A 228,105-nucleotide genomic window follows, 5' to 3' on the forward strand; every position below is an offset into this window, starting at 1 on the left:
CTACATCACCGGCCGGGCCTCGGACATGTACATTTCCGGCGGCTCGAACGTCTATCCGCGCGAGGTGGAGGAGAAGCTCCTCCAGCATCCCGCGCTGGTGGAGGTGGCCATTCTGGGCGTGCCCGACCCCATGTGGGGCGAGGTGGGCGTCGCCGTCTGCGTCACCCGCGACGGGGCGCCGGTCAACGAGGCCGAGATCATCGCCTTTCTGGACGGCAAGGTCTCCCGCTACAAGCTGCCGAAGCGTGTCTTCTTCTGGGAGGCGCTGCCCAAGTCGGCCTATGGCAAGATCACCAAGAAGATGGTGCGCGAGGCGCTGGAGGAGCGCGGCCTGCTGCCCCTCGACAAGCCGCTGGAGCGCAGCGCATGAGCCCGCCCGGCGAGGTACCGGTCCGACTTCTCCGCCACCCCGGACCCATGGCGGCCCGGCGGTGGGACAGCCTCTCCTGCGAGAAGGCCCGCGCCTTCCGCTTCTCGCTCATCCCCGGCCGCTCCCTCTATGAGGGCATCGTCAACGCCATGACGGCGGCCAAGGTCTCTGCGGCGGCGCTGACCCTCACCGGCGGCACCTTCGCGCGGGTGGACTACTGCCTCGCCGCCCCGCGCCCGGGCAGGCCGCAGGTGGCGGGCTATACGGACCCCGAGCGCATGGGCGGGCCCATCGGCCTCATCGGCGCCAGCGCGACGCTGGGGCTCGATGTGAACGGCGCCCCCATGGTGCATTGCCATGCCCTGCTGTCGGATGCCGAGGGCCAGCTCTTCGGCGGCCACATCATCCCGGACGCCAGCATGGTGGGCGCGGTGCCGCCCGTGGTCTTCGCCCGCGCCTTCGAGGGCGAAGCCATCCGCCAGCGCTATGACCCCGAGACCATCATGTCGCTCTTCCATCCGGCCGACGACGGCCCCCATGCGGGAGACATCCATGCCGGCTGATCCTCAGGACACCCCCGCCTCAGATCCCCTCCTTCCCGAGAGCGGGCGCACCGGGCGCATCCTCTATGCCCGCGTGCGGCCGAACGAGGATCTCGTCCACACCATCGAGAAGCTCTGCCTCCAGCACGGCTTTTCGGACGCGGTGGTGCGGGGCAGCCTCGGCAGCCTGAGCCAGTGCTGCCTCGAAACCCATACCGGTGCCCGCATCGAGGTGCCCGGCCCGGCGGTGGAGATGCTCACCCTCATGGGCGAGGTGCGCAGCACCGGCGGGGCTTTGGAGGCCCGACTCAGCGGCACGGTGGCGGACCCGCAGGGCCGCATCTTCGCCGGCCGCTTCGCGGCGGGGCGCAATCCCGTGTGCATCACCTTCGAAATCACCCTCGAGGAATGGCTGGCGGACGCCCGCGCCGCCTGATCCGTCACGGCCCACCGACCAAGAAACGCGGCGAATGCCGCAGCGGGCTTCAGGCCCAAAGGGAGCAGACATGTCCAAGGAAAATGGCAGCGTGATCGTCACCGGCGGTGCGTCGGGCATCGGCCTCGCGCTCGTGGAGGCGCTTCTGACCGAAGGCTGGCGCGTGGTGGCTGCGGACGTGGTGGCCGAGAACATCGCCAGCGCACGCGAGAGCCTCGCCCGCTTCGGCAACCAGGTGCGCTTCGCGCAGATCGACGTGTCGGACGAAGCCGGCGTCAGCCACATGGTGCAGGAGATCGACGCCGAGTTCGGCCCGCTCTGGGGCGTCGTCAACTCCGCCGGCATCGGCAAGGACGTGCCGGTGTTCGAGACGTCCGTGGACTATTTCCGCAAGATCCTCGACGTGAACCTCATCGGCACCTTCCTCGTCGCCCGCGAAGGCGCGAAGGCCATGAAGGCGCACGGGGGCGGATCCATCGTGAACATCGCCTCGGTCTCCGGCCTGCGCGGCAATCTCGGGCGCGCGGCCTATGGCTCGTCCAAGGCGGGCGTCGTCATGCTCACCCAGATCATGGCGGTGGAGCTGGCGCCGGAGAAGATCCGCGTCAATGCCATCGCCCCCGGCCCCATCGAGACGCCGCTGGTGAAGCGCATGCACACGGACGAGGCGCGCGCCGGCTGGATGAAGGAAGTGCCCATGCGCCGCTATGCGGACCCGAGCGAGGTCTCCGGCGCCATCTCCTTCCTGCTGGACGAACAGAAGTCGAGCTTCGTTACCGGCCAGACGCTGGCGGTGGACGGCGGCTTCATGGCCGGCGGCCTCATCGGGCTGTAAGTCACGCTGCGGGGACGGGGGGGGGCGATGCTCCCCCTCACGCCGGATCGAGGGCGCGCAGACGCTCCGCGATCACCGCATCGCTCTCCGCCGCGAGAAAATCCGCCATGTGCTCGGCGGACATGGGGTGGGCGTAGAGGAAGCCCTGCGCCACCTCGCAGCCCCGCGCCGCGAGGAAGCGGGCCTGGCCGATGGTCTCCACGCCTTCGGCCACCACCTGGAGACCGAGATTGCGCCCCAGCTCGATCACCGAGCAGACGATGGCGGCATCGAAGCGGTCCGCCTCCACGTCCAGCACGAAGCTCTGGTCGATCTTCAGCGTGTCGATGGGCAATTGCTTGAGATGGCTCAGCGCCGCATAGCCGGTGCCGAAATCGTCGAGCGCGATATGCATGCCGGCGCCGCAGATCTCGTCGAGGATCGGGCGCACATGGTCGGCCCGGCGCCCGAGGAACACGGTCTCCGTGACCTCCACGTCGAAATGCTCGGCGCCCACCCGCGCCTCGTCGAACCGCTCGAGCAGGTGGCGGCCGACATCGGTGTGCGTGAACTGCGCCGGGGACAGGTTGAGGGCGATGCGCCCGAGCACCACCCCGCGATCCAGAAGCTGGCGCACATCCGCTGCCACGCGCTGGATCATGGCATCTCCCACCAGCACCGCCAGTTCCGGGTCCTGAAAGGCCGAGGCGAAGGCGGCGGGCGCGAGGAAGGCCTGCGGGCCGCGCCGCCAGCGCATGAGCGCCTCGAAGCCCACCACGCGCCCCGTCACCAGCGACACCTTGGGCTGGTAGAAGGGCACGATGGCGCGGCTGGAGGCGGCTTCCGTGAGCGCGGAATGCAGCGCCACGCGCTCCTGCATCGCCCAGCGCATCTGCGGCGCGTAGACCACCGCCCGGTTCCGCCCCTGACTCTTGGCGGCATAAAGGGCGAGATCGGCGTTCTTCATCAGTTCGCCGGAGGTCTGCGTCTCGCCCATGCGCTCGGCAACCCCGACGCTGGCGCGGGCGATCAGCGAGCGGCCGCCGTACCAAATCGGCGCCCGCAGCCCGGCGATGAGCGTCTCGGCCATGTCGATGGCTTCGGGCAGCCGCACGCCGGCGAGGAGGACCACGAATTCGTCGCCGCCGAGCCGCGCGACGAAGCCGCGTCCGCCCACACGCTCCTCCACCTGCTGGCCGAGGCGCCGGGCGGTCTCCACCAGCAGCGCGTCGCCTGCATCATGGCCATAGGTGTCGTTGACGTCCTTCAGGCTGTCGAGGTCCACCAGCAGCAGGCAGACGCTGTTGAAGGCGGCGCAGGCAGCCTCCAGGGAGAGCTGGAAGGCCGCGCGATTCGACAGGCCGGTGAGGGCGTCATGCAGCGCCGCCTGCCGCACCTTGTCCTCGGCCATGAGGCGGTCGGTGATGTCCATGAGGCCGGCGACCACCGCCGGCCGGCCGTTCACCTCCAGCATGGAGCCGCCGATGAGCGCGGTGCGGGCCGGTGCGTCGCCCTGCCCGATGCGCGCCTCGAAATTGGAGATTTCCCCCGTCCGGCGCAGGTTCTCCATCATCTGCTTCTGGACGTCGGGCTCCAGATGCAGGTCGCCGAGGGTCGTCGGGGCGTCCTCCGGACCCTGCTGGAAATAACGCTGGCCCGCCTCGTTCATCCGCAGGATGCGGCCGCTCTCGATGTCCGCCACCACCATGGGGATGGGCGCCGCAAGGAAGGTCTTCTCCACCATCTCGTGGCTGCGGGCGGTGCTTGCGAGGGCGGCGCGCTCCGCCTCGATGGCACACCAGCTCAGGCGTGCCATCCGGTTGTCGCGAAGCACCAGCAGGATCAGCACCGCATTGAGCACCAGCACCCAGATGCCCATGGACAGCAGGCTGAGGGGATCGTCGGGATCGGTGGCGTAGGCGAGCAGCAGCAGCAGGCTGCCGACGAAGCCGTTGAGCACGCGCCAGCGGAACGAGACGGGCACCGCCAGATAGAAGATCACCGGCAGCACGAGGCTGATGGGCAGCGAGATGTTGCTTTTCAGATAGACGATCAGCGCGATGATGCTGCCCGTGAGCCATTGCCAGGCGACGATGAGCCGCTCCAGCCGCGGGAAGTCGACCATGCGTGCGGCCCAGCGGAAGCTGGCCACGGTATAGGCGAGGAGGCTCAGGCGCAGCGCCAGCACAACCGGGAAGATCGGTTCGCCGATGATGCGCAGGTCATTGAGGAGCAGAAGAACGCCGGCGCCGAAGGCAACACCGAGCACCAGGCGGGCGTGGCGGACGGTTTCGGGGAAGCGCTGCCGCTGGAAGGCGGCTTCGTCCTCGACCCGTATGAACTCGCCGGTCATCGGCCGCAACCGAGACGCGCTCATCCCGACCCCTCATTCCATCCCGGGGCCCTCCGGCCGCCCCCTGTCTCCCTTCTATAGCGGTATTTGAGAAATGTCGCAGATTTCAGCGCCCTTGCGGACGCTTCGTCAGGTGGGCCTCAGCGCAGCTTTAGCGTGGCGAGGCCGAGGAGCGCGAGCACAACCGCGATGATCCAGAAACGGATCACCACCTGGCTCTCCGTCCAGCCCAGTTGCTCGAAATGGTGGTGGATGGGCGCCATCCGGAACACGCGCTTGCCGGTGAGGCGGAAGGAGATGACCTGCACGATCACCGACACCGCCTCCAGCACGAACAGGCCGCCGATGACGGCCAGCACGATCTCGTGCTTGGTGGCGACCGCGATGCTGCCGAGCAGGCCGCCCAGCGCCAGCGACCCTGTGTCGCCCATGAAGATCTGCGCCGGCGGGGCGTTGAACCACAGGAAGCCGAGGCCGGCGCCGATGATGGCGCCGCAGATCACCGCCAGTTCGCCCACGCCCGCCACATAGTGGATCTGCAGATAATCCGCGAAGACCACGTTGCCGGAGAGATACGAGATCATGCCGAAGGAGGCGGCGGCGATCATCACCGGCACGATGGCGAGGCCGTCGAGGCCGTCGGTGAGGTTCACCGCATTGCCCGCCGCAACGATGACGAAGGCTCCGAACACCACGAAGAACCAGCCGAGATCGAGCAGCAGGTCCTTGAAGAAGGGGAAGGCGACGGAGCTCGAAAGTCCCGCGCGGCCGGCATTGATCATGAGCACGACGGCGATGCCGGCGATCAGCGCCTCGATGGCGAGGCGCGCCTTGCCCGAGAAGCCGGCATGCGACTGGCGGGTCACCTTCAGATAGTCGTCATAGAAACCGATGAGCCCGAAGCCGGTGGTGACGAAGAGCACCACCCAGACATAGAGGTTCGACAGGTTCGCCCACAGCAGCGTCGCGACGATGAGGCCCGAGAAGATCATCAGCCCGCCCATGGTGGGCGTGCCCTTCTTGGTCAGCAGGTGCGACTGCGGCCCATCGGCGCGGATCGGCTGTCCCTTGCCCTGCTTCAGGCGCAGCGTGGAAATGATGCCCGGCCCGAACAGGAACACGAACAGCACGGCGGTGACGATGGCGCCGCCGGTGCGGAAGGTGATGTAACGGAAAACGTTGAAAGCCGGAAACGTATCGTGCAGCTGCGCGAGCCACTGGAGCATAGATCTATCCTTCGAGCAGCGCGTCGCCGGGCAAGCGGAAGCGTTCGGCGAGCGCCTTGACCAGCGGCCCCATGCGGCTGCCGTTCGAGCCTTTCACCATGAGGGTGTCGCCGGCCCGGATGGCCGCGGAAATCAGCGGTTCGAGGTGCGAGGCGTGCACCGCATAGCCGCCCTTGCGCGAGGAGGGCAAGACCTCCCACAGCGCATGCATCAGCGGGCCGGCACAGAACACCCGGTCGATCTTGCCCGCTTCCAGCGCCTCGGCCAGTTCGCGGTGATGCTGCGCGCCCTCGGTGCCCAGTTCCAGCATGTCGCCCAGAACGGCGATGCGCCGCCCGCGCGGGCCGACCGGAGTCCGGCTCAGCACGTCGATGGCGGCGCGCATGGAGGCCGGATTGGCGTTGTAGCTCTCGTCCAGCAGGGTCGCGGTGCCGCCGGACACCGACAGCGAGACCGGCACGCCACGGCCCGGCGGCGGGCGAAGCCGGGCCAGCGCGACGGCGGCCAGTGCCAGATCCCCGCCCAGCAGGCGGACGGCGGCGAGCACGGCGAGCGCGTTCTGCACGATGTGGCGGCCCGGCATGCCGAGCTTGAAGGTGACCGGCGTCCCCAGCACGTCCGCCACCACCGTGGAGCAGGCCGGATGGAGCACCACGTCTTTCAGCCGCACCTCGCAGGCCGGGTCGGCGCCGAAGGAGACGATATTCTTGACGCCCTTGGCACGGGCCGAGGCGACGAGGCGGTCGAACAGCGGATTGTCGCGGTTGAGCACCGCCGTGCCGCCTGGCTCAAGACCGTCGAAGATCTCCGCCTTGGCGTCGGCGATCTCCTCGATGCCGGAGAACTGGGCGATGTGCACCGCCTCCACCGTGGTGATGACCGCCACATGGGGCCGGACCATGCGCACCAGCGGCGTGATCTCGCCCGGATGGTTCATGCCCACCTCGAACACGCCGTAGCGGGCCGAGCGGGGGAAGCGCGCCAGCGACAGCGGGACGCCCCAGTGATTGTTGTAGGACGCCGCCGAGGCATGGGTCTCGCCATCGGCGGACAGCGCGAGACGCAGCGCCTCCTTGGTGGTGGTCTTCCCCACCGAGCCCGTGACCGCGACGATGCGTGCCTCCGAGCGGGCACGGGCCGCCTTGCCGAGATCGGTCAGCGCGCCAAGCACGTCGGGCACCACCACGAGCGGACCGTCCGGCAGGCCCTGTACGCGGTCGGCCGCCACCACGGCGAGCGACGCGCCGTTCTCCAGCGCCTTGGCGACATAGGCATGGCCGTCGCTGTTCTCGCCGGTGATGGCGAAGAAGGCGTCGCCCGGCTCCAGCGTGCGGGTGTCGATGGAGATGCCGGTCACGTCCGCAAGAGTGCCGCGCGCGGTCCCGCCGGTGGCGGCAAGGATCTCTTCCGGCGTGTACAAAGCGCGGGTCGTCATGCGCCCACCTCTCCCAAGGCGGCGAGAACGGCCGCGGTGTCCGAGAACGGATACGTCCGGTCGCCTATGATTTGGCCCGTTTCGTGGCCTTTGCCGGCAACAAGCAGCACATCCCCAGCCCCCATCATGGCAACACCGGCCCGGATGGCCTCCTCGCGCGCACCAATCTCCAGCGCGCCGGGGGCGGCGGCGAGGATCTCGGCGCGGATGGCGGCGGGGTCTTCCGAGCGCGGATTGTCGTCCGTCACGATGACGACATCGGCCTTGGCGGCGGCAATGGCGCCCATCAGCGGCCGCTTGCCCCGGTCGCGGTCGCCGCCGCAGCCGAACAGCGCGATCAGCCGGCTGGAGGTCGCCGCCCGCAGCGTGTCGAGCACGGTCTCCAGGGCTTCGGGCTTGTGGGCATAGTCCACGAAGACGGGACGGGCAGGATCATGGCCGATCCGCTCCAACCGCCCCGGCACGCCTTTGAGATGCGGCAAGGCGGAGAGCGCGTCATCGAGCGGCACGCCACCTGCGGCAACGAGGCTTGCGGCGAGCAGCGCATTGTCCGCCTGGAAACGCCCGACCAGCGGCAGCAGGATCTCCGGGCGATCGGCGAAGCGGATACGCTGGCTGGTTCCCTCTGCCACCACCTCGGTCACCTTGAGGTCGCCTGTCGCGCCGATGGCGAAGGTGGGCAGGCCGCGCGTGCGGGCGAAGGCGAGCGTCGTCGCGCCATAGGGCGCATCGAGCGCCGCGATGGCGGGCGCCCCGTCCGGCATCAGTTCGGTAAAGAGCCGCAGCTTGGCGTGGAAATAGGCCTCCACCGTCGGGTGATAGTCGAGATGGTCTCGGCCGAGATTGGTGAAGCCGCCGGCGGCCAGACGCACGCCCTCGAGCCGGCGCTGGTCGAGGCCGTGGGACGAGGCCTCCAGCGCCATGTGGGTGATGCCCGCCCCGGCGAGGCGATCGAGCGTCGCGTGCAGGTCCACCGGATCGGGGGAAGTGAGTCCTCCGTAACTGCTCTCGCCCGGCGCGATGAGGCCGAGCGTGCCCATGTAGGCGGCCGGAATACCGAGGTGGGTCCAGATCTGGCGGACGAACTCGGCCACCGAGGTCTTTCCCGCCGTGCCGGTCACCGCGACGATGGTCGCCGGCTGGCGGGGGTGCAGGCGGGCCGCGACAAGTGCCAGCGAGCGGCGCACGTCGAGGGAGAAGACCAGCGGCACGTCCATGTCCGGCGGCGCGCCGGTGGGCTCCATCAGCACGGCGGCGGCGCCCTTGGCGAGCGCATCGGGAATGAAGCGGGCGCCGTCGGCCTTCGTTCCGGGCACGGCCACGAACAGCGTCCCCGGCGCCACCTTGCGGCTGTCGCTGGTGATCGCGGCAATGGGAACGCTGCCGCCCCGTTCAAGGCGCGCGTGCCCGGCGATCAGTGCGAGGAGATCCGCCATGGTGCCAGCCTCAAGCTCCCTCATGCGCACACCCGCCCCGAGGCGGGTGCCTGTCAGCGGCGATCCGCCACCTTCTGCCCGATGTCCCGCAGGAGCTGGTCCGCCGAGAGCGGCGCGCGGGGCGCCACGTTCAGCATCGGCGCGATGCGCTCCACGATCTTTCCGGCCACCGGTGCGGCATTCCAGCCGGAGGTGGCATAGCCATGGGTTTCCGGCGTCGGCTGCGGCTCGTCCAGCATCACCAGCAGGAGATACTGCGGCCGGTCCATGGGGAAGACGGCGGTGAAGGAGGTGAGCAGCTTGTTCTTGGCATAGCGCCCGCCCACCACCTTCTCGGCGGTGCCCGTCTTGGCGCCCACGTTGTAGCCCACCATGTCGGCCTTCTTGCCCGAGCCCTTCTCCACGTTGAGGCGCAGCAGGTAGCGCATCTTGTCGGAGGTCTCGGGCTTCAGCACGCGGGTCGCCACCTTCATGGCGTCGTCTTCCGTGCGCTTCAGGAAGGTGGGCGGGATGAGATAGCCGCCGTTCACCATGGAATTCACCGCCATCACCGCCTGGAGCGGGGCGACCGCGATGCCGTGGCCGAAGGCGATGGTGGCCGAGTTCAGCTCGCCCCAGCGCTTGGGCACGATGGGCTCGGCGCTCTCCGGCAGCTCGGTGCGCAGGCGGTCCATCTGGCCCATCTTCTTGAGAAAGGCCTTGTGGGCGTCCACGCCGAGGCTCAGCACCATCTTCGCCGTGCCGATGTTGGACGAATAGATGAAGATCTCGGGCAGGCTCAGCACCCGGCCTTCCGGATGGAAATCATGGATGGCGAAGCGGCCGAAGGAGAGCGGCGCGCGGGCGTCGAAGGAGTTGCTGAGGGAGATCTTCCCCGAATCCAGCGCCATGGCGAAGGACAGGGACTTGAAGGTGGAGCCCATCTCGAACACGCCCGTGGTCAGGCGGTTGAGGTAGGCGTCGCTGCGCGGATCGCCATTGAGGTTGGGGTCGAAGTCCGGCAGCGAGACCATGGCCACGATCTCGCCCGTGCGGACATTGGTGACGAGCCCCATGGCCGCCTTGGCCTTGAACTTCTCGCGGGCCTTCAGCAGTTCGTCGCGCAGCGTGTGCTGGACGCGCACGTCCATGGACAGCGCCACCGGCTCCTGCTGCCGGTCGGTGGCAAGGCCCGCCAGATGCAGCTCGGCGAGGCCGCGGCCGTCGATATACTTCTCGAGGCCGGCGATGCCCTGGTTGTCCACGTTCACGTTGCCGACCACGTGGGAGAAGGACGGGCCGTCCGGATAGATGCGCCGGTTCTCGCGCACGAAGCCGATGCCCGGGAAGCCGAGACGATAGATGGCCCGCTGCTGGGCCGGCGTGATCTCGCGCTTCAGCCAGGCGAAGCCCTTCTTGGAGTTGAGACGGTTGCGCACCTCGTTCACGTCGAGGTCGGGCAGCACCTTCAGCAGGCCTTCCAGCGTCTCGTCGGGATCGATGAGGCGCTTGGGCTCGGCGAAGAGCGAGGGGGACTTCACGTCGATGGCGATGATCTCGCCATTGCGGTCCACGATGTCCGGCCGGGCGGAAGCGACCGCCTCCGAGCCGCCGCCGCGCACGCCGTTCGGGTCGGACGTGACACCGAGGAAGGCGAGGCGCAGGGCGATGGCGAGGAAGACAAAGGAGAAAGCGGCGATGATGAGCTTGAGGCGCGCCCGCGTCACTGTTTCCTGATCGGCCCGGTCGAGGCCCAGCATGCCGCGCACGATGATGATCGAGGCGCGGTAGGTGAAGCGCACGAGCCCGATGATCCGCATCACGAACCAGCGGCACAGGCGGTAGATGCGCAGCACCACCCAGCGGATCATGCCGTAGATGGTCATGAGGATGAAGCGCACCACCTGCCACAGCAGGTTGAGGACGAAGCGCCCCACCGAGCCGCCGGCGCGGCCCAGCACGCTGCCCGTGGCGCTGCCGGCCCGGCCGAGGCCCTGCGCGGAGGTCTTGAGGAAAGCCGGCACCTTGAACGAGGGGATCATGTCTCAGGCCTCGTCAGTGCGTGCCAAGGAAGCCGGGCGGCAGGAGCGCGCCCAGCGCGGCGAAGGGGTTCTGCGGCTGCTGCGGCGGCGCGGCGGGCGCCTGCTGCGGCATCGCCTGCGCCACCGGCAGCGGGGCGGGTGCCTGCCGGGCGGCGGAGGGCACGCCAGAGCGGGGTGCGGCGGGCTTGGGCGTCGCGTTCGGAGCGGGATTGGAGGGCGAACGCAGCGCCGAGGCGGCGGGCGGGGCGGAGCTGCCCTGCGTCGCACGCTCGCCGGACGCGGGCTTCGGCGGAACGGACGAGGTGGTCAGCGGGGCATCCACCAGCGCCTCGATCATGCCGCCGATGCCGTCCGTGTTGCGGGCGGGCTTCTCGGGCAGATCGTCCAGCATGGAGATGTTGTCAGGGGCGAGCGGCTGCATGTCGAGGTGCCGCTGCACCAGCCCCTGCACATAGATAGGCGCCGTGCGGCGCGCCCATTCGGCGCGCAGGATCGAGATCTGATCCCGTTCGGTGCGAATCGCGGCACGCAGATGGGCGAGGCGTTCCGCCTCCGCCGTGGAAGCGTACTTGACCTTGTAAACCACACCAGCGGTCACGAGCAGCGCCAGAACCATCAACAGGTTGGCGATGCGAAACATCAGCTGCGTCTCCGCCCTCGGCGTTGTGACAGGTCGGCGGGCAGCAGGCCCGCCAGGTCCCCATCCGGATGCGCCGGGGCGTCCGTGCGTTCGGCCGCGCGAAGCTTCGCGGACCTTGCGCGCGGATTGCCTGCCACTTCGTCGGAGCCGGGCTCCACCGCCCCCTTGGCGACCAGCCGGAAGGAGGGAGCCGGCCCCTCCGCTTGCGGCATGTGACGCGAGGCGGATGGTGCCTTGCTTCGGTGTGACAGAAAATTCTTAACGATCCTGTCCTCCAGCGAGTGAAAGGTGACGACCACCAGCCGGCCACCCGGCTTCAGCACCCGCTCGGCGGCCGCGAGGGCCCCGACAAGCTCTTGCAATTCCTCATTCACCGCGATGCGCAGCGCTTGGAAGGTGCGGGTCGCGGGATGCATTTCGCCGGGCTTCGCCCACACCACTTTCGAGACGATGTCGGCAAGTTGGGTCGTGCGGGTAATGGGCGATTCAGCACGTGCATTAACGATGGCGCGGGCGATCTGGCGCGAGAAACGCTCCTCGCCGAGCGTCCAGATGACGTGGGCGAGTTCCACCTCGTCGAGGTCCGCCACGAGATCGGCGGCGGAGGGCCCATCATTGGCCATGCGCATGTCGAGCGGGCCGTCGCGGCGGAAGGAGAAGCCCCGGTCCGCCTCGTCGAGCTGCATGGAGGAGACGCCGATGTCGAGCACCACGCCGTCGAGCGGCGCGGCACCGAGGTCCTGCGCCACCTGATCGAGATGGGAGAAGCGCTCGTGCACGAGCGTCAGCCGGCCGCCGGCCTCCTCGACCAGCGCCTGACCGCCGGCAATGGCGGTGGGGTCGCGGTCGATGGCGATGACGCGGCCATGCGCCGCTTCAAGAATGGCGCGGGTGTAACCGCCCGCGCCGAAGGTGCCGTCCAGACAGGTGCCGGCATCCTTCGGCGCGAGGTGAGCGAGAACCTCGGTGAGCATCACCGGAAGATGACGGGCCGGTCCGCCAGCGGCGTCGGTGGGCCCGACCCCGCGGCCCGTCTTCATCCCGAGATGCTCCCCTCGTTCCCGGAGCCGGATCCGAGGGAGCGGCGGAGCTGCCGCACCTTCTCGCGGGCCTCTGCGAGATGGGCGCGGAACCGCTCCGGCTCCCAGATCCGGAACTTGTGGCCAAGACCCACGAACGTCACCTGATCTGCGATGGCCGCGTGGGTCTTGAGGCTTTCCGTCAGGACGACCCGGCCCTCCGGATCGATCCGCAACATTTCCGTCGTGCCATAGAGCGCCGCCGCCAGTTCCTCCCGCGCTTCCGAATAGGGCGGATAACGGGCGATGAGGGCTTCGATCTCGGCCATCAGGCTGGTGCCGCCCGCGTCCAGCGCCGGTTCGGCGAGGCTCGGATGGCAGTGCAGAAGGTCGGTGCCATCCTTGGCCAGAACGGTGCGGTAAGGCGCGGGGATGGAAACCCGGCCCTTGGCGTCCAGGCGCATCGTGTAGGTGGACACGAAGCGGTCCATGTCGCCCGCAACCCCCAGCGATCGGATGACGCCCCATCCGCGGATTTGATCCGCTGCCTCGACACGGCCGGAGGCGTGGCGGAACACGCCGGCCTCCGGATGGGCTGATTTGGGTTAACATGGGAGGATATGGGCGTCAATGGAATCGCGCGGGCAAAGCCTGTCTGCACGCGGGTTCGCGCCCGGTGATGCCGGTGAAAACGGGTTGGGGACAGGTCGCGGGCGTGGCCGCATTCTTTAAGGATGCATTAACCTTAATCGCGGCTTAATTTTCAGCACATGATCGGTGCTGATTGCACCGCGCGAGGCGCAAGCCTCGGCTTTCCTCGCACGGCGCACGCAAGCCCCGCGCAGGGATGGTGGTTCGGGATCATGGTTAAAGCGTTGTTGCGTACCGCGTTGTTGCCCTGTGGCGTTTCCGGACGTCCGAGGGTCTTGGGGACGGGGGTTCCGTGTCGTTGGTAGGGATGATCGGCGGTGCCGGGCTGGGCTTTGCCCTCGGCGGCCCGCTCGGAGGTCTGCTCGGTGGCCTCGCCGGCCACGTGGTGCAGCGCCTTCTCGCCCCCGCTCCGAAACCGGCCGCCTTCTCCATCGCCCTCATCGCACTCTGCGCCAAGATGGCGAAAGCCGATGGCGTGGTGGTGCCGCTGGAAGTCGCCGCGTTCCGTGAAGTCTTCGACATTCCTCCCGAGGAACTTGCAGGAGTGGCTCGCGTGTTCGACCTTGCCAGCCAGGATACCGCAGGCTTCGAAGCCTACGCCCGCCAGATCGGCGTCCTCTTCGCCGACGAACCGCAGACCCGCGAGGATCTGCTGGATGCCCTCTTCCACGTGGCCAAGGCCGACCATGCGCTGCATCCGAGCGAGCTCGGCTTCATGCACAAGGTGGCCGGGCTGCTCGGCTTCGATGATGTGGCCTATGCCCGCATAGAGGCCCGCCACGTCCACCGGCCGGACGACCCTTATGCCGTGCTCGACCTGCCCCATGACGCCTCGAACGCGGCAGTGAAGACGCGCTATCGGCTGCTGGTGCGCGAGCATCATCCGGACCGCCTCCAGGCCCGCGGCCTGCCGCCGGCGGCGATCAAGCTCGCCAATGACCGGGTGGCTGCGCTAAATGCGGCCTACGCCCGGATCATGGAACAACGGGAGACACGGTGAGCCCCGAGCCCCTGCCCTTCGCCCCCGACAGCGAACTCGTCAGCCTTCTTGCCCCCTCCCCCAACCACGGGGAGCGCCGCGCCGCCATCGACATGCTGGTGCTGCACTATACCGGCATGCAGAGCGCGCAGGCCGCCATCGACCTCCTGCGCAGCGCCACCGCCGAGGTCTCCTGCCACTATGTGGTGCTGGAGGACGGCGGCATCGTGCAGATGGTACCCGAGGCCCGGCGCGCCTGGCACGCGGGCGTCTCGTCCTGGGAAGGGCAGGCCGACACCAATTCCCGCTCCATCGGCATCGAAATCGTCAATCCCGGCCACGGGCAGGGCTATCCGGACTTCCCCGACCGCCAGATGCGTTCCGTGGCCGCGCTCTGCCGCGAGATCGTCGAGCGGCACGGCATCCGGGCCGACCGCGTACTCGCCCATTCCGACGTCGCTCCCGGCCGCAAACAGGACCCCGGCGAGAAATTCCCATGGGAGTTCCTCCACCACGCTGGCGTCGGCCATTACGTGCACGAGGCGCCCAAGGGCGGCGGCCGCTTCCTGATGATGGGCGACAGCGGCCAACCCATTGCCGCGCTTCAGGCCATGCTCGCCCTCTATGGCTACGGCATCGAGGTGACGGGCCTCTATGACGAGGCCACCCGCGACGTGGTGATGGCCTTCCAGCGCCACTTCCGCCGCTCGCAGGTGGACGGGGTGGCCGACGGCTCCACCATTCTCACCCTGCGCAATCTCATCGGCGCCCGCCCGGCGGACGGGGATGCCGGGCACGACCACCATCATGATCATGACCATGATCACGGCGGCTGCGCCCACAGCTGAAGCCGACTCTCATCGCCTCAAGGCTTGAGCGCGACGGCCTCGCCGTCTTCCTTCGTGAAGCTGTCGGGCTTGCGCTCCAGAAGATCGAGCACCCGCTCGGATGGCCGGCACAGGCGCGTGGCGAGCGGTGTGACCACGATGGGCCGGTTGACCAGGATCGGATGCGCCACCATGGCCGCGAGCAGATCCGCCTCGCTCACCTCCGGCACCAGCAGCCCGAGTTCGGCGGCGGGCGTGCCCTTCTGCCGCAGGATGTCGCGGGCGGTCCCGCCCATGGCGGTGATGAGGCCCTTGAGCTGGTCCTGCGTCCAGCCGGTCTTCAGATACTCAACTACGGTCGGCGCATAGCCGGCGGCCTTGATCATCGCCAGCGCGTTGCGGGACGTCCCGCAGGCGGGGTTGTGATAGATGGTGACGGGAAAATCGCTCATGGTGCTGCCAACCTCCCAGGCATCCTGCATCCCCTGACGCACAGCCGAAATCTCATCGAGCGTGACCTATGGCACAGCCGGCCCGATCCTGCTGAACCTACCCTCATCCTTGCGCCAGAAAACGGCGCGTTCCGGCGAGGAGCAAGGACCGATGATTGCCTCATATCGCAAGGCGCTGGCCGTTGCCGCATTGGCGGCGGCCGCGATCTGCACGGCCGCGGCATCCGCCGAGGCCGCCTGCCTGAATCCCGACACCCTCAACATCAGCAGCGCATGGCGGCGGCGCACCGCCAACGCCGACAACCAGACGCTGCGCGACGCTTATGCCAACGGCACCTGCACCTGGATCGCCGCGCCCCATGAGGGCGGTCACAGGCCGGCCTGTGCCGCGGGCACGCTGCACGTCACGGTGTCGAACGGCGTGCGGACCTGCCATGTGTTCCGCAAGCAGAACACGCCCGCCTGCCGGGACATGGATTATTTCCCGGCGACCTGCCTCTAGGCCGACGGCCCACCGGTATTCACCCTCCAAGCCTTGACGCCCGGCCCGCGAACGCCCATTGGGAGGCGACCAGCCGGCCGGGCGGCCGCGGTGCCTTGTGCATCGAGGAAAGTCCGGGCTCCACGGAGACACGGTGCCGGATAACGTCCGGCGGGGGCGACCCTAGGGAAAGTGCCACAGAAATCAGACCGCCCGCGCGTGCGCGGGTAAGGGTGAAACGGTGGGGTAAGAGCCCACCGCGCGACCGGCAACGGAAGCGGCACGGCAAACCCCACCGGGAGCAAGGTCGAATAGGGACGGCACGGGCGCGCAAGCGCCCAATCCGGTCTTCGGATCGTCGTCCGGGTTGACTGCCAGAGGCGCCGGGTAACCGGCGTCCCAGAGGAATGGCCGCCACGTGGGAGAAATCCCGCCATACAGAACCCGGCTTACAGGCCGGCTGGTGCTCACCCCTTAACCCTGCCTGCATTCCGTGCATGGAAACGGCCCGCTTTCGCCAAGGCGGCGCTTCCCTCCGCCGGCGCGGCCGCTATCTTCCCCAGCGTGGTGGGTGCCGTCGCCCAGTTTCCCGCAGGGGTCTTCCCATGATTTCTCGTCGCTCGTGCCTGGCCGGCCTCGCCGGGCTCGCCCTTCCTGCCGTGTCGCGCACCGGATGGGCGCAGACCGCTCCGGCGCCGGCCGCAGCGTCCGCAGGCCTGCCCATGAACGGCCGCCTGACCCATCTCGCCTATTCCGACCAGGGCGGGCATCCCGACGGCGTGCAGGTCATGGTGAGCCGCAAGACGCTCTATGTGGGCCACATGTTCTCGAACGGCTTCACCGTCATGGACGTGGCGGACCCCACCAAGCCCACGCCGATCCAGTTCGTGGCCGCGCCGGCCAACACGCGCACCCATCACCTTCAGACCAATGGCGACCTGATGCTGCTCGCCTGCGGCGCGGACATCCCGACCATCGGCAAGTACAATCCGGGCCTGTCCTATTACCAGCAGTCCTTCGGCGGCAGCATGGCCGGCAAGGCGGACTTCGCCGCCGGCGTGAAGATCTATGACATCTCCAAGCCCGCCGCCCCGCGCGAGATCGGCTTCCTCAACATCCCCGGCATCGGCGTGAACCGCCTGTGGTATGCGGGCGGGCGCTACGCTTATATCGCCGCCCATATGGACGGCTTCACCGACCATTTCCTGGTCATTGCCGACATCAACGATCCCACCAAGCCTGAGATCATCGGCAAGTGGTGGATCCCCGGCATGTGGAAGGAAGGTGGCGAGACCCCGAGCTGGAGCGGCAAGCGCGTCGCCCTGCATCACATGATCGTCGCTGGCGATACGGGTTACGCGGCCTGGCGCGACGGCGGCTTCACCATTCTCGACCTGACGGACAAGACCAAGCCCAAGCTCGTCTCGCACGTGAACACCGCCCCGCCCTATCCGGGCGGCACGCACACCCCGCTGCCCTTGCCCGGCCGCAAGCTCGCGGTGATCGCGGACGAAAGCTCCAGCCTCAACTGCGCCAAGGGCCTCAGCTACACGTGGATCTATGACGTGCGGGCGCCGCAGAACCCGGTGTCCATCTCCTCCCTGCCGACGCCGAAAGAGGAGAATTTCTGCCGGACGGGCGAGAATTTCGGCCCGCACAACCTGCATGAGAACCGGCCAGAGACCTTCCAGAGCGAGGAGCTGATCTTCGCCACCTATCACAATGCGGGCCTGCGGGTGTTCGACATCCGCGATGCCTATGCCCCGCGCGAGGTTGCCCGCTTCGTGCCCCCGCCGCCCAAGCGCATCCTCGATCCGCGCCCCGGCAATGCACTGGCGCCGCAGACCTGCGATGTGAACGTGCAGACCGATGGCATCATCTATCTCAGCGACTGGAACGCCGGCCTGCACGTCCTGCGCTACGAGGGCTGAAGACTGCGGGGCGGTCGAGCCGCCCCGCTTGCCGCTTCAGATGAAACTCAGCGCCAGCCGAGCGCCGGCGCCACATGCTTCAGGATCGCCTCGATCACATGGGCGTTGTAGTCGACGCCCAGTTGGTTCGGCACGGTGAGGAGCAGGGTATCGGCCTCGGCGATCGCCTCGTCCTTGCGCAGTTCCTCGATCAGCACATCCGGCGTCGCCGCATAGCTGCGGCCGAAGATGGCGCGGGTCTTCTCGTCCAGAAAGCCGATCTGGTCGGCGCTTTCATTGCCCCGGCCGAAATAGGCGCGGTCCCGCTCGTCCACCAGCGCGAAGATGCTGCGGCTCACCGACACGCGCGGCTCCCGCGCATGGCCCGCCGCCTTCCAGGCCTCCCGATAGGCGCGGATCTGCTTGGCCTGCTGGATGTGGAAGGGCTCGCCCGTCTCGTCATCCTTCAGCGTCGAGCTTTGCAGGTTCATGCCCCGCTCCGCCGCCCAGACGGCGGTGGCGTTGGAGCCCGCGCCCCACCAGATACGCTCGCGCAGGCCTTCCGAATAAGGCTCAAGGCGCAACAGACCCGGCGGATTGGGGAACATGGGGCGCGGATTGGGCTTCGCGAAGCCTTCGCCCTTCAGGACGTCCAGCAGCACCTCGGCATGGCGCCGGCCCATGTCCGCATCGCTCTGCCCCTCGGCCGGCTGGTAGCCGAAATAGCGCCAGCCATCGATCACCTGCTCCGGCGAGCCCCGGCTGATGCCGAGCTGGAGGCGGCCTCCGGCGATGAGGTCCGCCGCCCCGGCATCCTCCGCCATGTAGAGCGGGTTCTCATAGCGCATGTCGATGACGGCGGTGCCGATCTCGATGCGGCTGGTCCTGGCCCCCACCGCTGCCAGCAGCGGGAAGGGCGACGCCAGCTGGCGCGCGAAATGGTGGACACGGAAATAGGCGCCGTCCGCGCCCAGTTCCTCCGCCGCCACCGCAAGGTCGATGGATTGCAGCAGCGCATCGCCCGCGGAGCGGGTTCCGGAATTGGGCGAGGGCGTCCAGTGGCCGAACGAGAGAAAACCGATCTTCTTCAAGGGTCACACGGGGATTTCGTGAAAGTTGGCCGGACGCTACGCCCCAAAGCGCGGCAGCGCCACTCACGCGCTCGTAAAGGCTGCCATGCCGCAGGCGCGCGGTCCTTAATCCGCCGTCAACCAAGTCCGCCCCATGGTGTCCGGCAGTTTCCGCCGGAGTGTTTTCGAGATGATGTCGCGCGCCGACCGCACCGTGCTGAGCGAGTGGTGGTGGACGGTGGACCGCCTGCTGCTCGGCAGCCTGCTGGTCCTGATGATGGTGGGCATCGTCCTGTGCCTCGCCGCCTCCCCGCCGGTCGCCGCGCGCCTCGGCATCAACGATCCCTTCCACTTCGTGGACCGGCAGATCTTCTTCCTGCTGCCGGCCATCGGCGTGCTGTTCGGCACGTCCTTCCTCCAGCCGCGCACCATCCGGCGCATCTGCGTCGTGGTGTTCGCGGTCTTTCTGGTGCTGCTGTTCGCCACGCTGGTGATCGGCCCGGAAGTGAAGGGCGCCCGGCGCTGGCTGAACCTCGCCGGCATCACCGTGCAGCCCTCCGAATTCCTGAAGCCCGCTTTCGTGGTGCTGGCCGCCTGGCTGTTCTCCGAAAGCGGCAAGCGGCCGGAAATGCCGGCCCAGTTCCTCGCCGTGGTGCTGCTCGGCTCCGTGCTGCTGCCCCTCGTGATGCAGCCGGACTTCGGCCAGACCACCCTCATCTGCCTCGTCTGGGGCGCCCTGTTTTTCCTCGCGGGCCTCAGGTGGATCTGGATGGTGGGCCTCGGCGGCGTCGGCGCGGCGGGCCTCTTCCTCGCCTATAAATTCGTGCCGCACGTGACCAAGCGCATCGACCGCTTCCTCGATCCGGCGAGCGGCGACACCTATCAGGTGGATACAGCGCTGGAGAGCTTCCGCCATGGCGGGTGGCTGGGACAGGGACCGGGCGAGGGCACGGTGAAGCGCATCCTCCCCGACGGCCACACGGACTTCGTGTTTTCCGTGGCGGCGGAGGAGTTCGGCATCATCCTGTGCCTCATCCTGCTGGCCTTGTTCGCCTTCATCATCCTGCGCAGCCTGAACCGGGCCGTGAAGGAGCAGGACCCCTTCTCCCGCTTCGCCGCCACCGGCCTTGCCATGCTGTTTGGCCTTCAGGCCTGCATCAACATGGCGGTGAACGTGCACCTGATGCCCGCCAAGGGCATGACCCTGCCCTTCATCTCCTATGGCGGCTCCTCGCTGATCTCCATCGCCTTCGGCATGGGCATGCTGCTCGCCTTCTGCCGCGCCAAGCCCGGCGCTTCGGCCATGGCGGCGCTGAGCGAGCCCATGTCGCTCCCCAAGGGCGCGGTGCTCGCCACCCCCATCGACCCGACGCACGCCGAAGACCACGCCGGCGGCCCCACGGCGGTGCCGGCGTGAGCAAGCTCGTCCTCCTCGCCGCCGGCGGCACCGGCGGCCATCTCTTCCCCGCCGAGGCGCTGGCCGCCGCGCTGGCCGCACGCGGCTTCACCATCGACCTTGCGACCGATTCCCGCGCCGCCCGCTATGCCGGCCACTTCCCGGCGCGCGAACTCCACGTGCTCTCCGCCGACACGGTGCGCGGGCGCTCGCCCGTGGCGCTTGCGAAGACCGCCTTGGCACTCGGTGGCGGCTTCCTTTCGGCGTTAATGCTGCTCCGGCGTATCAAGCCTGCCGTGGTGGTGGGCTTCGGCGGTTATCCCACCGTGCCGCCGTTGATGGCCGCCAGCCTCACTGGCGTGCCGAGCCTCGTGCATGAGGCGAACGGCGTGATGGGTCGCGCCAACCGCCTGCTGGCTGGGCGGGTGAAGGCCATCGCCACCGGATTTCCCGGCATTCTGGACAACGACCCGGCCCTCAAGGCCAAGGCAGTGTGGACCGGAAATCCCCTGCGCCCCGCCGTGCTGGAAGCGACCCGCATTCCCTATGCGCCGCCCACCGCCGACGGGCCGCTGAACCTCTTGGTGTTTGGCGGCAGCCAGGGCGCGCGGGTGATGTCCGACATCGTGCCGGACGGCCTCGCAAGGCTCGATCCCACGTTGCGAGCCCGCCTCAGGGTTGTGCAGCAGGCCCGCGCGGAAGACCTCGACCGCGTGCAGGGCACCTATGCGCAGGCCGGCATCACCGCCGAGGTGGCGCCCTTCTTTAACGATCTGCCTGCCCGCATGGCGGCGGCCCAGCTTGTCATCTCGCGTTCCGGCGCCTCCACGGTGGCCGAGCTCTCCGCCCTTGGCCGGCCAAGCCTTCTCGTGCCACTGCCGGGCGCGATCGATCAGGATCAGGCCGCCAATGCCAAGGCACTTGCCGCCACCGGCGGGGCGCTGCCCATCCCGCAGGCCGAGTTCACGCCCGAGCGCGTGGCGCGGGAGATCACGCGGCTTGCCGCCGCGCCCCAGACATTGACGCAGATGGCCGATGCGGCCAGAAGCGCGGGCGTGCTCGACGCCGCCGAACGGCTGGCGGACCTCGTCGCGCGCCTCGCCGGCTCGCCCTCGGCCTGATCAGACCTTTCGCGGCACCGCGCCCGGCGGCGCCGCCCGCAAACTGGACGACACCGCCATGAAGCTTCCCGAGGCCCTCGGCTCCATTCATTTCGTCGGCATCGGCGGCATCGGCATGAGCGGCATCGCGGAGGTGCTGAACAACCTCGGCTATACGGTGCAGGGCTCGGACGTGGCAGAGAACGCCAATGTGAAGCGCCTGCGCGAGAATGGCATCGCGGTCACCGTGGGCCACAAGGCGGAGAATATCGACGGCGCCGAGGTGGTGGTGGTCTCCTCCGCCATCAAGCGCGACAATCCCGAGCTGCTCGCCGCCCGCGCGAAGCGCCTGCCGGTGGTGCGCCGGGCCGAGATGCTGGCCGAGCTGATGCGCCTCAAGAGCTGCGTCGCCATCGCCGGCACCCATGGCAAGACCACCACCACCTCACTGGTGGCGACCCTCCTGGACAAGGGCGGTTTCGACCCCACCGTCATCAATGGCGGCATCATCAATGCCTATGGCACCAACGCCCGCCTCGGCGCCGGTGACTGGATGGTGGTGGAGGCGGACGAGAGCGACGGCACCTTCCTGAAGCTGCCGGCGGAAGTCGCCATCATCACCAATATCGACCCCGAGCACCTCGACCATTTCAAGACCTTCGACAAGGTGCAGGAGGCCTTCCGCACCTTCGTGGAGAACGTGCCCTTCTACGGCTTCGCGGTGATGTGCATCGACCATCCGGTGGTGCAGGCCCTCGTTGGCCGCATCGAGGACCGGCGCATCATCACCTATGGCGAGAACCCGCAGGCGGACGTGCGCCTCGTGGACGTGGACCTGCGCGGCGGCATCACCCGCTTCGGCGTCGTGTTCCGCGACCGGGCCGGCACCGCCGAGCACCGCATCGACGGGCTGAAGCTGCCCATGCCCGGCAAGCACAATGCGCTCAACGCCACCGCCGCCATTGCGGTCGCCCGTGAGCTGCGGGTGCCGGACGACCGCATCATCGAGGCCATCGGCGGCTTCGGCGGCGTGAAGCGGCGCTTCACCCGCACCGGCGAATGGAAGGGCGTGACCGTCTTCGACGATTACGGCCACCATCCGGTGGAGATTTCCGCCGTGCTGCGCGCCGCCCGCGCCGCCACGGACGGACAGGTGATCGCCGTGGTGCAGCCCCACCGCTACACCCGCCTCGCCTCGCTGTTCGATGAATTCTGCACCTGCTTCAACGACGCCGACCATGTGATCGTCGCCCCTGTCTATGCGGCGGGCGAGAGCCCGGTGCCGGGCGCCGACAGCGAGCATCTGGTGCAGGGCCTGCGCGCCCGCGGCCACCGCTCGGTGACGCCGTTGAAAGGGCCGGAGGAACTGGCCGGCCTCGTCGCGGGTCTCGCCAAGCCCGGCGACTTCGTCATCTGCCTCGGCGCCGGCACCATCACCCAATGGGCCTATGCCCTGCCGGGCGAACTGGAGAAGCTGGGCTGAGGAGCCATCGGGCGCATTGTGCTATGATCCTCCCATGTCCCTCTCGCGCGACGAGCTGATCGAAGCCCTCATCGCCCTTGAGCCGCAGTTGCGGGCCGAGGGCGTGACCGGGCTTGCGCTGTTCGGCTCCCGCGCCCGCGGCGACCACCGCCCGGACAGCGATGTAGACGTCGCCATCGATGTTGCGGCCAATTCGCGCTTTTCGCTGATCGATCTCGTGGGTGTCGCGCACCACATCGAAGACCGGGTCGGCGTTCCAGCCAATATTTTCATGCGGCGCAGCCTGGATGACAGCTTCCGCCGCACGTTGGCGCGGGACGGCATCGAGGTCTTCTGATGGGCGAGCGAGAGATGTTCCGCCTGCGCGACATGCAGGAGAGCATCCGGGACATCCGCGCGCTGCTGGAAGGCCGTGCCTTCCAAATCCTGCTCACCGACCGGGCGGTTCGTGCCGCCTACGAACGCTTCCTTGAAATCCTGAGCGAAGCGTCTCGCCACGTGCCGGAGGCCTGGAAGGCGGAAGCACCGGAAATTCCGTGGCGCCGTATCGCGGACCTCGGCAACCACATCCGCCACGCTTACAATCGGATCGATCTGGAAATCCTTTGGGACATCTACGCCCGGCAATTGGACGAGCTGGAGCAGGCGGTCGACCGCCTGCTGGAACGTTTTGGCGGAGAGAGCCCACCCTTTGCCCGCTAAGCACAGGCGGCCTGCAAAGGGTACGGTTGCGTTGCGGGAGGGGACGGGCTAGGCATCCCCCCATCCACCGGTCGAGCCTCGGAGACGCCCATGAGCCGCAACCTTCAGGTGGCAGCCGCAAGCGTCTTGATCGGGGCCATCGTCCTGGCCCTCAAGGGCGCGGCCTATTGGGTCACCGGCTCCATCGCCCTTCTGTCCGACGCGCTGGAAAGCATCATCAATGTCGCGGCCTCGCTCGCGGCCTTCTTCGCGCTCCAGATCAGCGGCCGGCCGGCCGACGACAACCATCCCTACGGGCACCACAAGGCCGAGTATTTCTCCGCCGTGCTCGAAGGCGTGCTGATCGTCGTCGCCTCCCTCTCCATCCTGCGGGAGGCCTATTACGGCTTCCTCGATCCGCATTTCCCCGAGCAGCCGCTGAACGGCATGCTGCTGAACGGCGCCGCCACCATCATCAACGCCGTGTGGTGCGTGGTGCTGCTGCGCATCGGCAAGGCGCGCCGCTCGCCGGCCCTCATCGCCGACGGCAAGCACCTCATGACCGACGTGGTCACCTCGGTCGGCGTGCTGTGCGGCTTCATCCTCGTGCCGGTCACGGGCTGGCCGCAGCTCGATCCCATCCTCGCCGGCCTCGTCGCCATCAACATCCTCTGGACCGGCTGGGGCCTGATGCGCGAGTCGGTAGGCGGGCTCATGGACGCCGCTCCGCCGCCGGACGTGGTGGGCCGCATCCGCGAACTCGTCTCCACCCATGCCGCTGGCGCCATCGAGGCGCACGACCTGCGCACCCGCCATGCCGGCCGCATGACTTTCGTGGAATTCCACCTCGTGGTGCCCGGCGACATGACGGTCGCCGCCGCCCATGTGATCTGCGACCGCATCGAGCGGGCGCTGGAGGAGGAGATGGACGACACCATCATCACCATCCATGTGGAACCCGAAGGCGAGGCCAAGCATCGGGGCGTGGTGGTGCTCTGAAGCGGGCCGCGACCCGACGCGCGGCCACACCCCGCATTGGCAGCCGGTGCTGGAGGGGCTAAAGCCCCGCCCATGACTTCGCCTGCCGCCGCGCCCGCCTTTCCCGATCTCGTGCCCGACCTTGCCGCTGCACTTCCCGAGCTGCGCGGCAAGCTCACCGCCAATGCCCCCATCGCCGATGTGACCTGGTTCCGCGTCGGCGGACCGGCGCAGGTGCTGTTCCAGCCGGCGGACGAGGCGGACCTCGCCTATGCGCTGGCGCACCTGCCGGCGGAGATCCCGGTCACGGTCATCGGCCTCGGCTCCAACCTCATCGTGCGCGACGGCGGGGTGCCCGGCATGGTGATCCGGCTGGGGCGAGGCTTCACCGACATTGCGGTGGACGGCACCACGATCCTCGCGGGTGCGGGCGTGCCGGACGTGAAGGTGGCGCGGGCGGCGGCGGATGCAGGGCTCGCGGGCCTTGCCTTCCTGCGCGGCATTCCCGGCGCCATCGGCGGCGCCCTGCGCATGAATGGCGGCGCCTATGGCGGCGAGACCAAGGACGCCCTCGTCAGCGCCCGCGCCGTGGACCGGGCCGGGCGCATCCATGTCCTCTCGCTGGCGGACATGGGCTTCACCTATCGCCACAGCGCCGCGCCGGAGGACTTCATCTTCACGCAGGCGACCTTCCGCGGCACGCCGGGCAACGTGGCCGAAATTCAGGCGGAGATGGAGCGCATCACCTCCTCCCGCGAGGCGACCCAGCCCATCAAGAGCCGCACCGGCGGATCCACCTTCAAGAACCCGCCTGGACAGAAGGCCTGGCAGCTCGTGGACGCCGCCGGCTGCCGCGGCCTCGTCATGGGCCGCGCGCAAGTGTCGGAGATGCACACCAACTTCCTCATCAATCTCGGCGGCGCCACCGCCGCCGAGATCGAAGGCCTCGGTGAGGAAGTCCGCCGCCGGGTGCTGGAAACCAGCGGCGTAACGCTGGAGTGGGAAATCAAGCGGATCGGCCTTCCGGCCTGACACTCGCGGCTCTGCGCCCGGATCAGACACGCCGCGTCCCCGCCACGTCTCAGCCTCACGCCCGCCCTTAGGAAATTACACACCGCCCTGAGGTTAACTGTGCCGATGCGGGCGCCCGTGCGGGGTGCACCGCGGGCGTAGGTCGGGAGTTCGGGCGAGATGGCGAAGCATGTGGCTGTGCTGATGGGCGGATGGTCTCCGGAACGGGAGGTCTCGCTCCGGTCCGGCGCCGGCTGCGCCAAGGCGCTGGAAGAGGTCGGCTACCGCGTCACCCGCGTGGATGTGGACCGCAACGTCGCCGAGGTGCTCGCCCGCCTCAAGCCAGACGTGGCGCTGAACCTGCTGCACGGCTGCCCCGGCGAGGACGGGACCATCCAGGGCATCCTCGAAATCCTGCGCATTCCCTATTCCCATTCCGGCGTGCTCGCCTCCGCGCTCGCCATGGACAAGGCCCGCGCCAAGGTGGTGATGGCGGCGGCCGGCATTCCCGTGCCCGGCGGCCATCTCGTCACGCGGGCGGAAGCGGCGAAGGGCCACGTCCTGCCCCCGCCTTATGTGCTCAAGCCCAATACCGGCGGCTCCAGCGTCGGCGTCTTCATCGTCAAGGAAGACCAGCCGCATCCGCCGCAGGAGCTGTTCCGCGCCGACTGGACGTTCGGCGAATCACTGATGGCCGAGCCCTTCATCAAGGGCCTCGAACTCACCTGCGGCGTGATGGGCGACCACGCGCTGGACGTGATCGAGGTGGAAGCTGTGCACGGCTTCTACGATTATGAGTCCAAATACGCCGCCGGCGGCTCCCGCCACATCCTTCCGGCGCGCGTTTTACCCCAAATTTACCAACAGGTCCGGATGCTGGCCCTTGAAGCGCACCGCGCGCTCGGCTGCCGGGGGATCTCCCGTGCTGACTTCCGCTATGACGACACCCTTCCCGATGGAAAGGGGCTCGTGTGCCTGGAGGTCAACACACAGCCCGGCATGACCGAGACGTCTCTGGTGCCGGACATGGCGGCCCATGCGGGCATTTCCTTCGGCGAGCTTGTGACATGGATGGTCGAGGACGCGACGCTGGATCGCTGAGGCAGGAGGCCCCGATGGCCAACCCCAGCCCGGCCCGGCCGCGCCCGGCCGGCGAACCCACCCAGACCCGCCGCCCGGCCCCGCCGCAGGCGGCTGCGGCGCGGCGCCACAAGCCGCGCCCCATCAGCGACTTCCGGCCGCCCAGCCGGCTCTCCCTGCTGCTGCACCGGCTCTCGGTGCGCATGGGTGCCTCCAGCATCGGGCGGCGCAGCGGCGGTGTGCTGGCTTGGCTGGTGATCGGCGGCTTCGTCGCCTATGGCACCGTGCTCGGCGGCCATGTGGAGGAAGCCCGCTCGCTCGCCGTGGACGTGGGCGACTTGGCCGCCAATGTCGCCGGCTTCCGCATCAAGCAGGTGGACCTCTCCGGCCAGAACCACGTCACCCCCGCCGAGATCCTGGCGGCGGCCGGCATCAAGCAGACCACCTCGCTGCTGCTGGTGGACGCCGATGCCACCCGCCAGAAGCTGGAGGAGATGCCGTGGATCGCCAGCGCCACCGTGCGCAAGCTCTATCCTGACAAGATCCAGATCGCGGTGGTGGAGCGTCAGGCCTATGCCCTCTGGCAGGTGAATGGCGAGCTCAAGGTCATCGCCCGCGACGGCACGCCCATCGCCCCCTATTCGGATGATCCGCGCTACATCAGCCTGCCCATCGTGGTGGGAGAGGGCGCGCAGAAGCAGGTTCAGGACATCGTCGATGCCCTCGGCCGCGTGCCGGCGGTGCGTGACCAGGTGCGCGCCTCCATTCTGGTCGCCGGTCGGCGCTGGACGCTGAAGCTGCGAAACGGCATCGACGTGCGCCTGCCCGAGCAGGGGCTCGACGGCGCCCTCACCGAACTCGCCGATCTCGATCGCGACAAGAAACTGCTCACCCGCGACATCACCATCGTGGACCTGCGACTGCCCGACCGGGTCGTCGTCCGCCTGTCCGACGCTGCCGCAGATGCCCGGATGCAGATGCTCAAAGCCCGTGCCAAGGCCAAGAAGGTAGGCGCCACATGAGGTCTCGCCTCGCTCAGGGCTTCGCCCCGAAGATGCGCCCGCTGCCGCCCAAGAAGAGCGGCATCGTCGGCGTGCTGGATATCGGCACCAGCAAGATCGTGTGCATGATCGCCCGCCTGAAGCCGCGACCGGCCTCCGACGTGCTGCGGCGGCGCACCCACTCCATCGACGTGCTCGGCATCGGCCACACCCGCGCCCATGGCGTGAAGGGCGGCGCGGTGGTGGACATGGCCCGCGCGGAGGCCGCGATCCGGCAGGCTGTGGACATGGCCGAGCGCGCCTCGGGCGTGCAGATCGCCTCCGTCATTCTCGGCGTCTCCGGCGCCCGCCTGTCCTCGCAGCATTACGAGGCGCAGGTGCGCATCACCGCCTCGGCGGTGGAGGAGTTCGACATCCGCCGCGTGCTGGAAGCCGCCTCCACTTATGCGGTGGGCGACGGGCGCGCAGTGATGCATGCGCTTCCCGTGGGCTACACGCTCGACAGCCGGCGCGGCATCGGCGAGCCGTGCGGCATGCTGGGCAAGGAGCTCGGCGTCGACATGCATGTGGTGACGGGCGACCTCACCTCACTGAAGAATCTCGTGCTGTGCGTGGAGCGCTGCCATCTCGGCATCGAGGCCATGGTGGCCGCGCCCTATGCGGCGGCGCTCTCCTCGCTTACCGACGACGAGATGGAACTCGGCGTCACGCTCATCGACATGGGCGCCGGCACCACCACCTTCTCGGTGGTCTCGGGCGGACACTGCATCCATGTGGACGGCATCGCGGTGGGCGGCCAGCACATCACCAATGACGTGGCGCGCGGCCTGCCGGCCCGCCTCGCCGACGCCGAGCGCCTGAAGGCGCTGCACGGCGCGGTGGTCGCGGTCTCGTCCGACGAGCACGACATGCTGACCATCCCGCCGCTTTCGGGCGACGAGCGGGACCAGCCCAACCTCGTGCCGAAGTCGCGTCTGGTGACGATTGTGAAACCACGTGCGGAAGAAATCGTGGAGCTGATTCGCGATCGCCTGAAGGCCTCCGGCCACGTGGGCGATGCGGCGCGCCGCCTCGTGCTCACGGGCGGGGCCGCGCAGCTCCAGGGCCTGCCGGACCTCATGGCCCGTGTCATCGGCCCGCAGGTGCGAATCGGCCGCCCGCTTGGGGTTTCCCGCCTGCCGGAAGCGGCGCGAGGCACGGCCTTTGCCGTGGCGGCGGGCCTGCTCGTCTATCCGCAGGTGGCGGGCCTCGAACATTTCGAGCCGCGGCGGCGTCAAGCCGTCGGGGCGGAGAGCGGCTCTTATTTCGGCCGCGTTGGTCAATGGCTGCGTGACAGCTTTTAGAGATGGTTAACCGTGAGCCGCTTAACTAGGGGCAGACCACGGATTCGGAACCGTCGGGACGGCGCTTCGGGCGCAACGGAGTGAGGACATGTCGATCAACCTTCAGATGCCCGACATTCGGGAGTTGCGGCCCAGGATCACGGTGTTTGGATGCGGCGGTGCCGGTGGCAACGCGGTGAACAACATGATCAGCGCCGGCCTGTCCGGCGTGGAGTTCGTGGTTGCGAACACCGATGCCCAGGCGCTCTCGCTCTCCAAGGCCGACCGGCTCGTCCAGATGGGCGTCGCCGTCACCGAAGGCCTCGGCGCCGGTTCGCAGCCGGAAGTCGGCCGCGCCGCCGCCGAAGAAGTCATTGACGAGATCCGCGACCACCTGTCCGGCTCGCACATGGTGTTCATCACCGCCGGCATGGGCGGTGGCACCGGCACCGGCGCTGCCCCCGTGGTGGCCCGCGCCGCCCGCGAGCTCGGCATCCTGACCGTCGGCGTCGTGACCAAGCCCTTCCACTTCGAGGGCCAGCGCCGCATGCGCGTTGCCGAACACGGCATCAACGAGCTGCAGAAGACGGTCGATACGCTGATCGTCATCCCGAACCAGAACCTGTTCCGGGTGGCCAACGAGAAGACCACCTTCGCCGACGCCTTCGCGATGGCCGACCAGGTGCTCTATTCCGGCGTCGCCTGCATCACCGACCTCATGGTGAAGGAAGGCCTCATCAACCTCGACTTCGCCGACGTCCGCGCCGTGATGCGCGACATGGGCAAGGCGATGATGGGCACCGGCGAGGCTTCGGGCGACAAGCGCGCCCTCCAGGCGGCGGAAGCCGCCATCGCCAACCCGCTGCTGGACGAAATCTCCATGCGCGGCGCCGGCGGCCTGCTCATCTCCATCACCGGCGGCAACGACATGACGCTGTTCGAGGTGGACGAGGCGGCGACCCGCATCCGCGAGGAAGTGGATCCCGACGCCAACATCATCCTCGGCGCGACCTTCGACCAGTCGCTGGACGGCATCATCCGCGTGTCGGTGGTCGCCACCGGGATCGACCCGGCGGTGGTTCCCGAGCAGATCCAGACCAGCACGACGCTGGGCGAGTTCCAGGGCCGCAAGATGTCCAACGCCGGCCGCGCCGCCGTGGAGCAGGCCCGCGAGGCCCAGATCCGCAGCGCGGTGGCTTCCATCTCCGCCGAGGACCTGATGGACCTCGAGCCGGCGGCCCCGCCTGCCCCGCCGGTGGCCCAGCAGCCGCTGCCCCAGCCGACCGCCTATCGTGAGCCTGCCCCGCAGCAGGCTCCGGCGCCCCAGCCGGCGCCCCGGCAGTCCTTTCCCGAGCGCACCACCCAGCCGGCGCAGGTGGTGGACGAAGTGACCATCCGCGCCGCCACGCCGAAGCCCTCCTTCTTCGTGGAGCCCGAGCAGCCCCCGGCGCCCCCGCCGGTGGTCGAGGACGAGTTCGCGCCTTACATCCCGCCGCAGACCCAGCGTCCGCGTGCGCCCCGCATGCCCCGCGTGGATGAACTCCCCGTGCCGGCGCAGAACCAGATCCGCGCCCAGCGCGGCGAGGCTCCGGTGGAGCAGAAGCGCATGACGCTGCTCCAGCGCCTTGCCAGCGTCGGCGGCCTCGGCCGCAGCCATGACGAGCCGGAAGCTCCTCCGGCCCGCCGCGAGCAGCCGAGCATGCGGGCTCCCGAGCCCCGTGGCGCCGATCCCCGCATGGGCGGCCGTCCCGGCGATCCTGTCTCCGAATTCGCCAAGCGCCCGGCCACCCGGCCGCAGGCGGAAGTGCCCAGCCGTCAGGCGCCCCAGCAGGGCCATGACGACGACCAGCTGGACATCCCGGCCTTCCTGCGCCGTCAGGCGAACTGAGCCAAGAGACGACCCCGGCAGGCGATGGGCCCCGCTCATCGCCTCCGGAGACCACGGTACCTGAACGATTCAAGGCGCGGATGCCTGTCATCCCAGCGCCTTGGCAAGAGGTCCGCCGCGACGCCGGCTTTGTCCGAATCTGCGCCGCGACGCACCCGGGGCGAACAGCCCCGGAGGGACACGACCTTCCGAATCCGGTCCCTTCCGTTGTAACAAACCTGATGCGCCCGGCGGCAACGTCGGGCGCAACTTTTTGATAATCATAAGGAATTTGGCAACCATCCACCGTAACAGGCGGTAAGCAAGCGTGATTTGTGGCAGCGCACCCCTGCGACTAGGGTGCAGCCCATCCGAAGCGATCACGCGCCGCGCCCAGTGCAGACTGTGAGCATGGCGAAACTGGCGCCGCAGGATGTTGGTTGAGGGGCGAAGTGATGGCAGGGCGGACTGCCAGCGCCTTCGAGACGGATGGGTAGAAGATGCAGACCACTCTGGCCGATACGGTGATGCTCACGGGCGTCGGAGTTCACGGCGGCATCGAAGCCCGTCTCCAGATCCATCCCGCATCTCCCGACACCGGCATCGTCTTCCAGCGCACCTTCTCGGATCAGGCTCCCCGCAAGATTTCCGTTTCCCGCCAGTCGGTGCAGGCCACCGACCTTGCGACCGTGCTCGGTGACAAGACCGGCATCCTCGTTTCCACCGTCGAGCACATGCTCTCGGCGCTGTCGGGCCTCGGCATCGACAATGCGCTGATCGAGATCGACGGCCCCGAGGTTCCGATCCTCGACGGCAGCGCCGCCCCCATCGTCGCCGCCATCGACGCGGTCGGCACGGTGAAGCAGAAGGCCCGCCGCAAGTTCCTCAAGGTGCTGAAGCCGGTCCGGGTCGAGAACGGTTCCTCCTTCGGCGAGCTGCGTCCCTACGATGCCGGCTTCCGACTCGAAGTCGAGATCGAGTTCGATCACCAACGCATCGGCCGCCAGCGCTTCGCGGCGACCATGACGCCCTCCGTCTTCCGCCGTGAACTCGCCTTCGCCCGCACCTTCGGCTTCCTGAAGGATGTGGAACGCCTGCGGTCCGCCGGTTATGCCCGCGGCGCCTCGCTGGACAACACCGTCTGCCTCGCGGACGACGGCATCCTGAACGACGGCGGCCTGCGCGCCAGCGACGAATTCGTCCGCCACAAGGCGCTGGACGCGCTGGGCGACCTCGCCCTCGCCGGCCTGCCGCTGCTCGGCCGCTATTCGTCCTTCCGGGGCGGCCACAAGCTGAACTTCCAGGTGGTGGACGCCCTGCTCGCCGACCGCACCGCCTATGCGGTTGTGGAAGCCACCGAGATGGGCCGCCGCGACGCCGCCGAGATCGTGTTCGGCCAGCCCGTCGCCGCGTACGCGCCGGAGCGCTGAGCCTGGGTTGCCGGCCGCTCAGGCCGGCGTCAGTCGGAAGCCGTCGCCTTCCGCCGCAACCTTCTGAAATCCTGTGATGTGCCCGCCCGCGACGGTCCAGCCTTCGCGGGCGGCTTGCGTCAGCGCCTCTCGCCGGGAGGCGGCGGCCAGCGACGGATCGAGATCATAGATCACGCCCACATCGGGATCCGGCGCCTGCACTTCCCCCACATGCAGCGCGTCGCCCCATATGAGCAGCCCCTCCCCCTCGCCGGCGACGAGGTAGCCCGTATGGCCCGGCGTGTGCCCCGGCAGCGGCAGGGCCGTGATGCCCGGCAGCACGTCGCCCAAAGGGATGCCCCGCACCCGGTCGCCATAGGCCTCGAGCACCGCAGCCGTCACATCGAAGCCACCCCGGCGCGCCGGCGGCGTGCGCGCGCGTGCCGCATCGGACGTGAAGAAGGCGAGTTCCGCGTCCGGCACGAGGATCTCGGCCCGCGGAAAATAGGCGGCCCCGTCCGCAACGAGGCCGAGGGCGTGATCACCATGGAGATGCGTGATGAGCACCCGCGCGATCTCATCCGGAGCCACACCCTCGCCCGCCAGGGCCTGACGGGCATGGCCGAAGTTCGCGCCCCAGGCGGGGCCCGTGCCCGCGTCCACCAGCATGGCGCCGGAGGGGCCGCGCAGCAGGAAGCAGTTGACGTCCACCGCCACCGTGGGCTGCCCCTCGCGCAACGGGAGGCCAGCGCGTGCGCGCGCCACCGCAGCCTCGCCGCCCGGATGGGTCAGCACGTCTCCGGGGGCGGAGAAGAAGCCGTCCCGCAGCAGAGTGACGGTGTACGCGCCGAACCGGCGGGAAACGCTGGACATGGCAAACTCGGGGTAAATGGACCTCGCCCGATCATGCCCCACCGCGCTCGCCGGGCCACCGGCCCCCGGTTGCAGGCTTGCCGCCAGTCCACAGCCGCGATATTTCCACTGCCTGACACGACGTTTGCGGTCTGTTCACGACCGGCCGCCACAATGCCGGCGGAAAGCGCCTTTAGCGCCGGAAGCGGTGACCCCTTTGCGCCAGCGTAGGCGTGCGCCTTCAACGGGATCTGAACGTATGCGCCTTTTCATTGACGCGGCTGTGTTTCGCGCCGGGACGTCCCGCGCTGCGGCTCTGCTGGGAGTTGTCCTCGTTTCCGCCACGCTGGCGGGCTGCGCCAATGACAAGGATGTCATGGCGCCCGATGAGCCGGCCGAGAAGATCTATAACGAAGGCCTGACGCTGCTGAACAAGGGTGACCTCGACGGCGCCGCCAAGCGCTTCGAGGACATCGACAAGACGCACCCCTATTCCGAGTGGGCCCGCAAGGCCCTGCTTATGGACACCTATGTCTATTACGAGGCCGGCAAGTACGACGACGCCATCTCGGCCGGCAAGCGCTACCTCGCCCTGCATCCGGGCTCGCAGGACGCGCCCTACGTCTCCTATCTCGTCGCCTCCTCGCTGTATGACAGCATTCCGGACATCAGCCGCGACCAGCGCCGCACCCGCCAGGCGCTCGACGCTCTGGACGACGTGATTCGCAAGTATCCCAACACCGAGTATGCGGCCGGCGCCAAGCGCAAGGTCGAGGTGGCCCGCGACCAGCTCGCCGGCAAGGAGATGCTGATCGGCCGCTACTATCTGGAGCAGCGCAACTACACGGGCGCGATCAACCGCTTCAAGGTGGTCATCACCCAGTACCAGACGACCCGCCAGACCGAGGAAGCCCTCTTCCGCATCACGGAAGCCTATATGGCGCTCGGCATCGTCAACGAGGCGCAGACCGCCGCCGCCGTTCTGGGCTACAACTATCCAGACAGCCAGTGGTATAAGGACGCCTTCAAGCTGGTCCAGTCCAAGGGTCTCCTGCCGCAGGAGAACAAGGCGTCCTGGATCAGTCAGGCCTTCAAGAAGTTGGGCGTCGGCTGACCTGCCATGATCTCGTCCCTCTCGATCCGGGACATCGTTCTTATCGAGAGGCTTGATCTCGCCCTGAACGGCGGGCTCACCGTCCTCACGGGCGAAACGGGCGCGGGCAAATCCATCCTGCTGGATGCGCTGTCCCTCGCTCTGGGCGGGCGGGGCGACGGCTCGCTGGTCCGCCATGGCGCGGACAAGGGCCAGATCACCGCCGTCTTCGACATCGCCCTCGACCATCCCGCCCGCGCCCTGCTGCAGGGCGCCGACATCGCCGACGAGGGCGAGATCGTCGTGCGCCGGGTGCAGATGGCCGACGGGCGCACCCGCGCCACCATCAACGAACAGCCGGTCTCGGTGCAGACCCTGCGCGCGCTGGGCGCACTGCTGGTGGAACTGCACGGCCAGCATGACGACCGCGCACTGGTGGACCCCGCGACCCACCGCGCCCTTCTGGACGCCTTCGGCGGCCTTGGCGCCGACGTGCGCAAGGTCTCCGAACTCTGGCGCGCCTGGCGCGCCGTGCTGGCGGATGCCGATGCCGAGCGCGCCCGTCTGGAAGCCGCCGCGCGGGAAGCCGACTACATCCGCCACGCGGTGGACGAACTCGCCAAGCTCGCGCCCGAGGAGGGCGAGGAAACTGCACTCTCCGAGCGCCGCACCTTCATGATGCGGTCCGAGAAGATCGCCGGCGATCTTTCCGAAGCGCTGGACGCGGTGGGCGGCCATGGCTCACCCGTGCCGACACTCGCCGCCGCCGTGCGCCGTCTGGAGCGGCGGGCGGGCGAATCGCAGGATCTCGTGCAGCCGGCGGTGGAGGCCATCGACATCGCGCTCGACGCTCTGGAGACCGCCCGCGCGCATCTGGAAGCCGCGCTCTCGGCCACGGCCTTCAACCCGCGCGAACTGGAGCAGATCGAGGAGCGGCTGTTCGCTTTGCGCGCCGCCGCCCGCAAGTATGGCGGCGCGGTGGACGACCTGCCGAAGGTGCAGGCGAAGTTCGAGGCGGACCTCGCCGCGCTCGACCGGAGCGCGGCCACCCTCGCCGGCCTCGAGGAGCGCACCGCCGCCGCCGAGGCCGCCTATCGCGCCGCCGCCGCGAAGCTCGCCCAGCGCCGCGCCAAGGCCGCCGCCAGCCTCGACAAGGCGGTGGATGCCGAACTGCCGCCGCTGAAGCTGGAGCGCGCGCATTTCACCGCCCGCATCGACAGCGACCCGGCGCAGGCGGGACCAGAGGGCTACGACCGCGTGGAATTCTGGGTGCAGACCAACCCCGGCACCCGCCCCGGCCCGATGATGAAGGTGGCGTCCGGCGGCGAGCTTTCCCGCTTCCTGCTGGCGCTCAAGGTGGTACTGGCCGATCGCGGCTCGGCCCCGACCCTGATCTTCGACGAGATCGACAGTGGCGTCGGCGGCGCGGTGGCCGCGGCCATCGGCCAGCGCCTCGCGCGGTTGGCGGGCAAGGTCCAGGTGCTGGCCGTGACGCATGCCCCGCAGGTGGCCGCGCGCGCCGGCCAGCATCTGCTCATCTCCAAGGCGAGCGCGCCGGGGGCCAAGAAGGACGCGCCCGTGACCACCCGCGTCGCCCCCCTCACCGACGAGCACCGCCGCGAGGAAATCGCCCGCATGCTCGCCGGCGCCACCGTCACCGCCGAAGCCCGCGCCGCTGCCGAGCGTCTGCTGGGAGCGGAAGGGTAGGCGCCCTCAGCCGGCGATCAGGCCGTCCCAGCCCTGCATGGTGAGGCGGGCGACCGCTTCCAGATCGTCCCGCGTGGCGCCGTCCCGCGCCTGAATGGACATGCCGGCCTGCACCGACACCAGCAGGCGGGCCAGTGCAGCAAGGTCTACGGAGGCCGGAATCTCGCCCTCTGCCACGGCCCGGGCGAGCCGCACCTCCAGAAACCGACATCCGGCGGCACGCGCTTGGCGGACCATGTCTCCAAGCTCGGCATGGCCCTCGCTGCCCACCGCCGAGAGCGCCACCATGCAACCGAGCGGCTCCTGACGGCCGCAGAAGGCCGTCAGGGCGGCGGCGGAATCCATCAGATAGGCAGCGACCGCAGCGCGGGCCGTGGGCGCCGCCCGGAAATTCCCCCAGACCCAATCCTCATATCGCCTCTGGTAACAGGCCAGCGCCTCCGCATACAGCGCCTCCTTGGAGCCGAAGGCCGCGTAAAGGCTCGGCGATCCGATCCCCATGGCCTGCGTGAGGTCGGCGATGGACGTGGCGGCAAATCCCTTCTGCCAGAACAGCCGCATGGCCGCCGTCAGAGCCGCGTCGCGATCAAAGGCCCGCGGCCGGCCACGCCCCCGCCCCGGCGCGGCGGAGGTGGGTGAAGGGGTGTCGTCCGAATTCTGCATCGATCGATAAATAAATCCCTTGACCACGTGCCGCAACCGCCCTAGCCATTTATGTATCGATTGATACAAAAATGGTGGTGACATGAGTGAACTCGCCGGAAAGCGCGCCCTTGTGACGGGTGCCTCACGGGGAATCGGCGCTGCGATCGCCCTGGCGCTTGCTGAGAAGGGAGCGGATGTGGCGATCACCTACGAGCGATCCGCCGACAAGGCCGCCGAGGTGGTGCGTGCCATCGAGGCCAAGGGGCGGCGCGGCATCGCTTTGCAGGCCGACAGCGCCGATCCCGCCGCCGTGAAGCGCTCGGTGGATGATGCAGCGACCGCGCTCGGCGGGCTCGACATCCTCGTGAACAATGCGGGCATCGCCCGTGGCGGCGCGCTGGCGGACATGAGCCTTGCGGACATCGACGCCCTGCTGAACGTGAATGTGCGCGCAGTGGTGCTGGCCTCGCAGGCGGCGCTCGGCCATCTCAAGGAGGGCGGGCGCATCATCTCCATCGGCTCGTGCCTCGCGGAGCGCGTCCCCTTCGGGGGCGTCACCGTCTATTCCGCCACCAAATCCGCCCTGCTGGCCCTTACCCGCGGGCTGGCGCGCGAACTGGGGCCCAGCGGCATCACCGTGAACCTCGTGCATCCAGGCTCCACCGACACCGACATGAACCCCGCCGACGGCGAGCTGGCGGAGGGACAGCGGGCGCTCACGCCGCTCGGCCGCTTCGGCCGCCCGGAGGACGTGGCCGCCGCAGTCGCCTTCCTGGCGAGCCCCGCCGCCGGCCAGATCACCGGCACCGGTCTCGTGGTGGACGGTGGCATCAACGCCTGACCTGGCGCCTGCGGGCAGTTGCGAGGATGGGCACCCATCCTCGCCGGCCCTGCGTCACACGCTGCGCATCAGCCCGCCATCCACCTTGATGTTCTGCCCCGTGATGTATCCCGCGCCCTCGGAGGCGAGGAAGGCGATGGTGGCGGCGATTTCTTCCGACTTGCCATAGCGGCCCAGCGGCACGCTGGCGCGGCGTTCCTCCGTGGCGGGAAGGCTGTCGATCCAGCCGGGCAGCACGTTGTTCATGCGCACATTATGGGGCGCGTACTGGTCCGCGAACAGCTTGGTGTAGGCGGCGAGCCCGGCGCGGAACACTGCCGAGGTGGGAAAGTTGGCCGCCGGCTCGAACGCCCAGGCGGTGGAGATGTTGATGATCGCCCCGCCCTTCTGGTCCGCCATGATGGGGGCGATGAGGCGCGTGGGGCGGATGACGTTCATGAGATAGACGTCGAGGCCCGTGTGCCACTGCGCATCGGTGATCTCGAGGATGGGGGCGCGCGGGCCGTGGCCCGCGCTGTTCACCAGCACGTCGATGCGACCGAAGCGCGCCATGGTGGCGGAAACGAGTTGCTCAAGATCCTCCACCTTCTGGTTGGAGCCGGTGATGCCGAGCCCACCCAGCTCCTGCGCCAGCGCCTCGCCCTTGCCGGAGGACGAGAGGATGGCGACCTTGAAGCCGTCCGCCGCCAGCCGCCGGGCCGCCGCCGCACCCATGCCGCTGCCGCCCGCCGTCACCACCGCCACCCTGTCCGTCATGCCGCCGCTCCGTTGCGCCACCGCGAATCGATCGTCGCGCCAGAGTGGCCCAAGCCCGGCGCGCACGCCATAGGACGCCGCCGGCCAGCGCCCGAAGGGTTGCGCAGAGGCTTTTCCTGTCTAAATTCAGTGAAGCGGGGGCAGAGCCATTATTTCGACCTCCTATCCGGAGTTCCCGCGCCCATGCCGATTGATCATTACTATCGTAGCGCTCCGGAGTTTGGTTTTTCTGATCCACTGTCGCCGGATTTTGCGAAGACTGCCGCAGGTCCGCTCCCGGACATCTTCACCGGAAAAGCCAAGCTCAAGATTCAGCTTCGCTTCATCACAACATTCCGCTGAAGCCCGACGGCCTGATGGACATCGGCATGGATCGCCCCAACCCCGCCACCGGCGCGATGGACCGGCGCACGCTGTTGTGCGGGGCCGGCGCCGTGCTCGCCCTGTCCCTCGCCGCATGTACGGAGAAACGCGAGATGACCGACGCCCTCTGGCAGCAGTGGCAGGCCGACTGGCGGCGCATGGAGGAGATCGCCCGCCGGCGGGGCTGGGACGTGACGCCCGTGGTCATCGGCCCCCCCGCGCGGGAGGGCGAGGTACGGATGCTGGAGCAGCGCCACGGCCTGAAGGTGCCGCCGCAGCTGCGCGAGGTGCTCACCCTCTATTCGGGCCGCGTGGGCTTCGGCTGGTACATCCCCATCCACCTCCAGCCGCTGGAGCGGGAGAACCTGCCCACCATGAGCGCCAACCGCATGGCGCTCTGGGATCTCGACCATATTGCCAATTCGGCCATTCCCAACTTCCTCAACTGGAAGCGCGATCTCGCCAGCGTCGATCTCTCCGAGGCCCCGAACCGGCCGGAGATGTGGGAGCATCAGTTTCCCTTCTATGACCTCGTCAATGGCGACATGCTCACCATCGACATGTCAAAGCCAGAGGGGCCGCACCCGGTGCGCTACTTCAGCCACGAGCTGGAGATGCTGCACGGCCTCGCGCTCGCCCCCGATTTCCTCACCTTCGTGACGCAGATGTCCAAGATCGGCTTTGCCGGGACGGAGTGGGCGTCCTTCATGCCCTTCGGCACGCTCGATGAGGCGGCGGGCACCTATTATCTGCGCGCCGATGGCGCGGGGGCCAAGCGCTGGCTGGCCTATCTTGAGAAAGATCCGGCGAAGGTCGACCCCGACGAGCCACCGCCCGCCATCGTGGCGAAGACGCCGGCGGAGGAAGCCCTGCTCACCGCCGCCCGCGCCGGCAGCATCGAGGGCGTGCGCCTCGCGCTCAAGGCCGGCGCGCGCCCCGACGTTGTGCCCGATCCCGCATGGATGATGGAAACGGTCGGCTGGGACCAGGAATTCGCCACCGCCCTCACCTATGCGGTACGGGCGAACAACATCCCCCTCGCCGAGGTGCTGCTGGAGGGCGGCGCAACGCTCGACACCCGGCGCCTGCTGCTGGGAGACGCCGTTCAGGTCAGCTCATTGGAGACCATCCGCTGGCTGGTGGCGAAGGGCGTCCGCGTCAACGGCTGGAAGCAGGATCGCCACTGGCCGCTGCATCTGCTGGTGACCCGGCGCAGCGAGGTCAGCGCGCCCTCGCGCGCGGCACTGGAGGCGCGGCTGCGGGCGGAAAGCCGGCGCGCCCGCGGATCGCGCGACGACGAACTGCCGGAAATGAAGGCCTGGGAAGAGCAGCATCTGCGCGAACGCCTCGCGCTCTGGCTGGATCGCGCGACCTATCTCGCCATGCTGGACACGCTGCTGAAGGCCGGAGCAACGCCCGACGCGCGTTGGGACAACGGCATCACCATGCTCATGTGGGCGGATGCGGATGACGGCGAGGTGCTGATCAAGGCCGGCGCGGACGTGAACGCCCGCGACATCCACGGCAGCACCGCCCTCCACCGCGCCCGCACGGCGGCGAAGATCCGCATGCTGGTCGCTCACGGTGCCGACATCGACGCGCTGGAACAGCCGGCGGCGGAGGAGGATGGCGGGTATCATTCCACGCCCCTGCAAACCGCCCTGCTCCTCGCCCGCCTCGGCGGACTGGAGCTCGTGGAGACCCTGCTGGAGCTGGGCGCCGATCCGAAGAAGCGCGACTGCGCCGGGCGCAGTGCCCTGTGCTACTGCACGCTGGCCGACACCTTCCGGCTGATGATCGCGCGCGGGCTCGATCCCCATGAGCGCATGCCCGACGGTGGCACGCTGCTGCACAATCTGCAGCGCATCACCAGCGTGCGGGCGAGCTGGCCGGAGGAGGTGGCGAGCCTCGATTTCCTGCTCGGCCTCGGCCTGCCCATCAATGGCGTCGATGATGACGGCCGCACCCTGCTCCATGTGGCGGCGGAGCAGGTGCAGACGCCGGCGGACATCTCCCTTCTGCTGGAGCGTGGCGCCGACAAGACGGTCCGTGACAAGACGGGCAAGCGCCCCGTGGACCTGGTGCCCAAGTCGCTCAAGGACATCCGGGCGCTGCTCGCCTGAGGCGACCTGTCCCAAGGAGAGGACACCATGTGCGTGACGGATGATGCCGCGAACCCGGACCCGGTGACGCCGGTCCGGATCGCCCACCACGTGGACGAGATCTGGGAGGACCACCCCGGCGGCACGCTCCAGGAATTCTACAATTTCCTCATCTATGAGTTCGAGGTGGCGGGCGCCGTCTTTCGTGCCCGCGCCTATGCGGATGATTTCAACCGCGTCACCCTCTACGGCCCCTTCGCCCGCGCGGACGAAGCGCCGGCCGCCACCAATCCGGAAGCGGAAGCGCAGGTGACGGCCTATCTCGAACGCCGCTTCGGAGAGGTGCGTCGCCAGCCGCCGGTGTGAGGCGCCGTGCTCAGTCCACGTCCGGCTTGCCGCGCCTGAGGCTCTTCACGCTGCCGCGCCGCTCCTTCGCCGCGAGCCGGCGCTCCTTGGAGGCGAGCGTCGGGCGGGTGGGGCGGCGCTTGGGGGCGACGATCGTCGCTGCCCGCAGCAGTTCGACCAGCCGCTCGATGGCGTCTTCCCGGTTGCGCTCCTGCGTGCGGAAGCGCTGGGCCTGAAGCACCAGCACACCGTCCTTGGTGAGGCGGCTGCCGGCGAGTGTCGCCGCGCGCAGCTTCACGCCCTCGGGCAGCGAGGGCGAGCCCATGAGGTCGAACCGCAGTTGCACGGCGGTCGACACCTTGTTGACGTTCTGCCCGCCGGGGCCCGAGGCGCGCACGAAGGAGAGGAGGATTTCCTCCTCGGCAATGCGGATGCGGGCGGTGATCTCGATCATGTCGGGGCAGGGATCTGGCGGACGGCAGGTTCGGCGGGCGACATGCCCGCCCCCTCAATCGGCCAGTTCGAGCTTCAGGTCCAGCGTGCTCCGGGTGCCGATGTCACCCATATGCGCGGCGAGGAAGGCATCGGCGCTCTCCCGGCCAAGGTCGCGCAGGTGCTGGAGGAAGGCCCATTCGGGGTTGAGCTTGGAGGACAGGTCGAAGCCCGCAAGCTGGTCCTCGCCACCGATGCGATGCAGGCGGACGCGCCGGAAGCTGGAATCGCCCAGGAGCTTGCGCTTCAGCAGCCCGCCTTCCACCAGCCGGCCCATGTAGTCGATGGCCCGGAGCTGCGCGAGAAGCGAGGCGTTGAAGGTGATCTCGTTGATGCGGTTCTGGATCTCGGCCGCCGTGCGGGGCGTCTCCTCCCGCAGCACCGGATTGATCTGGACGAGAACGATGTCCTCCGCCTCCACCTTCTCATAGAGCGGAAAGAGCGGCGGGTTGCCCATATAGCCGCCGTCCCAATAGGGCACGCCGTCGATCTCCACCGCCTGGAAGAGCTGCGGCAGGCAGGCGGAGGCCATCACCGCCTCGGCGCTCATCTCGTCATGCCCGAAGATGCGGGCCCGCCCCGTGCGCACGTTGGTGGCCGAGACGAACACCTGCACATCCGAGGCGCGGATGGCGTCGAAATCCACGTGCGCGGTGAGGATGTCCTTGAGCGGATTGATGTTGAGCGGGTTGAAATCGTAAGGCGAGAGGAAGCGCGAGGCGACCTCGAAGGCCAGATAGGCCGGGTTCTTGGCCAGCGACCACGACCCGAGCAACCGATCGAAGGCCGAGCGCTGGATGGGCGAGAGATGGCCCTCGCGGGAGACGTCGCGCCAGAATTGAGAAAGGGCCGAACGGGCCTCCTCCGGCCCGCCCTTGGCGAGGCCGGAGGCCAGCACGACCGCATTCATCGCCCCGGCGCTGGTCCCGGAGATGCCCGAGACCACGAGCCCGTCCTCCTGCAACAGGCGGTCGAGCACACCCCAGGTGAAGGCGCCGTGGGCGCCTCCCCCCTGCAGTGCGAGGCTGATGCCCTTGGCCGTGCGGCGGGCCATGCCGGATGGCTTACTCAGCGACCCAGCCGCCGTCGATCTGGTGCATGGCGCCGGTGATGGAACGGGCGTTGTCGGAGGCCAGGAAGACCGCGAGCGCTGCCACTTCCTCGACCGTCACGAACTCCTTCGTGGGCTGGGCGGCGAGCAGCACCTCCTTCTTCACCTGCTCCTCGGTCATGCCGCGGGCCTTGGCTGTGTCGGGGATCTGCTTCTCCACCAGGGGCGTCCAGACATAGCCGGGGCAGATGGCGTTGCAGGTGATGCCGAAGGTGGCCGTCTCGAGGGCGATGGTCTTGGTGAGGCCGGCGATGCCGTGCTTGGCCGAGACGTAGGCCGACTTGAAGGGCGAGGCCACGAGAGCGTGGGCGGACGCCGTGTTGATGATGCGTCCCCACTTCTTCGCCTTCATGCCGGGGATCGCCGCCTTGGAGGCAATGAACGCGGACGTCAGGTTGATGGCGATGATCGTGTTCCAGGTGTCGATCGGGAAATCCTCGACCGGGGCCACGTGCTGGATGCCGGCGTTGTTCACGAGGATGTCGCACGCACCGAGCTCGGTCTCGGCCAGCTTCACCATGCCGGTGATTTCCTCGGCCTTGAGCATGTTGGCGTCGGAATAGAGCGCCTTCACGCCGAAGTCGGCCTCGATCTTGGCGCGCTCGGCCTCGATGGCGGCGGCATCGCCGAGACCATTGATGACCACGTTGGCGCCTTCCGCCGCAAAGGCGCGCGCATAGGCGAGACCGATGCCGCTGGTGGATCCGGTGACGACGGCAACCTTGCCCTTGATCGACATGATTGAGCTTCCCTGACTCTGCGGGACGAACGTCCCGGATCGCTTCTATAGCGAACGGGTGTGACGGGAACGTCATACCCTGCGAAGGATTTTCGCGCTCAGACCTTGCGACGGATGCGGCCATTGTGCAACGCCGTCATGGCGCAACGGCCGCGCTTTCCGGCCGCTGCCGACAGCAACGCTTGTTCCGCGAAAGAGGGCTGCGCGGAACAAGCACGTTTTCGAGAGTGGACATCAGGTTCGGGTCCAGCTCTTGAGATCGGGACCGCGGATCACTCCACGTCCGGATCGAAGGCGGGGCCCCAGTGCGGGTCGGCCGGCGCGATCAGCGAACCGGTGGCGTTGTTGGCCTGGACCTTGGGCGCGGCGGTCTTGGTGGTGGCCGGCGCCTGCTCGAGATTGAAGAAGGTCTGGAAGAAGGGCTTCTCCTGCCGCTGCACGGCATATTCCTGCTTCACTTCGCGGGTCGTGTACTCATCAGCAGAAGCGGTGACGATGCTGCCCGCCAGAACGGTGGAAGCGGCGGCGAGAGCGATGATGGTGCGCTTGATGTTCATGTCTCATCTCCTGTGTTCGAGACAAGATCATCATAGCCATGGCCTCTAAACTCGAAATCATGCCTGAAGCTCGCGCGCTCCCCACATCGTCTGAGACTCCTATACGTCAGTATGAGATCTGTATTTGGGGGAGGCGACCGTGCACGCCGCCGCGAAGAAGAGCACGGCGGCACCCGAGGACCATGGAAAGGCGGCACGCGGATCGCTACATTGGGGCCATGACGACGGATGCCTCCCACCCGGCCAGTCCGCCCGCCGCCGCTCCGGCCGCCGGACATGGACACGACCATGACCACGGCGCCTGCATCAGCGGAGCGCTGGCGCGGGTGGAGAAGATCTGCGCCGACAAGGGCCTGCGGCTCACGCCGCTGCGCCGGGGCGTGATGCAGGTGCTGGCCGAGAGCCACGCCCCGCTCGGCGCCTATGAGATCGTCGAGCGCCTCGGCCCCGAGGGCGACCGGCCCCCGCCCATGTCGGTCTATCGCGTGCTCGACTTCCTGGTCTCCGAAGGGCTCGCCCACCGCATCGAGAGCCGCAACGCCTTTCTCGCCTGCGGCCATCCCCACGAACCGGGGGACGTGGTGGTGTTCCTCATCTGCGAACAGTGCGGCGCGACGCGGGAGGTGAACTCGCACGCGGTGGGCCGTGATCTCGCCTGGGCAGCCCGCTCCGCCGGCTTCACCCCACGCCAGCGGGTATTGGAAGTGGCCGGCGTGTGCGCGAACTGCCGCGAGCCCACCTGACCCTTGATCCCGCGCCGCCGATCGGCCACCTGTGACCAGCGGATGGACGTCCGGATCATCCATCCGCCACGGACTTGGGGAGAGGACCTGCGGGCCGGTCGATGCCATCCGGCCGCGAGGCGGCTGGCCGCAGGGAACGGGTTTCGGATGCTGGAATGTTCGATCTGCGGGGGCACGCAATTCTCCTCCCGCGAGATCCTGTGGGACGAGCTGATCGCCGCCTGGGGCCTCTCCCGCGAGGAAGTGGAGTACATCAACCGGCAGCAGGGCTGCTTCTGCGTCGCCTGCCGCGCGAACCTGCGGGTGGTGGCGCTGGGCGAAGCGGTGCGGGACGCGCTGGGCGTTGAGGGTCCCATGACCGCCTGGACGGCCGATCCCCGTCTCGCCGGCCTGCGCGTGCTCGACGTCAACGGCGCGACCGCCATTTCCAACGCCCTGTCGCACCTGCCCGGCTACGTGCGAGGCAATTTTCCCGAGGTAAATATGGAGGCGCTGCCCTATCCGGCGGCGGCGTTCGATCTCGTGGTCCATTCCGACACGCTGGAGCACGTGCCCCATCCGCTGCGCGGCCTCGAGGAGTGCCGCCGGGTGCTGCGCCCCGGCGGGCACCTCTGTTTCACAATACCGGTCGTCGTGGGACGCCTGACCCGCAGCAGGGATGGCCTGCCGCCGAGCTGGCATGGTAATTCATCGCAGAACAGCGACGACTATCTGGTCCAGACCGAATACGGCGCCGATATGTGGACGCAGGTGATGCGGGCGGGTTTCACGCGCGTCACGCTCCATCAGGTATCGTACCCGGCCGCGATCGCCATAACCGCGTGGACCCCGCCCGCGCGCAACTGACAGGGCCGGCCTCTGGCCGCCTGCTTCCCTTCCCCGGCCCAAGCGGCAGCCGGAGACGGGGCGGGCGCCGGAGACGGCGGAACAGAGACACCGAGATGAGCATGGTCCCCGTGGTGCCCGACGAGCTTCTGGAAGCTGGCCCCGCCGCCCGGCGGCCGACGGTGCCGGTGCCGGTCGGCAAGGTGATCGTGGGCGGTGATGCGCCCGTCGTGGTCCAGTCCATGACCAACACCGACACTGCCGACATCGACGGCACCGTGCGCCAAGTGGCGGCGCTGGCCCGCGCCGGCTCCGAGATCGTGCGCATAACCGTGGACCGGGACGAGAGCGCTGCCGCCGTACCACGCATCAAGGAGCGCCTGCTGCGGCAGGGCATCGACGTGCCGCTGGTGGGCGATTTCCATTACATCGGCCACAAGCTGCTGGCGGACCACCCCGCCTGCGCGCAGGCGCTGGACAAATACCGCATCAATCCCGGCAATGTGGGTTTCGGCGCCAAGAAGGACCGGCAGTTCTCCGCCATCGTCGAGACCGCGGTGCGCCACGACAAGGCGGTGCGCATCGGCGCCAACTGGGGCTCGCTGGACCAGGAGCTCCTCACCGCCCTCATGGACGAGAACGCCAAGCTGCCCAAGCCCGCCGAGGCGCGGGCGGTGACGCGCGAGGCGCTCATCCGCTCGGCCCTCATGTCGGCGGCGCTGGCGGAGGAGATCGGCCTGCCCCGCAGCCGCATCATACTCTCCGCCAAGGTCTCGGCGGTGCAGGATCTCATCGCCGTCTATACCGAACTCTCCCGCCGCTCCGACTATGCGCTCCACCTCGGCCTCACCGAGGCGGGCATGGGCTCCAAGGGCATCGTCGCCTCCACCGCCGCCATGGGCTATGTGCTCCAGCAGGGCATTGGCGACACCATCCGCGTCTCTCTGACCCCCGAGCCCAATGGCGACCGCACCCGTGAGGTGCAGGTGGCGCAGGAAATCCTCCAGACCATGGGCCTGCGCACCTTCGTGCCGCTGGTGGCCGCCTGCCCCGGCTGCGGGCGCACCACCTCCACCACCTTCCAGGAGCTCGCCAAGAGCGTTCAGGACATGATCCGCGAGCGCATGCCGGAGTGGAAGAAGTCCTATCCGGGCGTCGAGGCGCTCAACGTGGCGGTGATGGGCTGCATCGTGAACGGCCCGGGCGAGAGCAAGCATGCCGATATCGGGATCTCGCTGCCTGGTACCGGCGAGATCCCGAGCGCGCCCGTCTATATGGACGGCAAGAAGGTGGGCACGCTGCGCGGGCCTAACCTTCAGGTGGAATTCCGCAAGATGGTGGAAGACTATGTGGCGAAGCGCTTCGGCGTCGGCGCCGCGGGCGAAGCTGCGGCCCCCGCGCCGGTGGACGCAGCGGAATAAGCGTGATGAATGATGCGCATGGCCCTGACGCAGCGCGAGCTGCGCCGGGGCGATGCGTTGAGGACATCACTCATGCCAGCCTTTGCTTCCCGCGCGTTCTTCCTCGCCTTTCTTGCGCTCTCAGCCACCCCGCTTGCCGCCCAGACGCCTGACACCACGGACCCCAAGGCCGTGCGCCCCGGCACCTATGCCCTTGATGCCGGCCATACGCGGGTGGTGTGGAGCCTCAGCCATCGCGGCTTTTCCACCTATAGCGGCCTCCTGCCCGCCGCCTCCGGCACGCTGGTGCTCGACCCCGAGAAGCCCGAGGCCAGCCGGGTGGAGGTGACGCTGAACAGCGCCGATGTCGCCACAGCTGATCCGCGTTTCGATCCGAGGCTGAAGGGGCCGGACTATTTCAACGCCGCAGCCTTTCCCACCCTCACCTTCGCCTCCAGCGCGGTGAAAGTGGAGGGGAGCAGGGCGCAGGTGACGGGCACCCTCACCCTTCTCGGCCAGAGCCGTCCGGTGACGTTGGACGTGACCTTCCACAAGGCGGGCATCAACCCCACGGACAAGCTCTATCACGTGGGCTTCGACGCCACCGGCACCCTCACGCGCTCCGACTTCGGCCTGAAGACCGGCTTGCCGGGCATCGGCGATGCGGTGAAGCTCCAGATCGAAGCGGAATTCACGCAGAAGGAGTGACGCCTCTCACCCCACCGGCCGGCGGTCCTCGATGGTCTTGGCGTCCGCCGGCAGCGTGCCGGGGGGAAGCGGCACCAGACGGCCGCGCAGCTTGGTGGAGGCGCGCAGATCATCCAGGAGGCGCTCCTGCGGCACGGCGGCAAGGTCCGCCGTCTCGATTTCGAGGATCATGTCGTCCTGATCGCCCGCACGCTCCACCACGAGGCGGGCACGGGTGACGGCGGGGTGCTTCTTCACCGCGCTCGTCACCTGCACCGGATGCACGAACATGCCCCGGATCTTCGTCACCTGATCCGCCCGCCCCAGCCAGCCGCGCAGCCGCGTGTTGGTGCGCCCGCAGGGGCTCACACCGGGCAGAACGGCAGAGAGATCGCCGGTGGCGAAACGCACGAGGGGGTAATCCTCCTCCAGCAGCGTCACCACCACCTCGCCGACCTCGCCCACTTCCTCCACCGGATCGCCGGTGCCGGGGCGCAGGATCTCGATGATGAGATGCTCATCGGCGATCATGCCTTCTTCGGCCTCGCTCTCATAGGCGACGAGGCCGAGGTCCGCCGTTCCGTAGCACTGGCGCGCGGCAATGCCGGCGGCGCGGAATTCCGCCCGCTGCGCCGGCAGGAAGGCCTCGCCCGAGACCAGCGCCTTGGTGAGGGAGGAGATGTCCGCCCCTTCCTCCCGCGCGCGATCCACGAGGATCTTCAGGAAAGAGGGCGTGCCGCCATAGCCTTGCGGACGGATGTCGGCGATGGCGCGCAATTGCAGGTCGGTCTGACCGACGCCGCCCGGCACCACGGCGCAGCCGAGCGCGTGGGCGCCGCTCTCCACCATCGAGCCCGCTGGGGTGAGGTGGTAGGAGAAGGAATTGTGCACGATGTCGCCGGCACGGAAGCCGGCGGCGAACAGCGCACGCGCAAAGCGCCAGTAGTCCGCCCGGCGACCCTCGGGATCATAGATGGGGCCGGGCGACATGAAGATGCGGGCGAGGCCGCCCGGCGCCGTGCCATTCAGGCCGCCGAAGGGCAGGCTTTTCGGCTGAAGTTCCAGCAGCTCGGACTTGCGGGTGACGGGCAGCTGCGCCAGCGCGGCGCGGCTGTTGACCGCCTGCGCATCCACATCCTTGAGCAGCATGCCGAAATAGGCCGAGCGCCCCTTGGCGCAGGCGATCTGCCCCGGCAGCGCCGCCATGAGCGCCGCCTCCCGCGCCTGCGGATCGCGGGTTTCCAGGCCATCGAAATAGCGGCTCTCGGTCATGGATGCTCTCTTTGCCTCGATGCTCTCATGTACAGCGGTTGTGGGGACCCCCGGCCGTTCTACCCCCCTCCCTGCCCTCCCCCGCAACGGGGGAGGGTTCCCCCGCTCAAAACCGGAGGGCGGTGCAAGCCCGCGTGACATCCCCCTTCCCCCCTTGAGGGGGAGTGCGGGTGAGGGGGTAAGGCGCCATCCGCAAAAGGCGAACCGCAGACGAGCGCCTTGCTGAAGCCTTCTCGATCAACAGCCTGCCCTACCCCCCTCACAGCCACCTTTTCCGGCGCTTGAAGGACTTCAGATTCTTGAAGGACTTCCGCTCCTCGCCACCGCCCTGCCCCAGATAGAATTCCTTCACGTCCTCGTTGGACTGGAGCTGCTCGGCCGTGCCGTCCAGCACGATCTTGCCCTGCTCCATGATGTAGCCCGTGTCCGCCACCGAGAGCGCCACGCGCGCATTCTGCTCCACCAGCAGGATGGTGACGCCGAGGTCGCGGTTGAGCTGCTTGATGATGGCGAACACCTCCTTCACCAGCAGCGGCGAGAGGCCCATGGAGGGCTCGTCCATGAGGATGAGCTTGGGGCGGGCCATGATGGCGCGGCCGATGGCCAGCATCTGCTGCTCGCCGCCGGAGAGATAGCCGGCGAGGCCCGTGCGCTCCTTGAGGCGCGGGAAATAGTGATAGACGCGCTCGATATCCTCCTTCACCCCATTGTCGCGGCGGGTGAAGGCGCCGAGGCGCAGGTTTTCGAGCACGGTCATGTCGGCGATGATGCGGCGGCCCTCCATCACCTGGAAGATGCCCCGCCGCACGATGCGGTCCGGCTCGATGCCCTTGATGTTCTGTCCCTCGAAGAAGATGTCGCCCCGCGTGACCTCGCCATCCTCCGATTTCAATAGACCGGAGATGGCCTTGAGCGTCGTGGACTTGCCGGCGCCGTTGGAGCCGAGCAGCGCCACGATTTGCCCCTTGGGCACCTTCAGCGAGAGGCCGCGCAGCACGAGGATGACGTCGTTATAGACCACCTCGATATTCTCTACCGCCAGCAGCGGCTGGGCCGCCGCAGTCGCGGGCGAGGCGTCCATCTTCAGCGCAGCTTCGGCCATGGCGGGGCTCCGATGATCGGGTGGTCAAAAGGTGGGGGCGCGCCGGGCGCGCCCCCGTGCCGGTCAGGTGGCGGGGCTCACCAACCCAGCAGCTCGGACTTGCGGGGCAGGTTGATGGTGGCAACCTTCTCCAGCTTGATGGTGCCGCTCTTCACGAGGTCGGCCAGCGGCGCATCGGTGGGTCCGCTCACCACGGAGCGATAGAGATCCACCGTCATGGTCGGCCGGTGGTCCGTGGCGGTCCAGGTGGAAGGGTTGCACACGCCCTCGGTGCCCTTCGGCACCCAGTCCTTCTTCTGGTACATGCCCTCGGCGATCTTCGGCCCGGTGACGCCGCCATTCTTGTCGGCCCAGTCCATGGCCTCCTTCATGTAGAGCACGGTGCAGACCGCCGTCATGTAATGCACGGAGCGGTAGGCATTGCCCGAAGGGTCGGACTGCTTGGAGATGTCCTTGAAGGTGGCAAGGCCGGGCGCGCTGCCCTCCCAGGTGACGGCGGTGCGCACGGGGAAGACGACGCCATTGGCGGCAGTGCCCGCGGCCTTCATGGCCTCCTCGCCCATGCCCCACACATTGCCGAGGAACTGCACCTTCACGCCCGCCGCCTCGCAGGCCTTGAGCACGGAGATGTTGGAGCCGGCGGTATTGCCGAGATAGGCGTAATTGGCGCCCGCCTGCTTCAGCGTCAGGCACTGGGCGGTGTAGTCGCCGGGCGTGAGAGCGAAGGTGATGGGCTCCAGCACCTCGAAGCCCAGTTCCTTGGCATAGGCTTCCGCCGCCGCCTTGGGCGAATTCGGATAGGGGTGGTTGGCGCCCATGTGCACCCACTTGGGCTTGCCTTGCCCACCCTTGGCCTTCCAGTCATCCGCCGCCCACTGGACCATGGCGCGCGCGGCATCCGAATAGGACGGGCCGTAGAAGAAGTTATAAGGCGCGGCGCGCTCGCTCTTGGGGCCGCCCTTGCCGGTGGGGTCGGTCAGCGTCGCCGAGTAGGAGCCGGAATAATAGGGGATCTGCTCCTTGGTCACGAGCGCCACCAGCGCCTCGGTGTCCGCCGTGCCCCAGCCCTGGATGGCCACCACCTTGTCTGAGCCGGACGTCCACTTCTTGAAGGCAGCCAGCGCGCGCGGCACCTGATAGCCATATTCATTGAAGTCGGAATTGATGGTCTTGCCGTTCACCCCGCCATTCTTGTTGATCCAGGCGATGGTGTCCTGCACGCCCTGCCCATAGGGCTGGCCCACGTCCGACGTGCCGCCGGAATAGTCCGCCAGATGGCCGATGTTGATGGTCTGCTGGGCGAGCGCTGGCGCTGCGACGGTGAGGGCCAGCGCGGAGACGAGCGATAAAGCGGCGATCCTCATGGGGTGGTTCCTCTCTGTGGCGTTTCCTCGTGCCGGCCCGGTGGTCTGTTGGCGCCCCGGTGCCGGCTCACTCTCATGATGCACGGATCAGTAGGAGAAGGGATAGAGCTTCCAGTAAGCCTTGATCTGCCGCCAGCGGTGGGCGAGCCCATCCGGCTCGAAGATCAGGAACAGGATGATGACGGCGCCGATGAGCATCTCGCGCAGATAGGTGATGCCGTCCTTGAGATGCAGCGCCTTGTCGATGGCGCTGCCCTGAAGCGCACCGGCGAGCGCACCGGTCAGCTCCGGCAGCAGCACCATGAAGATGGTGCCGAGCAGCGATCCCATCACCGAGCCCAGCCCGCCGATGATGATCATGGCCAGGAACTGGATGGAGAAGAGGATGTCGAGCCCCTCCACCGACATGTAGCCGATGTAGTGCGCATAGAGCGCGCCCGCGATGCCGGCATAGAAGGAGGAGATGCCGAAGGCCATGGTGCGGTATTTGGTGAGGTTCACGCCCATCATCTCGGCGGAGAGATAATGGTCCCGCACGGCAATGAGCGCGCGCCCGTCGCGGCTGCGCATCAGGTTCGAGGCGCCGAGATAGAGCACCACGAAAAAGACGAGCACCACGTAGAAATAGCGATGGTCGCCCGACATGTCGAAGCCGAGGATTGTGAAGGGTGCCGCCACCGCCCCGGCCGAGCCGCCGGTGAACCAGGTGGCGCGCACGAAGAAGTCCTGCAGGATGAACTGGGCCGCCAGCGTCGCGATGGCGAGATAGAGCCCCTTCACCCGCGCCGCGGGCACGCCGAACAGCAGGCCCACCACCGTGGTCCAGAGGCCCGCGAGGATGATGGCCAGCGGCACCGGCACCCCATGCTCGGCGAGGAAGGCGGAGGCAAAGCCGCCGAAGCCGTAAAAGACGGCGTGTCCGATGGAGATTTGGCCGGAAAAGCCCACCAGGATGTTGAGCCCCAGCGCGGCGATGCCAAGATAGCCGATCTGGATCAGGAGGCTCAGCAGATAGCTGGAGAGCACCAGCGGCGCGCAGGCGAGCGCCACCACGCCGGCCACGCAGAACAGCATGGAGAGGCGGGTGTCGAACAGCGTCTGGTCGGCGCGATAGCTGGAGCGGTAGTCGCCGCAGGGGCGCAGGCTTGTGGTCGCCATCAGACCCTCTCGATGTCGCGGGTGCCGAACAGGCCGTAGGGCTTGATCATGAGAATGACGATCAGCGCATAGAAGGGCGCGATCTCATAGAGATTGCCCCACTTCAGGAACTGGCTGTCGAAATAGTGGGCGATGTTCTCCAGCAGGCCGATGATGAGCCCGCCCACCACCGCGCCGAGGATGGAATCGAGCCCGCCGAGGATCACCGCCGGAAACACCTTGATGCCGAAGTAGGACAGCGCCGACGACACGCCGTTGACGATGCCCACGACGACACCCGCCACGGCCGAGACCGAGGCCGAGATGCCCCAGGAGAGCGCAAACATCTGGCGCACAGAGATACCCAGAGACTGCGCCACCTGCTGGGAGAAGGCGGTGGCCCGCATGGCAAGGCCGATGCGGGAATATTTGAAGAACCAGGCAAATCCCACCATGATCGCGAGGCTAACGCCCGTGGACATGAGATAGGCGCTCTGCACCTGCAGCCCGAGGATTTCCACTTTCGCAACCGGAAAGATGGGCGGGAAGGGCTGGGCGAAGGTGCCGAACATCCATTTCATCAGCGCCTGGAAGAAGATGGACAGGCCGATGGTGACCATGATCACCGAAATGATCGGCTCACCGATGAGCGGGCGCAGCACCAGCACCTGAAGGGCGAGGCCGAACACCATCATGAAGGCGATCGAGATGAGGAAGCCCCAGATGAAGGGGATCTGCCAGTAGGTGAGCAGCCACCAACAGGCCCAGGCGCCGATGAGCAGGAATTCACCTTGTGCGAAATTCACCACCTGCGAGGCTTTGTAGATGAGCACGAAGCACATGCCCACCACGCCATAGAGCGTGCCGATGATGAGGCCGTTGATGATGAGCTGGAGCAGCAGCGGAGACGTCATCGGGCAGGCTCCATGAAGTCGGTGTCAAGCGCGCGGAAGCGGCCAAAGACGAGGCGCGGCCGCACGGGGCGCACGAGATTCCCGCCCCCCATCATGCCGCCCTCCTCTTGCCCGCGCCCGCCGGAGGCGCGTCGGTGAGGTGGGTCACGTTCAGCACCGTGCGGATGCGCTGCTTGGTGCCATCCTGGAAGGCGATGGTGGTGTCCACGTCGATCTTGCGGTCGCCGCGATACATGGCGTCGATGATCTCGCCATAGCGCTCGTTGATGACGCCGCGTCGCACCTTGCGGGTGCGGGTCAGTTCGCCGTCGTCCGCATCCAGTTCCTTGTAGAGCAGCACGAAGCGCGAGAGGCGCTGCTTCTCCGCCAGCGTGCGGTTCACCTGCTCCACCTCGGCGCGGATCAGTTCCGTCACCTCCGGGCGGGAGGAGAGGTCGGTATAGGTGGTAAACGAGATGCGGTTCTTCTCGGCCCATTTGGAGACGATGGGGAAGCGGATGCAGATGATGGCCGCGAGGCTCTCGCGCCCATCGCCCAGCACCACCGCCTCGGCCACGTAAGGCGAGAATTTCAGCTTGTTCTCGATGTACTGCGGAGAGAAGCGGTCGCCCTGCGCCGTGCGGGCGAGATCGCGCACCCGGTCGATGACGACGAGATGCCCGCGCTTGTCGAAATAGCCGGCGTCCCCGGTGCGCAGCCAGCCTTCCGCATCGAGCGACTTAGCGGTCTCCTCATCATTGAGATAATAGCCCGCAAAGGCATTGCCGTGCCGGGTCACGATCTCGCCGAGGCCGTTGGGGTCGGGATCGTCGATGCGCAGTTCCACGCCCTCGAAGGGCTTGCCCACCGTGTCGAAATCCACGTCGTCCGCCGTGTGCAGCGTGTAGGCGCCGAGCAGCTCCGTCTGGCCATAGAGCTGGCGCATGGGCACGCCGAGGGCGAGGAAGAAGCGGAACGTATCCGGGCCCAGCGCCGCGCCCCCGGTGGCGGCGGAGGTGAGATGGGAGAAGCCGAGCCGGTCGCGCAGGGCGCGGAACAGCAGGAAGTCTGCAACCGGCGAGCGGCGCCCTTCGTCCAGTGCCTTGAGGCCGAGCTTCATGCCGTAATCGAACATGGCGCGCTTGAAGGGCGAGGCATCCATGATGCGGGCGCGCACATCGGCGGCGATCTGCTCCCACACGCGGGGGGCAAAGAGCACGAAGGTTGGGCCGATCTCCCGCATGTCGGCCATGGTGGTCTCGGGCTCCTCCACGAAGTTCACCTTCATACGGGAGATGAGCGCCTGACCAAAGGCGTAGATCTGCTCCATGATCCAGGGCATCTGGAGCACGGAGACATATTCGTCCAGCGGGCCGCGCGGGTCCGCCTTCAGATAGGCCGCGCAATGGCGCACCAGAGCCCCGCCGGTGAGCATGGCGAGCTTCGGATGGGACGTGGTGCCCGACGTGGTGCAGAGGATGGAGACGTCGGTGCCCTGCCCCGCTGCCACCAGTTCGCCGTAGCGTCCCGGCTCCCGTTTGGCGTGCTCCGCGCCGCGCGCCTCGATCTCGGAGAGCGCCACAAGGCGCGGATCGTCATATTTGCGCAGGCCGCGCGGATCGGAATAGACGATGTGCCGCACGGTCGGGATCTGCTCGCCCAGTTGGAGCAGCTTGTCCACCTGCTCCTCATCCTCGGCAAAGATCACCCGCACGCCGGCATAGGTGATGAGATAGGCCACCTCTTCGGCCAGCGCGTCGCGGTAGATGCCGAGCGACATCCCCCGCACCGCATGGGCGGCGATCTCGCCCATCAGCCATTCGGGCCGGTTGTCACCGATGAGTGCCACCACGTCGCCAGGGCCGACGCCCAGTTCCGCGAGGCCGAGTGCCATGTGGCGCACGCGCGCCTCGACTTCGGCCCAGGTGAAGGCGTTCCAGATGCCGAACTTCTTCTCCCGGAGCCACACATCACCGCCATGGCCCGCGGCATTGTGGGCGAGCAGCTTCGGAAAAGTGTCGAGAACGGAGACATCCGGATAGGCCTGTGTCAGGGCGTGTGCCGTGGTCATGGCCGGCCTCACGCGGACAGGGCCTGAGGGGTGGCGGGCTCAATCTCGGGGTCTTCCTCGCCGAGATAGGCCTTGCGCACATGCGGGTCCGCCAGCACGTCGGCGGGCTGGCCGTGGGCGATCTTGCGGCCGAAATCCAGCACCATCACGCGGTGCGAAATGTCCATCACCACCCCCATGTCGTGCTCGATCATGATGATGGTCATGCCCCATTCCTCGTTGAGGTCCACGATGTAGCGGGCCATGTCCTCCTTCTCCTCGAGATTCATGCCCGCCATGGGCTCGTCGAGGAGGATGAGTTCGGGCTCAAGAGCCACCGCGCGCGCCAGCTCCACCCGCTTGCGCAGACCGTAGGAGAGCGTGCCGGCGGTCGCCTTGCGCACATGCTGAATGTCAAGGAAATCAATGACATTCTCCACCTTGCGGCGGTGCTCCAGCTCTTCCTTCTGCGCCCCGCCAAACCAGTAGAGCGCGCCGGTGAGGAAATTGTTCTTCAGGAGGTGGTGGCGGCCGACCATGATGTTGTCGAGCACGCTCATATGGTGGAACAGGGCCAGGTTCTGGAACGTGCGGCCGATCCCGATGGCGGCCCGCCGGTTGGGCTTCAGGCGCGTAATGTCGCGTCCGCCGAAGAAGATCTTCCCCTCGCTCGGCGAATAGCGCCCGGAAATGCAGTTCAGCAGCGATGTCTTGCCGGCGCCATTGGGGCCGATGATGGAGAAGAGCTCGCCCTTCTCCACGGAAAACGAGACGTCGCTCAGCGCCCTGAGGCCGCCAAAGCGCAGCGAGACGTCACGCACGTCGAGTAGCGTGGTGCCCAAGCCGTCCTCCCTGTGTCGGAGGTGCGCCGGCCATTTTTGCCGTGCGTCTCCCCCGTTTTGGCGCCCGTTCAAGTTGGCGTTGGGCGCCTTGGCCCGGTCATGCGCCGGGCTTTGATTGAAACAATCGAACGTTCTTTTTTTGATCGGGTCAAGCCCGAAACCGCACCGTCATGTCTTGCACTGCGGCGTTCCGGCGCGCACTGTAGCATCCACCTGCGACGCTGACGCGCAGGCCTATCCAATACCCGCGCGCCTGACGCCGCAAGCAGGCGGAGCGGCGGGCCGGGGTCCAAAGCAAGGACGGACAGTCCCTTCACGGGACGAACCGCCGGGGCGAAAGGCGCGATGGCGCGGACAGTGGGTTCAAACGGGGCACGCACGGCGCAGGCCATAAGGCAGGCGGGCGTGAAGCTCATCTACCAGCATGGCTATGAGGCCATGAGCCTGCGCCAGCTCGCCGCCGAGGTGGGGCTGCAATCGGGCTCGCTCTACAAATATTTCGACAACAAGCAGAGCCTGCTGTTCGACATCGTCCGCGACCATATGGAGGATCTGCTCAGCAAGGTCTCCGAGGCGCTGGACGGCCTCAGCGATCCCATGGATCGCCTCAGGGCCTATGTGGGCTTCCACCTGCGCTACCATATGACGCGGATGGCCCACGTCTTCATTGCCAACATGGAGATCCGCAGCCTCGAGGCCGAGCACCGGGCGGAAATCGTCGCCATGCGCCGGCGCTATGAGGGCCTGCTCGACGCCATCCTGCGCGAGGGCGCGGAACGGGGCCTGTTCAAGGTCACCGATTCGCGGGTCTCCACCTATGCCATCATCTCCATGCTCACCGGCATCTGTATGTGGTACCGGCCCGACGGCCGGCTCAGCCAGGATGAGCTCGTGACCATCTATACGGACCTCGTCACCGGAGGCGTCGCCCTCACCGGCCTGCCCGCTGCCGTGCCGGACGCGCGGCGCCGGCGCGCCTGAGCCTCCGGCACACCCCTAGATGCCCCTTGCGGGGCGATGAAAAAAACGTACGATCGTTTCTCATGCCGGCGACAGATCGGCACCGGAGGAGACAGGACCCCGAGGCACCGGCAGCAACCCTGCCGGTGGCTATGTCCGTCTTCTGCGCAACGACATCAGGGCGAGGACGCGCATGGCGATCATCGAGGATGCGGTGGACCGCCGCTCGGAGGCCTATCGGCGCAATCGCGAGGCGCTCGCCGCCAGCGTCGCGGACCTGCGCGCCACGGTGGATCGCATTGCCGAGGGCGGCGGAGCGGTGGCCCGTGAGCGGCACCTGAAGCGCGGCAAGCTCCTGCCGCGCGATCGCATCCGCACCCTGCTCGACACCGGCTCGCCTTTCCTCGAACTCTCCCAGCTCGCCGCCCACGGCATGTATGAGGACGAGGTGCCCGCCGCCGGCCTCATCACCGGCATCGGCCGCGTGTCGGGGCGCGAATGCCTGATCGTCGCCAATGACGCCACGGTGAAGGGCGGCACCTACTTCCCCATGACGGTGAAGAAGCACCTGCGCGCCCAGTCCATTGCGCGGGAGAACCACCTGCCCTGCCTCTATCTGGTGGATTCCGGCGGCGCCAACCTGCCCAATCAGGACGAGGTGTTCCCGGACCGCGAGCATTTCGGCCGCATCTTCTTCAATCAGGCCAACATGTCGGCAGAAGGCATCGCCCAGATCGCCGTGGTCATGGGCTCGTGCACGGCGGGCGGCGCCTATGTGCCCGCCATGGCCGACCAGTCCATCATGGTGAAGAACCAGGCCACGATCTTCCTCGGCGGCCCGCCGCTGGTGAAGGCGGCCACCGGCGAAGTGGTGACGGCGGAGGAACTGGGCGGCGCCGACGTGCACACCCGCACCTCGGGCGTCGCCGACCACATGGCGGAGAACGATGCCCACGCGCTCGGCATCGCCCGCACCATCGTCGCCGGGCTCAACCGCCGCAAATCCCATGGGCTGGAGATCCGCCCGCCGCGCCCCCCGCTCTACGATGCGGAGGAGATCTACGGCATCGTCTCGCAGGACCCGAAGAAGCCGTTCGACGTGCGCCAGATCATCGCCCGCATCGTCGATGCCTCCGAATTCGACGAGTTCAAGCCGCTCTATGGCCAGACGCTGGTGACGGGCTTTGCCCACATCTTCGGCTATCCGGTCGGCATCATCGCCAACAACGGCATCCTCTTCTCGGAGAGCGCGCTGAAGGGGGCCCATTTTGTGGAATTGTGCTGCCAGCGGAACATCCCGCTCGTCTTCCTGCAGAACATCACCGGCTTCATGGTGGGCCGGAAATATGAAGCTGGCGGCATCGCCAAGGATGGTGCCAAGCTCGTCACCGCCGTCTCCTGCGCCAGCGTGCCGAAGTTCACGGTGGTGATCGGCAATTCCTTCGGCGCAGGCAATTACGGCATGTGCGGCCGGGCCTATGATCCCCGCTTCCTCTGGATGTGGCCCAACGCCCGCATCTCGGTGATGGGCGGCGAGCAGGCCGCCAACGTGCTGGCGCAGGTGAAGCGCGATGGCATCGAGGGACGCGGCGGCAGCTGGAGCCCGGAGGAGGAAGCCGCCTTCAAGGCCCCCATCCAGGCGCAATACGAGGTGCAGGGCCATCCCTATTATTCCTCGGCGCGCCTGTGGGACGATGGCGTCATCGACCCCGCCGACACCCGCATGGTTCTGGCGCTCGCCCTCTCCGCCTCCCTCAACGCCCCGGAGCGCGACACCCGCTTCGGCGTGTTCCGCATGTGAGGGGCAGCGTTGAACGCTCGCCCGTCCTCCGGCCTGCCGCCGGCCCCCTCCCAGCCCTCCGCCGCAAGCGGGAGAGGGCTTTTCCGGCCCGCAACCGGCGCTGTCTGTCTTCTACCCGCCGCTTCTCCCCGCTCGCGAGACAGGCTCCCTCTCCCGCTTGCGGGGGAGGGTTGGGGAGGGGGGTATGACGCTCTCCGCCTGATGAACGATCGCGGGCCATGCGGCTATGACGCTCTCCCTCCAGCCTCCCATCCATCGCCTCTCGCTCCCGCTCACGAAAGAGGCGCCCCATGAGCCTCCTCACTGCCCTCGAAGACGGCGTTGCCGTCCTCACCCTCAACCGGCCGGAGGTGCACAACGCCTTCGATGACGCGCTCATCGCCGCGCTGACGCAGGCCTATGAAAGCGCCATCGCGGACCCGGCGGTGCGCGCCATCCTGCTCGCCGCCAACGGCCCCTCCTTCTGCTCCGGCGGCGATCTCAACTGGATGCGCCGCATGGCCGGCTATTCCCATGATGAGAATCTGGCGGACGCCGAAAAGCTCGGCCGGCTCATGCAGATCATCGACACCGCGCCCAAGCCGACGCTGGCCCGCGTCCACGGCTCGGCCTTCGCCGGCGCCATCGGGCTCATTGCCTGCTCGGACATCGCGGTGGCGGTGCCCGAGGCCGAGTTTGCGGTCACGGAAGTGCGCATCGGCCTCATCCCGGCTGTCATCAGCCCCTATCTGGCGCGGGCCATGGGGGTCCGGCAGGCGCGGCGTTATTTCCTCACCGCCGAACGCTTTTCGGCCGAAGCCGCCCGCACGCTCGGTCTCATCCATGAGGTGGTGCCGGCCGCTGATCTTGATACCGCAATTGCCCGCCACCTGAAGGCACTGAAGGCGGCGAGCCCCGCCGCGCTCACCGCCACGAAGGCGCTGGTGGCGGCGGTGGATCAACCCTTGTCTGAAGCGGTCATCGCCGACACCGCCCGCCGCATCGCCGATCAGCGCGCCAGCGCGGACGGGCGCGAGGGCCTCTCCGCCTTCCTCGAAAAACGCAAGCCGAACTGGGGACAGGCATGAGCCTGCGCAAGCTTCTCATCGCCAACCGGGGCGAGATCGCCGTCCGCGTCATGCGCACCGCGCGGGCCATGGGCATCGCCACCGTGGCCGTCTATTCGGAAGCGGACGCCCACGCGCTCCATGTGGAGACGGCGGATGAGGCCTGGCCCATCGGCCCCGCCCCGGCCCGCGAGAGTTATCTGAGGATCGATGCCATCATCGCCGCCGCGCAGGCGAGCGGGGCGGATGCCATTCACCCCGGCTACGGCTTTCTCTCCGAGAACGCCGCCTTTGCGGAGGCGTGCGCTGAGGCCGGGATCACCTTCGTCGGCCCGCCCGCATCCGCCATCCGCGCCATGGGCTCCAAGAGCGCGGCCAAGGCGCTGATGGAGAAGGCCGGCGTGCCGCTGGTGCCCGGCTATCACGGTGAGGATCAGGACCCGGCCCTGCTCGCCGCCGAGGCGGCGCGCATCGGCTATCCCGTGCTCATCAAGGCCTCCGCTGGCGGTGGCGGCAAGGGCATGAAGGTGGTGGCCTCGGCGGGGGAATTCGCTGACGCCCTCGCCTCCGCCCAGCGCGAGGCCCGCAACGCCTTCGGCGACGACCGGGTGCTGATCGAGAAGTATCTCACCCGCCCCCGCCACATCGAGGTGCAGGTGTTTGCCGACAGCCATGGCAACGCCGTCTATCTCAACGAGCGCGACTGCTCCATCCAGCGCCGGCATCAGAAGGTGGTGGAGGAAGCCCCCGCCCCCGGCCTCTCGCCCGAACGGCGGGCGGCCATGGGCCAGGCGGCGGTGGATGCGGCGCGCGCCGTCGGCTACGTGGGCGCGGGCACGGTGGAGTTCATCGCCGAGGGCGAGGACTTCTTCTTCATGGAGATGAACACCCGCCTGCAGGTGGAACATCCCGTCACCGAGGCCATCACCGGGCAGGATCTCGTGGAATGGCAGTTGCGTGTGGCGCGCGGCGAAAGGCTGCCGCTCACGCAGGCGGACGTCCCGCTGGAAGGCGCCGCCATCGAGGTGCGGCTTTATGCGGAAGACCCGCAGAAGGATTTCCTGCCGCAGGTGGGCCGGCTCGATCATCTGCGCCTGCCCGATGATCTGCCCGGCGTGCGCGTCGACACCGGCGTGCGGGCGGGGGATACGGTATCCATCCATTACGATCCGATGATCGCCAAGATCATCGCCCGCGGCGCCGACCGGGCGGAGGCGGTGGGACGGCTGGCCGCCGCGCTGGCCGCGACCGAAGTGGTGGGCCTACCCACCAACCGCGCCTTCCTCGCCGCCATCGCCAATCATCCCGCCTTCGCGGCGGCGGATCTCGATACGGGCTTCATCGGCCGCTTCGGGGCTGACCTCCTGCCCGCGCCCGAGCCGGTGGACGACCGCACGCTGGCGCTCGCCGCCCTCTCCATCCTGCTGGAGGAGGCGCGCGTCTCCGCCACGGCTACGGACCCGGCCGATCCCTTCTCACCCTGGGGCCTCGCCCCCGGCTGGCGGCTCAACCGCGCGGCCTATGTGGACCTCACCTTTTCCGATGGCGGCGCCCGCCTCGTGGTGCGGGCGCATTATCGCGCGCGGGGCTTTGCGCTCGATCTGCCCGGCGGCACGCTGGAGGTGGAAGGCCGGCTCGAGGCCGACGGCACCATGGAAGCGCGCCTCGCGGGCGTGAAGCTGCGGGCGCGCGTGGTGCGCTCCGGCATGAAGCTCACGGTCTTCGCTGGCGGAACCGAGCGCCTGATCGAGTTCGTGGACCCCCGCCGCGCCTCCATCGACGCCACCGGCACCGCCGGCCGCCTCGTCGCGCCCATGCCGGGCACGGTCATCCGCGTGGCGGTGGAGCCCGGCCAGAGCGTCCAGAAGGGCGCCGCTCTGGTGGTGGTGGAGGCCATGAAGATGGAACACACCGTCACCGCCCCCCGTGACGGCACCGTCGCCCGCGTGCTGTTCGCCGCCGGCGATCTGGTGGACGAAGGCGCGGAACTGCTGGTGCTGGAAGAGGCGATCTGAGGAGACGAGACGGGCGGGAGTCTATGCGCGCTTTGCGTGGGCCCCCTCCCTATCCCTCCCCCGCAAGCGGGAGAGGGGACCTGTCCCATAGCTGACAGGTCGTGCCGGAAGATCGTTCGGCTTCCTCATGCGAGCCAGAAAAGCCCTCTCCCGCTTGCGGGGGAAGGTTAGGAGCGGGCAGGCCGGGCGTTGCGCGCTTGAACGCAGCCCGAATGCCTCACGCCCGGCCGCGACGCGCCCGTTCAGGAAGCACGAGGTGGGCGATCCAGTTGCGGATCTCGGCGGTGCGCAGTTCCTTGGAGATGACAGCCCCGTCCACGCCATGGCGCCAGATGAGCGCGGCATTGGCGGGATCGCGCTCCAGCTTTTCGAGGTCGCCGATGAAGGCGCTTTCCTCGTCCTCGTCGAGGAAGAAGCCCTCGGCCACCAGCGAGGGGCTGAGGCGGCGGAAGATGGCCGCCATTTCCCGGAAGGGATATTCGGGGTGGTACTGCACGCCCCAAGCGGTGCTGGCGCCCACCTTGAACTCGGCCGCCTGCACCTGAGAGTGGTCGTTGGTGGCGAGCAGCCGCGCGCCGTGGGGCAGCGTCTCCACCTCGTCCAGATGCACGGTCATGGCCTCGAACACCTCGGGCTTGCCGTCATACATGTGATGGTCGCGCCCGGCGTCGGTGACGCGGATGCGGCGGCCGAAGCCGACCTCGCGACCGCGCGGGTTCTTGCGCACGGCGCCGCCGGCGGCGGTGGTGATGAGCTGAAGGCCCCAGCAACTGCCGAAGACCGGCGTGCCGGTGGTGAAGGCGGCGCGCAGGAGGTCGATCTGCTTCTGGATCTCCTCGCCGCCATTGTAGATGTTCAGCGAGGAGCCGGTGATGGCGATGCCGTCATAGCCCTCGAGGCCGCCGCTGTCGGGCAGGTTGGCACCCGGATCGGCCGGATAGCAGATGTCCACCACGGCGGTGGGCAGGATTTCCCGCAGCAGCCGCGCATAGCCCTCGCTCGCCGCTTCGCCTCCGAACCGCACCTGACGGGCGCGGGCTTCGGCGACATTGCCTTCGACAACGAGCAGACGGGGAGCGGACATGATGGACAGGAACCTGTTGGAGCTTGGAAAGCGCGGCGGGAACCGGCACGCCAGTCCCTCACCATAGGCGGCATTTTGACCAAAGCGAGGTGCGCGAGGCTTGCGTGCCTCAGTCCCCCAGCGTCGCCTCCAGCGTCTCGCGCGCCCGCTCCCGCCGCTCGTTCAGGAGCAGATAGACGCCCGACGCGATGACGATGGCCGCCCCCGCCAGCGTCCAGAGGCTCGGCACCTGATGGAACAGCGCCCAGCCGAGGATGATCATGCCGATGATCTGCACATAGAGGAAAGGCGCCAGCACCGCCGCGGGCGCATGGCGGTGGGCGATGATGAGCAGCATGTGCCCGCCGCCGGCCACGAGGCCAATCAGCAGCAGCACCAAGAGAACGGCCGGCTCCTGCGGCGTCTCCCACGCGAAGGGCAGCGGCAGCGAAGCGACCACCGAGCCGACCAGCGACGTGTAGAACAGGGTGGTCGGCGTCTTGTCCGTGTCCGCCAGCATGCGGGTCAGGATGGCGTAGAGCGCATAGCAGCCGGCCGAGAAGAGCGAGAGCAGGGCGGCGGGATGGATGCCGCCCGCCCCCGGCTGGGCCACGAGGAGAATGCCGGCAAATCCCGCCGAAATGGCCGCCCAGTGCCGCGCGCCCACCCACTCCCCCAGCATCGGCCCGGCAAAGAGGGCGACGAAGAAGGGGGCGGAGAACATGATGGAGACGGTCTGGTCCAGTTGCAGGAACTGAAGCGCCGTGAAGTTGAGGATGGTGCAGCCGAAGAGGAGGGCCGAGCGGGTCACCTGAAGCACGGGTCGGCGGGTGGAGAGCAGGCCGGGCACCGTCCAGGGATTGAAGACCACCAGCGCGATGACGAAGTGCACCACATAGCGCGCCCACACCACCATGAAGACATTGATGTGGGCGCCGAGCCATTTCGCCATGGCGTCCGAGATGGCGAAGGTGGAGACCGCAAGACACATGAGCAGGATGCCGAACAGGCGGCGGCCGGCGGGCTTGGTGGCGGCTGACATGGCAGGTCTCAAGCCTCCGCCGCGAAACGGCGGGCACGCGGCTGCACCGCTGCAGCGCAGGCGAACGAACGGCGGATGTCGGGCATCGATCCCCCAGCGGCCGGCAGCTGCGGCGCAGTCTTAATCGTTTCAACAACCGATACCGGGCAGGGCGCCGGGGCAAAACCGCAAATCCTGCATGCAGATGCGCGCCCGCATGCACATGGCGCGGGTCCGGCAGGTCCGCTTCCCGCCCGGCCGTGCTATCTGGAGCGGATCCCCACCCTGTCCGGTTGTTCCATGTCCCAGGCCGCCCGTTCCGAACCGCCCGTCTCGCCGCTTGCCGCGCGCCTGCTCCATCGCGACGGCATGGTGCTGGTGCTGGACAAGCCGGCGGGCCTGCCCGTGCATCCCGGCCCCAAGGGCGGGGAGACGCTGCACGACCATCTGAACGGCCTGCGCTTCGGCCTGCCCCGCGCGCCCGAGCTGGCCCATCGGCTCGACAAGGACACCTCCGGCTGCCTCGTGCTCGGCCGCCACGGCAAGGCTCTGGCGCTGCTCAACCGCCTGTTCGCGGAGGGCCAGGCGGACAAGACCTATGTGGCTGTGACGCGCGGCGCGCCCGCCGAGGAGACGGGGCGCATCGACCAGCCGCTCGCCAAGCGCTCGCCCCACCGGGGCTGGTGGATGCAGGCGGTGCCGAAGGGCACGCCTGGTGGCCTTGAGGCGGTGACGGACTGGCGGGTGCTCGCCCGCGCGGAAGGTCTCGCGGTGATGGCGCTCTCCCCGGTGACGGGACGCACCCATCAGTTGCGCGCCCACCTCTCCCATCTCGGCTTTCCCATTCTCGGCGACAGCATCTATGGCGGCGCCTCTCGCCTGCCCGGCGGGCCGATGCTGCACCTGCATTCCCGCCGCATCGTGCTGCCGGTGGCGAAGAACGGCCCGCCCATCGACGCCCGCGCGCCCCTGCCGCCGCACATGGTCGAGACGCTGACAGCGCTGGGGCTGGAGAGCGCCGCGATCGAGGCCGCTGCCGATACGGCGTTCGACTGAAACTTATCGCGTCACCAGCCAGATGCCGGCGGCGATGGGCACGACGCCGAGGAAGTCCAGCGGCGGCACGTGTTCGCCCAGCACCACCCAGCCGAAGAACAGGCCGAGCGGCGGCATGAGGAAGTGCAGCGCCGTCGCCTCGGTGGCGCTGGAGCGGTTGAGGATGAAGTACCAGAGGCTGTAGCCGCCGATGGACACCGCCACCACCAGATAGGCGAAGGCCCAGAGGAACGGGCCGGTGACATGGATGGCGGACAGGGGCTCGGTGGCGAGGGCCACGGGGAACAGCACCACCCCGCCGGCGAGGCACTGGATGCCGCTCGCCTGCCAGAGCCCCGCCGAGGTGCGCAGCCTTTTGTAGACGAGCGTGCCGGCGGTGAGGGCGAAGAGGCCCCCGACCACGAACAGCGTGCCGACGAGGCTCTCATGCCCGCTGCCGAGCCGCGAGCGCAGCACAATGGCGACGCCCGCCATGCCGAGCAGCAGCCCCGCGAGCTTGCGAAGGGTGAGCCGCTCGCCCAGCACCGGCCCGGCGACCAGCGCGGTCAGGAGCGGGTTGGCGGAGATGATGACCGCCGTAAAGCCGGACGAGACCGTGGTCATGCCGGTGAAGCTGAGTCCCAGATACAGCCCATTGTTCAGCGCTCCGGCGAGGATCAGCGCCGCCCATTCCCGCGCCGCCAGCCGCCGGAAGCCGCCCAGCGCCGCGCACAGGCCGAGGATGATGGCCCCAGCGATCAGGAAGCGGATGCTGAGCAGCAACAGCGGCGGACATTCGGCGAGCGCGATCTTTCCGGCGGCGAAGGCCGAACTCCACAGCACGCAGAAGAGCGCGATCAGCAGCGGCGTCGCGCCGAGCGGGGATGTGGCGGCGCGGCTTGGCGTCAGTCTGGCCGTGGGCATTGGGGCGTCTCCTCGCGCCCACCAAGCCACATTGGCGATGAATTGAAAAATTCGATGTTTTCATGCCTCATAGTGGAAATCTAAATGGAGTCCACATGCTGGACCTCGACCTGCTGCATGCCTTCGTGAGCGTCGTGGATGCTGGAGGATTTACCCGCGCTGGCGAGCGGGTCCACCGCACGCAATCCACCGTCAGCCAGCAGATCCGGCGGCTGGAGCAGGCGGCCGGCAAGCCCCTGTTCGACCGCGGCGGCCGACAAGTGCGCCTCACCGAGGATGGCGAGCGGCTGCTCGGCTATGCCCGCCGCATCCTCGCACTCTCGGCGGAGGCGAAAGCGGCGCTCGCGTCCGCGCCGCCTGCGCAGGTGCTGCGACTGGGCATGCCGGACGACATTGCGGTTGCCGCCCTCACGCGCATGGTGGCGGCCTTCGCGGCGGCCCATCCGCAGGTGCGGCTCGCGGTGCGCTGCGGGCTCAGCGTCGATCTCGACGCGAGCCTGACCCAAGGCGATCTCGACGTGGCGCTGATGAAGCGCGAGCCGGGCCGGGGCGGTGCGCGCAATACCTGGCCCGAGCAATTGGTCTGGGCCGTGCGCGCCGATGCGCCGCTCCCCGTGCTGGACCCGGTGCCGCTCGCCGCCTTTCCGCAGGGTTGCCTCTATCGCAACCGCGCCATCGGCGCGCTGGAGCGGGCAGGACGCGCCTGGCGCATCGCCTATGACTGCCCGAACCTCGTCGGCATCCTTGCGGCGGTGGAGAGCGGCCTTGCGGTCTCGGTGCTGGAGCGGCGGGCCCTCACGCCGGCGCTTCGGCCGCTGCCCGAGGGCCTCCTGCCGCCGCTGGGGCCGTCGGAACTCGCCTTGTGCGTGCGGGAGGGCGCTCCACCGCTGGCGGACGCCCTCGCCGCCGTGGTGGCGGACTTCTGCGCCGACCCGGCCGCCCTGCGCACGGCAGCCTGAGGACCGCGCACCAAAGAATCGGAGGGCTCCGGCTCTAGGTGGCTGCGAGCAGGCGCTGGGCGATGGCCGCTGCCCCCGCAAGGCCGGGGGTCGGATGCACCACCACATGAGTCGGCACCGTGGCGAGGCGGGCCGTATAGGGCGGATGGTCCTCGAAGGCCGCCCGGAAGGGCGAGCCCGCGAACAGCGGTGCCAGAGCTGCGGCGACGCCGCCGGGAATGAAGACGCCGCCGCGCGCATCGAACAGCAGCGCATAATCCCCGAGGATGCGGCCGAGGATGCGCAGGAAGACGTTGCAGCTCTCAAGCTCGGCGCCGCTGCCGGTCAGCGCGGACCGGATGATGTGCTGCGAGGTGCACTGCTCGCCGGAAAGCACCGCGTGCAGCCGCACGAGGCCGGAGCCGGACAGCACCGCCTCCACGCTCACCGAGCCGAGATCGCGGACCAGATGGGCGAGGATGCGCGCCTCATCCGCCATCACCGCGCCGAAGCGGGCATGGCCGCCCTCGCTGGGCAACACGCGGTAGCCGGCCTCCTGCGGCAGCAGTAAGGCGGTGCCGAGGCCCGTGCCGGGGCCGCACACCAGAATGGGCGCGCGTTCCACGGCCTTGCCGGTGCCCACCTGCACGAGGTCGGCGCGGCCGAGGGTCGGCACACCCTCCGCCAGCGCGACGAAATCATTGAACACGGCGAGCTGGCCGAGACCCAGTGCCGCAGCAAGCGCCGGCCGCTGGAAGCGCCAGTCGCGGTTGGTCAGGCGCACGTCATCGCCATCCACCGGTCCGGCCACGGCGAAGACGCCGACATCGGGACGGGTGCCGCCGGTCTGTTCGAAATAATGCCCGAACAGGGCTTCCAGATTGGGAAAGTCCTCCCCGGCGAGCACGCGGATGTCATACGGCTGGCCGCCGGCATCGACGCGCGCGATGCGGGCCGAGGTGCCCCCGATGTCTGCAAGCAATGCGGTCGATACCATCCAGGATACTCCACCATACGGGGGCAAACTAACGCTGCCGGGCGCGATGTCCAAAGCGGGGCTCACGGCACCGACTGCGCCTTAGCCGCTGTGGTGGCAATCAAACGCTTGGTCCCGTAAGGTGAGTTCCCTCGCGTGTTTCGCAGGGCGGGGGCTGGCGTTTGCGCCCGCCGCGCGTACATATGGAGGGGCAATGCTTGCCGGCCGTGCGCGGCGGGAAAGCAACGCTGGCGGAGACAATACCGGTCGCGCGTCCGCGCAGCGGCTGGAAGGCATGGCGGAACGCAGTGCTCGACATCTATACGATTATCTTCCTGGCCCTCGCGGTCTTCATCTTCGTCCGGCTGCGCAGCGTGCTCGGCCAGCGGACCGGGAAGGAACGCCCGCCGTACGATCCCTTCACGCCGCGCCCGCCGGCCGCGCCTTCGTCTGACAATGTCGTGAGCCTGCCCGAGCGGGTTGGCGATGCCCCGCAGCGCCCCACGGCGCCGGTGTCCCAGCCCCTGCCCGGCACCTTCCGCTGGAAGGGCGTGACGGAGGAAGGCTCTCCGCTCGCCGAAGCGCTGGACCAGATCGCCGCCATCGAGCCGGACTTCGACGCCAAGCATTTCGTGGAAGGCGCCAAGTCCGCCTATGAGATGATCGTGCTCGCCTTTGCCGCCGGCGACCGCCGCACGCTGAAGGACCTGCTCTCCAAGGACGTGTTCGACGGCTTCGTCGCCGCCATCTCCGAGCGGGAAGGCCGCGGCGAGACGATGGAATCGCGCTTCGTCGCCATCGAGAAGGCGGAGATCATCGAGGCGAGCGTGCGCGGCCGCACTGGCCAGGTGACCCTGCGCTTCGTCTCCAAGATCATCTCCGCCACCCGCTCCCGCGACGGCGCGGTGGTGGACGGCAGCGCCGACACCGTGGCCGATGTGACCGACGTGTGGACCTTCGCCCGCGAGCTTGGTGCGCGCGACCCGAACTGGAAGCTCGTCGCCACCGAAGCCGCGCAGTAAAGGGCCATGGACCGGAGCGGTGCAGCCTTTCGGCGCGGCCGTCTCCGGCTGGCCCACCTTGTCCGGCTGGCCCCGGTCCTCGGCTTTTTGACGGGCGTGCCCGCCGGGGCCGCGCCCCTCGCGCCGACGCCGGTGCCGGACCTGGCCGGCGCAACCCTTCAGCCGGTGGCCTATGGCGCCCTGCCCGGCTGGTCGGCCGACGACCAGGCAGCGGCCTTTGCCACCTTCCTCGCCTCCTGCCGGGCGCTGGCCAAGGCGCCCGCGGAAGTCGGTCCCGCCTCGCGGTCCCGCCTCCAGCCCGCCTTGCGGCAGGCGTGCGCCGCCGCCCGCCGGCTCGGCACCGCAACGCCGACCCCAGCCCTCGCGCGGCTGTTCTTCGAAGCCAATTTCCGTCCCTTCGCCATCACCCCCACCGCCAGCCCGCGCGGCTTCCTCACCGGCTATTACGAGCCGGAGGTGGAAGGATCGCTCATCCCCAGCGCGGACTATGCCGTCCCCGTCTATGCCCGCCCGCCGGACCTCATCAGCGACGCGCCAGGCAGCAACAAGGGCCCGGCCTACCGGATGCAGAATGGCGCCCGCGTGCCCTACTGGAACCGCGCCGAGATCGAGGACGGGGCGCTCGCCGGGCGCGGCCTCGAAATCTGCTGGCTGAAGGATCCCGTCGATCTCTTCTTCATGCAGATCCAGGGCTCGGCCCGCGTGCGCCTGCCGGACGGGCGGGTGATCCGGCTGAATTACGACGGCCATAACGGACAGCCTTATGTGCCGGTCGGCCGCCTGCTCATCGAGCGCGGGATCGTGCCGCGCAACGAGATGTCCATGGACCGCATCCGCGCCTTCATGGAAGCCGACCCCGCCGCTGGAAAGGCGCTGCGGCGGGAGAGCCCGTCCTTCGTCTTCTTCAAGGCGGTGCCGCTCAAGGACGGCGAGGGGGCACTGGGCGCGCAGGGCATCGGCCTCACCCCTGGCCGTTCCATCGCCGTGGACCGGGCGCTGCACACCTATGGCACGCCTGTCTTCATCAGCGCCCGTCTTCCCATCGCGAGCCCGGCCCCCGAGACGCCCTTCCAGCGCCTGATGATCGCGCAGGACACGGGCTCGGCCATCGTCGGGCCGGCGCGGGCGGACCTTTTCTTCGGCGCTGGGGCGGAAGCCGGACGCATCGCCGGGCGCATCCGCGATCCGGGCGACTTCTTCCTGCTGCTGCCGCGCTTCGAGCCCCGCGAGGCGGCACCGTGACCCCGCGGCGGCGCAAGCGCGTGCTGCGCGAGGACGAACGCGCCCTGTGGGAGCATGTCTCCCGCTCGGTGGCGCCGCTGCGCCCGCGCCCGGCGCTGCCCGCCAAGCCCGAGACGCCGCCTCCCGAGGAACCGGCGCCCCCCGCCGAGACGGAGGGCCGTGCGCCCAAGGGCCTGGTGCTCCACCCGCGCAAGCGGCCGCTGGCGCCGGCGGCACCACCGCCGCCCCCGCTGACCAAGATCGAGCCCAAGGTCCGCCGCAAGCTCAACCGGGGCGCAGATGTGGATGCGCGGCTCGACCTGCACGGCCTCACCCAGGCCGCCGCCCATCGGCGGCTGCACCTCTTCATCATGGACGCGCAGGCCGCCGGCCACAGCCTCGTGCTCGTCATCACCGGCAAGGGCGACAGCGAGGGCTTGGGGCTCGGGCTGGGCCTTGGCTGGCTGCGCGGCGGGGAGGCCGGACGCGGCGTGCTGCGCCGGGCGGTGCCGCAATGGCTCTCGGACCACGCGCTGCGGCCCTATGTGGTGGGGTTCGAGAATGCCGCCCGCCACCATGGGGGCGAAGGCGCGCTCTATGTGCGCATCCGTCGGCGGCGGGAGCGGAGCTGAAGCATGACGCCGTTCGGACGCCGGATGCGGGAGCTGCGCGCCGCCCGCGGGGCGACCCTCACCGAGATGGCCACCGCCATCGGGGTTTCGCCCACCTATCTCTCCGCGCTGGAAACCGGCAAGCGCGGCAAGCCGACCTGGGCCCTCGTCCAGCGCATCATCGCCTATTTCAACGTGATCTGGGACGAGGCGGAGGACCTGCAGCGCCTCGCGGAAGTCTCCCATCCCCGCGTGACCGTGGACACGGCCGGCCTCTCCCCCGAGGCGACGGAACTCGCCAACCTGCTGGCGGTGGAGATCGCCCACCTGCCGCCCGAGGCGGTGGCCGAACTGTTGGGCCGGCTCAAGATCCTGCGCAAGCGCGCGTGAACGCACCGCGCGGGAACAGTCCGCGCCGCCCGAGGTTGACCCTTGGAGAGCCGCAAGCGGGACCCGACGTCCCGCCGCGGAGCCAGGGAGGGCCGTCATGGAACCCCACGACGAAACCAAGGCGCTGATCTCGGCCAGCACCCTCAAGGGCACCGATGTCTTCGACACCGAAGGCAACCATGTGGGCAGCCTGCAGGATGTGATGATCGACAAGCGCACGGGCGTGCTCGCGAGCGCCGTCATCACCTTCGGCGGCGTGCTCGGCATCGGCGGCGAGGATCGGCCCGTCCCCTGGAATGCCCTGCGCTATGACGCCCGGCAGGGCGGCTTCGTCATCGGCATTCCCATCCCGACTGCCGAGGAAACACCTGCTCCCGTCGTTTCCGTCGCTTTCTGACGGACCGGGAGCCCAACACCAAAGAGGAGAACGCCATGGTCGCGACCGACGAAACCCATAACCTCATTGCCGGCGACAAGGTGTCCGGCACGAACGTCTACAACACCACGGGCGACAAGATCGGCTCGATCTACGACGTGATGATCGACAAGCGCTCCGGCAAGGTGGCCTATGCCGTCATGTCCTTCGGCGGCTTCCTGGGCATGGGGGAGGACTATCATCCCTTGCCGTGGTCCACGCTGAATTACGATACCGGTATGGGCGGCTATGTGGTGCCCATGTCCCGCGAGCAGCTCGAGGGCGGCCCGCATTATGGCACCAAGGACACGCCGCAGTGGGATCGCGACTACGAGACCCGCGTGCACGATTATTACAAGACACCCTATTACTGGAGCTGACCTCCCGCGGCCCGGACCTCGACGGTCCGGGCCGCTTGGCTTGGGCCGCGTGCCCTTCTCTGGCGTTGCGGAAACGGCCTTGTGACCCGCTTCCGCAGCGCCCGCGCTGGCCTCCCGGCCGTCCCGTGCTAAACTCCCCGTCTTTGAGAGGCCCCGGGTGCGGGAGGCTGTGTGACGGCGACACCGGACGGAAAGACCCCGCGAACCGTTGAGGCTCAGGCCGCCCGCGCGCTGGAGCAGGCTCTGGTCCGCGCCCGCCATGTGGTGTTCTGGGAGCGGGCCTGGCCGCCGCTCGTGCTGGTCGCGGTTGCGGTGGCGCTGTTTCTCGTCGCCTCCTGGGCCGGCCTCTGGGTCGCCCTGCCGCCGCTCGGCCGGATCATCGGCCTCATTCTCTTTGCTCTTCTTGGCCTCGCCGCTCTGGTGCCGCTGGCTCGCATCCAGCGCCCCACGCGCGCCGAGGCGCTGGCACGCCTTGATGTGGCGAGCGGCCTGCCCCACCGGCCCGCGACCGCGCTGGGCGATGCCCTCGCGACCCGTCCCGATGATCCGGTGGGCGCCGCCCTGTGGCGGGCGCACGTCGCCCGCGCGGTGGGTGCCGCCCGGCGGCTGCGCGCCGGCCTGCCCGCGCCGCGTCTTGCGGAGCGTGATCCCTATGCCCTCCGGGCGCTGGCGCTGCTCGGTGTGGTCTCCGCCTTCTTCCTGACGCCCGGCGACCACTGGAGCCGCATCCGCACCGCCTTCGACTGGCGCGGGGCCGTGACCCCGCTCGCCTATCGGCTCGATGCCTGGATCGATCCGCCCGCTTATACGGGACGGCCGCCGGTGGTGCTGCCGGGCCTGAGGTCCGAGGACACGATCACAGCGCAGGCCGCTGCCGTGACCGTACCCGCCGGCAGCGTGCTCGTGGTGCGCAGCGCCGGCGTCCCGCTCGATGCGTTGAAGGTGGAGAGCGGCTTCGAGGAAGTGAAGCCGGCCGAGACCGCCGATGCCGCGAAGGACGGCCCCAAGACCGAAGGCGGCAAAACCGCCCCCGCGCGCGCCGATGCGCCTCAGCCGGGCGAGCGCCGCTTCACCATCGTGCGCGGCGGCGCCGTGTCCTTCAGTGGCCCCGACCAGCGCACCGCGAGCTGGCGCATTGCGGCAACGCCCGACCAGAAGCCGACCATCAGCTTCACCCGCGACCCACAGACCGGACCGCGCAACACCTTCGTTCTCTCCTACCGGGTCGAGGACGATTACGGCGTCAAGGAAGCCAGGGCGATCCTGAAGGCGCTGCCGCCCGAGCGCGGCCTCTATCCCCGGCCCGGCGCTCCCGTGCCCGTCGCCGGCCAGCCGCTGGTGCCGCCCCCGGACCTGCCCCTCTCCCTGCCGCAGGGCGGGCGCAGCGGCGCGGCGCAGACCTCCAAGGATCTCGTCACCCATCCCTGGGCTGGCGCCCGCGTGGAAGTGACGCTCGTCGCGAAGGACGAGGCCGGCAACGAGGGCACCAGCGACACCCGCGTGGTGCGCCTGCCGGCCCGGGCCTTCTCGAAGCCCGTCGCTCGGGCCCTCATCGAGGAGCGCCGCCGCCTCGCGCTGGATGTGGGCGCGCGCAGCCGGGTGCAGGACGTGCTGGCGGCACTGACGCTGGCGCCCGACAAGTTCGCGCTGCCGGCCAATGAATATCTCGGCCTCCGCACGGCCTATTACCGGCTGAAGAACGCCCGCTCCGACGACGATCTCAAGGGCGTGGTGGACTATCTGTGGGACGTGGCGGTGCTGATCGAGGACGGCACGCTGAGCGCCGCTGAGCGGGAGTTGCGCGCGGCGCAGGAGGCCCTGCGCGAAGCCCTCGAACGCGGCGCCAGCGACGAGGAGATCCAGCGCCTCGCGCAGGATTTGCGGCAGGCCATGGAAAAGATGATGCGCCAGCTCGCCGAGCAGGCGCAACGCGGTGACGGCACCGACCGGCCGCTGGACCAGAACACCCGCGTGATCCGCCCGCAGGATCTCCAGCGCATGGTGGACCGGATCGAGAATCTCGCCCGCTCCGGCTCGCGCGATGCCGCCCGCCAGCTGCTGGACGAGCTTCAGGCCATGATGGACGGGATGAAGCCCGGCAACCGTCAGGCCGGCGGCCAGCAGGGGCAGCAGCAGAGCGAACTGGGCAACATGATCCAGGAGCAGCAGCGCCTGCGCGACCGCACCTACCAGCAGGGCCGTCCCGGCCAGCGGGGGCAACAGGGCCAGCGCGGCCAGCAGGGTCAGCCCGGCCAACAGGGACAGCAGGGCCAGCCGGGAGAAGGCCAGCAGGAGGGCGACAACGGCTATGGCGGCCTGCAGCAGGGCCAGCAGGAGCTGCGCCGCCGCCTCGGCCAGATGCTGGAGCAGTTCCGCCAGCAGCAACAGCAGGGCCGCGGACAGGGGCAGGGCCAAGGACAAGGCCAGGGCCAGGGGGATCCGAGCGATCCCGCCAACCGCGCCGGTGAAGCCTTCGGCCGCGCCGAACAGGCCATGCGCGACGCGGAAGGCGCGCTCGGCGAGGGCAACGGGCAGGGCGCGCTCGACGCACAGGGCCGCGCCCTTCAGGCAATGCGGCAGGGCGCGCAGGCGCTGGCCGATGGCCAGCAGGGCGACCAGAACGGCCCCGGCCCCGGCGGCCCCTCCGGCGAGCAGGCCCAGCGCACGGACCCCCTCGGCCGGCCCATGCGCTCGCAGGATTATGGCGACGACTTCACCGTGAAGGTGCCGGACGAGGTGGACGCCCAGCGCGCCCGCCGCGTGCTGGAAGAACTGCGCCGCCGCCTCGAGCAGACCGACCGTCCCCAGCAGGAGCTGGACTATATCGAACGCCTGCTGCGGAACTTCTGACAGCGGGCGCGGGAAGGCGCGGGCACGCCTCCCATCCGGCGGCCCAGCCGAAAGCGCCGACCGGCCCGTCCATTGGGCAGGCTTAGGCCTCTGCCTAACCGGGCCCAGCGGCGCGGATGCAGCAGACGCGTGGACCCTCCGGGATGAGGGGCGAAGACCCGCTGCCCCGATCGGTCGCCGGGTCGTGCCCAGCGGTGGCGCACATGACGCAGCTTCAGGCCGGGCCCTCGGGCAAGCCCGGCAGCGGGCCGTAACCGGCCATCCGCGTGAAGGCATCCACGTGATGCAGCAGCGCCCAATAGTCACCAAACGCGAAGGTCGCCTCCAGATAAGGCGCCATCTCCGCCTCGGTCATCGGGATTTCAGTCCTCCTCGCCGGTTCGCCCTCGCGCCGATCCGTGATTTCCAACACGCCCGAACGCGACCGCAATGCGGCACACCAGGCCTCCGGCGATGATCTCTGCGGCGAGATCTCCACATTCAGGTCCCCGAGCCATCCTTGCCGATCCAAGTCCCCACGAAGCGTTGCTTGGACATGCCACCCCCGGACGTCCAGCGAGAGCCAGATGGAAAGAGACGGGAGGAAATCCGGATCTTTGGGGTCGTGGGGCGATTTGGGCCGCTTTCCCAGGTAATGGACGGTCAGCCGGCCCTTTTCCATCGGGCGCACCGTGAGCTGGTAATCCTCGCGTGCGTGATGCCGCCGCTCCGCCTCCTCACGCGTGAGGGGAAGGAGCAGCATGTTGCGGCCCGCCCGCACCCGCCGATCGTGTGAGAAGACGGGCGTGTTCGTTTCTGCCGGCTCGTCCGCGAACAGGCCCTCCGGCGTCGGCACCCAGGGACGGATGGAAAACGGCGCCTCATCGCAGCGCCTCGCGTGGCTCGCTTTCGGTTCCTCCACCGGAAAGGGCGAGGGCTCCCAGACGCTCTGCAGCTTCAGCGCGGCCACCATCTCGGCTTCACGCGCATGGGCCTCGGCACAAAGCTCGGCAATGTCGCGGTCGAGTTCGCTCCGCAGCTCCTGGATCGCCCGCAACATGTGCGGTCGGTCGGCATTGTCCCGCGCGAGATCATCAAGATAGGCCTCGGCCCGCTCCGGCGCGCCCGCGAGGATGAAGGCCCGCACGGGCGCCTTGAAAAGGGCGTTGCCCCCGCCTTGGCTCCTGAATGTTCCGGCCAAACGTTCCGCAACGGCGGACAGGGTGGTCACCTGACCGGCCGGTGCGAAGACATGTTCCGCCAGCTGGTCCAGAAGGAGCATCTGGAAATGTTGCTCCCAGACATCCCGTCCGGCGCCGCGCAACCTGTCCCGCAAGAAGATGTCGAAGTGCGCATCGTACAGAGGCACCAGGATTCGAGAGACGCTAAACGAATAGGGGTCTCCGGTCCGGTCGAAGAAGGCCCCGCGCAGCACATGGCGCACCGGGCGGATCACCAGAGCGCGGTCCGCCACGGCCAGATCCGGCCGCAGGGCGAGCAGCGGCTTCAGATAGCGCTTGATGTCGGCCGGGCGCGTGCCCGGCACCCGGCCCTTCGCCTTCTCCGCGTCCCTGCGGGCCTGGACGGCATCGAGGCTGCGACGGGCCATTTCCACGGCCCGATCGGCGGAGAATGGCCGGTCCTCTTCCTCATCCAGCACCACGGCCCCGAGCAATTTGGCGAGCGCGGCGGCGGTGCAGAGCGCCGCCAGCATCTCATCCTCGTCGCCGCCCCAGCGGAAGCTCGCCGAGCGATCGAAACCCGGATCCACCTCGCCTGCGAACTGCGCGATCATCTCCTGATCGTCGAACACGTCGAACTCGACGCCCGTTTCCTCCCGCCGCAGCTTCATGGGCAGGAAGCCCCGGTGCCCCTCCAACGTCCCCCGGCCGGAGAGGGAGAAGGGAAAGGTCAGCTCCCTGAACATGGCGTTCACAGCCGCGCGGGCCGGCAAGGCGCCGCGAAAAAAGACATGCAGCTCCATCGACATGCGCCATCCTCCCGCAAAGATCACGGCCCAAGCGGCCCGTCCGCGAGCAGTCCCGCGGGCCCGCCGCGTGCTGAAAGCGCTGCGCCGGCGCCTTGAACGGACCGACGGGCGTCAGCAGGGGCTCACTTTCACCGAGCGCCTTCGACGGCATGTCTGACGGCCGGCCGGGAAAGTGTCGTCCGGCATCCGGATGCCGCGCGCCGGCCGGGCGCGTCACCGCTCCTCAGGAGGCGAGCGGCGGCACGCCGGGCAGCGGCCCATGGCCGGCAAGGCGGGCGCAGGCCTCGATCCGGCGCAGCAGGGTCCAGTAGTCGCCGAACGGGAAAACCGGCGTGAGCCACGGCGCCATCTCCGTGTCGCTCATGGGCGTTTCCATCTCGGATTTCCCCCGCCGCTGGTCTTTGGTGACCCGCACGCCCTTCGCCGCATCGAGACGGGTCTGCCAGACGTGGATATGCCGTTCGAGGTCGTGCACTATGATCTCAAGGCGCCCCATCCGCCCTAGATCCCGCTGCTCGTCCTTGAAGGAGGCATGAAGGCCCCATCCCGGCGTGCGCAGGTTCACGAACACATCGAGCGGCGCGAGCATACCGGCATCTCTGCGGTCGCCCGGATTCGCCTGATCCCACACGCCATAATGGATGGTGAGAAGGTTCGCGGGAGACAGCCGGACCACCATGCAATAGCGGTCATGCGCCTCATGCCTCTGTTCGGCGTCCTCCCGCGACAACGGCACGAGGCGAATGAATGCGTCGCCTTGGTCCTGAAGCCGCTTCGAGAAGACGGGTACGTCCAGCTCTTCCGGTAGGGCACCATAGAGGTCGTCCGGCAGCGGCGCCCATGGCGCCAGCGGGAAGGGCGCCTCGTCGGTGCGGGCGGCACGGCTCGCCTTTGGCAATTCCACCGGAAACGGCGTCGGCTCCCAGATGGCCTTGAGCTTCAGGACCGACGCCATGTCCGCCTCGCGCCGGTGGTGGTCGGCGCACATGTCGGCGATGTCCCGGTCCAGATCGCCGCGCAGCTTACGCATGAGCTCAGCCTCATGCTCGCTCGTCACGGTGCGCTCGCCCTCCTCCACGAAGGCGGCGGCCTGTTCTGCCTCCCCGGCGAGGATGAGCGCGCGCACAAGCGCGATGATGTGCTCGCCATTGGGATGCTTGCGCACGCGCGTGACCCGAGCGAAATCGGAAAGGCTCGTCACGCTGGCGAGCGGCGTGAAAACCTGCTCGCGCAACTGGTCCAGCAGCAGCGGCTGGAAGTGCGGCTCCCAGATCTCCCATGCGCCGGGCAGTTGATCGTAGCTGGTGCAGGCCACGGTCGGGTCATACATGGGCATGAGCAGGCGATGGATGTCGACCGCGTAGCGGTCATAGCGACCGAGCGCGGCACCTCGCAGGACGTGGCGGACAGGCCGCATCACCAGGTAGCGGTCCACCAGCACCAGATCCTTCCGGGACTCCAGGAGGGGTCTGAGATACTCCCGCAGATGGATGGGGCTGGTGCCCCCCTTAAATCCAATTGCCCGCTCGCCCTCGAGCTGCGGCACGATCCATTTGAGCATGCCCCGCGCCTTCTCCACCGCCTCCTCGGCGGAGAACGGGCTCACGGCCTCGTCGTCCAGGACCACCGCACCGAGCATCGTCGCCAGCGCGGCAGCCGTGCAGAGGGCGGCCAGCCGTTCTTCGTCATCGCCACTCCAGCGAAATGTGACGGAGCGGTCGAAGGCCGGGTCCATGGCGCCGGCCATCAGCGCCAGCATCTCCGCATTGTCGAAGACGTCGAACTCGAACCCCGTGTCCACATGCTGGAGACGCATGGGCATGAAGCCCCGGTGCCCTTCCAGCGCGCCCTGCCCCGGAAGCGCGAAGGGAAAGTGCAATGCGTTGAACATCGCATTGACGGCCGTGCGCTCGGGCAACGGGCCGCTGAAAAAGACGTGGATCTCCGGAAACATGTGTCACCCCCGGCAATTGCCCATGGCCAAAAAGGCCGGCAGCCGGAGAATAGAACAAAATAGGAACAAAGCAACCAAAAGTTGAAATGGTGGCGCGGCGGCGCGGTTCCGCCCCACACGCCAATCACGCTGAACGATGGCAAGCGATAAACCGCTGCAACCTAAGCGCGGCGGAACGGCGCCGGCTCCCTCAGCCGGCGCCCGCGAGGCTCAGTCGAGCTGCTCGATATGGCCGATGAAGGGAAGCTGGCGGAACGCGTGGGCGACATCCATGCCGTAGCCGACCACGAACACGTCCGGCGTCATGAAGCCCACGTAGTCGGCGTCGATCTGCACCGCCCGCTTGCCGGGCTTCTCCAAGAGCACGCACACCTTCACCGTGCGGGCGCCGCGTGCCATCAGCAGGTCTTTCGCGAAGGCCAGCGTGCGACCGGATTCCAGAATGTCGTCCACCAGCAGCACGTCGCGGCCACGCACGTCGCTTTCCACATCCCGCAGGATGGTCACCTGGCCAGAGGAGACCTGCGCATCGCGATAGCTGGAGAGGTGCACGAACTCCATTTCCGGCGCCATGCCGGAGGCATGCATCGCCCGCAGAAGGTCGGCGGCGAACACGAACGAGCCTTTCAGCACCGCGACCACGAGCAGATTCTCGAAGCCCGCGCCGGCGATTTCGCTCGCCAGTTCCTTGTTGCGGGCGGCAATGCGGTTCTCGTCGAACAGAACTTTAACGGGTGGTAGGGACATGGTTCCTCCGTGACGGCCGAGCATGCCGCGCCGGACACCGATCGTCCAGCGCACCGCGCGCAGCCCTCCCATGGGCACGGCATGGCATGCTCATGCTTGATTCACCCTCTGGCCTTGCCGCTCTATGGTGGCGCGCGACGGCTTGGACGATTCGAGGAAGGTGCAGGGGTGGTCCGGTTCGAGAATGTGGGCCTGAGGTACGGCATGGGGCCGGAGGTGCTGAAGGACGTGACCTTCAGCATCGAGCCGAACTCGTTCCAGTTCCTCACCGGTCCCTCGGGCGCGGGCAAGACCACGCTGCTGCGCCTGCTCTTCCTCTCCATGAAGCCGACGCGTGGCCTCATCACCATGTTCGGCCGCGATGTCTCCTCGCTCGATCCGGACGAGGTGGCGGTCATCCGCCGCCGCATCGGCATCGTGTTCCAGGATTTCCGCCTGCTCGACCACTTCACGACCTATGAGAACGTGGCACTGCCGCTGCGCGTGCTCGGCAAGGAGGAGGCGAGCTACCGGGCGGAGGTGACGGAGCTCCTGCATTGGGTGGGCCTCGGCGACCGGATGCACGTGCTGCCCCCGGTGCTCTCGGGCGGCGAGAAGCAGCGCGCGGCCATCGCCCGCGCCCTCATTGGCCGGCCGGAATTCCTGCTGGCGGACGAGCCCACCGGCAATGTGGACCCGACGCTGGCCCGCCGCCTGCTGCGCCTTTTCGTGGAACTGAACCGCTCCGGCACCTCGGTTCTGCTCGCCACCCACGACATCGCGCTCATGGATCAGTTCGACGCGCGCCGGCTCGTGATCGCGGATGGACGGCTCTATGTCTATGACTGAGCCCCCCACCCCCCCGATCCCGGTGGCCGAGACGCCGCCAACCAAGGCCAAGGCCGCGCCCAAGCCCAAGGTGCCGCCGCCCACCCCCATCGTGCCCCGCGCGACCGTGGCGGGCCGTGCGCTGGTGGCGGTGGTCGCCATCATGACGTTTCTCGCCGCCATCACGGTGGGCGCGGTCATGGCCGTGCGCAGCACCGCCGAGGTCTGGCGCGCGGATGTCACGCGCGAGGTCACGATCCAGATCCGCGCCGGCGACAAGGCGGTGACGGACGCGCAGGTGAAGACCGCCGTGGACCTCGCCCGCCAGACGCCCGGCATCACCGAGGCCCATGTGCTGACCGAGCCGGAGACCGGCCGCCTGCTGGAGCCGTGGCTAGGCTCGGGCCTCGATTATTCGGACCTGCCGGTGCCGCGCATCGTGGTGCTGCGGCTCGACACCTCCTCGCCGCCTGATCTCGCGCGCCTGCGCCGCACGCTGACCGACCGCATCCCCACCGCCGCGCTGGACGACCACCGCACCTGGTCCCGCCGGCTGGGCGCCATGGCGGAAGGCGTCATGTTCACGGGCTTCGGCCTGCTGGCGCTGGTGGGCGCGGCCACCGTGCTCTCCGTGGTCTTCGCCACCCGCGCGGCGGTGGCCACGAACCGGGCGGTGGTGGAGGTGCTGCATTTCGTCGGCGCGCGGGACGGCTTCATCGCCGCCCAGTTCCAGCGCCACTTCCTCAAGGTGGGCACGCAGGGCGGCCTGCTCGGCGGGCTCTCCGCGGCGGCGCTGTTCGGCGGGCTCATGAGCCTGCCGCGCCTCGGCATCGGTGCCGATCCGGAAAGCCCCGGCATCCTCTCCTGGTTCGATCCCGGCTGGCTGGGCTTTGCCGGCATGGCCGTGGTGGTCGTGCTGATCGCGCTGGTGACGGCACTCACCTCCCGCGTCACCGTTTACCGGACGTTGAGGACGATCACCTGAGGCTTCACCGCCTCGGGCGCGGCACCGCGGCTCCTCGCGCCTGCCGCATTTATCGGGCATTCTGAACATCATGAGCGTGACGCAGCCGGCCTGTCACCAGAGCAGGCCAGACGACAAGGCCAAGGCGGGATCACGGCGCGGACCGACATTCTGGCTGCGCCGCGCGGCCCTGAGCCTTGCCTTCGTCTCCGGCACGCTGGCGCTGCTGTTCGTCGGCGGCTTCGTGGTCTTCACCACTGCCATCGCCCCGCGCGAGCCCGCCGGGCTCAAGCCGGCGGACGGCATCGTCGTGCTCACCGGCGGGGCTTCGCGCATCGCGGATGGCGTGCAACTGCTCGCTTCCGGCCACGGCCAGCGGCTTCTCATCAGCGGCGTCAACCGCACCACCTCGCAGGACGAGATCCGCCGCACCCTGCCCGACAACGAACACCTGCTGGACTGCTGCGTCGACCTCGGCCACCGGGCGCTCAACACCTTCGGCAACGCCATCGAGGCCGCCGAGTGGACGCGGGCGCAGGGCTTCCGCTCCCTCGTGGTGGTCACCTCCGCCTGGCACATGCCCCGCGCTTTGGTGGAACTCGGCCGCGCGCTGCCGGAAGTCGAGCTCGTCGCCTATCCTGTGGTGACGGACCGCATGCAGTCCGGCGGCTGGTGGACCGATCCCCAGACCGTGAAGCTCCTCCTCAAGGAGTATTTGAAGTACATGATGGCCATGGCGAAGATCCGCCCCGCCCAGGCGGTCGCGCCCAAGGCCACCGTGTCCACCTCCGCCGCCACGCCCGGCGGCCGGCAGGCGTCGGTGTCCGCACCGGTCCATGGGGGCGACGGGAAGCCCGAGTGATCCTGCTGCGTTCGCTGCTGTTCCAGTTTCTGTTCTACAGCTTCACCATCCTCTACATGCTGGTGTTCCTGCCGGCCCTGCCCTTCGTCACGCGCCGGCAGATGTGGCGCCTCGTGGTGCTGCCGTGGTCGCGCGGCACGGGCTGGCTGCTGCGGACGATCGCCGGAACGCACGTGGAGATCACGGGACGCGAGAACATCCCCGACGGGCCGCTGCTCATCGCCTCCAAGCACCAGTCGGCGTGGGAGACCATCGCCCTGCTGCCGCTGTTCTCGGACGCCACCTTCATCCTCAAACGGGAACTGATGTGGCTGCCGGTCTTCGGCTGGTACGCCGCCAAGGGCGACGTCATTCCCATCAACCGGGGCGCCCGCGCCGCCGCGCTGAAGGCCATGACCGTCCGCGCCCGCGAGGAACTCGCCAAGGGCCGGCAGATCATCATCTTTCCCGAGGGTACCCGCCGCCCGCCGGGCGCGCCGCCGGCCTACAAATTCGGCGTCGCCCATCTCTATGCGGCCTTCGGCGTGCCCTGCCTGCCGGTGGCGCTCAATTCCGGCCTTTACTGGCCGCGCAACGCCCTCGTGCGCCGGCCCGGCACCATCCGTGTCGAGATATTGCCGCCTATCCCGCCCGGCCTGAAGCGTGAAGCCTTCTTCGAGCGACTGCAGGCGGACATCGAACCCGCCAGCGACCGCCTGCTGGCGCTGGGTCGTGCCGAACTGGGCATGACCGCGCCGGAAATGCCTCCGCAGGCGGAATTATCCCCGTAACCATACCTTGTGGAAAACTCTTGCCGAGGGCCAGAGAAGCGTTCTAGTTTCGTTCTCATGAACGCCACTGATTCGCTCCTCATCCCCCTGATTGATGCCGGTCCGCTGACCGGCCTGAGCGAAGCTGCGCTTGGTGCGCGCTATCGTTTCTGGCGCGATCAGGACGGCGTCCGGCACGTGTTCTCCGTCTATCCGACCGAAGAGGCCCCCGATTATCCGGAGGCGCTGGCCATTGCCGTGCGGCGCACGCCGGCGGGTTCCATCGCGGTGTGGGCGGGCAAGCCGGGCGAGGCGGCGGTGCGCGCCGCCAAGCGCAATCTGGCGGAAGAAATCCACATCCATGTCTTCGGCGAAGGCGGCGCGGACACGCTGCGCACGCTTCTCAACCGCCGCACCCTGTCCACCGATCCGCTGGCGCTCCCGCCGCCGGTCGCCGCCCATGCCGTAGCAGCAGGACGCCGCCAGGCCGCCTGAGGCGTAACGGCGGGGGGAGGGGCTAGGCCTGACCGCCGCGCAGGTGGTGGGCGATCCAGCTCAGGCCCCGGTCCTCGATGCCCATGGTGGCAAGCGCATCCACGGTCGCCAGCACATAATCGCGGTTCGGCCCCGAACGGCCGTGCGAGCGGCGCACCAGATGCAACTGGTCCTCCAGCGAGAGGCCGCGGGCATATTGCGGATGCGCCCGGTTCGCCACATAGGCCACCGCCGAGGCGGCGAGATCCTCGTGCCCTTTCAGCCGCACGCGGCGCGACGTCTCCCGATAGACGCCGGAAATCTGTTCCCGCTCCGTGAGATAGGCATGCACCTGCGGCCAGTCCGCCGCCGCCACGCGATAGGCCACGCCCTTGCACGAGCCGCCGAGATCGAGCCCCAGCACGAGGCCGGGATGCTCCGGCGTGCCGCGATGGTGGAAGGAATAGATGCAGAGCGCGCGGTGCGCCCCGAGCAAGGTCGCCTCCACCCGCTCGGCGAAAGGAAAGCCGGGGTTCCAGATCAGCGAGCCATAGCCGAACACCCACGGATCATGCGCCGGAACCGGCACTGGGGGATGCGACATACGCGGCGAGGGCGAATCGGCGGACATGACGGGATGGAACTCGGGGCTGTTACCGCAAAGGCGAAGCAGGCTTCTCGCCTGATTGATCCGGCGATTATGCGGCGAAAGCAACGCCCGCCTGCGGAAAGTCGCGGGTTTGTCCCGTGGCAGGACGGCGCGCGCCATCAAAGGTGCGGCAACGGGGGCGGCTTGGGCCTTCAACTGGCCTTCAACATGTTCTAGAGCCTGAGTTCATCCTGCCTGCCCGTCGCCTGCCGGCAGCCCGACGCATCGACACGAAGGGAAAGCATGACTGTCTCCGAACCCGCGCCCCGGCGCCGGCGACCCTGGATCATCGCCCTCCCCCTGGTGCTGCTGCTCCTCATTGCCGCCGGCTGGTCCGGCCTGTGGGTCTATGCCGCCCGCACCGCGGACGGCGAGATCGACGCCTGGCTTGCCCGCGAGAAGCTGCTCGGCCGGGAATGGTCCTGCTCCGAGCGGGCGCTGGAGGGCTTTCCCTTCCGCTTCGAGCTGATGTGCCGCGATCCCGTTCTCGTGACCAAGGGCGGCGACAGCTTCCGCATTTCCGCCGCCGGCGCGCGCGCCGTGGCGCAGATCTGGGACCCGAGCCATATCGTCGCCGAGTTCGCCTCGCCCGCCCGGATCGAGGATCAGGTGACGGGGCAGGTCTACACGGCCTCCTGGTCGCTGCTGCAGATGAGCGGCATCGGCAATTCCACCGGGCAGCCGCAGCGGCTCGACATCGTGGTCAACAATCCGCTGGTGGAACAGGCCCCCGGAAACGCCGCCACCAACCCCATGTTCTCCGCCAAGCAGCTGGAGGCCCATGCCCGCCGCCGCCCCGGTGAGAACGGCGCGCGCGACGGCATCGACCTCGCCTTCTCCCTCGCCGGCGCGGAAAGCCCGATGATGGCGGGCGCCGGCAGCTCCGGCCCGGTGGATGTGGCGCTCCAGATGACCGTCACGGCCGCGGACGACCTGCGCCCCATGTCGGTGAAGGACCGGCTGCGGGCCTGGGCCATGTCCGGCGGCGTGGTGCAGCTCCAGGGCTTTGCGGTCACAACGCCGAAGGCCGCCGCCAACGCCACCGGCGCACTGCTGGTGGATGCGCAGGGCCGCCTCAACGGGCAGCTGGCGCTCGGCTTCTCGGGTATCGAGGAAGTGCTGCGGAACCTGAGCAAGACCGGCTTCATCTCGCCGGAGATCGTGCCCATCGTCGGCGCCCTGGCCATGGCCGGCAAGCCGGGCGAAGTCGCCGGCCGCAAGGGCGTGACCTTCAACATCAATTTCGATCAGGGCGCGCTGAAGCTCGGCAAGATCCCCGTCGGCATCGTCCCGCCGCTGTTCTGAGGTGGCGGAACGGGGGCCCGGGTGAACGCCCGGGGCCACTGAGCCGTCCCTTTAAGCATTGGACTGGCGCCCTCCCCTCACGCGTAACGCGCCCCCTCCCCCCTTGCGGGGGAGGGTGGTCGCGCGTGTGGGGAAGCGGACACCCGGAAGAAGGGCGAACGGAGAAGGAGTTGACGCTGGAGGGCGTTGCGTCGGCACCGACCGGAACGCCCCGGCCGTCCTACTTCTTCGCCGCCACCAGATGGCGGCCGAAGTCCGGCGCCGCCGTTTCCTGGCCCTGCTCGATGATGGAGCGGCGGATGGCGCGGGTGCGGGTGAAGTGGTCGAACAGCGTCTGGCCGTCGCCATAGCGGATCGCCCGCTGGAGGGCCGTGAGGTCCTCCGTGAAGCGGCCGAGCATCTCCAGCACCGCCTCGCGATTGTAGAGGAACACGTCGCGCCACATGGTCGGATCGGACGCCGCGATGCGCGTGAAGTCGCGGAAGCCGCCGGCCGAGAACTTGATGACCTCGGAGGTCAGCGTCTGTTCGAGGTCCGCCGCCGTGCCCACGATGTTGTAGGCGATGAGGTGCGGCAGGTGGGAGGTGATGGCCAGCACCAGATCATGGTGCTGCGGCGACATGGTCTCCACATTCGCGCCCATGCCGCTCCACAGCGCGGAGAGCCGCTCCACCGCCGCCGGATCGGCATCCGCCACCGGCGTCACGATGCACCAGCGGTTCTCAAACAGACTGGCAAAGCCCGCATCGGGGCCGGAGAATTCCGTGCCGGCCACCGGATGGGCGGGCACCAGATGGGCGTGGGCGGGCACGTGGGGAGCCATCTGCTCCACCACCGCCGCCTTCACCGAGCCGACGTCGGAGAGGATGGCACCCGGCTTCAGCGCCGGGCCGATCTCCGCCGCCACGGCGCCGGACGCACCGACCGGCACGCAGACGATGACGATGTCCGCATCCGCGACGGCTTCCGCCGCCGTCTCCGGCACCTCGTCCGCAAAGCCCAGTTCACGAACGCGGGCCCGCACGCCCGCATCGCGGTCGGCCACGACAACGGTGCCGGCCAGCCCCTTCTCGCGCACGGCGCGGGCGACGGACGAGCCGATCAGTCCCGCGCCGATGATCGCCAGGCGCCCGACGAGAGGTGCGCTCACCGCTCCGCCCCGGAGAGGAAGTCGGAGAGGGCCTGCACCACGAGGCGGTTGGCTTCCTCGGTGCCGATGGTCATGCGCAGGGAATCCGGCAGGCCATAGGAGGCGACCGCGCGCAGGATGAGGCCGCGCCGGGTGAGGAAGGCATCCGCCTCTGCTGCCGTGCGGCCGGGCGTCTTCGGGAAATGGATGAGCACGAAGTTGCCGACGCTGGGCGTGACCGTGAGGCCGAGCGCGGTGAGCTCGGTGGTCAGCCAGGACAGCCACTGGTCGTTGTGGGCGATGGAACGCTCCACATGCTCGGCGTCCAGAATAGCCGCCGCGCCCGCCGCAATGGCCGGGGCGTTCATGTTGAACGGGCCACGGATGCGGTTGAGGGCGTCGATCACCGCCTCGGACGCCACCGCCCAGCCGATGCGCAGCGCGGCGAGGCCGTGGATCTTGGAGAAGGTGCGGCACATGATGACGTTCTCGGCGGAGAGCGCGAGTTCAAGGCCGGTCTCGTAATCGTTGCGGCGGACGTATTCGCTATAGGCGGCGTCGAGCACCAGCAGCACGTTCGGCGGCAGCGCGGCATGCAGGCGGCGCACCTCGTTGAACGGCAGGTAGGTGCCGGTGGGGTTGTTGGGATTGGCGAGGAAGATCACGCGGGTGCGCTCGGTCACCGCACCGATGATGGCATCCACGTCCATCTGGAGATCTTCGCGGTCCGGCACGACGACCGGTACGCCGCCGGCACCCAGCGTCGCGATCTTGTAGACGAGGAAGCCGTGGGCGCAGTGGATCGCCTCGTCACCGGGGCCGACATAGGCGTGGGCGATGAGGTTCAGGATCTCGTCGGAGCCGGCACCGCAGATGATGCGGTCCGGGTCGATGCCCATGGCCTTGCCGATGGCCTCGCGCAGCGCCGTGGAGGAGCCGTCGGGATAATCCTGCAGGTTCGTGCCGGCGCTCTGGAAGGCGGCGATGGCCTTCGGGCTCGGGCCGAGCGGCGTCTCGTTGGAAGAGAGCTTGAACACCTTCTCCACACCCGCCGCATGGCTCTTGCCCGGCACATAGGCCGAAATGGCCAGCACGCCGGGGCGCGGCTCGGGACGGGCGGGGTGACGCGGGGTCTCTTTGGCGGAAACGGACATAACCTGCTCCAGATCAGGGCCGGGCGATGCCGGCGCTGTCCATGCCGAAACGATAGGGGGCGGCATGGCTCCCCACGGGAATGAAGGATCGGACGCTGGCGCCGCTCTGGCGCAGCACATCCTGCACGGTGCCGCCGTCCGTGCCCCGCACGGAGACGAGCAGGGCCGCGCCGTCGAGCGCGCCGTCGGCCACCGCCAGCACTTCGGCGTGGGTCGCCACCGCAGCGGCCGCGCGGGCGCTCCAGCCGGCGACGCGCACGCTGAAGGTGGACACCTCGGTCACCGCCGCATCGGCGATGGGATGGGAGACCACGAACACCGGGAGGCCGGCGGGATGGTCCGCCCGCTCCACGAAGGGCAGGCGGGCGATGATCTTGGGCGCCGTCACGCCCTCGAGGGCGGTCCACCAGGCATCAGAGCCCGGAACCATGGCGGCGGGCAGGAGGCCGAGGTCGCCGCGCGAGGCGGCCACCGCCTCCACCACCGCCCGCGCGCCCATGTGCGGCACGAAAGGCGCGGTGAAGCCGAAGTGGAAGCGCGCGCTGTCGCGCATCAGAGGCTCGCCCACCGAGAGGTCGGCGTGCACGGAATAGGGCGCCTGCACATAGGTGAAGGTGGCGATGATGACGCGCCAGATGCTCTCCACCGTGTCGAGCGGCAGCAGGCCGTGATGACGCTCCACGAGGCTGCGCATCATCGACGCCTCGCGCGCCGGGCGGAAGGCGGAACCCTCGGTCTGGGTGCGCTTCACCTGCACCAGCCGGTCGATGATCTCGCTCCGCTCCATGAGCAGGCGATGCATCGTCTCGTCGATGCGGTCGATCTCGGCGCGGAGGTCGGCGAGGGAAGGGGTCTTCGCTGCGTCAGTCATGGGAACCCACGGAAACGCCGCGACCTGTAGCGTCAGACGGCCGTCGAATCAAAGCATTGTTTCGGGAGGGCACCCGTGCGCGCGGCGCACGGCGCGGTCGGGGCGCTGGTATCGACATGGACTTCCGCGTCCGGATCGGCCATGCGGGGGAGGAAGCGGGAGGCATCACGTGGCGGGCGCCATACGCGAGACGCTCTATTACACGGTCGGGCTGGTGGTGCTGCGGGCCATCGGCCTCGTCATGCTCCCGGTCAACACCTACTTCCTCTCCAGCGCTGAATACGGCCGACTGGAGGTGCTGCTCTCCTTCATCGACGTGGGCGCGCTGTTCTTCAGCCTCGCCTTGCCCTCGGCCCTCGCCCGCTTCGTCGGCGACGAGCAGACCTGGGAGGCGCGCAAGGCCGTGTGCGCCGAATATACCGGCCTCGCCCTTATCGTCAGCGGCGTGCTGGTGGCGTTGGGCGCGGCCTTCTCCCATCCCATCACCGGCCTGCTGCCCGAAAAGGTGAGCCAGACCGAATTCCTGCTGCTGCTCGCCGCCATCTGCCTCGAAGGCGTGCTCGGCGTCGGGCTCACCTGGATGCGCATCCGGGGAGCGGCGGGCACCTTCCTCGCCATGTCGCTCAGCCGCGCGCTGGGACAAGCGGCGCTCTCGGCCACGCTGCTGGTGCTGGGCTTCGGCGTGGAGGGCGTGCTCATCGCCTCGGCCACTGCGGCGCTGGCGCAGGGCGCGGCCATGATGGTCTATCTCGCCCGCGACTGCGGCATCTCGCTGCGCTTCGCCCGCTGGCGGGAGATGCTCATCTATTGCGGCCCGCTGCTGCTCTCCGCCCTCGCCGCCTTCGTGCTCGGCTCCTATGACCGCTGGGTGCTGGCCGGACATGTGAGCCCGGAGGACATCGCGCTCTATGGCGTCGCCGGACGGCTCGGCGCGCTGACGGCGGTGCTGCTCCAGCCCTTCCACATGTGGTGGTTCCCCAAGCGCTTCATCGTGCTGGCGGAAGAGAACGGCGCCGAACGCAGCGCCGACATCGTGTCGCTGGGCCTGCTCATCGTGCTCGGCGCCTTCGTGGGGGTAAGTCTGGGCGGGCCGTTTGCGGTGCATGTGCTGACGCGCGAGGCTTATTGGGGGGCGAGCGCCTTCATCGCCTTCATCGCCCTCAACTATGCCATTCAGGAGACCGGCAGCCTGCTGGAGATCGGCTGTTATCTGAGGAAGGACGGCTTTGCGCCGCTCCTCATCAACCTGATCGGCGCGGGCCTCGCCATCCTGTTCTATTTCACACTGATCCCACGCTATGGCGTGCCGGGCGCCATCGCCGCGACGCTGATCGCCCAGAGCGTGCGCGTGGTCCTCACCTGGGCGGTCTCGCGCCATTACGCGCCCATCCCTTATCGCTTCGCCCGGCTCGGCCTCGTGAGCGCGGTGGCGCTCGCCCTCACAGCGCTCGCCGCTTTGACCCTGCACCCGCTGGTGATGCCGCTCGGCGCGCTGGTGATCCTGCCGCTCATCGGCTGGATGGCGGTGCGGCTCAAGCTGCTGCCCCGCCTCGACCCCGCCGAACTGCCCGAACCACTGCGCCGCCGGCTCAAGCTGGGGTAGCGTCCCTCGACAGAGGTCATGCCTGGGCTCGTCCGGCGGCGTGCTTCTTGCTTCGGGGGCGGGAGAATGGGACACCGGAGGCAACCGGTCCCGCAGCGCGAAGGCCCATGGATCTCAACACCGTCACCGCCCTCCACCGGCCCCGGACCCGTGACGAGATCGGCCCCTTTCGGGCGGGCGATGCCTTTCTTGCGGGCGGAACCGCCCTGTTTGCGGCACCCGATCCCGCGCTCTCCCGCCTCATCGACCTGCCGGCGCTGAACTGGCCGCCGGTCACGCTGACGACGGATGGCGTCGAGATCGCCGCCACCTGCACTTTCGCGGAACTGGAAGAGGCGTCGCTGCCCCCTCGCCTCTCGGCGCTGGCGGCGCGCTGCTGCGGCGCGCTGTACGGGTCGTTCAAGGTGCGCGCGGCGGCGACCATTGGCGGAAATCTGTGCACCGCGCTCGCCGCCGCACCCATGGCGGCCTTCGCGGTGGCGCTCGACGCGGAGCTGCTGATCTGGCGGCCAGAGGGCGGCGGCCGCACGCTGCCGGCGCGCAATTTCATCCTCGGCCCCACAAGCACGCGGCTGGAAAAAGGCGAATTGCTGCGCAGCATTCTCGTGCCGGCTTGCAATATGGATGTCCGCTGGGCCTTCCGCCGCATCGCGCTGAATGAGCTTGGCCGCTCCGCCGCGCTGGTCATCGGGACGCAGGACGGGGCGGGCCGCTTCGCCCTTACCATCACCGCGTCCACGCCCCGGCCGGTCCGCCTCGACTTCCCCGCCTTGCCAGACGCCGAGACGCTTCTCGACGCCCTCGACGCCGCCGTTTCGCCCGTCGGCTGGTATGACGACGTGCATGGCGATCCGCTCTGGCGGGCCCACATGACGCGGCTTTTTGCGCAGCAAATCCGCAGCGAGCTGGCGGGAGAGGCGGCATGAGCGGCCTCCTGCTCAATGGCCGGAACATCGAGGCCGCCCCGCGCGCCGGCCAGTGCCTTCGCACCTTCCTGCGCGATCTCGGCGCCTTCGGCGTCAAGCGCGGCTGCGATGTGGGCGATTGCGGCGCCTGCACCGTGCTGCTCGACGGCGCGCCGGTGCACAGCTGCATCACGCCCGCCTTCCGGGCGCTGGGGCGCAGCGTCACCACCATCGAGGGGCTTGCGGACGGCAATGATCTCCATCCCGTGCAGCAGGCCTTTCTCGACGCGCAGGGCTTCCAGTGCGGCTATTGCACGGCGGGGCAGGTGCTCACGGTGGCCGCGCTCAATCAGTCCCAGCGGCAGGACCTGCCCGCCGCGCTGAAGGGCAATCTCTGCCGCTGCACGGGCTATCGCGCGATTGCTGACGCGGTCGCCGGCACCGCCCACGCGGAACATCCCGAGGCGGGCGCCGCCTGCGGGCGCAGCATCAACGCCCCGGCGGCGCGGGCCATCCTCACCGGCGCGGCGCGCTATACGCTGGATGTCGAGGTGCCCGGCCTCACCCACCTGAAGCTCGTCCGCTCGCCCCATGCCCATGCCCGCATCCGCGCCATCGACACGGCGGCCGCGCTGGCGGTGCCGGGCGTGGTCGCCGTGCTGACCCATAAGGATGCGCCGCCCGTCCTCTATTCCTCGGCCCGGCATGAGATCGCCACCGACGACGTGGACGACACCCGCATCCTCGACGATGTGGTGCGCCATGTGGGCCAGCGCGTCGCCGCCGTGATCGCGGAGACGGTCGCTGCCGCCGAGGAGGCCTGCCGGCGGATCGTCGTCGATTACGAGGTGCTTCCCGCCGTCTTCGATCCCGAGGCCGCCCGCAAGCCCGGCGCGCCGCTGGTGCATGGGGAGAAGGGCGCTGAGAGCCGCATCTTCGATCCCGCCCGCAACATCGTCGCGCATCTGGAAGGCGAGGTGGGCGATGTGGCGGCGGGCTTTGCGGCGGCAGACGTGGTGGTGGAGGAGACGCTGGAAAGCCAGCGCCTCCAGCACGCGCATCTCGAAACCCACTGCGCCATCGGCTGGCGTGATGAGGACGGCCGGCTCGTCATCCGCTCGTCCACGCAGGTGCCTTTCCTCACCCGCGATGCGCTCGCCACCGTGCTCGGCCTGCCGCGCGAAGCCGTGCGCGTGTTCACCGGGCAGGTGGGCGGCGGCTTCGGCGGCAAGCAGGAAATGCTGGTGGAGGACATCGTCGGTCTCGCCGTGCTGAAGACGGGGCGGCCGGTGCAACTGGAACTCACCCGCGAAGAACAGTTCGCCGCCACCACCTCCCGCCACCCCATGAGGGTGCGGGTGAAGCTGGGCGCGAGGTCGGACGGCACGCTCACCGCCTTCGAGATGGACGTGCTCTCGAACACGGGGGCCTATGGGAATCACGGCGTCGGCACGCTGTTTCACGGCTGCAACGAATCGGTGCAGGTCTATCGCTGCCCCAACAAGAAGGTCACGGGCGAGGCGGTCTATACCCACACGCTGCCCTCCGGCGCCTTCCGGGGCTATGGCCTCAGCCAGACCATCTTCGCCATTGAGAGCGCCATGGACGAACTGGCGCGCCGGCTCGATCTCGACCCGTTCGAGCTCAGGCGGCGGAACGTCATCCGGCCGGGCGATCCGATGGTGGCCTGGAGCCTCCATCCGCACGACATCGAATATGGCAGCTACGGCCTCGACCAGTGCCTGAACCTCGTGGAAGCGGCGCTCGCCGGCCCACACGATCCCCCGCCCGAAGGGCCGGACTGGCAGGTGGGCCGGGGCATGGCGCTCGCCATGATCGACACCATCCCCCCGCGCGGCCACCACGCCCATGCCCGCCTGAGGCTGGCGGCGGATGGCGCTTATGAGCTGGCGGTCGGCACGGTGGAGTTCGGCAACGGCAGCCACACGGTCCACGCCCAGATCGTCGCCGAGGCGATGGGCACCCGCCCCGAGGCCATCCGCCTCGTCACCTCTGACACGGATGCGGTGGCCCATGACACGGGCGCCTATGGCAGCACCGGCATCGTGGTGGCCGGCCGCGCGGCGCTGGATGCGGCGGAAAAGCTCAAGGCCGCCGTTCTCTCTTTCGCTGCCGGTCGGGCCGGCATTGCGGCGGACGCCTGCCGGCTGACAGCGGAGGGTGTGGTGCTGCCGGATGGCGGGCTCCTTCCCCTTGCCGATCTCGCCCGGGCGGCGGAGGCGGCGGGCGTGCCGCTCGCGGCGGAAGGCGTCAGCAACGGCTCGCCCCGCTCCATCGCCTTCAACGTCCATGGCTTCGTGGTAGCGGTGAACGGCGAGACGGGCGAAGTGCGCATCCTCCAAAGCGTGCAGGCGGCGGATGCGGGGCGGGTGCTGAACCCCATGCAGTGCCGGGGGCAGGTGGAGGGCGGCGTGGCGCAGGCTTTGGGCGCCGCGCTGTTCGAGGACCTCGTCATCGACAACGCCGGGTCGGTGGTGAACCCCGCCTTCCGCCACTATCACATCCCCGCCTTCGCCGATGTGCCGTGCACGGACGTGCTGTTCGCGGACACCCAGGACCGGCTGGGGCCCTTCGGGGCCAAATCCATGAGCGAGAGCCCGTTCAATCCGGTGGCGGCGGCGCTGGGCAACGCCATCCGCGATGCGACGGGCGTGCGTCTGCGGGCGACGCCCTTCGCGCGGGATCGCGTGTTCCGGGCGCTGAAGGCGGCGCGGGAGGCTGGGACGGAGAGGGTGTGATTTTCGGAGGGGGCGTCAGGGCGGAGGGGGCATTACCCCCCTCCCCGGCCCTCCCCCGCAAGGGGGGAGGGAGCAGCCCGACCGAAGAGGTCGCGCGCAGAGCCGCGCTCGGGAAAAGCCCTCCCCCCTTGCGGGGGAGGGTTGGGAGGGGGGTAATGCCCTCAGGGGTAGAGATGATCACCTCGCCCATGCGATCAGGCAGAGCCGCTCGCAGGCGAGGGCTGGGAACTTAAACGGGGGACTGGGCTGATGCTGGAGCGGCTCTTCAAGCTGAAGGACAACGGCACCACGGTGCGCACGGAGATCATGGCGGGGTTCACCACCTTCCTCACCATGGCCTACATCATCTTCATCAACCCGAAGATCCTGGCCGATGCGGGCATGCCGCACGGCTCGGTGTTCGTGGCCACCTGCCTCATCGCGGCGCTGGGCAGCCTCGCCATGGGGCTCTATGCCAACTATCCCATCGCGATCGCCCCCGGCATGGGCCTCAACGCCTACTTCGCCTATGTGGTCGTGCTCGGCATGGGCTACACGTGGCAGATCGCGCTGGGCGCGGTCTTCATCTCCGGCGTGTGCTTCGTGCTGGTGACGCTGTTCCGCATCCGCGAGGCCATCGTCAACGGCATCCCCCATTCCATCCGCATCGCCATCACGGTGGGCATCGGGCTCTTCCTCGCCATCATCTCGCTGAAGAGCGCCGGCATCGTCGCTGCGAGCCCCGCCACCTTCGTCACTTTGGGCAATCTGCATGAACCCACGGTCATCCTCTCGGTGATCGGCTTCTTCGCGGTGGCGGTGCTCTCCGTGCTGCGCTTCAAGGGGGCGCTGCTCATCGGCATACTCGGCGTCACGGCGCTGAGCTTCTTCTTCGCGGGCAACAAGCTCTCCAGCCTCGTCTCGCTGCCGCCCTCCCTCTCGCCCACTTTGTTCGCCCTCGATATTCCGGGCGCGCTGCACGCCGGCATTCTCAATGTGGTGCTGGTGTTCTTCCTGGTGGAATTGTTCGACGCCACCGGCACGCTGATGGGCGTCGCCCGCCGCGCGGGCCTGCTCAAGGACGGCAAGATGGAGCGCCTCAACAAGGCGCTGCTCGCGGACAGCACTTCCATCCTCGCCGGTTCCATGCTCGGCACCTCCAGCTCCACCGCCTATCTCGAAAGCGCCTCCGGCGTGCAGGAGGGCGGGCGCACCGGCCTCGTGGCGGTGACGGTCGGCGTGCTGTTCCTCGCCTGCCTGTTCTTCGCCCCGCTGGCCGGCTCGGTGCCCGCCTATGCCACGGCCCCGGCACTGTTCTTCGTCGCCTGCCTGATGCTGCGCGATCTGACCGAGCTGGACTGGGAGGACATCACCGAGGTCATCCCGGCGGCGGTGACGGCGCTGCTCATGCCCTTCACCTATTCCATCGCCACGGGCGTGGCCTTCGGCTTCATCTCCTATGCGGGGCTGAAGCTCTTCACCGGCCGGGCGAAGGAGGTGAACTGGATCGTCTGGATCATCGCCGCCGTCTTCCTGTTCAAATATGCCTATGAAGGTTCCGCCGGGTGACGGGCGCCCCCCGCATCGCGCTGCGCGCCGGCGCCATCAGCTTCCGGGGCAATCCCTTCCTCGCCCCGGAGGCCGAGACGTTCGTTTACGAGAGCGATGCGCTGCTGGTGATGGAGGCCGGGCGCATCACCGCCTTCGGCCCCTATGAGGCCCTCCGGCCGAGCCTGGCGGAGGGGACGGAGATCCGGTCCTTTCCCGACGCCCTGCTCTGCCCCGGCTTCATCGACACCCATGTCCATTATCCGCAGACGGGGATGATCGCCTCCTTCGCGGGCGAGCTGCTGGAATGGCTGGAGCGCTACACCTTCCCCACCGAGCTCGCCTTCGCCGATCCCGCTCATGCGCAGGCCATGGCACGTGTGTTTTTACGCCAGTTGCTGCGCAACGGCACCACGACCGCCATGGTCTATTGCACGGTGCATCCCCATTCGGCGGAGGCGCTGTTCGCGGAAAGCCACCGCTTCGACACCCGCATGATCGCCGGCAAGGTGCTCATGGACCGCAACGCCCCCGAGGGCCTGCTGGATGAGAGCGTCGCCCGCAGCATCGCGGAGAGCGAGGCGCTGATCGCCCGCTGGCACGGCACCGGCCGCCAGCTCTATGCGGTGACACCGCGCTTCGCCGGCACCTCGACGCCGGAGCAGCTTGAAGCCGCCGGCCATCTGCTGAAGCGCCACGCGGGCCTGTTCCTCCAGACCCACCTCTCCGAGAACCGCAAGGAGATCGAATGGATCGCCGGCCTCTTCCCGGAGCGGGCGGATTATCTCGATGTCTATGCCCATGCCGGGCTCGTCGGCCCGCGCGCCGTGTTCGGGCACGGGGTGCATGTGAGCGAGGGCAATCTGTGCACCTGCCACGAGACCGGGGCGGCGCTCGCCCATTGCCCCACCTCCAACCTCTTCCTCGGCTCGGGGCTCTTCCGCCTGTTCGATGCGCTCGATCCGCGCCGGCCGGTGCGCGTCGGCCTCGGCACGGACGTGGGGGCGGGCACCAGCTTCTCCCAGCTCGCAAGCCTGAACGAGGCCTACAAGGTCGCGGCCCTCCAAGGCGGGCGGCTCGATGCGGTGAAGGGCTTCTATCTCGCGACGCTGGGCGGCGCCCATGCGCTGCATCTGGACGACCGGCTGGGGCGTCTCGCGCCGGGCTATGAGGCGGATGTGTGCGTGCTGGACCTCAAGGCCACCGAGCTGCTGGCCCTGCGTACCACCCGCAGCGACGACATCAGCGACCAGCTCTTCGCCCTCATGACGCTGGGCGATGATCGCGCCATCCGCGCCACCTATGTGGCCGGCCGCTGCGCCTATGACCGCGACCGGGCCGAGCCGTTCCAATACGCCTGAGGCTACTGCCCCTTCCCCAGCACCATCACCGCCGCCGTGCGGAAGATGATGGCAAGGTCAGTCTTGATCCAGTCCCACGGGTCCAGCAGGCGCATGGCGTAAGCGTGGTCGTAGCCGACCTTGGAGCGCACGTCCTCGATGGAGCCGTCATAGCCCTGGTTCACCTGCGCGAGGCCGGTGATGCCGGGGCGGAGGCCGTGGGTGCGCTCCACATAGAAGGGAATTTCCTTCTCCAGCTTCAGGAAGAAGGCGGGCCGCTCCGGGCGCGGGCCGACAATGGACATATCGCCCTTCAGCACATTGATGGCCTGCGGCAGCTCGTCAATGCGGGTCTTGCGCATGAAGCGGCCGATGGGGGTGATGCGCGGATCGTTCGCTGTCGCCCACACCGGGCCGGTTCGCGCCTCCGCATCCACATACATGGTGCGGAACTTGAAGAGATAGAACAGGTCCGTGCGCGTCTCCGTGGAGCGGCCGACACGGATCTGGCGATAGAAGATCGGCCCCTTCGAGGTGAGCTTGATGGCGAGCGCCACCGGCAGGAACACCAGCGCCAGCACGAGAAAGGCGATGGCGCCCACCACGATGTCGAAGGCGCGCTTGCCCACCCGCACCACCGGGTGAACGTAATCGAGTTCCGGCTCGCCCGCAGCGCTCATGCCCGCCTTGCTCTCCGCGGCGCGGCCCCAGCGTCCCCGGTCCTTGCCGGTGAGCTGGCGCAGCGCGCCGATCAGCCCCGCTCCGTGCCCTTCCACGAAATAACCCGCGAACCGCAGCACGCGCGGCAGAGGCGCGGCGGATTTCGCGATGGCGAACAGGGCGAGCCCGTAGAAGGCCACCTGCCCGACCAATAGCAGGCGGTAGAGTGTTAGCGGATAGAAGGCAAGGAGGAGATTGAAGACAAACAGGGTTACCAGAAGGAAGGGCACGAAGGCCCGCAACGCCTTGCCGGAGAGGAAGATGAAGGCGAGGCCCGGCCGGCGCGGATCACCCAGCCGCCACAGCCACAGCGCCTGCTGCACATTGCCGGAGGCGATGCGCACCCGGCGGCGGAACTCCTGCGCCCGGTGGGTGCGCTCCTCCTCCGTCGCCACGATGGCGCGGTCATAGACGGCCCCCGCCCCTGCCGCGACCATGCGCATGGGCAGGATGACATCGTCATTGATGGTGTGCGGCGGCAGCGGCGCCCAGAGTTCCCGCCGGAACATGTAGAAGGCGCCGTGGCAGCCGATGGGCGCGGCGAGCGCCGCCTCGTCCGCCTTGATGGCGGTCTGGTAGCGCCAGTAGCCCGCCTCCCCGGCGCTGCCCGCCGCCCGCAGGGCATAGGTGCCCGCCACCACGCCGATGCGCGGCTCGGCGAAATGCGCCGCCGCCCGGCGCAGGGCATCGGGCGAGAGGCTGGCGGAGACGTCCGAGAGCGCGACAAGGCCGGGCGGCAGACCGGCGATCACCTCGTTCAGCACCGCCACCTTGCCCCGGTTGACCGGGAAATCGCGCACCTCGGCATTGAGGCCAGCGCAGGCCTCCGAGGCCAGAGCCGCGCGCGCCGCCTCGGGCGTGCCGTCGGTGCAGCCGTCGCAGGCGACGATCACCTTCAGCCGGTCGCGGGGATAATCGAGGGCCGCGCAGTCCTTCAGCTTGGCGGCGATGAAGGCCGCTTCCTGATAGGCCGGCACCACCAGCGTGATGACGGGCAGGCCGGCCTCCGGCACCGGCGGCGGCACCGGGCGCGGACCGCGCCTCCGGGCCAGCGCGCGCAACAAGGCCGGGAACACCGCATGGTGATAGGCGACGAGCGCAAGGCTGAGCCAGAACAGCAGTTCCAGCGCGATCATGCCGCCTCCGGAGTGAGCAGCCTCCTGTAGTCCGCCACCATGCGGTCCCAGGAGAAATGGCCGGTGACGAAGGCGCGCGGATCACCCGCCGGGGGATGATCGAGGCGCAGGTTGAGGGCCGCCGCCAGTGCCGGCGGGTCTTCGGGCGGCACGGCAAGGCTCACATCCGGGCACAGCCCCTCGCGCACCGAGCCGACGTCGCTTGCCACCACCGGAATGCCGCAGGCCTGCGCCTCCAGCACCGAGAGCGGCAGGCCCTCCGCGCGCGAGGGCAGGGCCACCACGTCGAAGGCGGGATAGAGCGCCTCCATGTCGGCGCGATAGCCGAGGAAGATCACCCGGTCGGCAATGCCGAGTTCCGTCGCCAGGGTGCGGAACATGCGCTCATGCGACCCCTGCCCGGCGAGCACCGCGACCGCCCCCGGCACCTGCGCGAAGGCGCGCAGGAAGACATCCTGCCCCTTCACATGCTCCAGCCGCCCCGACACGCCGACGATGCGGGCCTCCACGGGCAGGTCAAAGCGGCGCCGGGCCTCGGCGCGGTCCTGCGGCCGGAAGCGGTCCGTATCCACCGCATTGCGGATCACCGTCACCGGGCAGCCCGGCATGACGGTGGCCATCTCGTCCGCCACGGCCTGCGAGACCGCCACCACGCGCGGCCGCACCAGACGCGCCACCATGCCGGCGATCCAGCGGTGGCGGGGGTCGTCATAGTGCCAGACGTCGTGCTCCACATGCGCGATCACCGGCACGCCGGCGAGGCGGGCGGCGAGCGTGCCGTAGAGCAGCGGGCCCACATGATGGGTCAGGACGGCGCGGGGCCGCAGCGCCCGCAGGTGGCGGGCGAGCTTGGGGATGAGACCGGGCGTCAGCCCCTGCGCCTTGCCCATGCCGATCATCGCATCGGGCGGCAGCGGAATGTCCGGCCAGGCGGCGAGGATCGCTTCGGCCGTCAGTTCCAGGCTGACGATGGGATTGTCCCCCCCGAGGCGGCGCGACAGATCGATGGCCAGAACCTCGAGGCCACCCGGTGTCAGGCGCTGGACGATCTGAACAATTCCACCCGGCACGGACGACTCCCGCACGGCGCGCCACGCCCATGCTTGCAATGCTTTACCGGTTATTAAGGTAAATCGATTGTTCTGGCGATGGATAACACCGCTCTGCGTCGGTCGGTTCTCTCTTCCCGGAAGGAGAAATTTGGCCGCACCCGTCAGACGCGGTGCGAAGACTATGCATAAGCCGCGATGATGAGAGCGGGGGCTCCATGCCGAAGGTGGTCGAGATCGCGGGAGACATGGATGCCGCCGCCATGGCCGAACTCAAGGCAACGTTCGAGACCTTGGGCGGCACGGCGGACGATGTGGTGCTGGATCTGGCGCAGGTGGAATTCATGGATTCCTCGGGCGTCGGCGGCATCGTGTTTCTCTACAAGCGCCTGAAGATGAACGGCCACCGGCTCAGCCTGGTGGGCGCCGGCGGGCAGCCGCTCCAGCTTCTCACCCATTTGCGGATGGCCGACCTCATCGCGGAGCAAAGACCGTGAGCCAGCACCGGGCACCGGGCGTCCTGAAGATGGCAGCGCTGGCCGCCGCCTGCCTCGCGCTCGCGGGCTGCGAGGCCAGCACCTTCCTGCCATGGCCCGACGAGGGCCGGGGCGGCCTCGCCGAACGCCGCCCGTCCACCGATGCGCGCATCGACAACCTCTCCGACCAGTTGGTCGTGCTCATCTCGCGGAACGCCCGTTACTACGCCGCCGCCGACACGGCGGACGCCGAGCGTCTCCTGATCCAGATCCGGCGGCAGTCGGAGGGAGGCTTCCCCGAGGATACCGAAATCGACATCGCCCGCTTCAAGCAGAAGCTGGCGATGATCGAACGCCAGTTGCCGCGGCGCGCCGCACAGAGCGGGAGCCGCTGATGGGCCGCCTCCCCGTCCCTCTGCTCGCTGCCATCCTGGCCTTTCTCGCGTTCGCGCTGCCCGGCGTCCTGCACGCCCAGCAGCCTGCGGCGGCGGATCGGGCCATTCGGCTGCGCGTTGGCGACGTGCTGGCCATCACGCTGCCGGGCGAGTCCGTCTTCAACAAGGATTTCGCGGTGGACCGCAACGGTCGCATCACCTTGCCGGAAGTCGGCGAGGTGGACGTGGCCGGGCGCACCATGCCCGAAGCCATCACCATCGTGCGCAACGCCCTCGCCCGCGCCTATCGCGACCTCTCCCGCCTCCAGGTGGGCCTGAAGGAGCGCCGGCTGGTGGTGACGGTGCTGGGTTATGTGGTCAATCCGGGCGAGGTGAACCTGCCCGTGGACGCCGGCATCCAGCAGGCGATCGGCGCCTCCGGCGGGCTCCAGCAGGGCGCCCAGCTGGACAAGCTCCAGCTGCGCCGCGACGGCAAGACCTCGACCTTCGACTACAAGAAATATCTCGACACCGGCGATGTGACGCTGATCCCCCAGCTCCAGCCGCTGGACGAGATCTTCGTGCCTTCGTCTCCCGCCACCGGCAACGTGCAGATCAACTTCGATGCCCGCACCCTCGCCGACCAGGGCGACGCGGCCGACGCGACCTCGGCGGTGAAGGTGTTCGGGGAGGTCACGCGCGCCGGCTCGTTCGGCTACAAGCCCGGCCTCACGGTCGTGGACATGATCCTGCGCGCGGGCGGCATCACCCAATATGCCTCCGTCGAGCAGATCCGCGTGATGAACGGCGGCGAACCGATCATCTTCAACATGAAGAAATATCTGGACACGGGCGACGAGAAGCTGCTGCCGCCGCTCAGCCCCGGCGCCATCATCTTCGTGCCGAAGCAGGCGGACGAGATCCGCCGCTCCGTGCGCACCGTCTATGTGATCGGCGAGGTGAACCGCCCCGGCCCCATCGAGGCGCCCCCGGATTCCCGGCTGATGGAAATCCTCGCCAATGCCGGCGGCCCGACCCGCTATGCGGAAACCCGCAACATCCGGGTGCTCAAGGCCGACGGCGGCGTGGAACCCTTCGATCTCGTGGCCTACACGGAGGGCACCTCCACCCGGCTGCCGCTGATCCTGCCGGGTGACGCCATCTTCGTTCCGGAGAAGATCGAGACCTCGGACCGCCCCTCGTGGCTGAAGGTGGCGCCGAACCGCGCCGTCCAGGTGATGGGCGAGGTGAACCGCCCCGGCCGCTATGAATGGTCGGACGAGATGAGCCTGCTCGACCTCCTCGGCGAGGCCGGCGGCCCCAACCAGCGCGCCGACATCGCCCATCTCCAGATCCTCCAGTCGGAGAAGGATACGGCGACCCCCGTCACCTTCGACCTCCAGGCCTTCCTCAGCAATGGCGGCAGCCTGAACCAGCTTCCCAAGATCCGGGCGGGCAACGTCATCCGCATGCCCTCGCTGCCGGAATCGCCCATCGACAACAAGGCGAAGTGGGTGCAGCTGGCGAAGGAGGACGTGATCTACATCATGGGCCAGGTGCAGATCCCCGGCCGCTACGCCTTCAACAAGAACATGTCCTTCCTGGACATCCTGTCCGCCGCAAACGGCCCGACCCAGACCGCCGACCTGCGCAACGTGCGTGTGTCGCACCGCGGCCTGCCGGGATCGAAGGTCACGCAGGTGAACCTCGCCCAGTATTTCGCGACGGGTGACGACAAGCTGCTGCCGCGGGTGAAGACCGGCGACGTCATCTTCATCCCGGACCGGGCGAACAAGGAGTGGTTCGACGACAGCAAGGAGAGCACCGTGCGCGTGCTCGGCGCCGTCGCCCGTCCCGGACGTTACCGCTTCGATAACAGCATGACGCTGCTCGATCTGCTGGCGGAAGCCGGCGGCCCCACCAGCGACGCCTACCAGCAGAAGATCGTGGTGGTGAACCTCGGCTGCTGCCGCGAACAGGCCCGGATCTTCGATCTGATCCAGTTCGCCAAGACCGGCGACATCCGCCTCTTGCCGGTGGTACAGGCGGGTGACACGGTCTATGTGCCGACCACGGCGCAGAGCGGCTGGAAGATATTCATGGACGGCGTGCAGAATGTCCTGCCCATCGTCTCGCTGATCGCCTTCCTCTCGGGAGGCTAGGACCCGGCGCATGCGGTCCGGCGGGAGCGGTGTGACCCACTCCTGCGGACGGGTTACGATCCGGCGTGCCGGCGGCCATCGGATGGGAACCGGGAGACAGGACGCACGGGCAGCCGCTCCGGCTGTCCGGGACGGGAGAGGGTTCATGTGGGGCAGAGGCCTTCGCGAGGTCGAATCCGTCTACCTCGCCACGTTCGGACAGGGCGTGCGGGTGGTCGGCGTGACCGGCGTGGTCAGCGGCAGCGGCGTCTCCACGCTCGCGGCAGCGCTCGCGGAGCGCGCCAAGCGGCGGAACCGCACGCTGCTCATCGGCCTCTCGGATCCCACCGCCGCGGTTCCCGCACAGGCCACCCGCTGGTCGCCGGAGGACGCGGACCTCACCCCCTACATCGAGGAAGACCCGCGCGGCTTCGACCGGCTCCAGGCCTCGCCTTTGCCCGAGGCCAGCTTCGCCTTCCGCAATGCGCTCGCCATCCGCAACATGCTGGACGGGCTGATGCGCTCCTATGACGCCATCGTGCTCGATCTCGCCGCCGTGGAGCCGAGCGAACGCGTCGCCGTACCGGTCACCGCCATCGCCTCGGCCTGCGAGAGCATCGTGGTGGTGTGCCTCGCCGGCCGGGTCACGCGCGCCATGCTGAACCGTGCCGCCAGTGCGCTGCGCCAGGCGAATGCGCCCATCCAGGGCATCGTGGTGAACGACCGCTTCAATCCCACCCCGGGCGAAGAGCTGGCGGCCGAGGCCGAGCGCCTCATGCCCTTCGCGCCGGATCTCGTGCAGCGCTTCATCTCCGCCGTGCGCGGCAGCCGGATGCTCAATACCAAGCTGTGAGCGGGCGCCGCGAAGGCGGCCCGTCCTCAGGCGGCGTAGGGGCGCGGCTGGGCTTCCTGTGGCGAGATGCGCGGCACACGGGCGATGACCGGCACGCCGAGGATGCGGGCAAAATCCGCCGGCCGCCGCAGGCGGGTGTCGAGCAGCTCGCTCGCCGCCGCAAGGGCCCCGCCCACCGCAAAGCCCGAGATGATCCCCGCCAGCACATAGAGCGCATAGCCGGGGGTGACCTTGGATGCCGGATCGGACGGGGTTTCCAGCACCTTCACGCGCTCGGGCGCCTCGAACACGCCGAGCGCACCGGTGACGCGCGCCATCTCGTAGCGCTTGGCCAGCGATTCATAATTATCCCGCGCGAAGGACACTTGGCGCTCCAGCTGCTGCTGCTGCTGGTCGATGGGGCCGAACTCGGCAATATCCCTCTGGAGCACCGCGATGACCTTGCGCAGCTGGTCCACCTCGCTCTCGATGGCGGTGCGCTTGCTCTGCTGCTCCTGCAGGCGCTGGAGCTGAGAGACGAGGAGCGGGGTCGCATTGCGGTCGCTGTCATTGCCGCGCTGGTCGCCGGCCGGCGCAGTGCCGACGCCGGCGGCGATGTTCCACAGCCGATCGAGATCGGTGGTGGAGATGGCGTGGCTGTCGTTCAGGAGGTGGCGCCGCTCCTCCTCCAGCCGCTGGAGGCGCCATTCGGCCGCCTGCACGAGGCTGTGCTCGTCGGTGTAGCGGGCGCGCAGGGAAGCCAGTTCGGCCGAGGCCTGGACGATGTTCTCCTCGATCCGGCCGATGAGCGGGTTGGTGCTGGCGAGCCGCTTGCGCAGTTCCTCCATGGTGGCCCCGGCGATGCTGAGGTCCATCTCCTTGGACTGGAGCTGCTGCTCCAGCGTGGCGAGGCGCTGAACCGTGCTGTTGTAGAGCGCCGGGAGCTTGTCGGCATTGGCCGTGCGGAAATCGAGCAGCGCCTTCTCGGCACCATCGAGGGCACGCCGCCGCTCGGACATCTGGTCCTTCAGGAAGCGCTCGCTGTCCTGCACCGCCGTGCGCTCGGGCGACACGAGGCGCTCCACGAAGCGGCGGGACAGGGCCTGGAGGGTCTGGGCGGGGGAATTGGGATCCATGCTGCGGACCCGCATCTCGATGATGTCGGAGCCGACGAGCTGGATGGTCACCGCCTCGGAGAGCGCCTTCACCAGATCATCCCGCTGCTTGGGCGGGGTCTCGGGCGTCACCCGGTGGAGGTCTTCCAGCACCTTGCCCAGCACCACCTCGGAATGGGCGAGCGCGATGAGCGCCGACATGCGCTCCTTGAGGTTCGGATTGACCGCGATGTCGTTGAGGATCGGGTTGAGCTTGGAGGGCTCCTGCACCAGCAGCGTCATCCGCGCCTCATAGCGGGCGGGCGCGATGGCAGCGGCGACGAGCGCCAGCGGCGGCAGCAGCAGGATCGGGATGATGGCCAGAAACCGCCGGCGCCAGGCGACCTGGGCGACATAGGCAAACGTATCCGAAGCGGTCTCGAACATCTCGTCTTCAGTCCATCGCTCCAACCACGATCCGCACCGTATCCGGCACGAATTCGGGATCGTAATGCTGGCGCGCATTCACGGTGGCTGGCAGCAGCGATCTTACCGTGCGCAGCCGCCGGTTCGCCAGCAGGGCCTGATCAAAAGCGCTGCCGCTCCCGCCCGGACCTGCGGTTATCATTACCTGGGTCTTATCGCTCACCTTCGCCGCCTTCCAGGCCTTCTGGAACGCGGCCAGCTCCCGCTCGGGCGGCTGGTCGGTGGTGCCCTCGAACACGATCTCGAACTCGCGCGGCACCGGGGCCGTCCGCGCCGGCTTTCCGGCGGCCGATGCGGCGATGCCGGCCGGGGCCGGCGCCGCGGGTGCGCCACCGGTTGCGGGCCCTCCAGCCGGGGCGGGAGCCTGCGCGCCATCGCCCCCCTGGGCGGGCGCAGCTCCCTCGGCGCGGGCGCGGGCCAGGATGTCCTGCACCGATGTGGAGCGGGCCGCCGGATCGCCGGCATTGGCCTGCTCGCGGGCCTCGCGGAGCTTTTCCTCCGCGACCACGGTCGCCTGCACATTGGGGGGGATCATGGAGATGGGATCGGCCGGCGTGGTCGTGCAGCCGGCCAAAACGGCCGCGAGCGGCGCCAGCACGCAGCCGGCCCGCATCCACCGCCCTCCCAGACCACCTGACCCGATCATTCTCACGCCCGTCTTCCGCCGCACACCGAATCGCCAGTCTTCACTGTCGCCCAAAGCCGGTCATTTTGCGACCGAACACAATACCTTGTTACCGCCAGAGAAACGGTTGGCGTTGGCGGTGAAACATGCTTTTCATCACCGGCGCGCCAGCGGGGTGGTTCATGCAACGGCAGTCTTTTTCTGATCTTTCCGCGTCCGGGGAGGACCGGACGCGCCTGCCGGCGTCGATGATGCTCGTCCTCGCGGGGCTGATCCTCACCTCCTACGCAGCCAAGCTCGTGGTGTTCTGGCTGGCGCCGAACATGAGCTATGCGGACGTGACCTTCCAGTATCTGGAGCAGGCGCACCGGCTCATGTACGGGCGGGGCCTGCTGCCGTGGGAGTTCGTCTCCGGCGCGCGGCCCTGGCTGGTGCCCGGCCTCATCTGGCCCGGCATGGAGGCGGCCCGTCTTCTGGGCGGTCAGGCGCAGGCGCAGATCTTCGGCGCAACGGCCGTGTGCAGCCTCATGTCCCTGCTGGTGATCCCGCCCGCCTTCCTGTGGGGCTGGCGCCATGCGGGCAGCGTGGGCGCCGTGGTCTGCGGGGCGCTCGCCGCCTACTGGTTCGAGACGGTCTACTACGCCGGCCAGCCCTTGCAGGACACCATCGCCACCTTCCTGCTCGTTCCCGGCGTCTATCTCGCCTATCCGGACGGGCCGGCGCGCAGCTTCCGGCGCCTCGTCCATGCGGGCCTCTGGCTCGGCGCGGCGCTCGCCTTCCGGATCCAGCTCGGGCCCATCGTGCTGCTGGTGGGCGTGTGGGTGGCCCGGCTCGACATCCGCCGCTACGCCGCCTTCGTGCTCGGCGGCATCGGGCCGCTGCTCTTCCTGGGGCTGCTGGACTGGGCCACCTGGGGCATGCCCTTCCAGTCCATCATCAAATACGTGAAATACCAGAGCTCCAGCATCGGCGAGACCGGCGAGGGCCGCTTCGGCTTCGTGCCCTGGTATCACTACCCCGGCTGGATCCTCGCCTACTGGTCGGGCGCCTTCGCCCTCATCGTCCTGACCGCGCTTGCGGCCGTGAAGCGCCTGCCGCTGCTGCTGGCCATTCCGCTCTTCAATCTGGCGGTGCTCGAAACCATCGCCATGAAGCACCCGCGCTATCTTTATCCCGGCGTACCCTTCGTGCTGGTGCTCGCCGGCATCGGCGGATCGCTGCTGGCGCTCCGGCTGTGGGAGGGGCGCGTGCCGCGCTGGCGCATCGGCGCCATCGGCGCCGTGTTCGTGGCGCTCACCTCCGGCCTGCTCGGGGGCTTCGGCTATTTCGCCGCCACCTTCTCGCTGGGGCGCGGCACCATCCTCGCCACCCGCGCGGTGAATGCGGACCCGCAAAGCTGCGGCCTCGCCATCGCGCCGGGCAGTTCCTGGTGGCTGAGCGGCGGCTATGTCTATCTCAATGCCGACAAGGGCCTCTACGGCATCACCGCCGCCGATCCCGACTTCAAGGCGAAGAGTGCTGCCTTCAATTATATCCTCACCACCACCGAACTGCCGGGCGAGCCCATGGAGGACTTCACCGGCACCGGTTATGAGAAGATCGCCTGCTATGCCAACGGCACGCGCGGCCCGGCGTGCTTCTGGCGCCGTCCGGGCACGTGCGACGCCAAGGCGGCCCCGCCCTTGAAGGCAAGCCTGCCGCCATGGCTCGATGAGGCAAAGGGCCGGCCCTGATCCGGCGCGAGGAGACAGCCGCGCCCATGCGCATCGTCACGAATTGGCCGGCGATCCCGGAGCGCTGGCAGGCGGCCAACGGGCGCAGCGGCAGCGCCGTTCACGCGCGCACGCTGGCCGACCTGCGCGACGCAGCGGAATCACAGGACAGCGTCTATCTCGTCAATTGCGATCCCGGCCTCACCATGGGCGTCGCGCTGGCGAACCTGCGCCCCGGCGCCCGGCGCCCGCTCGTTGCTTCCGACATGGTGCTGCGGCGGCCGGAGGGGCTGAAGGGCCACCTGCTGCATCCGCTGAAGCGGGCGCTGCTCTCGCGGGCGGACCTCTACATCAATCTGTTCCGCGACGTGCGGGGCCTGACGGAAGTCTTCGGCATCCCTGCCGAGCGCTGCGCCTTCGTGCCCTTCAAGGTCAACCTGACCGAGGCGGAGATGGCCGCATCTCCGGTGGCGGAGGACTACGTGCTCTGCTTCGGGCGCTCCATGCGCGACTTCGACACCTTCTTCGCCGCCATGGAACGGCTGCCCTGGCCGGGCGCGATCGCCCGCGCGCGGCCCGCGGACCTCGCCGCCCACGGGGCACGTTTCACGTGGAACCCTGACCATCTGCCCGCCAATGTTCTCCAGCTCGACGATGACGGCACGCCGGCGGCGCAGGCCCGGATGCTGGCGCGGGCGAAGCTGGTGGTCATCCCCGTGCTGAAGTCCTCCATTGTCGCCTCGGGCATCTCCACAGCCCTCAACGCCATGCGGCTGGGCAAGTGCGTCATCGGCAGCGAGGGGCCGGGCATGTCCGACGTCTTCGCAAGCGAAGCCCTGACCGTTCCGGCCGAAGACCCTGCCGCGCTCGCCGCGATGATCGACCGCGCCTGGCGGGACGATGACCTGCGCCACCGCACCGCCGCAGCCGGCCTCGCCTATGCCGCGGCACAGGGCGGCGAGGGGGATCTTGCCCAGCGCATCGTCGACATGATGGCCGAACGCATTCCCTAGCGGAAATCACATCGGTTCCCCGCTGGAACCGCCGCTCCGGCCCGCTCGTTGACTCGGTCATGGAGGACGGAGCGATGAAAAAGCAGATGATGGTGGCCCTTCTGGGCTTCGGACTGGTCGCCTCGCCCGTGGCGGCGCAGGGCGTGGTGCGCGGCGCGCAGGAAGGCGCGGCGGTCGGCAACAATGCGGCCGGCCCCGTGGGCGGCGCGGTCGGCGGTGTCGTGGGTGGCGTGGCTGGCGGTGTCGCGGGCGGCGTGAAGGGCGTGCTCGGCATTCCCCAGAACACCCGCACCCACAAGGCCCGCACGACCAAGAAGGCCGGCACCTCGACCGTGGCCAAGACCACCAAATCGGACAAGGGTGACCGGGTGACCCAGGAGCCGTCCACGCCGCAGGGCCAAGGCGTCAATCCGGCCGACGCGGGCACGGCGACCGCCCGCTCGAACGCGCCGTCACCAACGACGGCCACCACCACGACCACGGCGGCACCGAATACGACGCCGCCCGCCGCTCAGGCCCAGCCGGCCCCGCAGCCGCAGCCCGCGCAGGCCGCCCCGGCCCCGAGCACCGGCACGGCGCAGTAACGCGCGCTCACAGCGCGTCGAGGGCGGCGGAAAGCCTCGCTGCCCTCGCATCCCAGCCCTCCGCAGCGACGGCCGCCTTCCGGGCGGTGCCGTTGTGGTCCTGTGCCGCGCCACGGATGGCAGGCGTGAGGTCGCCACCGGGATCGATGGCATGGACCAGCCCCTCATACGGCGTGAGAGCGGGAAAGCGCGTGGCCGCGACGGGGGTCCCGCTGGCCAGATATTCTCGCAGCTTCAGAGGATTGCAGGCGCGGATCTGGGGTGTGTCGCGGAAGGGAATGAGCGCCACATCCCAATGCTGCACATATCCCGGCAATGCGGTGTGCGGACGCGGCCCGAGGAAGCGCACATTCGGCAGCCCGGCCAGTGGTGACACGTCCGTCTGGACCGGCCCGATGAAGACGAAGCGCCAATCCGGAAGCGCCTGCGCCGCCCGCACCAGCATGCCGATGTCCAGCCAGTCCGACACACTGCCGTAGAAGCCCGCAACCCGACCTTCCGGGAGATCGGCCGGGCGGGCGCACGGCGTCGCGAACAGATCATAGTCCACGCCATGGGGCAGGAGGAGCACGTTGCGGCCGGCGAAGCGCTCGGCCAAGGGCGCGCTGGCAGCCACGATCAGGTCCGCGCACGCCGCGAGCCGGGCCTCCATCTCCAGCACGGGTGCATGATCGACGCCGGTGAGGGCGCCGAAGTCGTCGCCGCAATAATAGACGACCGCCCGCTCGCCCAGCGCCCCCACCACGCTCACCGCGCTCGGGAGCGAGGCCCACAGGATGGGGCGCTCCATGCCCATCTCCGCCATCACCTGCCGCACCTGCCGACCGATGAGGCGGCGATTGACCGCCTCCGCCAGATGGCTGCCCGGCCAGGGAATGGCGAGGGGCGAGAGAATGCGGGCGGGACGGGGCCCCTCAGGTTCGGGCATGGACGCCGGACGGGGCGGGGCGCGTCCGGCGATGGCGCGGGCCTTGGCGAGGAGGCGCGCGAGATCGCGGGCATCGAGGCGCGGGCGGCGCAGGCCGATGGAGTTCACCCAGAGCACGGACCGTTCGGCCGCAAGGCGCGAGACGAGATGCTGGGTCGAGGACGGATGGGCGCCCCAATCCTCGCCGAACACCACGAGCGGAGCGCTCATGCGCGCTCGCCGATGCCGGTCGCGACCGGCAGGAAGGGACCGGCCACCGGCACCTCGCTGCCTGGGTCGCGCGGCTCGGACAGGGCGCGGGCCAGCGCCACCGTCAGCGCGAGGGTGACATAGATGGGCCAGGACAGGCCTTGCGTGAGGAAGGTGCCGGACACGCAGAAGCCGGCGAGGCCCGAGGTCAGCGCGAGCGCGGCGGTGGAGAAGCGCGGGTCGACGCCATGGCCCTGCGCCACGCTGAGACAGCGCAGGCTGAGGCGGATCAGCATGCCGATCATGGTGATGAAGGAGGTGAAGCCGAGGAAACCCGTCTCGGCCAGCACGCCGAACCATGTGGAATGGACCGCATGCTCATGCCCGTCCCATTCCGGCGTGTAGAAATAATAGTTGAGCGGGAAGGTGTTGAGACCGACGCCGAGCAGCGGATGGGCCTTCACCATGTTCCAGGCCGTGCGCCACGCGATGAGGCGGCCCTCGGACGATTCGTCGATGCCCTGCTCCGCCGCACCGCCGGACGAGCGCCCGGAAATGCCCGCCACCGCATAGAGCAGCACCATGGCGCAAACGCCGATGATGCCCACCAGCATCTTGTTCTTCACATAGCGGCTGCCGATCACCGCCGTCACGGTCGCAAGGCCCAGAAGGCCGCCGCGGCTCTGGGTGCAGATGATTGCCGCCACCACGAAGCCGAAGCCGACAAGGCCGTAGAAGCGGTTGAGGAGATTGGTGCGAGCCACCACCAGCGCACCGGCAAAGCTCAGGGGGAAGAGCAGCGCCAGGGCAAGGTCGTTGGGATCGCCCAGCACCGAGCCCACGTCGCGGCCGATGGTGACGCGGGTGCCCTCCACGAGCCCGATGCCGTGCATCTTGTTGTAGATGGCGACACAGGAGACCGCGATGCCCGCCAGCACGATGGTCTGGCCGGCGAGCTGGAAGTCCGCCGCCTTGCGCGTGCACCAGGCGATCAGCAGGGTCATCAGGGCGACCTTGCTGAAGGAATCCGACCAGAACAGGAAGGACGTGTCCCGCCCGCTGGAGGTGAAGATGGACGCGGTGCAGAAGGTGAAGAAGACCGCGAAGGCGGTCAGTTCGCGCGACCAGTAGGGCCGGATGGAGCGCATCAGCACCAGGTGCCAGAAGGTGACGATCAGGATCAATTGCGCCAGCAATTGCGGGATGCGCAGCGGGCTCAGGACCGGAAACGCCTCGTGGATGCGCAGGAACGAGAAGCAGACGAACATGATGCAGGGCACGGAGGGGCGCTTGAAGGCCAGCACCACCACCACGAAGCCCGCGGAGATCAGCAGCGGCATCTCGAGGCCCGGCTGCTTCATCCAGGAATAGAAGACCAGCGCGACGCACAGCAGCGCGATCACGATTTCCCAGATGTGCCCGTCCCCCGTCGGGAAAGGACGGCGCGGGGCGGCACGCTGAAAGCTTTCGTCTGTCACGAATCGACCCGGCAGGCGTCGGAGGATCGCGCCATTCTATACCGCCATCCCCGCGGCTACGAGCCCGACGCTAGGTGCCGGCGGGTGCGGAGGGCGGCACTACGCCGGCAGCCGCATAGACGGCACAGACCTTGGGCAGCAGCACGTCCACCGCATAACCCTGCCGCGCGGCCTGCCATGCAGCCTGCACGAACGCCGCCCGTGCGTCCGGGGAAAGACCGGCGAAGGCCCGCACCGCTCCAGCGGCGGCCTCGATGTCCCCGGGCGGAAACAGCCAGCCGTTCCCGCCCGGCGTGACCACGTCCGGCAGAGCCCCCACCGCGCTCGCGGCCACCGGAATGCCGGCGGCCATGGCCTCGATGGCGGCAAGCGGCAGGCCCTCGGCCCGCGAGGGCATCAGCAGCAGGCCGAGGCGCGGCCAGATGCGCGAGGGGTCGGTGACGAGGCCGTTAAAGGTCACGATCCCGCGATAACGCACCTCCAGTTCGGCCCGCATCGGCCCGTCGCCGAAGGCCTCGAAGGCAAGGCCGGTGTCGCGGCACCGTTCGGCGATGGCGCAGAAGAGGTCCGGCCCCTTTTCCGGGCTGAAGCGGCCCACGAAGCCCACCACATCCGGCCGTGCGCCCGCAGGCGGCGGCGCGGCGGGCACCGGCACGAAATTGCCGATGACCTCGGCCCCGAAGGGCAGGTTCCGGGCGATGGGGGCGCTCACCGCGATGCGGGGCGCCAGAACGGACGTCCAGGCATCGAGCGTCTGATAGAGCGAGACCGGGAACGGGCCCCGCTCTCCCGCATGGAAGGTGGACACGCACGGCGTACCGGAGAGCCGTGCCGCCAGCCGGCCGAGGATGCCCGCCTTATAGCCGTGGGTGTGCAGCAAAGCCGGCCGCTCGCGACGCAGCACGGCCAGCAGTCCGCCCAGCCCGCCCGCGAGAACCGTATGCGGCACGCCGCGCGCGTCGAGTTGCGCCAGCCAGGGATTGGGCCCGTGGTCCGCCAGCAGCACCACCTGCGCATCCCATCCGGCGCGCCGCAAGGCCGCAGCGAGCACGCCCACATGGGTCTCGATGCCGCCGATGGTGGAGGAATCCACCAGTTGCCAGACCTGATCCCCCACGCCTTGCCCCTTCCGGCGTCGATTTCGCCGCTTTCGCGCCCCGCGCAGCCCTTCTATGCCGCGCATGGGCCTTTTTCCCGCCGCCGGCTCTGTTATATGCGCGCAGCAGCAGTTTGAACGAAGGGTCGCCCGCCATGTCCACCGTCACCGCATTCACCGACAAGGCCACAGTGGCGCAGCTTACCGCCCGCATGCTGCTGGAAGTGGAAGCGGTGCGCTTCTCCTCGGGCGAGCCCTTCATCTTCACGTCCGGCTGGGCGAGCCCGGTCTATATCGACTGCCGCCGCCTCATCTCCTTCCCCCGCGTGCGCCAGACGCTGGTGGACTTCGCCATCTCCACCATCTACCGCAACATCGGCTTCGAGCAGTTCGACACGGTGGCGGGCGGCGAGACGGCGGGCATTCCCTTCTCGGCCTGGATCGCCGACCGGCTGATGCTGCCCATGCAGTATGTGCGCAAGAAGCCCAAGGGCTTCGGCCGCAACGCGCAGATCGAAGGCCATCTCGACGAAGGCTCGCGCGTGCTGCTGGTGGAAGATCTCACCACGGACGGCCGCAGCAAGGTGAACTTCGTGCACGCTTTGCGCAATGCGGGCGCCACCTGCGACCACTGCTTCGTCTTCTTCTATTACGACATCTTCAAGGAATCGAAGTCGATCCTTCAGGATGCCGGCCTTGAGCTGCACCACCTGTGCACCTGGTGGGACATCCTCGCGGCGGTGAAGACCATGAACCGCTTCGAGCCGGCGCAGGTGAACGAGATCGAGGCCTTCCTCAACGATCCCCACGGCTGGTCCAAGGCCCATGGCGGCGCCTCGCAGCTGAGCGAGTGACGCGCGGACCATGGATCTCTATCCGCTCGTCCGTCCCTTCCTGCCCCTCTTCACGCCGGAGCAGGCCCACGGCCTGTCCATCCGCGCGCTGAAGAAGGGCCTCGTGCCCGCCGACCGTTCGCCGGCCGACCCGGTGCTGCGCACCCGCGTCTGGAACATCGATTTCCCCAATCCGGTCGGGCTCGCGGCCGGCTTCGACAAGGATGCGGAGATCATCGATCCGCTGCTGTCGCTGGGCTTCGGCTTCGTGGAAGCCGGCTCCGTGACGCCGCGCCCGCAGCCGGGCAATCCCAAGCCGCGCCTGTTCCGCCTCGATGAGGACGAAGGGGTCATCAACCGCTTCGGCTTCAATTCGCAGGGCCTTGCCCCCTTCATCTACCAGCTCGGCAAGAGGAAGGCCGCCGGCCTGCCCGGCATCGTCGGCGCGAACGTGGGGAAGAACAAGGAAACCGAGGACGCGAGCGAGGACTATGTGGCGGGCGTCTCCGCCACCTGCCGGCTCGCCGATTACATCGTCTGCAACGTCTCCTCGCCCAACACGCCCGGCCTGCGGCTGCTCCAGGCGCGCACCGAGATGTCGGCCCTCATCGGCGCGGCGCTGTCTGCCCGCAACGACAGCCTTCCGGATGCCGCCACCCGCCCGCCCTTGCTGGTGAAGGTGGCGCCCGACCTCGACGACGCCGGTCTCGAAGCCGTCGCGGAGGTGACGCTCGAGCTCGGCGTCGACGGCATCATCATGGGCAACACCACCATCTCGCGCCCCGACAGCCTGCGCAGCCGCCACAAGGGCGAGACCGGCGGTCTCTCCGGCGCGCCGCTCTTTACCCTCTCCACCGAGCGGCTCGGCGCGCTCTACCGGCTGGTGCGCGGGCGCATCCCGCTCGTGGGCGCCGGCGGCATCGCCTCGGGGGCGGATGCCTATGCCAAGATCCGCGCCGGCGCGAGCCTCGTGCAACTTTATTCCGCGCTCGTCTTCCACGGCCCGGCGCTGGTGCCGCGCATCAAGGCGGACCTCGCCGCCCGCCTGAAGGCGGACGGCTTCCGCTCGGTGGCCGACGCGGTGGGCGCCGATATCCGCTGATCAGGCGGGGCCCGTCGGGGACTTGCTGGCGACGTCCTTCGCCAGCAGGTCGCGGATTTCCTCCAGCAGCACTTCGGAGCGCGGCGGTGCCGCATCCTTCTTCTCCTCGTGCTTCAGCGAGTTGATGGCCCGCACGATGAAGAACAGGATCGCTGCGATGATGATGAAGTTGATGGCGATGGTGATGAAGTTGCCATAGGCCAGCACCGCGCCCTGCTTCTTGGCATCCGCGAGATTTTCGGCGGTGACGGCCGAGGAGAGCGGCAGGAAGTAGTTCGAGAAATCGAGCCCGCCGGTGACCGAGCCGATCACCGGCATGAAGATGTCACCGACCAGCGAGGACACGATATTGCCGAAGGCGGCGCCGATGATGACGCCGACCGCAAGGTCCACCACATTGCCTCGCATCGCAAACTGCCGGAACTGCCTCAGCATCCGTCTCTCCTCCCGTTCTGCAAACCGCTGACCCACGGACAACGCCGCGCCGGCGGATTCGTGCCAACCTCAAGCTTGCAGGTGCCGCGGCAGGCGGCCAAGGGGTGCGCTGCGACACAAGGCGGCGGGGCCAAAAATCTTTCCGTCACATTCCCTCCCGTGACGCTTTCATGACTTTGAGCGCGATGGCTCCTATGATAGGGAGTGCCCGCGCTCGGAACGGGCGTGGCCCGAAAAGGCCAATAGAAACATCCCTCGTGGACAGCATGGCGACAGCAGAGAGAATGGCGGACCGGCAGACCAGTTTCGACTACGAGGAGCTCCTCGCCTGCGGACGGGGTGAACTGTTCGGTGCCGGGAATGCGCAGTTGCCCCTGCCGCCCATGCTGATGTTCGACCGCATCTCCGAGATTTCCGAGACCGGCGGCGCCCATGGCAAGGGCTTCGTGCGCGCCGAACTCGACGTCAATCCGGACCTGTGGTTCTTCCCCTGCCACTTCAAGGGCGATCCGGTCATGCCCGGCTGCCTCGGCCTCGACGCCATGTGGCAGATGGTCGGCTTCTTCCTCGGCTGGCTGGGCTCCCCCGGTCGCGGCCGGGCGCTCGGCCTCGGCGAACTCAAGTTCTCCGGCCAGGTGCTGCCCAACGTGAAGAAGGTGGTCTACGGCGTGGACCTGAAGCGCGTCATGCGCTCCAAGCTGGTGCTCGGCATTGCCGATGGCTGGCTCTCCGCTGACGGCGAGGTGATCTACCGCGCCTCCGACCTGAAGGTCGGCCTGTTCCAGCAGGAAGCGGCGCCCGCTGGCGCCTGACACGCCCACGCCACGAACATGGCTCAGGGTAAGGCGGGCGTCTTTTTAGGCCCCGTTCCCGCCTTGGGGCAGGTTGCCCTCTGGTAATGGCCGCAGGCCGGGACCATGTGCAGGCTCGCGGACCCTAGCGGCCCGCCCTATCTTGAACTTCACCGTGCCAAGGCCTGAAACTCCGCCGGGCACGGACCTGCCGGACAAGGGTCCGGCCTTTTGATTGGGAGGTGACATGCGGCGCGTCGTCGTCACCGGGATGGGCATCGTCTCGTCTATCGGGAACTCCACGCAGGAAGTGCTGGGCAGCCTGCACGAGGCCAAGAGCGGCATCACGTTCGCGGACGACTATGCGCGGCTTGGGTTCCGCTCCCAGGTCCAGGGCGCCCCGACCCTCGTGGCCGAGGACGTGGTGGACCGGCGCGCCATGCGCTTCCACGGCGGTGGCACCGCCTGGAACCACGTGGCCATGGATCAGGCGATCCGCGACGCGGGTCTTGAGCCCCACGAGATTTCCAACGACCGCACCGGCCTGATCATGGGCTCCGGCGGCTCGTCCACCAAGACCATCGTGGAAGCGGCGGACATCACCCGCACCAAGGGGCCCAAGCGCGTCGGCCCGTTCGCGGTGCCCAAGGCCATGGCCTCCACCGCCTCGGCGACGCTCTCCACCTGGTTCAAGATCAAGGGGCTGAGCTATTCCATCTCGGCCGCCTGCGCGACCACCAACATCTGCATCGGCAACGCCTATGAACAGATCGTCTATGGCAAGCAGGACCGTATGTTCGCGGGCGGCTGCGAGGATCTCGACTGGACCCTCTCGGTGCTGTTCGACGGCATGGGCGCCATGTCCTCCAATTACAACGACCGGCCGGCGGTGGCCTCGCGCGCCTATGACAAGGATCGCGACGGCTTCGTGATCTCCGGCGGCGCCGGCGTGCTGGTGCTCGAAGAGCTGGAAGTCGCCAAGGCGCGCGGCGCCCGCATCTATGCGGAAGTCGCCGGCTATGGCGTCTCCTCCGACGGCGCCGACATGGTGGCCCCCTCGGGCGAAGGCGCCGAGCGCGCCATGCGCATGGCCATCTCCGGCCTCAAGGCGCCCATCGACTACATCAATCCCCACGCCACCTCGACGCCCATCGGCGATCTCAAGGAGATCGAGGCGATCCGCGCCGTGTTCGGCGACAAGTGCCCGCCCATCTCGGCCACCAAGTCGCTCACCGGCCATTCGCAGGGCGCCACCGGCGTGCACGAGGCCATCTACTCCATCCTGATGATGCAGAACGGCTTCATCGCGAAGAGCGCCAATATCGACGAGATCGATCCGGCCTTCGCGGACATGCCCATCGTGCGCGAGCGTGTGGACAATGCAAGCCTCGGCCACGTGCTGTCCAACGGCTTCGGTTTCGGCGGCGCCAATGCCTGCCTCGTGCTGAAGCACCTCGACGCCTGACCGGCGGCCGCCGGGCCGTCAGGATTGGAAACCTCAGGTGATCGCGGGCGCCATGGCGCTTCGCGATCAGGTCTGCTATCGCCGTTCAACCATGGCAGTTAAGGACAATCGGCAATGCACGACCTGATGAAGGGCAAGCGCGGCCTGGTGATGGGCGTGGCGAACGACCACTCCATCGCATGGGGGATCGCGAAGAGCCTCGCGGGTCAGGGCGCGGAGCTTGCTTTCACCTACCAGGGCGAGGCCATGGCCAAGCGGGTGCGCCCGCTCGCCGAAAGCCTCGGCGGCAAGCTGGTGATGCCCTGCGACGTGGAAGACCTCGCGAGCGTCGACGCCCTGTTCGCGGCGCTGCGCTCCGAATGGGGTTCGCTGGATTTCGTGGTGCATGCGGTGGCCTTCTCCGACAAGTCGGAGCTCAAGGGCCGCTATGCGGACACCACGCGCGAGAACTTCTCCCGCACCATGCTCATCTCCTGCTTCTCCTTCACGGAGATCGCCAAGCGCGCGGCGGAGATCATGCCCAATGGTGGCTCGCTGGTGACGCTCACCTATGGCGGCTCCACCCGCGTGATGCCCAATTACAACGTGATGGGCGTGGCCAAGGCGGCGCTGGAAGCGAGCGTGCGCTATCTGGCGGCCGATTACGGTCCGCAGGGCATCCGCGTGAACGCCATCTCGGCGGGCCCGGTGCGGACCCTTGCCGGTGCCGGCATCGCCGACGCCCGGCTGATGTTCAACTATCAGAAGCGCCACGCCCCGCTCCGCCGCACGGTCTCGCTGGAGGAAGTGGGCGGTTCGGCCCTCTATCTGCTCTCCGAGCTGTCGGGCGGCGTGACCGGCGAAGTGCACTTCGTGGACAGCGGCTACAACATCATGTCCATGCCGCACCCGGACGTGCTGAAGACGCAGGAAGACGCGGAAGCGAAGATGGCGGCCGAGACCGCCACCGTGCCGCCGAAGGCCGCCGAGTAAGCGGTTCACCACAGCGTTTCGCGTTCAAGGCCGGGCCCGCTGCCCGGCCTTTTTCATGTCCGCCGGCTCAGGCGATCGTCTCGATCTCCACTTCCCGACCGGCGACCGTAGCGACATCGCCCACACCCTTGCCCATGAGGGCGGCGGCCAGCGGCGAGACATAGGATACCGAGCCCTGCGCCGGGTCCGCCTCATCCTCGCCCACGATGCGGAAGGTCTGGCGGCGGTCATCCTCCCGCAGCAGCGTGACGGTGACGCCGAACTGCACCGTTTCGGGCGCCTCCGGCGGCTCCACAAGCTGGGCGGTGGCGCGGCGGGCACTCCAATAGCGCAGATCCCGCGTCGCCCGCGCCATGGCGGTGCGGTCCGCCTGCACGTCGCCCTCCGTCTGCGCCGCCCCATAGGCTGCCCGCGCCTCCGCCAGCGCTGCATCAATCGCCGCCAGCCCCCGCGCCGTCACCAGATTGGGATGCAGCGAGATGGGCCGGTCCGGCAGGTCGGCGGCGGTGGCTTCAAGGTCGTTCTCACGGGTAAAGGCAACGGACATCTCGGGTCTTGGTCCTCGGGACGGCAAGTGGCGACCGACGGAGGGCGGCCAGGAAGAACGTCAGATAGTGCGCCCGATGCCCGAACGGAACAGGAGGCGGAAGGTTTTGCAGGCTTGGCCGCTTGAGGTTCGCCAAACAGGCTCGCGCTATTGATGAACGTATCACAGAATGATACGTTCATCCGCGGGGGAAAACATGATCCGGAGCTTCCGGGATCGCAGAGCCGAAGCGATCTTTGCGGGCCGCCATCCCGGCAAGGGATTTCCGGCCGATCTGGTCCGACCCGCTGCCCGCAAGCTGGCGATGCTCGACGCGGCAGCGGTGTTGGAGGATTTGCGAGCCCCGCCAGCGAACCGGCTGGAAGAGCTGAAGGGCGATCGGGCGAGCCAGCATTCCATTCGCGTGAACGACCAGTTCCGCATCTGCTTCGTCTGGGTGGACGGCGGCGTGGAACAGGTGGAGATCACGGATTACCACTGAGGACGAGCACCATGCCTGCCGATGAACAGAAACCCCTCGCGCCCGTGCATCCGGGCGAAATCCTGCGGGAAGAGTTCCTCCAGCCGCTCGGCCTGACACCCTACGCACTCGGGGGGGCACTCCGTGTGCCGCGCACGCGGATTGAGCGGCTCGTGCGCGGGGAAACCTCCCTCACGGCGGACACCGCCCTGCGTCTTGCGCGCTATTTCGGCACCACGCCGGACTTCTGGCTGCGCCTTCAGACGGCGCACGATCTGCGCGTGGAGGAACGGCGGATCGCCGCCGAACTCGAACGCATCGCGCCGCGCGCCGCCTGAACCCGCCCTCTCAGTTCCGTCCCTCCTCCAGAAGGCGGCGGGCGATGACCTGGGCCTGGATCTCGGCGGCGCCCTCGAAGATGTTGAGGATGCGGGCGTCGCACAGCAGGCGGGAGACCTGATACTCCAGCGCGAAGCCGTTGCCGCCATGGATCTGGAGCGCGTTGTCCGCCGCCGCCCAGGCGACACGGGCGCCGAGCAGCTTCGACATGCCGGCCTCAAGGTCGGTCCGGCGGCCCTCGTCCTTCGCGCGGGCGGCGAAATAGGTGATCTGGCGGGCGATGGCGATTTCCACCGCCATCATCACGATCTTGTCCGCCACGCGCGGGAAGGCGATGAGTGGCTTGCCGAACTGGATGCGCTCCTCCGCATAGCGCAGGCCCGTTTCCATGGCTGCCTGCGCGACGCCCACTGCGCGCGCCGCCGTCTGGATGCGGGCGGCCTCGAAGGTGTTCATGAGCTGCTTGAAGCCCTGCCCCTCCACCCCGCCGAGCAGCTGGCCCGCCGGCACCTCGAAGCCGTCGAAGCCGATCTCGAACTCCTTCATGCCGCGATAGCCGAGCACCTCGATCTCGCCGCCGGTCATTCCCTTAGCCGGGAAAGGATCCTCATCCGTGCCCCGCGGCTTTTCCGCCAGCAGCATGGAGAGGCCCTTGTAGCCGGGCTCGGCCGGATTGGTGCGCACCAGCAGCGTCATGAGGTCGGCGCGCACCGGATGGGTGATCCAGGTCTTGTTGCCGGAGACCTTGTAGACGTCTCCCTCCTTCACCGCGCGGGTGCGCAGGGAGGCGAGGTCCGAGCCCGTGTTGGGTTCGGTGAAGACGGCGGTGGGCAGGATTTCGCCGGAGGCGAGCTTGGGCAGATAATGCGTCTTCTGCTCATCCGTGCCGCCACCGATGATGAGCTCCGCCGCGATCTCGGAGCGGGTGCCCAGCGAGCCGACGCCGATATAGCCGCGCGACAGCTCCTCGGTGACGACGCACATGGCCTCCTTGGGCAGGCCGAGACCGCCGTATTCCTCGGGGATGGTGAGGCCGAACACGCCGAGTTCCGCGAGACGGCCGATCACCTCCAGCGGGATATAGGCGTTCTTCAGGTGCCATTCGTGGGCGTGCGGCACCACCTCCGCCTCGACGAAGCGGCGGATTTCCGAGCGCATGGCCTCCAGCGTCTCGTCAAGGCCGGCATCGCCCACGGTGAAGGCGCCGTGGGCGTTGCGGATGATCGCGGCGAGCGCGGCACGCGCCTCCGCCGTGTTGCCGTGCTGGGCGAGCGCACCCACCGCCGCATTATGGCGCAGCGCCGACACGGCATCCTCGGAGAGATAGAGATCGGCCAGGCGCACCGTCTCGCCCTGGCTCATGGCGATGCCGCCGAGGATCTGGGCGATGTATTCGCCGGCCCCGATCTGGACGATCAGCCGTTCCGCCTCACCGAACTTGCCGGACGCGCCGAGACGGTCGGCATAGTGCAGCAGCTCGCGCACGCCGAAGACGTAGGTGGCGAGCCAGGCAAGGCCGTGCACCGCCCGCTGTTCGCTCTCCAGCAGCTCGGCGGAGAGCTTTCCGCCCGTGGAAACCTTCTCCCGCACCGCCTGGGTCGCATCGGTGAGCGCACGTTCGAGGGCCGGCAGAGCGCTGCGCACCAGATCGACCACGTCGGCCCCGCTTTCGGAGGCAGAACGGAGGGCAAGGCGGCTTGGCATGTGACGGTCTCCCTGAATGTTGTGCGTTGCGGTATTTTCTCCATCCTCGCGCCAGCGCCGCCGCAGCGCAACGGGAGATTGCGCCGCTCAAGCCGTTGCACGGCACACCTTCAGGCGACGGCGCGCTCGGCCTGATCGGCCCGATAGGCGGCAAGCTGGACCCGCAGTTCCATCAGGTTTTCCTGCACGTGCACACAGCCGGCGACGGCGGTGTAGAGCCGCGTGAGGCTGGCACCGTCGCCTTTCAGGAGGCCGGACGTTCCGGCACGGTCCATCTCGGCCTGCAGGGCCGCGACGGCCGCCGACATGGCTTCGGCGCTGTCGCTGGCGCTGCCGAGGCCCACGGGATTGCCGCTGCGCAGGCTTTCGGCAATGTCGCGGCATTCGGTCGCGAGGGCGCCGAGCGCCGCCTGGAGCGTCGCGCGCACGGGCGTCACCAGCTCGGTGGGGAGCGGGGCATCGGCCACGCGCAGCAGGATGATGACCGAGTGCCAGAGCCGCCGGCAGGTGCGCACGATCGGGGCCGCGTCCGGCGGGCCAGCCAGCCAGCCGGCCCGCTCGCGCCGGGCTTCCCCCACCCGCAGGTCCGCCGCCCGCAGGCTCACCCGCGCGCCGGCATTCAGACGGTCGATCTCGGCCGGATCGAGCGTGCCGTCGAGCAGGCCCGCCCGGCCCTCCTCCAGCAGCGCGGCGCAGGCATCAATGGCGTCCGCCGCATTGGGAAAGAGCAGGAACAGCGCCCGCGCGGGGAAGACGAACAGCGCGCAGGCCACGCCCACGGCGCCGCCCAGCGCAATCTCGAACACCCGCTGGAGACCGGAGATCAGCGGCTGGGCATGGGTGGGATCGGACAGCATCACCACCACCACCGTCACCGGCGCCAGCTTGAAGCTCGGCCGGTAGGCGGCGAGCAGCGCCGTCGCCAGCGTGCCGATGGTGAGGAGCAGGACGGTCAGGTCCTGCGAGGGGCCGGCGATCATGGCGAGGCCGACGCCGATGATGCCGCCGGCAATGGTGCCGAGGCCCCGGTCGGTCGCCACCGCCACGCTCGCGCCGAGGGAGGATTGCACCACCAGAATGGCCGAGAGCACCGCCCAGTAGCCCTTCGGCAGATCGAGCCACCAGGCGATGCCATAGGCCAGCAGCGCCGCCACCGTGGCCCGGACCGCGAGGCGGATATGAGCGAGATCGATGCGCGGAAGGCGGGCGAGAAGCCGCCCTAGCATGCTCTGGGAACCGGGAGGCGCGGGCGGCGGAGGCTCAGACGGCATGGGCGGATCGCACACAGGAGTGAACCGGGGCGGCCCCGGACGGGTTGTTCCCCGTGACCGGCAGGGTGAGGCCGGGGCGCTCTTGGCTTATGATGCGCCGCAAGCGATGTCACGCGGAACAGGAAAACATGCTGCGACGGACCTATCGGGTGGTGATGGACGCGGTGTGGACCTTCCTCGCGGATGACGGCTGGGCCATCGCCAGCCACATCGCGCTGTCCATCCTCATGTCGCTCTTTCCCTTCCTCATCTTCCTCACCGCGCTCGCCGGCTTCCTCGATCTGCGGCCGCTCGCCAATGAAGCGATCCAGCTCATCCTGGAGACCTGGCCGGATGCGGTGGCGGAACCCATCGCGCGCGAGATCCACAATGTGGTCAATCAGGTCCGCGCGGACGTGCTGACGGTCGGCGTGGCGCTCGCCATCTACTTCTCCTCGAACGGCATCGAGAGCCTGCGCATCGGCCTCAACCGGGCCTATGGCATGAAGGAACACCGGGCCTGGTACCGGCTGCGGGTGAGTTCGGTGCTGTTCGTGCTGGTGGGGGCGGCGGGCATGCTGGCCCTGTCCTTCCTCGTCATCCTCGGGCCGCTGATCTGGCAGACGATGGTGAACAACGTGCCGGCCCTGAAGCCGATCAGCGGCGTCGTGACCTTCGCCCGCTTCGCCAGCACCGCGCTCATCCTCATCATCGCGCTGCTGATGGCCCACCTATGGCTGCCCGCCGGGCGGCGGCGGCTGCTGGACGTGCTGCCCGGCATCGGCGTCACGCTCACGCTGTGGCTGGTGGCGGCCACCGTGTTCGGCATCTATCTCGGCGAGTTCTCCAGCAATTACGTCACCACTTACGCGGGCCTCGCCTCTGTGATGATCGCCCTCGTCTTCCTCTATCTCACGGCCACCGCCTTCATCTTCGGCGGCGAGCTCAATGCCGCCATCCTGCGCGACCGGCGGGCCCGGCTCATCGCGCTCAAGGGCACGCTGGCGCAGGATGCCCAGCCGAGCGGCGTGCATTTGTGATGATTGACGCCCCGGTCCCGAAGCCGGACGGCCGCCAGTCGCAGACGGCCGCCGCCATCCAGCGCGGCGTGCTGCGCTTCCTCGCCGCGCACGGGCAGGCCGGGCTGCCGGAAGTCTCGCTGGCCTCCGGGCGCCGGGCGGATGTGCTGGCGCTCGATCCCAAGGGCGCGCTCTCCATCATCGAGATCAAGTCGTCGGTGACCGACTTCCGCACCGATGCCAAATGGCCCGAATACCGGCCCTTCTGCGACCGCCTGCTGTTTGCGGTGGGGGTGGACTTCCCGCTCGAACTCCTGCCGGACGACGTGGGCATTCTCGTCGCCGACGCCTTCGGAGCGGAACTGATCCGTGCGGCTCCGGAGCATCCGCTCGCCGCCGCCACCCGCAAGGCGCTGACCCTGCGCTTTGCCCGGGCCGCCGCCGGACGATTGGCCGGTCTCTATGATCCGGAGCTGCGACCCGCGCAGGAGTGGTAGCGCCAGAACAAGCGCTTGCGCTGCATCAAGGTACAACCGGGCGGGCCGGCGCATGAAGACTGCATGACCGCCCTTCGCCGCGCCCCAGCGCCCCGCCCGCTTTCGCCGCAGGATCTCGTGGCCCGCTACGGCCGCCCCGTGCCGCGCTACACCAGCTATCCCACGGCGCCGCATTTCACGCCCGAGGTCGATGGCGGCGTCTATGAGCGCTGGCTGGGCGAACTCGATCCGGCGAGCCGCGGCTCGATCTATCTGCACGTGCCCTTCTGCGCCGAGCTGTGCCTCTATTGCGGCTGCACCACCTCCGTCGCCCGCCGCTATACGCCGGTCGCCGCTTATGCGGAACGGCTGCGGGGCGAGATCGCGCGGGTGGCCGAGCGTATTCCCGGCCGGCTCGCCGTCACGCACCTGCACTGGGGCGGCGGCACGCCCACGCTGCTCGCCGGCGGCGACATGATCGCCCTCATGGAGAGCGTGCGCCGGCACTTCGACGTGAAGCCCCATGCGGAACTCGCCATCGAGGTGGATCCGCGCGTGCTGAGCACCGACATGGTGGAGGCGCTGGCCGCCAGCGGCATCACGCGGGCGAGCCTCGGCGTGCAGGATTTCGATCCCGCCGTGCAGGCCGCCATCGGCCGCATGCAGTCGTTCGAGGAAACCGCCCGCGCCGCCGACGCGCTGCGCCGGGCCGGCATCGGCTCGCTCAATCTCGACCTCATCTATGGCCTGCCGCACCAGACCTTGGAGTCCGTGCTGCGCACGGTGCGCACGGCCCTCAGCCTCGATCCCGACCGGATCGCGGTGTTCGGCTATGCCCATGTGCCGTGGATGAAGAAGCATCAGGCGCTGATCCCGGACCAGAGCCTGCCCGGCCCCGACGCCCGGCTCGCCCAGGCGGAGGCCATCGCCGACCTGCTGACCGCGGAAGGCTATGTGGCCATCGGCCTCGACCATTTCGCCAAGCCCACCGATGCCATGGCGCGGCAGGCGGCCGACGGCACGCTGAAGCGCAACTTCCAGGGCTATACGACCGATGACGCGCCGGTGCTGCTCGGCTTCGGCGCCTCGGCCATCGGCATGCTCCCGCAGGGCTATGTGCAGAACATCGCGCAGACGCCCGGCTGGCACGCCGCGCTGGAGGCGGGCGGGCTCCCCATCGCCCGCGGCATCGCCCTGACGCCGGAAGACCGGCTGCGGCGGGATGTGATCGAGCGGCTGATGTGCGACAGCGCCGTGGATCTTGCGGCGGTTCTGCGCGCCCACGGCTTCGCCGCCGATTTCTTCGCGCCGGAACTCGCCCGTCTCGCAGACTTCGAGGCCGATGGCCTGATGGAGCGGACCGGCACCCGCCTCGCCATCCCGGCGCAGATGCGCGCCTTCACCCGCACGGTGGCTGCTGTCTTCGACGCGAAGCTCCCCGCACAAGAAAACGCCGCCGGGCCCAAGAGGCACTCGGCGGCGGTGTGAGGTGGGGAGGAAATGAAACCGGAAACGCGGACCAAAGTTATGGGGAAAAACGTCGCCTCAGGAGTCGAGGCGACGGAGCGCAGAGCGGTCGCGCAGGAGGACGCGGCGGGAGGACGGCAGCGAGATCGTGCCCTGTTCCTCGAGATAGGTGAGCGTGCGCGACACGGTCTCGATGGTCAGGCCGAGGAAGTCCGCAATGTCCTGGCGGGACATGGCGAGCGTGACTTCGGTGACATGCGAGGCATTGGTGGTGCCGGAGCGGCGGGCGAGATCGAGCAGGAAGGAGCCGACACGCTCCTGCGCCGTCTTGCGGCCGAGCAGGAGGAGATGCTCCTGGGCGCGCTGGAGTTCGGCAAAGCTCAGCGCCCAGAGCGCGCAAGCCAGTTCCGGATCGCTGCCGGCGCGGGCGAAGAGGACGGAGCGCTTCACGCGCACCAGACGGCACTCGCTCACCGCCTCGGCGGAGAAGCGGTAACGCTCGCCGGTCTCCCAGCCGAAGGCATCGCCCGGAAGGCAGAAGGCCTCGATCTGGCGGCGGCCGTCGCCCATCAGCTTGCAGATGCGCACGACGCCGGAGACGACGACATAGACGTTCTCGGCAACCTGATCGTCGCCGAAAATCTCGCTGTTGCGGGCGAACACCGCCGGAGTGCCGAGAGCCGCAACGACTTGCGCCGGACGGGCGCTTTCATCGGCGGCTACGCCACGGGCCATCTCGCTCCACCGGTTGGAGGGCATGGGATGTGCATAGGCCTGAGCAGGCACGGGAGCGATATGGGCGATGACGCTGGCGGCGATCGACATCGGTCTCATCTCCGAATTTCGTTGATGAAGGGATAGCCCGTTGACCGCCCTGCAAAAATTCGGATTCACTCCTTAGGGCCCAGCCCTTAAGTAGTATTGCGTAGGTGATTTTACGGAGCCTAGGCTGCCGATCAGCCGGTCAACAGCCGTTTCACACCCCGCCCATTCGACGAGACGAGCCCCCAGATGACCGACACGCCAACGCAGGCGCTGCCTCCGAAAGCTCCCCAGGCGGGGCCGACGGTTCCGGGCACCGTGCGCCGTGCCGTACCCGGCAGCGCCGCCGCCGCGCTGGTGATTGCCGCGAGCCATTTTGCGGCGTTGTCCGCGTTCGACCCCCGCATCCTGCTGGTGCTGCTGGTCATCGTGGTGCTGGCCAGCAGCGGCGGCCTCTTCGCCGGGCTGGCGGCGACGGCGGTGTCCGCCCTCGGCCTCGCGCTGCGCGGCCTGCTCTCGGGCGATACCGTCGTTGCGGACTGGCAGAGCCTCGGCCTTCTCACCATCGCCGGCGCGGGCATCGCCGTTCTCGGCGAACGCCTGCGGCGGACGCGGCTCGACGCGGTGGCGCGCGATCGCGCGCTGCTCGCCCGCGAGGCGCATCTCTCCTCGATCCTCGACACGGTGCCGGATGCGATGATCGTCATCGACGAGCGCGGCATCATGCAGTCCTTCTCCATCACGGCGGAACGGCTGTTCGGCTATTCGCCCTCCGAGGTGATCGGCCGCAACGTCTCCATGCTGATGCCCAATCCGCACCGGGACCAGCACGACCTCTATCTCTCGCGCTATCTCACCACCGGCGAGCGCCGCATCATCGGCATCGGCCGCGTGGTGACGGGGGAGCGCAAGGACGGCGCCACCTTCCCCATGGAGCTGGCGGTGGGCGAGATGCACTCGGTCTCCGGCCGCTTCTTCACCGGCTTCATCCGCGACCTCACCGAGCGCCAGAACACCGAGGCGCGCCTCCAGGAACTCCAGGCCGAGCTCGTCCACATCTCCCGCCTCACGGCGCTGGGCGAGATGGCCTCGACGCTGGCCCATGAACTGAACCAGCCGCTGTCTGCCATCGCCAATTATATCAAGGGCTCGCGGCGCCTCCTCGATGACGGCGACCCCAAGCGCATCCCCATGTTGCAGGGGGCACTGGACAAGGCGGCGGAACAGGCGTTGCGTGCGGGCCAGATCATCCGCCGGCTCCGGGACTTCGTGTCGCGCGGGGAGACGGAACGGCGGGTGGAGAGCCTGTCGAAGCTCATCGAGGAGGCGAGCGCCCTCGCCCTCGTGGGCGCGAAGGAGCACGGGATCCAGGTGCGGTATCAGATCGATACCTCCTGCGACCTCGTGCTTGCCGACAAGGTGCAGGTGCAACAGGTATTGCTCAATCTGATGCGCAACGCCCTCGAAGCCATGATGGACGCCTCCCGCCGGCAGCTCCTCGTGCAGACCACCCCGGCGGAGGACGACATGGTGACGGTGTCGGTCTGCGACACCGGCCATGGCATATCGGACGAGATGCGGGCACAACTGTTCACACCGTTTGTCACCACGAAGGCACAAGGCATGGGCGTCGGCCTGTCCATCTCGCGCACCATCATCGAAGCCCATGGCGGGCGCATCTGGGCGGAACCGAATGCCGGCGGCGGGACCATCTTCCGCTTCACGCTGCGCACCGTCGACGAGGAGGCCATGAACGATGCCTGAGTCGCTGCCGGTCCACGTGATCGACGATGACGACGCCGTCCGCGAGTCGCTCGCCTTTCTGCTGGAAAGCTCCGGCCTCGCCGTCACCCAGCACACCTCCGCTGCCGCCTTCCTCGATGCCGGCGTGCCGCTCGACCGCGGCTGCATCGTCACCGACGTGCGCATGCCCGGCATCAGCGGCCTCGAACTGCTGAAGGAGTTGAACGCCCGCGGCGCCCATATGGCGGTCATCGTCATGACGGGCCATGGCGACGTGCCGCTCGCGGTCGAAGCGATGAAGCTCGGCGCCGCCGACTTCCTGGAGAAGCCGTTCGACGATGCCGCCATCATCGCCGCCGTGCGCGCGAGCCTCGGCCGCTCCGCCGAGCAGGGGCGGCAGGAGGATGCGCGCAGCGAGGTGGGCAAGCGCATCGCCGGCCTCTCCCAGCGCGAGCGTCAGGTTCTGGAGTGCCTCGTCAACGGCCTTGCCAACAAGACCATCGCCTACGACCTCGGCATCAGCCCGCGCACGGTGGAGGTCTATCGCGCCAACGTGATGACCAAGATGAAGGCCGCGAGCCTGCCGGAACTGGTGCGGATGGCGCTTCTGGCCGGCGTTGCGCCCACCGACGGTGCCACGCCGACTTGACCGCATTGCGTGCTCTTGATCTATCTCAAGGCTGGCGTGCCCTTCCGCCGCGATGGTGAAGGGGTCCGGGCTTCCGCTTAGAGAGGAGGCCCGCGCGAGGCCCACATGCTCTTGATTGGCGAAGACAAGGCCGCCGACGCCCCCGCCTCCCCGGTGGTGGTCGTGGTGGATGACGACCCTGCTGTCCGCGGGTCGTTGAAGTTCGCCCTTGAGCTGGAAGGGTTCGACGTCCGCATCTTCGCCACCGCCGCCGAGATGCTGGATCAGGATATCGAGACCCTGCCGGGCAGCGGCTGCCTCATCGTCGATTACAACCTGCCGGGCCTCAACGGCCTCGACCTGCTGCGCGAACTGAAGCAGCGGCAGGTGACCTGGCCGGCCATCCTCATCACCACCCATCCCACCGAGCAGGTGCGCCGCCGCGCCACCTCCGCCGGCGTTGCCATCGTGGAGAAGCCCCTCTTCTCCAACGCCCTGAGCGATGCCGTGCGCGAGACCTTCCGCCGTCCCTTCCCGCATCAGTAAGGGCGGGCACCGCCCGCGCGCCCACGCCGCACATCCCCCGTCTTAAGATCGTCCGCCGCATCGGTCATCCTGCGGACGCTCCCGTTCGCCCGACCGGAGGACGCCATGACGACGCGCAATCTCGACGCCCTCTTCCACCCCGGCGCCATCGCTCTCGTGGGGGCGAGCAGCCGGCCCGGCACCATCGGCGCGGTCACGGCGCGCAACCTCTTCGAGGCCGGGTTCGACGGCCCCATCCTCAGCGTCAATCCGAAGGAACGGGCGATCCGCTCCGCGCTCAACTACCACTCTGTGGGCGACCTGCCGATCCAGGTCGACCTCGCGGTGCTGACAGGGCCGCCTGAAACCCTGCCGCAGACCATCGCCGACCTTGGCGCCAAGGGCTGCCGCGCCGCCGTCCTCCTCGCCTCCGGGCCCGGCAGTGCCGATGCCGCCCTGCGCCAGCGGATGCTGGACGCCGCCCGGCCGAACCTCATGCGCCTGCTGGGCCCGAGCTGTCTCGGCTTCATCTCCACCGGACCGCGCATCAATGCGAGCTACGCCCATCTGATGCCGCGCAAGGGGGATGTCGCCTTCCTCAGCCAGTCGGCAGCGCTCGCCACCGCCGTGCTCGACTGGGCCGAGGGACGGGGCGTCGGCTTCTCCCACGTGGCTTCGCTCGGCGACAAGGCGGACATCGACTTCGGCGACCTGCTCGACCATCTCGCCATGGATTCCGCCACGCGGGCCATCGTGCTCTACGTGGAGAGCATCACCGACGCGCGCAAATTCATGTCCGCCGGGCGCATCGCCGCCCGCGCCAAGCCGGTCATCGTCATCAAGGCGGGCCGCAGCGTCGCCGGCGCGCAGGCCGCCGTCTCGCACACCGGCCGACTTGCGGGCGCCGATGCGGTCTATGACGCCGCCTTCCGCCGCGCCGGCATGCTGCGGGTCTACGATCTGCGCGAACTGTTCGAGGCGGTGACCACGCTCGCCTCCGGCATCCGGCTGAACGGCGAGCGCCTCGCCATCCTCACCAACAGCGGCGGCGCCGGCGTGCTGGCCACCGACGCTCTGGAACAGACGCCCGGCCGGCTGGCGGAACTGGCGCCGGAGACCTTTGCCAAGCTCGACCGCGTGCTGCCGAACGGCTGGTCACGCACCAATCCGGTGGCGCTGGCCGCCGATGCCCCGCCCAAGCGCTATGCGGACGGCGTGACGGCGCTGCTGGAAGATCCCGGCTCGGATGCCGTTCTTGTCCTCAACTGCCCGACCGCCCTCACCGACAGCGCCGAGGCCGCCGATGCGGTGGTGGAGGCGCTCGCGCAGCGGCCGCGCGCCCCCGTGCTCACCTGCTGGCTCGGCAATCAGGCCGCGGCAAATGCCCGCCGCCACCTCGCCGCCCGCCGCCTGCCCACCTACGACACGCCCGATGAGGCGGTGCGCGCCTTCGGCCATCTCGTCTCCTACCAGCGCAACCAGACCATGCTGATGGAGACCCCGCCGGCCCGCAGCTTCGACGAGCCGGACCGCGACAAGGCCAAGCAGGTGGTGGATGCGGTGATCGGAGCCGGCCGCAGCGTGCTGACCGAGGTGGAGGCCAAGGCGGTGCTGGCCGCCTACGACATTCCGGTGGTGGAGACCCGCACGGCCGCGTCTCCGGCGGAGGCCGCCGATCTGGCCGCTGCCTTCGGCGGGCCGGTGGCGCTGAAGATCCTCTCCGACGACATCATCCACAAGTCCGAGGCGGGGGGCGTGCGGCTCGACCTGCGCACCCCCGCCCAGGTGGAGGAAGCCGCCGAGCTGATGCTGGCCGCAGTGCGCGAGCGCATGCCGCAGGCGCGGCTTGAAGGCTTCACGGTGCAGCGGATGGTGCGCCGGCAGCGGGCGGTGGAACTCATCGCCGGCATCGCCAATGACGAGACCTTCGGCCCCGTGGTGCTGTTCGGCGAAGGCGGGACGGCGGTGGAGGTGATCGCCGACCGGGCGGTGGCGCTGCCGCCGCTCAACGGCCGCCTCGCCCGCGAGATGATGGAGCGCACACGCATCTACCGCCGCCTCGTCGGTTATCGCGACCGGCCAGCCGCCGATCTCGATGCGGTGGCCACCACGCTGGTGAAGATCTCCGAACTGATGGGCGACCTGCCGCAGATCGGCGAACTCGACATCAACCCGCTGCTGGTGGACGAGAACGGCGTCATCGCGCTCGACGCCCGCATCGTGGTGCATCCCTCTGCCAGCCGGGGCACCGAGCGCTTCGCCATCAAGCCCTTCCCGACCATCCTCAGCCGTCACATCATGCTCTCGGACGGTCAGGAGGTGTTGCTGCGCCCCATCCGCCCGGAGGACGAGCCGGCGCTGGGGGACATGGTGCGCCGCTCGGACCCCCGCGACGTACGCATGCGCTTCCTAGGCTCGCTGAAGGACTTCCCGCACCTGATGGCCGCCCGCCTCTCGCAGATCGACTACGACCGGGAGATGGCGCTGGTGACCGTGGCGGAGACGGGCGAGATCCTCGGCGTCGTGCGCATCATCGCCGATCCCGACAATGAGGCGGCCGAATACGCCATCATGGTGCGCTCGGACATGAAGGGCCGGGGCCTCGGCTACCGGCTGATGAACGAGATCCTCGACTATGCGCAGGAGCGCGGCCTCGCCCGCATCTTCGGCGACGTGCTGCGCGAGAACCTGCCCATGCTCCATCTCGCACAGGATCTCGGCTTCAAGGTCCGGCCCGGCGGCGATGACCCGACCGTGGTGCGCGTGGACCTGAACCTCGCCGACCGCATCCACACCGTCACCTCCGCAGGGGACGCGAGCTAGCCGGGCGCGGCTCCTGCACCGGGGAGTTTGCGCCGTTGCGATTCATCGTTTTTTAAGGTTAACGACATCGCAAACAATGGACCCGTAACGGTTCCAGAGGGGGCAGCTTCGCCCAAGCCCTCGGTGCCACTCTACCTCGGCGCGCAAATGTAGCGCGCGAGTGGCACATTCGACAGGCACAACCCAGCGTATTCTGGCAGTAATGGCCGTCGCGCCGTTAGAATGCGGACTTGGCGCGAAGGTTCGGAAGCGTTTATGTTGCGTTCGTGGATAAAGTCGCGTGACGCCGCGGGCACGCATGTCTTTGCGCGCTGGACGCTGTCTGCCATCGCGATACTGGTAACAGCCACCTATTGCGTTTCCGCTGCGCTGTTGTTCCACGTTGCCCGCCAAGAAGACATCCGCTCCGAACGGCGCACCGAACTTCAGCTGCGCGCGAATATCGCCGTCGAGGAAGAGCAACTCATGCGCGCTCTCGCCTCGCTGCTTGCGAACGGAATATTATACCACAATCTGCACCCGACCCTGAATCTGGAATGGGCCTATGAGCGAGGCGTGCTCGGCCCCCGCCTGCATCATCTGCTGGGCATGGACTGGGTCTATGTGATCTCGGCACAGAATTCGGTGGTCTATGAACTGCGGCAGGGGCGGCTGCAGGATCCGGACGACGGCAGCCATCTGCCCACAGGCCTCGATGCCCTGCTCGCGGACGCCCGCCGCACCGGCGTGCACGGCCTCTTCTGGATCGGCGGACGGCCGGCGCTGGTCGGCGCGCAGCCGATCACACCGCCCCCGAATGCCGCCGACCCGACACCGGCCGGCCCTACCAGCATCCTGGTCTTCGGCCGTCTCCTCGAGAACGAGGTCCTGAGCCGCATCGCCCGCCGCACCGATCTGCCGGACCTTCGCCTCGGCGCCGGCGGCGGCGCCAAGCTCGAACTGGCGAGCCGGGCTGGCGATCCCGTCGTGCTGAGCTGGACGAGCCCCGCCCCGGGCGCCACGGTGACGCGCGCGGTCATGCCGTGGCTGCTCGCCTGCGGCGGCACGCTGGTGCTCTTCACCTGGCTCATCCTGGCCCGCGCCTCCGCCAGCGCGCGGCAGATGGAAGCCGCCTCCCGCGTGATGCAGGAAAGCCGCGCCGCCCTCCAGCTCAGCGAAGCCCGGTTCCGCGACGTCGCCGAGGCCGCCACCGACTGGATCTGGGAAACCGACGCGGCGCTACGCATCACCTATCTGTCCGAGCGGTATGAGGCGCTCACCGGCCGCTCAGGCGCCGAGTTGATGGGGCAGCCGCTGGACACGGTCCTGCACAGCATCGAGGGTCCCCTGGAAAGTTGGACGGCCCGCGCCGCGGAACGGCGGGTGACGCCGCTCTCCTGCCGCTACCTCGCTTCTGACGGCACGCTGCGCCTGTGCCGGGTGGCGGCGAAGGCGGTGCGTGACGCGGACGGCCATCTCATCGGCTTCCGCGGCACCGCCAGCGACATCACCGCCGAGGTGGAGGCCCATCGCAAGATGGAGCACCTCGCCCTCTACGACCCGCTGACCAGCCTGCCCAACCGCACGCTGTTCATGGAATTCCTCTCCGGCGCCCTGAGCAGCATCGGCGACAGCCAGCGCCTCGTGGCGGCCCTGCGCATCGGCCTCGCGAACACCCGGCAGATCACGGAGAGCTATGGCCTCGCCGCCGGCGACGCGGTGCTGGCCGAATGCGCGCTGCGGCTCAAGCAGGTCATTACCGACAGCGACCTTGTGGCCCGGCTCGGGGCCGAGGACTTCGCCCTGGTCGCCACCGCACCGGGCAATGTCCTCGCGGTGAAGGACCTGTGCGCCCGCGTGCAGGCGGCCCTCAATGCCCCGATCCGCCTGCCGGAAGGCGACCTGATCGACCTCTCCTGCGCCATCGGCGTGGCCCTCGCCCCCAACGACTGCATGGAGGGCGAACTGCTGCTGCGCAGTGCAGAATTCGCCCTCCAGCATGCACAGGGGGAGGAGCCACCCGGCATCGCCTTCTTCTCCGCCGACATGACCGAGCAGGTGCAGGCCAAGCGCACGCTGGAACACGACCTGCGCCGCACCGTGGGCAGCGAGGACTTCGTCGTCCTCTATCAGCCCCGCTTCAGCGCCGCCACGCAGGAGCCGGTGGCCGTGGAGGCGCTGGTGCGCTGGCTGCACCCCGGCTTCGGCCTGCTGTCGCCGGACCGCTTCATTCCGCTCGCGGAAGCCTCCGGCCTCATCGTGCCGCTGGGCGAATGGGTGCTGCGCCGGGCCTGCGCCACCATCGCCAAATGGCCCGATCTCGTGGTCTCGGTGAATGTCTCGCCGGTGCAGTTCCGGCAGGGGGAGCAGTTGCTCGAAACGGTGCGGGCCGCCCTCAAGGACAGCGGCCTGCCGCCGGAGCGGCTGGAGTTGGAAATCACCGAGAACGTGCTGCTGGAGAATACCGAGAAGGCGCTGGACGTGCTGGTCGGCATCAAGACCCTTGGCGTACGCCTCGCCATGGACGATTTCGGGACTGGCTATTCGTCCCTGAACTATCTGCGCAATTTCCCCTTCGACCGCATCAAGATCGACCGCCGCTTCGTGGGCGACCTCGAGCAGAGCCGCGATGCACAGGGGATCGTGGAAGCCATCATCGGGCTCGGCCGGGCGCTTAACCTTCAGGTCACCGCCGAGGGCGTGGAGACCGCCGGCCAGTTCGCCTGGCTGCGCAAGGCCGGCTGCGAGGAACTGCAGGGCTTCCACTTCGCCCGCCCCATGTCGGAAGCGGACCTCATTGCCCTCAAGCCGAGGACGCGGGCCGGCTGACGCCGGCCCATTGCCATCAGAACCAGGACGGCAGGCGGTCGAGACCGATCAACTGCTCGACCTCCACCCGCGGACGCACCACGGCGGCCTGATGGCCGCTCACCAGCACTTCCGCGATCAGCGGCCGGGTGTTGTAGGTGGACGCCTGCACCGCGCCATAGGCGCCGGCGGTCATCACCGCGATGAGGTCGCCGGGCATCAGTTCCGGCAGTTCGCGATCGAGCGCGAGATAGTCACCGGTCTCGCAGACCGGACCAACCACATCCACCTTCGCCGTGGGCGCCGACGGGCGCTGGTGCACGGGCACGATGTCGTGGTGCGCCTCGTAGAGGGTCGGGCGGATGAGGTCGTTCATGGCCGCATCCACGATCACGAAGGTCTTGCCCTCGCCGTGCTTCACATAGATGACCCGTGCCACCAGGATGCCGGCGTTGGCCACGATCATGCGGCCCATCTCGAACACCAGCGGCAGGTCGAGGCCCTTCAGCGCCCGCGTGATGACAGCCGCATAGGCGTCCGGCGAGGGGGGCACCGGATCGCCGGCCACATAAGGCACGCCGAGCCCGCCGCCGAGATCGAGATGGTGCAGCGCATGGCCCTGCGCCAGCAGGTCGCGGGCGAGTTCCGCCATCAGCAGCGTCGCATTCTCGAACGGCCCGAGATCGGTGATCTGGCTGCCGATGTGCATGTCGATGCCGGCGACCTTGAGGCCCGGCAGCGTCGCCGCCTCCGCATAGACCGTGCGGGCGCGCGAAATCGGGATGCCGAACTTGTTCTCGGACTTGCCGGTGGAGATCTTGGCGTGGGTCTTGGCGTCCACGTCCGGATTGATGCGGATGGAGATGTTCGCGGTGCGGCCCATGGCGGTCGCCACCTGCGACAGCGCCGAAAGCTCCGGCTCGCTCTCCACGTTGAAGCACAGGATGCCGGCCTCCAGCGCCTGCGCCATCTCCTCGCGCGTCTTGCCGACGCCGGAGAAGACGATGCGCTCGCCGGGAATGCCCGCCGCCAGCGCCCGCTTCAGCTCACCGCCCGAGACGATGTCAGCGCCCGCGCCCATGCGGGCGAGCGTGGCGATGACTGCTTGGTTGGAATTGGCCTTCAGCGCGTAGCACAGCAGCATCTCGCGCTCGGCGAAGGCGGCCTTGAAGACCCGGTAATGCCGCTCCAGCGTGGCGGTGGAGTAGCAATAGAAGGGCGTGCCCACCTCTTCGGCGAGGGTGGCGATATCCACGTCCTCGGCCTTGAGGCGGCCGTCGTGGTGAATGAAGTGGTGCATGGCGGGCCTTGCGCGGTGATCGCCAGCGCTTCGGCGGGAGGCCCCCCGACCGCGCATGACGGGCCGGAGCGGACGCCCGGCGGCACTGGCCGGAAGCCGGAAGGGGCGTCGCTCAGCCCCTTCGGCAGGAAAACGGGCGGAGCGCGCTCCTCAGAGCAGCCCGTCGAGGATGAAGGGCCGATCCGGCCGCTGGATCTTGTCGAGGCTCACCGGCGCGCTGGTGATCGAGCCCTTGGCGCCGCCGGACGCGCTGCCCGTGGTCGAGCGCGTGGTGTTGGTGGTCGTGGTGGCGACCGTCGGTGTCGGCGCGGAGCTGTTGGCGGACGAGGTGCTGGTGGAGCGGCCGGCATCGGACTGTTCCGCCCAGGCGGTGGGCGAGGGCTCGGCGGCCGGCGTCACGGGCGCAGCCGCGGCGGTGCTCGCCGCAGGAGTGCCTGCCGCAGCCGGTTGCGCGGCGCCGGTCTGTGTCGTCCCGGTCTTGGTGCCGCCCGGCGGCTCCAGTGGACCTTTCACGCCGCAGCCGGCGAGCGTCCCGGCGCAGGCGAGGACGAGCAACAGGGCGGGAATGCGAAAGCGTCGGGACACGGAACACCTCGGACAAGATCGCCGCCACTATAGCGGCCGGCACTGCAAAGGCGAGCCCCCGCCGATCACCGTCGTATCAGGAAGGTTTCCGGCGGGCGACGACATTCCCAGCCCGCCGTCTCCAGCGTCGGCACCTCATGGTCCGCGCGCGCAAAGCCGATGCACAGATAGCCGACGAAATGCCACGTGGCGGGCACCTCGAGCGTGGCGGCGAGCGGCGCCGGATCGAGGATGGAGACCCAACCGACGCCGATGCCCTCCGCCCGCGCCGCGAGCCAGAGGGTATGGATCGCCAGTACGGCGGAATAATCTAGCGCCTCCGGCATGGTGCGGCGCCCGAGGCCGTGGCCCTGCTCCGTGCAGGGATCGGCGAACACCGCGACGTGGCAGGGCGCATCGTCGAGCCCCGCCAGCTTCAGCCGGGCATAGAGCCCCTGCCGCTCGCCGGGCTCGGCGGCCAGCGCCTCGCCATTGGCGCGCTCGAAATTCGCCCGCACGGCCGCCCGCCGGGCGGGATCGTCCACGAGGACGAAGCGCCAGGGCTGGGAGAGCCCGACCGACGGCGCGAGGCAGGCGGTGGCGAGGAGGCGCTCCAGCGCCCCCCGCGGAAGCGGATCGGGACGGAAGGCACGCACATCCCGGCGCCAGGCGAAAAGCTCATGGAGCTCCGCGCGGAAGGCGTCGGAAAAGCGCGGCGCGCTCACGCCGCCGGGCCGAGCTTCTTCAGCCAGCGCCGGGCCTGCTGCCGCACGCGGGCCGGGGCCGTGCCGCCGTAGCTGGTGCGGCTGCGCACGGAATTGGTGACGGAGAGCACCGAGAACACATCCTGGGTGATGCGCTTCTCGACGCCCTGCATCTCCTCCAGCGAGAGGCGATGCAGCGGCACACCGCGCTCCGAGGCGAGCCCGACGATGCGGCCGGTGACATGATGGGCCTCACGGAACGGAATGTTCAGCGTGCGCACCAGCCAGTCCGCGAGATCAGTGGCCGTGGCATAACCCTGACCGGCCGCCGCCTTCATGCGGGTGGCTTCCGGCTCCATGTCGCGGACCATGCCGGCGATGGCGGCGATCACCAGCGAGAGCGCGGAGAGGGCATCGAAGGTGCCTTCCTTGTCCTCCTGCGTGTCCTTCGCATAGGCGAGCGGCAGGCCCTTCATCACCACCAGGATGCCGGTGAGGGCGCCGATGATGCGGCCGGACTTGGCGCGGGCGAGTTCCGCCGCGTCCGGATTGCGCTTCTGCGGCATGATGGACGAGCCGGTGGTGAAGGCGTCCGTGAGCTTGACGAGGCCGAAGGCCGGCGACGTCCAGATCACGATCTCCTCCGCGAAACGGGAGAGATGGACGGCGCAGATGGACGCCGCCGCCAGGGTCTCCATCACGAAGTCGCGGTCGGAGACGCCATCGAGCGAATTGGCGGTCGGCCGGTCGAAGCCGAGCGCGGCGGCGGTCGCCTCCCGGTCGATGGGGAAGGACGTGCCGGCGAGCGCCGCCGAACCGAGCGGGGATTCATTGAGGCGCTTGCGCGCATCGGCAAACCGGCCCCGGTCGCGACCCAGCATTTCCACATAGGCCATGAGGTGATGACCGAAAGTGACCGGCTGGGCGTTCTGAAGATGGGTGAAGCCGGGCATCACCGTCCCGGCATGGGCGAGCGCCTTTTCCGCCAGCGCGCGCTGGAGATCGGCCATCTGCTCGTCCAGCGTGTCGATGGTGTCGCGCACATAGAGGCGGAAGTCGGTGGCCACCTGATCGTTGCGCGACCGGGCGGTGTGCAGGCGGCCCGCCGGCGCGCCGATCAGCTCCGCCAGACGCGACTCCACGTTCATATGGATGTCTTCGAGATCGCGGCGGAAGGTGAACTTGCCGGCCTCGATCTCTGACAGGATCGTGTCTAGACCCTTCTGGATCTTCTGCGCATCCTTCGCCGCAATGATCTTCTGGGCGGACAGCATGGCCGCGTGGGCCTTGGAGCCGGCGATGTCCTGCGCATAGAGACGCTGATCGAAGCCGATGGAGACGTTGATCTCCTCCATGATAGCGTCCGGACCGGTGGAGAACCGCCCGCCCCACATCTTGTTGCTCATGACGGACCTCCGATGACCGATGCCAACCTGCCGCGCCCGGATGATGCCCCCGGCGCGCCTCCCGCCAAGACCCCGACCGCAGCCGCCGGCAAGCCGGGGCGCATGATCGGTCTGGTGGCGGGAGCGGCGGTTCTGGGGGCCGTGGCCGGCGCGCTCGCCCTATACGGGATGAATGGGCTCAAGGGCAATGCGTCCGCAACGAAACCTCTGCCGGACGGCACCGTGCCCGCGGCCACCGCCGCCATATCCGATCCCGACTGCGCCGGCGCGGTCGCCACCGCAAAGCGCCTCGCTCCCTTCGCCAAGGGCGAGCTTGCGGCACTGAGCCTTGCCACCGAGCCGCGCCGCCTGCCCGCCCTCACCTTCACCGACGGTGACGGCAGGCCGGTGACGCTGGCCGACTTCAAGGGCAAGACCCTGCTGGTGAACCTCTGGGCCACCTGGTGCGTGCCCTGCCGGAAGGAAATGCCGGCCCTCGACGCGCTGGAGAAGGCGCAGGGGAATGCCGACTTCCAGGTGCTGGCGATCAATCTCGACACCAAGGACCCCAAGAAGCCCCGCGCCTTCCTGAACGAGATCGGCATCTCCTCCCTCGCCTTCCACGCGGACCCGGAGACAAAGACCTTCCAGGCGTTGCGCAGCGTGGGGCGCGGCTTCGGCCTGCCCACTACCCTTCTCGTGGACGCCAAGGGCTGCGAGATCGGCTACCTCGCCGGCCCCGCCGAATGGGCGTCGGAGGACGCGCAGGCGCTCATCCGGCAAGCGGTCGGCAAGGGGGTGTGATGGAGGCTATATAGGCGACGAGCTGCGGGTTATCGGCGCGCCACGTTGCGAAACAGGAGCCAGGATGCGAAGGCGCGGCGGTCTTTAACGTCGACGGAGGAGAAGTTTTCCATCACACGCTCGGCCATCTCAATGTGGAAGAGCACTGCTGATTTCCGGAAGACTGCGTAAGGGTCATAATCCGCGATGTGACGCTTGGCCTGAAGCTCGACGAAAGCCGCCGCGAAATCGACGACCGGTCGAGGGAATTTTCCGATCACCGTCTTGTCCTCGCAGGCCGACCTAGCCGGCCCGTGTGCGAGCGAGCGGTAGACTTCAGCCCACGCATGCTTGCTGCGACCGGATTTGGTCGCGCCGATCAGCATGTCGGCACCGTTTCGGGCCGCCAGATGGAAGAGCGCATAATAAACGGTGCTCGTCGCTCGCCGCAGCGATGCCTGTGTCGGACGGCCACTCTTACTGGAGAGGAGCAGCCGAGCGACGGATATCAGATCCTCAGGCTGCAGCGAGGTCCCCCGCTTCCATCTCGTCGATATAGTCGATCAGGGGGAAGGTCTCGACACCGAGCTCGAACAGATGCTCTCGCACGAGGGGGATCATCCCCACCATCTCTCCGGGATCGAGCCAGCCTTTCTTCTTCGGCCGCACGATGACGCGGATCTGGAGATAGGTGCTGCCGTCGATCTCGACGTCATGCTCCACCAACACGCGCAGGATGATGGCGCTCTGGAGCTGGGCGCGGATGACCGCCTCGATGGCGCTATCAATCTCGTCCCGCGACGTCATGGTCCTCTCCTCCGGATGCCACGCCCCAGTGTGCGCGCACCGCCGGAGGTCCGTCAACGCGATGGCGTGGGAGAGCCCGCCCAAACAAAAAGCCCGCCATCGCGGCGGGCTTGTCGTTTGCGGAGGGCGTCCAGCCTCAGCGGGTCGGCACCGGCTTCTCACCGCGATAGTCGTAGAAGCCGCGCTGGGTTTTGCGGCCGAGCCAGCCGGCTTCCACATACTTCACCAGCAGCGGGCAGGGGCGGTACTTGGAGTCCGCCAGGCCCTCGTGCAGCACCTGCATGATGGCGAGGCAGGTATCGAGGCCGATGAAGTCCGCCAGTTGCAGCGGGCCCATGGGGTGGTTGGCGCCGAGCTTCATGGCGCGGTCGATGGCATCCACGGAACCCACGCCCTCATAGAGGGTGTAGATGGCCTCGTTGATCATCGGCAGCAGGATGCGGTTGACGATGAAGGCCGGGAAGTCCTCGGCCACCGCATAGGTCTTGTGCAGCTTGGTGACGAAGGCCTTCGAGCTCTCGAAGGTGTCGTCATCGGTGGCGATGCCGCGCACCAGCTCCACCAGCTCCATGAGCGGCACCGGATTCATGAAGTGAATGCCGATGAAGCGCTCAGGGCGGTCCGTGGAGGCGCCGAGGCGGGTGATGGAGATGGACGACGTGTTGCTCGCCAGCAGCGCGTCCGGCCGCAGCACCTTGCACACGTCGGAGAAGATCTTGCGCTTGACCTCTTCACGCTCGGTGGCGGATTCGATCACGAGGTCGCACTCGGCCAGATCCTCGAGCGCGCTGCCGGTGGCAATGCGCTTCAGCGCCGCCTGCCGGTCGTCCTCGCTCACGGTGCCCTTGGACACCTGCTTGGCCATGTTGCCGTTGATGGTGGCGAGGCCCGAGCGCACGCGCTCCGGGTCCTGATCGTTCAGCACCACGTCGAAACCGGCGAGGGCGCACACGTGGGCAATCCCGTTGCCCATCTGGCCGGCGCCGATCACCCCGACCTTCTTGATCTCGAGCGACATGATCTCAGGAGTCTCTCGGCTCGCGGTTTGAGAGGCGTCCGGCGCGGGCCTCCCGCGCCGGATCATAAGGTCAGCCCTTGGCCTTGGCGACTTCCGCCTTCAGCTCGGGCACGATGGCGAACAGGTCACCCACGAGGCCGTAGTCGGCCACCTGGAAGATCGGGGCCTCCTCGTCCTTGTTGATGGCGACGATGACCTTGGAGTCCTTCATGCCGGCAAGGTGCTGGATGGCACCGGAGATGCCGACTGCGACATAAAGCTCGGGGGCGACGACCTTGCCGGTCTGGCCCACCTGCCAGTCGTTCGGGGCATAGCCGGCGTCCACCGCCGCGCGGGAGGCGCCCACCGCCGCGCCGAAGGCATCCGCCAGCGGCTCGATCACCTCGGTGAACTTCTCCTTGGACTGGAGAGCCCGGCCGCCGGAGACGATGATCTTCGCCGCCGTCAGTTCCGGACGGTCGGATACCGCAAGGCTCTCGTCCACGAAGGACGACACGCCCGGATCAGCCTGCGCCGACACAGCCTCGATGGCGGCGGAACCGCCGGTGCCGGTGGCGCCGAAGGAGGCCGTGCGCACGGTGATGACCTTCTTGGCATCCGTGCTTTGCACCGTCTGAATGGCGTTGCCGGCATAGATGGGACGCTCGAACGTGTCGGGCGAGACCACCTTGACGATGTCGGACACCTGCATCACGTCGAGCAGCGCGGCAACGCGCGGCAGGACGTTCTTGGCCACCGCCGTCGAGGGGCCGACGATGGCATCATAGCCACCGGCCAGCGAGACGATGAGCGCCGCCAGCGGCTCGGCGAGGCGGTGCGCATAGAGGGCGTCGTCCGCCAGCAGCACCTTCTCCACGCCCGCGAGCTGGGCAGCCGCCTCGGCGACGCCCTTGGCGTTCTGGCCGGCCACCAGCACATGCACCGGACCGCCGAGCTGGGCAGCGGCGGTGAGCGCCTTGGCGGTGACGCCGTTGAGAGACGTATTGTCGTGTTCGGCGAGAAGCAGCGTCGCCATCAGATCACCCCCGCCTCGTCCTTGAGCTTGGACACGAGTTCAGCCACCGAACCCACCTTCACGCCCGCCTTGCGGCCCGCCGGCTCGGCGGTGTTGAGCACCTTGAGGCGCGGCGCGACGCTGACGCCATAGGCATCGGGCGTCTTCTCGTCGATGGGCTTCTTCTTCGCCTTCATGATGTTGGGTAGCGAAGCGTAGCGCGGCTCATTGAGGCGAAGGTCGGTGGTCACGATGGCCGGCAGCGCGAGGCGCACGGTCTGGAGGCCGCCGTCGATCTCACGGGTGATGAGGGCGGCATCGCCGTCGATCACCACCTTGGACGCGAACGTGCCTTGGCCCCAGCCGAGGAGCGCCGCCAGCATCTGGCCGGTCTGGTTCGAATCGTCATCAATGGCCTGCTTGCCGAGGATGACCAGCTTCGGGGCCTCCTCGCCGATCACGGCCTTGAGGATCTTGGCGACGGCGAGCGGCTCCACCGTTTCGTCCGTCTTCACCAGGATGCCGCGGTCGGCGCCCATGGCGAGGGCGGTACGGATGGTTTCGGAAGCTTGGGCCGGGCCGATGGACACGGCGACCACCTCGGTGGCGATGCCCGCTTCCTTGAGACGGAGCGCCTCTTCGACGGCGATCTCGTCGAAGGGGTTCATGGACATCTTCACGTGGGCGAGTTCGACGCCGGTCCCGTCGGATTTGACCCGTACCTTGACGTTGTAATCGACCACTCGTTTGACGGGTACCAGGACCTTCATCGAGCCGCGCTCCAACCTGATGGCAAGTTGTCGTTCTGCACTGCGGTTTGCCGACGAAATGCCGTGCGCGCAATGCAGTAAGCCTTGGGGGCGGCACCCTAGGAGTGGCCCGGAAGCGTGTCAACGCCGATGCCGGACCTTGGAGCGCGCCAAAGCAGCGCCCCGGACACGCCTCTGGCTGCCCCTGGCAACTTCATTCGTACACGAACGATACTGCACCGCAAGCAATCGAGATGCTGCGAGGCCGCGCTTCCGCTGCGCAGTTCGCGGGCGGCTCACCCTGCACCCGCCCGGCCGCCGTTCGCTGCGACGGCCTATTTCTCGCGCAGCGACTTGGTGACGGCATCCACAAGCGGACGCGTGAGATAGCTCAGGACCGTGCGCTCCCCGGTGCCGATCACCACCTCCGCCGGCATGCCGGGGCGCAGGCGGGCCTTCATGTCCTCGGGAATGTCGGTCTTGGCCACCGCCACCACCGCCTGGAAATAGGGCTGCTTCGTCGCCTCATCCACCAGCCGGTCCGGCGAGACCGAGCGCAGTTCGCCGAGGATCAGCGGCGTGGTGCGGGAATGGAAGGCGGTGAAGCGCACCTCGACGCCGGTGATGCCATCGTGCAGCCGGTCCACGTCGGTGGGCGCCACCTGCGCGTCCACGATCAGTTCGTCGTTCTGCGGCACGATCTCGAGCAGCGTGTCGCCCGGCTTCACCACCGCACCGATGGTGTAGATGCGCGGATTGATGTTCTGCACCACGCCGGCCCGCGGGGCGCGGATGTCCACACGCTTGAGCACGTTCTCGGACACCGCGAGCTTCTCGGTCACGTCGGAAATCTTCTGCCGGGTCTCCACCATCTGCTGGGCCACATCCTCCTGCTGCTTCTGGAGCAGTTGCTGGATCTGCAGCTTCATCTCGCCGATGGTGTTCTGCGCCTTGGCGGCATCTGCGGTGTTGCGGCCGACGAGACCCTGAAGGCGGGCCTTCTCGCGCTGGAGCTCCGCGAGGCGGGGCTTGGAGACGAGCCCCTTGTCGCTCAGCGAACGGATGCCGGTGAGTTCGTCCTCGATATAGAAGAGCTGGCTGTCCAGCGCCTCGCGCTCGCGCTTCAGGCCGTCGATTTCGGTCTCGCCCTGCCGGGCGCGGCTGTTCAGGATGTCGATCTGGCCGTTGAGCGAGGCCTTTCGGTCCCGGAACTGGGCGCGCTGGTCGGCGATGACCGAGCGTACCAGCGGTTCGTTCTCCCGCGCCAGCAGCGCTGCGGGAAAGATGACGGTGTCCGCCTGCGCCCGCTCCGCCTCCAGCCGCGCCTCGGTCGCCTGCAACGTGTCGAGCTGGCCGCGCAGGGCGGCGTAGTTGGACTGGGAGCTGGTGGGGTCGAGGCGGAACAGCAGGTCGCCCGCCTTCACGCTCTCGCCGTCCTTCACGTCGATTTCGACGATGATGCCGCCCTCGAGGTGCTGCACCACCTGCCGCTTGCTCTCCACCGAGACGACGCCGTTGGCGATGATGGCGCTGTCGATATTGGCCAGCGCCGCCCAGGCGCCGCCGATGCCGAAGGTGAGGAAGATAAGGCCATAGCCGATGGCGGCGACACGACGCATGTCGCTCTTCACCTCCGGCGGCGGCGCGCTGAAATCGAGCCGGGTCGGATTGGCGGGCGGCAAGGCGGGCGTCGAGACCGGCGCCGGCGCGAGGGAGGACGACGGAGGGGTCGGAGAGGCCGGGGGCTTGGCGCCGGCATTGGGCGTGATGGCGGTGTCGCTCATGACCGTCTCCTCAAGCCCCCGCCGCCGTGGCGGCGCCCTGCGCCGGCGTCGCACCCGGCTGCACGAGGCGCGGCCCCAGCAGCTTGGCGATCACCTCGTCGCGGGGGCCGAAGCCGTGGGCAGCGCCCTCGTTCAGCAGCAGCACCACGTCGCACAGGCTGAGCGTGTTGGTCTTGTGGGTGATGAGCACCACGGTGCGACCGGCCGCCTTCAGCGCCTGCACCGCCTGGATGAGCGCCTGTTCGCCCGCGGCATCGAGACTGGCGTTGGGCTCGTCGAGCACGATCAGCGCCGGCAGGCCGTAAAGGGCCCGGGCGAGCGCGATGCGCTGGCGCTGCCCGCCGGACAGGGCGGCACCCGCCTCGCCGATCTCCGTATTATAGCCGTTGGGCAGGCGCTGGATCATCTCGTGCGTACCGGCCATCTGCGCCGCCTGCACCACCTTGGCATCGTCGCGCGCCCCGAAGCGGGCGATGTTGTCGGCAATCGAGCCGGCAAACAGCTCCACATCCTGCGGCAGGTAGCCGAGATGCGAGCCCAGCTGCTCGGGGTCCCAGTGGCGCAGGTCCGACCCGTCGAGGCGCACCGAACCGGCGCTCGGCTGCCAGACCCCCACCAGCAGGCGGGCGAGGGAAGACTTGCCCGCCGCGCTCGGGCCGATGACGCCCAGCACCTTGCCGGCGGGCACCGCGAAGCTTACGCCGCGCAGGACCGGAAACTCGGTACCGGGCGCATGGGCGATGAGGTTCTCCACCTGGAGGTCGCCGCGCGGATCGGGCAGGCGCAGGCGCGGCGGCGGGGCAGGGAGGGTACGCAGCATGTCCTGAACCCGGTCGAAGGCCGAGCGCATGTTCACCAGCGTCTTCCAGTTGCCGATGGCCACCTCGATGGGCTGGATGCAGCGGCCCACGATGATGGACCCGGCGATCATCATGCCCGGCGAAATCTCGCGATTGATGGCGAGATAGGCGCCGAGGCCGAGGATCAGGCTCTGCATGAACATGCGGTTGAAGCGCGTCGCCGCCATGAGGAGGCCGGCCCGGTCGGAGGCCACCGCATGCCAGCCGAGCGCGCCCGCGTGGTTGCGCGCCCAGCGCGCGCGCAGGCTCTCGACCATGCCCATCGCATGAAGGACTTCCGCATTGCGGAAGGTGGTGGTGGCCTGGTTGGCGGCGGCGATGTTCGCCTTCGTCGCCTGATCCAGCAGCGGGCGGGTCGCCCGGTCGTTGGCGAAGGCGAGAAGGCCGGAGATGACGCAGCTCAGGAGCGCGATGAGGCCGTACCAGGGGCTCAGCGCCAGCGCGAAGGCGATGTAGATGGGCACCCACGGCAGGTCGCACAAAGAGACGAGCCCGGCACCGGTGAAGAATTCGCGTACCGTGTCGGTGTCGCGCAGGGCCTGCGTGTGGCCCGAGGACGGCCGGCGCAGGCTGGCGCGCTGCACCGCGTTGAACACGTGGGCGTTCACCTCCTCGTCGAACCGGAGGCCGGCCCGCACGAGAATGCCGGTGCGCAGGGATTCCAGCGCCGAGGCCACGGCATAGAGCACCGCTACGAGGACGGTCAGCACCCCCAGCGTCGCGAGGTTGCGGCTGCTCAGAACCCGGTCATAGACCTGCATCATGTAGAGCGGCCCGGTGAGCCCGAGCACGTTGATGAACAGACTGAAGACCGCCGCTCCCACAAGTCCTGGCCGGGCGGCCCGCAAGGCGGCATTCAGCGCCGTATCGGCCTTCGGCGCCAAAAGGCGCTGCCGCATCTGAGCCAGAGACATCACTTCCCCCACGCATGAGCCGACTGCCCGCCAATGCCTCACCCCGGCACTGGCATGCCGCAAGCGGTAGCCGGTTCGCGGCGATCCTATCGCGGTTCCATCCTGCCGTCATCGCGCGGCACTCTTCCGCCGCGGGCAAAAAGCCTACTAAATGGGGCGAAGGCGCATGCTGCGTCGCGAAGACAAAAACAGGGTGGAACATGACGAGCGCGGTCTGGGCCGTGGTGAGCGAGCAGGAAGCCGGCGGTCCGGACAAGGACCAGCCGTTGCGGGACGACATCCGACTGCTCGGCCGCATCCTCGGCGATACGGTGCGGGAGCAGGAGGGCGATGCCATCTATGAGCTGGTGGAGACCATCCGCCAGACCTCCATCCGCTTCCACCGCGATGCCGACGAGGCCGCGCGCCAGGAACTGAATGCGCTGCTCGAGAGCATGACGCCGGAAGTGGCGGTGCAGATCATCCGCGCCTTCTCCTATTTCTCCCATCTCGCCAACATCGCCGAGGACCAGCACCACAGCCGGCGCAACCGCGCCCATGCGGTGGCCGGCTCGGCGCCCCGCCCGGGCACGCTCGCCAATGCGCTCGCCCGCGCCGAGAAGGCCGGCATCGGCGCCGCCGAGCTGCGCGCCTTCTTCGACGCGGCGCTGGTGAGCCCGGTGCTCACCGCCCACCCGACCGAAGTGCGCCGCAAGAGCACGATGAACCGCGAGATGGAGATCGCCGATCTCCTGGACCTCAAGGAGCGCCTTCAGGCGACCCCGCAGGAGGCGCGCGAGCAGGACGAGAAGCTGCGCCGCGCGGTGCTGACGCTGTGGCAGACAGCCCTGCTGCGCAAGTTCAAGCTCACCGTCCTGGACGAGGTGCAGAACGGCCTCTCCTATTACGACTACACCTTCCTGGCCGAGGTGCCGCGCCTTCTCTGCGCGCTGGAAGACCATCTGGCGGAACAGGAAGGCGGCGAGCCGGGCGCGGAGTTGCCGCCGTTCCTGCGCATCGGCAGTTGGATCGGCGGCGACCGCGACGGCAATCCCTTCGTCACCGCCGACGTGCTGCGCGAGACCGTGCGCCAGCACCGCGACCGGGTGATGGCCTTCTACCTGGAGCAGGTCGGCCTGCTGGTCACCGAGCTGTCGCTGGCCAAGCGCCTCGTTGCCGTTTCCGAAGACCTGACCGCGCTGGCCGAACGCTCGGGCGACCGGGCACCGGAGCATCGGGAGGAGCCCTATCGCCTCGCACTGGTGGGCATCCACAACCGCCTCAAGGCGACGGTGGCGGCGCAGAAGGCCGCCGATGACGGCAAGAGCATGGGCGCGGCCGAGGACGGCCACCTGCCCTATCCGGACGCCGCCGCCTTCCGGGCCGACCTCGACATCCTCTACCGCTCGCTGATGGCCAACGGCTCGGCCATCCTCGCCCGCGGCCGCCTGCGCCATGTCCGCCGGGCGGTGGACAGTTTCGGCTTCCACCTCGCCAGCCTCGACCTGCGGCAGAATTCCGACGTGCACGAGCGCACGGTGGCGGACCTGCTGGAACAGGCGGCGCCGGGGACCAACTATCGCGCCCTCGACGAGGAAGCCCGCATCGCCGTGCTGCGGGCGGAACTGACCAATCCGCGTCCCCTGGCCTCGCCGTTCCTGAGCTATACGGAGGAGACGCGGTCCGAACTCGCCATCCTGCGCACGGCTGCCGAAGCCCATGCCCGGCTCGGCAAGACGGTCATTCCCAATGCCATCATCTCTAAGGCCGAGGGCATCTCGGACATGCTGGAGCTGGCGCTGCTGCTGAAGGAGGTGGGGCTCGTCTCCGCCACCGGCGAGAGCGCCATCAACGTCATCCCGTTGTTCGAGACCATCGGCGACCTTCAGGCCTGCGGCCCGGTCATGGACCGCCTGCTCGCCTTGCCGGAATATCGCGCGCTGGTGGACAGCCGAGGCGGCGAGCAGGAGGTGATGCTCGGCTATTCCGACAGCAACAAGGACGGCGGCTTCGTCTCTTCCGGCTGGGAGCTCTACAAGGCCGAGATCGCCCTCATCGAGGTGTTCGCCCGCCACAAGGTGAAGCTGCGCCTGTTCCACGGCCGGGGCGGCTCGGTGGGCCGGGGGGGCGGCCCGTCCTATGACGCCATCCTCGCCCAGCCGGCGGGCGCGGTGAGCGGGCAGATCCGCATCACCGAGCAGGGGGAGATCATCTCCTCCAAATATTCCAACCCCGAGAACGGCCGGCGCAACCTCGAGATCCTCGTCTCCGCGACGCTGGAATCCACTTTGCTGGAAGCCGAGCAGGCGAGCCCCCGCCCGGAATTCCTCGCCGCCATGGAGGAACTGTCCAAGACCGCGTTTGCGGCCTATCGCTCGCTCGTCTACGAGACCCCGGGTTTCGAGGACTATTTCTGGTCCTCCACCGTCATCAGCGAGATCGCGACGCTGAACATCGGCTCGCGCCCGGCCTCGCGCAACAAGACCCGCGCCATCGAGGCGCTGCGGGCGATCCCCTGGGTGTTCTCCTGGTCGCAGTGCCGGCTGATGCTCCCCGGCTGGTACGGCTTCGGCACGGCGATCGCCGCCTTCGTGGAGGCCCGGCCGGTGGACGGCATCGCCTTCCTCCAGTCCATGTACCGGGAGTGGCCCTTCTTCCGCACGCTCCTGTCCAACATGGACATGGTGCTCTCCAAGAGCAGCCTCGCCGTCGCCTCCCGTTATGCCGAGCTGGTGCCGGACGAGGAGCTGCGCACGCGCATCTTCAGCCGCATCTCGGCGGAATATCAGAGCGCCATCACCAGCCTGCTCGCCATCATGGGGCAGAAGAAGCTGCTGGAGGCCAACCCGCTGCTGGACCGCTCCATCCGCAACCGCTTCCCCTATCTGGACCCGCTCAACCACATCCAGGTCGAGCTCCTGAAGCTGCACCGGAGCGATGCCGGTAGCGACCATGTGCTGCATGGCATCCAGCTCACCATCAACGGCATCTCCGCAGGCCTGCGGAACAGCGGCTGAGGCGGGCGCCGACCATCGTTCTTGCGACAGGGCGCCGGCAAATCTTGCCTCTCCCCCCCTGATCGCTTAAGACGCACCAAAGGCCCCGGACCCAAAGCCGGGGCTTTCCTGTGTTCGCGGCCCGCACGGGCCACGGCTCCTTCCCGGGGCCGGTAGCTGGAGGACCCCACACCGTGGCCAACGTGGTCGTGGTCGGCTCGCAATGGGGCGACGAAGGTAAAGGCAAAATCGTCGACTGGCTCTCGGAGCAGGCCGACGTCGTGGTGCGCTTCCAGGGCGGGCATAACGCCGGCCACACGCTGGTGGTGGATGGCGTCACCTACAAGCTCTCGCTGCTGCCCTCGGGCGTGGTGCGTCCGGGCAAACTGTCGGTGATCGGCAATGGCGTGGTCCTCGACCCGCAGGCGCTGGTCGACGAGCTCGCGCGCCTCGAATCGCAGGGCGTGCATGTGGGGCCGGACCGGCTGCGCATCGCCGAGAATACCCCGCTGATCCTGCCGCTGCATCGCGAACTCGACGCTCTGCGCGAGAACGCCAGCGAAGGCACCCGGATCGGCACCACCAAGCGCGGCATCGGCCCCGCCTATGAGGACAAGGTCGGCCGTCGGGCCATCCGCCTCGTGGATCTGGTGGATCCCAAGGCGCTCCCCGCCAAGGTGGAGCGCCTGCTGACCCATCACAATCTCATCCGCCGCGGCCTCGGCGTGGAGGAAGTGAACCCGCAGGCGCTGGTGGACGAGTTGCTCGCCCTCGCGCCCAAGGTTCTGCCTTACATGGACCGGGTGTGGGAGCTGCTCGACAAGGCCCGCAAGGACGGCAAGAAGATCCTGTTCGAGGGCGCGCAGGGCGCGCTGCTCGACATCGATCACGGCACCTACCCCTATGTGACCTCGTCCAACACGGTGGCCTCCTCGGCGGCCGGCGGCTCGGGCGTCGGTCCCGGTGCCCTCGATTACGTATTGGGCATCACCAAGGCCTACACCACCCGCGTCGGCGAAGGCCCCTTCCCGACCGAGCTCACCGACGAAGTCGGCAAGACGCTCGGCACCAAGGGCCGCGAGTTCGGCGTGGTGACGGGCCGCCCCCGCCGCTGCGGCTGGTTCGACGCTGTGCTGGTGCGCCAGACGGTCCGCACCTGCGGCATCCACGGCATCGCGCTGACCAAGCTCGACGTGCTGGACGGCTTCGACGAGATCAAGGTGTGCGTCGGCTACAAGCTCGACGGCAAGGAGATCGACTATTTCCCCTCGGAAATGGGCGCGCAGGCGCGGGTCGAGCCGATCTACGAGACCATCGAGGGCTGGACGGACTCCACCGCCGGCGCCCGCTCCTGGGCGGACCTGCCGGCCGAGGCGGTCAAGTATGTCCGCTGGCTGGAGGAACTGATCGGTTGCCCGGTCGCCGTGCTGTCGACGAGCCCGGAACGGAATGACACGATCCTCGTGCATAATCCTTTCCAGGCTTAACCCTAGTTTTGTGATTTAAGGCAAAGCTCCCGCCCCATGGCTGATTATTACCCGCTCCTGGTGCGCGCGATCTCCGGTCTTCCGCAGAACACGGCGGAAGCGCGAAAGGTCGTGTACGACCGGGCGCGGGCAGCCCTTCTCAAGCAGTTGCGCAGCGTCGATCCCCCGCTCCCCGAGGGCGAGATCGGACGCGAGCGCCTCTCGCTTGAGGAAGCCATCCGGCGGATCGAAAAGGAATATGTCGGGGACGCCCCGGAGGCGGCACCGCCCGCTCCCCCGCCGTCCCCGGCTCCGCGCCCGCCCCGTCCCGAGGCGGCGCCCCACGCCCCGCTCAATCCGCGCCGCCCGGCAAGCCCCGACCAGCCGCCCGAGCCGGTGCGCGCCGGTGCCTCCAAGCCCGCTTTCGTGCGTCCCGCTCCCGGCTCCGTGCCGGAAGACGAGACCACGGTCATCCGCGATGCGGAGCCGACCGGCGGCGCAGAACCTTCCGGCGATGCCCCCGCCGACGAGCGCCGGCCGCGGGTCGGCCGCGCAACGGTGCGCAACCGCAACGGTGCCGATGCGGCGCCCGAGACCGGTGGCAAGGGCAAGCGCATCGCCATCTTCGCCGGCATCTCGCTGGTGCTGCTGGGCGGCATCGGCGTCGCCATCTGGAAGCACAGCGCCATTGCCGCGCTGTTCGGCGAGCGGCCGCAGCAGCAGGCCGCGCCGAGCGCGCCTCCCACGGCGCCCGATCAGCCCAAGAGCACCGACCGCGTGACGCAGGCCGGCGGCGCCGCCCGTCCTGCCCAGCCGGCGCAGGCCCCGCGGGCGCCCGGACAGGCCACCACGACCCGCGCCCTGCTGTTCGAGGAAAGCCCGGGCAACGCCCAGCAGATCCAGCAGTTCGAGGGCACCGTCACCTGGAAGACCGAGACCGTATCGGGTGGCCCCGGCCAGCCGCCGGACATCGGCATCCGGGCGGAGATCCAGATCCCCGAGCGCAAGATCAACGTGAGCTTCACGCTGCGCCGGAACCTCGACCAGACGCTGCCGGCCTCGCACACCATCGAGATCAATTTCGCGCTGCCGCCCGACTTCCCCTATGGCGGCGTGGCCAACGTGCCAGTGGTGCGGGTGAAGCAGACCGAGAGCGCGCAGGGTGCCCCCCTCGCCGGCCTGTCGGTGAAGGTGAGTTCCACCTCCTTCCTCGTCGGCCTGTCGGCGGCGCAGGTGGACAAGGAGCGCAACCTCCAGCTCCTCCAGACCCGGCCGTGGATCGACATCCCGATCGTCTACACCAACAACAAGCGGGCCATCATCGCCTTCGACAAGGGCGCGGCGGGCACGCAGGCCTTCCAGGACGCCTTCTCGGCCTGGGGCGAACTCTACAAGGGCGACGGCGGCTGACCGCCGGCCCCTCTTCGAAACCTGAAAGCAGAACGCCCGCGCTCCTTCCGGACCGCGGGCGTTTTCATGTCTGGCAGGATCCGGGCGGCTGCGCCGCCCGGACGGGCCGGGCTCAGGCCTGACCGGCGGTCTGCAGGTTCTGGGCTTCCGCCATCATGCGCTGCTGGTAGAGCGCGGCGAAGTCCACCGGATCGATCATCAGCGGGGGGAAGCCGCCGCCGCGCACCGCGTCCGCCACGATCTGGCGGGCGAAGGGGAAGAGCAGGCGCGGGCACTCGATGAGCACCACCGGCTGGAGGCTCTGCTCGGGCACGTTCATGAGACGGAAGATGCCGCCATAGGTCAGGTCGAAGGCAAACAGGGTGTTGCCCTGGACGGCCGCGCCGCCCTCGATCTTGAGCTCGACCTCGAACTCGCCGGGCGCCAGCGGGCGGGCGTTCACGTTGATCTGGATGTTGACGTCGGGCTGACCCTGCGGCGCGCCGAGCGAGCGGGGCGCATTGGGATTCTCGAACGAGAAATCCTTGATGTACTGAACGAGCACGTTGAGCGCCGGCGCCGTGTTATCGGTCGGGCTGCCATTCTGCGTCGCCATGCTTATCTCCTGTGAGTTCCGGCGTACCAAGGCCAAGGGTCGCGCGGTCGCTACCATGCCCGGTGTCGGGCGGCAACCGGACGACCCGGTATTCGCTACAGTTCAATTGTCTCGGTCAGACGACAGCCTCGGGGTGCCCCGAGCGCAGGCCTGAAAAGTTCCATCGACTCAACGAACAGCCGGTATGCGCGGTGGCGTGAGAGAACATCGCCGCAGCGCCGTCGGAGTACTCCTTGCTGGGAATGACCCGCCCGTGGCACTCGAGACAGCGAAACAGGTGGCCCTTCGGTAACTCGAGCGCCTGCTCGATATTGATTTCGAGCCAAACCGTGTCGACCTTGATTTGCGCGCTTTGCATGTGCTCCCCCCGGAACAGATCGGCGTATATTCGCAGGATAGGAGCATGCCATGGCAAATGACGAGACCCCGGCCCCCGTCCCCCCCCGCAAGGATCTGAGCCCGGCCGCCCAGCGGGCGCTGGCCGAGGCGGAAGCCCGGCGCGCCGCCATCGATGCGGCGGCGAACCTGCCGAAGGAGGTCAACGGGCGCGGCGGCAAGGAGCCGGTGCGCTATGGGGACTGGGAAGTGGGCGGCATCGCCAGCGACTTCTGATCTCCTGCGCAGACGGAGCCGGGACACCCGGCTCCGTGCTCAAGACCGGGATGTCAGTGGCCGAGATACAGGGCGATGAGGCTGACGCCGCCGATGAGAATGCGCCACCAGCCGAACACCGCGTAGCCGTGCCGCGACACGAAATCGAGCAGCGTGCGGATGACCAGCAGGGCCGCGCAGAAGGCGGCGACAAAGCCCACTGCGATCAGCAGGCCATCGTCCATCGACAGGGCGTTGCGGTTCTTCCAGAAGTCATAGACGAACGCCCCCAGCATGGTGGGCAAGGCGAGGAAGAAGGAGAATTCCGCCGCCGATCGCTTGTCCGCGCCAAGCACCATGGCACCGACAATGGTCGAGCCCGAGCGCGACATGCCGGGAATGAGGGCAAGGCACTGGAAGAAGCCGATGCCGAGCGCCGTCGTCAGCGGAAAGCCCATGGCGTTGTTGAAGCGCGGCTTGAACGGGATGCGGTCCAGCAGCACCAGGACGATGCCGCCGAAGATCAGCGCCGCGCAGACCACCTTGGGGCTCTCGAACAGCACCTCCTTGATGAAGCCGTGCAGCGCCACGCCGATGATGGCCGCCGGCAGGAAGGCCAGCACGATGCCGATGACGAAGCGGCGCGCGCCAGGGCTCGTGGGCAGTTGCACCGCCACCCGCAGGAAGCGCTGGAAATAGACCACCAGGATCGCCAGCACGGCACCCAGCTGGATCAGGACCTCGAAGGTCTTGCCGGTGCTCTCGAAGCCGATGAAGTGGGCGGCGAGCAGGAGATGGGCGGTGGAGGAGACCGGGATGAACTCGGTCAGTCCCTCGAGCAGGCCGAGAACGAGGGCTTCCATCAGGGTGCCGAGGGTCATGGGGGCTTTGGTTCCGCAGAAGGGCACGGGAAACGCGCCGGAGCCGGCGCGGCGGCATCCTGTCGTCTCGGGCGGACGCATGCAATCTCAGGCTGAAAGCGGCGCCGACCGACGCAACGTCAGCCTGTGGAAATGCATGAACCATGTTGCGGCATTGCCACAACGCTGCCGCGAATGGCGGCTTGCGGCGCCCGGCGAACGTCTTTAGACCGTGTGGAAACGGAGCGGCCACAAGGTTTCCGTAACGCCGGCCGGATCTTCTTCCCTTGATACAGCTCTATCATCACCCCTTCTGCCCGCATTCGCGTTTCATCCGCCTGCTCCTGGCCGAATATGGAATCGAGCCCGAGCTGATCGAGGTGCGCGTGTGGGAGCGCGATCCGGACTTTCTCGCCCTCAACCCGGCCAACGAGACCCCGGTGCTGACGGAAGAGCATGTGCCCTCGGCGCCCGGTGCCTCCATCATCGCCGAATATCTGGACGAGACGCGCGGCCTTGCGCTCGCCGACCGACGGCTGCTGCCGCACGCGCCGCTGGAGCGCATCGAGGTGCGCCGGCTGGTGGCGTGGTTCCACGAGAAGATGTTCCTCGACGTCACCGAACATCTGGTGCGCGAGCGCATCTACAAGCGCTACATGCGGGCCAATCAGGGCGGCGGGCCGCCGGACGCCACGGCGCTGCGCGCGGCGCGCTCCAACATCCGCTATCATCTGAAATACATCGGGTGGCTCGCCAAGGCGCGGAACTGGCTCGCCGGCGAGCGTCTCACCCACGCGGATCTGGCGGCGGCCGCCCATCTCTCCGTCGCCGATTATCTGGGCGATGTGCCGTGGGACGAGGACGAGGACGCCAAGGCCTGGTACGCGCGGGTGAAGTCCCGCCCGACCTTCCGCGGCATCCTGGCCGACACTATGCCCGGCATGCCGCCCTCCGCGACCTATACGGACCTCGATTTCTGATCGGGGTGGGCGCGGCTTCTGACAAGTCTTGCGTCTGTCCCCTCCCCAGCCCTCCCCCGCAAGCGGGAGAGGGAGCGAGGTCACGCGTGTGCAACGTTGTCACGCACAGCACGGTAAAAGCCCTCTCCCGCTTGCGGGGGAGGGTTGGGAGGGGGCAAAGCGTCGCCTCTCCTCCCCGCGCACCGGGGGTCCGCCCATGAGCGCGCCCGCCCGCAAGACCGCCCCGCTCTCCCCCTCGGACCTCAAGGACCAACTCCGCGCCCTGGCGCTGGAGGAAGGCTTCGACGCCTTCGGCATCGCCGATCCCGACGCCGTGGGCGATGCCGGCACGCGCCTGCGCCACTGGGTGGCGGAGGAACGCTATGGCGACATGGGCTGGATGGCCGAGACGCTGGACCGCCGCGTCCATGCCCGCGCCATGTGGCCGGAAGCGCTGCGGGTGGTCATGCTGGGCATGAATTACGGGCCGGACGAAGACCCGCGCACGGTTCTCGCGGAACGCAGCCGGGGTGCCATCTCCGTCTATGCGCGGGGCGAGGACTATCACGACATCATCAAGCCCAAGCTGAAGCGTCTCGCCCGCGCGCTGCTGGCGCTCGCCGGCACGGGCGATGTGAAGGTGTTCGTGGACACCGCCCCGCTCATGGAGAAGCCGCTCGCCATGGCCGCCGGCCTCGGCTGGCAGGGCAAGCACACCAATCTGGTCTCGCGGGCGCGGGGCTCGTGGCTGTTCCTCGGCGCCATCGCCACCACGCTGGACCTGCCCGTGGATGCGCCCATGGGCGATCATTGCGGCCAGTGCCGGGCCTGCCTCGACGCCTGCCCGACCGCCGCCTTTCCCGCCCCCTATCAGATCGACGCGCGCCGCTGCGTCTCCTACCTCACCATCGAGCACAAGGGGCCGATCCCGCGCGACCTGCGCCCGCTCATGGGCAACCGCATCTATGGCTGCGACGATTGTCTCGCCGCCTGCCCCTGGAACAAGTTCGCGGAGCTGGGGCGGGAAGCGAAGCTCGCCGCCCGCGACGAGAACCGGGCGCCGGACTTGGCGGAGCTCGCAACGCTGGACGATGCCGCCTTCCGCGCCCGCTTTCCGAAAAGCCCCATCAAGCGGGTGGGGAGGGGCCGCTTCCTGCGCAACGTGCTGACCGCCATCGGGAATGCGGGCGATCCCGCGCTCGTGCCCAGCGCGCAGGCGCATCTCGGCGATCCGGATGCGCTGGTGCGCGGCGCCGCCGTCTGGGCGCTCTCGCGCCTGTTGCCGGCGCCGGAGTTCGCAACTCTGGCTGCCGTTCAGGCCGGAGCGGAAGCGGACGCGGAGGTCGCGGCCGAATGGACCGCCGCGCTCGAGGCGGACGCACCACCCCGGACCTGACGCTCCGGCCGTCTTGCCCTTGTCGGACTTCTTCGCCAAACGAAGAGGCATGAGCACGCTTCTCGCCGTAGGGCTCGGCTATTGCGCCCGCCACTTCATCGCCAGCCATCCGGCCGTGTTCGACCGGGTGATCGGCACCGCCCGCACGGCAGAGGGCGCAGCCGCCATCACGGCGACGGGCGCGGAGGGGCTCGTGTTCGATGGCTCGGCCGTCCACCCGGAGCTTGCGGCCGCCATCGCAGCGGCGGATGTGCTGATGCTCTCCGCCCCGCCCGGCGAGGCGGGTGATCCGCTGCTCGCCGCCGCGCGGGCGCAGATCGAGGCGGCTCCCAACCTGCGACAGGTGCTCTACCTCACCACGCTCGGGGTCTATGGCGACCATCAGGGCGGCTGGGTGGATGAGGACACACCGCCCAAGGCCGGCAGCGCCCGGCTGGAACGGCGCCTCGCGGCGGAGGCGGACCTGCTCGCGGTAGGGGCGGCGAAGGGCGTTCCGGTGGCGGTGCTGCGGCTGGCCGGCATCTATGGCCCGGAGCGCAATGCCTTCCTCCAGTTGAAAGCAGGCGAGGCCCGGCGCATCGAGAAACCGAACCAGGTGTTCAACCGCATCCATGTGGCGGACATCTCCGCCACCATGGCCAAGGTGATCGAGACCGGCTTCGGCGGGCTGCTCAACGTGACGGACGACCGGCCGGCCCCGCCCGGCGATCCCATCGCCTTCGCTGCCGGCCTCATGGGCATCGCCCCGCCGCCCGCCATTCCCTTCGAGGTGGCGGCGCGCAGCATGTCGCCCATGGCGCTGTCCTTCTGGGCCGCCAGCAAGCGCGTGCGGAACGACCGGCTGAAGGCGCTCGGCGTTGCGCTGGCCTATCCCACCTATGAGGATGGGCTCACGGCTCTCTATGGCGAATTGAAAGGCGCAGGCGAAATTTAGCCGGCGACACTAATTATTTTGCCGAAGAAGGACCGGGCGCGCCGGGCCGGCCGATCCCCGCGATCAACCAGATCGTCCCGCCCATCAGGGCGCCGGCAAGGCCCCCGGACAGTAGGAACAGCGGGCGGATCCGCATCGCCCCCTGAAGCTCGGCGAGCCCGAACGCGAGGCCGCCCGTGGGCGCCCAGGTGGCGACCAGCAGCAGCATGCGCACGGCGAGGCCCGCAGCAAACCAGATGGCAATGTGCCGCCACAAGGCCGTGATGCGCCGCGTCGCCAGAAGCCGGTGGATAAGGACGCCCAGCGTCCAAACGCCCGCGCAGCCGAGCAGCAGGCTGAGGACGAGAGAGAGGAGCAGCCATTCGGTGGGGTCGAGCGGCCCCGTGCTCCGCGGCAGTCCGAACAGGAGCATCTGAAGGCCCGTCAGCGCGGGCGCCCACAAGGGTGCAATGAGAAAGGCGCGGAGCGTGCGGTTCATATGGGGACCCTGCCGACCCGATGTGGCGGACTCAGGGCTGCCCGCCTCCGAACCAGACACGGAACAGGGCGATCTCCGCCCGCGCCAGCGGCGCGAGGCCGTGCGCCAGTGTCAGGCGCGCCGCCGCATCCGCCTCCAGTTCCACCGCCCGCGCCCGTGCCGCCGCGCCGGCAAGGCCGAACTGACCCAGCAGACCCGCCAGCGCATGGGCGGCGGCGGTGACGGCAGCTGGATCGCTGGCCTCCTCCCAGTCCGCGATCTTCTGCGTCGCATTTTCCAGAAAGCGCAGGGCGAGGCGGGCGAACGCCTCCTCCCCCACCGCCTTGCGCAGGGCCGCAATGCCCGCGGGCTGGAAATCGGGCGCGCCATCGGCGGCGGACTGCGGAGCCGTCTCGACCGGGGGCGTGGCCTCCGCCCTGCGGGCGCGTGCGGAGGGCAGCACGATGCGCTCCACCGCCGGGACGGAGACGGCGGGAGCGGGGGCTTGCACGGCCATGTCCGGCAACGCCTCGCGCACCTGAGGCCCGGCATCCGCCCGCTGGAGCAACACGAACATCCAGTCGTCTTCCGGTGCAGGTCCGAGGCGGGCGGCAACGCGGCTCGCCGCCCGCGCCGCAGCGGCCTCGAGCGGCGCCGACTGGCGGCTCATCAGTTCCTGCGTGAGCCAGTCCGGGCACGGCCCGCCGCTTGCGAGTTCCGCAGGATCGAGACCATCCGTGGACAGCAGCAGGCGCTCGCCCGGCGCCAGAACGTAGCTCATCTCGTCATAGGCGGGTGCTTCGGTGAAGCCGAGCAAAGGCCCCGACACCTGGAGGGGCCGCGCGCCGGCGCGAGTCACCACCATGGGCAAGGGATGGCCGGCGGAGGCGAGCTTGAGCGTGCCATCCGCATGGAGGTCCAGCACCAGGGCGGTTGCCACGACGCCCTCCAGCCCCTCCTCCCGGAAGACAAGGCCGGACCAGCGGGTGAGAAAGGCGGCCGGGCCCAGCGGCTCGCCGGCGTCCAGAGCCCGGACCATGGCCGCATGGGCGACCGCGCCGGCCTTGGCCTGGATGCCGTGGCCCATCACGTCCGCCAGCACGATGCGGTCGGCCCCGGTGCGGGGCAGGTGAATGACGAGGTCGCCGCCACCGATGTCCGCTGTCTCCCAGCGCAGGGCAGCGGCGAAGGCGCCGAGCCGCTCCGGCAGCCGCGGCCGCACCAGATGCTCCAGCGAGGCGCCGAAATAGTGAAAGAGCCGCGCCCGTTGCCGGGCGGAGCGCTCGAGCGCCAGCTTCACCGTTTCGCGCAGCCGGTCCGGCATCACCGGCTTGGTGAGGAAGGTATCGACGCCGAGCTCCAGCACCTTCAGCCGCACGGAGGGATCGCCGGTAATCATCACGATGGGGATGGGCGGGCGCTCGGCATCATTCTCCAGCGCCTCGATGAGCGGCGTGCCCTCGTCGGCGCCGAGGTGGAAATCTGAGACGATGAGATCCACCCGCGTCTTGCGGGCCAGCGCCAGCGCCTGCTTCAGCGTCTGCGCCGGCAGCACGCGGTAATCAGGCTCGAGAATGGTGAGATAGGCGTCGAGCAGGACCGGCTCGTCCTCCACCACCAGCACCTGCGGGCGGCGACGGGCAAGGCGGCGGATGCCGACGAGCCGGTTGGGCGGGCCTGACTGGTAGGTCACATCGTCGAGGGCGGCGCGGATGATGGCGAGCCCCCGGCCGCTGCCCCCCTCGGGGTCGGAAGCGGCGAGGCGTGCCCCGCGCCAGCGCTCCTCGAAGGCAGGGAAGGCGCCGCCGTCATCGGTGAGGGTGAAGGTGAGCGTCACGCCGCTCAGCATGACCTCAAGGCCGATGTCCTGCGCCGAGGGCGTGCCGTGGCGCACCACATTGGTCGCAAGCTCCACCACCGCCGTGATGATCTCATCGGCGATGTCGCCGCCGAGGCGCAGCTCCGCGAAATGGCGCCGGAGCGCCTTGCGCAGCCAGGAGACCCCTTCAAGCGTCGCCGGCTGGCGCGCCTCGAACAGCTTCACGCCCGCCTCCCCGCCCGCCGGCTCATGCGAGGCCATCCAGTTCGTCGTCGGACAAAGCGCCGGGCACGATGGTGATGGGAATGGGGAAGGCGGCGGAAGCCGCGCCCCCGAGCGCCGTCACCAGCGGCCCCGGCCCCTCGCGATGAAGGCCGGCGGCCAGCACGAGGATGGCGATGTCGCGGTCCTCGGCGATCAGCGCCTGCAGCACCGTGGCCCGCGCGCCTTCCCGCACCACCGTCTCGGCGGTGACGCCCGCCACCTGCCTGGCGCGCGCGGCATAATCATCCAGCCGCACCTGCGCCGTCTCGGTCGCTTCCGCCCGCATCAGATCGGCGACACCCAGCCACTGCTGGTGCGCGTCCTCCAGCTCCAGCACGGCGAGCAGCACGAGCCCGCCATGGGTGCGGGCAGCGCGGCGGGCGGCGTAATAGACAGCCCGGTCGCATTCCGGCGTCTCGTCCACCACCACAAGGAACTTGCGGCGGTGGCCCGGCTCGTGGCTCTGGCGTTTCAGGATCATGCGCAAAGGTCCAAATCAACGCCACGATGCTGCCACGTCGCCCCCCGCCGCGCGATGCCCAATCGCGCTGTAGGTCAGGCCTCGACGGGCAGGGAGCCCTCGGCAAAGGCATAGACGCGCAGACGATGGCCGTCCGGGTCCACAGCCACGAAGCTGCGGCCGAAATCGAGATCGGTGGGCGGCAATGCGATCTGCGCGCCACGCCGCACCCAGTCCGCATGGGTGGCGTCCACCGCCTCGATCTCCTTCACATTGAAGCCGATCTCGCTGGCGCCGGGCAGAGCCGTCGGCGCGGGGGCCACACCGCCCCGGCCCCACAGGCCCACCCGCAGGCCGGAGGAGAGCACGAACAGCACGAAGGTCGGGCTTTCCTCCACCGGCGCCCGGCCAAACAGGCGGCCGTAGAAGCGGGCACTGGCGGCCGGATCGCTCACATAGAGCAGGATCATATTGCTATAGGTCATTGGGGGTCCGCTCCCATCGCTTCGGTCATGTCGTGCTTAAGCCGGGCTGCTGTCAAATTCCGGCAGCAGGCCGGCATCCCTCCACCGGCTTCAGCTCGGTCTCCCGCCACGCCTTCATGAGCGCCTGCCGGCGGCGGGGATAGCGCATCTCCATGAGGCGGGCCTCGGCGATGCGGTCGGTGCGGAAATGGCGGAAGCCGTCGCGCAGTTCGCACCACGCCATCATCAGCCGCACATGGTCGAAGAAGGTGAGGCCGAAGGGCCAGACCACCCGCTCCGTGGCCGCGCCCTCGCCGTCGCGATAGAGGATGTGCAGCTTGCGCTCGATGCGGATGGCCTTGCGCAGCAGGGCCGGGTCCACCGTATCGCCGGGAATGGGCGCGGTGGGCGCCACGTGGAGGCTGGAGGACTCGAGTTCCGCCCGCAGGTCCGGGGGCAGCACCGCGCTGAGCCGGGCAAGCGCGCTCACCGCCGCATCCCGCAGCCGGTCGTCGCCGCGCCCCGCCACCCAGCGCGAACCCAGCACCAGCGCCTCGATCTCCTCCACCGGAAACATCAGGGGCGGCAGCGTGAAGCCGGGCTTCAGGACATAGCCGACACCCGGCTCGCCCACGATGTCGGCGCCTTGCGCCTGAAGGCTGGCGATGTCGCGATAGAGGGTGCGGATGCTCACCCCGATCTCGGCCGCCAACGCCTGCCCGCTCACCGGCCGGCGATGCCGGCGCAGGACGTGGAGAAGGTCGAAGAGGCGCTCGGTGCGGGACATGGAGAAGCCATAGCGGGACGGGCTGCCAGAAAGTGGCAGCATGTCACCGGAACGCCAAGCGGCCTGTGCGGCAGTCCCCGCCATCGCGCGATGCGCGGCGATGGGCTACATGGCGATCAGGGAGCCGGGTCCCGGTTCGCCCGCAAGACTTCCGGAGGCAAGATGTCCGAACTCACCCTCGCCAAGGCTCAGATCATCCTTTCCGCCGCGCTGGAAAAGGCCGGCGCGCTCTCCCTGAGCCCGCTCGCCATCGCCGTGCTCGACGCCCGCGGCGCGCTCAAGGCCTATGGCGCGCAGGACGGCACCAGCCTCAAGCGGGGCGAGATCGCGCTCGGCAAGGCGAAGGGCGCGCTGGCGCTGGGCGTCGGCTCGCGCTCGCTGTTCCGCCGCGCCAAGGACCAGCCCTTCTTCATCGCCGCCGCCACCTCGGCGGTGGGCGGCGACCTCGTCCCGGTGCCGGGCGGCGTGCTGATCCGCAATGCCGCCGGCGCCATCATCGGCGTGGTGGGCGTGTCCGGCGACACCTCGGACAATGACGAGGCCTGCGCGCTCGCCGGCATCGCGGCCGCCGGCTTCACCGCCGATCCCGGCCAGGACTGACCTCAGTATTCCGAGCCGATGGCGAGAGCCGGCGGCGGAGCGCGTTCAGCCGCCGGCCTTCTCCCGATGGACGCCGAAGCCCGTCGCGCCGGGCTCCAGATCGGGGCGCAGCTCCATGCTGGGAATGAGATAGTCGCCCCCGTTCTGGCGACGATAGGGAATGGGCGCCGTCGTATCGAGCGTGCGCATCCGCTCCCGCAACTGCGACGCCAGGGCCTCGAAGCCCGCCGCGTCGAGCCGGTTGGTGCGATGGGCGACGTAGGGCGGCAGCACGTCGAAGCCGGGGTAGTAGAGAATGCCGTGGTTGATGGGGAACAGCACGTCCTCGATCGGCCCGTTGATGCCGCGCCCGGAATAATGTTCCTGCCAGCCGCCGGTGGTGACGATGAGCATGGCGCGCTTTCCGGCCATGCTGCCCTCGCCATAGCGGTCGCCCCAGCGGGTGCTGCTGTGCTCGCCCACGCCATAGGCGAAACCATAGGCATACACGCGATCCACCCAGCCCTTCAGGATCGCCGGCATGGTGAACCACCAGAGCGGGAACTGGAGAATGACCGTATCGGCCCAGCGCAGCTTCTCGTGTTCCGCCTGCACATCGGCGGTAAGGGTTCCGGCGGCGAAGGCCGCGCCGGAGGCGGCGGCGACATTGAGCGGCGCGTCGGGATCGAGACCGGGGAAGTCGGCTCGATCGGCCTGCGCCTTCCAGCCCAGCGCATAGAGGTCGGACACCTGCACCGTGTGCCCGGCGGCCTCCAGCGTTTCGATGGCCACGTCGAGGAGCGCCCCGTTGAGCGAACGCCGCTCGGGATGGGCGAAAACAAACAGGACATTCATGGCTTGTTCCACTTGGGTCGTGGCCCGGAATTGGCCGTCGCCCAAGGGTTAGCCGAGCATGAGCTTTGCCACTATAACGGCATAATGCATATGCTTATGCCACTAGATGGATAAATCGGACGTCACCCTGGAGCGGATGCGCACCTTCGTGCGGGTTGCCGAGCGTGGCAGCCTGTCGGCTGTGGCGCGCGAACTCGGCATCGGCCAGTCCAGCGTCACCCGCCATGTGCGCGATCTGGAGGGGGCGGTGGGCGTCGTCCTGCTCAACCGCACCACCCGCCGCGTGAGCCTGACCGAGGAAGGCGCGCGCTATTATGCGGACTGCCTCCAGATCCTGCGTCTGGTGGAGCAGGCGGGCGACGGGCTGCGCGACACCCGCCAGTCCCCGGCGGGCACGGTGCGGCTATCCTGCTCGGCAGCCTTCGGCGTGCTGCATCTGTGCCGGCTGATGTTCGCCTTCCAGGACCGCTATCCGGAGATCGAGGTTGATCTCAGCCTCAGCGACGAGCGGGTGGATCTGGTGCAGGAGGGGGTGGACCTCGCCCTGCGCCTCGCGCCTCTGACCGACAGTTCCCTCAAGCTGCGCTCGCTGGGTCACAGCCGCCGGGTGCTGGCGGCGGCGCCGGCGTATCTCGCCGCTTATGGCCGGCCGCAGACGCCGCAGGATATAGCGGACCACGAGGGCGTGCGGATGACCATCGTCTCCGGCAGCGACATGCTCTCCCTTCGGGGACCGGATGGGGAGCGGCATCTGGTGCCGTTCGGCGGCCGCTTCCGGGTGGACCATGGATTGGCGGTGCGGGAGGCCCTGATGGCGGGACGCGGGCTCGCGCTGACCCATATCTGGCTCGTCCACGACCTGCTGGCCGAGGGGCGGCTGGAGCAGCTGCTGCCGGACTATGAGGCGCCGTCGATGCCCCTGAGCCTGCTCATCGTGCCGGGACGGGAAACCATCACGCGGGTGCGGCTGCTGATCGACTTTCTGGCGGCGGAGATCGCCGCCATTCCCGGCATGGACGGCAGGCCGGCGTAAAAGCCCGCCGCACCCGCGGCGCGGCGGGCTGACGGATCAGACGATCTTCGCGCCGTCCTCGAAGGGCAGGCGCGGGAGGCGGTCGAACACCTTGGACGCATCGCCATGGCCGATGGCGGCGATGAAGTTGGTCTTGATCTTGGTGCCGGCGAAGAATTCCTCATCTACCTTGGCGGCGTTGAAGCCGGACATGGGGCCGACATCGAGGCCCACCGCGCGGGCGGCGAGGATGAAATAGGCGCCCTGGAGCGAGGAATTGCGGAAGGCGTGCGGCTCGACCATGCCCGGATTGTTGGTGAACAGATCCTTGAAGCCGGGATTATGCGGGAAGAGCTGCGGGATCTTCTCGTAGAACTCGAGGTCATAGCCGATGAGGGCGATCACCGGAGCGGCGAGAGCCTTGAGGTTGCCCTCCGACAGCGCCGGCTTCAGGCGGGCCTTGGCCTCTTCGGACTTCACGAACACAAGGCGCGCGGGCTGGGTGTTCGCGGAGGTGGGGCCGTAGATATAGAGCTCATAGAGCTCCTTGAGCTCGGCGTCCGTGACCGGCTCGGAGGTCCAGCCATTGTGCGAACGGGCCTTGAGGAACAGCGTATCAAGCGCCGCCTGATCGATCTTGTAGGGCATGCAAACATCACCAGATGGAAGGATGCGGTCTGGCCGCTCGATCCTTGCAATTACGCCAAGCCAGCGCTTGCGCAAGAGGCTTCTCACGCAAGGACTTCTTGCGGTGGCGCAAATTCCATCTCCTTTTCGTGGATCGGACTTTGCGCGGCAGGCGGATTCCCATCACGGGCCGCGATGGCGGCACCACGCTAATTGATGTGTCGGGAAGGCCGAAGCGGGCTATGGTCCCGGCACCTTTCAGCCCTGCCTGCCATGAGTCCCATGACGTCTGCCACGCTCCGCGCCGCCGCGCCCGAATCCGCCGAAGACCGCCTGCTGGCCGACGTCAGCGCCCACGCCACCAACCTGCCCCCGAGCGGCATCGTCGAGCTGATGAACTACGGGCGCACCCGCGAGGGGCTGATCCCGCTGTGGGTTGGCGAGGGCGACCTGCCCACACCCGCTTTCATCTGCGAGGCCGCCGCCGGCGCCCTGCATCGCGGCGAGACCTTCTACACCTGGCAGCGGGGCGTGCCGGAGCTGCGCGCGGCCATCGCCCGCTACATGACGCGCCAGTACGGGGTGGCGGAGACGCCGGAGCGCTATTTCGTCTGCGGCTCGGGCATGCAGGCCATCAACATCGCCTTCGCGCTCACCCTCTCGCCGGGCGACGAGATCATCATCCCCACGCCCGCCTGGCCGAATGCGGCGGCGGCGGCCCTGACACGTGGCGCGAAGCCCGTGAGCGTGCCGTTCGCCTATGGGCCGGACGGCTTCTCGCTGGACTTCCAGCGCATCGCGGACGCCATCACCCCCCGCACCCGCGCCATCTTCATCAACACCCCGGCGAACCCCACCGGCTTCGTCGCCAGCCGCGAGGCGCTCCAGACGCTGCTGGACCTCGCCCGCGCCCGCGGCATCTGGATCGTCGCTGACGAGATATACGGCCGCTTCTATTACGGCCCCGAAGGCCGCGCGCCGTCCTTCCATGACATCATGGCACCGGACGACCGCATCCTGTTCGTTCAGACCTTCTCCAAGAACTGGGCCATGACCGGCTGGCGCATCGGCTGGATCGAGGCCCCGCCGGTGCTGGGGCCGGTGATCGAGAACCTGGTGCAGTTCTTCACCTCCGGCGTCGCCCCCTTCATGCAGCGCGGCGCCATCGCGGCGCTCGATGACGGCGAGCCCTTCGTGGCCGAGCAGATTGCCCGTGCCCGTGCCGGCTGCGACATGGTGGCGGACCCGCTGATCGCCACCGGCAAGGTCGATCTCGTGAAGCCGCACGGCGCCTTCTATCTCTTCCTCTCCATCCCCGGACAGGACGACGTGCGGCGCCTCGCCCTGCGGCTGGTGGACGAGGCCAACATCGGCCTCGCACCCGGCACCGCCTTTGGTCCCGGCGGCGAGCGCTTCCTGCGCCTGTGCTACGCGCGGGGCGAGGGACAACTGAGAGAAGCTACCGCCCGCTTCGTCTCCTGGCTCGAACGCAACGTCTGAACCGGTGGTGCGGCGCCCGCGGCTCGACCAGCGCCTGTGGCTGACGACGCTCGTCACGCTCGCGCTGGCGACGGCGGGGGGCGGCGCCTTTGCGGCCCTGCACCTGCCGGCTCCCTGGATGTCCGGCGCTCTGGTCGCCGTCACGCTCTGGGTGCTGGCCGGCCGGCCCGCTGTGGTGCCGGCCCCGCTGCGCATCCTCACTTATGTGGTGCTCGGCGCCTCGATGGGCGGAGCGCTGACACCGCAATCGCTGGCGCAGGCCTCGGCGTGGCCGCTCAGCATGGGCTTTCTCGCGCTCAACGTGGTCGCGGTGGTGGCGGCCTGCGTCTTCTATTTCCGCCGCGTGGCGGGCTGGGACCTCGCTTCGGCCCTCTATGCCTCGACGCCGGGCGCCCTCTCGGCGGTGATGGCGCTGGCGGAAAGCACCTCGGCCGACCTGCGCAAGGTCGCCTTCTCGCAGGGGCTGCGCCTGTTCCTGCTGGTGGTGGGACTGCCCAACCTGCTCAATGTCATCGGCCTTGATGCCGCGGCCCCACCGGCCGCCGTCGCGGCCGAGCCGATGGTGGGGCTGGCGGAACTGCTGGCGGCGAGCGCGATCCTCGGCCTGCTGTTCGACCGCCTGCACGTGCCGGGCGGCCTTCTGCTCGGCGCCATGGCGGCCAGCGCCGCGCTGCACATCTCGGGTCTCAGCACCGCCCACATTCCCGCCGTCCTCATGATCCCGGCCTATGTGGTGCTGGGTGCCAGCGTGGGCGTGCGCTTTGCCGGCACGCGCATGGACACGCTCAAGGCGAACATCATCGCCTCGCTGGGCGGCTTCGCTGTGGCCATGGTGATTTCCGCGGCATTCTCGATCCTCGCCGCCCTCGCGACCGGCGAGGACACCGGCAAGATGCTGACCGCCTTCGCCCCCGGCGCCCTCGAGACCATGACGGCACTTGGCTTCGCGCTCGGCTATGATCCTGCCTTCATGAGCGCGCACCATCTGTTCCGTTTCGTCGGCCTGTCGGTGGCGCTGCCCTTTGCCTCGCATTTGCTGGTGCTGCTGTCGCGCAACGAGCGGCCCTGACACGCCGGGCGGTCAACCATTTGTGTCCGCCGTCCCCTTGCGCGGGAGCGGGACACCGTTGCACATGCTGCGCCGCAACAAAACGGTCGCCCCGCAGGACCGTACACCGCTGAAAGGCCCCTTGATGAAGTTCCTGGACAATCTGGCCCTGTTGGTCGGCCGCATCCTCATGGCGAGCCTGTTCCTGCCTGCCGGTGTCGGCAAGGCCATGAACCTCGCCGGTTTCGCCGGCATGCTGGCCGGCAAGGGCCTCCCCATGCCGGACGTGCTCGCGATCGCCGCGGCCACCGTCGAGATCGGCGGGTCCATCCTTCTGGTGATCGGTGTCCTGCCGCGTCTCACCGCCTTCGTGGTCGGCGGCTTCACCCTCATCGCCGCCCTCACGTCCCATCAGTTCTGGGACATCACGGACAGCGCCGCGCGCATGGCGCAGCAGAACAACTTCTTCAAGAACATCGCCATCATCGGCGGCCTGATGTTCTATTTCGCCGCCGGTCCGGGTCAGTACGCCCTCGGCCGCCGGAAGGACTGAGCGGCCTATTCGGCCCCATAGCGGTGGAGGCCGGCGCCGTTCTGGCGCAGCCAGGCCTCCGCCGCCCGCCGCTCGGGATAGATGCGCTCCACCAGACGCCAGAAGCGGGCGCTGTGGTTCATCTCCAGCCGGTGGCAGACCTCGTGGGCGGCGAGATAATCGAGCACCCAGCCGGGCGCGAGGATCAGCCGCCACGAAAAGGACAGCGACCCGTCGGACGAGCAGGAGCCCCAGCGGCTTGCCGTGTCCCGCAGCGTGATGCGTCCCACCTGCACGTTCAGTGCCGCAGCATGGCGGCGCACCGCCTCCGCGAAATCCGTCCGCGCCTGCCGCTTCAGATAATCGCCCACGCGACGCGCCACATAGGGCGCCTCGCCCGCCACGCAGAGCAGCGGCCCGTTCGCGCCGTCCTCGATCCAGACCGTGCCGCGGGCCTCCGGCCGATGATCGATGCGATGGACCACGCCCCGCACGGGTACGAGGGCGCCATCCACAAACGGCACGTTCTCCGGCAGGCGGCCGAGGCGCACGCGCACCCATTCCCGGTGCCGCTGCACGAAGGCAGCGGCCGAGGCATAGGAGACGTGGGGCGGCGCGGTGAGGGTCACGTCGCGCGAGGCCGCGCGCACGCGCAAGGTGAGACGCTGGGCCGACGGGTGGCGGCGAATTTCCACCTTGAGCGTTTCGGCCTCAAGCGCGAGATCCACCCATTCGCCCCGGGCGGGGCGCGGAGGTGGCGGGGGGGACTGCCTGTCCTGACGGCGGAAGAGCATGGCGATCCGGAAGCCCGTCCCATCCCCGATGACGGCATCGGCGAAGGGACAGGGCGCAAGCTGGGGGCGGAACCGCCAGTGCCCGAGACGCCGGAAATCCGGAGCCGGAAGATCGGCTCCGGGCCTGCCGGCCCGAATCGAACGACCGAACGGTCAAGGCGATCTTGATCCGTTTCGCGGGCGTCCGCCACTCACAAGTGCAATGCGGTGGCGCCGCCGCAAGCGATGCCCCGAGGCGCGCTAGATACCGCTCTGGCGCGGAAACGGCGTGACGTTGCCCTGCCCGCTGGCCTGCTGATGTTCCTGCGTGAGGATGAAGTCGGCGATGCGCGGCTGGATCTCGGAGCGGAAGCGCGAGCCGTTGAACACGCCGTAATGGCCAACGCCCGGCTGGAGATAATGGGCGCGCTTCTCATCGGGCAGGTGCGGGCACAGCTTGTGAGCAGCGCGCGTCTGGCCGACGCCGGAGATGTCGTCCTTCTCGCCTTCCACCGTCATCAGGGCGCAACGGCGGACGGCCTCGGTCCGCACAGGCATGCTGCGGTGCAGCATCTGTCCGGTCGGAAGCGCGTGGGTGATGAACACGCTCTCCACCGTCTCCAGATAGAAGCGGGCGTCGAGGTCCATCACGGCCAGATATTCGTCATAGAATTCCCGGTGCTTCTCGGCGCTGTCGCCATCGCCCGCCACCAGATGCCGGAACAGGTCCGCATGGGCCTTCAGGTGCCGGTCGAGGTTCATGCTCATGAAACCGGTGAGCTGCAGGAAGCCCGGATAGACATGCCGCATGGCGCCCGAATGGGGCCATGGCACCTGCGAGATCACGTTGCGGCGGAAGAAATCGATGCCCTTGTCCTTGGCGAGGGCGTTGACGGCGGTGGGCGCCTCGCGGGTGTCGATGGGCCCGCCCATGAGGATCATGGACTTGGGGACGTAGGGATCGTCCTCCGCCTCCATGCGCGAGATCGCCATCAGCACCGGCACCGCCGGCTGGCAGACGGCCAGCACATGGCAGTCTCCGCCGAGGCGATGGAAGACGGAGATGAGGTAGTCCACATAGTCATCAAGGCCGAAGGTGCCTTCGGTCAGGGGCACCGTCTTGGCGTCGGCCCAGTCGGTCACATAGACGTCGTGGCTCGGCAGGAATGCCTCCACCGTGCCGCGCAGCAGTGTGGCGTAATGGCCGGACATGGGCGCCACCACCACGAGGCGCGGCTGCGGCCGGCGGGGCGGGTGCTCGAAGGCGCGCTCGAAATGCAGCAGCCGGCAGAAGGGCCGCTCCCACACCGGATTGATGTGAACCGGCACCCGGACGCCATCGACGGTCGTCTCGGTCAGCCCCCAGTCCGGTTTGCCGTAACGGCGCGTGGTGCGCTCGTAGAGCTCCATCGCCGCCGCCATGGACTTGCCCATGGTGGTGTGGGCCATGGGATTCATGGGGTTCTTGAACAGAAGGCGGCTGGCGTCCGCCATGGCCCGCGACGGGTTCAGCGCCGCATAGCCCAGCTCATACATGAAATAGAGCGGTGAAGACTGGAGGGAGAAGCCCTCTTCGCTTTCGCGGACGGGCGCGACGAACTCACCAATGGCGGCCATGGGACCTTCCTGAAGACGTTTCCCTGCGAGGGCCGTTCCGCATCGCGCGCTGGTCCCGCTTGTATCGGCGGGGAAAGCCTGCGGTGCCTGATGTCCGGCCCGAACGGTTTCCCCCCCATTCACGCGAGACTGTCGGTGTCAAACTGCTCCGTCAATGACGACCAAAGGAGCAGCCTGTTATTGGAATAATTGGATCAGAATTTCCTTGTGCGGGGCTGGTCGGCCGCGCGTCCGTCAGAGAACCTCTCCGTCATGGCCTCCCCTTTCACCCCTCCCGCACGGTCACTTGGACTTCGGCTCGACACTCTGATTCGCCTGCGGTGGCTCGCCGTGGCGGGTCAGACGATGGCGCTTCTGGTGGTCTACCTTCTGATGGCCTTTCCGGTTCCATTGGCCGCGTGTCTGGCGCCGGTGGCGCTCTCGGTCCTGCTCAACATCGTGCTACGCGCACGCTATCCTGGCGCCACGCGCCTGCCCGACCTCACGGCCGGTCCGCTGCTTGCCTACGACGTGCTCCAGCTCACCGCCCTGCTCTATCTGACGGGCGGTCTCTCCAATCCCTTCGCCTTCCTCTATCTCGCTCCGGTGATGATCTCGGCCACCGCCCTGTCGTGGCGCACCACCGCGACGCTCGGCGCCTTCGTGGTCTTCTGCGCCGGTGCCGTCGGCCTGTTCCACTGGCCCCTGCCCTGGGCCAGCGTCGGGGCGCCGGTGCTGCCTGATCTCTATCTCGCCGGCCTGTGGGTGGCGCTCACCGTCTCCGTGGCCTTCATCGGTCTCCACTCCTGGCGGGTGGCGGAAGAGGCGCGCGAACTTGCCGACGCGCTCGCCGCCACCGAGCTGGTGCTCGCCCGCGAGCAGCACCTCTCCCAGCTCGATGGCCTCGCCGCCGCCGCCGCCCACGAACTCGGCACGCCGCTCGCCACCATCGCCCTGGTGGTGAAGGAGCTGGAACATTCGGTGCCCAAGAACGATCCCCACGCGGAGGACATCGCGCTGCTGCGGGACCAGGTGAAACGCTGCCGGGACATTTTGCAGAAGCTCACCTCGCTGGGCTCCGGCGATGCCCCCTTCGACCGCATGCCCCTGCGCCTGCTCATTGAGGAGGTGGTGGAGCCGCACCGCGACTTCGGCATCGAGATCGCCATCTCGCTGCCCGAGGACCCCGCCGGAGAGCCGGTGCTCGCCCGCAATCCCGGCCTGATCTATGGGATCGGCAACCTCGTAGAGAATGCCGTGGACTTCGCGGCGCATCGCGTGGACATCACCGGCCGCTGGACGCCCACCCACATGGAACTGGTGGTGCGGGACGACGGCCCGGGCTTCGCTCCGGAGGTCAGCGACCGCATCGGACTGCCTTATGTGACGAGCCGCGCCCGCACGCCGGAGGACGCAACGGGCGAGAGCGGGCTCGGCCTCGGCTTCTTCATCGCCAAGACGCTTCTGGAGCGTTCCGGCGCCAATCTGAAGGTGGAAAACCGCGCCGCGCCCGAGCATGGTGCCACGGTGCGCATCATCTGGCCGCGCAGCGCGCTCGATCTTGAAGAGAGCGAGACAGATCTTGCGTCAAATCAACGCACGATGTCTCCTGAGGTCACAAAAGGGGTCTAGAACCACCAGCCCCACAAGCCCGCCCGGCAGGGTGAAGGCGAGAGGATTGTTGCGATGTCCGAACTGCAGCTTCCCGAGACCGTCGAGGATCGGTCCGTCCTGATCGTGGACGATGACAAGCCGTTCCTCCAGCGGCTCGCCCGCGCCATGGAAACCCGCGGCTTCGCGGTGAGCACGGCGGAGAGCGTGGCCGACGGGCTCGCGCAGGTGGAACATGCCGCCCCCGCTTATGCGGTGGTGGACATGCGGCTCGGAGACGGCACCGGCCTCGACGTGATCGAGGCGCTGAAGCGCCAGCGCCCCCATGCCCGCGCCATCGTGCTGACCGGCTATGGCAACATCGCCACCGCCGTCACCGCCGTGAAGATGGGCGCCGTGGACTATCTGGCGAAGCCCGCCGATGCGGACGACGTGATGGCGGCCCTCATCGCCAATGGCGACCACAAGCCGATCCCACCGGAAAACCCCATGTCCGCCGACCGCGTCCGCTGGGAGCATATCCAGCGCGTGTACGAGCTCTGCGGTCGCAACGTCTCGGAGACGGCCCGCCGCCTCTCCATGCACCGCCGCACGCTCCAGCGCATTCTCGCCAAGCGCGCGCCGCGCTGACATGACGGAGGATCCGCCGGTCGTTCCGGCTCCGGACGGCCGTGCGGATCGCGACACCATCGAGGCGGCCCTCGCCCGTGCGGAGGGGCCGCTCACCTTTTCCGGCTGGGCGCTGCACGGCCTCGATCTCAGCGCGCTGGATCTATCCGGCTGCATCTTCGAGCGCTGCCGCGGCGCGGGCGTCGATTTCTCCGCCTGCGACCTGAGCGAAGCCACCTTCCGGAACAGCGATTTCAACAACGCCGTTTTCCGCCGCACCAAGCTCGCCTCCACGCATTTCTCGGACTGCAAGCTGACCGGCATCCAGGTTTCGGCCGCCTCCGCCCTCGGCCTCGTCTTCGTCCGCTGCCTGCTGATCGCCGCCCAGTTGCGCGGTCTCTCGTTCCGCCGGCAGGATCTCGACGGCCTCGATTTTCAGGATGCGGACCTCTCGGAAGCCGATTTCCGCGAAGCGGTGCTCACCAACTGCAGCCTGCGCGATGCCCATGTGGCGCGGGCGCGCTTCGAGGGCGCGGATCTGCGGGGGGCTGATCTCGGCGGGCTGAAGCTGGCAGATGCCGGCCGCTTCCGGGGCGCGACCATCTCCAAGGCGCAGGCCGCGGATCTGCTGGCCGGGCTCGGGCTTCGCGTGTCGTGAGCGTCAGATCACGCCGAGCCACCGCCACCACGTATAATCGAGCGGCGCAAGCAGAAGGAAGGTGAGCGCGGAACTCGCCAGGGCGAGGCGCGTCGCATCGGCAATCCGCGCCTTCCCCAGTTCCAGCGCCACGATGATGGGCGGCGCCTGATAAGGCAGGATGACGGTGGAGAAGGCGAGCACCTGCGCCAGCACCACGGCCTCGATGGAAAAGCCGGTAGCGGCGGCGAGTTCCTTCGCCATGGGCGTCAGCAGGGCCGGAACGCCGTTCGACGTGACTGCCAGTCCCAGCGTGCTCCCGAGCGCGAGGAGCCAGCCGAAATTCGCCGCCGGCGTCTCCGGCGAGAAGGGCATGAGCGCGACCAGCGCGTCACCGAGCGCATCACCGACGCCGCTGGCATTCACGGTCGCCACGAGGCCGAGCAGGCCGGCCACGTAGAAGATGGTGCGCATGTTCACCTGCCCGAACGCCTCCGGGGGTAGCACACCGATGCCCGGCATCAGGCACAGGGCGGCGCCCGCAATGCCGATCCAGGCTGGCGAGATGTGGTGCAGGCTATCGGTCATCCAGAGCAGGAGGGTCAGCGCCAGCAGGCCCGCGAGACGGCGCTCCGCCGCGCTCCAGGGCGTGCGCGGGGGCCTCGGCACGCCTTCGGAGCGCGCCAGACGATCGGGAAAGAGCAGCGTGATGAGCAGCACCAGCACCACGCCCTTGCCGATGCCGATCACCGGGGCATGCAGGATGAGATAGGGCAGATAGCCGAAGCGCAGGCCATAAAGCTGCTCGGCAGCACCCGTCATCACGAGGTTGGGCACGTTCGCCGGCAGGATGGAGGCGGAGAGCAGGAAGGTGCCGAACCCCACAGCCAGCACGACGCCGGTGCGCCCCGCCCGGCCGGGTGTCAGGCCGATGCGATCGCACAAGGCGAGCATGATCGGCATCAGCAGCGCGATGCGGCCCATGTTGGACGGCATGACGAAGGCGAGCGCATAGCTGAGCGCCACGGTGCCGCCGATGAGGGCCGGATAGGAGCCGGACAGCGGCCCGGCCAGGGCCTGCGCGATGCGGGCGGCAAGTCCGGTGCGCGAGATGGCGAGCCCGACCACCATGCCGGAGAGCACCAGCCAGAAAGCCGACGCGGCAAAACCCGAGAACACCACCGGTGGCGGCGCGACGACGGTGAGGGTCGCGAGTGCAAAGAACAGGAAAGTGGTGACGATTTCCGGCAGCGCGGCCGTCGCCCACAGTCCCATGCAAAGCAGGCCGATGGCAGCGCCGAGCGCGGTGCGCGGGGCCAGACCGAGCGCGGGACCAGCCGCATAAAGCGCGGCGGCAAGGACGAGAAGCACGCCCGGCACGATCCAGAAGCCGGGACGCGGCGCAGCGGCGCCGGCACTCATGATCTGGCCTCCCATGGCTTTCCCGCCGGATCGTACGTCCGGCTTGGCAGGTGCCGCAGGCGAAGCCGCCGGCGGCCGTCATGGAAACCACACCCGCCCCGCGCTGGCGAGGCGGGGTGCGGCCAGTGTCCCGATCAGTGCTTGAAGTGGCGCACGCCGGTGAAGACCATGGCGAGGCCCGCAGCATCCGCAGCCGCGATCACCTCGGCATCGCGCATGGAGCCGCCGGGCTGGATCACCGCCGTGGCGCCCGCCTCCACCGCCGCCAGAAGGCCGTCGGCGAAGGGGAAGAAGGCATCGGAGGCCACCACCGAGCCCTTGGTCAGCGGCTCGGAGAGGCCCGCCGCCTCGGCCGCATCCTGCGCCTTGCGGGCGGCGATGCGGGCCGAATCCACGCGGCTCATCTGGCCGGCACCGATGCCCACCGTCGCGCCGTTCTTGGCATAGATGATGGTGTTGGACTTCACGTGCTTGGCCACGCGGAAGGCGAAACGCAAATCGGAGAGTTCCTGCGCGGTGGGCTCGCGCTTGGTGACGACCTTCAGTTCCAGATCGTCCACCGTGGCGTTGTCGCGGCTCTGCACGAGGAGGCCACCGGCCACCGTGCGGATGTTGAGGCCCGCCGCGCGCACGTCCGGCAGGCCGCCGGTGAGCAGCAGGCGCAGGTTCTTCTTGGCGCCGACGAGGGCGATCGCCGCCTCGGTGGCGTCGGGGGCGACGATCACCTCGGTGAAGATCTCGGTCATGAGCTTCGCCGCCTCGGCGTCCAGCGTCTGGTTGACGGCGATGATGCCGCCGAAGGCCGAGACGGGATCGCAGGCCAGCGCCTTGGTGTAGGCCTCGGCGAGCGAGGCGCCTTCCGCCACGCCGCAGGGGTTGGCGTGCTTCACGATCACCACCGCCGAGGTGCGGGCGGGATGGAATTCGGCCACCGCCTCGAAGGCGGCGTCGGTGTCGTTGATGTTGTTGAAGGAGAGCTGCTTGCCCTGCACCTGACGGGCGGTGGCGACGCCGGGGCGGCGCTCGTCCGAGGCATAGAAGGCCGCCTTCTGGTGCGGGTTCTCGCCATAGCGGAGGCTCTCGATGAGCTTGCCGCCCACGGCGCGGAACAGCGGCGCTTCCGCATCCACCTGCGTCGCGAACCAGTTGGAGATGGCCGCGTCATAGGCGGCGGTGCGGGCATAGGCGGTCTGGGCGAGGCGCTTGCGCAGGGCGAGCGTGGTGCCGCCATGGAGCTGCACCTCGGAGAGCACCGCCGCATAATCGGACGTGTCCACCACCACGGCCACGTCATTGTGGTTCTTGGCGGCGCCACGGATGAGCGCCGGGCCGCCGATGTCGATGTTCTCGATCACGTCGTCGAAGCCGGCGCCCCGCGCAACGGTGGCCTCGAAGGGATAGAGGTTCACCACCACGAGGTCGATGGGGGCAATGGCGTGCTCGGCGAGCGAAGCCTGATGGCCGGCGTCACCGCGGATGGCGAGGATGCCGCCATGCACCTTGGGGTGCAGCGTCTTCACGCGGCCATCCATCATCTCAGGGAAGCCGGTGAGGTCGGAGACGTCCTTCACGTCGAGCCCGGCATCGGCCAGCGCCTTGCGGGTGCCGCCGGTGGAGACCAGTTCCACCCCGCTCTTGGCGAGCGCCGTGGCGAATTCGACCAGCCCGGTCTTGTCGGACACCGACAGGAGGGCACGGGTGATGGGACGGACATCGACGGACATGGGGCTCTCCGGGCGCGGCGATTGGGGCGCGGGCGATTTTGCCCGTCGCCCTATCACGGGTGGCCGGTGCCGTCATCCATGCCGAAGCGTTGCCTCCCATGCGCCAAGCGCGGCCTCGACCCTCAGCCGCGGGACCCGCGTGATCCGCTGGGGCGCGGCACCTGGGCCTCACGGGTGCGCAGGAGCGTCCAGACGAGCCGGGGATCATCCGCCAGCGTGCCGAGCAGGACGAGCTGCGTGGTGCGGCGCGGCCCCTCCGAGGTGGCGAGGAAGACGCTTTCCTCCAGCACCACCTGCTGGCCCGGCGCCACGAAAGCCCAGGCCTCGCCATTGGGCAGGCCGAGGAGCACGGTGGAGGGATCGTCCAGCCGCTCCACCTGCACCTGTGGATGGAGATGGAAGCGCACCGCGAAGGGTGTGCGCCCGAGAGCGGAGGGCGCGCCCTCGGCCGCCCGGAACTGGTCCTCGCCATCAAGCCGCGACCCATCGGCCGCCAGCCGCCAGGAGCGCTGGTGGATGACCCCGAAGGCATCCGCATAGCCGTCATGGCTCGCCCGCAGCAGGATGGCACCTTCGCGCGCGCCCCGCTGCACCGGCACGTCGCGCGGGCCGGAAATGATCGGCACGCCCGCGAGGCGCGTGAGGTAAGTGCCATGCAGGAAGTGGCAGGAGGAGGTGTCGCCCACCACCGCCGTCGAATGGGCCGCCGTGGCGCGGGCCACCTGCCGCCAGACCTCGCGGTTGATGGCGCTCATGCCGCAATTGACGATGATGCGGTTGCGGCCCGAGGAGAACTCGAAGGCGAGGCAGGAGGCGTGCGCCTCCATGGAGGCGGCAATCGGTGGGGGTGGGCCCGTATCGGCGATCACCACAGTGCCCTTGGCATCGAGCCGCTGGAAGCCTGAATGGGGGGCATTGGCCACCGGCGCGCCGCGCGCATCGTCATAGGCGAGGATGGTGGCGAGCTCGTCCGCCGCCGTATGGCCCATGCCGTGAAACAAGGCGAACGAGCCATCCCCATGCCGGAAGAAGCGCAGCATGGGCATCATGCGGTCAATGGCGTTCATCAGCGCCGGCGGGGCGGGCTGGTTGCGCGCGGCGAAGGCGTGGCGCAGCGGCAGAAGGTCCAGCAGCAGCTCGATCAGCACGCCGGGACTGCGCGTAATGGAGCCGCCATCGGCGAGAATCTGCCGTTCCAGTTCCTCGGAGAGGCGCTTCTGCACCGCCCGCAGCAGCCGCGACTGCTCCGACATGCACAGGCCGGCGAAGGCGAGGGCGATGATGACGATGAGGCGCGGATAGCCATCCGGCGCGTCGCTGGCCGCCTTGCGCAGGCCACGCACCTGCCGGGCGATGGCGCGCATGAAGCGGCGGTAGAATTCGTGGTCCGCATCCTGAAGGATGAAGGGCGCCTGCGTGAGCCAGGCGATGACCCGGTGGGCCGTCACTTCCGGATCGGCGGCGATGGCACGGGCGCGGCCGGCATCGCGCATCCAGTCGCCCACAAGGGCGCGGGCATTGGCGCGGGCGATGGTGGTTCCCGCCGCGCGCAGATGGCGCAGCCAGGAGAAGGAATGGAGCACCTGCGCCCATTCGCGGGACGGCGGCTCCAGCTCGAACGGCGTCTTGCCTTCCAGGAAGGCCACCTTGCCGGCGAAGGCGAAGGTGCCGGCATAGATTTCGGTGGCGCGGGTGGCATCCCCGGTGCGCAGGTCCTGCGGCGCGATCAGCAGCCGCTCGGGAACCGGCACGACGACTTGCGCGAGGGTGAGCGGGGCGCCGGGCGCACGCGCGGTCACGAGCCGCCAGAGGCGGTCGGTGAGAAAGGCGGCGAGCCGGAGGCGCTCCATCAGCGCGCCCCGACGGGCGGCGCGGGACCGCCCCCCACCTGCCTTCCACGGCATGTTTCCAGCCGTCGTGTTCGCCATCGCTCCGCTCCCGGGAGGGTCGGGAGAACCATCCGCGCCCCCGCGCGATGCGTGCCTTGCGGCGGCATCCACGGGCGGGGCAGGGCGGCATCAGTCCTCATGGCCCTCGTTCGGCGGCGTCAGCCGCGCTTCCGACGGAGCCGACCTTGGGGCAGATTCGTCACCCTCCGGGGACTCCGTCCCCTCCCCCATACGTGAGAAAGGGTTAGCGCTTTCTCAAGCGGGCGGCGAAGAAGCCGTCGAGGCCCGATCTTTCCGGCTCGCCGCGCACCAGATCGCAGGGCAGGGTGCGCAGATCTCCCTCGGGCGTGATGTAAGGAGCAAGGCCCTCCATCTCGTCCGGCTTCAGGGGCACGCGCTCCACATCATTGCGGGCGGCAAGCACACGGGCCACCTGCGCCTCGCCTTCCTCCGGCTCCAGCGAGCAGGTGGCATAGACGAGAAGGCCGCCGGATTTCAGCAGGTCCAGCGCATGGTCGATGAGGCCCGCCTGCACGGCGGCGAGCGTCGCCACATCCGAGGGACGCTTGGCCCAGGCGATGTCGGGATGGCGGCGCAGCGTGCCCGTGGCCGTGCAGGGCGCGTCGAGCAGGATGGCATCGAACGGCCCGGCCTTGAGGCTTGCGGCATCGGCTTCCCGCACATCGGCGGTGAGCTTGAGGCGGGCGAGATTCTCGGAGAGGCGGGCGAGGCGGGGGCCGGAGCGGTCCACCGCCGTCACCTTGGCCCCGGCGGCGGCGAGCTGGGCGGTCTTGCCGCCGGGCGCGGCACAGAGGTCCGCGACGCTCTTGCCCGCCACATCGCCCAGAAGGCGCGCGGGCAGCGCGGCGGCCGCGTCCTGCACCCACCATTCGCCGTCCTCATAGCCGGGCAGGGCACGCACGGCGCCGGCCTGGAGCACGCGCACCGTGCCCGTGGGCAGCACCTCGCCGCCCAGCTTCTCCGCCCAGCCGGCAGCATCGGACTTCACGGTGATGTCGAGGGCCGGCTCGTGGGAAAGAATGTCGGTGATGGCCTTGGCCCGCTCAGGCCCATAGGCTTTGGTCCAGCGCTGGCGCAGCCATTCCGGCGTATCGAGGCCGAGGGTGGCGACGGCCGCCAGGCGCTCCTCGCGCTCGCGGGCGAGGCGGCGCAGCACCGCATTGATGAGGCCGGCAAAGCCTGCCGTGGAATTGTCGCCGCGCGCGATATCCACGCTGAGGCCCACCGCCGCATGGTCCGGCACATCCATGAACAGGATCTGCGCCGCGCCCACCAGCAGCACGGTCTCCACCTTCGGCGCGGACTTGGGCGCGCCGCGCTCCATCAGCGCGGTCAGCACCGCCCGCAGGGTGCCGAGGCGGCGCAGCGCGGTGGCGACGATGCGGAAGGCAAGCGCCCGGTCGCGGGGCTCCAGACCCGCATCATGGATGAAGGCGTCCTCCAGCGAGGCATTGCCGCGCAGGATGCGATCCAGCGCATCGGCGGCAAGCAGGCGGGCCGGGAGACCGGCGGACGTGGCAGGACGCTGCGGCCCGCGCGGACCGTTGCCGCGCGCGGGACCATGGGGGCGATTGGGACGCGAAGGTGCTTTCATCCCGTGGAACTAGGGGGTTCACGGGATGGGCGCAAGGGGATCCATGAGCAGTCATTCGATCACTAGTCGTGGGATCTTCCGATAAAGTGACGCCTTGCGATCCGAAGCATCACCTGCACAGTGCATAGCCCGATGGCAATTCGGGCATAGGGCCACCGTATTACTGACCGTGTCGCTACCTCCGTCAGCGAGATGGCGAACATGATGCACCTCAAGGAAAGGCATCCCCTCCACGGTTGTAAAAGGAGCATTACATCCGCAACACTCGCAAACGCCGTTAGCGCAACGCAGGACAAATGCTTTTACCTTCGGATCCCTCAAGAATACGTTCGAGACCGATGTAGACACTTTAGGTTCGCGTATGCCGTCAGGTACATCTTGGAAAGATCGTGACAGCAGAGTTCGAACGCGGTCCTCTAATACGGAATCATCGAGCGTAGGCTGAAAAGCAGATTTTTCAGCCTCCAACCTTTCGCGTGCAATTTTTACCACATGCTCCGGGAACCGATCAGGGTATCTGTCAACAATTGACTCGTAGCTATCTTTGGGCGGAACTTCATTAAAACCGCCGGAACCGTTAATAATCCGCCTTGATATAACTTCCACGGCACCATGAGCACGAATGTCTCTGGGCTCATAGCCCAAGGTCCTTTTCCGGCCCAGCAGCGACTTTACGTTCAACCAAACCTGCAGAGTCCTAGCAAGCTCTCGGTCTACTGGATCAACACTTTCAGAAAGATCATCTAAAACAGACACAATACGCCCCTATCAATATAGAGCCGAAAGAGACACACCACCACAGGAGACATTCCATCCGGGATTGTCAATCTAATGAAACCGTGTTTGGTAGGTTTACCAACCAAGGATGCCCCATGCCGCCGACGGACGTACGCGAGAGGGTGCTGGCGGCAGCGGTGGAGATCCTGCGCACGCAGGGGCTTGCTGGCCTGACGCAGCCGCGCGTGGCAAAGGCGGCCGGCGTTTCCCAGAGCCACCTCACCTATTATTTCCCCACCCGCGCGGACCTGACCCGCGCGGTGCTGGAGACAGCGGTCGAGGGCCAGATCGCCAATCTCGGCGCGGCCATGAGCGAAGCCGCCGATCCGCCGGAGCGACTCGCCCGGCTCGCGCAGGCGCTGACGAATGCGCAGAACACCCGCGTCCTCGTCTCGCTGGTGCTGGCTGCCGATGGCGATCCTGCCTTTCGCGATCTCTACCAGAGGCTCGTCACCGCCATGCGCGAGCGCGCCGCCGGAATGCTGGCGGGCGCGGGCCTCGAGCCAACGCCCGCGCAGGTGGCGCTGCTGCATGCGCTGGGCACCGGCCTCGCGGTCATGAGCGCCGCCCTCGGCCCTGAGGCAGGACAGGCGGTGAATGCCACCGTGCTCAAGGAACTCTTCCGTCTGCTCGCTGCCGATGCCCCGGCCGGCGCTCCCCCCACCGCCTGACCGCCCCACAGGTGCCCCATGCCCGCCTGGCTCGACAATCTCATCCCCCTCAAGGCACCGGACCTCACGCACGAGCAGTTGGCCGGCTGGACGCCCGGCCGCGCCGCTCATGAGGGGCTCGGCTGCCGGCTGCTGGCGGATGAGCGCATTCCCGTGGCGGGCGGGGTCACGCTCTCGGCGGATGTCTATGTGCCGCGCGTGCCGGGGCGCTATCCGGCCATCGTGCAGTTCGCCGCCTATTCGCGGGAGCTGCACACGGCCGGGGTGCCCACGGGCAGCAACGAGATCGGCTGTCCGCCGGTGTTCACCAATCGCGGCTACGGGCAGGTGGTGGTGATGCGCCGGGGCATGGGGCGCTCGGGCGGCACGGAAAACCTCTTCCTGTCGCCGGAGGATGTGGACGATCACGAGCAGGTCATCGCCTGGGCCGCCGCCCAGCCCTGGTGCGACGGGCGGGTGGTGCTGTTCGGGACCTCCTATTACGGCATGACGCAGCCGCTGGTGGCGGTGCGCCGGCCGCCGGCGCTGAAGGCCTTCTGCTGCAACGAGATCTGCACGGATTACTTCCGCCACCTCATCCACTTCGGCGGGGTGTGCAATCTCTATTTCTTCAATCTCTGGATGGGCGCCAACTTCACGCAGGCCATGTATGACCTGCGCGTGCCACCCGTGGTGCGGGCGCTCCTCAGCCACATCACCAATTCACCGCTAAAGCGCATCTGGCAGCCGGCGCTGCTGAAGCGGGTGGATGCGCTCTACCGCGCCTTCATGGCCAAGACGCCGAAGAAGAACGTGCGCGAGATCTATGCCAACTGGATGCTGGACGCGAAATCCCGCGAGACCTCATGGCTCCAGTCCGGCCCCTCGGGCAGCCTCGACCGGATCGAGGTGCCCTTCGTGGCCGTGCAGAATCTCGGCTATTTCAACCTGCACCAGTTCGGCGCGTATGACCTGTTCGAGAATGCCGGCACGCCCAAGGGCCGCAAATGGCTGATCCTCGCCCCGCCGGTCTATGAGCTGCCGGTCTATGCCTGGCAGCTGGAGGCGCTCGCCTTCTTCGACCATGTGCTGCACGGCACGGACAATGGCTATGCCGCCCAGCCGCCCGTGCGCTACTGGCTGGAAGGCGCGAACCAGTATGTGGGCGCGCAGGATTTCCCGGTGCCGGAGGCGCGGGAGCGCCGCTTCCATCTCGCCTCCGGCGGGGCGGATGCGGCGACCCACCGCCTGAGCGATGAACCGGGGGAGGGGGAGAACCGCTGGGCAGCCGTGCCCCTTGGCCTGCCGGTGCTGGGCGGGTTCGACGAGGTGGCAAACCCGCTTCTCACCTTCGAGCGGGCGGTGACGCAGCCCCTGACGCTCGCCGGGCCGGTGTCGCTGCACCTCACCATCAGCTCCAACGAGATCGACACCTCGCTCGTCGCCCGCCTCGGCCGCGTGGACAGGGACGGGCGCTTCCATCTGCTCTCGCTGGGGGCCATGAGCGCCGCCCGGCGGCGGCGAGACCCCGCCCGCGACACGCGCTGCGAGATCGTCCACGACACCTCCGTGCGGGAACCGCTGGTGCCGGGCACGCCGGTGGAGGTCGCCTTCAGCCTCACGCCCGCGCCGACGCGGCTGGAGCCAGGGGACCGGCTGCGCCTCGATATCGGCAGCCGGCTCGATCTGGTGCGCAGCAATGTCAGCGATGGCTATGTGCAGTTCGACATGCCCGGCCCGCCCTATTTCGCCCGCAACACGCTGCATTACGGGCCGGGGAGCTGCCTCACCGTTTCCGAGCTTGCCTGAGCCTCAGCCCCAGGGGCCGCGCCGGGTGCCACCAGTATTGCCGCCCCACGGTCCCCGTGCCGGGGCAGCCGTGGCCAGCGCCGGGCGATAGCCGCCCATCTGCCGGGCCAGATCCTCGAGCGCCGCGATGCGGTTTTCGGTGTTGGGGTGAGTGGAGAAGAGATTGTCCATCCGCGCCCCGGAGAGCGGGTTGATGATGAACATGTGCGCGGTGGCGGGGTTCGCCTCCGCCGCATAGTTAGGTACGGCATGGGCGCCGCCCGCGATCTTGGCGAGCGCGGAGGCCAGCGCCAGCGGCTGGCCGCAGATTTCCGCGCCGCCCCGGTCCGCCTCATATTCCCGCGAGCGGGAAATCGCCATCTGCACCACCATGGCCGCGATGGGCGCGAGGATGGCCATGAGGATGGCGGAGATGCCGCCGAAGGGATTGTTGCTCTCGCGATTGCCGCCGCCGAAGAACAGGCCGAAGTTCGCCAGCATGGAGATGGCGCCGGCGATGCTGGCGGTAATGGTCATGGTGAGCGTGTCGTGATGCTTCACATGCGCCAGTTCGTGCGCCATCACGCCCGCCACCTCGTCCGGGTTCAGTGTCTGCAACAGGCCCGTGGTGGCGGCCACCGCCGCATTCTGCGGATTGCGGCCGGTGGCGAAGGCGTTCGGCTGCGGATTGTCGATGATATAGACCTTGGGCATGGGCAGTTCGGCCCGGCGCGCCAGCTCCGCCACCATGGAGACGAACTCCGGCGCGGTGCGCATGTCCACCTCGCGCGCGCCGTACATGCCGAGCACCATCTTGTCGGCATACCAATAGCTGAAGAGGTTCATGCCGGCGGCGACCAGCAGCGCGACCATCATGCCGCCCTTGCCGCCGATGGCGAAGCCCACCACCATGAAGAGCGCGGTCAGCCCCGCCAGAAGGACGGCCGTGCGCATGTAGTTCATGGGTACCAAGTCTCCTTGTCCGGGCCGCCATGTGCGGCCACGCCGAAGACGTGGGAACGGGCGGTGGTTCGCGCAAGGGCAGGGGCGAAGCGCGAACATCGCCCGTGACGCGATTCGGACGCCCTGTGTTCTCCCTTTCGCCCCGTGCGCGGCGCCTCCTGTCCCGTTCCGGGACGCATCAGCGGGCCGGCATTCCCGGCGGATCAAGGATGAGCTGGAGGAAGGCAAGGTCCAGCCAGCGGCCGAACTTCACGCCCACTTCCGGCAGATGGCCCACGGCCTTGAAGCCCAGCGCCGCGTGCAGCTTCAGGGAGGCCGCGTTCTCGGCGTCGATGCCCGCCACCATCACATGCTTGCCAAGCGCGCGGGCGCGGGCGATCAGCGCCTCCATGAGCGCACGGCCGATGCCGCCACCCCGGGCGTCCGCGCGCACATAGACGGAATGCTCCACCGTGTGACGGTAGCCATCGAACGCCCGCCAGTCGCCGAAGCTGGCATAGCCGAGCACGGCGCCCGCGCTGTCCACCGCCACCAGCACGGGATAGCCCGCCTCGGTCCGCGCCGTGAGCCAGGCGAGGCGGTTCTCGCGGTCCACCAGCGTCTCGTTCCAGATCGCGGTCGTGTGCGCCACCGCATCGTTATAGATGGCGAGAATGCTGTCGATGTCGGCGGCCGTGGCGTCGCGAATGTCCATCGCCCTCTCCCGTTGTCCATTATCCTATAATGCCCGTCACCTAAAATGGACAAGCCCGGCCGGGTCAGCGATTCGGTGCCGGTTCGTTCGCGGCGCGTTCCTGCTTGTCCCCGCATGGGACGGGCCTTTCGGGAACGGGCGTTGATGCTTATGTTGAGCGCGACGCGCGCGGCGGAAAGCCGCGCCACACATTGCTCAGGGACAGCGCCCATGTTCATCCAGACCGAGGCGACGCCGAATCCGGCGACCCTCAAGTTCCTCCCCGGCCGCACCGTGCTTGGTGACGGCACGCTCGAAGCCCGCTCGCCGGCAGAAGCCGGCCGCTCCCCGCTCGTCCAGCGCCTGTTCGAGGTGAAGGGCGTTGGCGGCGTGTTCCTCGGCTCGGATTTCGTCACAGTGACCAAGACCGACGGCGACTGGGCGCACATGAAGCCCGCCATCCTCGGCGCCATCATGGAGCACTTCATGTCCGGCGCGCCCGTCCTCGCGGACGGCGTCGCGGCCGATCAGGAGGATGGCGAGGAGTTCTTCAATGAGGCGGACGAGGAGATCGTCGGCACCATCAAGGAACTGATCGAAACCCGCGTGCGTCCGGCGGTGGCCGCCGATGGCGGCGACATCACCTTCCGCGGCTTCCGCGAGGGCGTGGTCTATCTCAACATGAAGGGCTCGTGCTCCGGCTGTCCGTCCTCGACGGCGACGCTGAAGAACGGCATCGAGAACCTGCTGCGCCACTTCGTGCCCGAGGTGAACGAGGTGCGCCCGGTCTGAGCCGCACGCGCGTCGCGGCTTCACCTGCCCGAGATACCACCTCGGGCAGGGCCTCCCTTTCACAGCTTTTGCGGGGGTTCGCCTCCGATCCCCTTCCGTCAGCGCCGGTTTCGGTCAATCGTGGCTGCGGGGAGCCCGTCCACGATCCATGTTCGTACTTGCGCTTGATACTGCCTTGGCCGCCTGTTCGGTCGCCGTGCTCGACGTCGAGGCTGATGCCATCGTCGCCGGCGACTCGCTGCTCATGGAGCGCGGCCATGCGGAGGCGCTTATCCCCATCGTCGAACAGGTGATGCGCGACGCGCAGGTGGATTTCCGCGCGCTCTGGCGCGTGGCGGTCACCGTGGGGCCGGGCAGCTTCACCGGCCTGCGCGTCGGCCTTTCCGCCGCGCGCGGCTTCGGTCTCGTGGCGGGCTGTCCTGTGGTGGGCGTGACCACGCTGTCGGCGCTGGCCGCGCCGTATCTCGCGCTCGACGACACGCTGCCCGTGGTCTCGGCCATCGATGCCCGGCATGGCCACGTCTATATGCAGATGTTCGGCGCCGGTGGCCGCACGCTCATTGCCCCGCGCATCGCGGCGGTGAAGGATGCGGCCCGCTCCGTCGCCATCGGCCCCGTGCGGCTGGTGGGCTCGGGCGCGGCGCTGGTGGCGGAGCTGTGGCCGCCTAAGGAAGAATTGCCCACGGTCGTGGAGACGCAGGTGGCGCCCGACGTCGCGTGGGTGGCGCGGCTTGGCGCCGTTGCCGATCCCGCCCGTGCGGAACCGCGGCCGCTCTATCTGCGCCCGCCCGATGCCAAGCCGCAGGACGCGGCCCGCATCGCCCGGCGATGAGCCTCGTCTCCCGCTTCTTTTCCACGCCCGAGCCGGATATCCGCGACGCCACCCTCGCGGATGCGGCGGATCTCGCGCGGCTGCACGCCACCGCCTTCCATCGCGGCTGGTCGGGGCAGGAGTTCGAGCGGCTGCTGTCCGAACGGGCCGGGGTCGGGCATGTGGTGACGGCGGGTCCAGGCGGACGCCTGCTCGGCTTCGTGCTCTCTCACGCCGTGCCGCCGGAATCGGAAATCCTCTCGATCGTCATGGATCGCGCGAGCCGGGGCAGGGGCCTCGGCGCCCGGCTGCTCGGGCACCATCTCGGGCGGCTCGCCGCGCGCGGCGTCACTGCCTCCTTTCTGGAGGTGGAAGCGGGGAATGCGCCGGCCATCGCCCTTTATCGCCGCTCCGGCTATGGCGAGGTGGGCCGGCGCAAGGGCTATTACGAGGGGCCGGACGGGAGCACCGACGCCCTCGTGATGCGCCGGGACTTCTGATCGCGCTCCTCCGCTCTGCCGCGCCGCACATCACCTCGACGCTTGTCCTTCGAACAGCCCACGCGCGACCCTCTCGCGGCTGCAAGCCAGTCCATGCTGCGCAATGCTGCGTCGCAGCAACGCGCAGCACTTGCCCCTCTCCGTGCCGAAGGGTTTACTCCAAACGCTTGTGCCGCCAGCGCTTTCCCAAGCGTCGCTGGACCGATGCGCAAGCCGACCCCGCCTCACGCGGTGCCGATGCAAAAGCCCCCGAGGACACGCCCATGAAGCATTTCTTCAATCGCCGCGAGAGCATCGTCACCGAGGCGCTCGACGGCCTCCTGCGCACCGCCGCGCCGGGCAAGCTGGCCCGGCTGGATGCCTATCCCGGCATCAAGGTGATCGTCCGTGCCGACTGGGACAAGGCGAAGGTCGCGGTCATCTCCGGCGGCGGGGCGGGCCACGAGCCCTCCCATGCCGGCTTCGTCGGCCGGGGCATGCTCACCGCCGCAGTGTCCGGCGAGATCTTTGCCTCCCCGAGCGTGGAAGCGGTGCTCACCGCCATCCGCGCCGTCACCGGCACGCCCGGGTGCCTGCTGGTGGTGAAGAATTACACCGGTGACCGGCTCAATTTCGGCCTCGCGGCAGAGAAAGCCCGGGTCGAGGGCTTCAAGGTGGAAATGGTGATCGTCGGTGACGACATCGCTTTGCCAGACATCGCCCAGCCCCGGGGCGTCGCCGGCACGCTGTTCGTGCACAAGATCGCCGGCCATGCGGCCGAGAGCGGCGCGAGCCTCGCCGAAGTGACTGCCACCGCGCAGGCGGCGGCACGAGACATCGTTTCGCTGGGCATGTCGCTCTCCACCTGCTCCATCCCCGGCCAGGCCCATGAAGAGCGGCTGGGCGAAGCAGAAGCGGAACTCGGGCTCGGCATCCATGGCGAGCCGGGCGTCGAGCGCATCGCGGTCCAGTCCGCCGATGCGCTGATCGCCACCATGACCGAGCGGCTGGCCGCCCGCCTCGATGTCGCCGCGCCCCATGCGCTGCTGATCAATAATCTCGGGGCCGTGCCGCCACTGGAGATGAGCCTCATTGCTGATGCGGTCCTCACCTCTCCCCTCGCCCATCACGTGAAGCTAGTCATCGGCCCCCGCGCCCTCATGACTGCGCTGAATATGAACGGCTTTTCGCTCTCGCTCATCAAGCTCGATGCTGGACGCGAGGCGGCCCTGCGCGCGCCGGTGGAGCCGACCTCATGGGTCGAGCCCGTGGAGACGCATGACATCGTTGTTCTGCCAGCGCCGAAGGGAGCGGACGACGCACAGGCCGCGAGCGCCAGCAGCAATGCCACGGTGGAACGCGTCCTCGGCGCCGTCTGCGCCCATCTCGCCGCACAGGAAGCGGAGTTGAACCGGCTCGATGCCCGCATCGGCGACGGCGACACCGGCACCACCTTCGCCACCGCCGCACGCGCCGTCTCTGCCCGCATTCCGCATCTGCCACAGGCGGACATTCCGGCCACCTTCGCGGAGATCGGCCACATCCTCGGCACCGACATGGGCGGCTCCAGCGGCGTCCTGATGTCCATCTTCTTCACCGCCGCCGCCACGGCGCTGGGGGAGGGCCGCGATGTGCCCACGGCGCTGCGGGCCGGGCTGGAGCGCGTCACCTTCTATGGCGGAGCGACACCCGGCGCGCGCACGCTGGTGGACGCGTTAGAACCGGGCCTGCACGCGCTCGGATCGGAGGGTATTGCCGCAGCCGCCCGCGCGGCACGCGCCGGATCAGACGCCACCGCCGGCATGGCGAAGGCGAGAGCGGGGCGGGCCGCCTATCTCTCGTCGCAGGATCTCACTGGCCTGCCCGACCCGGGCGCCGTCGCCGTCGCCGGCATCTTCGAGGTTGTGGCCGCCGAGTGGGCTGATGGCGTGAGCAAGGCGTCCTGAACAGATCGCCAGCGATAAAAGCAACCTATAGATGCAAAATGCCGCCGGACACCTCTGAAAAATCGAACCCCATAAATCGCCCGTAGCGGCAATTCTTATGGTGGGACGATAGTTTCTCTATCGGAAACCAAACGCCCGCCAGCAGCCTTGCTAGGGCATCTGGCGGGCGTTCCGTTTTTCGCTGCACCGCGGCGCAGTCGTTTTTAGATCAGCGCGCGAAATCCCGCACGGCACCCACAAGATCGTCAGGATTCGTCACGGGAAGGGAGCAGCGCTCCGCCACGCAGATGAATGCCGCGCCGTCCGGCGGCGCACTCTGCGCTTGGGCGCGGGTCAGGCTGCCCTTTCTCAGGGCGGCCCCATCGGCAGCGCGGGCCACCACCCGCGTCAGGAAGGGCAGTCGGAGCGCGGCGGTCGCGAACGCTTCGCGCCGCGCTCCGACTGCCACGATCTCCGCTAGACGCAGGCGGGTGTCGAGCGCATTGAGGAGGCTCGGGTGGGCGAGGGGATTCTGCGCCGCAGCGCCCGTGAGCGCACCGATGAGCCGATCGGCCCGCGCGCGCAGATCGTCCTGCCCCGTGAGCGCGGCGAGGCGGATGAGGGCATCCGCTGCCACCGAATTGTAGTTGGGCAGTGCCTCGTCGAGCGACGAGAGCGGTCGCATCACGAGGCCCGGCGCATCGGCGGCAGTGAGGAAATAGGCGCCCGACTGCGGATCGAGATAGTCCGCCTCCAGCCGGTTCAGGAAATCCTCCGCATAAGCGAGCGGCGCCTCATCCCCCGTTGCCTCATGCAGCGCAATGCCAGCACGGGCCATGGCGGCAAGGTCCGACGCCAGACCGGGCAGCACGAGACGCCCCTCCCGATAGGAATGGCCAAGGCGGCCGTCCTTCACCATCAGGCGCACCACCGCGTCGAAGGCCGTTGCGGCAAGATCGACCCATTCCGGCTCGTCGAGCAGCGCACCGGCGCGGGCGAGGGCGGCGATCATCAGGCCATTCCAGTCCGCCAACACCTTGTCGTCGAGGCCCGGCCGCACCCGCTGTGCGCGGGCCGCCAGCAGCTTCTCCTTCATGGGCCGGAGGCGGGCTTCCTCCACCATGCTCACATCGCCGAAGCTGGTGCGATTGAGAATGGTTTGGCCTTCCCAATTACCCTCGTCCGTCACGTCATAGAAAGCGGCGAATTCGGCGGCATCCTCCTTGCCAAGTACGGCGACGATCTCGTCCGCCGTCCAGACATAGAACTTGCCCTCATGGCCTTCGCTGTCGGCATCGAGGCTGGCGGCAAAGGCGCCGTCGGCCGTCACCATCTCCCGCTTCAGCCAACTCACGGTCTCGCGGGCCCGCAGGAGGAAGAGTTCGTCGCCCGTCTCCTGATAGGCGAGGGCGAGCAGTTCCAGAAGTTGCGCATTGTCATAGAGCATCTTCTCGAAATGTGGCACGAGCCAACGCTCATCGACGCTGTAGCGCGAGAAGCCGCCGCCCACATGGTCATAGATGCCGCCCTCGCACATGCGGTTGAGCGTGAAGGCCGCGACCGCCTTGAGCTGCGGATCCCCCGTGCGGTCTCCCGCCCGCCACAGCAGCTCCAGCAGTCCGGCCTGGGGAAACTTGGGCGCGCCACGCAGACCGCCATGGGCGCGATCGAACAGGGCCGCGATCTGCTGCGCCGCCTTGTCGAGATCCGCGAGCGTCAGGGCGACGCCGCCTGCCGGCTTCGCCGCCGCCGCGAGGCGGGAGAGGATGGCATCGGTATTGTGCGCGACCTTCTCCGGCGTCTCGCGATAAGCCTGCGAGACCTGCCACAGCACATCCTTGAATCCGGGCCGGCCGTAGCTTGCGGTCTTCGGGAAATAGGTGCCGCCCCAGAAGGGCGCGCCGTCCGCATCGAGAAACATGGTCAGCGGCCAGCCGCCCTGCTCGCCCAGTTCATGCAGCGCGTTCATGTAGATCTGGTCGACGTCGGGCCGCTCCTCCCGATCCACCTTGATGTTCACGAACAGAGCGTTCATGAGGTCCGCCGTCTCGGCATCCTCGAAGCTCTCGTGGGCCATGACATGGCACCAGTGGCACGCGGCGTAGCCGACGGAGAGCAGCACAGGGCGACCGCTGCGCTTGGCCTCCGCCAACGCTTCCGGTCCCCAGGGCCACCAATGGACCGGATTGTCCTTATGCTGGAGCAGGTAGGGGCTGGTCTCGGCCCCGAGGCGGTTTTCGCTCATCATCCGGCTCCGTTCTGTCGATCTCAAAGGTGAGGCATTCGCGATGACGCGTTCATCGGACACCATCTTCGCCCTGTCCAGCGGACGCGTGCCCTCGGGCGTTGCGGTCGTGCGCGCTTCCGGGCCTCGCGCGCGGGAAGCGGGTCTCGCCTTGGCCGGCCTGGTGCCGCCGCCCCGTGTTGCCCGCTATGTGGCCCTGCGCGAACCTGGCACCGGCGACCTGCTCGACCGAGGTCTCATCCTCTTCTTCCCGGGCCCGCGCAGCGCCACCGGCGAGGACACGCTGGAACTGCACCTGCATGGCGGGCCTGCCGTCGTGACTGCCGTTCTGCGAACGCTGGTGAAGCTGCCGGGGTTCCGGCCCGCGGCCGCCGGCGAGTTCACCCGCCGCGCCCATGCCAATGGCAAGATGGACCTCGCCGAAGTGGAGGGGCTCGCCGACCTCATCGTGGCGGAGAGCGAGGCCCAGCGCCGGCAGGCTCTGGCCCAGTCCTCCGGCGCCCTGTCCCGCGCCGTGGCGGGCTGGCGCGAGCGCCTTATCCGCGCGCTCGCGCTGGTGGAAGCAACCATCGACTTCTCGGACGAGGGAGATGTGCCGGATGACCTCACCGGCCCCGCGCGTGCCGAAGCTGCGGCGCTGTGCACGGAGCTTACGGCCGCACTCACGGATGCGGATCGCGGCGAGCGGGTGCGCGACGGCTTCATCATCGCCATCGCCGGGCCACCCAATGCGGGCAAGTCCACCTTGCTGAACCGCCTGGCGGGGCGGGAGGCGGCCATCGTTTCGCCCGTGCCCGGCACCACGCGCGACGTGCTGGAGGTGCATCTGCATCTTGCCGGGCAGGCGGTCACGCTGGTGGACACGGCCGGCCTGCGGGAGACCGACGATCTGGTTGAGGCGGAGGGCGTCCGCCGCGCCCGCGCCCGCGCCGAGGGTTCCGATCTCGTCCTCTGGCTGTCCGATGATGGCACGGCGCCGCCCGCCGACATGCCAGCGCCGCTGCGCGTGCGCACCAAGGCGGATGTGACCGGTGCAGAAGGGGAGGACGATGAAATCGTCATCTCTGCTCAGACGGGCGCCGGCATAAACACCCTCGTCGCCGAGATGGAGCGCCGCCTCGGCGAGATGGGTGGAGGCGAGCCAGCGTTGGTGACGCGAGAGCGGCAGCGCCACGCCCTCTCCGACGCGCTCTACGAACTCGACGCTGCCCTCGCGATCCAGACCCACGACGAAGACCTCATGGCCGAGCACCTGCGTCTCGCAGCCCGCGCTCTTGATCAGGTGGTCGGGCGGGTGGATGTGGAGGACGTTCTGGATTCCCTCTTCCGCACGTTCTGCATCGGAAAGTGACCCTTGTTTCACGTGAAACAACAGCGGAGGGCCGGCGCTTTCGGCCGAAATGTGTTTCACGTGAAACACGCCGCACGGCACCTCTGCATTTCGTCCACCTTGACCGCACCGGGAAACTGCCGTTCCTAGGCGGCCAAAGCCGCGCGGCCTCCAGAGCCCGGCGAGATACTCGCGCGTGAGCGCGTCAGGCAGACGATCATGAGCAAAGCGTTCGATGTGATGGTGGTGGGTGGCGGCCATGCCGGTTGCGAAGCGGCAGCGGCAGCGGCGCGGCTTGGCGCACGCACGGCTCTTGTCACCCACCGCGCCGACACCATCGGCGCCATGTCCTGCAACCCGGCCATCGGCGGGCTCGGCAAGGGGCATCTGGTGCGCGAGATCGATGCCCTGGATGGTCTCATGGGACGCGTGGCGGATCAGGGCGGCATCCAGTTCCGCCTGCTCAACCGTCGCAAGGGCCCGGCCGTGCGTGGCCCCCGCGCGCAGGCGGACCGCAAGCTTTATGCCCGCGCCATGCAGGCCGCGCTCGCCGAACAGCCGAATCTCGAGATCGTGGAAGGGGAGGCGGACGACCTTCTCGTCACCGAAGGCCGCATCACCGGCCTCGCCCTGACGGACAGTCGCACCTTTGGCTGCGGCGCCGTGGTGCTCACCACAGGCACGTTTCTCAATGGCCTGATCCATATGGGCGAGGTGCAGATCCCGGCGGGGCGCATTGGCGAGGCGCCGGCCCGCGGGCTCTCGGGCACGCTAGCACTTCTGGGCCTCACCCTCGGGCGTCTCAAGACCGGCACGCCGCCGCGCCTCGATGGGCGGACCATTGATTGGGCCAGCCTTGAGATGCAGCCGGGCGACGACGACCCCGAGCCCTTCTCCGCCCTCACAACCGTCTTGCCCAATCCGCAGGTGTCGTGCGGCATCACCCGCACCACGCAGGCGACACACGATGTGATCCGCGCCAACCTCTCTCGGTCGGCTATGTACTCCGGCCGCATCGAGAGCACGGGCCCGCGCTACTGCCCCTCCATCGAGGACAAGGTGGTGCGCTTCGGCGATCGCGACGGACACCAGATCTTCCTGGAGCCGGAAGGGCTGGACGACCCTACCGTTTATCCGAACGGAATCTCCACCTCGCTGCCCGAGGATGTGCAACTTGCCGTTCTGGCCACCATTCCAGGGTTGGAGCGGGTGGTGATGTCCCGCCCCGGCTACGCCATCGAATATGACCATGTGGACCCCCGCGAACTGGAGCCGACACTGGAGGCCAAGCGGGCGCCCGGCCTGTTCCTGGCCGGCCAGATCAACGGCACCACGGGTTATGAGGAAGCCGCCGCACAGGGCCTGCTCGCGGGGCTGAATGCTGCCCGCCACGCCGGGGGAGGGGAGGGCGTCGTCATCGACCGGGCCGAGGGCTATATCGGCGTGATGGTGGACGACCTCGTGACCCGCGGCGTGAGCGAGCCCTATCGCATGTTCACCTCGCGGGCCGAATATCGACTCACCCTGCGTGCCGACAATGCAGACCAGCGGCTGACGCAGCGAGGTCTCGATCTCGGCCTCGTCGGCGCAGAACGCGCCGCTATCTTCGGCCGCCGCATGGCGGCTCTGGATGCGGCGCGGGAGCGGGCGCGAACTCTGAACATCACGCCCAATGAAGCCGCGAAGCACGGTCTCGCCCTTAACAAGGACGGGCAGCGGCGCAGCGCCTTCGATCTGCTGGCCTATCCGGATATCACGCTGGAGACGCTGGCCGGCATCTGGCCGGAGTTCGGAGCGCTGGAGCCTGCCATCGGCGCCCAGTTGGAGATCGACGCGAAATACGCCGTCTATCTCGACCGTCAGGCAGCGGATATCGCCACCCTGCGCCGGGACGAAGATCTCGTTCTGCCGGACGAGCTGGGTTATGACGGCCTGCCGGGCCTCTCCAATGAGTTGAAGGCGAAGCTCACTCGCGTCCGCCCCCGTACCATCGGGCAGGCCGGGCGCATGGAGGGGATGACGCCGGCCGCGCTGGCACTGCTCGTCACCTATGCCCGTCGCACGGGTTCGAAAAAGGACGAGGTCCGGACCGCCTGAGTCGACTCCACCAAAGGAGCGAATCGCATTAGCGGTTCTGGAGCCGGGGCGGCATACTCCACCTTCAGCGATAGGACCGACCTGTCAGACGCAGCCGCACCGGCTGAGAGTTCAGCGCTGCGCGATGTGAATATTGGGGATGGCTTCATCCCAGCGCCTATTCGGCCAGTTAGACCCGTCATCGGTGATGAGGGACTGTTCAGCAACGGGAAGAGCAGTGGCGAAAGCAGACAGATCTTCGGCTCTCGATGGCGGACGCAGTCAGGTGGCAGCGCTCGTTTCACGTGAAACACTGGCTCGGCTCGACACCATCGCCGAGCAGCTAACCCGTTGGCAGAAGACCATTAACCTTGTGGCGCCCAACACGCTGCCAGACCTTTGGCACCGCCATATCGCCGACTCTCTCCAGCTCGTATCGCTTGTGCCGGAGACCTTTCTCAACTGGGCCGATCTCGGATCGGGTGGCGGATTTCCGGGTCTCGTGGTCGCAGCGGTGTTTGCGGAGCGCGAGGGCGCGCAGGTGACGCTCGTGGAAAGCGACACCCGCAAAGCCGCCTTCCTGCGGGAAGCGAGCCGCGCCGCCGCGCTTCCCACGCGCATCGTTCCAGAGCGGATTGAGCAGGCTTCCCAACGACTTGCAGCTGGAACGCAGGTGGTGTCCGCCCGCGCACTGGCGCCGTTGCCGAAGCTGCTCGACCTTACCGAGCCTTTCCTTCAGGCTGGCGCATTGGGCGTGTTCCCGAAGGGCCGCGACTGGGAACGCGAATTGACCGACGCCCGCAAAGGCTGGACACTCGATCTCAACCTCCACCGCAGTGTCGCGGATCCCTACGGACGCATCCTGGCGATCACGCGCGCGGAGCGGGCGGCACCTTCCGCCGGCTCCCTTTCCGGTGGCCAACCATCCACCGCCGGCGCGGCCTCCGCCCGCCCGCGGACCGCGAAGGGGAAAACCCCATGACCGTCGCCGAAGATCCCTTCGTGCGCGCCCCGCTCTCCGGCGGGCCCGTACCGCGCATCCTCGCCCTCGCCAACCAGAAGGGTGGGGTGGGCAAGACGACCACCGCCATCAATCTCGGCACCGCGCTCGCCGCCATCGGCGAGACCGTGCTGGTGATCGACCTCGACCCGCAGGGCAATGCCTCCACCGGTCTCGGCATCGACCGGCGTGCACGCAAGCTGTCCACCTATGACGTCCTCAGCAATGAGGCGACGCTTCGGGAGGCGATCCAGGAAACCGGCGTGCCACAGCTTTATGTGGCGCCCTCGACGCTGGACCTCTCCGGTCTGGAGCTCGAGATCGCCAGCGAGCGTGATCGCGCCTTTCGGCTCCGAAACGCGCTCAAGGTGCTCGCTGCGAACGGCGAGGGGGTGCAGTTCACGTATGTGCTGATCGATTGCCCACCGTCACTCTCGCTCATCACGGTGAATGCCATGGCGGCGGCCCACGCCATCGTGGTGCCGCTTCAGTGCGAGTTCTTCGCGCTGGAGGGTCTCTCCCAATTGCTGAAGACGGTGGAGCAGGTGCGCACGGGCCTCAATCCCGGCCTCTCCATCCACGGCATCGTGCTCACCATGTATGATGCGCGCAACAACCTCTCCGATCAGGTGGTGGAGGATGTGCGCCAGTTCATGGGCGAGAAGGTCTATGAGACGGTGATCCCGCGCAACGTGCGCGTGTCCGAGGCACCGTCCTATGGCAAGCCGGTGCTGCTTTACGATCTAAAGTGCGCGGGCTCGCAGGCCTATCTGCGGCTTGCGTCGGAAGTGATCCAGCGCGAGCGCGCGGCCCGCGCGGCCGCCTGAAATCGGAACGGGATGCGGGCAGCCTCGGCTGTCCGCCGCTGTGAAGGAACGAGGAACCGATGGCGGAAGAAGGTCGCTCGCGTCTGGGCCGTGGGCTCGCGGCTCTCATCGGCGACATGGGCGAGGCGGATGCGCCCAGCCGCGCCAATGCGCCCGCGCCCAAGGCGGGCGGCACGCGCAAGCTGCCCATCGAGCAGGTGCAGCCGAGCGCCCGCAATCCCCGCCGGACCTTCGTGGAAGAGGGGCTCGACGAGCTCGCCGCCTCCATCCGCGAGAAGGGCATCATCCAGCCCATCGTCGTGCGGCCCATGGGAACGGACCGTTTCGAGATCGTTGCCGGCGAGCGCCGCTGGCGGGCGGCCCAGCGCGCCAGCCTGCACGAAGTGCCGGTGGTGGTGGTCGAGCTCAACGACCGCGAGGCGCTGGAGATCGCCATCATCGAGAACGTCCAGCGCTCGGACCTGAACGCGCTGGAAGAGGCCCAGGGCTATGAAGCCCTCATGGCGCAGTTCGAGTACACGCAGGGCGACCTCGCCAAGGTCATCGGCAAGAGCCGTCCGCACATCGCCAACACCATCCGCCTGCTGAAACTGCCGGAGAGCGTGAAGGCCTATCTGGCGGACGGTCGCCTTTCCGCTGGCCACGCCCGCGCGCTGCTGGCGCATGACGACCCGGAGCGGCTGGTGCGCGCCGTGGTGGAAAAGCGGCTCTCCGTGCGCGATGTCGAAGCCCTGACCAAGACCAAGAAGGCGCTCACCGAGAAGGCCGGCGCGCCGCCGCAGAAGGACGCCGACACCAAGGCGCTGGAAAAACGGCTGGGTGATGTGCTCGGCCTCGCCGTCCAGCTCCAGAGCAAGGGTGAAGCGGGCGAGCTGCGCATCCGCTATACTGATCTTGAGCAGTTGGACCAGCTCTGCCGGAGACTGGGCGTCGAATAGCGCGCCGGGTTGGTGATCTTCCCGGCGCATGAAGAGTGTTGCGCGACATCTTGCGGGTGTTGTTTTCGCGCTTTTGTCTTATGAAGACGGCAAAACAACGCTACCGGCTGCCCGTGTCGCGGATGATCTCCGCCTTCGGCCCGGTGCGCCCAAGGACCCGATGAGCGCTCCCGGAGAGGATCTTGAGCCGAACCGTGCCACACCCGACCGCCGCCCCTTTACGGACGGCGCAAGTGGCGCTTGATCGCGCCCCCCGGCCGCGCGACATCGCGCTCTTCTTCGCGGCCCTGTTTGGCGGCCTCGCTTATGTCTTCTGGTCGATCTGGAGCGATGTGCAGCAGGCAGCGCCCGGCTCCCTGACACTCGCTCCCTTCCTGCTGCTGGCGCTGGCGCTCGTGATCGCGCTCGGCTTCGAGTTCGTGAACGGCTTTCACGATACGGCCAATGCGGTCGCCACCGTGATCTACACCCACTCCCTGCCGCCGCACTTCGCCGTCATGTGGTCGGGTATCTGGAATTTCATTGGCGTGCTCGTTTCCACTGGCACGGTCGCCTTCAGCGTTGTCTCCCTGCTGCCGGTGGAACTGATCCTCCATGTGGGTTCCGGCGCCGGCCTCGCCATGGTCTTCGCCCTGCTGCTCGCGGCCATCATCTGGAACCTCGGCACGTGGTTCCTGGGCCTGCCGGCCTCCTCCTCGCACACGCTGATCGGCTCCATCGTCGGTGTCGGCATCGCCAACCAGCTGCTGCAGGATCGCAACGGCTTTTCCGGCGTGGACTGGGAGCAGGCCTCCAGCGTCGGCTATGCTCTTCTCCTGTCTCCCGTTGTCGGCTTTATTGGCGCAGGGCTGCTGCTGCTGTCTCTCAAGGGGCTGATCAAGCAGCCGGAACTCTATCGCGAACCCAAACCTGGGACCGCCCCGCCCTGGTGGATCCGCGGCCTTCTGGTGCTCACCTGCACGGGTGTCTCCTTCGCCCACGGCTCCAACGACGGTCAGAAGGGGATGGGCCTCATCATGCTCATCCTCATTGGCATCGTACCAACCACTTATGCGCTGAACCGGGCGGTGGACCCGGTCGACGTGGCCCGGTTCCGTGCACTGTCCCGTGAGACGGCTCAGGTGCTGACGCAGATCGTGCCGCCCGGTGTCCGGATTTCGGACCCGCGCAGGATCCTGAGCGACTATGTGCGCGATCGTCGCCGGACAGCCGACACGCTGCCGGCGCTGGCCCGGATCACGGATGAGATCGGCGAGGCCGTCGCCCGCCACGCGAGCCTTGCGCAAGTGCCCGCCGCAGCGGTGAGCAACATGCGCAACGACATGTATCTCGCTTCGGAGACCATCCGCCTCTTGCTGCGCCAGCCGGACGCCACCATCACGCCAAGCACGCGGTCGACCCTCGTCGCCTTCAAGCGGGCTCTCGATCAGGCCACGAAATTCATTCCTCTCTGGGTCAAGGTGGCCGTGGCGATCGCGCTCGGGCTCGGCACCATGGTCGGCTGGAAGCGCATCGTGGTGACGGTGGGCTCGCGCATCGGCAAATCCCATCTCACTTATGCGCAGGGTGGCGCGGCTGAGACCGTGGCCATGGGCACCATTCTGGCCGCCGATGCCTTCGGGCTGCCGGTTTCCACGACCCACGTGCTGTCGTCCGGCGTCGCTGGGACCATGGCGGCGAACCGCTCCGGCCTACAGTGGGGCACCGTCCGCAACCTCGCGCTTGCCTGGGTGCTGACTCTGCCCGTGGCCATCCTGCTTTCCGGTGTGCTCTATGCCCTGCTGCGGCAGGTCTTCTGATCCCCGACGGGACGGGGGATTGCGGCACACAATCGATTCCCTCGCCGGGCTTCCGGCTTTAGCCTCTAGGCCATGATGGACGACACCGCGATGCCCGCCCGCGCCGAAGCCGACGCGGCCGAAGACGAACTTGCCGCGCCCGCCGGAATCGACCGCACCGCCAAGGCGGACAAGGACGCGAACCGCGTCTCGCCGATGATGGCGCAGTATGTGGAGATCAAGGCCGCCAATCCGGGCAGCCTGCTGTTCTACCGCATGGGCGATTTCTACGAGCTGTTCTTCGAGGACGCGGAAATCGCCTCGCAGGCGCTCGGCATCGTCCTCACCAAGCGCGGCAAGCATCTGGGCGAAGACATCCCCATGTGCGGCGTGCCCCTGACGCGGTCGGAAGAATATCTCCACAAGCTCATCGCGCTCGGCCACCGGGTGGCGGTCTGCGACCAGTTGGAAGACCCGGCCGAAGCCAAGAAGCGCGGCTCGAAAAGCGTGGTGAAGCGGGATGTCATCCGCCTCGTCACGCCCGGCACCATCACCGAGGATTCCCTTCTCGACGCCAAGCGCGAGAACGTGCTGCTGGCGGTCGCCCGCACCCGCGCGAGCGGGGAGGGCGCCTATGATTACGCGCTCGCCTTCACCGATGTCTCCACCGGCTCCTTCCGCGTGGTCGCAAGCGACGCCGACACGCTGGCGGCAGACCTTGCCCGCATAGATCCTGCGGAAATCCTCGTCTCCGACGCGGTCTATGATGACGAGGAACTGCGCGACTTCTGGCGCGGCCTGTCCACGCCCGTCACGCCCCTGCCCAAGCAGAGCTTTGATGGCCCGCAGGCCGAGAAGCGCCTCGCCGCCTTTTTCGGCGTGGCCACGGCGGACTCCTTCGGCAGCTTTACGCGGGCGGAACTGATCGCCGCCGCTGCCGTCGTCGCCTATATCGAGCGCACCCAGCTCGGCGCCCGCCCGGCCCTCGCTCCGCCCCAGCGCGACGCGGACGGCGGCTCCATGCTGATCGACGCGGGCACGCGGGTGAACCTCGAACTGATCCGTACCACCTCCGGCGAGCGGCGCGGCTCGCTGCTGGCGGCGGTCGACCGGACAGTGACGGCGGCCGGCGCCCGTCTGCTGGCCCGGCGCCTTGCTGAACCCCTCACGGACATCGCTGCCATCCGCGCGCGCCATGATGCGGTGGGCTTCCTGGTGGAAGAGACCGAGCTGCGCGAAGCTCTGCGCAAGCGCCTCGCCGCCGCGCCGGACCTTGCCCGCGCGCTCTCGCGCATCTCTCTGGGGCGCGGCAGCCCCCGCGATCTGGGGGCCATCGCGGCGGGTCTCAAGGAAGGTCTCGCCATCTCCTCCGCCTTCGGACCGGAGACGCCGCGCGACATCGCCCGCTGCGCCCGCCTTCTGGCAGCCGTGGAGCCATGGCTGGCGGAGGAACTCACCGCAGCGCTTGCCGACGAACTGCCGCTCAACCGGCGGGACGGCGGCTTTGTCCGGCAGGGCTATGATCTCGATCTCGATTCCACCCGCGCCCTGCGCGACGAAAGCCGCCGCGTCGTGGCCGCGCTGGAGCGGCGCTATGTGGACGAGACCGGCATCAAGTCGCTGAAGATCCGGCACAACGCCGTGCTCGGCTATTTCGTCGAAGTGACGGCACAGAATGCCGACCGCCTGCGCGAGGCCCCCTTCAACGCCACCTTCGTCCATCGACAGACCATGGCTGGGGCCGTGCGCTTCACGTCTGTGGAACTGGGCGATCTCGAAAGCCGCATCGCCAGTGCCGGCGAGCGGGCGCTGGCGCTGGAACAGACCATCTTCGACCGCCTTGCCGCAGCCATCATCGAAGCCTCCCGCCCCATCCGGGAAGCTGCGGAAGCGCTGGCGGAGCTGGACGTACTCACCGCTCTGGCGCGGCTGGCGGTGGATGAACGCTATGTCCGCCCCGAAATGACGGAAGGGGTGGACTTCGCCATCTCGGGCGGCCGCCACCCGGTGGTGGAGCAGGCGCTGGCGCGGGGCGGTGGGCCGTTCGTCGCCAATGACTGCGATCTGTCCCCGCCGGAGACGGCACAGGACGCGCGCATCTGGCTGGTCACCGGTCCCAACATGGCCGGTAAGTCCACCTTCCTGCGCCAGAACGCGCTCATCGCCGTGCTGGCGCAGGCCGGCGCCTTCGTGCCCGCGCGCGCCGCGCGGCTGGGCGTCGTGGACCGGCTGTTCTCGCGCGTGGGTGCCGCCGATGACCTGGCGCGCGGACGCTCCACCTTCATGGTGGAGATGGTGGAGACGGCAGCGATCCTTAATCAGGCCACCCGCCGCTCGCTGGTCATCCTCGACGAGATCGGGCGCGGCACCTCCACCTTCGATGGCATGTCCATCGCTTGGGCGAGCCTTGAGCATCTGCATGAAGTGAACCGCTGCCGGGCGCTATTCGCGACCCACTTCCATGAGCTGACCGCGCTCACCCAGCGCTGTCAGCGCCTCGCCAACGCCACCGTGAAGGTGACCGAGTGGCAGGGGGACGTGGTGTTCCTGCATGAGGTCATCCCCGGCGCGGCGGATCGCTCCTATGGCATTCAGGTGGCCAAGCTCGCCGGCCTGCCCAAGGCGGTCATTGCCCGCGCCAAGGCGGTGCTGACCGAACTGGAAGCGGCCGAGCGCGTCTCACCCGCCCAACGCCTGCTGGACGAACTGCCGCTCTTCGCCGCCGCGGCCCGGCCCGCGCCCACGCTCGCGGCGCCCGCTGGCCCGCATCCGGCCGAGCCGGTGCTGGAGGAACTGGATCGGCTCGACCCGGACGCTCTGACGCCGCGCGCCGCCCTCGATGCGCTCTACCGTCTTAAAGCCATGCTACGGGACGCGGCGGACGACTGACGCGACGGGATCGCGCCAGCGTGGCCCGTGCGACACGAGGCCGAACGAAAAAGCGCGCCGCCGGCGGACCGGGGCGCGCTTTCTTTTTGCGCAGCAAAGCCTGCGAAGAGGCCTCAGCCGTCAGGTGTTCATGCTGTCGAAGAAGTCCTGATTGGTCTTCGTCTGCCGCAGCTTGTCCATGAGGAACTCGATGGCATCCACCGTGCCCATGGGATTGAGGATGCGGCGCAGCACATACATCTTCTTGAGCACATCCGCCGGAACGAGGAGTTCCTCCTTGCGGGTGCCCGAGCGGGTGATGTCGATGGCCGGGAACACGCGCTTGTCGGACACCTTGCGGTCGAGGATGACTTCCGAGTTACCCGTGCCCTTGAACTCTTCGAAGATCACTTCGTCCATGCGCGAGCCGGTATCGATGAGCGCGGTCGCGATGATGGTGAGCGATCCGCCTTCCTCGATGTTGCGGGCGGCGCCAAAGAAGCGCTTCGGACGCTGGAGGGCGTTGGCGTCCACACCGCCGGTCAGCACCTTGCCGGAGGAGGGGACCACCGTGTTGTAGGCGCGCCCGAGGCGGGTGATCGAATCCAGCAGAATGACCACGTCGCGGCCATGCTCCACGAGGCGCTTGGCCTTCTCGATCACCATCTCGGCCACCTGCACATGACGCGAGGCCGGCTCGTCGAAGGTGGAGGAGATGACCTCACCCTTCACCGAGCGCTGCATGTCCGTCACTTCCTCCGGGCGCTCGTCGATGAGCAGCACGATGAGGAAGCACTCGGGGTGATTCGCGGTGATGGACTTGGCGATGTTCTGAAGCAGCACCGTCTTGCCGGTGCGGGGCGGCGCCACGATCAGGCCGCGCTGGCCCTTGCCGATGGGCGACACCGTATCGATGATACGGGCCGAGAAGTCCTTCTTGGTCCCGGTCGCGTCCTCAACCTCGAGCTTCAGCCGCTCATCGGGATAGAGCGGGGTGAGGTTGTCGAAATTGATCTTATGCTTGGTCTTCTCAGGGTCTTCGAAATTGATCGTATTGACCTTGAGAAGCGCAAAATAGCGCTCGCCCTCCTTGGGGCTGCGGATCTGTCCCTCGACCGTGTCGCCGGTGCGCAGGCCGAAGCGGCGGATCTGGGAGGGAGAGACGTAAATGTCGTCGGGGCCGGGGAGATAATTGGCGTCGGGCGAACGCAGGAAGCCGAAGCCGTCCTGCAGCACTTCAACAACGCCCGTCCCGATGATGTCGGTCTCGGTCGCTGCCAGCTGCTTGAGAATGGCGAACATCAGTTCCTGCTTGCGCAGCGTACTGGCGTTCTCGACCTGGTTCTCTTCAGCGAAGGCGAGCAGTTCGACCGGAGTCTTGGACTTGAGGTCCTGGAGTTTCACTTCCCGCATAGGGGAAAGCCTCAAAATCTATGATGGTGCTGCGAACTCCGCGCGCGGGACGTTCGGACAGCAGGGAGGGGAGGAGATCGCAGGTCTTCAGGCGAGCTTTGGTTTCACCTGTCGCGCTGAGCCGGTCTCATGACGTGACCGACATACAAAAGCGCGCTGCCTGCGTTTGAGGAAACAAGAGGACAATACAGGAACACGCTGGCCTCGCGCAAGTCCCCTCATCTTGCCGGCTTCAAGCCCGATCTTTTCAAGCAATCAGAAGGGCTTGAGCACGACCAGCAGCACGATCCCCACCATCAGCAGGGCCGGGATTTCGTTGACCATGCGGAAGAAACGGCTGCTGTGCACATTCTTGTCGGCGGCGAACGCCTTCCACCAGCGCACAATGAGACCGTGGAACGCCGAGAGCAGCAGCACCAGCGCCAGCTTGCCATGCAACCAGCCGGAGCGGATCCAGCCGCCCTCATAGATGAGATAAATCCCGGCGAGCCAGGTGACGATCATCGCCGGATTGCAGATGCCCTTCAGCAGGCGCCGCTCCATGACCTTGAAGGTCTCGGACTGCACGGACCCGGTCTCCGCATCGGCGTGATACACGAACAGGCGCGGCAGATAGAGCATCGCAGCCATCCAGGAGATGACCGCCATGATGTGCAGGGCCTTGATCCATTCATACATGCGCTGGTTCCAGCCGTGAGAGCGCGGGGCCGCCGCGTTCCCGAGCGCTCAGAGGAAGCCACAGGCCACTGATCCGCGAAAGGGGAGGGGTTGCGCCATCCCCGTTATGCCCGCTGCGCCACCCTCGCGTCGATATGCGCCGACGGCCCGAGGATCAGAGGGTTTCCCGCACCTTTTCCACAAGCTTTTCCACATGCGCGATCGGGGTCTCCGGCTTGATGCCATGACCCAGATTGAAGATGTGGCGGATGCCGTCGAAATCCTTGCGAATCGAGAGGATTTCCTCATCCAGCTGCGGCCCGCCGGCGATCAGCCGCAGGGGGTCGAGATTGCCCTGAATGGCGACCTTATCCCCAAGGCGGGCCTTGGCGGCTTCACGATCGATCGTCCAGTCCACGCTGATGCCGTTCAGGGGCAGAGCGGCGATCTTTTCCAGCCCCTCGAGCGTCGCTCCTCGCGGGAAAGCGATGATGCGGGCGTTGCGGTGGCTGGCCTTCACGGCCGAGACAATCCGGCGCAGGGGGCGCACGCACCAGCGCTCGAAGGAATGGGGATCGAGCACACCGGCCCAGGTATCGAAAATCTGAACGACATCGCAGCCGGCTTCGATCTGAGCCCGCAGGTGGTGGATGGAAGCATCCACCAGCCGGTCGATCAGTTGCTGGAAGAAATCCGGGTCCCGCAGGGCCATCAGCCGCGCCGGCGCCTGATCGTCCGTCCCCTGGCCGGCGATCATATAGGTCGCGACCGTCCAGGGCGCGCCGCAGAAGCCGATGAGGGCCGTCTCGCGGGGCAGTTCCGACGAGACCCTGGTGATGGCCTCATAGACCGGCTGCACGCGGGCCGGATCCAGCAGGCGCCGCAGGTTGTCGAGCCCGGCCTTGTCGGTGACAGGCGCAAGGCGCGGTCCCTCGCCCGCTTCGAAGCGCACGTCGACGCCGAGCGCGTGGGGCACCACGAGAATGTCGGAAAAGATGATGGCCGCATCGAACCCGAAGCGGCGGATCGGCTGGAACGTCACCTCGGCGGCGAGTTCGGGTGTGTAGCAGAGCGTGAGGAAGTCGCCCGCCTTGGCGCGCACCTCGCGATATTCCGGCAGGTAGCGGCCGGCCTGACGCATCATCCAGAGCGGCGGGGTCTTCTGCGGGAAGCCGTCCAGCACGTTCAGAAACGGGGAGGGCTTGGCCCTAAGCTCGCTCATGCCCACACACCCTCATCAAACAAGAATCTCTTAGAAAAGAGAGTCGTTAGTGTCTTAACGGTTGATTAACTAGTCGCGCGGCGATCGACAACCGATCCACAAATGGACACGGCGGCGCACCCCGATTCACAGGGGCGGGAAAAGGCCAAAAACCGCCGGTTAATGAAGCGTTAACCATTTGGGCGTGGATGCGCGTCCCCATCTGCCCACAGGCCGGGATGAATCCGCGTCCACACGGGATGGATTGTGGATGCCCATGCCCATGATTCTTGTGCTGCGCTTGCATGGGGCCGGAGGGCATGCCTTCCTGCACACGCCGTCCACAGACCGGTGGAGAAACCGTGAGCAGCCCGCATCAGAACTACTTCCACCTGCATCTGGTTTCGGATTCGACGGGCGAAACCCTGATCAACGTGGGACGCGCAGCCTGCGCCCAATATGTTAACGTTTCACCCATCGAGCACGTTTATCCGCTGGTGCGCTCCACCAAGCAGCTCGACCGCGTGCTGGCCGAGATCGAGGCCAGCCCCGGCATCGTGCTCTACACGCTGGTGGACAAGGAGATCCGCGAGCGCCTCAAGGAGCGCTGCCGGGAACTGAGCGTGCCGTACATGTCGGTGCTGGCGCCGGTGGTACAGCTTTTCCAGTCCTACCTTGGCGGCGAGCCGCAGCCGCGCGTCGGTGGCCAGCACGCGCTGGACGCCACCTATTTCAAGCGTATCGACGCGCTGAACTACACGGTGAGCCATGACGACGGCCACCTGACCGATGATCTGGAAGAGGCGGACGTGGTGCTGCTGGGGGTCTCGCGCACCTCGAAGACCCCCACCTCCATCTATCTCGCCAACCGCGGCATCAAGACCGCGAACATCCCGCTCGTGCCCAACGTGCCGATCCCGCCGAACCTCTCGCGCCTGAAGAAGCCGCTCATCGTCGGGCTGATCGCGAGCCCCGAGCGTATCGTCGAGATCCGCCAGAACCGCCTGCTCGGTCTCAATGCGGATACGACCAACTCCTCTTATGTGGACCGCGACGCGGTGTCGGAGGAGATCGCCAATTCCCGCCGGCTCTTCGCCCGCAACGGCTGGCCGCTCATCGACGTGACGCGGCGCTCCATCGAGGAGACGGCCGCCGCCATCATCGGCCATCTCTCCGAGCGGCGCCGGCGGAGCATCGTCGAGACATGAGCCTGTGGCGCCTGCCTGAGCCGCTGCTGCTCGCCTCCCGCAGTTCCGCCCGCCTCGCGGTCCTGCGTGGCGCCGGCCTTCCCGTCGAGGCGCGGCCGGTTGCGATCGACGAACGGGCCATTGAGGCCGAAGCCCGTGGCACGGGCGCAGCGTCGGACGATGTGGCGCGGGTGCTGGCGCAGGCTAAAGCCCTCGCCGCCTCCGCTCTCGCGCCGGGTCGGGTGGTCCTGGGCGCCGACCAGACTTTGGCGCTCGGAGGTGACATCCTGCACAAGCCGCCGACGCTCGAGGCCGCCCGTGCTCAGGTCCGTCAGCTTTCCGGCCGCACCCATGTCCTGCACGCGGCCGTGGCCATCGTCCGCGATGAGGAAGTGCTGTTCGAGACCGTCGAGACCGCGCAGCTGACCATGCGCGACTTGTCGGACGAAGCGATCGAGAGCTATTTCGCCGCGGCGGGGCCGCAGGTGATCGAAAGCGTCGGCGCCTATCAGATCGAAGGTCCCGGCGTGCAGCTGTTCGAGCGCATCGACGGCGACCATTTCACCATTCTCGGCCTGCCCATCCTGCCGGTGCTGGCCTGTTTCCGTAGCGAGGGTTGGGTTCCGTGAAGCGCGTCGCCATTTTCGGTCATCCGGTCATCCATTCGCGCTCGCCCCTCGTTCACGGCTACTGGCTGAAGCAGCACGGCATCGCAGGCGAGTATGTGCGCCACGACGTGGCGCCGGACGAAGCCGAAGCCTTCTTCGCGCGCTTTGCCGAACAGGGCTATGCCGGCGGCAATGTCACCATCCCGCACAAGGAAGTGGCCTTCAACGCGCTGGCGGAGGCCGACCCCGTAGCCCGCGCTTTGGGTGTCGCGAACACGCTGTGGCTGGAGGACGGCCGGCTCTTCGGCGCGAACACCGACGCGCCGGGCTTCCTCTCCAATCTCGACGCGACCGCGCCGGGGTGGGACGCCAATCCTCGTGTCGCTCTGGTTCTGGGGGCGGGCGGTGCATCGCGGGCAGTGCTGTATGGCTTCCTGGAGCGGGGCTTCGACAAGGTGCTGCTCGCCAACCGCACGCTCGCACGCGCGGAAATGCTGGCCGCTCATTTCGGTTCGCGCGTCGTGCCCATCGGGTGGGAGGGTGTCCCCTCTGCGTTGAAGGAGGCGCAGGTGGTGGCCAACACCACGTCGCTCGGCATGAAGGGCCAGCCGCCGCTGGATCTCGATCTTTCCGTGCTGGCCGATGATGCAGTGGTGGCAGATGTGGTCTATGTGCCGCTGGAGACGCCGTTGCTGAAGGCGGCGAAGGTGCGGGGCCTGCGCACGGTGGATGGGCTCGGCATGCTGCTGCATCAGGCGGTGCCTGGGTTCGCCCGCTGGTTCGGCGTCACGCCGCAGGTGGATGCGGGCCTGCGCGATCTCATCGTCGCGGAGCTCGCGGCCAAGGGACAGTTGGAGGCCTGAGCGCATGTGGATCATCGGCCTCACCGGCTCAATCGGCATGGGCAAGTCGGCTACCGCCGGCCTGTTCCGCGCCGCCGGCGTGCCGGTGCATGATGCCGATGCCAGCGTCCATGCCATGTATCGCGCCGAGGCCGTGGCTCCGGTGGAGGCGGCCTTTCCCGGCGTGACCCGCGACGGCGCCATCGATCGCAAGCTCTTGTCCGAGCGAGTGCTGAACGATGCCGAGGCCATGAAGCGGCTGGAGGCCATCGTCCATCCGCTGGTGCGGGCCCGCGAGCGCGCCTTTCTGCAAAAGGCCGAGGCGGCCGGCGCCCATTGGGTGGTGCTGGACATCCCCCTGCTCTTCGAGACGAACCGGGCGGAGGCCATGGATGTCGTCGTCGTGGTCACTGCGCCGAAAGAGGTGCAGGAACAGCGGGTGCTGGCGCGGGATGGCATGACGCGCGAGCGGTTCGAGGCCATCCTGAAGCGGCAGATGCCTGATTCGGAAAAGCGCCGCCGCGCCCATGTCATCATCGACACCGGCCGGGGCTTTCCGGCCGCGAAGCATCAGGTGGAAGGCCTCCTGCGCACCCTGGCGGGACAGGGGCGCACCCGCCGAGACAGGAAGACGGACTGACCCATGCGCGAGATCGTGCTCGACACGGAAACCACCGGCCTTGAAGCCAACAAGGGCGACCGGGTGGTGGAAATCGGCTGCGTGGAGATGGTCAACCGCATCCTCACCGGCAACACCTTCCACGTCTACATCAATCCCGAGCGGGACATGCCGGCGGAAGCCTTTGCGGTCCATGGCCTTTCGAGTGAGTTCCTCTCGGACAAGCCGAAGTTCGCGGAGGTCGCCGACGCCTTCCTGGAATTCATCGCCGGGGACACGCTGGTCATCCACAATGCGGCCTTCGACATCGGCTTCCTGAATGCCGAACTGGCGCGTCTGAGCCGCGAGCCCATCGCCCGTGACCGGGTGGTTGACACGGTGGCGCTGGCCCGCCGCAAGCATCCGGGCGCTTCCGCGAAGCTTGACGATCTCATGAAGCGCTACGGCATCGATGCGTCGCGCCGCGTGAAGCACGGCGCGCTGCTCGATTCCGAACTGCTGGCCGAGGTCTATAGCGAACTCTTGGGCGGCCGGCAGGCCATGCTCGTCGGGCTTGCGGACGAGACCTCCGAGGCACCGCGCCTCGTGGTGGAGGTGGCGGTGGCCGCGCGGGCGCGGCCGGTGCCCCTGCCCTCCCGCCTCAGCGCGGATGAGATCGCCGCCCACCGCGAGTTCATCGGCGGCATGGGCGAGAAGGGCATCTGGAACCAGTATCTGGTGGACGAAATCCGCGAGACGGGCACCTGATCGCCTCACGTCGGTGCCGCTCTTGCGATCGGCGCGCGGGCGCGTGATAAGCTCGCCCGCCGCACCGACCAGAAGAAGGGTGAGCACCTTTGAGCGAGAAGATCAGCGCCATAGAAGAGGCCTGCCTCGCCAAGGGGATGCGGATGACGGATCAGCGCCGCGTCATCGCCCGCGTGCTCAGCCAGTCCGCCGACCATCCGGATGTGGAGGAGCTTTACGGCCGGGCCAGCGCCATTGATGCCAACATTTCCATCTCCACCGTCTATCGCACGGTGAAGATGTTTGAGGACGCCGGCATCATTGCCCGCCATGAATTCGGTGATGGCCGCTCGCGCTACGAGCCGGTGCCGGACGAGCACCACGACCATCTCATCGACCTGCGTTCCGGCCGTGTGCTGGAGTTCCGCTCCGAGGAGATCGAGCGCCTCCAGGAAGAGATCGCCCGCCGGCTCGGCTATCGCATCGTCGGGCACCGGCTCGAACTCTATGTGGTGCCCCTCGACGAGGAGCCTTCGTGAGTCTCACGGCGCGGAACGGACCTGCGTTGGCTTCCGAGGCGGACCCTCTCGCGGACTTCGGGCCCGAGCGCCCCGCCCTGACGCTGTGGCTCGACCGTCTCCGCATCGCCTGCGTTCTTGCGGGCGTGGGCGTCGTGACACTGGTCGGCATTCCGCTGCAATGGCTCTCGCTCCGGCTCAACCTGCCGAGCCGGCGGCTGATCCCCCTCCTGTTTCACCGCATCGTCTTGCGGCTCATCGGCGTGCGGGTAAAGCGGATCGGGGCGCCGGCGGCGCAGCGGCCCATGCTCATCTTGTCCAACCACACTTCCTGGCTCGACATCTGCGTGGTGGGCTCGCTCACCCCGCTGTTCTTCGTCGCCAAGAGTGAGGTCGGCACCTGGCCGCTGATCGGCTTGTTCGCCCGCTTCCAGCGCACCGTGTTCGTGGATCGCAACCGCCGGACCGCGACGGGGGCGGTCAATCAGGAGATCGCCGCCCGGCTGGCGGAAGGCGATCCGGTGGTGCTGTTTGCGGAGGGCACGTCCACGGACGGCAACCGGGTGCAGCCCTTCCGTTCCGCACTGGTGGGTGCGGTGCGTGAGGCCTTTGCCACCTCGGGCGCGGTCGTCGTCCAGCCCATGGCCGTTAGCTATGTGGGGCTTCAGGGCCTGCCCATGGGGCGGCGCCACCGGCCCATCGCCTCCTGGTACGGCGACATGGACCTGGCACCCCATCTGCTCGAAGTGCTGCGCCATGGCGCCATGGATGTGGAGGTGCGGTTCGGCGCCCCGATCAGGCTTGCGGATGACCATGACCGCAAGGCCGTGACCCGCGCCGCCGAGACGGAGGTCCGTCGCCTGCATCTGGAGGCCCTCACGGGGCGCAGCACCGGGACTTGAGTTTTCAAACCCCGCGAATGCCGGTAAGAGTAAACGCAACGCAAATTTTGGGGATGGGCCGCGACGGCGTCACGGGAGCGTCGCGCCCCCGCGCGATGCTGGAGACGACAGAACAGGCACGATGCAAGAACCCCGCAAGCTCTACGTAAAGTCCTTCGGCTGCCAGATGAACGTCTACGACTCGCAGCGTATGGCGGACGCCCTGGCGAAGGAGGGCTATGTGGAGACGCAGGACCCGGCGGATGCCGACCTCGTCATCCTGAACACCTGCCATATCCGCGAGAAGGCCGCCGAGAAGGTCTATTCCGAACTCGGGCGTCTGCGCAAAGCCAAGCAGGACGCGGGCTCCGACACCACCATCGCCGTGGCCGGCTGCGTTGCCCAGGCCGAGGGCGCCGAGATCATGAAGCGCGCGCCCGTGGTGGACCTCGTGGTGGGGCCACAGAGCTATCATCGTCTGCCGGAAATGCTGGAGAAGGTCCGCGACGGCAAGCGTGTGGTGGACACCGAATTTCCCGCCGAGGACAAGTTCGACCACCTGCCCGCACCGAGCGCGGCGGCCACGAAGAAGCGCGGCCCGACCGCCTTCGTGACCGTGCAGGAAGGCTGCGACAAGTTCTGCACCTTCTGCGTCGTCCCCTACACGCGGGGGGCCGAAGTCTCCCGCTCGGTCTCCAAGATCGTGGGCGAAGCCCGCGCGCTGGTGGATCAGGGCGTGCGCGAGATCACGCTCATCGGCCAGAACGTCAACGCCTTCCATGGCGAGGGGCCGGACGGAAGGACATGGGGCCTTGGCCGGCTGCTGGAAGAGCTGGCCAGCATCAACGGGCTGGCGCGCCTGCGCTACACCACCTCGCACCCGCGCGACATGGATGACGGCCTCATAGCCGCCCATCGCGACCTGCCCCAGCTCATGCCCTATCTGCACCTGCCGGTGCAGTCCGGCTCCGACCGCATCCTCGCGGCCATGAACCGCAAGCACGGGCGCGACACCTATTTCGAGATCATCGACAAGCTGCGCGCCGCCCGGCCGGACATCGCGCTGTCGTCGGACTTCATCGTCGGCTTCCCCGGCGAGACCGAGGCCGATTTCGAGGACACACTGGATCTCGCCCGCCGGGTTGGCTTCGCCAGCGCCTATTCCTTCAAATACTCCATCCGTCCGGGCACCCCGGCGGCGGAGCATGACCACCAGCTTTCCGAAGAGGTGAAGAGCGAGCGCCTCGCCCGCCTGCACCAGGTTCTGGAAGCCTCCAAGACCGCGTTCGACCGCGCCTGCATGGGGCGCCGGTTCGACATCCTGCTCGAGAAGCCCGGCCGCCTGCCGGGCCAGCTCATCGGCCGCTCGCCGTATCTCCAGAGCGTCGTGGTGACCGCACCCGGCGCCGGCATCGGCGACTTCGTGACCGTCGATATCACCGACGTGGGACCGAACTCTCTGGCGGGACAGGTTGTTGACGCTGTCGAGGATCGAGGCCGAACGAGCGACCGCCCGCTCGTGGCCATGGAGGCTTGAGCGTGGCAAGAACGAGCGACCGCGAGCGTTCCGTTGCAGTTCCGTCCAATGGCCCGGCCCGGGCCGCCGTGAGCGACCCCTGGGCGCTCCAGGGGGAGACCGGCACCACCCAGGTGGTGCTGGCGTTTGACGACAATCGCCTCGCCTCGCAGCTCTTCGGCCATTATGGCCGCAACCTCGCGCTCATCGAACGCAAACTCTCGGTCAAGGCGGAGTCCCGCGGCAACCACGTGACGCTGGATGGCGGGCGTGACGGCTGCGAGCAGGCCCGCCGGGTGCTGGAGCATCTCTACGAGCAGTTGAAGCGCGGCCGCGACATCGGCCAGGGCGATGTGGAGGGGGCCATCCGCGAGGCGGTCTCCCAGGGCTCGCTGTTCGACTTCGACCCCAGCGAGACGCGCCAGTCCTTCGACGAGATCCAGTTGCGCCGCCGCCCGGTGCGGGCGCGCACCGCTGCGCAGGATGCCTATATCCGCGCGCTGAAGCGCCACACGCTCGTCTTCGGCACCGGTCCGGCCGGCACCGGCAAGACGTGGCTGGCGGTGGCCTACTGCGTCCATCTGCTGGAGCGGCGGATGGTGGACCGCATTATCCTCACCCGCCCGGCGGTGGAAGCGGGCGAACGCCTCGGCTTCCTGCCCGGCGACATGAAGGAGAAGGTGGATCCCTATCTGCGGCCCATCTACGACGCGCTCTACGACCTGATGGACCGTGCGTTCGTGGAACGGGCCCTGCAATCGGGTGAGATCGAGATCGCGCCGCTGGCTTTCATGCGCGGACGCACCCTCGCCAACGCGGCCGTCATCCTCGACGAGGCGCAGAATGCGACGTCGATGCAGATGAAGATGTTTCTCACCCGCCTGGGCGAGAATTCTCATATGATCGTGACCGGCGATCCCAGCCAGACGGACCTTCCCAACGGGATGACGTCGGGGCTCGCGGAGGCCGTGCGGCTTCTGGAAGGGGTCGAGGGCGTCGGCATTTCGCACTTCAAGGCGCAGGACGTGGTGCGCCACGAACTGGTGCAGCGTATCGTTGCCGCTTATGAGGAACACGATGCCACGCTGATCCGCCGGGCGCTGGTCCGTAAAGCGCCGGTTAAGGTGGAAGCGGTCAATGACGTGATCGAAGGGACGGCCGAGGAAAAGGCCGAGCCCGAGCTTTCCGCGCCGGACGAGGGGCGCACGCATGGGTGATGCCGCACGACAACGATCCACCGAGGCCTCCGCTGCCGAGGCAGAGGAGGCCGTCGCCGTGGAAATCGACGTGCTGGTGGAGGATGACGGCTGGTCCGCCCTCCCCGACGCTGCCGAGATCGCCATCGCTGCCGCCCGCGCGGCGCTGGCGAGCCTGGGCGACGAGGTGCCCGAGGGCGCCGAGATGAGCATCACCCTCACCGACGACGCCCGCATCCGCATCCTGAACCGGGAGTGGCGCGACAAGGACAAGCCGACGAACGTTCTGTCCTTCCCTGCCGCCGAACTCCCCGAGGGCGTGGTGCCCCAGCCGCTGGGCGACGTGATCGTCGCCCGCGAGACGGTGTTCTCCGAGGCTTTGGCCGAGGACAAGACGCCGGCCCATCACCTCGCCCATCTCGTGGTCCACGGCACCCTTCACCTCATGGGCTTCGACCATGAGGATGACGACGAGGCCGAAGAGATGGAAGCCGCCGAGCGCCAGATCCTGGCCAGCCTCGGCATCGATGACCCTTATGCCTTGCCCGCAGAGGGCTGACACGAACCCCATAGGGAGACCATGTCCTCCACCGACCAGTCGAGCGAACAGAACGGTTCGGAACCGCAGAGTTTTCTCGATCGATTGCGTTCCCTCCTCGGGACGTTCCGGGCCCACGGCTCGCTCCGCACTGACCTTGTCGAAGTGCTGGATGCGTCTGGAACATCCGAGGAGGTGAGCGAATTCTCGCCCTCCGAGCGGCAGATGCTGCGCAATATCCTGCACCTGAAAGAGGTGGGGATCGGCGACATCATGGTGCCCCGCGCGGAGATCGTGGCGGTCCAAAAGGACATCACGCTCGGCGCCCTGCTGATCGAATTCGCCAAGGCGTCCCATTCGCGGCTCGTCGTCTATGACGACACGCTCGATGATCCCGTGGGCATGGTGCACATCCGCGACCTGCTCGCCTTCATGACCGGCCTGCATCCGGGCGAGAATGGCGAGATCGAGGTGGCGGAAGGCCATGTGCCCGACCTGTCGGCAGTGAATCTCGGCCAGTCGCTCGCGGACACGGACCTCATCCGCCGCCTGCTCTACGTGCCGCCCTCCATGCCGGCAGTGGATCTGCTCGTCTCCATGCAGGCGGCGCGCATCCATCTCGCGCTCGTCATTGACGAATATGGCGGCACCGACGGCCTCGTCTCCATGGAGGACGTGGTGGAGGAGATCGTCGGCGAGATCGAGGATGAGCATGACGACGAAACGGCGCTCATCCAGCTCCAGCCCGACGGCAGCTACCTCGCCGACGCACGCACCGCACTGGAAGACGTGGCCGAGGTGGTGGGCTCCGACTTCGTTCCGGGCGAAGCCGCCGACGAGGTGGATACCCTCGGCGGCCTCGTGGTGACGCTGGCCGCCCGCGTACCCAATACGGGCGAGATCATCCAGCTTCCCGGCGATTACCGGGTGGAGGTGGTCGAAGCGGACCCGCGCCGGGTGAAGGCATTGCGCATCATTCCTCCGCCGGCCGAGGCGATGGCGCCCGAGGCCGTCGGCTCCGAGCTCTGACGGTTCCGCGTTCGTGCATCTGGCAAACCGGGTCCGCAGCCTCACGGGCTGGCGCCGTCTCGGCTTCGGCTTTCTCGCCGGAGCCCTCTCGGCGCTGTCCACTGCGCCTCTCGGCATCTGGCCGGCGCTGGCGGTGGGCTTTCCGGCCCTCGTCCTCCTGATCGACGGCGCCGGCCACGCGCGCCGGCGCGGACGCGGCGCCATGCTGCGTTCGGCGGCCGCCGCCGGCTGGGCCTTCGGGTTCGGCTATTTCCTCGCCTCCCTCTGGTGGATCGGTGCCGCTTTTCTGGTGGATGCGGAGGATTTTGCCTGGCTGCTGCCGGTCGCCGTGCTTTGCCTGCCCGCGGGCCTCGCCCTGTTCACCGCGCTCGGGGCTGTGCTTGCCCGGCTGATCTGGCCGAGCGGACCCGCGCGGCTGTGCAGCTTTGCCGTGGCGTTCACGGCGGCCGAGTGGCTGCGCGGCCACGTCCTCACCGGCTTTCCCTGGAACACCTTCGGCTATGGACCCGCGCAGACGCTGGAACTGGCGCAGGGGGCGGCATTCGTCGGCCTCTGGGGGCTGACCTTCTTCTCCCTGCTGCTCCTTTCCACACCGGTTCTGCTGCTGCGTTCAGGGACCTTCACCCGCAGGGCGGGCTGGCCACTTGCCGCGCTTGCGGTGATCGCCCTCGCCTATGGCCTTGGAGCTTACCGCCTCTCGCTCAACCCCTCGCGCTATCTGGAGCAGGTGCGCCTGCGCATCATGCAGCCGGCGATCCCGCAGGGCGAGAAGTTTGCCTATGACCGCCGCCAAGCCGTGCTCGAGAATTATCTCGACCTCTCGGGCCGGCCGAGCGCGCTCTATCCCAAGGGGCTGGAAGACATCGGCCTCCTGGTCTGGCCGGAATCCGCCTTTCCCTTCATTTATGAGCGCGAGCCCTGGGCCAAGGCGCGCATCGCCGCCACCTTGCCGGACAATGTGACGCTGGTGACGGGTGCCGCCCGCGTCGGCATGCCGCCGCAAGGTCAGACCTCCCCCTTCTTCAACTCCATCCGGGTCATGAACGCCCGCGGAGAGGTGCAGGAGACGGCCGACAAGGTGCATCTGGTTCCCTTTGGGGAATATCTACCTTTCCAAGATTTTTTGGAAAGTATCGGCCTTGAACAACTTACGCGTGTACGCGGGGGGTTCGCCTCGGGGGATCGCCTGCGGCCGCTGAAACTGCCCGGCGCACCCGATGCCGCGCCGCTCATCTGCTATGAGGCGATCTTTCCTGGCGCCGTCCTGCCCCAAGGGGAGCGGCCCGGATTCCTTTTGAATGTGACGAATGATGCCTGGTTCGGCGATACGCCTGGACCCTATCAGCACTTCCTTCAGGCCCGGCTGCGCGCGGTGGAGGAGGGGCTCCCGCTGATCCGCGCGGCGAATACGGGCATCTCGGCCATCGTCGATCCGCTGGGACGAATTGTCGCAGAAGAGGACCTCGGCGTACGCGGCATCGTCGATGGCGACCTACCACAAAGGCTTAATGCGCCGCCCTTCGGATCGCGGCATGCCGGAGGGGTCCTGCTCGTGCTGATGGGTATTACATCATCCGTTGCAATCTCGCGCGTCTGGAGACAACATGCACGCATAGGTTGATCGACGCGTTCTGATTGTATGCCTATCTTGCGCCCACTCAGGGCAGCCTTCGCAACGCGAAGTGAAACACACTCTTTTCCGACATAGCCGGAGAGATCATGGTCAAGAAGGCGCCGAACCCCATCGATAAGCATGTGGGTAGCCGCGTACGTATGCGTCGCATGATGGTCGGGATGAGCCAGGAGAAGCTCGGAGAGCACCTGGGCATCACCTTCCAGCAGATCCAGAAGTACGAGAAGGGCACGAACCGCATCGGCGCGAGCCGTCTGCAGCAGATTTCCATCGTCCTGTCCGTGCCGGTCGCGTTCTTCTTTGAGGGCGCCCCGTCGGCCAATCCGGAAGCGGACGGCGAAGGTTTCGCCGAAGGCCACTCGCCCGCCTACGTGTCGGATTTCCTGGCCACCTCGGATGGTCTGGCTCTGACCCGTAACTTCATGCGCATCAGCGACGCCAAGGTGCGCCGCCGCATCGTCGACCTCGTTTCGGCCATCGCCGGAGAGGAACTGGAAGCCGCCCCGGCCCCCATGGCCGTCGCGCTGCGTTCGATTTGACGAACGCTTTCGATTAGCCGATCTTGACCCGCCCACGACGACTTGTCACAAGTCTGCGAGCCGTTGTGGGGGGCAAGAGGAAGCAAACATGGCGCGCGAGTCGTATCTTTTTACCAGTGAATCGGTTTCCGAAGGACATCCGGACAAGGTCTGTGACCGCATCTCCGACGAGATCGTGGACGCCTATTTCCGCGCCGCCATCGAAAACGGCTTCGACACGACCCAGGTCCGCGTTGCCGCCGAGACCCTCGCCACCACCAATCGCGTGGTCATCGCCGGCGAGACCCGTGGCCCGTCTTCCGTCACGCCCGAGCTGATCGACAGCCTCGCGCGCAAGGCGATCAAGGAAATCGGCTACGAGCAGGACGGGTTCCACTGGCAGAACGCCAAGATCGAAGTGCTCCTGCATGCCCAGTCCGCCGATATCGCGCAGGGCGTCGACATCGCCGGCAACAAGGATGAAGGCGCGGGCGACCAGGGCATCATGTTCGGCTACGCGGTCAATGAGACCCCGGAACTGATGCCGGCCCCGATCTTCTATTCCCACAAGATCCTCAAGGTGCTCACCGACGCCCGTCACTCGGGCGAGGCCAAGCAGCTCGGCCCCGATGCCAAGAGCCAGGTCACGGTGCGCTATGAGAAGGGCAAGCCGGTCGGCGTGACGCAGATCGTGCTCTCCACCCAGCACCTCGACGAGAGCATGACCTCGCAGGACGTGCGCGCGCTGGTGGAGCCCTACATCCTCAAGGCCCTGCCGGAAGGCTGGGTGGATGCCTCCACCGTGTGGCACGTGAACCCCACCGGCAAGTTCGTGATCGGCGGTCCGGACGGCGACTGCGGCCTCACCGGCCGCAAGATCATCGTGGACACCTACGGCGGCGCGGCTCCGCACGGCGGCGGCGCCTTCTCGGGCAAGGACCCGACCAAGGTGGACCGCTCGGCGGCCTATGCGGCCCGCTATCTTGCCAAGAACGTGGTCGCCGCCGGCCTTGCCGACCGTGCCACCATCCAGCTCGCCTACGCCATCGGCGTGTCCGACCCGCTGGCCGTCTATGTGGACCTGCACGGCACGGGCAACGTGGCCGAGGACAAGCTGGAGACCGTGCTGCGCGAGGTGGTGAACCTGCGTCCGCGTGGTATCCGCGAGCACCTGAGCCTCAACAAGCCCATCTATGCCCGCACGTCCGCTTACGGCCACTTCGGCCGCGCCCCGGAAGCCGACGGCGGCTTCTCCTGGGAGCGCACGGACCTCGTGTCGGCGCTGAAGTCCGCGCTCGCCTGAGCGACGGCTTTCCGAAGACAATCGCATGGCCGGGCGCGTCCCGGCCATGCGTGTTTCTGGACCCCGAGGCGCCTTCCGGCCTGGCGACGGTGTCGGGCCGACAGGAAATCGCCGACGCTTCAATAATCCGGAGCATTCCCCATCGATCAGGCCGCTTCGGCGTGGTCGGAGAATTCTCTCGTCTGAACCCAAGTGACTGCCTTGAGCGAGACCGAGCATAAGGGTGCCTTCTACGGCCGCCGTGTCGGCAAGACATTGCGGCAGGGGCAGCAGCAGGCCCTCGCCCGCACCCTGCCCCGCTATCTCATAGATCTGCCGACCGTTGCCGAGCCGGCGGCCCTGTTCCCCTGCCCCGTGGACGAGGTGCGGCTCGAGATCGGCTTCGGCGGCGGCGAGCATCTGCTCTCGGAAGCGAAGCGCTTTCCACGCGCGGGCTATATCGGCATCGAGCCGTTCCTGAACGGCATGGCCAAAGCCGTGCTGGAGCTTGATCTCGCACCGCAGGACAATGTCCGCCTGTTCAACCTCGATGCGGCGCTGTTGCTGGCCAAGATGCCTGAAGGCACCGTCTCGCAGGTGGAGCTGCTCTATCCGGACCCGTGGCCGAAGCGGCGGCACTGGAAGCGCCGGTTCGTCAGACCGGACAATCTCGACCTCCTCGCGCGCGCGCTGAAGCCGGGCGGGGTGTTCCGTTTCGCCAGCGACGTGCCCGATTATGTGGACTGGACGCTGCGCGAAGTGCGCGCCCATCCCGCCTTCCGCTGGACGCAGACGCGGGCGGATGACTGGCGCAAACCCTATGAGGGCTGGCCGGGCACCCGCTATGAGGCGAAGGCGATCGCCGCCGGTCGCGTACCCACCTATCTCAGCTTCGCGCGGGTCTGACGCGCCGGGCGTGCCCCGCGGCTCGGACGGTGCTAGAGCCTGTGCTTGATCGACGGCGTCGATCATCTGCGCGGGAGCCGGTCACCGGGAGCTCATCATGTTCGTGCGGCAGCTTCATTATCTGGTGGCGGTGGCGCGCGAGCAGCATTTCGGTCGCGCGGCCGAGGCCTGCCATGTCACCCAGCCGACCCTCTCCGCCGGCCTGCGCAAGCTGGAAGAGGAACTGGGCTATCCGCTAGTGGTGCGGGGCCATCGCTTCATGGGGCTCACCGAGCACGGCGCGCGCGTGCTCGCCTGGGCCCAGCGCATCATCAATGATTATGACGGCATGCGGCAGGAACTGGCCGGCTCGGAAGCCGGCCTCACCGGCATCCTGCGCCTCGGCTGCGTACCGCCCATGCTGCCGGCGCTGAGCGGCCTCCTCACCGCCTTCTGCGAACGCCATCCCCTCGTGCGCGTGCAGGCCCTCTCCATGAGCGCGCTCGCTATCCAGCGCGGCCTTGATGACCAGGTGCTCGACGCGGGGGTGAGCTATCTCACCGGAACGCAGCCGCCGAAGCTCCACTGGCTGCCCTTCTATGAAGAGCGCTACATGTTCGTCCGCGCCGCCGGTGGCGACGACCTACCGGCGCGCATCAGCTGGGCCGAGGCCGCGCGCTCCCCCCTCTGCCTGCTCACGCCCGACATGCAGAACCGCCAGATCATTGACGAGGCGTTGGCCACCGCCGGCGCCGTGTCGGTCCCGCGCATCGAGGCCAACACCTTCTTCGGCGTGTGGTCCATGGTCTGCTCGGGCGCCTGGGCCAGCATCGTGCCGCACACCCATATCGCCACCTTTGGCCGCATGGCGGGCGTGAGCGCCATTCCGCTGATCGATCCTGACTGGCGGCGGCCGGTGGGTCTCGTGACGCCTGACCGCGACCCGCTGGCGCCCGTCGCCGCCGCCTTCCGCAAGCTCGCGGCGCGGTGGTCCTGGAACGGCGAAGACGCAGCTTCATAGAAGCTGCCGATCAATCCTTGCACCCAAACGATTGGACCCGCCGCGGGCGCTCGGGCTTGATGGCGACAGGCGGTTCTGAGCGGCCGCCTTTCCTAACCCACACTTTCTGGCACGGACGCCTCAGGCGCTCCGTGCTTTTTTATGGGCCCCGTCGGCGGGATCGCCGCGCAAGCCGTCTGGCGCGCCCGTACGGCAGTCGACGCGGGTGTCGCCCGCAATGGCTTGCACCTTTGGGTTTTCTGTCTATATTAGCGCCGTCCCTATAGGGGATACCTCAGAGCCATCGTCGTCGAAGGTGATGAGAGTGGGTTCCGGCCGGGACCCGCTCCCTTTCTGCTTATGTGGACCTTCGCGAGGCCGGTTCCGGGTGGCGCATTTTGCGTCGGACACGAATTCCAGGGCTGCCGTGCCCCTTGTGCGCGCATCCCGCCCAAAGCCTGACGTCCCGGAGGGACATGAACGAGACCGTCGAAGCGCTGGACCCCAACGAGCCGCGCCTCATCACCGAATCCGGCGTCGCCGCGCGCATCGCTGCGATCGTCACGCCCGTGCTGGCCGACCTCAACCTGCGCCTGGTGCGCGTGAAGGTGACGGCGCGCGACGGCGGCACCTGCCAGATCATGGCGGAGCGGCCCGACGGCTCGATGACCATCGACGACTGCGAGGCCGCGTCCCGCGCCATCTCGCCGGTGCTCGACGTGGAAGACCCCATCACCGGCGCCTACCGGCTGGAGATTTCCTCTCCCGGCATCGACCGGCCGCTGGTGCGGCTCACCGATTTCGACCGCTGGGCCGGTCATGAGGTGAAGGTGGAGATGGCAGTGCCAGTGGACGGCCGCAAGCGCTTCCGCGGCATCCTCATCGGCACCCGCGCCGAGCTTGCCGTGGTCAAGCGCACCGATGCCCCCAAGGGCGAGGAGCCGGAAGTTTCCCTCCCCGTCGCCGATATCGGCGAGGCCAAGCTGGTGCTCACCGACGCCCTCATCACCGAGGCGCTGCGCCGGGCCAAGGCTGCCGAGCGCGGCCTCGGCGAGGACGAAGAGTTTGAAGACGACGCCGACGAGGTGTTCGAGGGCGAGGAGGCGGACGACAAGGCCGCCAAGGATGCCGCGAATGCCGAGCGGGCGAATGCCAAGAAGGCCGCCGACAAGGCCGAGAAGCGGGCCGGCAAGGTCGCGCGCAAGGCGGCCAAGTCCGAGAAAGCCGAGAAGTCCCAGGCCAAGACCGGCAAGGCGCGCCTCTCCAAGGCCGAAGTCGATGATCTGGCCGTCACCAATCCGGCCTCTCGCGCGCTGCGCGGAGGAAAGCCCAAAGCGAAGGAGACGCACTGATGGTCGCCGTCAGCGCAAACCGTCTGGAACTGCTGCAGATCGCTGACGCGGTTGCGCGGGAAAAGACCATTGACCGCGGCATCGTCATCGCGGCGATGGAGGATGCCATCGCCAAGGCCGCGCGCTCGCGCTACGGCCAGGAGACGGATATCCACGCGGAGATCAATCCGCGCACCGGTGAGCTGCGTCTCGCGCGTCACCTCCTCGTGGTGGACGAGGTGGAGAATTCCGCCACCGAGATCACGCTGGACGGCGCCCGCCGCCACAATCCGGCAGCGCAGGTGGGCGACACCATCGCCGACACCCTGCCCCCCTTCGACTTCGGCCGCATCGCCGCCCAGTCGGCCAAGCAGGTCATCGTGCAGAAGGTGCGCGAGGCCGAGCGCGACCGGCAGTATGACGAGTTCAAGGACCGCATCAGCGAGGTGGTCAACGGCCTCGTGAAGCGTGTCGAATACGGCAACGTGGTCGTGGATCTCGGCCGTGGCGAAGCCATCCTGCGGCGCGACGAGCTGCTGCCGCGCGAGGTGGTGAAGACCGGCGACCGCATCCGCGCTTATATTTATGACGTGCGCCGCGAGCCCCGTGGCCCGCAGATTTTCCTGTCGCGCACGCATCCGCAGTTCATGGCGAAGCTGTTCGCGCAGGAAGTGCCGGAAATCTACGACGGCATTGTCGAGATCAAGGCCGTGGCCCGCGATCCCGGCTCCCGCGCCAAGATTGCCGTCATCTCCCGCGACCAGTCGGTCGACCCCGTGGGCGCCTGCGTCGGTATGCGCGGTTCGCGCGTGCAGGCGGTGGTGAACGAGCTGCAGGGCGAGAAGATCGACATCATTCCGTGGAACCCGGACATCGCGACCTTCATCGTGAATGCGCTGGCGCCGGCGGAAGTGGTGAAGGTGGTGCTCGACGAGGACCGCGAGCGCATCGAAGTGGTGGTGCCCGACGCGCAGCTCTCGCTCGCCATCGGCCGTCGCGGCCAGAATGTCCGCCTCGCCTCCCAGCTTACCGGCTGGGACATCGACATCCTGACCGAGCAGGAAGAGAGCGAGCGCCGCCAGAAGGAATTCGCCGAGCGCACCAAGATGTTCGCCGAGGCCCTCGACCTCGACGAGATGATGGGTCAGCTGCTCACCTCCGAGGGCTTCACCTCGGTGGAAGAAATCGCCTACGTGCCGGTGTCCGAGCTCGCCTCCATCGAGGGCTTCGACGAGGAAACCGCCGCCGAACTCCAGGCCCGCGCCCTCAAGCATCTCTCCGATGTCGAGGAAGCGCTGGACAACGAGCGCCGGGAGCTGGGCGTCGAGGACGACCTCAAGACGGTTCCGGGCGTCACCTCCAAGATGCTGGTGGCGTTCGGCAAGAACGACATCAAGTCGGTCGAGGATCTTGCCGGTTGCGCCACCGACGACCTCGTCGGCTGGACGGAGCGCAAGGACGGCGAGACCGTGCGGTTCCCCGGCGCGCTCGATGGGTTCGAGCTGAGCCGTGAGGATGCCGAAAGCCTGATCATGCAGGCCCGCATCGCGGCCGGCTGGATCAGCGCGGACGAAGCCGAGGCGCAGGCGGAAGCCGCGCCCGACTCCGAACCGGCCTGAGAGCCAAGGAGATGACCCGGCGTGCTCGCGAGTATGGACCAGGACGAGACGGATGGCGGGCCGCGCGCGCTGAAGGGCGCGCGGGCGCCGGATGCGCGCCTGTGCCTGGCCACGCGCACGGTCACGCCGGTTTCGCAGATGCTGCGTTTCGTGGTCGCGCCGGACGGCGCGATCGTGCCGGATCTCGGCCATAAGCTTCCCGGCCGCGGCGCCTGGGTCACCGCGACCCGCGAGGCGCTCGATCAGGCGCTGAAGCGCAAGGCCTTCGGACGCGCCTTCAAGGGCAAGGGCACCAGCGGTCCTGACCTGCCCGATCTCGTGGAAACGCTGCTCGCGGCCGATACCCGTGCAGCGCTCTCCCTCGCCAACAAGGCGGGACGTGTCGTCACCGGCACCGCCAAGGTGGAATCCGCGCTCGCGTCAGGCGATGCGGCGGTGCTCCTTCATGCCTCGGACGCTCGTCCGGACGGAATTCGAAAACTGAACGGGTTCGCCCGTCAGATGGAAGCTGCCGGGCTGCGCCCGGTGGCGATCGTAGGCTGCCTGCCGGGCGTCGAATTGGACTTGGCGTTGGGGCGGTCAAATGTGGTACATGCAGCGCTGCTCGCGCATCCGACAACCGCGGGTTTTCTCGCGCGCTGCCGTAGGCTCGAGCGCTGGCGAATGGGCACAGCCGCCAGCGCTCCGGAAGGGCATTGCCCGCAGCCCGACCGGATGCAAGGAACGGATACGGAATGAACGATACCAAGACCCCCGGTGACAAGACGCTCCACCCCGCCCCCGGCAAGACGCTCACGCTGAAGCGCCCGGTGGAGCAGGGCACTGTGCGCCAGAGCTTCAGCCACGGACGCTCCAAGTCTGTGGTGGTGGAGAAGGTGAAGCGCCGCGTCTTCGCGCCGGGTGAAGCCGGAGCGCCGAGCGGCACACCTGCCGCCGCGCCGGCTGCGACCCCGGCGCCGGCTGCTGCCGCGCCGCGTCCCGCCACGCCTGCCCCCGCTGCGCCGCGCCCCGCCGCTCCGGCCCAGCCGGCTGCTGAAGCCAAGGCCCCCGCTCCGGCTCCGACGCCTGCGCCGGCGGCTCCTGCCGCCCCGGTCGCTGAAGCGCCCAAGGTCGAGGCCCCCGCGCCGGTGGCTGCGAAGCCCGAGGCTGCGCCTGCCGCGCCGGTCGCCGAAGCGCCCAAGGTGGAGGTCCCTGCGCCTGCGCCGGCTCCTGCCGAACCCGTTGCCGCGCAGCCGGCGGCGCCGGTCGCTGCTGCGCCCGCCGCTCCCGCTCGTGCCCCCGAGGCGCCCCGTCCTGCGGCGTCCGCGCCCCGTCCGGCCGCCACCACGTCTTCGGGCTCGTCCTCGTCCAGCTCCCGTCCCGCCGCTGGCGGTGCGCAGCGTTCCGGCGGCGCGCCGCAGCGTCCCGGCACGTCCGGTGGTCCGGGCCGTCCCGGCGCGCCGGCGTCCGGCCAGCGCTCCGGTGGCCCGGGTTCGGATCGCCGCGGTGGTCCCGGCGGCCAGAACCGGCCCGGTCAGAACCGGCAGGGTGGCTCCGGCGTCGTGCTGCGCACGCTGACCGAGGAAGAACGCAACGCCCGCGCCAGCGCGCTCGCCGATGCCCGCGTCCGCGAGGTTGAAGAGCGGCGCATGGCCGAAGAGCGCCGCATCGCCGAGGAGGAGGCCCGCCGCCGCGCCGAGCGCGAGCGCGCGGAGCGTGCCGAGCGCGAAGCCGCCGAAGCCCGCAAGCGCGAAGAAGAAAGCCGTCGCGCCCTTGAGGACGAGAGCAAGCGCCGGGCCGAGCAGGAGGCGCGCAAGCGCTTCGGCGAGGAAACCGGCCGCTCCGGCGGTGGCTCCGCGCCGTCCACTTCCACGGCCCGCCCGCTGACGCCCCGTCCGGCCGGCACCACGACCACCACCGGCGCTCCGGCCGCCGGCGAGGAAGAGGACCGTCGTCCACGTCGCGGCGGCGGCGTTCCGCCCCGCCCTGCTGCGCCCGTCAAGCTCCCCAAGAGCGCCGGCGGCGAGAAGCACCGCGGCCGCCTGACCGTCGTCACCGCCCAGTCGGGCGAGGAAGAGCGTCAGCGTTCGGTCGCCTCCTTCCGCCGTCGCACCCAGCGCATGACCGGTCATCGCGGCATGCAGGAGAGCAAGGAAAAGATCGTCCGCGAGGTCGTGCTGCCCGAGACGATCACCATCCAGGAGCTCGCGAACCGCATGTCGGAGCGCGCGGTGGATGTGATCCGGATGCTCATGAAGCAGGGCCAGATGGTGAAGATCACCGACGTGATCGACGCCGATACGGCCGAGCTCATCGCCGCCGACCTCGGCCACACCGTGCGCCGCGTTTCGGAATCGGACGTCGAGGAAGGCCTGTTCGACAGCGCCGACGCGCCCGAGGATCTGCTGCCGCGTCCGCCGGTCGTGACCATCATGGGCCACGTCGACCACGGCAAGACCTCGCTGCTCGACTCCCTGCGCAAGGCGAACGTGGTGTCCGGCGAAGCCGGCGGCATCACCCAGCACATCGGCGCCTATCAGGTGACCTCGCCGCTCGGTGGCAAGATCACCTTCATCGACACCCCCGGCCACGCCGCCTTCACCGCCATGCGCGCCCGCGGCGCCAAGGTGACGGACATCGTGGTGCTGGTGGTGGCGGCCGATGACGGCGTGATGCCCCAGACGGTGGAAGCCATCAATCACGCCCGCGCCGCCAAGGTGCCGCTCATCGTGGCGATCAACAAGATCGACAAGCCCGATGCCAAGCCCGAGCGCGTGCGCTCCGAACTGCTCCAGTATGAGGTGCAGGTGGAGAGCATGGGCGGCGATACGCTGGAGGTGGAGGTCTCGGCCACGAAGCAGATCAACCTGGACAAGCTCCTGGAAGCGATCTCGCTGCAGTCCGAAGTCCTCGACCTCAAGGCGAATCCCGACCGTCCGGCCGAAGGCACCGTGGTGGAAGCCAAGCTCGATCGTGGTCGCGGCCCGGTCGCCACCGTGCTCGTGCAGCGCGGCACGCTGCGGGTGGGTGATATCGTCGTGGCCGGGGCCGAGTTCGGCCGCGTCCGCGCGCTCATCACCGACACCGGCGCCACCACCACCGAGGCCGGCCCGTCCGTCCCCGTGGAGGTGCTCGGCTTCAACGGCACGCCCGAGGCGGGCGACCGTCTCGCGGTGGTGGAGAGCGAAGCCCGCGCCCGCGAGATCACCGAGTATCGCCAGCGCCAGAAGCGCGAGAAGGCGGCGGCCCGTTCCGCCGTGGTCCGCGGTTCGCTGGAGCAGATGATGAGCCAGGTGCGGTCCACGGGCCGCAAGGAATTCCCGCTCATCATCAAGGGCGACGTGTCGGGCTCGGTGGAAGCCATCATCGGCGCCCTCGAGAAGCTGGGCAACGACGAGGTGCAGGCCCGCATCATCCACTCGGGTGCCGGCGGCATCAACGAGAGCGATGTGACGCTGGCGGAAACCTCCGGCGCCGCCATCATCGGCTTCAACGTCCGCGCCAACAAGGAAGCGCGGGATTCGGCCGAGCGGGCGGGCATCGAGATCCGCTACTACAACATCATCTACGACCTCGTGGATGACGTGAAGAAGGCCATGAGCGGCCTGCTGGCTCCGATCACCCGCGAGACCATGCTGGGCAATGCGCTCATCCTCGAGATCTTCAACGTCTCGAAGGTGGGCAAGGTGGCCGGCTGCCGCGTCACCGACGGCACCGTGGAGCGTGGCCAGCACGTGCGCCTGATCCGCGACAACGTGGTGATCCACGAAGGCAAGCTCGCGACCCTGAACCGCTTCAAGGATGCGGTGAAGGAAGTGCTGGCCGGCCAGGAGTGCGGCATGTCCTTCGAGAACTACCAGGACATGCGCGCTGGCGACGTCATCGAGTGCTATCGCGTCGAGGTCGTCCAGCGGTCGCTCTGATCGCCGGGACGATAGGTATCGAAGGCGGCCGGGTTTTCACCGGCCGCCTTTTCCGTCCCGGGCGCACGCCCTTAGTTCTGCCACCCGGGCCTGCTTTCCTCCCGAGGATCAGCCGGCCCCCATGGCACGGCATCGTTTTCACCCGGAGCAGGGCGGTCCAAATCCGCCCCGCTTCGCGTCTCCTCTGGCCGGGGCCGCCCATGGCGTGCCGGGCCGCTGAAGGTTTGGACCCATGAAGACTCAAGACCGTTCGGGCTCCGGCCCGAGCCAGCGCATGTTGCGCGTGGGCGAACTGGTGCGCCATGCGCTCGCCGACGCCCTCCAGCGCGGCGACCATCTCGACCCCGCGCTCGCCGGCACCATCATCACGGTTCCCGAGGTGCGCATGTCGCCGGACCTCAAGATCGCCACCTGCTTCGTCATGCCGCTCGGCGGCAAGGACGTGAACACGGTCATCAAGCTGCTCGCGGCGAACCAGAAGCTGCTGCGCACCGAAGTCGCGCGCCGGGTCGAGCTGAAGTCCGTGCCCTCCCTGCGCTTCCTGCGCGACACCTCGTTCGACGAGGGGGCGCGCATCGATGCCCTGCTCCGCCGCCCCGACGTGGCGCGCGACCTCGACACCGAGACCGATGCCGAAGCCGGCTCCGAGACCACCAAGGAAGAAGACTGATGAACGCGCCCTTCCCCCGCCCCGAGGAGGCCGAGGCGGCCGAGCAGCGCGCGCCGGGCGCGCCCCGTGGTCGCGGCCCGCGCCAGCAGCGTGACCAGGCCCCCCGCGCGCCCAAGCGCGACATCGACGGCTGGGTGCTGCTGGACAAGCCGAGCGGCATGACCTCCACCCAGGCGGTGGCGGTGGTGAAGCGCCTGTTCGCGGCCAAGAAGGCCGGCCATGCGGGCACGCTCGATCCGCTGGCCTCCGGCTGCCTGCCCATCGCGCTGGGCGAGGCCACCAAGACCGTGCCGTACATCATGGACGGCCGGAAGACCTATCGCTTCGCCGTGACCTTCGGCGTCGAGACGGATACGGACGACAGCGAAGGCAAGAGCGTCGCCACCTCCGATCACCGCCCCTCGGACGCGGAAATCGAGGCGGCGCTCGACAGCTTCCTCGGCGAGATCATGCAGGTGCCGCCCGCCTATTCGGCGCTGAAGATCGCCGGTGAGCGCGCCTATGACATCGCCCGCGGGGGCAATGAGGTGGTGCTGGATGCCCGCCCCGTCACCATCCACCGCATCGAGATCGTCGAGCGGCCGGACGCCGACACGGTGGTGCTGGAGGCCGAGTGCGGCAAGGGCACCTATGTGCGCGCCATCGCCCGCGACCTCGGCCGCATGCTCGGCACGCGCGGCC

General features: G+C 68.4%; 206 protein-coding genes, 1 other RNA gene and 1 pseudogene (2 of these 208 only partly in view). 128 read left to right on the plus strand and 80 right to left on the minus strand.

Translation table 11 applies throughout. From position 1 onward, the window contains the following. From DFO45_RS18885 to DFO45_RS18900, 4 genes are all read left to right on the plus strand, one after another. A protein-coding gene (locus tag DFO45_RS18885) for an acyl-CoA synthetase (protein WP_133866078.1) crosses the window boundary here: on the plus strand, positions 1–370 show its 3' end. The gene continues 1,280 nt to the left of window position 1, outside the view; only the last 370 of its 1,650 coding nucleotides appear in the window; its start codon lies beyond the left edge, outside the window; the stop codon is at positions 368–370. Then, entirely contained in the window at positions 367–933 is a 567-nt protein-coding gene (locus DFO45_RS18890) for a DUF296 domain-containing protein (RefSeq protein ID WP_133866079.1), read from the plus strand. Before DFO45_RS18885 ends, DFO45_RS18890 begins: the two co-directional genes overlap by 4 nt. After that, positions 923–1,348 carry a PPC domain-containing DNA-binding protein gene (locus DFO45_RS18895; protein ID WP_133866080.1) on the plus strand — a complete coding sequence of 142 codons (426 nt, stop codon included), beginning with the start codon at positions 923–925 and terminating at the stop codon, positions 1,346–1,348. The genes DFO45_RS18890 and DFO45_RS18895 overlap by 11 nt, the downstream gene beginning before the upstream one ends. A 70-nt stretch (positions 1,349–1,418) precedes the next feature. Further along, the gene (locus DFO45_RS18900; protein ID WP_133866081.1) at positions 1,419–2,183 is read left to right on the plus strand and encodes an SDR family oxidoreductase; all 765 of its coding nucleotides are present in this window, start codon (positions 1,419–1,421) and stop codon (positions 2,181–2,183) included. 37 nt (positions 2,184–2,220) lie between these two features. On the opposite strand, the gene DFO45_RS18905 is transcribed toward DFO45_RS18900, so the two are convergent. The 8 genes from DFO45_RS18905 to DFO45_RS18940 form a co-directional block, all read right to left on the minus strand. Further along, on the minus strand, positions 2,221–4,539 hold the full coding sequence (locus DFO45_RS18905; protein WP_133866082.1) for an EAL domain-containing protein: 2,319 nt from the start codon (positions 4,537–4,539) through the stop codon (positions 2,221–2,223). Positions 4,540–4,655: 116 nt separating this feature from the next. Beyond that, positions 4,656–5,741, minus strand: a complete 1,086-nt coding sequence (gene mraY / locus DFO45_RS18910; protein ID WP_012173060.1) for a phospho-N-acetylmuramoyl-pentapeptide-transferase — start codon at positions 5,739–5,741, stop codon at positions 4,656–4,658. 4 nt (positions 5,742–5,745) lie between these two features. Then, on the minus strand, positions 5,746–7,176 hold the full coding sequence (locus DFO45_RS18915) for a UDP-N-acetylmuramoylalanyl-D-glutamyl-2,6-diaminopimelate--D-alanyl-D-alanine ligase (RefSeq protein WP_133866083.1): 1,431 nt from the start codon (positions 7,174–7,176) through the stop codon (positions 5,746–5,748). Next, positions 7,173–8,612: a UDP-N-acetylmuramoyl-L-alanyl-D-glutamate--2,6-diaminopimelate ligase gene (locus DFO45_RS18920; protein WP_133866241.1), complete on the minus strand. Its 1,440-nt coding sequence runs from the start codon at positions 8,610–8,612 to the stop codon at positions 7,173–7,175. The genes DFO45_RS18915 and DFO45_RS18920 overlap by 4 nt, the downstream gene beginning before the upstream one ends. Positions 8,613–8,665: 53 nt before the next feature. Further along, positions 8,666–10,351: a penicillin-binding protein 2 gene (locus tag DFO45_RS18925; RefSeq protein WP_133866242.1), complete on the minus strand. Its 1,686-nt coding sequence runs from the start codon at positions 10,349–10,351 to the stop codon at positions 8,666–8,668. Between the two features lie 295 nt (positions 10,352–10,646). Continuing rightward, positions 10,647–11,273 carry a hypothetical protein gene (locus DFO45_RS18930; protein WP_133866084.1) on the minus strand — a complete coding sequence of 209 codons (627 nt, stop codon included), beginning with the start codon at positions 11,271–11,273 and terminating at the stop codon, positions 10,647–10,649. Then, positions 11,273–12,313 carry a 16S rRNA (cytosine(1402)-N(4))-methyltransferase RsmH gene (gene rsmH, locus DFO45_RS18935; protein ID WP_133866085.1) on the minus strand — a complete coding sequence of 347 codons (1,041 nt, stop codon included), beginning with the start codon at positions 12,311–12,313 and terminating at the stop codon, positions 11,273–11,275. The genes DFO45_RS18930 and rsmH overlap by 1 nt, the downstream gene beginning before the upstream one ends. Next, the gene (locus tag DFO45_RS18940) at positions 12,310–12,783 is read right to left on the minus strand and encodes a transcriptional regulator MraZ (RefSeq protein ID WP_012173066.1); all 474 of its coding nucleotides are present in this window, start codon (positions 12,781–12,783) and stop codon (positions 12,310–12,312) included. The genes rsmH and DFO45_RS18940 overlap by 4 nt, the downstream gene beginning before the upstream one ends. A gap of 452 nt (positions 12,784–13,235) precedes the next feature. Between DFO45_RS18940 and DFO45_RS18945 the strand changes: the two genes are divergently transcribed. Both DFO45_RS18945 and DFO45_RS18950 read left to right on the plus strand, forming a co-directional pair. Further along, positions 13,236–13,943 carry a TerB family tellurite resistance protein gene (locus DFO45_RS18945; protein ID WP_012173067.1) on the plus strand — a complete coding sequence of 236 codons (708 nt, stop codon included), beginning with the start codon at positions 13,236–13,238 and terminating at the stop codon, positions 13,941–13,943. 11 nt (positions 13,944–13,954) lie between these two features. Beyond that, positions 13,955–14,770: an N-acetylmuramoyl-L-alanine amidase gene (locus tag DFO45_RS18950; protein ID WP_133866243.1), complete on the plus strand. Its 816-nt coding sequence runs from the start codon at positions 13,955–13,957 to the stop codon at positions 14,768–14,770. Positions 14,771–14,787: 17 nt separating this feature from the next. On the opposite strand, the gene arsC is transcribed toward DFO45_RS18950, so the two are convergent. Then, the gene (gene arsC, locus DFO45_RS18955) at positions 14,788–15,201 is read right to left on the minus strand and encodes an arsenate reductase (glutaredoxin) (protein ID WP_133866086.1); all 414 of its coding nucleotides are present in this window, start codon (positions 15,199–15,201) and stop codon (positions 14,788–14,790) included. Between the two features lie 61 nt (positions 15,202–15,262). Here arsC and DFO45_RS18960 point away from each other — a divergent pair, with 61 nt between their 5' ends. The 3 genes from DFO45_RS18960 to DFO45_RS18970 all read left to right on the plus strand — a co-directional run bounded on the left by DFO45_RS18960 (position 15,263) and on the right by DFO45_RS18970 (position 17,613). Further along, positions 15,263–15,703 carry a hypothetical protein gene (locus DFO45_RS18960; RefSeq protein WP_133866087.1) on the plus strand — a complete coding sequence of 147 codons (441 nt, stop codon included), beginning with the start codon at positions 15,263–15,265 and terminating at the stop codon, positions 15,701–15,703. A gap of 69 nt (positions 15,704–15,772) precedes the next feature. Next, positions 15,773–16,150: RNase P RNA component class A (rnpB, locus tag DFO45_RS18965), an RNA gene on the plus strand. Positions 16,151–16,287: 137 nt separating this feature from the next. Further along, complete coding sequence (locus tag DFO45_RS18970) at positions 16,288–17,613, plus strand: hypothetical protein (RefSeq protein ID WP_133866088.1); 1,326 nt, start codon at positions 16,288–16,290, stop codon at positions 17,611–17,613. A 47-nt stretch (positions 17,614–17,660) separates the two neighbouring features. Here DFO45_RS18970 and DFO45_RS18975 read toward each other — a convergent pair whose 3' ends face one another. Continuing rightward, positions 17,661–18,683, minus strand: a complete 1,023-nt coding sequence (locus DFO45_RS18975; RefSeq protein WP_133866089.1) for an LLM class flavin-dependent oxidoreductase — start codon at positions 18,681–18,683, stop codon at positions 17,661–17,663. A gap of 169 nt (positions 18,684–18,852) precedes the next feature. Here DFO45_RS18975 and ftsW point away from each other — a divergent pair, with 169 nt between their 5' ends. From ftsW to lpxC, 12 genes are all read left to right on the plus strand, one after another. Next, positions 18,853–20,079: a putative lipid II flippase FtsW gene (ftsW, locus tag DFO45_RS18980; protein WP_012173073.1), complete on the plus strand. Its 1,227-nt coding sequence runs from the start codon at positions 18,853–18,855 to the stop codon at positions 20,077–20,079. Continuing rightward, positions 20,076–21,179 carry an undecaprenyldiphospho-muramoylpentapeptide beta-N-acetylglucosaminyltransferase gene (gene murG, locus DFO45_RS18985; RefSeq protein ID WP_133866090.1) on the plus strand — a complete coding sequence of 368 codons (1,104 nt, stop codon included), beginning with the start codon at positions 20,076–20,078 and terminating at the stop codon, positions 21,177–21,179. Before ftsW ends, murG begins: the two co-directional genes overlap by 4 nt. Before the next feature lie 58 nt (positions 21,180–21,237). Then, positions 21,238–22,641, plus strand: a complete 1,404-nt coding sequence (gene murC / locus DFO45_RS18990; RefSeq protein ID WP_133866091.1) for a UDP-N-acetylmuramate--L-alanine ligase — start codon at positions 21,238–21,240, stop codon at positions 22,639–22,641. 34 nt (positions 22,642–22,675) lie between these two features. Further along, positions 22,676–22,978: a nucleotidyltransferase domain-containing protein gene (locus tag DFO45_RS18995; RefSeq protein WP_133866092.1), complete on the plus strand. Its 303-nt coding sequence runs from the start codon at positions 22,676–22,678 to the stop codon at positions 22,976–22,978. Positions 22,979–22,992: 14 nt separating this feature from the next. Further along, positions 22,993–23,343: a HepT-like ribonuclease domain-containing protein gene (locus DFO45_RS19000; protein ID WP_245518180.1), complete on the plus strand. Its 351-nt coding sequence runs from the start codon at positions 22,993–22,995 to the stop codon at positions 23,341–23,343. A 90-nt stretch (positions 23,344–23,433) separates the two neighbouring features. Further along, positions 23,434–24,321, plus strand: a complete 888-nt coding sequence (locus DFO45_RS19005) for a cation diffusion facilitator family transporter (RefSeq protein WP_133866094.1) — start codon at positions 23,434–23,436, stop codon at positions 24,319–24,321. A gap of 72 nt (positions 24,322–24,393) precedes the next feature. Then, positions 24,394–25,332, plus strand: coding sequence for a UDP-N-acetylmuramate dehydrogenase (gene murB, locus DFO45_RS19010; protein ID WP_133866095.1), 939 nt, complete (start codon positions 24,394–24,396; stop codon positions 25,330–25,332). Positions 25,333–25,491: 159 nt separating this feature from the next. Continuing rightward, entirely contained in the window at positions 25,492–26,412 is a 921-nt protein-coding gene (locus DFO45_RS19015) for a D-alanine--D-alanine ligase (protein ID WP_133866096.1), read from the plus strand. Between the two features lie 14 nt (positions 26,413–26,426). Further along, positions 26,427–27,413 carry a cell division protein FtsQ/DivIB gene (locus tag DFO45_RS19020; protein WP_012173081.1) on the plus strand — a complete coding sequence of 329 codons (987 nt, stop codon included), beginning with the start codon at positions 26,427–26,429 and terminating at the stop codon, positions 27,411–27,413. Beyond that, positions 27,410–28,735: a cell division protein FtsA gene (gene ftsA / locus DFO45_RS19025; RefSeq protein WP_012173082.1), complete on the plus strand. Its 1,326-nt coding sequence runs from the start codon at positions 27,410–27,412 to the stop codon at positions 28,733–28,735. The genes DFO45_RS19020 and ftsA overlap by 4 nt, the downstream gene beginning before the upstream one ends. A gap of 88 nt (positions 28,736–28,823) precedes the next feature. After that, positions 28,824–30,602 carry a cell division protein FtsZ gene (gene ftsZ, locus DFO45_RS19030; RefSeq protein ID WP_012173083.1) on the plus strand — a complete coding sequence of 593 codons (1,779 nt, stop codon included), beginning with the start codon at positions 28,824–28,826 and terminating at the stop codon, positions 30,600–30,602. Between the two features lie 479 nt (positions 30,603–31,081). After that, on the plus strand, positions 31,082–32,011 hold the full coding sequence (lpxC, locus tag DFO45_RS19035; RefSeq protein WP_133866097.1) for a UDP-3-O-acyl-N-acetylglucosamine deacetylase: 930 nt from the start codon (positions 31,082–31,084) through the stop codon (positions 32,009–32,011). 18 nt (positions 32,012–32,029) lie between these two features. On the opposite strand, the gene DFO45_RS19040 is transcribed toward lpxC, so the two are convergent. Continuing rightward, complete coding sequence (locus tag DFO45_RS19040; protein WP_133866098.1) at positions 32,030–32,863, minus strand: MBL fold metallo-hydrolase; 834 nt, start codon at positions 32,861–32,863, stop codon at positions 32,030–32,032. A 238-nt stretch (positions 32,864–33,101) separates the two neighbouring features. Here DFO45_RS19040 and DFO45_RS19045 point away from each other — a divergent pair, with 238 nt between their 5' ends. Both DFO45_RS19045 and recN read left to right on the plus strand, forming a co-directional pair. After that, positions 33,102–33,956, plus strand: a complete 855-nt coding sequence (locus DFO45_RS19045) for an outer membrane protein assembly factor BamD (RefSeq protein ID WP_012173086.1) — start codon at positions 33,102–33,104, stop codon at positions 33,954–33,956. Positions 33,957–33,962: 6 nt separating this feature from the next. Further along, complete coding sequence (gene recN / locus DFO45_RS19050) at positions 33,963–35,642, plus strand: DNA repair protein RecN (RefSeq protein WP_133866099.1); 1,680 nt, start codon at positions 33,963–33,965, stop codon at positions 35,640–35,642. 6 nt (positions 35,643–35,648) lie between these two features. On the opposite strand, the gene DFO45_RS19055 is transcribed toward recN, so the two are convergent. After that, the gene (locus DFO45_RS19055) at positions 35,649–36,305 is read right to left on the minus strand and encodes a TetR/AcrR family transcriptional regulator (protein ID WP_133866100.1); all 657 of its coding nucleotides are present in this window, start codon (positions 36,303–36,305) and stop codon (positions 35,649–35,651) included. Between the two features lie 82 nt (positions 36,306–36,387). Here DFO45_RS19055 and DFO45_RS19060 point away from each other — a divergent pair, with 82 nt between their 5' ends. Then, positions 36,388–37,128, plus strand: coding sequence for an SDR family oxidoreductase (locus DFO45_RS19060; RefSeq protein WP_133866101.1), 741 nt, complete (start codon positions 36,388–36,390; stop codon positions 37,126–37,128). A gap of 54 nt (positions 37,129–37,182) precedes the next feature. Here DFO45_RS19060 and DFO45_RS19065 read toward each other — a convergent pair whose 3' ends face one another. Then, positions 37,183–37,884, minus strand: a complete 702-nt coding sequence (locus tag DFO45_RS19065) for an SDR family oxidoreductase (protein WP_133866102.1) — start codon at positions 37,882–37,884, stop codon at positions 37,183–37,185. Between the two features lie 183 nt (positions 37,885–38,067). Here DFO45_RS19065 and DFO45_RS24985 point away from each other — a divergent pair, with 183 nt between their 5' ends. The 3 genes from DFO45_RS24985 to DFO45_RS19075 are packed head-to-tail and all read left to right on the plus strand — an operon-like array spanning position 38,068 to position 40,715. Further along, positions 38,068–38,226 carry a hypothetical protein gene (locus tag DFO45_RS24985; protein ID WP_166657182.1) on the plus strand — a complete coding sequence of 53 codons (159 nt, stop codon included), beginning with the start codon at positions 38,068–38,070 and terminating at the stop codon, positions 38,224–38,226. 26 nt (positions 38,227–38,252) lie between these two features. Continuing rightward, positions 38,253–40,370, plus strand: a complete 2,118-nt coding sequence (locus tag DFO45_RS19070; protein WP_133866103.1) for an SMI1/KNR4 family protein — start codon at positions 38,253–38,255, stop codon at positions 40,368–40,370. Positions 40,371–40,397: 27 nt separating this feature from the next. Beyond that, positions 40,398–40,715, plus strand: a complete 318-nt coding sequence (locus DFO45_RS19075) for a hypothetical protein (RefSeq protein WP_133866104.1) — start codon at positions 40,398–40,400, stop codon at positions 40,713–40,715. 10 nt (positions 40,716–40,725) lie between these two features. Here DFO45_RS19075 and arfB read toward each other — a convergent pair whose 3' ends face one another. From arfB to DFO45_RS19095, 4 genes are all read right to left on the minus strand, one after another. Further along, the gene (gene arfB / locus DFO45_RS19080) at positions 40,726–41,148 is read right to left on the minus strand and encodes an alternative ribosome rescue aminoacyl-tRNA hydrolase ArfB (RefSeq protein ID WP_133866105.1); all 423 of its coding nucleotides are present in this window, start codon (positions 41,146–41,148) and stop codon (positions 40,726–40,728) included. A gap of 54 nt (positions 41,149–41,202) precedes the next feature. Continuing rightward, complete coding sequence (locus tag DFO45_RS19085) at positions 41,203–42,240, minus strand: patatin-like phospholipase family protein (protein WP_133866106.1); 1,038 nt, start codon at positions 42,238–42,240, stop codon at positions 41,203–41,205. A 10-nt stretch (positions 42,241–42,250) separates the two neighbouring features. Continuing rightward, complete coding sequence (locus DFO45_RS19090; RefSeq protein ID WP_012173096.1) at positions 42,251–43,036, minus strand: 3-hydroxybutyrate dehydrogenase; 786 nt, start codon at positions 43,034–43,036, stop codon at positions 42,251–42,253. A gap of 272 nt (positions 43,037–43,308) precedes the next feature. Next, the gene (locus tag DFO45_RS19095; RefSeq protein ID WP_133866107.1) at positions 43,309–43,593 is read right to left on the minus strand and encodes a hypothetical protein; all 285 of its coding nucleotides are present in this window, start codon (positions 43,591–43,593) and stop codon (positions 43,309–43,311) included. 218 nt (positions 43,594–43,811) lie between these two features. On the opposite strand from DFO45_RS19095, the gene DFO45_RS19100 reads away from it, so the two are divergent. From DFO45_RS19100 to DFO45_RS19115, 4 genes are all read left to right on the plus strand, one after another. Next, positions 43,812–44,336 carry a Fur family transcriptional regulator gene (locus tag DFO45_RS19100; RefSeq protein ID WP_043879803.1) on the plus strand — a complete coding sequence of 175 codons (525 nt, stop codon included), beginning with the start codon at positions 43,812–43,814 and terminating at the stop codon, positions 44,334–44,336. Between the two features lie 147 nt (positions 44,337–44,483). After that, positions 44,484–45,182, plus strand: a complete 699-nt coding sequence (locus tag DFO45_RS19105) for a class I SAM-dependent methyltransferase (RefSeq protein WP_166657183.1) — start codon at positions 44,484–44,486, stop codon at positions 45,180–45,182. 95 nt (positions 45,183–45,277) lie between these two features. Next, positions 45,278–46,582, plus strand: coding sequence for a flavodoxin-dependent (E)-4-hydroxy-3-methylbut-2-enyl-diphosphate synthase (ispG, locus tag DFO45_RS19110; protein WP_133866109.1), 1,305 nt, complete (start codon positions 45,278–45,280; stop codon positions 46,580–46,582). Positions 46,583–46,654: 72 nt separating this feature from the next. Beyond that, a complete protein-coding gene (locus DFO45_RS19115; RefSeq protein WP_133866110.1) occupies positions 46,655–47,269 on the plus strand; it encodes a YceI family protein in 615 nt (204 codons plus the stop codon). Positions 47,270–47,275: 6 nt separating this feature from the next. Here DFO45_RS19115 and DFO45_RS19120 read toward each other — a convergent pair whose 3' ends face one another. The 7 genes from DFO45_RS19120 to DFO45_RS19150 all read right to left on the minus strand — a co-directional run bounded on the left by DFO45_RS19120 (position 47,276) and on the right by DFO45_RS19150 (position 55,908). Beyond that, positions 47,276–48,520 (minus strand): AMP-binding protein, encoded by a 1,245-nt coding sequence (locus DFO45_RS19120; protein WP_133866111.1) that lies wholly within the window; start codon positions 48,518–48,520, stop codon positions 47,276–47,278. A 259-nt stretch (positions 48,521–48,779) separates the two neighbouring features. Beyond that, positions 48,780–49,622 (minus strand): ABC transporter ATP-binding protein, encoded by an 843-nt coding sequence (locus DFO45_RS19125; RefSeq protein ID WP_133866112.1) that lies wholly within the window; start codon positions 49,620–49,622, stop codon positions 48,780–48,782. A 77-nt stretch (positions 49,623–49,699) separates the two neighbouring features. Then, the gene (locus tag DFO45_RS19130; protein WP_012173104.1) at positions 49,700–50,986 is read right to left on the minus strand and encodes an ABC transporter substrate-binding protein; all 1,287 of its coding nucleotides are present in this window, start codon (positions 50,984–50,986) and stop codon (positions 49,700–49,702) included. An 87-nt stretch (positions 50,987–51,073) separates the two neighbouring features. Beyond that, on the minus strand, positions 51,074–52,144 hold the full coding sequence (locus DFO45_RS19135) for a branched-chain amino acid ABC transporter permease (RefSeq protein ID WP_133866113.1): 1,071 nt from the start codon (positions 52,142–52,144) through the stop codon (positions 51,074–51,076). Continuing rightward, positions 52,144–53,037: a branched-chain amino acid ABC transporter permease gene (locus DFO45_RS19140; RefSeq protein ID WP_043879806.1), complete on the minus strand. Its 894-nt coding sequence runs from the start codon at positions 53,035–53,037 to the stop codon at positions 52,144–52,146. Before DFO45_RS19140 ends, DFO45_RS19135 begins: the two co-directional genes overlap by 1 nt. 91 nt (positions 53,038–53,128) lie before the next feature. Beyond that, positions 53,129–55,087, minus strand: coding sequence for a long-chain fatty acid--CoA ligase (locus tag DFO45_RS19145; protein WP_133866114.1), 1,959 nt, complete (start codon positions 55,085–55,087; stop codon positions 53,129–53,131). 8 nt (positions 55,088–55,095) lie between these two features. Then, positions 55,096–55,908, minus strand: a complete 813-nt coding sequence (locus DFO45_RS19150; protein WP_133866115.1) for an ABC transporter ATP-binding protein — start codon at positions 55,906–55,908, stop codon at positions 55,096–55,098. A gap of 345 nt (positions 55,909–56,253) precedes the next feature. On the opposite strand from DFO45_RS19150, the gene DFO45_RS19155 reads away from it, so the two are divergent. From DFO45_RS19155 to DFO45_RS19170, 4 genes are all read left to right on the plus strand, one after another. Continuing rightward, positions 56,254–56,889, plus strand: coding sequence for a TetR/AcrR family transcriptional regulator (locus tag DFO45_RS19155; protein WP_012173109.1), 636 nt, complete (start codon positions 56,254–56,256; stop codon positions 56,887–56,889). A gap of 172 nt (positions 56,890–57,061) precedes the next feature. Beyond that, the gene (locus DFO45_RS19160) at positions 57,062–58,669 is read left to right on the plus strand and encodes a carboxyl transferase domain-containing protein (protein ID WP_012173110.1); all 1,608 of its coding nucleotides are present in this window, start codon (positions 57,062–57,064) and stop codon (positions 58,667–58,669) included. Between the two features lie 290 nt (positions 58,670–58,959). After that, positions 58,960–59,736 (plus strand): enoyl-CoA hydratase/isomerase family protein, encoded by a 777-nt coding sequence (locus DFO45_RS19165; RefSeq protein WP_133866116.1) that lies wholly within the window; start codon positions 58,960–58,962, stop codon positions 59,734–59,736. Continuing rightward, positions 59,733–61,730, plus strand: a complete 1,998-nt coding sequence (locus DFO45_RS19170; protein ID WP_133866117.1) for an acetyl/propionyl/methylcrotonyl-CoA carboxylase subunit alpha — start codon at positions 59,733–59,735, stop codon at positions 61,728–61,730. The genes DFO45_RS19165 and DFO45_RS19170 overlap by 4 nt, the downstream gene beginning before the upstream one ends. A 217-nt stretch (positions 61,731–61,947) precedes the next feature. On the opposite strand, the gene DFO45_RS19175 is transcribed toward DFO45_RS19170, so the two are convergent. Then, positions 61,948–62,814 (minus strand): type 1 glutamine amidotransferase, encoded by an 867-nt coding sequence (locus tag DFO45_RS19175; protein WP_133866118.1) that lies wholly within the window; start codon positions 62,812–62,814, stop codon positions 61,948–61,950. 109 nt (positions 62,815–62,923) lie between these two features. Further along, positions 62,924–63,835 carry a DMT family transporter gene (locus tag DFO45_RS19180; RefSeq protein WP_133866119.1) on the minus strand — a complete coding sequence of 304 codons (912 nt, stop codon included), beginning with the start codon at positions 63,833–63,835 and terminating at the stop codon, positions 62,924–62,926. A gap of 279 nt (positions 63,836–64,114) precedes the next feature. Between DFO45_RS19180 and DFO45_RS19185 the strand changes: the two genes are divergently transcribed. After that, positions 64,115–64,870 carry an RNA pseudouridine synthase gene (locus tag DFO45_RS19185; protein ID WP_133866120.1) on the plus strand — a complete coding sequence of 252 codons (756 nt, stop codon included), beginning with the start codon at positions 64,115–64,117 and terminating at the stop codon, positions 64,868–64,870. 3 nt (positions 64,871–64,873) lie between these two features. Here the strand turns inward: DFO45_RS19185 and DFO45_RS19190 are convergent, their stop codons facing one another. After that, positions 64,874–65,773, minus strand: coding sequence for a DMT family transporter (locus tag DFO45_RS19190; RefSeq protein ID WP_133866121.1), 900 nt, complete (start codon positions 65,771–65,773; stop codon positions 64,874–64,876). Between the two features lie 95 nt (positions 65,774–65,868). Here DFO45_RS19190 and DFO45_RS19195 point away from each other — a divergent pair, with 95 nt between their 5' ends. Continuing rightward, on the plus strand, positions 65,869–66,732 hold the full coding sequence (locus DFO45_RS19195; RefSeq protein WP_133866122.1) for a LysR substrate-binding domain-containing protein: 864 nt from the start codon (positions 65,869–65,871) through the stop codon (positions 66,730–66,732). A 34-nt stretch (positions 66,733–66,766) separates the two neighbouring features. On the opposite strand, the gene glk is transcribed toward DFO45_RS19195, so the two are convergent. Then, complete coding sequence (gene glk / locus DFO45_RS19200) at positions 66,767–67,708, minus strand: glucokinase (RefSeq protein WP_133866123.1); 942 nt, start codon at positions 67,706–67,708, stop codon at positions 66,767–66,769. A gap of 287 nt (positions 67,709–67,995) precedes the next feature. Here glk and DFO45_RS19205 point away from each other — a divergent pair, with 287 nt between their 5' ends. From DFO45_RS19205 to DFO45_RS19235, 7 genes are all read left to right on the plus strand, one after another. After that, complete coding sequence (locus DFO45_RS19205) at positions 67,996–68,709, plus strand: Tim44/TimA family putative adaptor protein (RefSeq protein ID WP_043879812.1); 714 nt, start codon at positions 67,996–67,998, stop codon at positions 68,707–68,709. A 6-nt stretch (positions 68,710–68,715) separates the two neighbouring features. Next, positions 68,716–69,951, plus strand: coding sequence for an MltA domain-containing protein (locus tag DFO45_RS19210; protein WP_133866124.1), 1,236 nt, complete (start codon positions 68,716–68,718; stop codon positions 69,949–69,951). After that, the gene (locus tag DFO45_RS19215) at positions 69,948–70,562 is read left to right on the plus strand and encodes a Smr/MutS family protein (protein WP_133866125.1); all 615 of its coding nucleotides are present in this window, start codon (positions 69,948–69,950) and stop codon (positions 70,560–70,562) included. Before DFO45_RS19210 ends, DFO45_RS19215 begins: the two co-directional genes overlap by 4 nt. 3 nt (positions 70,563–70,565) lie before the next feature. Then, positions 70,566–70,931, plus strand: coding sequence for a helix-turn-helix transcriptional regulator (locus DFO45_RS19220; RefSeq protein ID WP_012173122.1), 366 nt, complete (start codon positions 70,566–70,568; stop codon positions 70,929–70,931). 97 nt (positions 70,932–71,028) lie between these two features. Then, positions 71,029–71,328: a PRC-barrel domain-containing protein gene (locus tag DFO45_RS19225; RefSeq protein ID WP_133866126.1), complete on the plus strand. Its 300-nt coding sequence runs from the start codon at positions 71,029–71,031 to the stop codon at positions 71,326–71,328. Positions 71,329–71,363: 35 nt separating this feature from the next. After that, positions 71,364–71,726, plus strand: coding sequence for a PRC-barrel domain-containing protein (locus DFO45_RS19230; RefSeq protein WP_133866127.1), 363 nt, complete (start codon positions 71,364–71,366; stop codon positions 71,724–71,726). Positions 71,727–71,897: 171 nt separating this feature from the next. Next, positions 71,898–74,576 (plus strand): TIGR02302 family protein, encoded by a 2,679-nt coding sequence (locus tag DFO45_RS19235; protein WP_133866128.1) that lies wholly within the window; start codon positions 71,898–71,900, stop codon positions 74,574–74,576. A 214-nt stretch (positions 74,577–74,790) separates the two neighbouring features. On the opposite strand, the gene DFO45_RS19240 is transcribed toward DFO45_RS19235, so the two are convergent. From DFO45_RS19240 to hpt, 3 genes are all read right to left on the minus strand, one after another. Continuing rightward, positions 74,791–76,407, minus strand: coding sequence for a hypothetical protein (locus DFO45_RS19240; protein ID WP_133866129.1), 1,617 nt, complete (start codon positions 76,405–76,407; stop codon positions 74,791–74,793). 361 nt (positions 76,408–76,768) lie between these two features. Then, entirely contained in the window at positions 76,769–78,499 is a 1,731-nt protein-coding gene (locus tag DFO45_RS19245; protein ID WP_133866130.1) for a hypothetical protein, read from the minus strand. Positions 78,500–78,709: 210 nt separating this feature from the next. Continuing rightward, positions 78,710–79,246 carry a hypoxanthine phosphoribosyltransferase gene (hpt, locus tag DFO45_RS19250; protein ID WP_012173129.1) on the minus strand — a complete coding sequence of 179 codons (537 nt, stop codon included), beginning with the start codon at positions 79,244–79,246 and terminating at the stop codon, positions 78,710–78,712. Positions 79,247–79,414: 168 nt separating this feature from the next. Here hpt and ftsE point away from each other — a divergent pair, with 168 nt between their 5' ends. The 5 genes from ftsE (at position 79,415) to DFO45_RS19275 (ending at position 83,123) form a co-directional block, all read left to right on the plus strand. Next, positions 79,415–80,074, plus strand: a complete 660-nt coding sequence (ftsE, locus tag DFO45_RS19255; RefSeq protein WP_043879814.1) for a cell division ATP-binding protein FtsE — start codon at positions 79,415–79,417, stop codon at positions 80,072–80,074. After that, the gene (locus DFO45_RS19260) at positions 80,067–81,038 is read left to right on the plus strand and encodes an ABC transporter permease (protein WP_245518181.1); all 972 of its coding nucleotides are present in this window, start codon (positions 80,067–80,069) and stop codon (positions 81,036–81,038) included. The genes ftsE and DFO45_RS19260 overlap by 8 nt, the downstream gene beginning before the upstream one ends. Before the next feature lie 70 nt (positions 81,039–81,108). Further along, positions 81,109–81,879, plus strand: a complete 771-nt coding sequence (locus DFO45_RS19265) for a YdcF family protein (protein ID WP_133866131.1) — start codon at positions 81,109–81,111, stop codon at positions 81,877–81,879. Beyond that, positions 81,876–82,649, plus strand: a complete 774-nt coding sequence (locus DFO45_RS19270) for a lysophospholipid acyltransferase family protein (protein ID WP_166657184.1) — start codon at positions 81,876–81,878, stop codon at positions 82,647–82,649. The genes DFO45_RS19265 and DFO45_RS19270 overlap by 4 nt, the downstream gene beginning before the upstream one ends. A 57-nt stretch (positions 82,650–82,706) precedes the next feature. Then, a complete protein-coding gene (locus DFO45_RS19275; protein WP_012173134.1) occupies positions 82,707–83,123 on the plus strand; it encodes a hypothetical protein in 417 nt (138 codons plus the stop codon). A 22-nt stretch (positions 83,124–83,145) separates the two neighbouring features. Here DFO45_RS19275 and DFO45_RS19280 read toward each other — a convergent pair whose 3' ends face one another. After that, positions 83,146–83,706: a gamma-glutamylcyclotransferase gene (locus DFO45_RS19280; RefSeq protein WP_043880671.1), complete on the minus strand. Its 561-nt coding sequence runs from the start codon at positions 83,704–83,706 to the stop codon at positions 83,146–83,148. A gap of 288 nt (positions 83,707–83,994) precedes the next feature. Between DFO45_RS19280 and DFO45_RS19285 the strand changes: the two genes are divergently transcribed. Further along, the gene (locus tag DFO45_RS19285; protein ID WP_133866132.1) at positions 83,995–85,056 is read left to right on the plus strand and encodes a DUF2125 domain-containing protein; all 1,062 of its coding nucleotides are present in this window, start codon (positions 83,995–83,997) and stop codon (positions 85,054–85,056) included. 220 nt (positions 85,057–85,276) lie between these two features. On the opposite strand, the gene DFO45_RS19290 is transcribed toward DFO45_RS19285, so the two are convergent. From DFO45_RS19290 to DFO45_RS19300, 3 genes are read right to left on the minus strand one after another with little or no spacing between them, the layout of a single operon-like run. Next, positions 85,277–86,206: a prephenate/arogenate dehydrogenase family protein gene (locus DFO45_RS19290; protein WP_133866133.1), complete on the minus strand. Its 930-nt coding sequence runs from the start codon at positions 86,204–86,206 to the stop codon at positions 85,277–85,279. Continuing rightward, entirely contained in the window at positions 86,203–87,339 is a 1,137-nt protein-coding gene (gene hisC, locus DFO45_RS19295; protein ID WP_133866134.1) for a histidinol-phosphate transaminase, read from the minus strand. The genes DFO45_RS19290 and hisC overlap by 4 nt, the downstream gene beginning before the upstream one ends. Positions 87,340–87,352: 13 nt before the next feature. Then, complete coding sequence (locus tag DFO45_RS19300; protein WP_012173139.1) at positions 87,353–88,210, minus strand: chorismate mutase; 858 nt, start codon at positions 88,208–88,210, stop codon at positions 87,353–87,355. 169 nt (positions 88,211–88,379) lie between these two features. Here DFO45_RS19300 and DFO45_RS19305 point away from each other — a divergent pair, with 169 nt between their 5' ends. The 5 genes from DFO45_RS19305 to guaD all read left to right on the plus strand — a co-directional run bounded on the left by DFO45_RS19305 (position 88,380) and on the right by guaD (position 96,365). Next, positions 88,380–89,813 (plus strand): oligosaccharide flippase family protein, encoded by a 1,434-nt coding sequence (locus tag DFO45_RS19305; protein ID WP_166657185.1) that lies wholly within the window; start codon positions 88,380–88,382, stop codon positions 89,811–89,813. Between the two features lie 107 nt (positions 89,814–89,920). Next, on the plus strand, positions 89,921–90,739 hold the full coding sequence (locus DFO45_RS19310) for an FAD binding domain-containing protein (RefSeq protein WP_133866136.1): 819 nt from the start codon (positions 89,921–89,923) through the stop codon (positions 90,737–90,739). After that, positions 90,736–93,477 carry a molybdopterin cofactor-binding domain-containing protein gene (locus DFO45_RS19315; RefSeq protein WP_133866137.1) on the plus strand — a complete coding sequence of 914 codons (2,742 nt, stop codon included), beginning with the start codon at positions 90,736–90,738 and terminating at the stop codon, positions 93,475–93,477. Before DFO45_RS19310 ends, DFO45_RS19315 begins: the two co-directional genes overlap by 4 nt. 249 nt (positions 93,478–93,726) lie before the next feature. Next, positions 93,727–95,025 carry an NCS2 family permease gene (locus DFO45_RS19320; protein ID WP_133866138.1) on the plus strand — a complete coding sequence of 433 codons (1,299 nt, stop codon included), beginning with the start codon at positions 93,727–93,729 and terminating at the stop codon, positions 95,023–95,025. Further along, positions 95,022–96,365, plus strand: coding sequence for a guanine deaminase (guaD, locus tag DFO45_RS19325; RefSeq protein ID WP_245518182.1), 1,344 nt, complete (start codon positions 95,022–95,024; stop codon positions 96,363–96,365). The genes DFO45_RS19320 and guaD overlap by 4 nt, the downstream gene beginning before the upstream one ends. A gap of 2 nt (positions 96,366–96,367) precedes the next feature. Here guaD and DFO45_RS19330 read toward each other — a convergent pair whose 3' ends face one another. Further along, positions 96,368–98,200, minus strand: coding sequence for a sugar transferase (locus DFO45_RS19330; protein WP_133866139.1), 1,833 nt, complete (start codon positions 98,198–98,200; stop codon positions 96,368–96,370). Then, a complete protein-coding gene (locus DFO45_RS19335) occupies positions 98,197–99,270 on the minus strand; it encodes a glycosyltransferase (protein WP_133866140.1) in 1,074 nt (357 codons plus the stop codon). Before DFO45_RS19335 ends, DFO45_RS19330 begins: the two co-directional genes overlap by 4 nt. A gap of 197 nt (positions 99,271–99,467) precedes the next feature. Between DFO45_RS19335 and DFO45_RS19340 the strand changes: the two genes are divergently transcribed. The 4 genes from DFO45_RS19340 (at position 99,468) to DFO45_RS19350 (ending at position 103,093) form a co-directional block, all read left to right on the plus strand. Beyond that, on the plus strand, positions 99,468–99,746 hold the full coding sequence (locus tag DFO45_RS19340; RefSeq protein ID WP_133866141.1) for an STAS domain-containing protein: 279 nt from the start codon (positions 99,468–99,470) through the stop codon (positions 99,744–99,746). Next, positions 99,743–100,120: a hypothetical protein gene (locus DFO45_RS24990; protein WP_166657186.1), complete on the plus strand. Its 378-nt coding sequence runs from the start codon at positions 99,743–99,745 to the stop codon at positions 100,118–100,120. Before DFO45_RS19340 ends, DFO45_RS24990 begins: the two co-directional genes overlap by 4 nt. Then, complete coding sequence (locus tag DFO45_RS19345) at positions 100,120–102,261, plus strand: SLBB domain-containing protein (protein WP_166657187.1); 2,142 nt, start codon at positions 100,120–100,122, stop codon at positions 102,259–102,261. Before DFO45_RS24990 ends, DFO45_RS19345 begins: the two co-directional genes overlap by 1 nt. Positions 102,262–102,406: 145 nt before the next feature. Continuing rightward, the gene (locus DFO45_RS19350; protein WP_043879819.1) at positions 102,407–103,093 is read left to right on the plus strand and encodes a hypothetical protein; all 687 of its coding nucleotides are present in this window, start codon (positions 102,407–102,409) and stop codon (positions 103,091–103,093) included. A 26-nt stretch (positions 103,094–103,119) separates the two neighbouring features. On the opposite strand, the gene DFO45_RS19355 is transcribed toward DFO45_RS19350, so the two are convergent. Together DFO45_RS19355 and DFO45_RS19360 are read right to left on the minus strand one after the other, a co-directional pair. Continuing rightward, entirely contained in the window at positions 103,120–104,613 is a 1,494-nt protein-coding gene (locus DFO45_RS19355) for a polysaccharide export protein (RefSeq protein ID WP_012173150.1), read from the minus strand. A gap of 7 nt (positions 104,614–104,620) precedes the next feature. After that, positions 104,621–105,265: a hypothetical protein gene (locus tag DFO45_RS19360; protein WP_133866143.1), complete on the minus strand. Its 645-nt coding sequence runs from the start codon at positions 105,263–105,265 to the stop codon at positions 104,621–104,623. A 263-nt stretch (positions 105,266–105,528) separates the two neighbouring features. On the opposite strand from DFO45_RS19360, the gene DFO45_RS19365 reads away from it, so the two are divergent. The 3 genes from DFO45_RS19365 (at position 105,529) to DFO45_RS25125 (ending at position 108,586) form a co-directional block, all read left to right on the plus strand. Next, positions 105,529–107,010, plus strand: coding sequence for a hypothetical protein (locus DFO45_RS19365; protein WP_166657188.1), 1,482 nt, complete (start codon positions 105,529–105,531; stop codon positions 107,008–107,010). A gap of 26 nt (positions 107,011–107,036) precedes the next feature. After that, positions 107,037–108,002 (plus strand): glycosyltransferase, encoded by a 966-nt coding sequence (locus DFO45_RS19370; RefSeq protein WP_133866145.1) that lies wholly within the window; start codon positions 107,037–107,039, stop codon positions 108,000–108,002. Positions 108,003–108,076: 74 nt separating this feature from the next. Continuing rightward, positions 108,077–108,586 carry a hypothetical protein gene (locus tag DFO45_RS25125; protein ID WP_208299833.1) on the plus strand — a complete coding sequence of 170 codons (510 nt, stop codon included), beginning with the start codon at positions 108,077–108,079 and terminating at the stop codon, positions 108,584–108,586. 7 nt (positions 108,587–108,593) lie between these two features. On the opposite strand, the gene DFO45_RS19380 is transcribed toward DFO45_RS25125, so the two are convergent. The 3 genes from DFO45_RS19380 to DFO45_RS19390 form a co-directional block, all read right to left on the minus strand. After that, positions 108,594–109,724, minus strand: a complete 1,131-nt coding sequence (locus DFO45_RS19380) for a glycosyltransferase (protein WP_133866146.1) — start codon at positions 109,722–109,724, stop codon at positions 108,594–108,596. Then, positions 109,721–111,106: an O-antigen ligase family protein gene (locus DFO45_RS19385; protein WP_133866147.1), complete on the minus strand. Its 1,386-nt coding sequence runs from the start codon at positions 111,104–111,106 to the stop codon at positions 109,721–109,723. Before DFO45_RS19385 ends, DFO45_RS19380 begins: the two co-directional genes overlap by 4 nt. Positions 111,107–111,251: 145 nt before the next feature. After that, positions 111,252–112,298 carry a glycosyltransferase family 4 protein gene (locus DFO45_RS19390; RefSeq protein ID WP_166657189.1) on the minus strand — a complete coding sequence of 349 codons (1,047 nt, stop codon included), beginning with the start codon at positions 112,296–112,298 and terminating at the stop codon, positions 111,252–111,254. 134 nt (positions 112,299–112,432) lie between these two features. On the opposite strand from DFO45_RS19390, the gene DFO45_RS19395 reads away from it, so the two are divergent. Beyond that, complete coding sequence (locus DFO45_RS19395; protein ID WP_043879823.1) at positions 112,433–113,131, plus strand: orotate phosphoribosyltransferase; 699 nt, start codon at positions 112,433–112,435, stop codon at positions 113,129–113,131. 10 nt (positions 113,132–113,141) lie between these two features. Then, positions 113,142–114,212, plus strand: coding sequence for a quinone-dependent dihydroorotate dehydrogenase (locus tag DFO45_RS19400; RefSeq protein WP_012173159.1), 1,071 nt, complete (start codon positions 113,142–113,144; stop codon positions 114,210–114,212). On the opposite strand, the gene mscL is transcribed toward DFO45_RS19400, so the two are convergent. Continuing rightward, the gene (gene mscL / locus DFO45_RS19405) at positions 114,213–114,647 is read right to left on the minus strand and encodes a large conductance mechanosensitive channel protein MscL (RefSeq protein WP_043879824.1); all 435 of its coding nucleotides are present in this window, start codon (positions 114,645–114,647) and stop codon (positions 114,213–114,215) included. It lies immediately after the preceding gene. A gap of 284 nt (positions 114,648–114,931) precedes the next feature. Here mscL and fabA point away from each other — a divergent pair, with 284 nt between their 5' ends. The 3 genes from fabA (at position 114,932) to fabI (ending at position 117,875) form a co-directional block, all read left to right on the plus strand. After that, a complete protein-coding gene (gene fabA, locus DFO45_RS19410; RefSeq protein WP_043879825.1) occupies positions 114,932–115,459 on the plus strand; it encodes a 3-hydroxyacyl-[acyl-carrier-protein] dehydratase FabA in 528 nt (175 codons plus the stop codon). 226 nt (positions 115,460–115,685) lie between these two features. Then, positions 115,686–116,903 carry a beta-ketoacyl-ACP synthase I gene (fabB, locus tag DFO45_RS19415; RefSeq protein ID WP_012173162.1) on the plus strand — a complete coding sequence of 406 codons (1,218 nt, stop codon included), beginning with the start codon at positions 115,686–115,688 and terminating at the stop codon, positions 116,901–116,903. 114 nt (positions 116,904–117,017) lie between these two features. Further along, positions 117,018–117,875, plus strand: coding sequence for an enoyl-ACP reductase FabI (gene fabI / locus DFO45_RS19420; RefSeq protein WP_133866149.1), 858 nt, complete (start codon positions 117,018–117,020; stop codon positions 117,873–117,875). Positions 117,876–117,942: 67 nt separating this feature from the next. Here the strand turns inward: fabI and greA are convergent, their stop codons facing one another. After that, positions 117,943–118,422, minus strand: coding sequence for a transcription elongation factor GreA (gene greA, locus DFO45_RS19425; protein WP_133866150.1), 480 nt, complete (start codon positions 118,420–118,422; stop codon positions 117,943–117,945). 196 nt (positions 118,423–118,618) lie between these two features. Here greA and DFO45_RS19430 point away from each other — a divergent pair, with 196 nt between their 5' ends. After that, a complete protein-coding gene (locus DFO45_RS19430) occupies positions 118,619–118,903 on the plus strand; it encodes a type II toxin-antitoxin system RelE/ParE family toxin (protein WP_133866151.1) in 285 nt (94 codons plus the stop codon). Positions 118,904–118,914: 11 nt separating this feature from the next. Beyond that, the gene (locus DFO45_RS19435) at positions 118,915–119,220 is read left to right on the plus strand and encodes a HigA family addiction module antitoxin (RefSeq protein WP_012173166.1); all 306 of its coding nucleotides are present in this window, start codon (positions 118,915–118,917) and stop codon (positions 119,218–119,220) included. A 10-nt stretch (positions 119,221–119,230) separates the two neighbouring features. Here the strand turns inward: DFO45_RS19435 and DFO45_RS19440 are convergent, their stop codons facing one another. Beyond that, positions 119,231–120,925, minus strand: a complete 1,695-nt coding sequence (locus DFO45_RS19440; RefSeq protein WP_133866152.1) for an acyl-CoA dehydrogenase family protein — start codon at positions 120,923–120,925, stop codon at positions 119,231–119,233. Positions 120,926–121,035: 110 nt separating this feature from the next. Next, positions 121,036–122,151: an FUSC family protein gene (locus DFO45_RS19445; RefSeq protein WP_166657190.1), complete on the minus strand. Its 1,116-nt coding sequence runs from the start codon at positions 122,149–122,151 to the stop codon at positions 121,036–121,038. A gap of 173 nt (positions 122,152–122,324) precedes the next feature. Between DFO45_RS19445 and DFO45_RS19450 the strand changes: the two genes are divergently transcribed. The 3 genes from DFO45_RS19450 (at position 122,325) to hemN (ending at position 125,158) form a co-directional block, all read left to right on the plus strand. Further along, on the plus strand, positions 122,325–123,215 hold the full coding sequence (locus tag DFO45_RS19450) for a YihY/virulence factor BrkB family protein (RefSeq protein WP_133866154.1): 891 nt from the start codon (positions 122,325–122,327) through the stop codon (positions 123,213–123,215). Further along, positions 123,215–123,691, plus strand: coding sequence for an MmcB family DNA repair protein (locus DFO45_RS19455; RefSeq protein WP_133866155.1), 477 nt, complete (start codon positions 123,215–123,217; stop codon positions 123,689–123,691). The genes DFO45_RS19450 and DFO45_RS19455 overlap by 1 nt, the downstream gene beginning before the upstream one ends. A 63-nt stretch (positions 123,692–123,754) precedes the next feature. Then, positions 123,755–125,158, plus strand: a complete 1,404-nt coding sequence (gene hemN, locus DFO45_RS19460) for an oxygen-independent coproporphyrinogen III oxidase (RefSeq protein ID WP_133866156.1) — start codon at positions 123,755–123,757, stop codon at positions 125,156–125,158. A 57-nt stretch (positions 125,159–125,215) separates the two neighbouring features. Here hemN and DFO45_RS19465 read toward each other — a convergent pair whose 3' ends face one another. Further along, positions 125,216–125,962, minus strand: coding sequence for a helix-turn-helix domain-containing protein (locus DFO45_RS19465; protein ID WP_012173172.1), 747 nt, complete (start codon positions 125,960–125,962; stop codon positions 125,216–125,218). 186 nt (positions 125,963–126,148) lie between these two features. On the opposite strand from DFO45_RS19465, the gene fixL reads away from it, so the two are divergent. The 5 genes from fixL to DFO45_RS19490 all read left to right on the plus strand — a co-directional run bounded on the left by fixL (position 126,149) and on the right by DFO45_RS19490 (position 134,426). Beyond that, a complete protein-coding gene (gene fixL, locus DFO45_RS19470; RefSeq protein ID WP_012173173.1) occupies positions 126,149–127,663 on the plus strand; it encodes a two-component system sensor histidine kinase FixL in 1,515 nt (504 codons plus the stop codon). Beyond that, positions 127,656–128,291 (plus strand): response regulator FixJ, encoded by a 636-nt coding sequence (fixJ, locus tag DFO45_RS19475; protein ID WP_133866157.1) that lies wholly within the window; start codon positions 127,656–127,658, stop codon positions 128,289–128,291. The genes fixL and fixJ overlap by 8 nt, the downstream gene beginning before the upstream one ends. 105 nt (positions 128,292–128,396) lie before the next feature. Further along, positions 128,397–128,816, plus strand: coding sequence for a response regulator (locus tag DFO45_RS19480; RefSeq protein ID WP_043879828.1), 420 nt, complete (start codon positions 128,397–128,399; stop codon positions 128,814–128,816). Between the two features lie 105 nt (positions 128,817–128,921). Further along, the gene (locus DFO45_RS19485) at positions 128,922–131,618 is read left to right on the plus strand and encodes a bifunctional acetate--CoA ligase family protein/GNAT family N-acetyltransferase (protein WP_133866158.1); all 2,697 of its coding nucleotides are present in this window, start codon (positions 128,922–128,924) and stop codon (positions 131,616–131,618) included. Between the two features lie 465 nt (positions 131,619–132,083). Beyond that, positions 132,084–134,426: an EAL domain-containing protein gene (locus tag DFO45_RS19490; protein WP_158304156.1), complete on the plus strand. Its 2,343-nt coding sequence runs from the start codon at positions 132,084–132,086 to the stop codon at positions 134,424–134,426. A gap of 16 nt (positions 134,427–134,442) precedes the next feature. Here DFO45_RS19490 and lysA read toward each other — a convergent pair whose 3' ends face one another. The 4 genes from lysA to argH all read right to left on the minus strand — a co-directional run bounded on the left by lysA (position 134,443) and on the right by argH (position 138,379). After that, positions 134,443–135,705 (minus strand): diaminopimelate decarboxylase, encoded by a 1,263-nt coding sequence (lysA, locus tag DFO45_RS19495; protein WP_012173178.1) that lies wholly within the window; start codon positions 135,703–135,705, stop codon positions 134,443–134,445. 150 nt (positions 135,706–135,855) lie between these two features. Continuing rightward, entirely contained in the window at positions 135,856–136,290 is a 435-nt protein-coding gene (locus DFO45_RS19500) for a lipoprotein (RefSeq protein WP_133866159.1), read from the minus strand. Between the two features lie 65 nt (positions 136,291–136,355). Beyond that, a complete protein-coding gene (bluB, locus tag DFO45_RS19505; protein WP_208299834.1) occupies positions 136,356–136,994 on the minus strand; it encodes a 5,6-dimethylbenzimidazole synthase in 639 nt (212 codons plus the stop codon). After that, positions 136,991–138,379, minus strand: coding sequence for an argininosuccinate lyase (argH, locus tag DFO45_RS19510; RefSeq protein ID WP_133866161.1), 1,389 nt, complete (start codon positions 138,377–138,379; stop codon positions 136,991–136,993). The genes bluB and argH overlap by 4 nt, the downstream gene beginning before the upstream one ends. Positions 138,380–138,481: 102 nt before the next feature. On the opposite strand from argH, the gene DFO45_RS19515 reads away from it, so the two are divergent. Then, positions 138,482–139,162 (plus strand): TlpA disulfide reductase family protein, encoded by a 681-nt coding sequence (locus DFO45_RS19515; protein WP_245518195.1) that lies wholly within the window; start codon positions 138,482–138,484, stop codon positions 139,160–139,162. Positions 139,163–139,191: 29 nt separating this feature from the next. On the opposite strand, the gene DFO45_RS19520 is transcribed toward DFO45_RS19515, so the two are convergent. From DFO45_RS19520 to DFO45_RS19550, 7 genes are all read right to left on the minus strand, one after another. After that, entirely contained in the window at positions 139,192–139,527 is a 336-nt protein-coding gene (locus tag DFO45_RS19520; protein ID WP_133866163.1) for a hypothetical protein, read from the minus strand. 130 nt (positions 139,528–139,657) lie between these two features. Further along, positions 139,658–139,948, minus strand: a complete 291-nt coding sequence (locus DFO45_RS19525; protein WP_133866164.1) for a hypothetical protein — start codon at positions 139,946–139,948, stop codon at positions 139,658–139,660. Between the two features lie 136 nt (positions 139,949–140,084). Beyond that, positions 140,085–140,966 (minus strand): 3-hydroxybutyryl-CoA dehydrogenase, encoded by an 882-nt coding sequence (locus DFO45_RS19530; RefSeq protein ID WP_012173183.1) that lies wholly within the window; start codon positions 140,964–140,966, stop codon positions 140,085–140,087. Positions 140,967–141,036: 70 nt separating this feature from the next. Then, entirely contained in the window at positions 141,037–141,981 is a 945-nt protein-coding gene (locus DFO45_RS19535) for an electron transfer flavoprotein subunit alpha/FixB family protein (protein ID WP_133866165.1), read from the minus strand. Beyond that, complete coding sequence (locus DFO45_RS19540) at positions 141,981–142,730, minus strand: electron transfer flavoprotein subunit beta/FixA family protein (RefSeq protein WP_012173185.1); 750 nt, start codon at positions 142,728–142,730, stop codon at positions 141,981–141,983. The genes DFO45_RS19535 and DFO45_RS19540 overlap by 1 nt, the downstream gene beginning before the upstream one ends. Positions 142,731–143,044: 314 nt before the next feature. Then, complete coding sequence (locus tag DFO45_RS19545; protein ID WP_208299835.1) at positions 143,045–144,493, minus strand: HlyD family type I secretion periplasmic adaptor subunit; 1,449 nt, start codon at positions 144,491–144,493, stop codon at positions 143,045–143,047. A gap of 10 nt (positions 144,494–144,503) precedes the next feature. Further along, positions 144,504–146,267 carry a type I secretion system permease/ATPase gene (locus DFO45_RS19550; protein WP_197531782.1) on the minus strand — a complete coding sequence of 588 codons (1,764 nt, stop codon included), beginning with the start codon at positions 146,265–146,267 and terminating at the stop codon, positions 144,504–144,506. Between the two features lie 200 nt (positions 146,268–146,467). Here DFO45_RS19550 and ppc point away from each other — a divergent pair, with 200 nt between their 5' ends. From ppc to DFO45_RS19565, 3 genes are all read left to right on the plus strand, one after another. Next, positions 146,468–149,263, plus strand: a complete 2,796-nt coding sequence (ppc, locus tag DFO45_RS19555; RefSeq protein WP_133866167.1) for a phosphoenolpyruvate carboxylase — start codon at positions 146,468–146,470, stop codon at positions 149,261–149,263. A gap of 173 nt (positions 149,264–149,436) precedes the next feature. Beyond that, complete coding sequence (locus tag DFO45_RS19560) at positions 149,437–150,729, plus strand: adenylosuccinate synthase (protein WP_043879832.1); 1,293 nt, start codon at positions 149,437–149,439, stop codon at positions 150,727–150,729. A 36-nt stretch (positions 150,730–150,765) separates the two neighbouring features. Beyond that, positions 150,766–152,118 (plus strand): hypothetical protein, encoded by a 1,353-nt coding sequence (locus DFO45_RS19565; RefSeq protein WP_133866168.1) that lies wholly within the window; start codon positions 150,766–150,768, stop codon positions 152,116–152,118. Between the two features lie 112 nt (positions 152,119–152,230). On the opposite strand, the gene secB is transcribed toward DFO45_RS19565, so the two are convergent. Continuing rightward, the gene (gene secB, locus DFO45_RS19570) at positions 152,231–152,713 is read right to left on the minus strand and encodes a protein-export chaperone SecB (RefSeq protein WP_043879833.1); all 483 of its coding nucleotides are present in this window, start codon (positions 152,711–152,713) and stop codon (positions 152,231–152,233) included. A gap of 115 nt (positions 152,714–152,828) precedes the next feature. Continuing rightward, positions 152,829–153,071: a hypothetical protein gene (locus DFO45_RS19575; RefSeq protein WP_133866169.1), complete on the minus strand. Its 243-nt coding sequence runs from the start codon at positions 153,069–153,071 to the stop codon at positions 152,829–152,831. A 50-nt stretch (positions 153,072–153,121) separates the two neighbouring features. Between DFO45_RS19575 and DFO45_RS19580 the strand changes: the two genes are divergently transcribed. After that, positions 153,122–153,325 carry a DUF1674 domain-containing protein gene (locus tag DFO45_RS19580; protein WP_133866170.1) on the plus strand — a complete coding sequence of 68 codons (204 nt, stop codon included), beginning with the start codon at positions 153,122–153,124 and terminating at the stop codon, positions 153,323–153,325. Positions 153,326–153,378: 53 nt separating this feature from the next. Here the strand turns inward: DFO45_RS19580 and DFO45_RS19585 are convergent, their stop codons facing one another. Continuing rightward, entirely contained in the window at positions 153,379–154,185 is an 807-nt protein-coding gene (locus DFO45_RS19585) for an undecaprenyl-diphosphate phosphatase (RefSeq protein ID WP_043879835.1), read from the minus strand. Between the two features lie 266 nt (positions 154,186–154,451). Here DFO45_RS19585 and DFO45_RS19590 point away from each other — a divergent pair, with 266 nt between their 5' ends. The 3 genes from DFO45_RS19590 to DFO45_RS19600 all read left to right on the plus strand — a co-directional run bounded on the left by DFO45_RS19590 (position 154,452) and on the right by DFO45_RS19600 (position 157,453). Next, the gene (locus tag DFO45_RS19590; RefSeq protein ID WP_012173194.1) at positions 154,452–155,144 is read left to right on the plus strand and encodes a glutathione S-transferase family protein; all 693 of its coding nucleotides are present in this window, start codon (positions 154,452–154,454) and stop codon (positions 155,142–155,144) included. Between the two features lie 196 nt (positions 155,145–155,340). After that, positions 155,341–156,519 (plus strand): tRNA epoxyqueuosine(34) reductase QueG, encoded by a 1,179-nt coding sequence (gene queG / locus DFO45_RS19595; protein WP_133866171.1) that lies wholly within the window; start codon positions 155,341–155,343, stop codon positions 156,517–156,519. 49 nt (positions 156,520–156,568) lie between these two features. Beyond that, a complete protein-coding gene (locus DFO45_RS19600) occupies positions 156,569–157,453 on the plus strand; it encodes an NAD-dependent epimerase/dehydratase family protein (RefSeq protein ID WP_133866172.1) in 885 nt (294 codons plus the stop codon). 13 nt (positions 157,454–157,466) lie between these two features. On the opposite strand, the gene DFO45_RS19605 is transcribed toward DFO45_RS19600, so the two are convergent. From DFO45_RS19605 to DFO45_RS19625, 5 genes are all read right to left on the minus strand, one after another. Further along, on the minus strand, positions 157,467–157,931 hold the full coding sequence (locus DFO45_RS19605) for a hypothetical protein (protein WP_133866173.1): 465 nt from the start codon (positions 157,929–157,931) through the stop codon (positions 157,467–157,469). A gap of 31 nt (positions 157,932–157,962) precedes the next feature. Beyond that, positions 157,963–159,990: a SpoIIE family protein phosphatase gene (locus tag DFO45_RS19610; RefSeq protein ID WP_133866174.1), complete on the minus strand. Its 2,028-nt coding sequence runs from the start codon at positions 159,988–159,990 to the stop codon at positions 157,963–157,965. Then, entirely contained in the window at positions 159,977–160,474 is a 498-nt protein-coding gene (locus DFO45_RS19615; protein ID WP_133866175.1) for a universal stress protein, read from the minus strand. Before DFO45_RS19615 ends, DFO45_RS19610 begins: the two co-directional genes overlap by 14 nt. A 74-nt stretch (positions 160,475–160,548) precedes the next feature. Further along, positions 160,549–160,938 (minus strand): VOC family protein, encoded by a 390-nt coding sequence (locus DFO45_RS19620; protein WP_133866176.1) that lies wholly within the window; start codon positions 160,936–160,938, stop codon positions 160,549–160,551. A gap of 52 nt (positions 160,939–160,990) precedes the next feature. Beyond that, a complete protein-coding gene (locus DFO45_RS19625; protein ID WP_133866246.1) occupies positions 160,991–161,704 on the minus strand; it encodes a YafY family protein in 714 nt (237 codons plus the stop codon). A 162-nt stretch (positions 161,705–161,866) separates the two neighbouring features. Here DFO45_RS19625 and DFO45_RS19630 point away from each other — a divergent pair, with 162 nt between their 5' ends. Next, a complete protein-coding gene (locus DFO45_RS19630; protein ID WP_133866177.1) occupies positions 161,867–162,304 on the plus strand; it encodes a heme-binding protein in 438 nt (145 codons plus the stop codon). 45 nt (positions 162,305–162,349) lie between these two features. Here DFO45_RS19630 and DFO45_RS19635 read toward each other — a convergent pair whose 3' ends face one another. Next, positions 162,350–163,138 (minus strand): NAD(P)H-dependent oxidoreductase, encoded by a 789-nt coding sequence (locus DFO45_RS19635; protein WP_133866178.1) that lies wholly within the window; start codon positions 163,136–163,138, stop codon positions 162,350–162,352. Between the two features lie 106 nt (positions 163,139–163,244). Between DFO45_RS19635 and DFO45_RS19640 the strand changes: the two genes are divergently transcribed. Further along, complete coding sequence (locus tag DFO45_RS19640; RefSeq protein ID WP_133866179.1) at positions 163,245–164,171, plus strand: LysR family transcriptional regulator; 927 nt, start codon at positions 163,245–163,247, stop codon at positions 164,169–164,171. Between the two features lie 36 nt (positions 164,172–164,207). Here the strand turns inward: DFO45_RS19640 and DFO45_RS19645 are convergent, their stop codons facing one another. Next, positions 164,208–164,798, minus strand: a complete 591-nt coding sequence (locus tag DFO45_RS19645) for a malonic semialdehyde reductase (protein WP_012173205.1) — start codon at positions 164,796–164,798, stop codon at positions 164,208–164,210. A gap of 261 nt (positions 164,799–165,059) precedes the next feature. On the opposite strand from DFO45_RS19645, the gene DFO45_RS19650 reads away from it, so the two are divergent. From DFO45_RS19650 to DFO45_RS19660, 3 genes are all read left to right on the plus strand, one after another. After that, complete coding sequence (locus tag DFO45_RS19650; RefSeq protein ID WP_133866180.1) at positions 165,060–166,277, plus strand: pyridoxal phosphate-dependent aminotransferase; 1,218 nt, start codon at positions 165,060–165,062, stop codon at positions 166,275–166,277. A 7-nt stretch (positions 166,278–166,284) separates the two neighbouring features. Then, a complete protein-coding gene (locus DFO45_RS19655) occupies positions 166,285–167,346 on the plus strand; it encodes an AbrB family transcriptional regulator (protein WP_166657191.1) in 1,062 nt (353 codons plus the stop codon). Between the two features lie 64 nt (positions 167,347–167,410). After that, on the plus strand, positions 167,411–167,878 hold the full coding sequence (locus tag DFO45_RS19660; protein WP_245518183.1) for a DoxX family protein: 468 nt from the start codon (positions 167,411–167,413) through the stop codon (positions 167,876–167,878). A gap of 5 nt (positions 167,879–167,883) precedes the next feature. Here DFO45_RS19660 and DFO45_RS19665 read toward each other — a convergent pair whose 3' ends face one another. Both DFO45_RS19665 and phaZ read right to left on the minus strand, forming a co-directional pair. Continuing rightward, positions 167,884–168,585: a SprT family zinc-dependent metalloprotease gene (locus tag DFO45_RS19665; protein ID WP_245518184.1), complete on the minus strand. Its 702-nt coding sequence runs from the start codon at positions 168,583–168,585 to the stop codon at positions 167,884–167,886. A gap of 306 nt (positions 168,586–168,891) precedes the next feature. Beyond that, entirely contained in the window at positions 168,892–170,166 is a 1,275-nt protein-coding gene (gene phaZ, locus DFO45_RS19670) for a polyhydroxyalkanoate depolymerase (RefSeq protein WP_244421891.1), read from the minus strand. Between the two features lie 333 nt (positions 170,167–170,499). Between phaZ and DFO45_RS19675 the strand changes: the two genes are divergently transcribed. The 3 genes from DFO45_RS19675 to DFO45_RS19685 are packed head-to-tail and all read left to right on the plus strand — an operon-like array spanning position 170,500 to position 173,104. Then, complete coding sequence (locus DFO45_RS19675; RefSeq protein WP_133866183.1) at positions 170,500–171,858, plus strand: ActS/PrrB/RegB family redox-sensitive histidine kinase; 1,359 nt, start codon at positions 170,500–170,502, stop codon at positions 171,856–171,858. Positions 171,859–171,912: 54 nt separating this feature from the next. Then, a complete protein-coding gene (locus tag DFO45_RS19680) occupies positions 171,913–172,467 on the plus strand; it encodes an ActR/PrrA/RegA family redox response regulator transcription factor (RefSeq protein ID WP_012173212.1) in 555 nt (184 codons plus the stop codon). A 1-nt stretch (position 172,468) separates the two neighbouring features. Then, a complete protein-coding gene (locus tag DFO45_RS19685; protein ID WP_133866184.1) occupies positions 172,469–173,104 on the plus strand; it encodes a pentapeptide repeat-containing protein in 636 nt (211 codons plus the stop codon). Positions 173,105–173,107: 3 nt separating this feature from the next. Here DFO45_RS19685 and DFO45_RS19690 read toward each other — a convergent pair whose 3' ends face one another. The 4 genes from DFO45_RS19690 to rsmB all read right to left on the minus strand — a co-directional run bounded on the left by DFO45_RS19690 (position 173,108) and on the right by rsmB (position 179,733). Next, positions 173,108–174,505: an SLC13 family permease gene (locus DFO45_RS19690; RefSeq protein WP_133866185.1), complete on the minus strand. Its 1,398-nt coding sequence runs from the start codon at positions 174,503–174,505 to the stop codon at positions 173,108–173,110. A gap of 134 nt (positions 174,506–174,639) precedes the next feature. Further along, on the minus strand, positions 174,640–176,229 hold the full coding sequence (gene purH, locus DFO45_RS19695) for a bifunctional phosphoribosylaminoimidazolecarboxamide formyltransferase/IMP cyclohydrolase (protein WP_133866186.1): 1,590 nt from the start codon (positions 176,227–176,229) through the stop codon (positions 174,640–174,642). Positions 176,230–176,351: 122 nt separating this feature from the next. Continuing rightward, on the minus strand, positions 176,352–178,157 hold the full coding sequence (locus DFO45_RS19700; protein ID WP_244421767.1) for a heparinase II/III family protein: 1,806 nt from the start codon (positions 178,155–178,157) through the stop codon (positions 176,352–176,354). A gap of 205 nt (positions 178,158–178,362) precedes the next feature. Continuing rightward, on the minus strand, positions 178,363–179,733 hold the full coding sequence (rsmB, locus tag DFO45_RS19705; protein ID WP_133866187.1) for a 16S rRNA (cytosine(967)-C(5))-methyltransferase RsmB: 1,371 nt from the start codon (positions 179,731–179,733) through the stop codon (positions 178,363–178,365). 872 nt (positions 179,734–180,605) lie between these two features. Here rsmB and DFO45_RS19715 point away from each other — a divergent pair. Both DFO45_RS19715 and DFO45_RS19720 read left to right on the plus strand, forming a co-directional pair. Continuing rightward, complete coding sequence (locus DFO45_RS19715) at positions 180,606–181,181, plus strand: TetR/AcrR family transcriptional regulator (protein ID WP_133866188.1); 576 nt, start codon at positions 180,606–180,608, stop codon at positions 181,179–181,181. 18 nt (positions 181,182–181,199) lie between these two features. Then, entirely contained in the window at positions 181,200–182,969 is a 1,770-nt protein-coding gene (locus DFO45_RS19720) for a CocE/NonD family hydrolase (RefSeq protein ID WP_133866189.1), read from the plus strand. 3 nt (positions 182,970–182,972) lie between these two features. On the opposite strand, the gene htpX is transcribed toward DFO45_RS19720, so the two are convergent. Beyond that, positions 182,973–183,911, minus strand: coding sequence for a zinc metalloprotease HtpX (htpX, locus tag DFO45_RS19725; protein ID WP_133866190.1), 939 nt, complete (start codon positions 183,909–183,911; stop codon positions 182,973–182,975). 178 nt (positions 183,912–184,089) lie between these two features. Next, positions 184,090–184,605, minus strand: coding sequence for a GNAT family N-acetyltransferase (locus DFO45_RS19730; protein ID WP_133866191.1), 516 nt, complete (start codon positions 184,603–184,605; stop codon positions 184,090–184,092). Between the two features lie 210 nt (positions 184,606–184,815). Between DFO45_RS19730 and DFO45_RS19735 the strand changes: the two genes are divergently transcribed. The 4 genes from DFO45_RS19735 to DFO45_RS19750 all read left to right on the plus strand — a co-directional run bounded on the left by DFO45_RS19735 (position 184,816) and on the right by DFO45_RS19750 (position 188,612). Next, on the plus strand, positions 184,816–185,376 hold the full coding sequence (locus tag DFO45_RS19735) for a NifU family protein (protein ID WP_012173222.1): 561 nt from the start codon (positions 184,816–184,818) through the stop codon (positions 185,374–185,376). Positions 185,377–185,524: 148 nt separating this feature from the next. Continuing rightward, positions 185,525–186,208: a tRNA (adenosine(37)-N6)-threonylcarbamoyltransferase complex dimerization subunit type 1 TsaB gene (gene tsaB, locus DFO45_RS19740; RefSeq protein ID WP_133866192.1), complete on the plus strand. Its 684-nt coding sequence runs from the start codon at positions 185,525–185,527 to the stop codon at positions 186,206–186,208. Continuing rightward, positions 186,205–186,687 (plus strand): GNAT family N-acetyltransferase, encoded by a 483-nt coding sequence (locus DFO45_RS19745; RefSeq protein WP_133866193.1) that lies wholly within the window; start codon positions 186,205–186,207, stop codon positions 186,685–186,687. The genes tsaB and DFO45_RS19745 overlap by 4 nt, the downstream gene beginning before the upstream one ends. A gap of 263 nt (positions 186,688–186,950) precedes the next feature. Then, positions 186,951–188,612 carry a dihydroxyacetone kinase subunit DhaK gene (locus tag DFO45_RS19750; protein WP_133866194.1) on the plus strand — a complete coding sequence of 554 codons (1,662 nt, stop codon included), beginning with the start codon at positions 186,951–186,953 and terminating at the stop codon, positions 188,610–188,612. A 208-nt stretch (positions 188,613–188,820) separates the two neighbouring features. Here the strand turns inward: DFO45_RS19750 and DFO45_RS19755 are convergent, their stop codons facing one another. Beyond that, complete coding sequence (locus DFO45_RS19755; RefSeq protein ID WP_133866195.1) at positions 188,821–190,836, minus strand: thioredoxin domain-containing protein; 2,016 nt, start codon at positions 190,834–190,836, stop codon at positions 188,821–188,823. A gap of 43 nt (positions 190,837–190,879) precedes the next feature. Here DFO45_RS19755 and mnmE point away from each other — a divergent pair, with 43 nt between their 5' ends. From mnmE to mutS, 7 genes are all read left to right on the plus strand, one after another. Continuing rightward, positions 190,880–192,187, plus strand: coding sequence for a tRNA uridine-5-carboxymethylaminomethyl(34) synthesis GTPase MnmE (mnmE, locus tag DFO45_RS19760; RefSeq protein WP_133866196.1), 1,308 nt, complete (start codon positions 190,880–190,882; stop codon positions 192,185–192,187). Positions 192,188–192,385: 198 nt separating this feature from the next. Then, positions 192,386–194,263 (plus strand): tRNA uridine-5-carboxymethylaminomethyl(34) synthesis enzyme MnmG, encoded by a 1,878-nt coding sequence (gene mnmG / locus DFO45_RS19765; protein WP_133866197.1) that lies wholly within the window; start codon positions 192,386–192,388, stop codon positions 194,261–194,263. A 265-nt stretch (positions 194,264–194,528) separates the two neighbouring features. Then, entirely contained in the window at positions 194,529–195,224 is a 696-nt protein-coding gene (gene rsmG / locus DFO45_RS19770) for a 16S rRNA (guanine(527)-N(7))-methyltransferase RsmG (protein WP_245518185.1), read from the plus strand. Further along, positions 195,221–196,069 (plus strand): ParA family protein, encoded by an 849-nt coding sequence (locus DFO45_RS19775; protein WP_133866199.1) that lies wholly within the window; start codon positions 195,221–195,223, stop codon positions 196,067–196,069. The genes rsmG and DFO45_RS19775 overlap by 4 nt, the downstream gene beginning before the upstream one ends. A 59-nt stretch (positions 196,070–196,128) precedes the next feature. Next, positions 196,129–197,007: a ParB/RepB/Spo0J family partition protein gene (locus DFO45_RS19780; protein ID WP_133866200.1), complete on the plus strand. Its 879-nt coding sequence runs from the start codon at positions 196,129–196,131 to the stop codon at positions 197,005–197,007. 182 nt (positions 197,008–197,189) lie between these two features. Continuing rightward, positions 197,190–198,806, plus strand: coding sequence for an inorganic phosphate transporter (locus DFO45_RS19785; RefSeq protein WP_245518186.1), 1,617 nt, complete (start codon positions 197,190–197,192; stop codon positions 198,804–198,806). A 72-nt stretch (positions 198,807–198,878) separates the two neighbouring features. Continuing rightward, positions 198,879–201,674 carry a DNA mismatch repair protein MutS gene (gene mutS, locus DFO45_RS19790; RefSeq protein ID WP_208299837.1) on the plus strand — a complete coding sequence of 932 codons (2,796 nt, stop codon included), beginning with the start codon at positions 198,879–198,881 and terminating at the stop codon, positions 201,672–201,674. Positions 201,675–201,794: 120 nt separating this feature from the next. Here mutS and rho read toward each other — a convergent pair whose 3' ends face one another. From rho to hemE, 3 genes are all read right to left on the minus strand, one after another. Beyond that, positions 201,795–203,066: a transcription termination factor Rho gene (gene rho, locus DFO45_RS19795; RefSeq protein ID WP_133866201.1), complete on the minus strand. Its 1,272-nt coding sequence runs from the start codon at positions 203,064–203,066 to the stop codon at positions 201,795–201,797. 255 nt (positions 203,067–203,321) lie between these two features. Beyond that, positions 203,322–203,744, minus strand: a complete 423-nt coding sequence (gene hemJ, locus DFO45_RS19800) for a protoporphyrinogen oxidase HemJ (RefSeq protein ID WP_133866202.1) — start codon at positions 203,742–203,744, stop codon at positions 203,322–203,324. A 154-nt stretch (positions 203,745–203,898) separates the two neighbouring features. Beyond that, entirely contained in the window at positions 203,899–204,945 is a 1,047-nt protein-coding gene (gene hemE, locus DFO45_RS19805; protein ID WP_133866203.1) for a uroporphyrinogen decarboxylase, read from the minus strand. A 299-nt stretch (positions 204,946–205,244) separates the two neighbouring features. Between hemE and DFO45_RS19810 the strand changes: the two genes are divergently transcribed. The 22 genes and pseudogenes from DFO45_RS19810 to truB form a co-directional block, all read left to right on the plus strand. Next, positions 205,245–206,132, plus strand: a complete 888-nt coding sequence (locus DFO45_RS19810) for a pyruvate, water dikinase regulatory protein (RefSeq protein ID WP_043879845.1) — start codon at positions 205,245–205,247, stop codon at positions 206,130–206,132. Beyond that, on the plus strand, positions 206,129–206,740 hold the full coding sequence (locus tag DFO45_RS19815) for a Maf family protein (RefSeq protein ID WP_133866204.1): 612 nt from the start codon (positions 206,129–206,131) through the stop codon (positions 206,738–206,740). Before DFO45_RS19810 ends, DFO45_RS19815 begins: the two co-directional genes overlap by 4 nt. After that, positions 206,737–207,582, plus strand: coding sequence for a shikimate dehydrogenase (locus DFO45_RS19820; RefSeq protein ID WP_133866205.1), 846 nt, complete (start codon positions 206,737–206,739; stop codon positions 207,580–207,582). Before DFO45_RS19815 ends, DFO45_RS19820 begins: the two co-directional genes overlap by 4 nt. A 4-nt stretch (positions 207,583–207,586) precedes the next feature. Next, on the plus strand, positions 207,587–208,201 hold the full coding sequence (coaE, locus tag DFO45_RS19825; RefSeq protein ID WP_133866206.1) for a dephospho-CoA kinase: 615 nt from the start codon (positions 207,587–207,589) through the stop codon (positions 208,199–208,201). A 3-nt stretch (positions 208,202–208,204) separates the two neighbouring features. After that, positions 208,205–208,927, plus strand: coding sequence for a DNA polymerase III subunit epsilon (gene dnaQ, locus DFO45_RS19830; RefSeq protein WP_133866207.1), 723 nt, complete (start codon positions 208,205–208,207; stop codon positions 208,925–208,927). Positions 208,928–209,016: 89 nt separating this feature from the next. Further along, positions 209,017–209,445, plus strand: a complete 429-nt coding sequence (locus tag DFO45_RS19835) for a Fur family transcriptional regulator (RefSeq protein WP_012168537.1) — start codon at positions 209,017–209,019, stop codon at positions 209,443–209,445. Next, on the plus strand, positions 209,442–210,326 hold the full coding sequence (locus DFO45_RS19840; RefSeq protein WP_245518187.1) for a lysophospholipid acyltransferase family protein: 885 nt from the start codon (positions 209,442–209,444) through the stop codon (positions 210,324–210,326). Before DFO45_RS19835 ends, DFO45_RS19840 begins: the two co-directional genes overlap by 4 nt. 121 nt (positions 210,327–210,447) lie before the next feature. Continuing rightward, the gene (gene miaB, locus DFO45_RS19845; RefSeq protein ID WP_133866208.1) at positions 210,448–211,842 is read left to right on the plus strand and encodes a tRNA (N6-isopentenyl adenosine(37)-C2)-methylthiotransferase MiaB; all 1,395 of its coding nucleotides are present in this window, start codon (positions 210,448–210,450) and stop codon (positions 211,840–211,842) included. Between the two features lie 68 nt (positions 211,843–211,910). Then, positions 211,911–212,891 (plus strand): annotated as a pseudogene (locus DFO45_RS19850) (PhoH family protein); the annotation flags it as partial. Between the two features lie 139 nt (positions 212,892–213,030). Next, the gene (ybeY, locus tag DFO45_RS19855; RefSeq protein WP_166657192.1) at positions 213,031–213,576 is read left to right on the plus strand and encodes an rRNA maturation RNase YbeY; all 546 of its coding nucleotides are present in this window, start codon (positions 213,031–213,033) and stop codon (positions 213,574–213,576) included. A 21-nt stretch (positions 213,577–213,597) separates the two neighbouring features. Next, positions 213,598–214,584, plus strand: a complete 987-nt coding sequence (locus DFO45_RS19860; RefSeq protein WP_012168542.1) for a hemolysin family protein — start codon at positions 213,598–213,600, stop codon at positions 214,582–214,584. A 13-nt stretch (positions 214,585–214,597) separates the two neighbouring features. Next, positions 214,598–216,205 carry an apolipoprotein N-acyltransferase gene (lnt, locus tag DFO45_RS19865; protein ID WP_133866210.1) on the plus strand — a complete coding sequence of 536 codons (1,608 nt, stop codon included), beginning with the start codon at positions 214,598–214,600 and terminating at the stop codon, positions 216,203–216,205. A gap of 98 nt (positions 216,206–216,303) precedes the next feature. Then, positions 216,304–216,756, plus strand: coding sequence for a helix-turn-helix transcriptional regulator (locus DFO45_RS19870; RefSeq protein WP_012168544.1), 453 nt, complete (start codon positions 216,304–216,306; stop codon positions 216,754–216,756). Between the two features lie 88 nt (positions 216,757–216,844). Next, positions 216,845–218,038 (plus strand): methionine adenosyltransferase, encoded by a 1,194-nt coding sequence (gene metK, locus DFO45_RS19875; protein ID WP_012168545.1) that lies wholly within the window; start codon positions 216,845–216,847, stop codon positions 218,036–218,038. A gap of 192 nt (positions 218,039–218,230) precedes the next feature. Continuing rightward, complete coding sequence (gene trmB / locus DFO45_RS19880) at positions 218,231–218,923, plus strand: tRNA (guanosine(46)-N7)-methyltransferase TrmB (RefSeq protein ID WP_133866211.1); 693 nt, start codon at positions 218,231–218,233, stop codon at positions 218,921–218,923. Between the two features lie 97 nt (positions 218,924–219,020). Beyond that, positions 219,021–219,923: a LysR family transcriptional regulator gene (locus DFO45_RS19885; protein WP_133866212.1), complete on the plus strand. Its 903-nt coding sequence runs from the start codon at positions 219,021–219,023 to the stop codon at positions 219,921–219,923. Between the two features lie 455 nt (positions 219,924–220,378). Further along, positions 220,379–221,254, plus strand: a complete 876-nt coding sequence (gene rimP, locus DFO45_RS19890) for a ribosome maturation factor RimP (RefSeq protein ID WP_133866213.1) — start codon at positions 220,379–220,381, stop codon at positions 221,252–221,254. Continuing rightward, the gene (gene nusA, locus DFO45_RS19895) at positions 221,254–222,852 is read left to right on the plus strand and encodes a transcription termination factor NusA (protein WP_012168549.1); all 1,599 of its coding nucleotides are present in this window, start codon (positions 221,254–221,256) and stop codon (positions 222,850–222,852) included. The genes rimP and nusA overlap by 1 nt, the downstream gene beginning before the upstream one ends. Positions 222,853–222,873: 21 nt before the next feature. Further along, positions 222,874–223,590 carry an RNA-binding protein gene (locus DFO45_RS19900; protein WP_012168550.1) on the plus strand — a complete coding sequence of 239 codons (717 nt, stop codon included), beginning with the start codon at positions 222,874–222,876 and terminating at the stop codon, positions 223,588–223,590. Continuing rightward, positions 223,587–226,754 carry a translation initiation factor IF-2 gene (gene infB, locus DFO45_RS19905; RefSeq protein WP_133866214.1) on the plus strand — a complete coding sequence of 1,056 codons (3,168 nt, stop codon included), beginning with the start codon at positions 223,587–223,589 and terminating at the stop codon, positions 226,752–226,754. Before DFO45_RS19900 ends, infB begins: the two co-directional genes overlap by 4 nt. 232 nt (positions 226,755–226,986) lie before the next feature. After that, positions 226,987–227,424 carry a 30S ribosome-binding factor RbfA gene (rbfA, locus tag DFO45_RS19910; protein WP_012168552.1) on the plus strand — a complete coding sequence of 146 codons (438 nt, stop codon included), beginning with the start codon at positions 226,987–226,989 and terminating at the stop codon, positions 227,422–227,424. Continuing rightward, positions 227,424–228,105: the 5' portion of a tRNA pseudouridine(55) synthase TruB gene (truB, locus tag DFO45_RS19915; RefSeq protein WP_133866215.1), read on the plus strand. Its footprint extends 407 nt past the window's final position; only the first 682 of its 1,089 coding nucleotides appear in the window; it begins with the start codon at positions 227,424–227,426; its stop codon lies beyond the right edge, outside the window. Before rbfA ends, truB begins: the two co-directional genes overlap by 1 nt.

The sequence above is a fragment of the Azorhizobium sp. AG788 genome, from assembly GCF_004364705.1.
Taxonomy (GTDB): Bacteria; Pseudomonadota; Alphaproteobacteria; order Rhizobiales; family Xanthobacteraceae; genus Azorhizobium; species Azorhizobium caulinodans.

Coding starts and splice junctions, on each gene's coding strand:
- DFO45_RS18890 (WP_133866079.1), top strand. CDS start 367: ATGAGCCCGCCCGGCGAGGTACCGGTCCGACTTCTCCGCCACCCCGGA.
- DFO45_RS18895 (WP_133866080.1), top strand. CDS start 923: ATGCCGGCTGATCCTCAGGACACCCCCGCCTCAGATCCCCTCCTTCCC.
- DFO45_RS18900 (WP_133866081.1), top strand. CDS start 1,419: ATGTCCAAGGAAAATGGCAGCGTGATCGTCACCGGCGGTGCGTCGGGC.
- DFO45_RS18905 (WP_133866082.1), bottom strand. CDS start 4,539: ATGAGCGCGTCTCGGTTGCGGCCGATGACCGGCGAGTTCATACGGGTC.
- mraY (WP_012173060.1), bottom strand. CDS start 5,741: ATGCTCCAGTGGCTCGCGCAGCTGCACGATACGTTTCCGGCTTTCAAC.
- DFO45_RS18915 (WP_133866083.1), bottom strand. CDS start 7,176: ATGACGACCCGCGCTTTGTACACGCCGGAAGAGATCCTTGCCGCCACC.
- DFO45_RS18920 (WP_133866241.1), bottom strand. CDS start 8,612: ATGGCGGATCTCCTCGCACTGATCGCCGGGCACGCGCGCCTTGAACGG.
- DFO45_RS18925 (WP_133866242.1), bottom strand. CDS start 10,351: ATGCTGGGCCTCGACCGGGCCGATCAGGAAACAGTGACGCGGGCGCGC.
- DFO45_RS18930 (WP_133866084.1), bottom strand. CDS start 11,273: ATGTTTCGCATCGCCAACCTGTTGATGGTTCTGGCGCTGCTCGTGACC.
- rsmH (WP_133866085.1), bottom strand. CDS start 12,313: ATGAAGACGGGCCGCGGGGTCGGGCCCACCGACGCCGCTGGCGGACCG.
- DFO45_RS18940 (WP_012173066.1), bottom strand. CDS start 12,783: ATGGACCGCTTCGTGTCCACCTACACGATGCGCCTGGACGCCAAGGGC.
- arsC (WP_133866086.1), bottom strand. CDS start 15,201: ATGAGCGATTTTCCCGTCACCATCTATCACAACCCCGCCTGCGGGACG.
- DFO45_RS18970 (WP_133866088.1), top strand. CDS start 16,288: ATGATTTCTCGTCGCTCGTGCCTGGCCGGCCTCGCCGGGCTCGCCCTT.
- ftsW (WP_012173073.1), top strand. CDS start 18,853: ATGATGTCGCGCGCCGACCGCACCGTGCTGAGCGAGTGGTGGTGGACG.
- murC (WP_133866091.1), top strand. CDS start 21,238: ATGAAGCTTCCCGAGGCCCTCGGCTCCATTCATTTCGTCGGCATCGGC.
- DFO45_RS18995 (WP_133866092.1), top strand. CDS start 22,676: ATGTCCCTCTCGCGCGACGAGCTGATCGAAGCCCTCATCGCCCTTGAG.
- DFO45_RS19000 (WP_245518180.1), top strand. CDS start 22,993: ATGTTCCGCCTGCGCGACATGCAGGAGAGCATCCGGGACATCCGCGCG.
- DFO45_RS19005 (WP_133866094.1), top strand. CDS start 23,434: ATGAGCCGCAACCTTCAGGTGGCAGCCGCAAGCGTCTTGATCGGGGCC.
- murB (WP_133866095.1), top strand. CDS start 24,394: ATGACTTCGCCTGCCGCCGCGCCCGCCTTTCCCGATCTCGTGCCCGAC.
- DFO45_RS19015 (WP_133866096.1), top strand. CDS start 25,492: ATGGCGAAGCATGTGGCTGTGCTGATGGGCGGATGGTCTCCGGAACGG.
- DFO45_RS19020 (WP_012173081.1), top strand. CDS start 26,427: ATGGCCAACCCCAGCCCGGCCCGGCCGCGCCCGGCCGGCGAACCCACC.
- ftsA (WP_012173082.1), top strand. CDS start 27,410: ATGAGGTCTCGCCTCGCTCAGGGCTTCGCCCCGAAGATGCGCCCGCTG.
- ftsZ (WP_012173083.1), top strand. CDS start 28,824: ATGTCGATCAACCTTCAGATGCCCGACATTCGGGAGTTGCGGCCCAGG.
- lpxC (WP_133866097.1), top strand. CDS start 31,082: ATGCAGACCACTCTGGCCGATACGGTGATGCTCACGGGCGTCGGAGTT.
- DFO45_RS19040 (WP_133866098.1), bottom strand. CDS start 32,863: ATGTCCAGCGTTTCCCGCCGGTTCGGCGCGTACACCGTCACTCTGCTG.
- DFO45_RS19045 (WP_012173086.1), top strand. CDS start 33,102: ATGCGCCTTTTCATTGACGCGGCTGTGTTTCGCGCCGGGACGTCCCGC.
- recN (WP_133866099.1), top strand. CDS start 33,963: ATGATCTCGTCCCTCTCGATCCGGGACATCGTTCTTATCGAGAGGCTT.
- DFO45_RS19055 (WP_133866100.1), bottom strand. CDS start 36,305: ATGCAGAATTCGGACGACACCCCTTCACCCACCTCCGCCGCGCCGGGG.
- DFO45_RS19060 (WP_133866101.1), top strand. CDS start 36,388: ATGAGTGAACTCGCCGGAAAGCGCGCCCTTGTGACGGGTGCCTCACGG.
- DFO45_RS19065 (WP_133866102.1), bottom strand. CDS start 37,884: ATGACGGACAGGGTGGCGGTGGTGACGGCGGGCGGCAGCGGCATGGGT.
- DFO45_RS24985 (WP_166657182.1), top strand. CDS start 38,068: ATGCCGATTGATCATTACTATCGTAGCGCTCCGGAGTTTGGTTTTTCT.
- DFO45_RS19070 (WP_133866103.1), top strand. CDS start 38,253: ATGGATCGCCCCAACCCCGCCACCGGCGCGATGGACCGGCGCACGCTG.
- DFO45_RS19075 (WP_133866104.1), top strand. CDS start 40,398: ATGTGCGTGACGGATGATGCCGCGAACCCGGACCCGGTGACGCCGGTC.
- arfB (WP_133866105.1), bottom strand. CDS start 41,148: ATGATCGAGATCACCGCCCGCATCCGCATTGCCGAGGAGGAAATCCTC.
- DFO45_RS19085 (WP_133866106.1), bottom strand. CDS start 42,240: ATGGCCCGCCGCACGGCCAAGGGCATCAGCCTCGCACTGCAGGGGGGA.
- DFO45_RS19090 (WP_012173096.1), bottom strand. CDS start 43,036: ATGTCGATCAAGGGCAAGGTTGCCGTCGTCACCGGATCCACCAGCGGC.
- DFO45_RS19095 (WP_133866107.1), bottom strand. CDS start 43,593: ATGAACATCAAGCGCACCATCATCGCTCTCGCCGCCGCTTCCACCGTT.
- DFO45_RS19100 (WP_043879803.1), top strand. CDS start 43,812: ATGACGACGGATGCCTCCCACCCGGCCAGTCCGCCCGCCGCCGCTCCG.
- DFO45_RS19105 (WP_166657183.1), top strand. CDS start 44,484: ATGCTGGAATGTTCGATCTGCGGGGGCACGCAATTCTCCTCCCGCGAG.
- ispG (WP_133866109.1), top strand. CDS start 45,278: ATGAGCATGGTCCCCGTGGTGCCCGACGAGCTTCTGGAAGCTGGCCCC.
- DFO45_RS19115 (WP_133866110.1), top strand. CDS start 46,655: ATGCCAGCCTTTGCTTCCCGCGCGTTCTTCCTCGCCTTTCTTGCGCTC.
- DFO45_RS19120 (WP_133866111.1), bottom strand. CDS start 48,520: ATGACCGAGAGCCGCTATTTCGATGGCCTGGAAACCCGCGATCCGCAG.
- DFO45_RS19125 (WP_133866112.1), bottom strand. CDS start 49,622: ATGGCCGAAGCTGCGCTGAAGATGGACGCCTCGCCCGCGACTGCGGCG.
- DFO45_RS19130 (WP_012173104.1), bottom strand. CDS start 50,986: ATGAGGATCGCCGCTTTATCGCTCGTCTCCGCGCTGGCCCTCACCGTC.
- DFO45_RS19135 (WP_133866113.1), bottom strand. CDS start 52,144: ATGGCGACCACAAGCCTGCGCCCCTGCGGCGACTACCGCTCCAGCTAT.
- DFO45_RS19140 (WP_043879806.1), bottom strand. CDS start 53,037: ATGACGTCTCCGCTGCTGCTCCAGCTCATCATCAACGGCCTCATCATC.
- DFO45_RS19145 (WP_133866114.1), bottom strand. CDS start 55,087: ATGACCACGGCACACGCCCTGACACAGGCCTATCCGGATGTCTCCGTT.
- DFO45_RS19155 (WP_012173109.1), top strand. CDS start 56,254: ATGGCGCGGACAGTGGGTTCAAACGGGGCACGCACGGCGCAGGCCATA.
- DFO45_RS19160 (WP_012173110.1), top strand. CDS start 57,062: ATGGCGATCATCGAGGATGCGGTGGACCGCCGCTCGGAGGCCTATCGG.
- DFO45_RS19165 (WP_133866116.1), top strand. CDS start 58,960: ATGAGCCTCCTCACTGCCCTCGAAGACGGCGTTGCCGTCCTCACCCTC.
- DFO45_RS19170 (WP_133866117.1), top strand. CDS start 59,733: ATGAGCCTGCGCAAGCTTCTCATCGCCAACCGGGGCGAGATCGCCGTC.
- DFO45_RS19175 (WP_133866118.1), bottom strand. CDS start 62,814: ATGTCCGCTCCCCGTCTGCTCGTTGTCGAAGGCAATGTCGCCGAAGCC.
- DFO45_RS19180 (WP_133866119.1), bottom strand. CDS start 63,835: ATGTCAGCCGCCACCAAGCCCGCCGGCCGCCGCCTGTTCGGCATCCTG.
- DFO45_RS19185 (WP_133866120.1), top strand. CDS start 64,115: ATGTCCCAGGCCGCCCGTTCCGAACCGCCCGTCTCGCCGCTTGCCGCG.
- DFO45_RS19190 (WP_133866121.1), bottom strand. CDS start 65,773: ATGCCCACGGCCAGACTGACGCCAAGCCGCGCCGCCACATCCCCGCTC.
- DFO45_RS19195 (WP_133866122.1), top strand. CDS start 65,869: ATGCTGGACCTCGACCTGCTGCATGCCTTCGTGAGCGTCGTGGATGCT.
- glk (WP_133866123.1), bottom strand. CDS start 67,708: ATGGTATCGACCGCATTGCTTGCAGACATCGGGGGCACCTCGGCCCGC.
- DFO45_RS19210 (WP_133866124.1), top strand. CDS start 68,716: ATGGACCGGAGCGGTGCAGCCTTTCGGCGCGGCCGTCTCCGGCTGGCC.
- DFO45_RS19220 (WP_012173122.1), top strand. CDS start 70,566: ATGACGCCGTTCGGACGCCGGATGCGGGAGCTGCGCGCCGCCCGCGGG.
- DFO45_RS19225 (WP_133866126.1), top strand. CDS start 71,029: ATGGAACCCCACGACGAAACCAAGGCGCTGATCTCGGCCAGCACCCTC.
- DFO45_RS19230 (WP_133866127.1), top strand. CDS start 71,364: ATGGTCGCGACCGACGAAACCCATAACCTCATTGCCGGCGACAAGGTG.
- DFO45_RS19240 (WP_133866129.1), bottom strand. CDS start 76,407: ATGAAGCTGCGGCGGGAGGAAACGGGCGTCGAGTTCGACGTGTTCGAC.
- DFO45_RS19245 (WP_133866130.1), bottom strand. CDS start 78,499: ATGTTTCCGGAGATCCACGTCTTTTTCAGCGGCCCGTTGCCCGAGCGC.
- hpt (WP_012173129.1), bottom strand. CDS start 79,246: ATGTCCCTACCACCCGTTAAAGTTCTGTTCGACGAGAACCGCATTGCC.
- DFO45_RS19260 (WP_245518181.1), top strand. CDS start 80,067: ATGACTGAGCCCCCCACCCCCCCGATCCCGGTGGCCGAGACGCCGCCA.
- DFO45_RS19265 (WP_133866131.1), top strand. CDS start 81,109: ATGAGCGTGACGCAGCCGGCCTGTCACCAGAGCAGGCCAGACGACAAG.
- DFO45_RS19275 (WP_012173134.1), top strand. CDS start 82,707: ATGAACGCCACTGATTCGCTCCTCATCCCCCTGATTGATGCCGGTCCG.
- DFO45_RS19280 (WP_043880671.1), bottom strand. CDS start 83,706: ATGTCGCATCCCCCAGTGCCGGTTCCGGCGCATGATCCGTGGGTGTTC.
- DFO45_RS19285 (WP_133866132.1), top strand. CDS start 83,995: ATGACTGTCTCCGAACCCGCGCCCCGGCGCCGGCGACCCTGGATCATC.
- hisC (WP_133866134.1), bottom strand. CDS start 87,339: ATGTCCGTTTCCGCCAAAGAGACCCCGCGTCACCCCGCCCGTCCCGAG.
- DFO45_RS19300 (WP_012173139.1), bottom strand. CDS start 88,210: ATGACTGACGCAGCGAAGACCCCTTCCCTCGCCGACCTCCGCGCCGAG.
- DFO45_RS19310 (WP_133866136.1), top strand. CDS start 89,921: ATGGATCTCAACACCGTCACCGCCCTCCACCGGCCCCGGACCCGTGAC.
- DFO45_RS19315 (WP_133866137.1), top strand. CDS start 90,736: ATGAGCGGCCTCCTGCTCAATGGCCGGAACATCGAGGCCGCCCCGCGC.
- DFO45_RS19320 (WP_133866138.1), top strand. CDS start 93,727: ATGCTGGAGCGGCTCTTCAAGCTGAAGGACAACGGCACCACGGTGCGC.
- DFO45_RS19330 (WP_133866139.1), bottom strand. CDS start 98,200: ATGATCGCGCTGGAACTGCTGTTCTGGCTCAGCCTTGCGCTCGTCGCC.
- DFO45_RS19340 (WP_133866141.1), top strand. CDS start 99,468: ATGCCGAAGGTGGTCGAGATCGCGGGAGACATGGATGCCGCCGCCATG.
- DFO45_RS19345 (WP_166657187.1), top strand. CDS start 100,120: ATGGGCCGCCTCCCCGTCCCTCTGCTCGCTGCCATCCTGGCCTTTCTC.
- DFO45_RS19350 (WP_043879819.1), top strand. CDS start 102,407: ATGTGGGGCAGAGGCCTTCGCGAGGTCGAATCCGTCTACCTCGCCACG.
- DFO45_RS19355 (WP_012173150.1), bottom strand. CDS start 104,613: ATGTTCGAGACCGCTTCGGATACGTTTGCCTATGTCGCCCAGGTCGCC.
- DFO45_RS19360 (WP_133866143.1), bottom strand. CDS start 105,265: ATGCGGGCCGGCTGCGTGCTGGCGCCGCTCGCGGCCGTTTTGGCCGGC.
- DFO45_RS19365 (WP_166657188.1), top strand. CDS start 105,529: ATGCTCGTCCTCGCGGGGCTGATCCTCACCTCCTACGCAGCCAAGCTC.
- DFO45_RS19370 (WP_133866145.1), top strand. CDS start 107,037: ATGCGCATCGTCACGAATTGGCCGGCGATCCCGGAGCGCTGGCAGGCG.
- DFO45_RS25125 (WP_208299833.1), top strand. CDS start 108,077: ATGAAAAAGCAGATGATGGTGGCCCTTCTGGGCTTCGGACTGGTCGCC.
- DFO45_RS19380 (WP_133866146.1), bottom strand. CDS start 109,724: ATGAGCGCTCCGCTCGTGGTGTTCGGCGAGGATTGGGGCGCCCATCCG.
- DFO45_RS19395 (WP_043879823.1), top strand. CDS start 112,433: ATGTCCACCGTCACCGCATTCACCGACAAGGCCACAGTGGCGCAGCTT.
- DFO45_RS19400 (WP_012173159.1), top strand. CDS start 113,142: ATGGATCTCTATCCGCTCGTCCGTCCCTTCCTGCCCCTCTTCACGCCG.
- mscL (WP_043879824.1), bottom strand. CDS start 114,647: ATGCTGAGGCAGTTCCGGCAGTTTGCGATGCGAGGCAATGTGGTGGAC.
- fabA (WP_043879825.1), top strand. CDS start 114,932: ATGGCGGACCGGCAGACCAGTTTCGACTACGAGGAGCTCCTCGCCTGC.
- fabB (WP_012173162.1), top strand. CDS start 115,686: ATGCGGCGCGTCGTCGTCACCGGGATGGGCATCGTCTCGTCTATCGGG.
- fabI (WP_133866149.1), top strand. CDS start 117,018: ATGCACGACCTGATGAAGGGCAAGCGCGGCCTGGTGATGGGCGTGGCG.
- greA (WP_133866150.1), bottom strand. CDS start 118,422: ATGTCCGTTGCCTTTACCCGTGAGAACGACCTTGAAGCCACCGCCGCC.
- DFO45_RS19430 (WP_133866151.1), top strand. CDS start 118,619: ATGATCCGGAGCTTCCGGGATCGCAGAGCCGAAGCGATCTTTGCGGGC.
- DFO45_RS19435 (WP_012173166.1), top strand. CDS start 118,915: ATGCCTGCCGATGAACAGAAACCCCTCGCGCCCGTGCATCCGGGCGAA.
- DFO45_RS19440 (WP_133866152.1), bottom strand. CDS start 120,925: ATGCCAAGCCGCCTTGCCCTCCGTTCTGCCTCCGAAAGCGGGGCCGAC.
- DFO45_RS19445 (WP_166657190.1), bottom strand. CDS start 122,151: ATGCTAGGGCGGCTTCTCGCCCGCCTTCCGCGCATCGATCTCGCTCAT.
- DFO45_RS19450 (WP_133866154.1), top strand. CDS start 122,325: ATGCTGCGACGGACCTATCGGGTGGTGATGGACGCGGTGTGGACCTTC.
- DFO45_RS19455 (WP_133866155.1), top strand. CDS start 123,215: ATGATTGACGCCCCGGTCCCGAAGCCGGACGGCCGCCAGTCGCAGACG.
- hemN (WP_133866156.1), top strand. CDS start 123,755: ATGACCGCCCTTCGCCGCGCCCCAGCGCCCCGCCCGCTTTCGCCGCAG.
- DFO45_RS19465 (WP_012173172.1), bottom strand. CDS start 125,962: ATGTCGATCGCCGCCAGCGTCATCGCCCATATCGCTCCCGTGCCTGCT.
- fixL (WP_012173173.1), top strand. CDS start 126,149: ATGACCGACACGCCAACGCAGGCGCTGCCTCCGAAAGCTCCCCAGGCG.
- fixJ (WP_133866157.1), top strand. CDS start 127,656: ATGCCTGAGTCGCTGCCGGTCCACGTGATCGACGATGACGACGCCGTC.
- DFO45_RS19480 (WP_043879828.1), top strand. CDS start 128,397: ATGCTCTTGATTGGCGAAGACAAGGCCGCCGACGCCCCCGCCTCCCCG.
- DFO45_RS19485 (WP_133866158.1), top strand. CDS start 128,922: ATGACGACGCGCAATCTCGACGCCCTCTTCCACCCCGGCGCCATCGCT.
- DFO45_RS19490 (WP_158304156.1), top strand. CDS start 132,084: ATGCGCGCTCTCGCCTCGCTGCTTGCGAACGGAATATTATACCACAAT.
- lysA (WP_012173178.1), bottom strand. CDS start 135,705: ATGCACCACTTCATTCACCACGACGGCCGCCTCAAGGCCGAGGACGTG.
- argH (WP_133866161.1), bottom strand. CDS start 138,379: ATGAGCAACAAGATGTGGGGCGGGCGGTTCTCCACCGGTCCGGACGCT.
- DFO45_RS19515 (WP_245518195.1), top strand. CDS start 138,482: ATGATCGGTCTGGTGGCGGGAGCGGCGGTTCTGGGGGCCGTGGCCGGC.
- DFO45_RS19520 (WP_133866163.1), bottom strand. CDS start 139,527: ATGCTGATCGGCGCGACCAAATCCGGTCGCAGCAAGCATGCGTGGGCT.
- DFO45_RS19525 (WP_133866164.1), bottom strand. CDS start 139,948: ATGACGTCGCGGGACGAGATTGATAGCGCCATCGAGGCGGTCATCCGC.
- DFO45_RS19530 (WP_012173183.1), bottom strand. CDS start 140,966: ATGTCGCTCGAGATCAAGAAGGTCGGGGTGATCGGCGCCGGCCAGATG.
- DFO45_RS19535 (WP_133866165.1), bottom strand. CDS start 141,981: ATGGCGACGCTGCTTCTCGCCGAACACGACAATACGTCTCTCAACGGC.
- DFO45_RS19540 (WP_012173185.1), bottom strand. CDS start 142,730: ATGAAGGTCCTGGTACCCGTCAAACGAGTGGTCGATTACAACGTCAAG.
- DFO45_RS19545 (WP_208299835.1), bottom strand. CDS start 144,493: ATGAGCGACACCGCCATCACGCCCAATGCCGGCGCCAAGCCCCCGGCC.
- DFO45_RS19550 (WP_197531782.1), bottom strand. CDS start 146,267: ATGTCTCTGGCTCAGATGCGGCAGCGCCTTTTGGCGCCGAAGGCCGAT.
- ppc (WP_133866167.1), top strand. CDS start 146,468: ATGACGAGCGCGGTCTGGGCCGTGGTGAGCGAGCAGGAAGCCGGCGGT.
- DFO45_RS19565 (WP_133866168.1), top strand. CDS start 150,766: ATGGCTGATTATTACCCGCTCCTGGTGCGCGCGATCTCCGGTCTTCCG.
- secB (WP_043879833.1), bottom strand. CDS start 152,713: ATGGCGACGCAGAATGGCAGCCCGACCGATAACACGGCGCCGGCGCTC.
- DFO45_RS19575 (WP_133866169.1), bottom strand. CDS start 153,071: ATGCAAAGCGCGCAAATCAAGGTCGACACGGTTTGGCTCGAAATCAAT.
- DFO45_RS19580 (WP_133866170.1), top strand. CDS start 153,122: ATGGCAAATGACGAGACCCCGGCCCCCGTCCCCCCCCGCAAGGATCTG.
- DFO45_RS19585 (WP_043879835.1), bottom strand. CDS start 154,185: ATGACCCTCGGCACCCTGATGGAAGCCCTCGTTCTCGGCCTGCTCGAG.
- queG (WP_133866171.1), top strand. CDS start 155,341: ATGAGCGCGCCCGCCCGCAAGACCGCCCCGCTCTCCCCCTCGGACCTC.
- DFO45_RS19600 (WP_133866172.1), top strand. CDS start 156,569: ATGAGCACGCTTCTCGCCGTAGGGCTCGGCTATTGCGCCCGCCACTTC.
- DFO45_RS19605 (WP_133866173.1), bottom strand. CDS start 157,931: ATGAACCGCACGCTCCGCGCCTTTCTCATTGCACCCTTGTGGGCGCCC.
- DFO45_RS19610 (WP_133866174.1), bottom strand. CDS start 159,990: ATGGCCTCGCATGAGCCGGCGGGCGGGGAGGCGGGCGTGAAGCTGTTC.
- DFO45_RS19615 (WP_133866175.1), bottom strand. CDS start 160,474: ATGATCCTGAAACGCCAGAGCCACGAGCCGGGCCACCGCCGCAAGTTC.
- DFO45_RS19620 (WP_133866176.1), bottom strand. CDS start 160,938: ATGACCTATAGCAATATGATCCTGCTCTATGTGAGCGATCCGGCCGCC.
- DFO45_RS19625 (WP_133866246.1), bottom strand. CDS start 161,704: ATGTCCCGCACCGAGCGCCTCTTCGACCTTCTCCACGTCCTGCGCCGG.
- DFO45_RS19630 (WP_133866177.1), top strand. CDS start 161,867: ATGTCCGAACTCACCCTCGCCAAGGCTCAGATCATCCTTTCCGCCGCG.
- DFO45_RS19635 (WP_133866178.1), bottom strand. CDS start 163,138: ATGAATGTCCTGTTTGTTTTCGCCCATCCCGAGCGGCGTTCGCTCAAC.
- DFO45_RS19640 (WP_133866179.1), top strand. CDS start 163,245: ATGGATAAATCGGACGTCACCCTGGAGCGGATGCGCACCTTCGTGCGG.
- DFO45_RS19645 (WP_012173205.1), bottom strand. CDS start 164,798: ATGCCCTACAAGATCGATCAGGCGGCGCTTGATACGCTGTTCCTCAAG.
- DFO45_RS19650 (WP_133866180.1), top strand. CDS start 165,060: ATGACGTCTGCCACGCTCCGCGCCGCCGCGCCCGAATCCGCCGAAGAC.
- DFO45_RS19660 (WP_245518183.1), top strand. CDS start 167,411: ATGCTGCGCCGCAACAAAACGGTCGCCCCGCAGGACCGTACACCGCTG.
- phaZ (WP_244421891.1), bottom strand. CDS start 170,166: ATGTATGAGCTGGGCTATGCGGCGCTGAACCCGTCGCGGGCCATGGCG.
- DFO45_RS19675 (WP_133866183.1), top strand. CDS start 170,500: ATGGCCTCCCCTTTCACCCCTCCCGCACGGTCACTTGGACTTCGGCTC.
- DFO45_RS19680 (WP_012173212.1), top strand. CDS start 171,913: ATGTCCGAACTGCAGCTTCCCGAGACCGTCGAGGATCGGTCCGTCCTG.
- DFO45_RS19685 (WP_133866184.1), top strand. CDS start 172,469: ATGACGGAGGATCCGCCGGTCGTTCCGGCTCCGGACGGCCGTGCGGAT.
- DFO45_RS19690 (WP_133866185.1), bottom strand. CDS start 174,505: ATGAGTGCCGGCGCCGCTGCGCCGCGTCCCGGCTTCTGGATCGTGCCG.
- purH (WP_133866186.1), bottom strand. CDS start 176,229: ATGTCCGTCGATGTCCGTCCCATCACCCGTGCCCTCCTGTCGGTGTCC.
- DFO45_RS19700 (WP_244421767.1), bottom strand. CDS start 178,157: ATGGCGAACACGACGGCTGGAAACATGCCGTGGAAGGCAGGTGGGGGG.
- rsmB (WP_133866187.1), bottom strand. CDS start 179,733: ATGAAAGCACCTTCGCGTCCCAATCGCCCCCATGGTCCCGCGCGCGGC.
- DFO45_RS19715 (WP_133866188.1), top strand. CDS start 180,606: ATGCCGCCGACGGACGTACGCGAGAGGGTGCTGGCGGCAGCGGTGGAG.
- DFO45_RS19720 (WP_133866189.1), top strand. CDS start 181,200: ATGCCCGCCTGGCTCGACAATCTCATCCCCCTCAAGGCACCGGACCTC.
- htpX (WP_133866190.1), bottom strand. CDS start 183,911: ATGAACTACATGCGCACGGCCGTCCTTCTGGCGGGGCTGACCGCGCTC.
- DFO45_RS19730 (WP_133866191.1), bottom strand. CDS start 184,605: ATGGACATTCGCGACGCCACGGCCGCCGACATCGACAGCATTCTCGCC.
- DFO45_RS19735 (WP_012173222.1), top strand. CDS start 184,816: ATGTTCATCCAGACCGAGGCGACGCCGAATCCGGCGACCCTCAAGTTC.
- tsaB (WP_133866192.1), top strand. CDS start 185,525: ATGTTCGTACTTGCGCTTGATACTGCCTTGGCCGCCTGTTCGGTCGCC.
- DFO45_RS19745 (WP_133866193.1), top strand. CDS start 186,205: ATGAGCCTCGTCTCCCGCTTCTTTTCCACGCCCGAGCCGGATATCCGC.
- DFO45_RS19750 (WP_133866194.1), top strand. CDS start 186,951: ATGAAGCATTTCTTCAATCGCCGCGAGAGCATCGTCACCGAGGCGCTC.
- DFO45_RS19755 (WP_133866195.1), bottom strand. CDS start 190,836: ATGAGCGAAAACCGCCTCGGGGCCGAGACCAGCCCCTACCTGCTCCAG.
- mnmE (WP_133866196.1), top strand. CDS start 190,880: ATGACGCGTTCATCGGACACCATCTTCGCCCTGTCCAGCGGACGCGTG.
- mnmG (WP_133866197.1), top strand. CDS start 192,386: ATGAGCAAAGCGTTCGATGTGATGGTGGTGGGTGGCGGCCATGCCGGT.
- DFO45_RS19775 (WP_133866199.1), top strand. CDS start 195,221: ATGACCGTCGCCGAAGATCCCTTCGTGCGCGCCCCGCTCTCCGGCGGG.
- DFO45_RS19780 (WP_133866200.1), top strand. CDS start 196,129: ATGGCGGAAGAAGGTCGCTCGCGTCTGGGCCGTGGGCTCGCGGCTCTC.
- mutS (WP_208299837.1), top strand. CDS start 198,879: ATGATGGACGACACCGCGATGCCCGCCCGCGCCGAAGCCGACGCGGCC.
- rho (WP_133866201.1), bottom strand. CDS start 203,066: ATGCGGGAAGTGAAACTCCAGGACCTCAAGTCCAAGACTCCGGTCGAA.
- hemJ (WP_133866202.1), bottom strand. CDS start 203,744: ATGTATGAATGGATCAAGGCCCTGCACATCATGGCGGTCATCTCCTGG.
- hemE (WP_133866203.1), bottom strand. CDS start 204,945: ATGAGCGAGCTTAGGGCCAAGCCCTCCCCGTTTCTGAACGTGCTGGAC.
- DFO45_RS19810 (WP_043879845.1), top strand. CDS start 205,245: ATGCCTTCCTGCACACGCCGTCCACAGACCGGTGGAGAAACCGTGAGC.
- DFO45_RS19815 (WP_133866204.1), top strand. CDS start 206,129: ATGAGCCTGTGGCGCCTGCCTGAGCCGCTGCTGCTCGCCTCCCGCAGT.
- coaE (WP_133866206.1), top strand. CDS start 207,587: ATGTGGATCATCGGCCTCACCGGCTCAATCGGCATGGGCAAGTCGGCT.
- dnaQ (WP_133866207.1), top strand. CDS start 208,205: ATGCGCGAGATCGTGCTCGACACGGAAACCACCGGCCTTGAAGCCAAC.
- miaB (WP_133866208.1), top strand. CDS start 210,448: ATGCAAGAACCCCGCAAGCTCTACGTAAAGTCCTTCGGCTGCCAGATG.
- ybeY (WP_166657192.1), top strand. CDS start 213,031: ATGGGTGATGCCGCACGACAACGATCCACCGAGGCCTCCGCTGCCGAG.
- DFO45_RS19860 (WP_012168542.1), top strand. CDS start 213,598: ATGTCCTCCACCGACCAGTCGAGCGAACAGAACGGTTCGGAACCGCAG.
- DFO45_RS19870 (WP_012168544.1), top strand. CDS start 216,304: ATGGTCAAGAAGGCGCCGAACCCCATCGATAAGCATGTGGGTAGCCGC.
- metK (WP_012168545.1), top strand. CDS start 216,845: ATGGCGCGCGAGTCGTATCTTTTTACCAGTGAATCGGTTTCCGAAGGA.
- DFO45_RS19885 (WP_133866212.1), top strand. CDS start 219,021: ATGTTCGTGCGGCAGCTTCATTATCTGGTGGCGGTGGCGCGCGAGCAG.
- rimP (WP_133866213.1), top strand. CDS start 220,379: ATGAACGAGACCGTCGAAGCGCTGGACCCCAACGAGCCGCGCCTCATC.
- nusA (WP_012168549.1), top strand. CDS start 221,254: ATGGTCGCCGTCAGCGCAAACCGTCTGGAACTGCTGCAGATCGCTGAC.
- infB (WP_133866214.1), top strand. CDS start 223,587: ATGAACGATACCAAGACCCCCGGTGACAAGACGCTCCACCCCGCCCCC.
- rbfA (WP_012168552.1), top strand. CDS start 226,987: ATGAAGACTCAAGACCGTTCGGGCTCCGGCCCGAGCCAGCGCATGTTG.